The sequence below is a fragment of the Pseudomonas muyukensis genome, from assembly GCF_019139535.1.
GTDB lineage: Bacteria > Pseudomonadota > Gammaproteobacteria > Pseudomonadales > Pseudomonadaceae > Aquipseudomonas > Aquipseudomonas muyukensis.
Window position 1 is genome coordinate 423,587 of the sequence record NZ_CP077073.1, and the last position, 224,495, is coordinate 648,081.

Here is a 224,495-nt window from a genome sequence, read left to right on the forward strand (position 1 = left end):
CACGGCCTTGACCTTCTCCGGGTTGTAGCCGATGCCGATGGAGCCCCACATGTACGGGAAGGCGTGCTTGTTGCCGGGGTCGCTGGCATCGCCGACGGCCTTGAGCAGGTCTTCGTCGAGGTTCTTCCAGTTGGGCAGCTTGGAGCGGTCCAGCTCCTCGTAGACGCCGGCCTTGATCTGCTTGGCCAGGAAGTTGTTGGACGGCACCACGATGTCGTAGCCCGACTTGCCGGCCAGCAACTTGGCTTCCAAGGTTTCGTTGCTGTCGAACACGTCGTACTTGACCTTGATGCCGGACTGCTTCTCGAACTTGGCGATGGTGTCCGGCGCGATGTAGTCCGACCAGTTGTAGACGTTCAACACCTTGTCTTCAGCCTGAACAGCGGTGGCCATGGCACCCATCAGGGCGGCGGCCAGCAGCGTCTTGCCCAATTTCTTCATGCGTTATGCTCCAGAATTTATTATCAAGCCATCTGTTCAGCAGCCAGGTCCCACGGGTCACGCGCTGGGCGACTGAAACAGCCGTTAGTCTGGCAAGTTACAAGGCGCTGTTTCAACAAAAGCAGCACCTGTAACGGACTTAATGTCACCTCGCCAGCCTAGGGTACGCACGTAAAGTGCCTGCGCGGTGCCCATGCTGCGTTGAAAACAGCCTCGGAATGCTCATTGACTACAGTCAACTGCGCTCCCTCGGCTGTTTTCGCCTTGCCTGACCACCGCTCGGCGACTTTACGTACATACCCTAGCAGACCGTCATTTGATCGCTTCGTACGTCAAATCCAGGCACTTGCGCGCCTTTTCCACCAGTTCGTCCACCTCTTGGCGGCTAATCACCAGCGGCGGCGCGATGATCATGGTGTCGCCCACCGCGCGCATGATCAGGCCGTTGTCGAAGCAGAAGTTGCGGCAGATCATGCCCACGCCCTTGCCCTCGTAACGGCTGCGGGTGGCCTTGTCCTTGACCAGCTCGATCGCGCCGAGCAGGCCCAGGCCGCGCACCTCGCCCACCAGTGGGTGGTCCTGCAGCTCACGCAGACGTTTTTGCAAGTAAGGTGCCACCTCGCTGCGGGCCTTCTCGACGATCTGCTCGTCACGCAGGATGCGCAGGTTCTCCAGGCCCACCGCCGCCGCCACCGGGTGGCCGGAGTAGGTGAAGCCGTGGTTGAAGTCGCCGCCTTCGCTGAGCACCTGGGCCACTTTGTCACGCACGATCACACCGCCCATGGGGATGTAACCGGAGGTCAGGCCCTTGGCGATGGTCATCAGGTCGGGGGCCAGGTCGTAGTAGTCGCAGCCGAACCACTCGCCGGTGCGGCCAAAGCCGCAGATCACTTCGTCGGCGACGAACAGGATGTCGTACTTGGCAAGGATCTCCTTGACCTTCGGCCAGTAGGTCTCTGGCGGGATGATCACGCCGCCGGCGCCCTGGATCGGCTCGGCGATGAAGGCGGCGACGTTGTCCTCGCCGACTTCGAGAATTTTCTTTTCCAACTGTTCGGCCGCCCACACGCCGAAGGCGTCCGGGGTCATCTCGCCACCTTCGCCGAACCAGTACGGCTGCGGGATGTGCACGATGCCCGGGATCGGCAGGCCGCCCTGCTCGTGCATGCCGCTCATGCCGCCCAGGCTGGCGCCGGCCACGGTGGAGCCGTGGTAGCCGTTGATGCGCCCGATGATGGTCTGCTTGCTCGGCTTGCCCTTGAGCGCCCAGTAGTGGCGGACCATGCGCAGCACGGTGTCGTTGCCTTCGGAGCCGGAGCCGGTGAAGAACACATGGGTCATGCCCTTGGGCGCCACCTCGCTGATCGCCTTGGCCAGCTCCAGCGCCGGCGGGTGGGCGGTCTGGAAGAACAGGTTGTAGTACGGCAGCTCGCGCATCTGTTTTTCCGCCGCCTGCACCAGCTCTTCCCGGCCATAGCCGACCGCCACGCACCACAGGCCGGCCATGCCGTCGAGGATCTTGTGCCCCTCGCTGTCCCACAAATGCACACCCTGGGCCTTGGTGATGATGCGCGGCCCCTTGTCCTTCAGCTGCTTGTAGTCACTGAACGGAGCCAGGTGGTGCTCGCCGCTGAGGGCTTGCCATTCACGGGTTTGCGGGTTGTTGACGCTCATGTGCCTCTCCATTTTCCGGTGGCCGCCCACAGGCAGCCTCAGGGTTGATCACACAGCAAACAGCAGGAACTCTCGCTCCCAGGAGCTGATGACGCGTTTGAAGTTCTCGTGCTCGGCGCGCTTGGTGGCGACGTAGCCGGCGATGAATTTCTTGCCCAGGTACTGCTCCAGCGCCCGGCTGTTCTCCATGCGCTCCAGGGCGTCCTCGATGGTCAGCGGCAGGCGCAAGTTGCGCCGCTCGTAGCCACGGCCCTGTACCGGCGCGCTGGCCTCGATGCCTTCGACCATGCCGATGTAGCCGCACAGCAGGCTGGCGGCGATGGCCAGGTACGGGTTGGCGTCGGCGCCGGGCAGACGGTTCTCGACGCGGCGATTCTGCGGGCCGGCATCCGGTACGCGCAGGCCGACGGTGCGGTTCTCCTCGCCCCACTCGACGTTCACCGGTGCCGAGGTATCGGGCAAAAAGCGGCGGAACGAGTTGACGTTGGGGGCGAACAGCGGCAAGGCCTCGGGGATGAACTTCTGCAGGCCACCGATGTGGTGCAGGAACAGCTCGCTCATGCTGCCATCGGCATTGGAGAAGATGTTCTTGCCGGTGGCCACGTCGACCACGCTCTGGTGCAGGTGCATGGCGCTGCCCGGCTCGCCGGTCATCGGCTTGGCCATGAAGGTGGCGGCCACGTTGTGCTTGAGCGCGGCCTCGCGCATGGTGCGCTTGAACACCAGGATCTGGTCGGCCAGGTGCAGTGCGTCGCCATGCCGGAAGTTGATCTCCATCTGCGCCGTGCCGTCCTCGTGGATCAGCGTGTCGAGGTCCAGCTGCTGCAGTTCGCACCAGTCGTAGACGTCTTCGAACAGCGGGTCGAACTCGTTGGCGGCCTCGATGGAGAACGACTGGCGCCCGGTTTCCGGGCGACCGGAACGGCCCACCGGCGGTTGCAGCGGGAAGTCCGGATCTTCGCTACGCTTGGTCAGGTAGAACTCCATCTCTGGCGCGACGATTGGCTGCCAGCCCTTGTCGGCGTAGAGCTTGAGGACCTTCTTCAGGACGTTGCGCGGCGACAGCTCGACTGGGTTGCCTTTCTTGTCGTAGGTGTCGTGGATCACCTGTGCGGTCGGCTCGATGGCCCAGGGCACCAGGTACACCGCGTTCTCGTCGGGCCGGCAGATCATGTCGATGTCGGCCGGGTCGAGCAATTCGTAATAGATGTCGTCGTCGACGTAGTCGCCGGTCACGGTCTGCAGCAGCACGCTCTCGGGCAGGCGCATGCCCTTTTCGGCGATGAACTTGTTGGTGGGCGAGATCTTGCCGCGGGTAATGCCGGTCAGGTCGCTGATCAGGCATTCCACTTCGGTGATCTTGTGCTCTTTCAACCAATCGGTGAGCTGGTCGAGGTTGGTACTCATAAATACCTCAGGAGGTAATGTGGCCCGGTTGCGCAGAACCGGCCGCCACTGACGCCGGGCGTCGGGCAAAGTCGGCGCGTACGGCGCCGAGGGGCCTGGACAGGCCCGCGCCTTGATTCTGGATGCTGTGGCTGGCTAAAGCAAAACCCCCCGCGCAGAGCGGCGGCGAATACGCGCGATGGGCGTGGCCGCAGGTACGGGGCGAAGGGTGAACGGAAAGGAAGTGCTGCGCTAAAGCGTTACGAGGTATGGCCTTTTTATGCGAACCGTCAATTATTGCGGCCAGCGCAGCACCGCTTCGATGCAGGCGTGCAATGACCGGACGGCAACCGGGAGATGTACCTGAACGCACCGTGCATGCGGCGCTGGCAGGTCTCGACAGGCGGACCATGTGACCCTCGTATTATTGTGTTCTGGGTTGTTGCCGAGCTTAGCCTCGTTCATTTTTTTACACAACTCTTCCGTAAAAAATAAAACACGGCCTGCTCGAGATAACCCTTCAGGACGAAAATAGCGGATAATGGCACGCCCCGATATGCGGCAAAACTGCCGTAGATGTGCCATTTAAGGGCATCATGGGGCTGGCTTGACTTCACCTGGTCTTTCCGATTGACTGGGGTTGCAAGCCCCCCTTGATTGATATTTTTAACAACAAAGGTGTTGCATCATGTCGGTACCCCCGCGTGCCGTTCAGCTTAACGAAGCGAACGCGTTCCTTAAGGAACATCCTGAGGTTCTCTACGTTGACCTTCTGATTGCAGATATGAATGGTGTGGTGCGCGGCAAGCGCATCGAGCGCACCAGCCTCCACAAGGTTTACGAGAAAGGCATCAACCTGCCGGCCTCCCTCTTCGCCCTGGATATCAACGGCTCGACCGTCGAAAGCACCGGCCTTGGGCTGGACATCGGCGACGCCGACCGTATCTGCTATCCGATTCCAGACACACTGTGCAACGAGCCGTGGCAGAAACGCCCGACCGCCCAGTTGCTGATGACCATGCACGAGATCGAAGGCGAGCCGTTCTTCGCCGACCCTCGTGAAGTGCTGCGCCAGGTGGTGAGCAAGTTCGACGACCTCGGCCTGACCATCTGCGCGGCATTCGAGCTGGAGTTCTACCTGATCGACCAGGAGAACGTGAACGGCCGTCCGCAGCCGCCACGCTCGCCGATCTCGGGCAAGCGCCCGCAGTCGACCCAGGTGTACCTGATCGACGACCTCGATGAATACGCAGACTGCCTGCAGGACATCCTCGAGGGCGCCAAGGAACAAGGCATTCCTGCCGACGCCATCGTCAAGGAAAGCGCCCCGGCACAGTTCGAAGTCAACCTGCACCACGTCGCCGACCCGCTCAAGGCCTGTGACTATGCGGTGCTGCTCAAGCGCCTGATCAAGAACATCGCCTACGACCATGAAATGGACACCACGTTCATGGCCAAGCCCTACCCGGGCCAGGCAGGCAACGGCCTGCACGTTCACATCTCCGTGCTGGACAAAGATGGCAACAACATCTTCACCAGCGAGGATCCCGAGCAGAACGCCGCGCTACGTCACGCTGTCGGCGGTGTGCTCGAGACCCTGCCCGCCTCGATGGCGTTCCTCTGCCCCAACGTCAACTCGTACCGCCGTTTCGGCGCCCAGTTCTACGTGCCGAACGCGCCGAGCTGGGGCCTGGACAACCGTACCGTGGCCCTGCGCGTGCCGACCGGTTCGCCGGACGCGGTGCGTATCGAGCACCGCGTGGCCGGCGCCGACGCCAACCCGTACCTGATGATGGCGGCCGTGCTGGCCGGCGTGCACCACGGCCTGGTCAACAAGGTCGAGCCGGGCGAGCCGATCGAAGGCAACTCGTACGAGCAGCTGGAGCAGAGCCTGCCGAACAACCTGCGCGATGCCTTGCGCGAGCTGGACGACAGCGAGATCCTCAACAAGTACATCGATCCGAAGTACATCGACATTTTCGTCGCGTGCAAGGAGAGCGAGCTGGAGGAGTTCGAACATTCGATCTCCGACCTCGAGTACAACTGGTACCTGCACACCGTGTAAACGAAAACGCCGCCCACAAGGGCGGCGTTTTTCATTGGCCTTCCGACCACTCCGCCCCCTGTAGGAGCGGCCTTGCGTCGCGAAAGGGCTGCATAGCAGCCCCGGCGATATCAGCTTGATGCACAAGTCTCGGGGGCGCTCCGCACCCTTTTCCGACCGGTCCGACACCTCGGCAAGGCCGCTCCTACAGGGGGCCATAGTGGCTGTCAGAGCGGCTTCTCGAAAATCTTCGAATTACGCTGGTAGTTGTACAGCGAAGCCCGCGCCGCCGGCAGCTGCTCCACGCCACAAGGGGCGAACCCGCGCTCGCGGAACCAGTGCGCGGTACGGGTCGTCAGCACGAACAGGGTCTTCAGACCCAACTGCCGCGCCCGCGTCTCGATACGCTCGAGCAACTCGTCACCACGCCCACCATGCCGGTACTCCGGATTCACCGCCAGGCACGCCAGCTCGCCTGCCTCGGAATCGGCAATCGGATACAGCGCCGCACAGGCGATGATCATGCCCTCGCGCTCGACCACGCTGAACTGCTCGATCTCGCGTTCCAGCACCTCGCGGGAACGGCGCACCAGAATACCCTGCTCTTCCAGCGGGCTGATCAGGTCGAGCAGGCCACCGACATCCTCGATGGTCGCCTCGCGCACCACCTCGAACTGCTCCTGGGACACCAGCGTGCCGCCACCGCCGCGGGTGAACAGCTCGGTAAGCAAGGCACCGTCCTCGGCGTAGCTGACGATGTGGCTGCGCGCCACGCCGTCCTTGCAGGCCTCGGCGGCGGCATCGAGCAGCTCGGCCTGGTAGTCGCTGCCCAGGCGCAGCAGGTGCGGGCCGATGTGCTGCGGACGCAGTTCGCGCACCAGTTGCCCACGTTCGTCCAGCAGGCCCGGTTCGGCACCGAACAACAGCAGCTTGTCGGCGCCCAGCTCGATGGCGGCGCGGGTGGCGACGTCCTCGCAGGCCAGGTTGAAGATCTCGCCGGTCGGCGAATAGCCCAGCGGCGACAGCAGCACGATCGAGCGCTCGTCGAGCAGGCGGCTGATGCCCTTGCGGTCGACCCGGCGCACTTCGCCGGTGTGGTGGTAGTCGACCCCTTCGAGCACGCCGATCGGCCGTGCGGTCACCAGGTTGCCGGAGGCTACCCGCAGGCGCGAACCCTGCATCGGCGAAGCCGCCATGTCCATCGACAGGCGTGCCTCGATGGCCAGGCGCAGGGCGCCAACCGCATCAATCACGCAATCGAGGGTCGCCGCGTCGGTGATGCGCATGCCACGGTGGTAATGCGGGGTCAGGCCACGAGCGGCCAGGCGGCTTTCGATCTGTGGGCGCGAGCCGTGGACCAGTACCAGGCGCACGCCGAGGCTGTGCAACAGCACCAGGTCGTGGACGATATTGCCGAAGTTGGGGTGTTCGACGCCATCGCCAGGCAGCATGACCACGAAGGTGCAGTCGCGGTGGGCGTTGATGTAGGGCGAAGCATGGCGCAGCCAGTTGACGTAATCGGGCATGACAGGGCCTGTGGATAAGTGAACGGAGAACGAAAAGGCGCACAACGTTCGAAAGTCATCGTCGGAACAGGCTTGCGGTCACGCGCGGTCTCCTCTAGGCAGGAACGAATCAGGTCAATGGACGTTTAGCTCAGGCAATAGTGCCGGATCATCTCACGCAATAGACGCACGGTAGGCTCGATACGTGACATTTCAAGGTATTCGCCGGGCTGGTGGGCGCAAGCGATGTCGCCAGGGCCGAGCACCAGGGTCTGGCAGCCAAGCTGCTGAAGATAAGGCGCTTCGGTGCCGAAGGCCACAGCTTCGGCGCGGTGTCCGGTCAGGCGTTCGGCCAGTTGCACCAGTTCGCTGTCGGCGGCCTGTTCGAACGGCGGCACCTCGGGGAACAGCGGCGCGTAGTCGATACGGACTTCATGGCGTTCGGCCAGCGGCGTCAGGCGACCGCGAATGGCAGCGCGCAGTTGCTCGACATCCATGCCCGGCAACGGCCGCAGGTCGAACTCCAGGGCGCACTGGCCACAGATGCGGTTGGGGTTGTCGCCACCGTGGATGCAGCCGAAGTTCAAGGTCGGGGTGGGCACGCTGAACTGCGGGTTGCGGTATTGCTCCTGCCAGCCGCGGCGCAGGTCCATCAGTTCGGCCATCACCGCATGCATGGCTTCCATGGCGCTGCGCCCCAGGTTGGGATCCGACGAATGGCCGCTGCGCCCGAGGATGTCGATGCGCTCCATGAGAATGCCCTTGTGCATGCGGATCGGCTTGAGCCCGGTAGGCTCGCCGATCAGCGCCACCCGGCCGAGCGGTTGGCCGGCCTCGGCCAGGGCACGGGCGCCGGACATCGAGCTCTCTTCGTCGCAGGTGGCGAGGATCAGCAGCGGTTGCTTGAAGTCGTGCTCGAGCAGCGGCAGCACCGCCTCGATGGCCAGGGCGAAGAAGCCCTTCATGTCGCAACTGCCCAGGCCCACCCAGCGACCATCGGTTTCGGTCAGCTTGAGCGGGTCACTGCGCCACAGCTGTGGGTCGTAGGGCACGGTGTCGCTGTGCCCGGCCAGCACCAGGCCGCCAGGGCCACTGCCACGGCTGGCCAGCAGGTTGAACTTGCCAGGCGTGACCTGCTGGATCTCGCAGGCAAAGCCCAGGTCGCCGAGCCAGCCGGCCAACAGCTCGATGACCGGGCGATTGGACTGGTCCAGCGCGGCCTGGGTGCAACTGACCGAGGGCGTGGCGATCAGGGCGGCGAACTGGTCTCTCAGCGACGGCAACGGCATGCGCGAACTCCTCGAAAGCATGAGGGGCATCATAGCAATGCGGCCCCTTCACCTGGCAATCCACAGAATCCTCTTGGCACAAGTGCGGTAGACTGCCCAGCAACGATGCCCCTCCTTCCGAGCCCGCGATGCACAAAGAAACCGAACTCAAACTCCGCGCCAGCCGCGAGACCCTTGCCGCCCTGCGCGAGCACCCCCTGCTGAAAAAGCGCAACAAGTCCGGCTGGCAGACCCGCGAACTGCTCAACCAGTACTTCGACACCCCGCAGCGCGACCTGTCCGCCGCCCGTGTCGCCCTGCGCCTGCGTCGCGACGGCGAGGTCATCATCCAGACCCTCAAGTGCCGTGGCCAGAGCGTGGCGGGCCTGTCCGAGCGCAACGAATACGAATGGCAGCTGGACAAGGTCAAGCTGGACCTGAAGAAGCTCGACGACAGCTGCTGGCCTGAACAACTGGCCGAGCTCGACAAGAAGACCATCAAACCCCTGTTCACCACCGACTTCACCCGCGAGTACGCCGAGATCGCCTGGGGCCGCGGCAAGGCCAAGGTGGTGATCGAGGCCGCCATCGACCAGGGCTTCGTCGTTGCCGGCAAGCGCAAGGAAGCCATCTGCGAGCTGGAGCTCGAGCTGCGCGAGGGCGCCCCGGAAGCGCTGCTGGAGCTGGCCGCCGAACTGTCGGCGAGCCTGGCGCTGATGCCCTGCGACATCAGCAAGGCCGAGCGCGGCTACCGCCTGCTCGAGCCGGACAGCTACGAGCTGGGCCTGCCGGCCACCGAGCTGGACGCCGAAATGCCGCTGGACGATGCCTACGCCGCCCTCGCCTGGCAACTGCTGGGCAGCAGCCAGCGCCTGGCCGAGCAATACCGCCACAACGGCCACTGGCGCCTGCTGCAGGACTGGGTGAGCTGCCTGGCCGAGCTGCGCGCCCTCACCGCAAGCCTGGGCCAGGCCGCGCCACGTCCGACCACCCGCGCGCTGCGCAGCAGCCTCGATGCGCTGCTGGAAGACTGGCGCCCCCTGGTGCTGGCCGGCAACGATGACGAGGACATCCGCCGCGCCGCGCCCGAGCAATTCGCCGAAGAGCTCGAAGACGTGCGCTGGGGCCAGTTCTCGCTGGAGACCGCACGCTGGCTCAATGCCCGGGCCTGGACCATGGAGCGCAAGGGCCGTGGCGAACGCCAGGGCAAGGCGCAGCTGGCCAGCTGGCTGCAGCATCAGCTCGGCGAGGAAGCCCGCGCGCTGAAGCTGCCCCTGTACGTGCAGCGTCCCGAGGACCTGGCCGAGCAGTTGCCGCGCATCGAAGGCATCCAGGCCTGGCTGCACCATGCCCGCCAGGTGCTCGAGCTGCCGCAGCTGGACCGCCTGTACGGTGAGCTGAACAAGCTGCACCAGCTGGCCGAGCAGCCGCTGGGCGAAGAGGACAAGGGCGAGCTGCTGGAGGCCCGCATCGAGCAAGCCCGCGCCGTCGAGCAGAACCGCGCCTGGAAGCTGCTGCTCAAGGCCTGATAGCACAGTAGGCGCCAGCCTTGCTGGCGAACCAGGCGACGCGGTGGATGGCACCGGCTACGCCGGTGTTCGCCGGCGCAACCCTGCCCCGTAGCCAGCTTGCTGGCGAACCAGACACCGCGGTGGATGGCACCGGCTATGCCGGTGTTCGCCGGCAAGCCGGCTCCTACGGTGTTATCCCGCGCAACCCTGCCCCGTAAGCGCCAGCCTTGCTGGCGAACCAGGCACCGGCTACGCCGGTGTTCGCCGGCAAGGCCGGCTCCTACAGTGTTCTCCCACGCAACCCTGTCTCGTAGGCGCCAGCTTGCTGGCGAACCAGACACCGCGCTCAGCGCCCCAACGGCAGGCTGGTGGTGCTCTTGATTTCTGACAGCGCCACGATCGAGTTCACCTCCTGAATCCCCGGCACGTTCGACAGCTTTTCGAAGAAAAACCGCTCATATGCCTCGATATCCGAGGTCACGATGCGCAGCAGAAAATCCACCGCGCCCATCAGCACATAGCACTCCAGCACCTCAGGAAAGCCGCGGATCGCCTCGGTGAACTCGGCGAAGTTCGAACGCCCGTGGGCATTGAGCTTCACCTCGGCGAAGATCTGCGTGTTCAGCCCGACCTTCTTGCGATCCAGCAAGGTCACCTGCCCACGAATCACCCCCTCCTCCCTCAGGCGTTGGATTCGCCGCCAGCAGGGTGACTGCGACAAGCCAACACGCTCGGCGATCTGCGCGCTGGATAACGAGGCGTCTTCCTGCAGCAGTTGCAGAATGCGCCGATCATAGGCGTCCAATTCGCCAAGCATTATTAATTCTCCAAAACACATTTTTGCGAATTAAATTATTCGCCAAGGTAAGAAATTGGCTAAATCATAGCGAAGAAATGCCCCGCCTGAACTGCAAGAATTTCTCCACTTTCGCGGAGACCCAGCATGAACGCACTCGAACGGCCCCTCACCTCGCCCCGCCTCGACGCCTGGGCCGCCAACACTGTCCACTGCACCGTGCATTACCGCCTGCAGGCCGATGCCGAACCGGACAGCCTGTGCCGTGTGCTCAACCTGTTCGCCCTGCAGTTCCTCACCCCGCACAGCGTCAACGTCAGCCAGTGCGACGACCTGCTGGACGTGGCCATCGGCGTCGGCGGCCTGAGCTGGCACCGCGCCGAAGTGATCGCCCAGAAACTGCGCAACCTGGTCTGTGTCAGCGAAGTGTGCCTGGCCAACCTGCCGCAACTGGCGGAGGTTGCCAACCACTGAAGGTGGCGCGCAACGTCCGGAAACCCTTTGCCCCGGCAACGGTTTCCCTGCCCGGCTAGCCTTGCTCGAGCCTTCGCACTCCGGCAAGGACGCCCCCCATGCTCGCCAGCGACAACCATGACCTCGACCTCAACCGCCTGCTGGAAGCCTTGCTGGCGCAGCAACGGATCACCCCCGCTACGGCCCTGGCGGCGCTGGAACGCGCCGAGGCCCAGCCTGGCGACCACCCCCTGGAGCTGATCGCCGACCTCGCCCCGCCAGACCCACGATACCCAACCCGGCCATTGGAGCTGGACACCCTGTGCCGTTGGCTGGCCGAACAGGTTGGCCAGCCCTTTGTGCTGATCGACCCCTTGCAGGTCGACCTGGTACAGGTCGCCGGGCTGATGCCTGGCGCCTTCGCCCAGCGCCACGGCATCCTCGCCGTGGCCGTGGATGAACACAGCATCACGGTGGCCAGCGCCCAGCCTTATCAACGCGAATGGGAAGCGGACCTGCGCCGTAGCCTGGGCAAGGCGGTACGCCGGGTCCTGGCCAGCCCGCGGCAGATTCGCCAGCTACGCCCAACCTTCCTCGGCCTGGCCCATTCGGTGCGCGGCGCGGGCCTTGCCCCGTCGCCGCGCCTGGGCGAACTGGAGCACCTGCTCGAACTGGGCAGCAAGCAGCCGCAGGCCAGCGCCGACGACGCCCATATCGTGCACATCGTCGACTGGATGCTGCAGTACGCCATCGAACAACGCGCCAGCGATATCCACCTGGAACCCCGCCGCGAACAAGGCCATCTGCGCTTGCGTATCGACGGCCTGCTGCACGCGGTGTATGCGTTCCCAGCCGGCGTCACCTTGGCGATGGTCAGCCGCCTGAAGCACCTGGGCTGCATGAATGTCGCCGAGAAGCGCCGACCACAGGATGGCCGCCTGAAAACCCGCCTGCCCAGTGGAGCCGAGGTGGAGCTGCGCCTGTCGACCCTGCCCACGCCGTTCGGCGAGAAGCTGGTGCTGCGCCTGTCCGATCCCCAGCAACTGCACGTCAGCCTCGAAACCCTCGGCCTGGAGGGCCCGCTGCTGGCGCAATGGCTGGCCCTGCTGCAGCAACGCCAGGGCATCCTGCTGGTGACTGGCCCGACTGGCTCGGGCAAGACCAGCACCCTCTATGCCAGCCTCCGGCACCTGGCCACACCCCAGGTCAACCTGTGCAGCATCGAGGACCCGATCGAGCGCCTCGAGCCGTCGATCAACCAGTTGCAGGTGCAGCCCAGCCTGGAGCTGGATTTCGCCAGCGGTGCCCGCGCCCTGCTGCGCCAGGACCCGGATATCATCATGATCGGTGAAATCCGCGATCGTGAAACCGCGCAGGTGGCCGCGCAGGCGGCGCTCACCGGGCACCTGGTGCTCTCGACCCTGCACACCCAGGACGCCTGCGGCGCGATTACCCGCCTGCTGGAGCTCGGCGTGGCCGACTACCTGGTCAAGGCCACCCTGCTCGGGGTCATGGCCCAGCGCCTGGTGCGCACCTTCTGCCCCCTTTGCCACAACCCTGGCCAGCACGGCGAGCAGCCTTGCCCTCAATGCCGGGGTAGCGGTTTCCATGGCCGCACCGGGCTGTTCGAGCTGCTTGAAGTCAGCGCCGCGCTACGTGAGCGGATCACCCCCGCCTGCGACCTTGGCGCCCTGCGGCAACAGGCCGAGCTAGACGGCCTGCATGATCTTCGACGGCAGGGTCGGGAACGGGTCGCCCAAGGCAGGACCTGCCTGGAGGAGGTCTTGCGCGTCTGTGGATAAGTAAGAAATCCCCTTTGTGGGCGGGAACTTGCGGCCAGCGCAGAGGATCAAAGCAGCATCTCAACCGCCCTCATCCACCGAGGTGATTCATCATGCGTTTCAAAACAGCCATCGCAGCCACCGTCCTGTTCTCGCTGCCCATTGGCTCCGCCATGGCCGACACGTTCTGGCGCAACATCATCTCCTCCGGCGCCACCACTGCCTCGACCTACCTGACCTTCAAGGACCACAAGCTGATTGTCGCCGCCCAGGACGATGCCGGCAGCTTCGTCGCCAGTGAAGGCGCGATCCGCGGGCCGTTCCTGGAAGCCGCGATCCGCCAGGTACGTGCCGACAACCCGGGCGTCCAGGCCAGCGACATGGAACTGGCCAACGCCATCCTGGCCAAGAATGCCGTGGCTGAGTAATCCCCCGAAACAAACGCCCCCTGTAGGAGCGCGCCGAGGCGTCGGACCGGTCGGAAGGGGCCGCAGAGCGGCCCCCGGCGCCATCAGCGTGATGTACAAATCAGGGGGCTGCCATGCAGCCCTTTTCGCGACGCAAGGCCGCGCCTACAGGGGATGGCCCCCTCTCAGCGATACGCCTCCACCGGCACGCACGCGCAGAACAGATTCCTGTCCCCAAACACATTGTCGACCCGGTTCACCGCCGGCCAGTATTTGTGCTGGCGCGCGTGGGCGCTGGGGGCGATGCCCTGCTCGAGCGCATAGGGCCTGGTCCATGGCGCCAGCACGTCGGCCAGGGTATGCGGCGCATGCTTGAGCGGGTTGTCCTCGGCCGGCCAGTTGCCCTCCTGCACTTCGGCGATTTCCGCGCGGATCGCCAGCATCGCCTCGACGAAACGGTCCAGTTCGGCCTTCGACTCGCTCTCGGTGGGCTCGACCATCAGCGTGCCCGGCACCGGGAACGACATGGTCGGGGCATGGAATCCGTAGTCCATCAGGCGCTTGGCCACGTCTTCCTCGCTGATGCCGGTGACCGCCTTGAGCGGGCGCAGGTCGAGGATGCATTCATGGGCCACCCGCTGGTTGCGCCCGCGATAGAGCACCGGGAACGCGTCGCGCAGCTGGCTGGCCAGGTAGTTGGCCGAGAGAATCGCCACCTCGCTGGCATCGGCCAGCTGCGGCCCCATCATGGCGATGTACATCCAGCTGATCGGCAGGATGCTCGCACTGCCCCAGGGCGCGGCGCTGACCGCGCTGATGTTTGGGTCGAGCCCCGGCACCGGCACCACCGGGTGGCTGGCGACGAACGGCTTGAGGTGGGCGCGGATACCGATCGGCCCCATGCCCGGGCCACCGCCGCCATGGGGGATGCAGAAGGTCTTGTGCAGGTTCATGTGCGACACGTCGGCGCCGATATCCGCCGGCCGCGCCAGGCCCACCTGGGCATTGAGGTTGGCGCCATCCATGTACACCTGGCCGCCATGCTGGTGCACCACCTCACAGATCTCGCGGATACCCTCCTCGTACACCCCGTGGGTCGAGGGGTAGGTGACCATCAGGCACGATAGCCGCTCGCCAGCCTCGCGCGCCTTGGCCTTGAGGTCTTGGAGATCGACGTTGCCCTGCTCGTCGCACTCGACGATCACCACGTCCATGCCGGCCATCTGCGCGGAGGCCGGGTTGGTGCCGTGGGCCGACGACGGGATCAGGCAGATCGTGCGTCCGGGCTGGTGGCGGCTGCGGTGATAGCGGGTAATCGCCATCAACCCGGCGTACTCGCCCTGGGCGCCGGAGTTGGGCTGCATGCAGATGGCATCGAAGCCGGTGATGGCGCACAACCAGGTTTCCAGCTCGTCGATCATCGCCTTGTAGCCCTGTACCTGCGCCGCCGGGGCGAAGGGGTGGGGCTGGGCGAACTCGGGCCAGGTAATGGGGATCATCTCGCTGCTGGCATTGAGTTTCATGGTGCACGAGCCCAGTGGAATCATCGACTGGTTGAGCGCCAGGTCCTTGTTCTCCAGTTGCTTGAGGTAGCGCAGCATCTCGGTTTCGCTGTGGTGCAGGTTGAACACCGGGTGCTGCAGGATCGCCGAGCGTCGCACCAGCACGCCGGGGATGCCCTCGGGCAGCGCCTGCTGGTCGAGGCTGGCGATGTCCAGGCCGTGGTCGACACCCAGGAAGATATCGAACAGCTTGAGCACCGTGGCTTCGTCGCAGGTTTCATCCAGGCTCACCCCCAGGTGGCCACGACCCAGTATGCGCAGGTTGATGCGCGCGGCCTCGGCGCTTTCCAGGATCGCCGCCTGGGTGCCGCCGACGTCCAGGGTCAGGGTGTCGAAGAAGTGCTGGTTGAGGCGCTTGATGCCCTTGGCCTCGAGCCCGGCGGCCAGGACGAAGGTTAGCCGGTGCACCCGCTGGGCGATGCGCTGCAAGCCCTCAGGCCCGTGGTAGACGGCGTAGAAGCCGGCGATGTTGGCCAGCAGCACCTGCGCCGTGCAGATGTTGGAATTGGCCTTCTCGCGGCGAATATGCTGTTCGCGGGTTTGCAGGGCCATGCGCAGCGCGGTGTTGCCGCGGGCATCGCGGGACACGCCGATGATGCGCCCAGGCATGGCCCGCTTGTACTCGTCCCGGCAGGCGAAGTAAGCCGCATGCGGGCCACCGAAGCCCATGGGCACGCCGAAGCGCTGGCTGGAGCCAAGCACCACGTCGGCACCCAACTCGCCCGGCGGGGTCAGCAGCACCAGGCTGAGTATGTCGGCAGCCACGCACGCCAGGGCCTGCTGGGCGTGCAGTTGCTCGATCAACGGGCGCAGGTCGCGCACCTCGCCGTGGGTGTCCGGGTATTGCAGCAAGGCGCCGAATACCGAGTGTTTGGCAAGGTTATCCACAGTATCGACGATCAACTCGAAGCCGAACCCTTCGGCGCGGGTCTTGAGCACCGACAGCGTCTGCGGGTGGCAATGCGCGTCGGCGAAGAAGGCGTTGCTCTTGTTGCGCGCCACCCGCTTGGCCAGGGCCATGGCCTCGGCGGCGGCAGTGGCTTCGTCGAGCAGCGAGGCATTGGCCAGGGCCAGGCCGGTCAGGTCGATGACCATCTGCTGGAAGTTCAGCAACGCCTCCAGGCGGCCTTGGGCGATCTCCGGCTGGTAGGGGGTGTAGGCGGTGTACCAGCCGGGGTTCTCCAGCACATTGCGCAAGATGACCGTGGGCGTGACGGTGGCGTGGTAGCCCATGCCGATCAGGCTGGTCCACAGCTGGTTCTGCGCGGCGTAGCCGGCCAGCTTGGCCAGCGCGGCTTGTTCGTCCAGGGCCGGGGGCAGGTCGAGCGGGCGGTTGAAGCGGATGCCCGGGGGCACGGTCTGCTCGATCAGTTCGTTGCGGCTGGCGACGCCGAGGGCTTCGAGCATGGCTTGCTGCTCCTGGGCATCGGGCCCCAGGTGACGACGCAGGAAGGCATTGGGTTCATGCAGCTGACGCAGGGATGGCGACTGGGACATGGCGATCTTCTCTTCCTGGACCAGTTCTCATGGAGACTTACAAGTCTAGGAAGGTATCGCCGATAGTGTGGGGAAAAGTTGCGCCGGGCGCTGTTCGCCAGCAAGGCTGGCTCCTACTCGGGTATCGCCGGTAGGAGCCAGCCTTGCTGGCGAATCACGCTCACTCGCCGATGGCGGCTTTGTAACCGGCGCCATCCAGCAGCTTGTCCAGTTCGGACTTGTCGCTTGGCTTGAGCTTGAAGATCCAGGCATCGTAAGGCTCGGAGTTCAGAAGCTCCGGCGCATCGCTGAGCTCTTCGTTGACCGCGATCACCTCACCGCCGACCGGGGCATAGATATCCGAAGCAGCCTTCACCGACTCCACCACACCGGCAGCATCGCCAGCCGCGAACACCTTGCCGACTTCGGCCAGCTCGACGAACACCACGTCACCCAGCGCTTCCTGGGCATGGTCGCTGATGCCCACGGTCACCGTGCCGTCGGCTTCCAGGCGGGCCCACTCGTGGCTTTCGGCAAAACGCAGGTCGGCGGGGATTTGGCTCATAGTCTTGTATTCCTCGTAATGGGTCAGCGGTCGGCCCGCCGTTAAGTATTCAGATCAGGATCTTGCCATGGCGCACGAAGGTCGGCTTGACCACCCGCACCGGGTACCACTTGCCGCGGATCTCCACCTCGGCGCGGTCGCCGGTGGCCATCGGCACGCGCGCCAGGGCAATGGATTTGCTCAGCGTAGGCGAGAAACTACCACTGGTGATCTCCCCTTCGCCAATCCCGGATACACGGACCACCTGGTGGGCGCGCAATACACCGCGCTCCTCGAGCACCAGGCCGACCAGTTTTTCCTTCACGCCCTGCTCGATTTCCGCCAGCAGCCCGGCACGCCCGATGAATTCGCGGGCCGCCGGTTCCCAGGCGACACTCCAACCCAGGTTGGAGGTCAGCGGGGTGTGGGCTTCGTCGATGTCCTGGCCGTACAGGTTCATGCCGGCTTCCAGGCGCAGGGTGTCACGGGCGCCCAGGCCGCTCGGGGCGATGCCGGCGCCGACCAGGTCGTTGAAGAACGCCGGGGCTTGCTCGGCCGGCAGCATGATTTCCAGGCCATCCTCGCCGGTATAGCCGGTGCGGCCGATGAACCAGTCACCTTCGGCGAGGCCTTCGAACGGGCGCAGTTCGCGGATCAGCGCGGCGCGCGGCGCACTGACCAGCGCGGCGACCTTGTCCCGGGCATGTGGGCCTTGGATGGCGAGGATCGCCAGCTCCGGGCGGTGCTTGAAATCGACCTTGAAACCTTCGCTGCGCGCCCGCAGCCAGGCCAGCACCCTGTCGCGAGTGGCGGCGTTGGCCACCACGCGGTAGCCGTCTTCGGTGCGGTAGGCGATCAGGTCGTCGATGACCCCGCCCTGGTCGTTGAGCAGCGGGCTGTAGAGGGCCTTGCCGGGGCTTTCCAGGCGCGTCACGTCATTGGCCAGCAGGTGTTGCAACCAAGGGGTGGCGGCACAGCCGTCGATGTCGACGACGGTCATGTGGGAGACATCGAAGACCCCGCAGTCGCTACGCACCTGGTGGTGCTCCTCGACTTGCGAGCCGTAGTGCAGGGGCATGTCCCATCCGCCGAAATCGACCGTCTTGGCGCCAAGCGCCAGGTGCAGGTCATACAGAGGCGTACGCTGTCCCATGGGTTTCTCCTTCCGGGCGTGGCGAGGCGGCAACGGTCGGCGATGTTCAAGCATCACCTGTTCTTGTAGGACCCGTCGCTGCGAATGCCGCGCATTGTAGCCGCAAGGGCGCCGTGTGGCACCCTCAGCGCGGTTGCCCCGGGCGTTGGGCCGAACGGCGAATCAGGCCGATCACCGGCAGCAGGCCGACCAGCACCAAGGTCAGCGCCGGCAGCGAAGCTCGCGCCCATTCACCCTCGCTGGTCATCTCGAACACGCGCACGGCCAGGGTGTCCCAGCCGAACGGCCGCATCAGCAGGGTGGCCGGCATTTCCTTGAGCACGTCGACGAACACCAGCAACGCGGCGCTGAGGGCGCCGGGCACCAGCAACGGCAGATACACCTTGAAAAACAATCGTGGGCCGCCGACCCCGAGGCTGCGCGAGGCCTCCGGCAGCGACGGACGGATGCGCTCCAGGCTGCTTTCCAGCGGGCCATAGGCCACGGCGATGAAGCGCACCAGGTAGGCCAGCAGCAAGGCCGACAGGCTGCCCAGCAGCAGCGGCTTGCCGGCGCCTCCCAGCCACTGCGACAACGGGATCACCAGTTGATTGTCCAGGTAGCTGAACGCCAGCATGATCGACACTGCCAGCACCGAGCCAGGCAGCGCATAGCCCAGGTTGGCCAGGCCGACCCCGGCGCGAATGCTCCGGCTCGGCGCCTGGCGCCGGGCGAAGGCCAACAGCAGCGCCACGCAGACCGTGATCAGCGCCGCCATGGCGCCCAGGTACAGGGTGTGCATGACCAGCCCGACATAGCGCTCGTCCAGGTCATGCCGGCCGCGCTGCCAGAACCAGGCAAGCAGTTGCAGCATTGGAATCACGAAAGCGCAGGCGAACACCAACAGGCACCAGCCCGTGGCAGCCAGGGCCTTGAACCCATGCAGGTGATACAGCGCCTGCCCGCGTGGGCGCTCATTGCCACTGCGGCTGGCGCCGCGGGCGCGACGCTCGCCGTACAGCACCAGCATCACCGCCAACAGCAACAGGCTGGCCAGTTGCGCCGCGCTGGACAGGCTGAAGAAGCCATACCAGGTCTTGTAGATGGCTGTGGTGAAGGTGTCGAAGTTGAACACCGCCACCGCGCCGAAATCGGCCAGGGTCTCCATCAAGGCCAGGGCGATGCCGGCGCCGATGGCCGGCCGCGCCATCGGCAGGGCCACGCGCCAGAACGCCTGCAAGGGCGACAGCCCGAGCACTCGCGCCGCCTCCATCAGGCCTTTGCCCTGGGCCAGGAAGGCGCTGCGCGCCAACAGGTAGACATAGGGGTAGAACACCAGCACCAGCACCGTGATTACCCCGCCGGTGGAGCGTACCCGCGGCAGGCGCATCGGCCCGAACACCTCGCGCAAGGCGCTCTGCACGGGGCCGGCGAAATCCAGCAGGCCGACGAAGACGAATGCCAGTACGTAAGCCGGAATGGCAAACGGCAGCATCAACGCCCAGTCGAGCCAACGCCGGCCCGGGAATTCACACAGGCTGGTGAGCCAGGCCAGGCTCACCCCCAGCACGCTCACGCCGATGCCCACCCCCAGCACCAGCGTGAGGGTATTGCCCAGCAGGCGGCCCATCTGGGTGTCGAGCAGGTGCGACCAGATCTGCGTATCGACCGACTGCCAGGACAGCAGCAGGACGCTCAGCGGCAGCAGGACCAGGGCGGCGGTCAGCGAGACCGGGAGGTACCAGCGGCGTTGGGGAGTATGGGGCAATGCAGGAGTCTCGGTTGCAGGTGGCGACCGCTGCGCGGTCGTTCGCGGCTCAAGCCGCTCCTACAAGGGACCGTGCAATCCCCGCAACCTGTAGGAGCGGCTTCAGCCGCGAAGGGGCCCTTGAGGGCCCCGAAAGAATAAGCCGTGAAACTCAGTTCCAGCCAGCCCGGTCCATCAAGCGAATGGCCTCGGCCTGACGCTTGCCGGCAACCTCGACCGGAATACTGTCGGCCTTGAAGCTACCCCACGCCGCCACTTCCTCGGAAGGCTGGACCTTCGGGTTGGCCGGGAATTCCTGGTTGATATCGGCGAACAGCTTCTGCGCCTGCTCGCCCGTCATCCACTCCACCAGCTTCCTGGCGGCCTCTGGATGCGGCGCGTGCTTGGTCAGGCCAATGCCCGACAGGTTGACGTGCACGCCACGGTCGCCCTGGTTGGGCCAGAACAGTTTCACCGGCAGGTCAGGCTTTTCCTTGTGCAGGCGGCCGTAGTAGTAGGTGTTGACGATGCCCACGTCGCACTGACCGGCGGCGATGGCCTGGAGTACCGCGGTGTCGTCGGAGAACACGTCGGTGGACAGGTTGTTGACCCAGCCCTTGATCAGTTTTTCGGTCTCGGCTTCGCCGTGGTTCTCGATCAGGGTGGCGGTCAACGACTGGTTGTAGACCTTCTTCGCCGTGCGCAGGCACAGCCGGCCTTCCCAATGCTTGTCGGCCAGGGCCTCGTAGGTGCTCAGTTCCTGCGGCTTGACCCGCTCGGTGGAGTAGGCGATGGTCCGCGCGCGCAGGCTCAGGCCGGTCCAATCGTGGGACGAGGCGCGATACTGCGCGGGGATGTTCTGCTCGATCACGGTCGACTTGATCGGTTGCAGGATGCCCATCTGCTCGGCCTGCCAGAGGTTGCCGGCATCGACGGTGAGCAACAGGTCGGCGACGCCGTTCTGGCCCTCGGCCTTGATGCGCTGCATCAAGGGCGCTTCCTTGTCGGTAATGAACTTGATCTTGACGCCGGTCTTGGCGGTATAGGCGTCGAACACCGGCTTGATCAGCTCGTCGATGCGCGAGGAATACACCACCACTTCGTCCGCCGCCTGGGCGGTACCGCCGAACAGAGTAAGGGCCAGGGCGGCCAGAAGGGGCTTGCGGGGCAACATCGGGGGTACTCCTCGCTGAGTTTAGAGGTGCAAATGGTAGTGGTTCCCATTTTTCGACTCATCTGCCGAGCAGTTACCAGATGTTGCGAGGATTGCGCAGTAGGAGGGGCCTTGTGTCGCGCAAGGGCCGCCTAGCGGCCCCGCCCCTCTCAGGCCCTGGCCAGCTCCGGCAGGTCCCCGGACAACCCCAACGCCTGACGCACGAACACCGCCTTGGCCTCCGGCAACTGCTCCACCAGCTTCAAGCCGCTGTTGCGCAACCAGCGCAGCGGCAGCGGGTTGGCCTGGAACAACCGCTCGAAGCCCTCCATCGCCGCCATCAGCGCCAGGTTGTGCGGCATGCGCCGGCGCTCGAAGCGGCTCAGCACCTTCACATCCGCCAGGCGCTCGCCACGCTCGCAGGCGCGCACCAGTTCCTCGGCCAGCACCGCGGCATCGAGAAAGCCCAGGTTGACGCCTTGCCCCGCCAGCGGGTGGATGGTGTGGGCCGCATCGCCGATCAGCGCCAGCCCTTGCTCCACGTAACGCTTGGCATGGCGCTGGCGCAGCGGTACACAGACCCGCGGGTCGGCCTCGAGCACCTCGCCCAGGCGCCCTTCGAAGGCCCGCTCGAGCGCCGCGCAGAACGCCGCATCGTCCATCGCCATGGCCTGCTCGGCCTGCTCCGGCGTAGTCGACCAGACGATCGAGCACCAGTCCTGGCCGCCATCGCGGCTCAACGGCAGGAACGCCAGCGGGCCTTCATCGGTGAAGCGCTGCCAGGCCGTGGCCTGGTGCGCCTGGCTGCAACGCACGCTGGTGACGATGGCGTGGTGCAGGTAATCCCATTCGCGAGTCTGGCAACCGGCCAGACGCCGCACCGCCGAGTTGGCGCCATCGGCGGCGATCACCAGCGGCGCGCGCAGCTTGCGGCCGTCGGCCAGGGTCAGCAGCCAGTCGTCGCCGGAGCGGCGCAGCTGCTCCAGGCGGGCATTGGGCAGCAAGCCGACATCGCTGTCGTGCAGGCGCTCCAGCAGGCCGTCCTGGACCACCCGGTTCTCGACGATATGGCCCAGCACCTGGGCATGCACACTGGCCGCCGAGAAGTGGATCTCACCGGTGCCGCTGCCATCCCAGACGTGCATGTCCGAATACGGCGACACCCGCCGCCGGGCGATGCCTTCCCAGGCCCCCAGGCGCTCGAGGATGCGCTGGCTGGCCGCCGACAGGGCACTGACCCGCGGCTCGAACGGCGCCTCAGGGTCAAAGGGCTTGACCGTCAGCGGCCCACCATCGAGCAGGACCACTTCCAGGCCGCTGTGACGCAGGGCCAACGCCAGGGCGCTGCCGACCATACCGGCACCGACAATCAACAGATCTGCGCGCGTTTCCATGCCTTACGCCTGCCTCGCTTGCGGCTTGAGCCGCACATATAGGGTTTTGTCGACCCGCGCCACCAGCTCGCCGGCACCGTCGCGGATCTCCACCTGCAACCGGGGCAGGTACTTCTTGCCGCTGGCGGTCTGCTGGCGAATCTCGTCCAGCAGCGCGTCGTCGACGTGGAATTGGGCATACACCGGGCCCTTGCCCGGGGCGATGAAGTCGATGCTGGCGGCCTTGTCCCAGACGATATAGTCGCGCCCCAGCCGCTCGATCAGCAGCAGCATGTAGAACGGGTCGACCATGGCATACAGGCTGCCGCCGAACTGGGTGCCGACGTAGTTGCGATTCCACCGCGTCAGCTTCATGCGCACCTTGACGCTGCGCATGTCCGGGCTGATTTCCTGGATATGAATGCCGGCACCCAGGTAAGGCGGATAGAGGTTCAGCAACCAGCGCAACAGGCGGGCCCGGCGCGCGAGCCGACGCGAATCGCTCATGCCCGGCCTCGCGGATCGGGGCGGGTGCCCAGGCCCATGGCCTGGCGGGCGAACCAACGCTTGGCCGGTGGCAGCAGGTCCAGGCCGAGCAAGCCGAGGTTACGCCCCGCGGCCAGCAGCGGCTGCTGGCTGCCGAACAGGCGGGTGACCTGATCGGAAAAACCGATGGTCAGGGCCTGATCGAGGCGCTGACGCTGGTGATAGGCCTGCAAGGTGGCCAGGTCGCCAGGCTGCTGCGGCCCCGCCAAGAGTGCCTCGGCCAGCGACTGCACGTCGCGCAGCGACAGGTTGAAACCCTGCCCGGCGATCGGGTGCAGGCTGTGGGCGGCGTTGCCGAGCACCACCAGGTGCGGGCGCACCTGCTCCTCGGCCTCGACCAGCGCCAGCGGGTAGAGGTGCCGCGCGCCGACCTGGCGCAAGGCGCCCAGGCGGTAACCGAAGGCGTCCTGCAGCTCGCCCAGGAAGCTGCGCTCGTCCAGCTCGGCCAAGCGCTTGGCGTCCATGCCCTGACGGGTCCAGACCAGCGCGCAGCGGTTCTCCGGCAGCGGCAGCAAAGCCATCGGGCCTTGCTCGGTGAAACGCTCGAAGGCTTGCCCGGCATGGGCCTCGCCGGGGGTGATGTTGGCGATCAGCGCGCTCTGGTCGTAGGGCGTGCGCCGCACATGGATGCCCAGCTGCTCGCGCAGGCCGGAGCGGCCGCCGTCGGCCAGTACCGCCAGGTCGCATTCCAGCGAAGTGTCGTCGTCCAGTTGCAGGCGGTAGCCACCGGCAATGGCCTGCAGCGCCTTGACCTCGGCCGGGCAGCGCCAGCTGATGACCTGGTTGTCGATCGCCTGCCACAGGCACTGGCCAAGCCAGGCGTTCTCGACCACATAGCCCAACGCCGGCACGCCTTCTTCCTGGGCGTCCAGGCGGGCGGCACCGAAGCGGCCGCGGTCGGACACCTGGATCTGCCGGATCGGCTCGGCGCGGCGGCTGATGGTCTGCCACAGGCCCAGCTGCTCGTAGATCTGCCGGGTACCGTAGGACAGCGCCGAAGAACGGGCGTCGTAGCTGGGCTGGAAGCTGTCGCCCGGGGCGAACGGCTCGATCAGCAGAATCTTCCAGCCACGGGCCTTGGCCGCTGCCTGCAACGTGAGGGCCAGGCTGGCGCCAACCAGGCCGCCGCCGATGATCGCCAGGTTGACCCGGTTCATGCGGCGTCCTTGCGGGCGGCCAGCATCAACGCCTCGATTTCGGCCACCGTGCGCGGCACGCCTGAAGTGAGGATTTCACAGCCTTGTCTGGTCACTACCACGTCGTCCTCGATCCTTACGCCGATACCGCGCCACTTCTTCGCCACGCGGGTGTTGTCGGCGCCAATGTAGATGCCCGGTTCCACGGTCAGCGCCATGCCCGGCTCGAGCACGCGCCACTGGCCGCCGACCTTGTATTCGCCGACATCGTGCACGTCCATGCCCAGCCAGTGCCCGGCGCGGTGCATGTAGAAGGCACGGTAGGCCTCGCTGTCGATCAGCGCCTGCACCTCGCCCTTGAGCAACCCCAGCTCCACCAGGCCGGCGGTGATCACCCGCACGGTGGCCTCGTGGGCATGGTTCCAGTGCTTGCCCGGCGCGATTTCGGCGAACGCGGCGGCCTGGGCGGCGAGCACCAGCTCGTAGATGGCTTTCTGCTCCGGCGAGAAGCGTCCGCTGACCGGGAAGGTGCGGGTGATGTCGCTGGCGTAGCAGTCGATCTCGCAACCGGCGTCGATCAGCACCAGGTCGCCGTCCTTGAGCGGCGCGTCGTTCTGCTGGTAATGCAGGATGCAGCCATTGCGCCCGGCGGCGACGATCGAGCCGTAGGCCGGCATCTTCGCCCCGCCCTTGCGGAACGCGTAGTCCAGCTCGGCTTCCAGGCTGTATTCGTGCAGCCCGGCGCGGCAGGCCTGCATGGCCCGCACGTGGGCGCCGGCAGAAATAGCCGCGGCCTCACGCATCACCTTCACTTCCGCCGCCGATTTATACAGCCGCATGTCGTGCAGCAGATGATCCAGGGCAACGAACTCGTTCGGCGGCTGCGCGCCCAGGCGCGCCTTGGAGCGGATCACGTTGATCCAGTCCATCAGCCGGCGGTCGAACTCGGGGTTGCTGCCCATGTTGCTGTAGACCCGCTCACGGCCTTCGATCAGGCCGGGGAGGATCTCGTCGATGTCGGTGATGGGGAAGGCGTCATCGGCACCGAAGGCGCGCACCGCGCCTTCCTGGCCGGCACGCAGGCCGTCCCATTGCTCGCGCTCGGGGTTGCGTTCACGGCAGAACAGCACGTACTCGCCATGTTCGCGGCCGGGGATCAGGGCGATCACCGCCTCGGGCTCGGGGAAGCCGCTCAGGTACTGGAAATCGCTGTCCTGGCGGTAGACGTGCTCGACGTCGCGGTTGCGGATGGCGACCGCGGCGGCGGGCAGGATGGCGATGCTGTTGGGGACCATCTGCGCCATCAGCGCCTTGCGCCGACGGGCGTACTCCGCCTTGGGTATGTGGCTCATGGGCAAACGATCCCGTTCAGATCAGTGCAGCGAAGGCTTTGGCGCAGGCGCTTCGGGCTGGGCCAGCTCGGTGTACAGCAGCAGCGGGGCGACGCGCAGGTACTCCATGACTTCCATGTAGTCGCTTTCGCCGTCCTCGGACTCTTCCAGCGCTTCCTGGACCTGCGAGATGGCCACCAGGTCCTGCAGCACTTCCTTGGCATCGGTGGACAAGTCCTTGCCACCGGCGTTCAGACCGAAACCGGTGATGAAGCCCTGGCACCACTGGCCCAGCGCGGCGGCGCGGTCGGCCAGCGCGGCGTCGTCGGTAGGCAGCAGCAGGACAATGGCGACGTCCTCGCCGGTGAGCTCGGCCTTGACCATCTCTTGCAGGCCGACCAGGGCGTTGCGAACCGAGTCGCCCGGCTCGGTCTCGAGCAACTGGGCGGCGTCGGCCAGCCAGGCGTCGGCATCGAAGCCGGCGCCGGCGCAGCTGCGACCGATCAGCAGGCCGTGCAGCTCGGCAGGGGTGACAGGGTGGCCATTGCTCGACAGCAGCATGGCGAAGGCGACGTAGGGCGATTGGGTATTGGGCATGGTCTGCTAGGCGCCAGGCGGCGCAATGACTAGAATGAAGACCTTGTATCCTAGCACCGGCAGGCGCGCCAAGACCATCAGCACTGGCCGCCGGGGGCCCGAGGCAGGCATGATCGGCAGGTGCGTAACGATGGAGCGAATCGAGTGCAACCCATGCAAGAGAACGACCTGCAAGCGCTGATGAGCCGGTTCGAGTCGCTGATCGCGCGCGTCGAGCAACTAAAACGGCAAAACGCACTCTTAGTAGCTCAGGAAAAATCCTGGCGCGAGGAGCGCGCCCACCTCATCGAAAAGAACGAGATCGCCAAACGCAAGATCGAATCGATGATCCTGCGCCTCAAGGCCCTGGAGCAAGACTCATGAGTTCAAGCAATAGCGTCACCGTGCAGATCCTCGACAAGGAATACTCGATCATCTGCCCACCGGAAGAGCGCAACAACCTGGTCGGTGCCGCGCGTTACCTGGATGGCAAGATGCGCGAGATCCGCAGCAGCGGCAAGGTGATCGGCGCCGACCGTATCGCCGTGATGGCCGCGCTGAACATCACCCACGAACTGCTGCACCGCCAGGAACGCCCGGAAACCACCGGCGGCGGCGCCACCCGCGAACAGGTGCGCGACCTGCTGGAGCGGGTCGACCAGGCACTGTCCGACGACCCGGTTAGCAAAAGCGACTGAGATTGGTATACTGGCGCCACTCCCTGGGGGATGCGCCAGTCGGTTATGTCCCTGAGCCGATACGCACAACCACGGGGGTTGCACGCTGGGGCCGGTGTGCATGTCCGCCCGACGGAAAGCCTTAACGCCCCCTGCAATCTCCACCTTGAACTTTCGGGTTCAAGGGCTACACCGATAGCGGTCTTGTCGGGGAGCCTGCTTCAGAACTGCCCGCCTGCCACGGCGGGCATTTCGTTTTCTCTGGGATCGCCCGTGCCATGACCGACACCGCGCCGCTTACCCGCCCCCAGCTTCGCCGCCTCCTGCGCAACGCCCGTCGCGCCCTCAGCCCCGCCCAGCAACGCCAGGCCGCCGAAGGTCTTTATCGCCAGCTGGCGCAGGATCCATTGTTCCGCCGCGCCCGGCACATCGCCTTGTACCTGCCCAACGACGGCGAGATCGATCCGCAGTTGCTGCTGCGCGAGGCGCACAAACGCGGCAAGCACGTCTACCTGCCGGTGCTGCACGCCTGGCCGCGCACGCGCATGGTGTTCCAGCGTTTCGAGGCCGGCGAAAAACTGCGCCCGAACCGCTTCGGCATTGCCGAACCGCTGGTCGAGCGCAAGCGTCAACGGCCGATCTGGGCGCTGGACCTGATCCTGCTGCCGTTGGTCGGTTTCGATGAAGTGGGGGGACGCCTGGGCATGGGGGGCGGCTTCTATGACCGCAGCCTGGCCTATCAGAGCCGGCGCAAGGCCTGGAAAAAACCGCTGCTGCTGGGGCTGGCCCATGAGTGCCAGAAAGTCGAGCGGCTCAACCAGGCGAGCTGGGATGTACCTTTGCAAGGCACGGTCTCGGACCGTGGCTGGTACCTGGCGCCGAAATGAGCCGGCGCGAAAAGAGGGATCAGCGCGGCGGCTGCGCCGGATCGACGGGCGCCTGCTGGTAGGCAGCGTCCAGCTTGCGTTCCCACAAGCCTTGCGCGTAACCGGTAGTGACCACGCCCAGCCCGAAAATGAAGGCCAGGATCCAGAGCAGGTCCGGTTTACGTTGTTTCATCGATTGCCCCCCTAGGCAAAAGGTCCAGGCTCGGCGGCTTTCTTGATGGCTGCCGGAGCGTATAGCTTAAAATCGGCGCATTTTCCGACAACATGAGGCGACACGCAAACCTTGGCGCCAACCGACCGTCGGTTTCATGCAACGAGTTATTTCAAACCTTTTCAGGAGCAGCACCCATGGCCTACTGGCTGATGAAATCCGAGCCCGACGAGCTCTCCATCGAAGCCTTGGCACGCCTGGGCAACACCCGTTGGGACGGGGTGCGCAATTACCAGGCGCGCAACTTCCTGCGGGCCATGAGCGTAGGCGATGAGTTCTTCTTCTACCACTCCAGCTGCCCGCAGCCGGGGATCGCCGGCATTGCCCGCATCCGCGCCGCGGCCTATCCCGACCCCACGGCGCTGGACCCGACCAGCCACTACCACGACGCCAAGGCCAGTGCCGAGAAGAACCCCTGGAGCGCGGTGGACGTGGAGCACGTGAAAACCTTCCGCCAGGTCCTCGGCCTGGGCCTGCTCAAGCAGCAGGCGGCGCTGGAGGAACTGCCACTGGTGCACAAGGGTAGCCGCCTGTCGGTCATGCCGGTCAGCGCCGAGCAATGGGCCGCGATCCTCGCGCTCAGCTGATTCAGGGTCTATCGTCAGGGGTTTGACCAATATCAACGCGCAAGGAAGCGCGTCGCGCCAGGATAAGGCGTGCAAGCCGCAGGATGCAGACCGAATGAACCGCAAAGCCCCCAGAATTTTCGCTTGTGCCCTGGTTTTACTGCTGTTGGCGGCAGGTGGGCTGGGCTACTGGAAGTCCCTGCACGACCGCCTGCCCGAGGGCCTGAGCATGGGCAACGGGCGCCTCGAATCCACCGAAGTGCAAATTGCCACCAAGGTCCCAGGCCGCCTGGCCGAGGTCTTGGTCGACGAGGGCGACCAGGTCGTGCGCGGCCAGCTGCTGGCGCGCATCGATACCCGCACCCTCCAAGCCCAGCGCACCCAGGCCGAGGCCGAGGTGCTGCGGGCCCGCCAGAACCAGGCCGCCGCCCAGGCCAGCGTGCAACTGCGCCAGAGCGAGCTGCTGCTGGCCAGCCAGGAACTCAAGCGGGTACGCGAAATCTTCCAGCGCAAGTTCGCCAGCCAGCAACTGCTCGACCAGCAGCAGGCCCGCTACGACACCGCCGGCGCCGCGGTGCAGGCCGCCCGCGCCCAGCTGGCAGCGATCACGGCCGCCATTGGCGCCGCCGAAGCCCAGGTCGCGCAGCTCACCAGCGAGATCGACGACAGCAGCCTGCGCGCGCCCATCGACGGCATCATCCAGCTGCGCCTGGCCGAACCCGGCGAAGTGCTGGGTGCCGGTGGCCGGGTGCTGATGCTGATCGACCCCAGCGACCAGTACATGAACCTCTACCTGCCCGCCTCGACCACCGGCCGGCTGACCGTCGGCGCCCCGGCGCGCATCGTCCTCGACGCCCTGCCCGACCAGGCGCTGCCGGCCAAGATAGCGTTCGTCGCGGCCAAGGCGCAGTTCACCCCGAAACAGGTCGAAACCCGTGACGAGCGGCAGAAGCTGGTGTTCCGCGTCAAGCTGCGCCTGACCGCGCCGAGCGCCGTGCCCCAGGCCAAACCGGGCATGCCCGGGGCCGGCTACGTGCGCACCGCCGAGGTGGACTGGCCGGCCAACCTGCAATGACCATCGCCCCCGCGCTGCTGGCCGCCGGCATCCACCACCGCTACGGCAAGTACCAGGCCCTGGCGGAGGTGGCCTTCAGCCTGCCCGCCGGAACCCGCTGCGGCCTGATCGGCCCGGACGGCGCCGGCAAGTCGACCCTGCTCGGCCTGATCGCCGGGGTCAAGCGCCTGCAACAGGGCGAGCTGCAAGTGCTGGGCGGCTCGATTCGCCAGCGTCGCCACCGCACCGCGCTGTACCCCAAGGTCGCCTTCATGCCCCAGGGGCTGGGCAACAACCTGTACCCGGAGCTGTCGATCGCCGAGAACATCCGCTTCTTCGCCACCCTGTTCGGCCTCGGCCGCGCCGAGTGCGAGCAACGCATGGCCAGCCTGCTGCAAGCCACCGACCTGGCGCGCTTCGCCGAGCGCCCGGCGGGCAAGCTGTCGGGCGGCATGAAGCAGAAACTTGGCCTGTGCTGTGCGTTGATCCACGAGCCAGACCTGCTGATCCTCGACGAGCCGACCACCGGCGTCGACCCACTGTCGCGGCGGCGCTTCTGGGAACTGGTGGAGCAGGTGCGCGGCCAGCGCCCACAGCTGACCCTGCTGGTGGCCACCGCCTACATGGAAGAGGCCGAACAGTTCGAGCATTGCCTGATGCTTGACGGCGGCCGCCTGCTGGCCGCCGGGCTGAGCCGCGAACTGGCCGCGAGCACGCCCAGCGGCAAGCTCGACGATGCCTTCACCCACTTCCAGGGCGCCGGCCGCGACCAGCCCGAGCCGCTGCGCATCCCGCCGCGCCCGAGCGACGATGGGCCGGTCGCCATCGAGGCCCACGACCTGACCCTGCGCTTCGGCGACTTCACCGCGGTGAACAAGGTCAGCTTCGCCATTGGCCGTGGCGAGATCTTCGGTTTCCTCGGCTCCAACGGCTGCGGCAAGACCACCACCATGAAGGTGCTCACCGGCCTGATGCCGGCCAGCGAAGGCAGCGCCAGCCTGCTTGGCCGCCCGGTGGATGCGGGCGACCTGGCCACCCGCAAGCGGGTCGGCTTCATGTCCCAGAGCTTTTCCCTGTACGGCGAGCTGAGCGCCCGGCAGAACCTCGAGCTGCACGCGCGCCTGTTCGACCTGGCCAAGGCCGACAGCGCGCCGCGCATCGCCGAACTGCTCGAGCGCTTCGACCTCGCCGCCATCGCCGATCAGCCCTCCGGCGCGCTGCCCCTGGGCCTGCGCCAGCGCCTGTCGCTGGCCGTGGCGGTACTGCACCGCCCGGAAGTGCTGATCCTCGACGAACCCACCTCAGGCGTCGACCCGGCAGCCCGCGACGACTTCTGGCGGCTGTTGGTTCAGTTGTCCCGCGAGCAGGGCGTGACCATCTTCCTGTCTACCCACTTCATGAACGAGGCGCTGCGCTGCGACCGCATCTCGCTGATGCACGCGGGTCGGGTACTGGCCTGCGACACGCCGCAGGCGTTGCAGCGCCAGTTCGGCGGCGCAACCCTGGAGGACGCCTTCGTCACCTGCCTGGAACAGGCCCAGCAAGCCCCCACCCCGGCCCAGTCCGCCAGCGCCCTGGGCCAGGCCGCCGCCACCACGCCCGTGCTGCGCCAGGCCTTCAGCCTGCGCCGCCTGCTGGCGGTGGCCAGCCGCGAAGGCAAGGAACTGCTGCGCGACAAGGTGCGCCTGGCCTTCGCCCTGCTGGGCGCGCTGTTCATGATGGTGATCTTCGGCTATGGCATTTCGCTGGATGTCGAGAACCTGGCCTTTGCCGTGTACGACCAGGACCAGAGCCCGCAGAGCCGCGCCTACCTGGAGGCCTTCCGCGGCTCGCGGTACTTCGCCGAGCAGCCGCCGATCCGCGACGCCCGCCAGTTGCACCAGCGCCTGCAACGTTCGGAAATCAAGCTGGCGCTGGAGATCCCGCCGGGCTTCGGCCGCGACCTGCACGCCGGGCGCCAACCCGTGGTCGCCGCCTGGCTCGACGGCGGCATGCCGTTCCGCGCCGAGACCAGCCGCAACTATGTCGAAGCCGTGCACCAGGGCAACCTCGAGCAACTGGCGGCGCTCAGCCCCCGGCCTGTCGCGCGCCAACAGCCAGTGCGCCTGGAAACCCGCTTTCGCTACAACCAGGACGTGGTCAGCGTGAACGCCATCGGCCCCGGGGTGATGGCGCTGATCCTGGCGTTCATCCCGGCCATGCTCACCGCCCTGGGCATCGTCCGCGAGAAGGAGCTGGGCTCGATCACCAACTTCTACGCCACGCCCCTGACCCGCCTGGAGTTCCTGCTTGGCAAGCAGGCACCGTACCTGGCGGTAAGCCTGGTCAACCTGGCGCTGCTGGTGGCGATGAACCGCTGGCTGTTCGGCGTGCCGCTCAAGGGCAGCCCGCTGGCCCTGGCCTGCGGCGGCCTGGCCTACCTGCTGGCGACCACCAGCCTGGGCCTGCTGATCTCGGCGTTCACCCGCACGCAAATTGCCGCGATCCTCGGCACCATGATTCTCACCAGCCTGCCGACCATCCAGTTCTCCGGGCTGATCGTGCCGCGCTCGTCGCTGGAAGGCGCGGCGGCGCTGATGGGCCAGTTGTTCCCGGCCGGCTACTTCCTCGACATCGCCGTCGGCACCTTCACCAAGGCCCTGGGCCTGCGCGAGCTATGGCCGCAGTGCCTGGCGCTGCTGGGCTTCTTCGCCGCGTTCAGTGGGCTGAGCCTGGTCATGCTGAAAAAGCAGGAGGCCTGAAATGCGTCGCCTCGCCCACACCCTGCGCCTGGGCCTGAAGGAGCTGACCAGCCTGCGCCACGACAGCGTGTTGCTGTTGTTCCTGCTGTACGCCTTCAGCGTGGCGATCTACATGCCCGCGGCGGGTTCGGTGATCGGCGTGCACAACGCCAGCGTGGCGGTGGTCGACGAAGACCACAGCGCCGTCTCGCGCAAGCTCGCCGAAGCGCTGCAGCCGCCGGAGTTCCAAGCCGCCGTGGCGCTGCCCAGCGCACGCCTGGACCAAGCCATGGACAGCGGCCAGTACACCTTCGTGATCAACCTGCCGGTGAACTTCCAGGCCGACCTGCTGGCCGGGCGCTCGCCGCAGTTGCAGGTCAACGTCGACGCCACGGCCATGAGCCAGGCGTTCATGGGCGCCGGCTACATCGGCCGGATCTTCGAGCGCGAGTTGCTCGAGTACACCGACCGCGACGCGGCGCAGAGCCCGGCGCTGCTCAACCCCAAGGCGCTGTTCAACCCCAACCTGGAGGGCGGCTGGTTCCTGGCGGTGATCCAGATCGTCAACAACATCACCATCCTGGCGATCATCCTCACCGGCACCGCGCTGCTGCGCGAGCGCGAGCATGGCACCCTCGACCACCTGCTGGTGCTGCCGTTGACGGCGCTGGAAATCATGCTGGCGAAGATCGCCAGCAACGCCCTGGTGGTGGTGCTGTGCACCTGGGTTTCGCTGGAGGTGGTGGTCAAGGGTGCGCTGGGAGTGCCGCTGGCCGGTTCCCTGGGGCTGTTCCTGGGGGTGACTGCGCTGTACCTGTTCGCCAGCACGGCGCTGGGCATCTTCCTCGCCACCCTGGCGCGCTCGACGCCGCAGTTCGGCCTGCTGGCAATCCCGGTGATCATCCCGATGCTGCTGCTCTCGGGCGGCAGCACGCCGCTGGACAGCATGCCGCAGTGGCTGCAGTGGGTCATGCAGGGTTCGCCCTCGACCCACTTCGTCAGCCTCGGCGCCGCGATCCTGTTCCGCGACGCCGGGCTGGCCGTGGTCTGGCCGGACGTAGCAGCCCTGGCGGTGATCGGCCTGGTGTTCTTCGGCGTGGCCCTGGCGCGCTTTCGCCGCAGCCTCGCTTCGTGATCACTGCACGATCAGGTTGTTGAACAGCAGGTCCTCGACGATCGGCTTGCCCTCTTCGGACTCCATCACCTGCTGCACCTGCTTCAGGGCTTCCTGGCGCAGTTTTTCCTTGGCCTCGACGTTGCTCATGTTGTCCACGCCCTGCTGGGTGAACAGCGCCACCAGCTGGTTGCGGATCAGCGGCTCATGGTGCTTGACCGCAGCGGCGGCGGTATCGCCGGTCACGCGCAGGGCGACATCGGCCTTGTACACCCGCAGCTTGGGGTTGCCGTCGAGGGCGTAGTTGCCAACGAAGGGCGGGCTGAGGGTGATATAGGCCACCTTGGGCTCGCCTTCCTTTTCCTCGGCCATCGCCGCCGCTGGCAGCAGCAGCGCCAGCACCATCCAGATCCACGCTTTCACGAATTCGCTCCTCAATACAGTTGGCGCCAGCTTACCCAGCGCACCGGCCAAACCCAAGCCCGGGCTTATGAAGGTGCATCAGGGCGGGCCATGCTCGTTGACCCGGGGGGCCGCCCTCCTACACTTATCGGCCACCACACGCAAAGGAATAGCCCTGATGAAAGCCTTGTTGTGCAAAGCCCTGGGCCCAGCGCGGGATCTGGTCCTGGAAGAGGTCGCCGGGCCTGCGCCGAAGAAGAACGAAGTGCTGATCGACGTGCATGCCGCCGGGGTCAACTTCCCCGACACCCTGATCATCGAAGGCAAGTACCAGTTCCAGCCACCGCTGCCGTTCTCGCCGGGGGGCGAGGCCGCCGGCGTGGTGGCCGCGGTCGGCGAGAAGGCTGGCGCCTTCCAGGTTGGCGAGCGGGTCATGGCCCTGACCGGCTGGGGCGCCTTCGCCGAGCAGGTGGCGGTGCCGTTCTACAACGTGCTGCCAATTCCGACGGGAATGGACTTCACCACCGCCGCCGCCTTTGGCATGACCTACGGCACCTCGATGCACGCCCTGACCCAGCGCGGCCAGCTCAAGGCCGGCGAGACCCTGCTGGTGCTCGGCGCCTCTGGCGGGGTGGGCCTGGCGGCGGTGGAGATCGGCAAGGCCCTGGGCGCGCGGGTGATCGCCGCGGCCAGCAGCGCCGAGAAACTGGCCATCGCCAAGGCTGCCGGGGCCGACGAGCTGATCGACTACAGCCAGGCCAGCCTCAAGGACGAGATCAAGCGCCTGACCGGCGGCCAGGGCGTCGATGTGGTCTACGACCCGGTTGGCGGCGCGCTGTTCGACCAGGCGGTGCGCGGATTGGCCTGGAATGGCCGGCTGCTGGTGGTGGGCTTTGCCAGTGGCAGCATCCCGCAACTGCCGGTGAACCTGGCGCTGCTCAAGGGCGCGGCGGTGCTCGGGGTGTTCTGGGGCGCGTTCGCCCAGCGCCAGCCGCAGGACAACGCCGCCAACTTCCGCCAGCTGTTCGCCTGGCATGCCGAGGGCAAGCTCAAGCCGCTGGTGTCGCAGACCTTTGCACTGGCCGAGGGCGGCGCGGCGATCGAACGCCTGGCGCAGCGCCAGGCGGTGGGCAAGCTGGTGGTGACGGTCCGGTAACGCCATACAACGTAAGAGCAACTGTCTTGCTGAGACCTCTCAACTGGCGTGATCTCTGTAGGAGCGGCCTTGCCGAGGCGTCGGACCGGTCGGAAAGGGCCGCAAAGCGGCCCCGGCGATCTTTGCAACAACGCTGAAATCCCGGGGCTGCTGCGCAGCCCTTTCGCGACACAAGGCCGCTCCTACAGGTTGACGTAGTAGCTGTGGGCGCATCGCCTGAATCGCGGGGCTAGCCCGCTCCCACGACGGGTACACTTCTATCCATATTCCTAAACGGTAGTTCATAAACTTTTTCTAAACGAATAGGGTATATCGACCGGACCACCGGACCAGCAAATGTCTGTCGCCGTCAGCTGAGGCGACGCTTTCCACTTTGTGAGGTAAGGAATGGTCAGGATCACAATCACCCCAGTGGCCAACGCCAGGGCATTGAGTGCAGCCCAGGAGCGGTACTGATGTCTAGCCAGCCAACTACCCGACTCCACAGCGATATCGACAGCTCGCCGCCGCTGCTGCCGGCCAAGGTGCTGCGCAACGACGCAGAGGCCCTGCAGGCCGCCCGCGAACTGGCCGAGGTGGCCCGCCAGCAGGCGGCCAAGCGTGACCAGCAACGCAAGCTGCCCTGGGCCGAGATCGAACAGTTCACCCGCAGCGGCCTGGGCAGCATCAGCGTGCCCAAGGCCTATGGCGGCCCCGAGGTGTCGTTCGTCACCATCGCCGAAGTGTTCCGCCTGATCAGCGCCGCCGACCCGGCGCTGGGGCAGATTCCGCAAAACCAGTTCGGCATCCTGCAACTGATCCGCCTGACCGCCACCGAAGCCCAGCAGGCAGCGGTCTTGCGCGCCGTGCTCGACGGCTGGCGCATCGGCAATGCCGGGCCCGAACGCGGCACCAAGGACACGCTCACACTCAAGGCCCGCATCACCCGCGACGGCGATGGCTATCGCATCAGCGGCGAGAAGTTCTACTCCACCGGCGCCCTGTTCGCCCACTGGGTGGCGGTCAAGGCCCTGGACGACGAGGGGCGCCAGCGCCTGGCGCTGGTTCGCCGGGGCAGCCCGGGGCTGCGCATCGTCGACGACTGGTCCGGCTTCGGCCAGCGCACCACCGCCAGCGGCACCGTGCTGCTCGACCAGGTGCCGGTGGACGCCGACCTGGTCATCGACAACTGGCGCCATCGGGAACAACCCAGCACCCAGGGCGCGGCCTCGCAACTGATCCAGGCCGCCATCGACGCCGGCATCGCCGAGGCCGCAATCGACGACGCAATCCAGTTCGTGCGCGAGAAATCGCGGCCGTGGATCGAAGCCAAGGTCGAGCGCAACAGCGACGACCCCTATGTGATCGCCGATATCGGCCGCCTCAAGCTCGACCTGCACGCCGCCGAAGCACTGCTGCGCAAGGCCGCGAAGGTGCTCGACGAGGTCAACGCCGGGCCCCTCGACGATGCCGCCGCCGCGCGGGCATCGATCGCCGTGGCCGAGGCCAAGGTGCTCACCACCGAGATCGCCTTGCAGGCCAGCGAGAAGCTCTTCGAGCTGGCCGGCAGCCGCGCCAGCCTGGCCGAGTTCAACCTCGACCGGCACTGGCGCAACGCAAGGGTGCACACCCTGCACGACCCGGTGCGCTGGAAGTACCACGCCGTCGGCGCCTACTACCTCAACGGCACCCTGCCGGCCCGCCATTCCTGGATCTGATTCAAGGCCCTTCGCCAGCAAACCGGCCCCTACGCACTCTCCGTAGGAGCCGGCCTGCCGGCGAACAGCCCCTGCGGAGAGCACCATGACTGCATCCCTCATCACCAGCGACGCCCAGGCCCTGGCCGTCGCCGAAGAAATCGCCCATTCACTGCGCCACGACAGCGCCGCGCGTGACCGCGAACGCCGCCTGCCCCACGCCGAACTCGACCATTTCGTGCAGACCGGCCTGTGGGGCATCAGCGTGCCCAAGGCCTTCGGCGGCGCCGGCGTCTCCAGCGCCACCCTGGCCAAGGTCATCGCCCGCATCGCCCAGGCCGACGCCTCGCTCGGGCAGATCCCGCAGAACCACTTCTACGCCCTGGAAGTGCTGCGGGTGAACGGCACCCCGGCACAACAGAAACGCTTGTATGCCGAAGTCCTCGCCGGCCGCCGCTTCGGCAACGCCCTGGCCGAGATCGGCACCAGGAACGCCCATGAACGCACCACCCGCCTGACCCGCGATGGCGACCATTACCGTATCGATGGCCGCAAGTTCTACTGCACTGGCGCCCTCTACGCCCAACGCATCCCGACCCTGGTGATCGACGAACAGGGGGTTTCACACCTGGCCTTCGTGCCCGCCGACACCCCGGGGATCGAGGTGATCGACGACTGGAGCGGCTTCGGCCAGCGCACCACCGGCAGTGGCTCGGTGGTGTTCGACAATGTGTTCGTCCGCGCCGAGGACGTGGTGCCGTTCCAGAGCGCCTTCGATCGCCCGACCACGGTCGGCCCGCTGGCGCAGATCCTCCACGCCGCCATCGACACCGGCATCGCCCGCGCCGCCTTCGAGGACGCCCTGCACTTCGTGCGCACCCGCAGCCGGCCGTGGATCGATTCCGGCCTGGACAAGGCCAGCGACGACCCGCTGACCCTGAAAAGCTTCGGCCACCTGGCGATCCGCCTGCACGCCGCCGAAGCCCTGCTCGAGCGCGCCGGGGAAATCCTCGACCTCGCCCAGGCCGACAGCAACGCCGAGACCCTGGCCGCCGCCTCCATCGCCGTGGCCGAGGCGCGGGCGATCAGCACCGAGATCTCGCTCGCCGCTGGCACCACCCTGTTCGAGCTGGCCGGCAGCCAGGCCACCCTGGCCGAGCACAACCTCGACCGCCACTGGCGCAACGCCCGCGTCCACACCCTGCACGACCCGGTGCGCTGGAAGTACCACGCCATCGGCAACTACTACCTCAACGACGAGAAGCCGCCGCGCCGGGGGACCATCTGATGGCCCGCCAGATCCTGCTCAACGCCTTCAACATGAACTGCATCGGGCACATCAACCATGGCCTGTGGACCCACCCACGGGACACCTCGACCCAGTACAAGACCCTGGAATACTGGACCGACCTCGCCCGCCTGCTGGAACGCGGGCTGTTCGACGGCCTGTTCATCGCCGACATCGTCGGCACCTACGACGTGTACGGGCAGTCGGTGCAGGTGCCGCTGAAAGAGGCCATCCAGCTACCGGTCAACGACCCACTGCTGCTGGTCTCGGCCATGGCCGCAGTGACCCGGCACCTGGGCTTCGGCCTCACCGCCAACCTGACCTACGAGGCGCCGTACCTGTTCGCCCGGCGCCTCTCCACCCTCGATCACCTGAGCAACGGCCGAGTCGGCTGGAATATCGTCACCGGCTACCTCGACAGCGCCGCCCGGGCCATGGGCCTGGAACAGCAACCCGAGCATGACCGCCGCTACGACCAGGCCGACGAATACCTGCAGGTGCTGTACAAGTTGCTCGAAGGCAGCTGGGACGACGACGCCGTGATCGCCGACCGCGAACAGCGCGTGTATGCGCGTCCGGACAAGGTGCGCAAGGTCGAGCACCACGGTGAGTTCTACAAGGTCGAGGGCTATCACCTGTGCGAACCCTCGCCCCAGCGCACCCCGGTGCTGTTCCAGGCGGGCAGTTCGGCGCGCGGCCTGGCGTTCGCCGGCAACCATGCCGAATGCGTGTTCATCGGCGGCCAGGACAAGCCGTCCACCCGCGCCCAGGTCGACAAGGTGCGCGCAGCGGCCAAGGCGGCCGGGCGCGATCCCCAGGCGGTGAAGGTGTTCATGGGCCTCACCGTGATCGTCGCCCCGACCGAGCAGCAGGCTCGCGCCAAGCATGCCGAGTACCTGCGCCACGCCAGCGCCGAGGCCGGCGTGGCGCACTTCGCCAGCTCCACCGGCATCGACTTCTCACGCTACGAACTGGACGAGCCCATCGGTTTCGCCAAAGGCAACGCCATCCAATCCGCCACCCGCCAGTTGCAGGACAACGCCTGGACCCGTCGCCGCCTGCTCGAACAACACGCCCTGGGCGGGCGCTACGTGACCCTGGTCGGCGCCCCGGAACAAGTGGCCGAGCAACTGATCGCCTGGATCGACGAAACCGGCCTGGACGGCTTCAACCTGGCGCGCACCGTCACCCCGGAGAGCTACGAGGACTTCATCGACCTGGTGATCCCGGAACTGCAACGCCGCGGCCGCTACAAGACCGCCTACGCCCAGGGCAGCCTGCGCCAGAAGCTGTTCGCCACACCCCACGCCCACCTGCCCGCCGACCACCCCGGCGCCGCCTATCGCAACCCACCTGTCCCTGCCCCGACTGGAGCCCTGCACCATGCTTGAGAAACTGTTCCGGCCCGTCGCGGCCATCGCCCTGGGCCTGGGCCTGTGCGCCACCGCCCTCGCCGCCGAGCCGCTGAAGATCGGCACCACCGCCGCCTTCGCCATCCCACTGGAAGCCGCTGTGGAAGAGGCCCACAAGCAAGGCCTGGACGTGAAATTGATCGAGTTCAGCGACTGGATCGCACCGAACGTCAGCCTCAACAGCGGCGACATCGACGTGAACTACTTCCAGCACATCCCCTTCCTGGAGAATGCCAAGGCCGCCGCCGGTTTCAACCTGGTGCCCTACGCGCCGGGGATCATCAACAACGTCGGCCTCTACTCGAAGCGCTACAAAAGCTTCGCCGAGCTGCCCGAAGGCGCCAGCGTGGCCATCGCCAACGACCCGATCAACAGTGGCCGAGGCCTGCAGTTGCTGGCCAAGGCCGGGTTGATCACCCTCAAGCCGGGCGTGGGCTACAAGGCCACCGAGGATGACATCGTCGCCAACCCCAGGAAGATCAAGATTCTCCAGGTCGAGGCGGTACAGCTGGTGCGCGCCTATGACGACGCCGACCTGGTCCAGGGCTACCCGGCCTACATCCGCCTGGCCAATAGCTTCGACGCCACCTCGGCGCTGCTGTTCGACGGCCTGGAGAACAAGGAATACGTGATCCAGTTCGTGATCCGCCCGCAGGAGAAGAACGACCCGCGCCTGGCCAAGTTCGTCGACATCTACCAGCACTCGCCCGCCGTGCGCGCCGCCCTGGACAAGGCCCACGGCAAGCTCTACCAGGCCGGTTGGGAAGGCTGACATGGCCCAGGCCAGCGCCCTCAGGGCGCCCGTCCCCCCCGTCGAACCGCACAAGGCCACGGAGCAGACTCTGCGCCCGGACGTGAGCCAGGCCCACGTGCGCTTCATCGGCCTGGGCAAGACCTACCCAGGCCAGGCCCAGCCCGCGCTGCACGGCATCGACCTGAACATTCGCCGCGGCGAAATTTTCGGCATCATCGGCCGCAGTGGCGCCGGCAAGTCGTCGCTGCTGCGCACCATCAACCGCCTGGAACAGCCCAGCCAGGGCCGGGTACTGATCGACCAGGTGGATATCGCGCCGTTCGACGAGGACCGCCTGGTGGCCCTGCGCCGGCGCATCGGCATGATCTTCCAGCACTTCAACCTCATGTCGGCCAAGACCGTGTGGCAGAACGTCGAGCTGCCGTTGAAGGTGGCCGGCGTCGCCAAGGCCGAGCGCCAGCGCAAGGTGCGCGAGCTGCTGGCGCTGGTCGGGCTGGCGGAGAAACAGCATGTCTACCCGGCACAACTGTCGGGTGGGCAGAAACAGCGGGTCGGTATCGCCCGGGCGCTGGTGCACGACCCTGAGATTCTGCTGTGCGATGAGGCCACGTCGGCGCTGGACCCGGAAACCACCGCCTCGATCCTTGAACTGCTGCGCGACATCAACCGGCGCCTGGGCCTGACGGTGGTGCTGATCACCCACGAGATGGCGGTGATCCGCGATATCTGCCACCGCGTGGTGGTGCTGGAGCGCGGCGAAGTGGTCGAGCAGGGCGAAGTCTGGCAGGTGTTCGGCGCACCGCGCCATGAGGTGACTCACACGCTGCTGGCACCCTTGCAGGCGCGGCTCCCCGAGGCATTGCAAGCCAGCCTGCGCGCCAGCCCCGCCAGCCGTGATGCGGCCGTGGTACTCAAGCTCGGCCTGGTCGGCGAGCCGGAACTGAGCGCCCTGTTCGCTGACCTGGGTGGGCGGGTGCGCCTGCTGCAGGGCGGCATCGAGACCATCGGCGAGCATGCCGTGGGGCAACTGGTCCTGTCCGTGCGCGGCTCGCCGCTGGACACCCGTCAATTGCTGGAACGCGCCCGTCGCTGGGCTGCGGATGTGGAGGTGCTGGGCCATGTGGATTGATCGCTTGCTGCAAGGCCTGCTCGACACCTTGCTGATGGTCGGCGTGTCGTCGCTGGTGGCGTTGATCATCGGCGTGCCGATGGCGGTGCTGCTGGTGACCAGCGACAAGGGCGGGATCTTCGAGGCCGCGGCGCTGAACCGGGTGCTGGGCGCCATCGTCAACCTGTTCCGTTCGATCCCGTTCCTGATCCTGATGGTCGCGCTGATCCCCTTCACCCGCCTGGTGGTTGGCACCACCTACGGCGTATGGGCCGCGGTGGTGCCATTGACCATCGCCGCGACACCGTTCTTCGCGCGAATCGCCGAGGTCAGCCTGCGCGAGGTCGACCATGGGCTGGTCGAGGCGGCCCAGGCCATGGGCTGCCGGCGCTGGCACATCGTCTGGCACGTGTTGCTGCCCGAGGCGCTGCCGGGGATCGTCGGCGGCTTCACCATCACCCTGGTGACCTTGATCAACTCATCGGCCATGGCCGGGGCGATCGGCGCCGGCGGCCTGGGGGATATCGCCTATCGCTATGGCTACCAGCGCTTCGACAGCCAGATCATGCTGACCGTGATCGTGATGCTGGTGGCGTTGGTGGCGGTGATCCAGCTGGGTGGCGATCGTCTGGCCAAAAGCTTGAACAAACGTTGAAGATTACCGGTGTAGGAGCGGCCTTGCCGAGGCGTCGGACCGGTCGGAAAGGGCCGCAAAGCGGCCCCAGCGATCTTTGCATCAACGCTGAAATCCTGGGGCCGCTTTGCGCGCCTTGCCGACCGGCCCGACGCCTCGGCAAGGCCGCTCCTACAACGCTATGCGCAAGGCTCAGCCCCAATGCAGCTGCGCCGCCGGCACCGGCCTGCCAAACCAGTACCCCTGCCCCAGCTGGCACTGCTGCTCCAGCAGGAAGCGCGCCTGCTCGGCCTGCTCGATACCCTCGGCATGCACCTGCATGCCCATGCTCCGGGCCAGGGCGATAATCACCCGGACGATGGCGATATCGTCATCGTCCAACGGCAGCCCGGCAACGAAACCCTGATCGATCTTGAGCTTCTGCACCGGCAGGCGCTTGAGCCGCAGCAACGACGAATAGCCCGTGCCGAAATCGTCGATGGCCAGGCTCAAGCCCAGCTCGCGCAGGCGGTGCAGCTGCTCCAGTGCCACTTCAGGGTCTTCCATCACCGCGCTTTCGGTCACTTCCAGCTCCAGCAGCGCCGGATCCAGGCCGCTGTCGTGCAGCACATCGGCCACTTGCCGGTACAGGTCGCGCTGGCTGAACAGGCGGCTGGAGATGTTCACCGCGACGAAGGCCAACTGCCGCCCTTCGGTCTGCCACTGCACCATCTGCCGGCAGGCCTGGCGCAGCACCCAGGCGTCGATCTCGGCGATCAGCCCGGTGCGCTCGGCGATGGGGATGAACTCCCCGGGCGGCACCAGGCCACGCTGGGGGTGCTGCCAGCGCACCAAGGCCTCGACCCCGACCATGCGCGCGGTGAACAGGTCGTGCACCGGCTGGAAGAACACCCGCAGCTCTTGCTGCTCCAGGGCACGGCGCAATTCGCCGGCCGTCTCGACCCGCTGCTGGGCGTGGGCGGTGAGTTCCTCGGTGTACAACGCATAGCAGGCGCGGCCGTTGCTCTTGGCCTTGAACAGCGCCGAATCGGCATTGCGCAGCAGTTGTTCGCCACTCAGGGCATCGCTGGGGAACAGGCTGATACCGATGCTGACACTGATGAACAGGCGGTTGCCCTCGAAACAGAAGGGTTCTTTCAAGCGCTCGATGATGGTCTGCGCCAGCTTGCCGGCATGGCCGACCTGCTGGCAGTTCTCGGCCAGCACGCCGAACTCGTCGCCGCCCAGGCGCGCCAGGGTCACGCCGTTGCCCAGCACCTCGCGCAGGCGCTCGCCCACCAGCTTGAGCAACTGGTCGCCAATGGTATGGCCAAGGCCGTCGTTGATGCTCTGGAAGTGGTCGAGGTCGAGCAGCAGCAGCGCGCAGCCGCGCTTGTTGGCCTGCGCCGCGGCCAAGGCCTGCTCGACCCGGTCATTGAACAACAGCCGATTGGGCAGGCCAGTCAGCGGGTCATGGTGGGCGAGGTAGGCCAGTTCTTCCTCGCTATGCTTGATCGCGCTGATGTCGCTGAACACCGCCACGTAGTGGCTGAGCGCGCCGCTGTCGTCGCGAATGGCGCAGATCGTCTGCCATTGCGGGTAGATTTCGCCGCTCTTGCGGCGGTTCCAGATCTCCCCGCTCCACTCGCCCTTGTCGGCCAGGGTGGCGTAGATCTGCTGGTAGAACGGCGCGCCATGGCGGCCAGACTTGAACTTGCTCGGGCGCTGGCCGATGACCTCGTCCTGCTGATAGCCGGTGATGCGCATGAAGGCCCGGTTGACGTGCACGATCAGGCCATTGCGGTCGGTGACCAACACCCCTTCCAGGGTGCTGTCGAACACCGCCGCGGCCATGCGCAGGCGCTCGCGGTCCTCGCTGCGCAGGCGCGCGCCGATGCCGATGAAGTTCAGCAGCCGGGCGCGCGAGACAAAAATCAGCAAGGCGCTGAGCAACACCCAGACCACCACGTTGATCTGCCGCCCTACGGTGAGCGCCAGCGGGTCCTCGGTCATGCCGTGCAGAACCAGTTCCGACAGCACCAGCCAGAGGATCGAAAGCACCACGTAGAGCCCGGCCATGCGCAAGGCGTCGCGAACGGAAACAGACATGTCGGGTGGATGAGCCCATGAAAAATGAAGGGGCATTATAAGGGCTGAAACACCCTGTGACCTCCTATCAAAAAGGGCGACTGGTTTTATTTCCCCGCCAAGGGATAATGCGAGCGCTGTTCCCCCTGTTTTCCGAGGGTCTTTCCCGTTATGTGGTACTACGGTTTACTCGACTTGTCGGCCTGGCAACTGGTCGCCGTCACCTTGCTGCTGACCCATGTCACCATCGTCAGCGTCACCATCTACCTGCACCGCTACTCGGCCCACCGTGCCCTGGAGCTGAACGCGGGCCTCAAGCATTTCTTCCGTTTCTGGCTGTGGCTGACCACGGCGCAGAACACCCGCGAGTGGACCGCCATCCACCGCAAGCATCACGCCAAGTGCGAAACCCCGGACGACCCGCACAGCCCGCTGCACAAGGGCCTGGGCACGGTGCTGCGCAAGGGCGCCGAGCTGTACCGCGCCGAGGCGCGCAACGAGGAAACCCTGCGCATCTATGGCAAGAACTGCCCGGATGACTGGATCGAGCGCAACCTCTACAGCCGCTACAAGCTTGGCGGCATCGCCCTGATGGCGGTCATCGACCTGCTGCTGTTCGGCACGATCGGCATCACCATCTGGGCCATCCAGATGATGTGGATACCCTTCTGGGCCGCCGGCGTGGTCAACGGCCTGGGCCACGCGGTCGGCTACCGCAACTTCGAGTGCCGCGACGCCGCCACCAACCTGGTGCCCTGGGGCATCATCATTGGCGGCGAGGAGCTGCACAACAACCACCACACCTACCCCAACTCGGCCAAGCTTTCGGTACGCCGCTGGGAATTCGACATGGGCTGGATGTGGATCCGCCTGCTGAGCCTGCTGCGCCTGGCCAAGGTGCAGCGCGTCGCGCCCATCGCCCACCGGGTCGAAGGCAAGGCCTCGCTGGACATGGACACCGCCATGGCCATCCTCAACAACCGCTTCCAGATCATGGCCCAGTACCGCAAGCTGGTGATCGGCCCGTTGGTCAAGCAGGAGCTGGACAAGGTCGACGCCTCGGTGCGCCACCGCTTCCGCCGCGCCAAGCGCCTGCTGTCGCGGGAAACCAGCCTGCTGCAGGACCGGCACCACGTGCGCATCGAATCGATGCTGGCCCACAGCCAGGCACTGAAGACCATCTATGAAAAGCGCCTGGCGCTGCAGCAGATCTGGGCACGTACCAGCGCCAACGGCCACGACATGCTCGCGGCCATGAAAGACTGGGTACACGAGGCCGAGGCCAGCGGTATCCAATCGCTGCGTGACTTCGCCGAGCAGCTCAAGACCTACTCGCTGCGCCCCAGCGGCGCCTGACCGCCGTTGATCGGCATGCCCCGCAACGGGGCATGCCCACCGGAACTTCCGCCCATTGATCCGACTCAAATTCGGCATATCGCCCGCGTGGCGGGCCGGTCCGTGGCCGCACGCCCATCGTCGAGAACCGTTCCGTGCTCATGGCCAAAGACCTCCCACCCACGCATGCGGGCCGTGCCCGACCCGAAGCCGCCCAGACCCTCCTCGCCTTGCTGCATGCCCAAGGCGAGGTGGCGCGCCTGAGCGAGCGCGAGCAGCTGTACAGCTCGCTGCTGGACAGCGTCAATGCCGTACTCTGGGCCTTCGATTGGGAAACCCGTCAGGTGCTCTATGTCAGCCCCGCCTACGAGCGCATTTTCGGCCGCCCCGCCAGCCTGGTGTTGGCCGATTACAACGAGTGGCGCGACGCCATTTACCCGGACGACCTGGAGTACGCCGAGCGCAGCCTGGCCCAGGTGCTGGTAAAAGGTACCGTCGAGGATCGTGAGTACCGCATCCTCAACGCTGCCGGTGAAGTGCGCTGGCTCAGCGACAAGTGCTACATCAACCAGCAGCGCGAAGGCGATCAACGGGTGATCATCGTTGGCATCGCCGAGGACATCACCGAAAAGAAGCAGCTCGAAGGCGAACTGCAACGCCTGGCCACCACCGACGTGCTCACCCAGAGCAGCAACCGTCGGCACTTTTTCGAGTGCGCCCAGCAAGCCTTCGACAGCGCGCGCGAGGACGGCACGCCGATGGCGTTCCTGCTGTTGGATATCGATGATTTCAAACAGATCAACGACAGCTATGGCCACCAGGAAGGCGACCAGGTGTTGCAGCGTATCGCCGACAGCGGCAAGGCCGTGCTACGGCGTGGCGACCTGTTCGGGCGCATCGGTGGCGAGGAGTTCGCCGCGGTGTTCCCAGGCTGTACCGCCCAAGTCGCCGAACAGATCGCCGAACGCTTGCAGCGGGAGATTCAACGCCTGAGCTTCAGTCATGGCGAACACACCTACGGGGTTACCGTGAGCCAAGGGCTGACCGGCCTAATGGATGAGGATGAAAGCCTGGATAGTCTGTTCGCCCGGGCGGACGCGGCGATGTACCGCGCCAAGCGCCAAGGCAAGAACCAGATCGTGAAAGGCTGATCGCGCCAAGCGCAAGCCATAGCTGCAGTTCACTGGGAGGCCCACTCGTAATCGATCGGGCCACTACGTGGCCCAGCCAGTATCCCTTCAGGCTCTTTTTCCCGCCCCTCCCTGAAACCGACTTCGAGAAAGTGTCGCTGCTGATCGGTGATTTCACCCGCCAAAGCGATAGCCTGAGCGGTGTAGCGCTTGATCAGAGCAGCCTTTCTGGCCTCTTTTGAATAGCTCATGTGCACCTCCGATATGTGGAAAGTAGGTTGCAGGCCCATGGCTGCAACAGGGATCGCGAGATTGCCGGCCCGATCACGAACGAAACCAAGCGACTGGTACAGGGGTTCGGCCCCCTGGTCCGGTTGCTGAACCTCGATTCGCGAGCACTTGAGCATCCGTGCATACTCCGCCACCGCCAGCAACGACAGTGTTGCCACCAGCCCCCTCAGTGGGTTCGCAGGCCCAGGCTTGCCCTCCAGCAGGATGATCTTGATACAACACCTGCTTTGCCGGGGGCTGGCGTAGCACAGGCCACAGAGCTCGCGGGCGGACCACAACGCCAAGTCGAAACCCCTACGATCACAATCCGTCCAATGCGGCAGCTCTTCCCAGGGGAATTGGTGTGCCTGCTCGCCCCATAGCTGGAAAGCTGCGACAGCCCTGTGCCCAATGGGTTCGAAGCCCACTTCCTCGACGTCAAACCCAGGCCTGGATACAGGCCCGGTGCGCAACGCTGCATGGGCAAGCTTTCGCGCGTTGGATCGATAGACCTGGTAACGCAGGCCGGGATAGTTATAGGCGCTCATCTGCAGCCTTCCTGCCATTCCGTTGGGGGAGTGGCTGGAAAACTACGCCTGAAGGGCTTCCCTGGATACGAACAACCGTCCGCAATACCTGTAGGACCGATCCCAAGCCTGATACGACCCCGCCGGCCGCCAGATCAGCCCTGGCGCGCGCCGTCCTCTGTCGGCTCGCCAGCGGCAGCCGGCGCCGCGCCCGGGCCGGCCTCCAGCTCGCGCTCGGCAGCTTCTGCGGCCTCACGCTCGGCCTGCTCCCGCGCCAGTGCCTCAGGGTCGACCTTGCGCAGCCGCGACAGCTCCGGCAGGCCAAGCTTGAGCAACCGCGCGGTCTTGCTGGCGGCCACCTTCTCCAGCCCCTGGCTGGGCTTGAGCGCGGCCAGCTGGCCTGCCAGGTTCATCGCCAGTATCTCGCGGGAATACACGCCACCACCCAGCTGGTACACCGCCGCGATCAGCTCGCGCAGGTTCAGCGGCAGACGCCAGCGGGTGCGCAACGCCGAGCCGAACGGCGCGCCGAATTCGTTGAGCGACAGCTGCACCTGGTCCTCGTCCAGCTCCCCACCTGCCAGGCGCCACTCCTGCAGCGTGCGCAACACGGCCAGGTCGCCCAGGCAATGCAGCAGCCCTGCGCAATAGCAGAGCGCCTCGTCGACCTCGAGCAGGCGCGCCAGGGTGCGGGCATATTCGGCGGTGTGCAGTGACAGGTTCCAGTAATGCGCGGCATGCCGGGCCAGCAGCGGGTCGCTAAGGCGCGCGCTGCGCTTGAGGGTCAGGCCGAGGATGAGGTTCATGCTCTGGGTGCTGCCGAGCTTGTTCAGCGCCTGCAGCAAGGTCTGCACTGGCGCCTCGCGGTGCAGCGCGGCGCTGTTGGCGGCGGCGATCAGCACACCGGTGATCTGCGGGTCGTTGCGCACCTCCTCCTCGAGCACCTTGAGGTTCAGCCCCTGGGGGTTGAGCGCGCGCTTGACCGCCACCTGCACGTCGGCGAACAGCGGGCCACCGTCGGCCGTGGCGCGACGCTGCTCGAGGTAGGCCGGCAATTGCACGCCGGGCTGCAGCGGCGGCACAGGGCAGGCGATCTGCTCGCCCACTGCCAGCAGCAGGTTTTCCAGGCGCTTGCGCAGGTTGCCCAGGTCGAGCGGCTTGCTCAGGTACGCCGTGGGCTGCAGCGGCACGGCCTCGCGCACGCTGGCGCTGTCGGTGCGGTCGCTCATGAGGATGAAGGGCAATCCAGGCCTGTCGCCCTTGGCGCGCACCTTGCGCAGCAGGTCGAGGCCATCGAGGCCGGCGAGTTCGCGGGCGGCGATGATCAGGTCAGGCTTGCTCGCCAGCGCGTTCAGCGCCTGCGAGCCATCGGCGCAAACCTGCAAGCGCGCATCGCAGCGCACGCTGAGCAGCATTTCGCTAAGCATGTCGCGTACCCAGGGGTCGCCCTCGGCAATCAGCACGCAAGGGGGTAGGGGGTCGGCAGCGCTCATGAGCGAGTCTCCAGAAAATGACGCGCGATCCATCGCAGCTTCCACGGATTCCTCGTACAACCTTAGCGCCTGATGCCTGCGAAGGGCACAAAAAAACCCGCCGAGGCGGGTTTTTTCTGCAGCGTGTCACATGTTTCAGGCCAGTTCGGCGAAGCACTCTTCGATGATGGCCAGGCCTTTGTCCAGCAGCGCGTCTTCGGCAGTCAGCGGCACCAGGATCCGCAGGACGTTGCCATAGGTGCCACAAGACAGCAGGATCAGGCCCTTGTCGCGCGCCTTCGCGACCACTTGGGCAACGGCGGCGGCGTTCGGGGTATGGCTGCCCTTCTCGAACACTTCCACCGCGATCATCGAGCCCAGACCACGGACGTCGCCGATGATCGGGTGCTTCTTCTGGATTTCACGCAGGCCGGTGGTCAGGCGCTCGCCGACCGCCTTGCTGCGGTCCAGCAGCTTCTCTTGCTCGAACACTTCGATCACGGCCAGGGCCGCGGCGCAAGCGATCGGCGAGCCGGCGTAGGTGCCACCCAGGCCACCTGGGGCGATGGCATCCATGTACTCGGCCTTGCCGCACACACCGGCCAGCGGGAAGCCGCCGGCGATGGACTTGGCGAAGGTGGTCAGGTCGGGCGCGACGCCCATCTGCTCCATGGCGAAGAAGGTACCGGTACGGCCAGCGCCGGTCTGTACTTCGTCGGCGATCAGCAGGATGCCGTGCTGGTCGCACAGTGCGCGCAGGCGCTGCATCAGTTCTTTCGGCGCCGGCAGGAAGCCGCCTTCGCCCTGGACTGGCTCGAGGATGATCGCGGCGATGTCGCGCGGCTCGGCGTCGTTCTTGAAGATACGCTCGACCGAGGCGATGGCGTCGTCGACGCTGATGCCGTGCAGTTCGCTCGGGAACAGGGCGCGGAAGATGCCGCCTGGCATCAGGCCCATGCCGGCGGAGTACGGCACGACCTTGCCGGTCAGGCCCAGGGTCATCATGGTGCGACCGTGGTAGCCGCCGGTGAAGGCGATCACGCCGGCACGGCCAGTGGCGGCACGGGCGATCTTCACGGCGTTCTCAACGGCTTCGGAGCCGGTGGTCACCAGCAGGGTCTTCTTGTCGAAGTTGCCTGGGACCAGCTTGTTGATCTTCTCGCACAGCTCGACGTAGGGCTCGTAGGCCAGCACCTGGAAGCAGGTGTGGCTGACCTTGGTCAGTTGCTCTTGCACCGCGGCAACCACTTTCGGGTGCAGGTGGCCGGTGTTGAGTACGGCGATGCCGCCGGCGAAGTCGATCAGTTCGCGGCCTTCAACGTCGATCACCGTCGAGTTCTTCGCGGTATCGACGAAGATCGGGTGAATTTGGCCAACACCACGCGGGACGGCGGCGACACGACGTTGCATCAAGGATTCGTTGGTCTTGCTCATAGTGCCCTCAATTGCGCCCATTCCAGGCGCTTTTATTCGGGGGTGGCTGGACGCATGCGCGCACAGTATTCGTTGATCGACTGCCACGAATGCCCTGGCCACCGGGTACCGCTATGTCAAAAAGGCCAGCGAGGCGTCGCTCTCGCGCCCCGCTGGCAGAGGTAAAACCGTTTACCTGGCGATCAGACGCTGATGCACAGGTATTTGATCTCGAGGTAGTCCTCGATACCGTACTTGGAACCTTCGCGGCCCAGGCCCGAGGCCTTGATGCCGCCGAACGGCGCGACTTCGTTGGAGATCAGGCCGGTGTTGATGCCGACCATGCCGTATTCCAGGGCTTCGGCGACACGGAACACGCGGCTCATGTCGCGGGCATAGAAGTACGACGCCAGGCCGAACTCGGTGTCGTTGGACATGGCGATGACTTCGGCCTCGTCCTTGAAGCGGAACAGCGGCGCCAGTGGGCCGAAGGTCTCTTCCTTGGCCACGGCAGCGGTCTTCGGCACGTCGACCAGGATGGTCGGCTCGAAGAAGTTGCCTTCGATCAGCTTGCCGCCGGACAGCACCTTGGCGCCCTTGGATACCGCGTCCTCGATGTGCTCCTGGACCTTGGCGACAGCCTTGCCGTCGATCAGCGGGCCAGTGGTGGTGCCTTCTTCCAGGCCGTTGCCGATCTTGAGCTTGGCCACAGCGGCCTTGAGCTTCTCGGCGAACGCGTCGTAGACGCCATCCTGCACGTAGATGCGGTTGGCGCAGACGCAGGTCTGGCCGTTGTTGCGGTACTTGGAGATGATCGCGCCCTCGACCGCCTTGTCCAGGTCGGCGTCGTCGAACACGATGAACGGCGCGTTGCCGCCCAGCTCCAGGGAAACCTTCTTGATGTCCTTGGCGCACTCTTCCATCAGCTGGCGACCAATTTCGGTCGAGCCGGTGAAGGACAGCTTGCGTACCAGCGAGTTGCCGGTCAGCTCGCTGCCGACTTCGCCGGCGCTGCCGGTGATCACGCTGAGCACGCCAGCCGGGATCCCGGCGCGGGTCGCCAGTTCGACCAGGGCCAGGGCGGAGTACGGGGTCTGCGAAGCAGGCTTGAGCACCATGGTGCAACCGGCGGCCAGGGCCGGGCCGGCTTTACGGGTGATCATCGCGGCCGGGAAGTTCCATGGGGTGATGGCGGCGGTAACGCCGATCGGCTGCTTGATGACGATCAGGCGCTTGTCTGGCTGGTGGCCCGGAATGACGTCGCCGTAGACGCGCTTGGCTTCCTCGGCGAACCACTCGATGAACGAGGCGGCGTAGGCGATTTCGCCCTTGGCTTCGGCCAGTGGCTTGCCTTGCTCGGTGGTCATCAGGCGGGCCAGGTCGTCCTGGTGCTCGATCATCAGCTCGAACCAGCGGCGCAGCTTGCCGGCACGCTCCTTGGCGGTCAGTGCGCGCCAGGCCGGCAGGGCCTTGTCGGCGGCCTCGATGGCGCGGCGGGTCTCGGCGGCGCCCATCTTCGGCACGCTGCCGATCACTTCACCGGTGGCCGGGTTGGTCACCTTGATGGTCTGGCCGCTGTCCGCATCCAGCCACTCACCATTGATGAAGGCTTGCTGGCGGAACAACTGAGCGTCTTTGAGCTGCATGTCGGCTTCCCTTAACTGCGAATTTTGATTGTTGAAAAGGCGCCCCCTAAAGGGGGGCGGCCGTCAGGAATTCGTGCACCAGGGTGTTCGACGCCTGGGTGCCGAGCGTTTGAAATCTCAAACGGAATGCTAAGCGGGCGCTAGGGTGTTGGACAATAGGCTGTTCGAAAAAAAGAACGAGTGGTCGGAATTCAGATCAGTGGAAATGCATCGCGGGGCAAGTCGCATGGGCGCTGCGCCGCTGCGACTTGCCCCGCGATAGGGCCCTGGAAGGTTAGTCCATCAGAACGCCTTGTCGAGGTCGATCACCAGCGCCCGGTAGCCCACGCTGCCTGGCTGGCGACTGTGCACTTTCAGCTCCACCGCCACCTCCTGGGTGCCCCGGCGCACCTCATTGAGCACGGTGGTGGTGAGTTTCTCGGGCGTCAGGAAGTTCACCGAAGCCGAATAGATGAACTGGGTGTCGGTATCTGCCCGGTAGGCCACCACCGAGGTGATCGGGCTGTACCACTCATCCCCGCGCTCCTTGCCGTACTGCCACACCTGCTCGACCGTGCCCTTGGCCTCGTCGACCTTGTACTCCACCGCCCGGCTGTAGTTGCCGCTCAGCTTGGTCGGCCCGAAGTCACGGCCCCAGCCATTGTCGAACACGGTCAAGGTACCGCGCCCGGTCAGCCAGGCGGTGTGCTGGGTCCATGACCACTCGAAGCCCTCGCCCACCGGCTTGAGCACCTTGTCCTGAAGATGCGCCGGCCAGCCTTGGGGCGCGGCGAGAATCCACTTCACCTGCTTGTCGCGAGCGATCTTCACCACCCCCTGGTGGCGGGCTGAAACGATGATGCTGTCGTCATCGGCATCGTAGTCGATGGCATTGACATGGGCCCAGTTGCGCCCGGTGCCGACGCCCGGCGTGTCGCCGAATGGCAGGTCGCCCTCGGCCAGCTCGTTGGCCAGGCGCTCGTCCTGCTTGGGTAGCCCGGCCGGCAGTTGGATGGCCGCCTTGCCCAAGGTCTCCAGCAGGTCGCCACGATAGGGGTCGAGGATCTGGTTCAAGTCCCAGAAGTCCAACACGTCGCCGGCTTCGTCGACCTCGATGACATGGTCGCGGATCGAGCGCACGCGCTTGCCGTCCGGGCGGCGGTAGTCGCTGGTGCCGACCCGCAGCAGGTAGGTGCCGTTGACGGTTTCGCGGATCTCGTGGGAGAAGTCGGCGAACTTGTCCGGTAGGTTGCGCTGCCACACCTGCCGGCCCAGCAGGTCGTACTTCGAATAGGTCTGGCCCTGGCCCCAGATCAGCTTGCCGTCACGGGTCTGGTGGAAACCCATGGTCCCGCCCAGGCCGTCGCGACGGTTGGAATCGTGAATCTGCTCGATGTCCAGGTACCAGCGCACGTCGCCATTGCTGTCGGCGATCCAGTTGTTGCCCACCTGGTCCCACTCGGCGGCGCCGCCCAGGCCGTTCCACTTGAAGGCCCGCCCACCGGGGATCTCGCCGAGCAGGTGGTTGAACAGGTACAGGCGCTGTTCGAAGCCCGGCGCTACCTTGACCGGCTCGACACGGGGCAGCGCGGCGGTCTGCCTGGCCACCACCGGCAGGCGCACGGCCGGGGCGTAGATCTGGTAGTGCTCACGGATACGCTCGCCGTCGAGCTTGTAGCTCACCTCGACCTGGTTGACATGATCCGGGTACAGGCCGAATACCGGGATGCCGCCGTAGGTCCACAGCGCGCGGTCGGACACCTGGTAAGCGATGTCGACGCCGCGCTCGCCACGGCCCAGCACGCGCACATGGGCGGCACCCAGGGCACGCCCACCGTCGCGGATGATCGCCGTCAGCGGCGCCAGGCGGTAGGGGTTGACCACCACGTCGCCGAGCAAGGCTTCATCGCGGTCGGGCACCTTGGCAGTCAGGCAGGCGCCCTCAGGCAGGTCATGGGGTTGGGTCTTGGCATTCATGGCAAAGCTCCTTGTGCTCAGAAGTCGTAACGGGCGGTGGCGCCCAGGGTGCGCGGAGTCCCCAGCACCCCGGCATAACCGCCGTTGGCGGAGTTCCACAGGCTGGTGAAGTAGGTCTTGTCGCCGGCGTTCTTCAGCCACAGCGACAGGTCGAGCACGCCGTCGCCCTGGTCCAGGCGCACGCCGGTGGACAGGTTGACGATGGCGTAGCTGGGGATCTGCCCGTAGTCGGAGTCGTCGATGGTGCCCACGGCCTTGGAACGGAAGGCGTAGCTGGCCGTGACGTAGGGCTCGATGCGATCGCTCAACTGCCACTTGTACTGGCCGTTGAGGTTGGCGATGTACTTGGAGGCGCCCACCACCTGGTGGCCAGACAGGTCGCAGGTGGCGGCGGCGTTGGCCAGGCTGATTTCCGGCGGGCACGGCGCGTCGTCGTACTTGGTGTAGCGCACGTCGTTCCACGAGCCGTTGAAGTTCAGCGTCAGCCCGCGCAGCGGCGCTGCCGTGGCCTCGAACTCCAGGCCGCGGGAGCGCACGCTGCCGGCGTTGGCCAGGTACTGCACGCGGTTGACCTGGTCGTAGACGTTGGCCTGGTAGCCGTGCACCTCGGTCCAGAACAGGTTGCTGTTCAGTTGCAGGCGGTTGTCGAACCAACTGCTCTTGATGCCGAGTTCGGCGTTGTTGGCGCGCTCGGTGCCCACCAGCAGCGAATCGGTGCCCAGCCGTGGCGCGGCGCCGACGGTGAGGTTGACGCCGCCGGACTTCTCGCCGTGGGACAGGCTGGCGTAGCCCAGCAGATCATCGCTGAAGCGGTAGCTCAGGCTCAGCAGCCCGGATGGCGCGAAGCTGTACTGGTTGAGGTCGCCCGAATCGTAGGCGCCCACCCGGCCCTGGCGAGCGGTCGCGGCCGCGCCGCTGACCGGCGCGCCACCGGCCGGCGCGTCGCGGGTCACCCAGGCGCTCTTCTCTTCATAGGTGCCGCGCACCCCGGCGGTGAAGTCCAGGCGCTCGGTAAGGTGCCAGGTGCCCTGGGCGAACAGCGCGTAGCTGTCGGTATCGATATGGCCATTGCCGATCGTGGTGACGTTCGCCAGGGCGCCGGCCGGCGTGAGGTTCCAGATATCAGCCTGCGGGCCGTTGTAGGTGAACGACTTGTTGTCCAGGTCCTGCTTGAAGTAATAGGCGCCGAGCACGTAGTCGAAGAAACCACCAGTGGGCGAGGCCAGGCGGATTTCCTGGGAATACTGCTTGTCGCGCACCGAAACACCGGCGTTGTAGAACACCGGCACATTGAGGCCGTCGTCGTTGCGCGGGGTGAAGTCCCACCAGCGGTAGGCGCTGATCGAGGTAAGGGTGAAGTCGTTGGGCAGGGTCCAGTTGGCCTCCACCGAGGTGCCGCCCTGGAACACCTTGACCATCTGGTCGGAATCGAAATTGACCTTGCGGTCCTTGCCCGACACCAGCGTGGCACCGGCCTGGCGCGCCAGGCTTTCATAGCGGTTGACGCCGTTGAGGGTCGGCCCGGTGCTGTACAGGCTGAGGATGCCGTTGTCGGAATTTTCTTCGTTGTATTCGCCAATCCAGCGCAGGTTGAAGGTTTCGCTGGGCTTGAACAGCAGCTGGGTACGCAAACCCTGGCGCTTGCCACCGTTGAGGTCATGGCCGTTGTAGACGTTCTTCACATAGCCGTCGTCCTCGGTGTGGTAGGCGCTGATGCGCCCGGCCAGGGTATCGGTCAGAGGGCCGGAGAAGCTGCCCTGGGTCTGCCAGTAACCGTCCTCGCCCAGTGACGACTGCACGCTGCCCTCGCGCTGGAAGGTGGGCTTGCGCGTGGTGATGTTGAGCACCCCGGCGGTGGTGTTCTTGCCGAACAGCGTGCCCTGCGGGCCGCGCAACACCTCCAGCTGCTCGACGTCGAGCAGGTCGAACACCGCCATGCCCGGCCGCCCCAGGTAGACGTTGTCCAGGTACACGCCGACGCTGCCTTCCAGGCCATCGCTGGCCGGGTTGTTGCCCAGGCCACGGATCGAAATGCTCGACTGGCGGGCATGCACATACGAGACGTTGGTGCTCGGCACCAGTTGCTGCAGGTCCTGCACCCGATAGATTCGCTGGGTTTCCAGGGTTTCGCTGCTCAGCACGCTGATTGGCGTGGGCACGCTCTGCGCGCTCTCTTCACGGCGCCGGGCATTGACGGTGACGGTGCCAAGCTGGGTGTCCTGGGCGACCACCGGTGCGGCGCTGGCCGCTTGCTCGGCGAAGCTGCTGCCGGCGGCGGCCAGCAGCACCCCGGCCGCCAGGGGTTGCAAAGCGATCGCCGACGCGCGCGCCGGCCAACGGGAAAGTCGGGACATGCAAATGCTCCTTGAGGCATGGGCCCAGGCGAGCATTTCCGTTGGCGGAACCGAATCGCGGTCAGGCGGGCTTATATTCTTTTAAGAGATATAAATATTTGTAATTCATATTTTGTGGAATAAGTGACTCCCTTTATAAGGTTCCCAACCCTTCCCAGCAATTGCATTCCACCGAAAGTTTCCATGTAGACAATGCATATCGACCTGCGCCAACTCCGTCACTTCATCGCCCTTGTCGAACACCGCAGTTTCGTCGGCGCGGCAGCGGCGGTGAACCTCTCGCAATCGGCCTTCAGCCGCAGCATCCAGACGCTGGAACACAACGTCGGCTGCCGCCTGGTCGACCGCGCCAGCAAGGAGCTGGCGCCGACCCGCCAGGGCTTGCTGGTGCTGGAGCATTCGCGGCGGCTGGTGCATGGCGCGCACAACCTGGTCAACGAGATCAACCAGTTCAACGGCGCCACTACCGGGGTGGTGCGCTTCGGCTCGGGGCCGGCGCCGGCCGGTGGCCTGGTGCCCCGGGCCGTGGCCCGCTTCGTCGCCGAGTACCCGGCGGCGCGCACCTGCTTCCAGGTGGATAACTGGCAGGCGCTGAACCGCCGCCTGATGGCCGAGGAGATCGAGTTCTTCGTCGCCGATACCCGTCAGTTCGAGGCCGACCCGGACTACCAGGTGCACAAGCTGGCGCCGCAGCGCTGGCACTTCTGCTGCCGGGCCGGGCATCCACTGGCCGAGCTTGCCGAGGTGCGTGCGCGGGACCTGTTCAGCTATCCGCTGGCGACCACCTTCCGCCCGCCGAACATCCGCAAGATCCTTAGCGACCTCAGTGGGCGGCAAGACTTCCTGCCCAGTGTCGAGTGCGAGCATGGCTATGCACTGCTCAACGTGGTGCTGCACTCGGACACCATCGGCATCGCCTGTAGCGCCAACCTGCGACCCTACGACGGGCTGGTCGCGCTGAAGCTGGTGGACCTGGCGCCGGAGCAGGAAGAGGCGTTCTATACCCGCTATGGGGTGGTGAGCCGGGTGGGGTATGGCTTGTCGGCGTTGGCGCGGGGGTTGGTGAAGCAGCTGATTGCCTGTGATAGCGAGTTGTAGCGGACAGGGGCCGCTCCCACAGGGGAACAAGATCTCCTGGTAGGAGCGGCCTGGTGTCGCGAAAGGGCCGCAAAGCAGCCCCAGCAATCTCAGCCCTTGCGCGTGGTCCGACTCAGTTGCCCATCCACCCCCACCGGCACCTCGCCGGCCAGGGTCACCCGGCGCACGATGCGCGGCTGGGTGCCGTAGTCGTCCACTGCGTAATGCTGGGTCGCGCGGTTGTCCCAGATCGCCACGTCGCCGGCCTGCCAGCGCCAGCGCACGGTGTTCTCCAACCGCGTCACGTGCCCCTGCAGCAGCGCGAACAGGTGCTGCGAGTCGGCCAGCGAATAGCCCTTGATGCGCTTGACGAAATGCCCCAGCTGCAACGTCCGCTCGCCGCTGATCGGGTGCACGCGCACCACCGGGTGCTCGGTTTCGTACACGGTGGAGGTGAACACCTTGCGGTAGCGCTCGAGCTTGGCCGGGTCGACGTCGGGCTTGACGCTGGCGTAGTCGTATTCGTTGCTGTGCACCGCCCACAGCTGATCGGCCAAGGCGCGCAATGGCTCGGGCAACTCCTGGTAGGCCGCGGCGGTGTTGGCCCACACCGTGTCGCCGCCGGCGGCTGGCGCCAGCACGCTACGCAGGATCGAGGCCTTGGGGTAGGCATCGACGAAGGTCACGTCGGTATGCCAGGAGTTGGCCCGCTGGCCTTCGGCGCCGTCCAGTTGCAGTAGGTAGCTGGTGCCGTCCACCACCGGCACGGTGGGGTGGGCGATGGGCTCGCCGAGCAGTTGGGCGAAGGCTTCCTGGCCCACGTCGTCCAGGTGGGTCTGGGCGCGGAAGAAGATCACCTTGTGCCGCACCAGCGCCGCCTGGATGGCGTCGACAGTGGCCGGGTCGAGGTCGGCGGACAGCTTGATGCCACGAATCTCGGCGCCAATGCGCCCGGCAACGGGGTGGATGTCGAGTTCGAGAGGTTGCGGCGCGGTGGCCAGTGCGGCGTTGCTCATGGTCGTGGTCCTCAGGGTTGTTGTCGGGTCAGCGGGCGGCCTGGATGGCCTGGCCCTGTTGCAGGGCAGCATCGAGAAAACGCGGCTCGATCCAGTCGGCGACCTGGAAGCCGCGGCGGATCAGGCGCTCCTTGGCGGCCAGGTCGACGCCCTGTTGCAGCAGGGCGACGAAGCCTGGGTCCAGACGAGGGTCGAAGTAGTCGGCAAGGTTCTCCTGGGCCAGGTCATCGCGCAGGATCGCCGCCGGCCAATTGGCACTGTTGGCCACCAGCGCGACATAGGCGTCGCGGTTGTGTTCGTCACGCAGCCACTTCACCGCCTGCTGCTGGGCGTTGACCAGGCGTTGGGTGAGGTCCGGGTGCTGGCGAATGAATGCACCGGTCCCCAACAACACTGCCTGGGTACTGCCCGCGCCCTTGAGGTCGCGGGAGTTGACCGGCAGCTCGACCAGGCCGCGCTCGCGCAGCGACAGCAGGTTCGACAGGCCCCAGGTGGCATCGATCTGCTTGGCCGCCAGTGCGGCATTGGCGGCGTTGAAGTCCAGGTTGATGACTTTCAGTTCTCGCTCGCTCAGCCCCTGGCTGGCCAGGGCGCTGGCGAACGACAGCTGGTTGGCGGTGCCGCGGAATACCGCCACACGCTTGCCCTTGAGGTCCTGCAGGCTGTGGATGCCCGAGCCCGGCACCACCCCGAGGTAGCTCTTCACCCCGCGCACCCCGGCGGATAGCACGCGGGTGTCCAGGCCGTTGGCCTTGCCGATGATCGCCGCCAGGTCGCCCAGGTAGGCGAAATCCGCCTGGCCGTTGGCCAGGGCTTCGTTGACCACCGGCCCCGCGCCCTTGAAGAAGCGCCAGTCGATGCGGATGCCGTCCTTGGCGAATTCTTTTTCCAGCAGTTGCTGGTCGCGCAGCACATCCACCACGCCGCCGGCGGCCGGCTTGCTGCCGGCGCTGAGGTCCGGCACGGCAATGCGGATAACGTCGGGCTGGGCGGCATCGGCAACTGCTGGCAGGGCACCCAGCAGGCCGACGAACAAGGGGGTGAGCAAGTGGCGCAAGACGGTTCTCATGGCAAGGCTCCTTGGCAGGCTGCCACCGGCGATGGCCGGCGCTTTGGCCAGAAGCTAGGCCGCTCGGGTTAGAACCTGCAAAGATCAAAACTTCATTTTTTAGTAACCAGAAGACATAAACGAGACCCCATGCGGCTCGCCGAGGGGCTTGCGGGAAACGCATGGAAAATATGAGGAAAACGCAATGGAACGGGGGTGTTCGCCAGGAACCGAGCCGTGCTCTTATCCCTTGATGGATATTTATTTAGTTTTTTAATTCCTTAAATGAATAAACAAGGAAGGGTTTGCGAGGTGGACCTATGAGTGAAGTTCTCGGGGGCAATGTCGCGCGGCTTCGCTCGCTGACACAGGCCCGCTCCCAAGCCTTGCCCTGGTTAGTGCCTGCACTGGTACTGGCGCTCTGGGCGGTGGCCAGCCACGAGCACTGGATGAGCGAGCAGATCCTCCCGACGCCGGGGCTGGTCTGGCAGAGCGCGCTGGAGTTCGGCTCCGGCGAGCTGTGGGGGCACCTGTGGATAAGTCTGCAGCGCCTGTTCTGGGGGCTGCTGGCCGGCATCACCAGCGGTCTGCTGCTGGGCAGCTGGCTGGGCAGCTCACGGCGTGCGCAAACCTGGGTGCTGCCAACCTTCGTGGCCCTGGCGCAGATCCCCACCCTGGCCTGGATTCCGTTGTTCATGCTGTTCTTCGGCATCGGCGAGCTGCTCAAGCTGGTGGTGCTGGTCAAGGCGGTGGTGGTGCCGGTCACCCTGCACACTCTGGTCGGCGTGCGCGATGCCCAGCCCAAGCTGCGCGAAGCCGCCACCACCCTGCGCCTGCCGCCGCACCTGCTGTTTCTGCGGCTGCTGCTGCCGGCCGCGCTGCCAGCCTTCCTCGCTGGCGTGCGCCTGGCCCTGGCGACTGGCTGGACCTCCCTGCTGGCCGTTGAATTGCTGGCCTCCAGCGAAGGCATCGGCTACCTGATGGTCTGGGGCCGACAGTTGTTCATGCTCGACCTGGTGTTCCTCTGCATCCTGTTGATTGGCCTGGTCGGCGCCTTGCTGGACCGTGGTTTCTCGCGAGTGGAACACCGCTTGCTGTACTGGCCACAGCCAGCCACCGGCGAGCAGGTGCGCGGGCCCACGCCGCGCGGCTGGCAAAGCCTGCTGCTGCCTGCGGCGCTGCTGGGCCTGTGGCAGGCCAGCAGCAGTTTCGCCTGGGTCGACGGCAATATCCTCACCTCACCGCTGGAGGTACTGCGCAGCCTGCAAGCCGGCGTGCTGGACGGCTCGCTGCCCGAAGCGCTGCGCCTGAGCCTGCAACGTACCCTGGCCGGCCTGCTGCTGGGCGGCGGCGCCGGCTTGGCCCTCGGCCTGCTGCTGGGGCTTTGCCAAACTGCCGAGCGGCTGCTCGGCCCCAGCCTGTCGGCACTGCGCCAGGTGGCGTTGTTCGCCTGGGTGCCGCTGCTCACCGCCTGGTTCGGCCTGGGCGAAGGCGCCAAGCTGGTGTTCGTCGGCTTGGCGGCGTTCTTCCCGTTGCTGATCGCCACCCAGCGCGGCATCGCCAGCCTGTCGCCGCAGTTGGCCGAGGCGGCGCAAACGCTGCGCCTTGGCCTGGTACAGCGCCTGCGCCTGCTGGTGTTGCCCGGTGCCGCCCCCGCGATCTTCGCCGGTGCCCGGCTGTCGCTGATCTACGCCTGGCTCGGCACCATCGGCGCCGAGTACTTCATGCCCTCGGACGGTGGCATCGCCAGCCTGATGATCGGCGCCCAACAGTTGTTCCGCATGGACCAGGTGATGGCCGCCATGGTCCTGATCGGCCTGGTCGGCGCCCTGCTCGGCCACCTCGGCCAATCCCTCGAATCACGCGCCACGCGCTGGAGAACCGCATGAACGCCTTCATTACCCCGGCCCTGCACGCGGCCAACCAGGCCGACGCCACGCCACCGCTGGTCAGCTTCGAGCGGGTCGGCAAGACCTTCAGCGTCGACGGCCAGCCGTTCGAGGCCATTCGCGACTTCGACCTGTCGATCAACGAGGGCGAGTTCATCGCCATCGTCGGCTCTTCCGGCTGCGGCAAGTCCACCCTGCTGCGCCTGCTGGTGGGGCTGGACAGTGACTACAGTGGCAGTATCCAGGTCGACGGGCAGCCCGTGCGCGGCATTGGCGGCGAGCGCGGCATCGTGTTCCAGGAACACCGTCTGTTCCCCTGGCTGAACGTGGAACAGAACATTGGCCTGGGCCTGGTGAACGAGCACCTGACCCAGGGCGAGCGCGCCCGGCGCGTGCATGAGTTCGTGCAGTTGGTGGGCCTGGTCGGTTTCGAGTCGGCCTATCCGCACCAGCTGTCCGGCGGCATGGCGCAACGGGTGGCAATCGCCCGCGGGCTGGTGGCCAGCCCACGGATCCTGCTGCTGGACGAGCCCTTTGGCGCCCTCGACGCCCTGACCCGCCAGCAGTTGCAGGATGAGCTGCTGGCGATTCGCAAGCGCTCGGGCATTACCATCCTGCTGGTCACCCACGACGCCGAGGAAGCGACCTACCTGGCCGACCGGGTGGTGGTGCTGGAACCGCGACCAGGGCGAATCAAGGCGGTGGTGGAGATCGAGTTGCCACATCCGCGCCAACGCACCGGGGTGGCACTGCATGGATTGCGCGAGAAAGTGCTGCACCAGATCACCGGCGCCGAGGGTTACTTGAAGCCCGCCGTGCAGCGCATGGAGGGCTTGCGACCGGAACTGATCGCCCTGTGAGCAGGCGGCCCGCGCCCCTGGGAAAAACATCCGCAGATCAAGACCATGGACGCCACCGATACACATGGGTATCATGCGGCCCGTTGCACTCGTAGCTCAGCTGGATAGAGTACTGCCCTCCGAAGGCAGGGGTCGTGGGTTCGAATCCCGCCGAGTGCGCCATCTTCAAGAAGCCCTGGGGCATTGCCCCGGGGCTTTTTCGTTTGTGCGTGACTGCACAGTGCCACCTCTCCCGCGAGAGGGGTCATTGGTGTTAGCGTGGGCACTTCCCGTTTGCGTAAACGGGCACCCTCCCACACTTGCAAAGGAATGCGCACGCCCATGCCATTTACCAAGTTCTCCGCCGCCTCCGTGCTGCTGGCCAGCGCGGCCATGTTCGCGATCCCGGCCCAGGCCAACCTCACCCAGCAACAGTCCGCCGCCATCATCAAGGCCTACGACGGCAGCAACCCGGCCGACTTCAAGCAGTTCCTCGGCAAGCTGGCCGGCAGCGACCTGGCCAAGGCCGACAAGCTCGACGCGACCCTCAAGGCCTACCTGGCCGGCAAGCCGCTGAGCGCCGAGCAGCAGGACGAGATCAACCGCCTGCTGGGCCTGTACACCCGCATCAAGTACGCCAAGGCCGCCACCGAGACCCTGCGTGAACTGGTGGCGATCCCCACCGTGCGCAAGGAGGGCGTGCCGCAGCACGAGAACCCGGAATTCCTCAAGATCGCCGACAAGATCAAGGCCCTGGCCGAGGGCTTCGGCCTGCAGTTTCGCAACATCGACAACCGCGTCTACGAGATCACCCTGGGCGAAGGCAAGGAAGTGATCGGCATCCATGCCCACGCCGACGTGGTGCCGGTCAATCCGGACAACTGGAAGCTCAAGGACGGCACCAAGCTCGACCCGTTCAAGGTCACCCTGGTGGGCGATCGCATGTACGGCCGCGGCACCGAGGACGACAAGAACGGCATCGTCGTCGCGCTGTACGCGCTGAAAGTGGCCAAGGACGAGAAGCTGCCCCTGGCCCGCCAGTTCAAGCTGCTGGTGGACACCACCGAGGAAACCACCGGCGACGCCATCCCCTACTACTTCGAACGCAACGCCACCCCCGACTACAACCTGGCGCTGGACGGCGGCTACCCGGTGGTGATCGCCGAGAAGGGCTACGGCACCGTCATGGCCACCTTCACCAAACGTGCTGGCACGGGCCAAGGTGCCGAGGTGGTGGGCCTGACCGGTGGCCTGGCCACCAACCAGATCCCCGGCAGCTCGGTGGCGACCTTGCTTGGCGACAAGCCGGCAGAACTGGCCAAGGCCCTGGAAAAAGCCGGCGCCGGGTACGTCAAGCAGCACGGTGGCGACTTCAGCATCGACGCCAAGGCCGAGGGCAAGCAGGTGCTGCTGACCGTCACCGGCGTGTCGGCGCACTCCTCCGAGCCGGAGTCCGGGGTCAACCCGGTGGCGCGCATGCTCGATTTCCTCAATGGCGTGCAAAAGCAGGTACCGCTCAAGCACAACCACATCACCGACGCGGCCCGCTACGCGGCCGACAACTGGGGGCTGGACTACCTGGGCAACACCCTTGGCGTCGGCTTCAAGGATGACTTCATGGGCCCGCTGACCACCTCGCTGACCTTTGTCGGCCTGGATGACAAGGCCCTCAAGCTGGCGGTGAACCTGCGCATTCCCAAGGGCAAGCCGCTGGAAACCCTCAAGACCGAGATCTCCGACAAGCTCGGTGCCTGGGCGCGCAACAGCCACACCTCGGTGGCCTTCGACTACAGCCTCGACGAGCCGATGTACCGCAACCCGGAAGGCGAGTGGGTCAAGGCGCTGCTGGCGGTGGCCAGCGAGAACCTGGGCATGAAGCACGAGTTCGGCACCTCAGCCGGCGCCACCTCGGTACATGACCTGCCCAATGGCGTGCAGTTCGGCCTGGCCATGCCGGATGTGAAGTACACCGGGCACAACGACAACGAGTTCAAGACCGTGGAGCAGTTCATGCTCGACCTGCAGGTGGTCAGCGAGATGGTCGCGCGCCTGGGGCAGATGCCGAAACTCTGAAATCCGGGGGCCGCTTGACGGCCCCTCACCCCATGACGTTTTTCAATCACCTCGATGCCGTTTCCGGCATTGCCGTGCAGAGCGCCGTGCCGGATGCTTTATTTACTCCGACACGTCGCGTTTCCACCCACCGAGGCCCGTATGAAGAACGTCGAGCAAATCCTCAAAGCCAAAGCCCAGCACCACAGCGTCTACACCATCGGCCCTGACGACTCGGTGCTCGATGCCCTGAAGCTGCTGGCGGAGAAGAACGTCGGCGCGTTGCCGGTGGTGGAGAACGACCAGGTGGTGGGGATCGTCAGCGAACGCGACTACGCCCGCAAGCTGGTGCTCAAGGGGCGCTCATCGCCGTTCACCAAGGTGCACGAGATCATGAGCGCACCGGTGATTACAGTGGAACCCAAGCAGAACCTCGAGTACTGCATGAACCTGATGACCAACCGTCACCTGCGCCACCTGCCGGTAGTGGATAACGGCGAACTCCTCGGGCTGCTGTCGATCGGCGACCTGGTCAAGGAAACCATCGCCGAACAAGCCAACCTGATCCTGCAGCTGGAACAGTACATCCGCGGTGAATGACCCTGCTCAGTGATAGGCGCGTTCCAGCTCGTCCAGCTGATGGTCGAAGCTGCGCAGGCGCGCCGACCAGGTGTACACCAGCACTTCCAGGTCGCGATTGAGCACGGCGGTATTGCCGCCGTCGCGCGCGGGCGCGTCGCACAGGTCGAGTTGATAGCGTTCACGGGCCATGGCCGTGGCCACGCTGGACAGGTCGCGGGCGTTGGCCAGCCAGTGATGATGGTGGTCGTGGATTTCCCGGTCGAGCTCGCGACACTGACGCTTGAGGGCGTCCAGGCTCTGCTCCAGGGGCGTGCCCTTGAGTTCGCCCATCACCTCTTCGAAGGTGCGCCCGGAGTGCCAGTAACTGCCCCAGAAGTAGCGGTCGAACACCGTCTCGACCCGGCGCAGGGCAACCTTGGTGTTCCAGATGGTCAGCAACGTTCGCCCCTGGGCCACTTCCCGCCGGTTCAGGTGCAGTTGCTGCCAGGCGATCCAGGCCAGGCCGCAGAGCGCCACCGCCCCGGTCACGGCGGCGGCGGCGTAGAGAAACTGCACGGCGTGATTCATCGTGTGGGTGTGCCGGATACCGTAGAAGTAGCCGGCGCTCAGTGTGCCCAGGATCGTCACGGTGCACCAGAAGCCTGGTGCGTAGGGATCTTTCATTGCGCCATCCCCTGTTGTTTTCCCTGAGCATAGCAACGCCCCGATCACCCATCAGGTGCCGCTCGGCGCTTTATTTGCGGGGGCGACGCAAGGCTTCGTTGAGTTGATCGAACAGCTCGGCCCAGTCGGCATCCTCGAGGATGCTGTCCTTGAGGAACGAACGCTGGGCCTCGTTCCAGAATGGTGCATCCACCAGCTTCACATCGCCCTTGAGCGGGGAATGGCTGGTGATGAACTGATCGATGCCCTGGGCATCGTCCGCCAGGCCCAGTTGCTTGAACAGTTCGGAAAACTTGTGGATCGGCGCTTCCATGATTCACTCCTTTGGCCGGGCTGATCGTCCACGACGCCAGCCCGGCGTTGGTTGCGAGCATCAGCTCAATTCGCGCACTTCGGCGTGCGGCACCAGCTTCAAGTATTGCTCCATGCTCATGTGGATAAGGTGATCGTGGTCACCCGCCTCGAAATAGACATCGCCCTGGCGGGTAAGACTCCGGTCGAGCAGCATCGGAATATCATAGGCGCTGCCCAGCGCCGGGATAGCCCCGCGCTCGCAGTCGCCGAACAGGCTTGGCAACGCACTTTCGCGGGTCAGTTGCCAGGCGCCGGTCATGCGCACCTCGGTCATGTCCAGGTGCCGGTTGGCGGGCAGCACGGCCATGATGTAGTTGCCATGGCGGTCGTCGAGCATCACCGACTTGGCGACCCGCCCGGCAGGTACCCCGGCCGTGCGCGCCGACTCAAGGCTGGTGGCCGAGTGGGGATGGGGAATGATGTCGTAGTCGCAGTTGGCCTGGTCCAGGCGCTGCTGCAGGGTCTTGGCCATTCGCATGTTGCACCTCCGGTTTAGCCCCCACCCTGAAGTTTAGGCCGTGCCCCGGCAGGCACGGCTAAACTTCAGGAACAGGTCCGCACGAGGTGACGACAGGTGATCGCTCACGGCTGGCGTGTGTTGCTGTTGCTGCTGATGCTTGGCCTGGCGCCGGGCGGGCAGGCCGCGCCCGCCGGCAGCGTCTGGCTGCTCAGTGTCGACGACGCCATCGGCCCGGCCAGCGCCGACTACCTGCTGCGCGGCCTGGAGCAGGCAAGCGAGCAGCAGGCGCAACTGGTGGTGATCCGCCTCGACACCCCCGGCGGGCTGGACAGCGCCATGCGCCAGATCGTCAAGGCGATCCTCGCCAGCCCCGTGCCGGTGGCCACCTATGTCGCCCCCAGCGGCGCCCGGGCCGCCAGCGCCGGCACCTATATCCTCTATGCCAGCCACGTCGCGGCGATGGCCCCGGGGACCAACCTGGGCGCGGCGACGCCGGTGCAGATCGGCCAGGTCGACAAACCGCCCGTGCCCCCCGAACAAGACACCCTGGCGCGCAAGCAGGTCAACGATGCCGCCGCCTACCTGCGCGGCCTGGCCCAGCTGCACGGACGCAACGCCGACTGGGCGGAAAAGGCCGTGCGCGAGGCGGTCAGCCTGTCGGCCAGCGAAGCCCAGCGCCTGAAGGTGATCGACCTGCTCGCCAGCGACCTGCCGGCGTTGCTGCGCCAGCTCGACGGCAAGACACTGGTGGCCGCCGGCCAAGCGCTGCAACTGCACACTGCCGGCGCCAACCTGGTCGAACACCTGCCGGACTGGCGCACGCGCCTGCTGGCGGTGATCACCAACCCCAGCGTGGCGCTGATCCTGATGATGATCGGCGTCTACGGCCTGCTGTTCGAGTTCATCAACCCCGGCTCCGGCGTCGGCGGCGTGGTCGGCGGCATCTGCCTGCTGCTGGCGCTGTATGCCTTGCAGCTGTTGCCAGTCAGCCATGCCGGCGTGGCGCTGATCCTGCTTGGGCTGGCGTTCATGGTGGCCGAGGCATTCCTGCCCAGCTTCGGCGTGGTCGGCTTTGGCGGCGTGGTCGCCTTCGTGGTCGGCGCGCTGATCCTGATGGACACCGACGCTCCCGGCTTCGGCATCCCCCTGGCGCTGATCATCGCCCTGGCGGTGGTCTCGGCGCTGCTGCTCGGCGGCGTGCTGGGCATGGCACTCAGGGCCAGGCGCAAGGCGCTGGTCAGCGGCGATGCCGGGCTGGTCGGCAGCCTGGTGACGGTGACCCTGGTACGCGCCGACAACCCGTTCTGCGGCTCGGTACAGGCCCAGGGCGAACAATGGCAGGTGCGCTGCGCGACGCCGCTGCAAGCCGGCCAGCACGTGCGGGTGACGGCCCGCCATGGCTTGACCCTCGAGGTCAGCGCCACCGCGCCCACGGCGCAAGGAGCGTAGACGATGTTCATGCAATTGGGTTTCAGCGCCGTGCTGGTGCTGCTCGGCGTCCTGCTGCTGGCGGCGCTGCGCATCCTGCGCGAATACGAGCGCGGCGTGGTGTTCCAGCTCGGGCGCTTCTGGCAGGTCAAGGGCCCGGGGCTGATCATCCTGATCCCCGGCATCCAGCAGATGGTCCGCGTCGACCTGCGCACCGTGGTGCTCGACGTGCCGCCCCAGGACGTGATCACCCGCGACAACGTCTCGGTCAAGGTCAACGCGGTGCTGTACTTTCGCGTGCTCGACCCGCAAAAGGCGATCATCCAGGTCGAGGACTTCCTCAGTGCCACCAGCCAGCTGGCCCAGACCACCCTGCGCGCCGTGCTCGGCAAGCATGAGCTGGACGAGCTGCTGGCCGAGCGCGAGCAGTTGAACATGGACATCCGTGAAGTGCTGGATGCGCAGACTGACGCCTGGGGCATCAAGGTGGCCAACGTCGAGATCAAGCACGTTGACCTCAACGAGTCGATGATCCGCGCCATCGCCCGCCAGGCCGAGGCCGAGCGCGAACGGCGGGCCAAGGTGATCCATGCCGAGGGCGAGTTGCAGGCCTCGGAAAAACTGATGCAGGCCGCGCAGATGCTGGGCAAGGAGCCTGGGGCGATGCAACTGCGCTACATGCAGACGCTGGGCAGCATCGCCGGGGACAAGAGCTCGACCATCGTCTTCCCGTTGCCGGTGGATCTGCTCAGGGGGTTGGTGGACAAACAACGCTGAGGCCACACGATCCCCTGTAGGAGCCAGCGTGCTGGCGAACAGGGCCATTCGCCAGCACGCTGGCTCCTACAGGAGGAACAGTATGAAGTTCAGATCGGCGCCCGACGCAGGGTAGCCAGGAAGGTCGCGGCACCGATGAACAGCCCGGCAAAGGTGCGGTTCAAACGCTTCTGCTGTTTCGGCGTGCGCAGCAGGCGCAGCACGCGCGAGGCCAGCCCGGTGTAGCCGGCCATCACCAGCAGGTCGACGCTGATCATGGTCACGGTGATCGCCAGGTACTGCGGCAGCAGCGCCTCGTGCGGGTTGATGAACTGCGGCAGCACCGCGAGCATGAACACCAGCGCCTTGGGGTTGCTGACGTTGACCAGGAAACCGCGGAACATCAGGCTCAGCGGCTTGCCGATCGGCCGCACGCCGGACTCGTCGCTCATGTCCAGCGGCAGCGCGCGCCACTGCTTGTAGGCGAGGTAGATCAGGTAGGCGACACCGAACCACTTGATGACCTGGAAGGCCGTGGCCGAGGCAGCGAGGATCGCGCCCACGCCGGCGGCGATGATGGCGATCTGTACGATCAGGCCTAGTTGCAGGCCCAGGGCGTTCCAGTAGCCACGCCAAAAACCGTACTGCAGCCCACTGGACATCGAGGCAATCGCCCCGGCCCCCGGCGACAGGCTGATCACCCAGCACGCGGCAAAGAACGCCAACCACGTTTCCATCGACATCGCACACCTCGCTCGACCATTTATTGCAAAACGTTAAGCTACGGTGCTGGCGAAAAAATAACCAGTGGTTTTTACGCTTGCAACGATCAGTCGTCGAGGGCCGGGGAGTCCTGCAGCGTGACTGCCGCCTCGGCCCCTCGCCAGCGGCGCACGGCCTTCTGGAAGAACTGGCTGTTGGGCACCTGCACCAGCGCGCCACCGGCCTCCGGCGTTTCCATCAGGGTGGTGTAGAGCAGGTTGATGGCGATCACCCGGCCCTTCACTCCCGGCTTGTCGAGGGTATCGACCAGCTCGACCACATCGCCGATGCGAAATGGCCCGACGGTGTAGATCAGCACCGCGCACAGCAGGTTGGACAGCACGCTCCAGATGGCGAAGAAGGCCACCGCAGCCACCGCGACGAAGCCCGACAATGCCGTCCACAACACCGTGGCCGACACCCCCAGGCGCTCCAGCACGAACAGCAGCGCGCTGCCCATGACCAGCCAGCGCAAGGCCCCGCGCACCGGCACCAGCAGCTCGTGGGGCAACGGGTAGCGCTCGCCCAGGCTCTGCAGGCCACGCCCAACCATGCGCTGCAGGACGAACGCGGCAATCAGGATCAACAGGATCTGCAGCCCTAGCCAGAAGGTGTCCATCCACTGCCCCGGCAGCAGCGAACGCAGCTCTTCCATCAGGACAGCGCCTCGAGCTCGGCCTGCATGCTTTCCAGTGTTTCCAGGGCTTGCATCCAGGCTTCCTCAAGCTCGCCTTCGCGTTGCTTGAGCTTGGTCTGACGGGCCAGCAGGTCGCGCAGCTCGTCCTTGCGCGAGGCCTCGTACAAACCGCTGTCGCCAAGGGCGGTTTCGATCTCGGCCAGTTGCTGGTGCACCTGGTTGAGCTCGGCCTCGAGTTTGTCGGCGGCCTTCTTGTGCGGCGCCAACTGCTGACGCAAGGCGGCGGCGGCCTGGCGCTGGGCCTTCTTGTCGGTCTTGTCCGGGTTGACCGGAGTATTGCTGGCCGGCGCATTGCGCTGACGGTACTCGATCAGCCAGCGGCTGTAGTCGTCGAGGTCGCCGTCGAAGGTGTCGACCTTGCCGTCGGCCACCAGCAGGAAATCGTTGGTGGTGCTCTTGAGCAGGTGACGGTCGTGGGATACCACCACCACGGCCCCGGCAAACTCCTGCAGGGCCATGGTCAACGCCAGGCGCATCTCCAGGTCGAGGTGGTTGGTCGGTTCGTCGAGCAGCAGCAGGTTAGGCCGTTCCCAGGCGATCAGGGCCAGGGCCAGGCGCGCCTTTTCGCCGCCGGAGAAGTTGACCACCGGCTCGTCGACGCGATCACCGTGGAAGTCGAAACCACCCAGGAAGTCGCGCAGGGTCTGCTCACGCTCGCTCGGCGCAATTCGCTGCAAGTGCAGCAGCGGGCTGGCCTTGTCGTCCAGCGAATCGAGCTGGTGCTGGGCGAAGTAGCCGACGGCGAGGTTCTCGCCGCGCACCAGGCGCCCGGACAGCGGCTGCAACTCGCCGGCGAGGTTCTTGATCAGGGTCGACTTGCCCGCGCCGTTGGGGCCGAGCAGGCCGATGCGCGCACCGGGCGCCAGTTGCAGCTTGACCTTCTCGAGGATCGCCTTGTCGCCGTAACCCAGGCGGCCTTCGGCGAGGTCGAGCAACGGGCTGGAGATTTTTTCCGACTCGCGAAAGACGAAGTCGAACGGCGAATCGACATGCGCCGCCGACAGCTCCTCCATGCGCTCCAGGGCCTTGATCCGGCTCTGCGCCTGGCGCGCCTTGGTGGCCTGGGCCTTGAAGCGGGCGATGTACTTTTCCATGTGCGCGCGCTGCGCCTGCTGCTTCTCGTACGCCTGCTGCTGCTGCGCCAGGCGTTCGGCGCGGGTGCGCTCGAAGGCGCTGTAGCCGCCCTTGTAGAGGTTGAGCTTGCGCTGCTCGACATGCAGCACATGGTCGACCACGGCGTCGAGGAAGTCGCGGTCGTGGGAGATCAGCAACAGCGTGCCCGGGTAGCCCTTGAGCCAGTCCTCGAGCCAGAGGATGGCGTCGAGGTCCAGGTGGTTGGTGGGCTCGTCGAGCAGCAGCAGGTCGGACGGGCACATCAAGGCCTGCGCCAGGTTCAGGCGCATCCGCCAGCCACCGGAGAAGTCGCCGACCCGGCGGTCCATCTGCTCGTTGCTGAAACCTAGGCCCGCCAGCAGCTTGCGCGCGCGGGCATCGGCGGTGTAGCCGTCGGCGCTGTCCAGCTCACTGTGCAGGCGGGCCAGGGCGGTGCCGTCGTGGGCCTGCTCGGCGGCGGCGAGTTCGGCCTGGACCTTGCGCAGGCGCACATCGCCGTCGAGCACGTAGTCCACGGCGATGCGCTCGAGGGTGTCGACCTCCTGGCGCATGTGGGCGATGCGCCAGTCGCCGGGCAGCTGGCAGTCGCCGGCATCGGGCGACAGCTCGCCGCGCAGCAGGGCGAACAGGCTGGATTTGCCGGCGCCATTGGCGCCGATCAGGCCGGCCTTGTGACCGGTGTGCAGGGTCATCTCGGCGCCTTCTAGCAGGCGCTGTGGACCACGCTGTAAAGTGAGGTTCGATAGTCTGATCATGATGGTCGCGGAGTCTACCAGCTTCGCCGACCCCTGGCGCGAGTGAAACCATGCACACCGACCTGTGGAATCACGCCCTGGCCCTGTACGCCCGGCCGGGTGTCGAAGCGGCCAGCCTGGCCCTTCAGGAACTGGGCGGCGATGTCTGCCTGCTGCTCTGCGCCACCTGGCTGCAGGCCCGTGGCGTGACCGCCGACGAGCAACGAACGGCCGCCTTGCAGGCCTTGGCCAGCCCCTGGCAACGCGACGTGGTTGCGCCGCTGCGCACGCTACGCCGGCAGTGGCGCGAGCACGCGCTGGCCGACCCGCAGTTGAGCGTGTTGCGTGAACAGGTCAAGGACCTGGAACTACAGGCTGAGCGTACCTTGCTCGAACGTCTGGAGGCGTTGGCGCGGGAGTGGCCTGCGACAGCGGACGCCGGGCAGGATTGGCTGGCCCGACTGGCGCCGGACCAGGCCCGGAACCACGACGCGCTGCATCAGCTGCGCGTCGCGGCCCGTGAGCTTCAGGACGCCGAAGTCGGCGACTGAGCCGGGGTAGCGGTTGCTGCTGGCGCTGCCGTGCTGGCTGCCGACGCAGGGGAGGCACCGTTGGCCGCCGTGGCTGGTTTGCTGTCAGCGGGTTTGCTGGCAACCGGCTTGGCGGCGGCGGGTTTGGCCGGGGCCTTGGCGGCAACGGGCTTGGCAACCGGTTTGGCTGGTGCCTTGGCCGGTGCCTTGGTGGCAGCAGGCTTGGCCGCCGCAGCTTTCACCGGAGCCTTGGCTGCTGGTTTGGCCGCTGTGGTTTTCGCCGGGGCCTTGGCGGCGGCAGGTTTGGCAACGGCTGGTTTAGCCGCTGGCTTGGCAGCGGGTTTGGCGGCGGCTGTTTTCGCCGGTGCCTTGGCAGCGACAGGCTTGGCCGCGGCGGTTCTGGCCGGGGCTTTGGCAGCGGCAGGCTTGGCGGCAGCGGATCTGGCCGGCGCCTTGGCAGCGGCAGGCTTGGCAGCAGCGGTTCTGGCCGGGGCCTTGGCCGCAGCGGGTTTAGCCGCTGGCTTGGCGGCAGCAGCCCGGGCCGGCGCCTTGGCGGCGGGCTTGGCAGCGGGTTTTGCTGCCGGTTTGGCCGCGGTGGTTTTCGCCGCAGGCTTGGCCGCGGCCTTCGGTGCTGCGGCACGCGAGTCCAGTGCCTTGGCGGCAGCCTCGCGCACCTTGCCGACGCCCTGGGCCAGCTTCAGGCTTTCCTGGGCGTCACGCTTGAGTTGCTGGATATAAGTGCGGGTCTGGGTCTGGCGATCCTTGAGCGAGTCGAGCAAGTCTTCAAGTTCACCGGCGGCTTTTTGTGCCTTGCCCTGTGCCTTGGCTTTACCGGCCTTGGCCGCGTCCTGCAACTTCAGGCGGGCGTTGTGCAGTTTCTCCTGGGCCTTGCCACGTTGTTTTTCCAACTTGGCCAATAGCTTCTCGGCATCCGCCAGCGCTTGGGAGCAGGCATCTTCCAAATGTTCGAGCAGGCTGCCCGAAAGTTGCTGGAGCAGGTGCAACGGCGTACTTACTGGCTTCTTTTTGGCCGACATGGTTTACCTCCTGGCTGACGAGAGTGCGGCTCATACTATGCTTCTGCTGCTACCGCCGCTAGGGCATGTTGACCGTCTCGGTAGCGCCGCGTTGCATGCCTGGGCAAAGTTGTTGTCTTGCAGCTGCAAGCAAGTGTAGTTGCCCGTTAATGTGTTGCCGATATTTACACATCTTTCGGCAACAAGGCTGGCATACTTCGCGCTCATTGCCGCAGGAGTCTTCCATGCCTCGCTCTCTGATTTTCGGCCTGTGCCTGGTGCCTGCGCTGTGCCTGGCCAACACCGACAACAGCCCCGCCACCGACAGCGACCTGGCCTACAGCCTGGGTGCCAGCCTGGGCGAGCGGCTGCGCCAGGAAGTGCCTGGGCTGCAGCTCGAGGCCCTGGTGGAAGGCCTGCGCCAGGCGTATCAAGGCGAGCCTCCACGTATTGCCAAGTCGCGCATGCAGGCCATCCTCGCGCAGCACGAAGAACAGGCCAATGCTGCCGCCGAACAGGCGCAGGTGGACAAGCTGCTGGCCGCGGAAAAACGCTTCCTCGCCAGCGAACGCGCCCGCAAAGGCGTCCATGAGCTGGCCGATGGCATTCTCTACAGCGAACTGGCCAGCGGCACGGGCGCACAGCCCAAGGCCAGCGGCAGGGTGCAGGTACGCTACGTGGGACGTCTGCCGGATGGCACGGTGTTCGACCAGAACCTGCAACCGCAATGGTTCAAGCTCGACTCGGTGATCGAAGGCTGGCAGGTGGCATTGCCGAAGATGAAGACCGGGGCGAAATGGCGCCTGGTGGTGCCATCGGCCAAAGCCTATGGCGCCGACGGGGCGGGCGACCTGATCGCGCCCTATACCCCTCTGGTGTTCGAAATCGAGCTGCTGGCAGTGTCCGACTGATTCAGGCCTGGACTGCGTCTTCTTGCTTGTGTGCAGTGTGCAGCACGTCGATGAGGCAGTCTTCGAGCTCGAAGCGTTCGCGCAGCAAGCTGCCTAACTTGCCCAGTTTTTCGGCGAAGCGTTCGGGGTCGGTGCACTCGCCCTTTTCGCAGTGGTCATTGAAAGCCAGCGCGATCTGGGTGCTGTCATCGATACGTGGATTGATCTGCTTGGCCAGTTCAAGCGCCTTGGTATCGCCAAAGGCCTTGGCTTCGCTGACCAGCTGCTCGCTGACCTCGAAGTGCCAGGCCGAAACATAGTCGACCAGAACGGCGCAGAAATCGCGGTTCTGGTCTTTGTCGGCAAACGCCGGCTTGGCATCGCGCAGGGCGCGGAAGGCTTGCACCAATTCCTGGCGCTCCTCCAGCCAACGATCGATCAGCTTGTGAACACCGCCCCAGCGTTCCTGGGCGTTCTGGCAACTATCGAGCATGGCAATCTCATCCCTTCTGGGTAGATGCCGCTGCACCTCGCGACACAATACCGTGGCACAAAGGTGACATCAGCAAACGGCATCGAGCAGTTGTATTTTCGGTGGGCGTGCTGGGAGATTATGCCCGCGCGACCTGCCCATCAAGGTACGCAGCAGACAAAGTTCATACAAGCGTTTAATCCCTTTCGCCCGCACCACTGGTCGAACAACGCGGCGGGCATTGCCCTGGGTCAACGCAGCGCGCCCTTGCGGAATCGATACGCCACCAGCCAGGACGCGGGCAGCGCGGCCAGCAGCAAAAAGGCCAGCAGGCTCCATTCGGGCAAGGTCAGGTCGAGGAAGCTCCAGCTGATGGAGACGCAATCGGGGCTGCCCAACACGAACATGTGCAGGATCTCGCCCAAGGGCCGCTGCACGAGCTGCTCCAGCGGCAGGTGGCAACCGGCGCTGGGCGACGGGTCGCTCTGCAACCAGACATGCCGCCCCGCCAGCAACGCCCCGGCCACGGCGGTGGCCAAGGTCAGCCAGGCATAGCCGCGCTTGGCCCACGAGCGCGGGGCATGCAGCACCGCCGCCAGGCTCGCCAAGGCATACAGGCCGAGCATCAGACGCTGGCTGAAACACAGCGCGCAGGGGATCAGGCCAACCACCGATTCGAGCCGGAACGAGGCGACCAGCACCCCCAGGGCAATCAGGAGGGCAGGAAGGTAAAAGCTGCGCAAGCAGGCCAGCGACATGGGCAAGGGGTGTCCGCGAGTCAGGGAGGATGGTGAAAACGGTAGAGGAAAGGTGCGCTTTGTATCAAGGCGCTACAGCGGGGACAAGTCGCTGAATGGGCTCAGAATTGATTCTGTGGGAAGCAGGAAAGTTCTGACAAGCAGGCAGATGCAGTCAACAGCACGGCATTAGCGCGTTGGCATCGGCGAACACCGGCACAGCCGGTGCCGCCAATGCGCGCCTGGTTCGCCAGCAAGGCGCCTAGAGAAAGTGCGAACGGCGGGTGGTCAGGCCCGCACGCCTTCCGGCAAGGGCAGGGCCAGCAGGCGCTCGTCCAGCAACCCGAGGCCTTCCTGGAACAGCTGGTTGCTGCGCTCCGTTTCGCCCAGCCCGGCCAACAACCGCGCCAGCTCCGCACAGGCCTCCGGGTTGCGCTCCAGGCGCAGGCTGCTCTCCAGGTAGTCGCGTGCCTTGCCCCACAGACGGTTCTGCAAGCTCAGGCGCCCCAGGGTCAGCAACAGGCTAGGGTCTTGCGGGTGTTCCTTGAGCCACCCCTCGGCAACCTGTAGCTGGCGCGCCGGGTCATCGCCGCGCACCAGGCCATACAACCGCGCCAGGTGGCTCTCATAGCCGCGCTTGAGCGCAGCCCGCAGCACCTGTTCGGCCTCGCCTTGGGCACCGCTCTGACGCAATTGCTCGGCATACGCCGACACCAGCTGAGGCTCTTGGCGCTGGGCCGCCGTCAGTTGCTGCCAGGCCCGCTCCAGTGCCTGGCGGGCAGTCTGCGGGTCCTCGCCACGGCTGGCCGCCAGGCCCAGGTTCTGACCCCAGGCACGCTGCTCCAGATCTGCCAGCTCGGCCGGCGGCAGCACCTTGTGCTTGCGCAGGTCTGGCAGCAGGCGAATCAGTGCCGGCCAGTCGCCGCGTTCCAGGTGCAGGCGCTGCAACAGGCGCAGCACCTGGGCATTGTGCGGGTGACGCTCCTGCATGGCCTGCAGGGCTTCGAGCGCGCCGTCGTTCTCGCCACGGTCCATTTGCAACTGGGCGTGAGTCAAGGCAATCGCCAGTTCGGCCTGGGGCTGGCGCTCCAGGGCGCGTTCGAGCAGGTTGTCGCGGTCGTCGACACGGCCCTGTTCGTTGGCCGCGCGGGCGGCGCCAAGGTAATACAGCAGGGGCTGGCGGTCGGACTCGGCGGCCCGTTGCAGGTGCCGTTGCGCGCTTGCCCAGCGGCCCTCGGCCAGATCCAGCTGGCCTTGCTCGACGGCGATGCGGGTACGCCGGCTGCGGTTGCGCCGCGACCATGGGTTGACCACACCGCTTGAGGTCAGCACCAGACCGACCAGGTAGCGCAGCAGCAACAGCAGCACGACCAGCCCGGCCAATGCCCCCAGCGCGGCCCATAGCCCCGACTGGTAACGGAAACCGCCATAGGCGATCAGCACATAGCCGCTGTGCTTGGCGATGGCGATGCCCAGCGCCGCGGCGATGACGATCGCCAGCACCGCCAGCAGGTAGACACGCTTCATGGCTTGGCCCCCTCGGCGCTGGCCGGCTGGTGCCGCCGCTGGATATAGGCCTGCACCGCGACCAGGCTTTCGCTCAAGTCAGGCGTGACCACCGACACCGGTTGTTCGGCCAGCTGGTTGAGGCTGTCGAGCATGGCCTTGCTCTGCGGGTTGTCCGCGTTGAAGTTGGCCAGCAACACGCTGCGCGCATCGTCCAGGGCCTGGGCGTATACCTTTGCCTCACCGTTGAGCGCCGCCCACTGGGCCTGCTCGATGGTCAGGCTCAGGGCCAGGCGCAGCTGGTTGAGCGACTGCCCGGACAGCAACGGGCGCACATTGTCGTCGGCGTTGAATTCGATCTGGAAGTACTTGGAGATCTGCGCCCACCACTGTGACCAGCGGCTGGCGCCGTCGCCATCGGCCGTCAGCGCGCCCAGGGCATCGGCCTTGCCATCGAACTCCGGCGACTGGGCGCTGAGATGCTGGACCTGCTCGCGCTGGGCGGCCAGCTTGAGGAACAGGCCGGTACGGTCCGGCTGCTGGGTGCTGGAGAGCGTGGCCAGGCTGCGCGCCAGCTGCTCACGGGCGGCGAAGGCCCCTGGGTCGCTTTGCTCGCGGAGGATTTCATCGGCGCCTTCGACCAGCGCCTTGGCGCTGGCGATGTCCTGCAGCGCCGACAGGCGCAGGGTCGCCAGGCGCAGCAAATGCTCGGCCTCGGCCAGGCGCCACTCCTTGCGGCTTTCGCCAAGCGCGGTCTCCAGGCGCTGGCTCAGGCGCTGCTGGTCGCCCTGCAGTTGCGCCACCAGGCGCCGACGGTCTTCCAGCTCGCTGGCCGCCGGCAGGCTGGCCAGTTGCGCAGTGAGCTGCTGCTCACGCTGCTGCAAGGCGTCAGCGCGTTGATTCAAGGCTTGCAGGTGTTCGCCCTGGCCTTGCTCGCTGCCTTGCAGCTGCCGCACCTGCCAGGCGCCCCAGCCGCCAACCGCGACCCCGGCGGCGCCCAGCAGCAGCGCAAGCAGCGCCAAGCCGCTGCCGGAGCGTCGGGCGGGCGTGGCGGTAGTGGTGTTCGGCGCTTCGGACGCCTTGGGCTGTTCGGTGTTGGACAAGACAGTTTCGCTCACGTATCCATCCTTTGCAGGGTGCGCATCGCTGTGAAGCTTAGCGCCTTAAGGGGCAGGCGCAGCGGTTCGCTGCACGGCTGCCAGCAAGGCCGCGGCACTGGCGCCACGGCAATCCACAATTTCTCGAGCGCCCAGGGCGCGGGCCTGGTCGGCCACACGCGGGCTGGGCACGAACAGCGGCAGGCGCGACAGCCATGGCCAATCGACGCCCGCCAGCCGGTGCAGGTGTTCAAGCCCCTGCCCACTGCTGACCACTAGGCCGTTGAGGCGTTCCCCAACGACGCGCTGCACCAGGGTGCCAGGCGGGTAATGCGGCAGGCTGCGCCGATACAGTTCCAGATAATCGACACTAGCACCTTGCTCGGCAAGACGCTCGGCCAGCAGTTCGCGACCTCCCTCGCCACGGACAATCACGACACGGGCTGTAGGAAAGCTGGCAGCCTCGCGCAGGGCAGGCAGGCAAAGCAAGGCCTCGCTGTCGTCACCGGCTGTAGGGAAAGTCACCAAAAGCCCACGTTCCTGCAACACCCGTGCCGTGGCCTCGCCCACCGTGAACCACCCCGTGGGCGGCACTGCGATGCCCGCGCGGTCCAGGGCCTCGAGCAGCAGGCGGGCTGCCGGCTTGCTCACCACGATGATCGCCCGCGCCTGGCCGATGGCCTGCAGGCCCAGCCGTTGCGCCGGGCCCTGTTCGAGGGCCTCGATGGTCAGCAACGGCAAGCTCGCGCTGGCAATGCCCGCCTCTGCCAGGGCCTGCGCCAGTGCCGCGCAGTCCTCTTCGGGGCGAGTCAGCAGCAGGCGCCAGGGGCTCACGGGTGGCCGGCCTCGCCATAGACTTCCTGGAGGATCGCCTCGGCACCCTGGCCGAGCAGGTCCTCGGCGACCTGCACGCCCAGGGCTTCGGCCTTGCCACGCGGCGCACGGGCGTCAGCCACCAGCAGCGTGCCACCGGACGGTTGCCCGACCAGGCCACGCAGCCACAGTTGCTCGCCTTCGAGCACTGCGTAGCAGGCAATCGGCACCTGGCAGCCGCCATTGAGGCGCTTGTTCAGGGCACGCTCGGCGATCACGCGGTCGGCGGTATCGAGGTGATGCAGCGGCGCCAGCAGCGCATGGATCTCGCGGTCGGCGCTGCGGCACTCGATGCCCACGGCGCCCTGGCCGCCGGCCGGCAGGCTATGGTCGACACTGATGGTGGAGGTGATGCGCTCTTCGAAGCCGAGGCGAATCAGGCCGGCGGCAGCGAGGATGATGGCGTCGTACTCGCCGGCATCGAGCTTGGCCAGGCGGGTGTTGACGTTACCGCGCAGGAACTGGATTTTCAGGTCCGGCCGGCGTGCCAGCAACTGGGCCTGGCGGCGCAGGCTGGAGGTGCCGACGATGCTGCCGGCCGGCAGCGCCTCGAGGCTTTCGAAGGTATTGGAGACGAAGGCGTCACGTGGGTCTTCGCGCTCGCAGATGCAGTACAGGCCCAGGCCTTCGGGGAAGTCCATGGGCACATCCTTCATCGAGTGCACGGCGATGTCGGCCTGGTTGTCCAGCAGCGCGGTTTCCAGCTCCTTGACGAACAGGCCCTTGCCGCCGATCTTCGCCAGCGGCGCGTCGAGCAGCTTGTCGCCGCGGCTGACCATGGGCACCAGGGTCACCTGGATGCCGGGGTGGGCCTGCTCCAGGCGGGCTTTGACATATTCGGCCTGCCACAGGGCCAGGGCACTTTTACGGGTGGCAATGCGGATTTCGCGAGTGGACATGGAGCGCACCGAACCAGAGAAATACCGCCGATGATAACAGTTCCTCCCGCGGTTCCCGCAGATTCAGATCAGCAAAGCGCCACGTGGAAGGGGCTTGAGCCGCCGGGCAAACCCGCCCCCACGCAGTCGAGGGTGAGTCAGTGCAGGGCCTGCATCATCTTGCGCACCCCGGCCACATGCCGCCGGCTTACCGTCAGGGCATCGCCGTCGAGCCCCCTCAAATAAAGCTGGAAATGCCCCAGCGGCGTGCGCTGCAGGCGCTCGATGCGCTCGCGGGCGACCAGTGCGTTGCGGTGGATGCGAACAAAGCGCTCGCCGAACTCGTCTTCCAGCGCCTTGAGCGGTTCGTCGAGCAGTACCTCGCCGGCCTCGTGGCGCAGGGTGACGTACTTGTGGTCGGCAATGAAATAGATCACCTGGGGCAGCGGGATCAGCTCGATGCCCTTGCGGGTACGGGCGCTGATATGGCTGCGCGGGCCGCCCCCGGCGTCGCTGGCCGGGCGGGTCAAGGCCGCCAGTTGCGCCCGGTTGGGCTTCTCGGCGCGGCGCAGCGCGTCGCGCAGGGCCTGGGCCTGGATCGGTTTGTCGACATGGCTGAGGGTGCTGTCCTTGAAGGCCTGGCTGCCGTATTCATCGTCGCCGGTGCAGAACACCACGGCCGGCGGCGCTTCGCGCTCGCACAGGCGGGCGGCGACCTGCAGCCCGTCCAGGCCAGGCATGCCGATATCCAGCAGCACCACGTCGGGCTTGAGGCTTTCGATCAGGGCCAGGGCCTCCTCGCCGTTGGTGGCGCTGGGCTCCATCACGGTATAGCCCTCCAGCTCGCCGAGCAGCCGGCTCAAGCGCTCGCGGGCCTGGGGTTCATCATCAACGATCAGGACATTCATAATTGCGCTGGATTCCTGAGTGAGTCTCGCACGGGTATAGCGTAGACAAGTGTGGGATGACCGAAATGCGGTCACGCTACAGACCGGTGCGAAGGCCAAAGATTCACTGGTCCGGCAGATTCACCGCCAGTCCTCTGTCCAACTGTAGACGCTCCGTGGAACACTGCCGTTCAATCGTTGAATATGCCGCACCCCCGGCCCTGGGACGTTTCTCACGACCAGCGCCCCCTGCGGTGGCGGGCGCAACCCTGCTATGATCGCGGCACTTTTTCCGTTCACCCCTTCAACGAGTGAATCCATGAGCACCGACAAGACCAATCAGTCCTGGGGCGGCCGCTTCAGTGAGCCCGTCGACGCCTTCGTCGCCCGCTTCACCGCCTCGGTCGATTTCGACAAGCGCCTGTACCGCCACGACATCATGGGTTCGATCGCCCACGCCACCATGCTGGCGCAGGTCGGCGTGCTCAGCGACGCCGAACGCGACACCATCATCGACGGCCTGAAGACCATCCAGGGTGAAATCGAGGCCGGCACCTTCGACTGGCGCGTCGACCTCGAAGACGTGCACATGAACATCGAGGCGCGCCTGACCGACCGCATCGGCATCACCGGCAAGAAGCTGCACACCGGGCGCAGCCGCAACGACCAGGTGGCCACCGACATCCGCCTGTGGCTGCGTGACGAGATCGACCTGATCCTGGCCGAGGTCACCCGCCTGCAAAAAGGCCTGCTGGAGCAGGCCGAGCGTGAAGCCGAGACCATCATGCCCGGCTTCACCCACCTGCAGACCGCCCAGCCGGTGACCTTCGGTCACCACCTGCTGGCCTGGTTCGAGATGCTCAGCCGCGACTATGAGCGCCTGGTCGACTGCCGCAAGCGCGCCAACCGCATGCCCCTGGGCAGCGCCGCCCTGGCCGGCACCACCTACCCGATCGACCGCGAGCTGACCTGCAAGCTGCTGGGCTTCGAAGCCGTGGCCGGCAACTCGCTGGACGGCGTCTCGGACCGTGACTTCGCCATCGAATTCTGCGCCGCCGCCAGCATCGCCATGATGCACCTGTCGCGCTTCTCCGAAGAGCTGGTGCTGTGGACCAGCGCGCAGTTCCAGTTCATCGACCTGCCCGATCGCTTCTGCACCGGCAGCTCGATCATGCCGCAGAAGAAGAACCCGGACGTGCCGGAGCTGGTGCGCGGCAAGAGCGGCCGGGTGTTCGGCGCGCTGACCGGCCTGCTGACCCTGATGAAAGGCCAGCCACTGGCCTACAACAAGGACAACCAGGAAGACAAGGAGCCGCTGTTCGACGCCGCCGACACCCTGCGCGACTCGCTGCGCGCCTTCGCCGACATGATCCCGGCCATCAAGCCCAAGCACGCCATCATGCGCGAGGCGGCCCTGCGCGGCTTCTCCACCGCCACGGACCTGGCCGACTACCTGGTGCGCCGCGGCCTGCCGTTCCGTGATTGCCACGAAATCGTCGGCCATGCCGTGAAATACGGCGTGGACAACGGCAAGGACCTGGCCGAGATGAGCCTGGACGAACTGCGCCAGTTCAGCGACCAGATCGAGCAGGACGTGTTCGCCGTGCTGACCCTCGAGGGTTCGGTCAACGCCCGTAACCACATCGGTGGTACTGCGCCGGCGCAGGTGCGTGCGGCGGTGGCTCGCGGCCAAACGCTGCTGGCTTCGCGTTAAACCGTAATAGGGGCTGCTGTGCAGCCCATCGCCGACAAGCCGGCGCCTGCAGGGACCGGGTACTTTGTAGCGATGGGCCGCACAGCGGCCCCTTGCTTTCTCAGCGCTTGCCGCTCTTGATCATCTCCAGGAACGCCGGCATCACCGCGTCCTTGTCCGCCGCGATCCGCGCCATGTGTGGATTACCCTGCAGTTTCTCCAGCAACGCCGCGGCCTGCGGGAAGTCCGCCAGGAAGTCGAGGTTCAGCACCTTCTTGCCCACCGCGCAGGCCAGGTCGACCGAAAAGCAGAACATCAGGTCGGCGATGGTCAACTGCTCACCCGCCACATAAGGCGAGAACTGGCCATTGCGCTTGAGGGTGGCAAAGCCCGCGAGCAGGTCCGCGCGGGCACGCTCCTTGATCAACGGCTCCACCGCCGCGCCAAAGAACGCCTCGGCGTAGCAGGTACGCGCCGGCAGCTCGATGTACAGCTCGATCTCCCGCAGCAGCTCGCGCACCTTGGCCTGGCCGAAGGCGTCGGCCGGCAGCAGCGCCTTGCCTGGCTGGGTCTGCTCGAGGTAGTCGAGGATCACCCCGGTCTCGCTGATGAAGCCATGCTCGGTCTGCAGCACCGGCACCTTGCCGCGCGGGCTGACCGCCAAGGCCTGGGGCGTCTGGCCGCCGAAGAACGGCACCTCCTCGAAGGGCAGGCCTTTTTCCAGCAGCGCCAGCTTGACCATGTTGTAGTAGTTGCTGACCGCGAATCCATGAAGCTTGAGCATGTGAAGCAGCCTCCAGGGCCGTATGGGGTTGGCCCGGCTGTTATAGCCCCGTTGCCCGGCCCTGGCCAGTGCCATGCACGCCGTCGATGGCCGGGCATTGCCAAGGCAGGCGTGGCACACTGTGCGCCTCACCACAGGAGCACCGCCATGCGCGAACCCCAAGACATCGACGGCAATGATGAAGAAGATTTCGCCGAGGCCACGCTGACCCAGGCCATCGAGAACCAGATCGAAAGCGGCGAGCCACCCGCGGCCAAGGCGACGTTCAACAAACTGAGCCTGGTCGGCTACGAGCGTGAAGACATCCTCAACCTCATGGCCCATGTGCTGGCCATCGAGATCGACGCCATGCTCGACCAGGACCGCCCGTTCGACACCCAATGGTACGAAACCGCCCTGCGCGCCCTGCCGGAGCTGCCACCTGAGGCGGATCAAGGCGACATCGAATAAACCTGACTACACTCCTGACTTCCATCCTTGTCTCGAAGTCAGGAGTAGCCCATGCCCTTCAACCCCGAACTGATCGCCGAAATGGAAGTGCTTGCCCAGTTCAACCTGGACAGTCACCAGGAAGGCATCAAGGTGTGCAGCGATGCCTCCCCGGCGTTGGTCGCCGCAGCCAAGCGCCTGCACGACAAAGGTCTCACTGACCAGCCCGACGGCGGTTACCTCACCAGCCTGGGCAACGACGCCGCCGAGAGCGTGCAATTGCTGCTCAGGGTTCTGAAAACGCCTCAGCCGGCCTGAAGGCGTCGGCGCCTGCTTCGCCAGCAAGGCTGACGCCTAAGGGAGCGGAGCAGGCGCAGCGCTGCTGGTAATCTGACGTCAAAAAGCCAGCAACCCCTTATCCGACCGCGCCACTCAGGCTAAACTCGCCATTGCTCCCCGGCCTGCCTGAGTGCGCAATGAACCACCCCCATGAAATCCGCCCCGACCTTGACCAAGGCATCGACCGCAAGGAGCTGTCGCGCCTGCGCGCGCGCTTCCTGAAGATCAATCAGGGCCGCCTCGCTCGGGCGATGGAAGGGTTGTCCACGCGCCAACAGCAGGTGCTGACGCTGTTGCCGCTGTTCTTCCATGTCAACCACCCGCTGCTGCCGGGCTATGTCTCGGGGGCCACCCCCGCCGGCGTGTCGGGGTTCGAACCCGACGCCGAGCTGCTGGCCGAGGCCCAGCGCCTGACCCGCTCGTTCACCTACAAGGCCCGCCATGGCAACCCGCCACAACCGATCCATGGCCTGTTCCTGATGGGCAGCCTGGGCACCCTGGCCCAGGCCGAGCAAAGCGACATGGACCTGTGGGTATGCCACGCCCCCGACCTGGACGAGCAGGCGCTGGCCGAATTGCGCCGCAAATGCCAGCTGCTCGAGGCCTGGGCCGCCAGCCTGGGCGCCGAGGCGCACTGCTTCCTGATCGAGCCGCAAAGCTTCGTCCAGGGCGAACGCGACAGCCAGCTCAGCTCGGACGACTGCGGTACCACCCAGCACTACCTGCTGCTCGACGAGTTCTACCGCACCGCCATCTGGCTGGCCGGGCGCACGCCGTTGTGGTGGCTGGTGCCGGTCTACCAGGAGCACAACTACCGCGACTACACCCAGACCCTGCTGTCCAAGCGCTTCATCCGCGCCCAGGACGGCCTCGACCTCGGCCACCTGGCACAGGTCCCGCCCGGCGAGTTCGTCGGTGCCGGGCTGTGGCAGCTGTACAAGGGCATCGATTCGCCCTACAAGTCGCTGCTCAAGCTACTGCTGACCGAGGCCTATGCCAGCGAACACCCCGACGTGCGCTGCCTGAGCCTGGATTACAAGCAGGCGGTGTTCGCCAACCAGCTGGACCTCGACGAGCTGGACCCCTACGTCATGGTCTACCGGCGTATCGAGCGCTACCTGCAACAGCGCGGCGAAAACGTACGCCTGGAGCTGGTGCGGCGCAGCCTGTACCTGAAGGTGAACAAGAAGCTCAGCGACCGCAGCCGCAGCCATGGCTGGCAGCGCCAACTGCTGGCGCGCCTGGCCACGGAGTGGGGCTGGGACGAACGCCAGCTGACCCTGCTCGACAGCCGCAGCCAGTGGAAGGTGCGCCAGGTGGCACTGGAGCGCCGCGAGCTGGTGGCCGAGCTCAACCACAGCTACCGCTTCCTGACCCAGTTCGCCCGCCTGCAGAATGCCAACAGCCGTGCCGACCAACGCGACCTGAATGTGCTCGGACGGCGCCTGTATGCCGCCTTCGAGCGCCGGGCCGGCAAGATCGAAGTGATCAACCCGGGCATCGCCCCGGACCTGGCCGAAGACACCCTGACCCTGGTCCAGTCCGCCAACCGCAAGGAGCCGGGCACCCACCATTGGGGGCTGTACAACGGCAACCTGGGGGTGCACGAATGGGAGCACTTCAGCCCCCTCAAGCGCTGCCGCGAACTGCTCGAGCTGCTCACCTGGGCCCACCGCAACGGGGTAATCGACAGCAGCACCCGCCTGGCCCTGCACCCCGGGGTCAGCGACCTCAGCGAGTTCGAGCTGTTCAACCTGCTCGGCGCCTTGCAGCAGGGCGTGCCGCTGCCCCTGGAGCCGGTCAGCGAGGTGCGCCTGCTGCAACCCAGCGTGGCCGATGAAATCCTGTTGCTGGTCAACGTCGCGGTCGATCCCCTGCGCCACCACCGTGACCTGAACATCCTGATGACCACCGAGCGCACCGACTCGCTGAGCTATGCCGGGGTGCGCGAGAACCTGGTGCTGACCCTGGACCAGATCACCCTGAACAGCTGGAACGAGGTACTGGTGCAACGCTACGACGGCGACCACGCGCTGCTGCGCTGCCTGCGCGACTTCCTCAACAGCCTCGGCCAGCGCAGCCACCGCCCGCGGTTGCGGGTGCGCTGCTACTGCCACAACCGCGCCCAGGCCATCAGCCAGCGGGTCGAGGAGCTCTTCGATACCGCGCAATTGCTGCTCGACCAGCAACGCGACCAGCGCTACCTGGTGCAAGTGGCCGAGCACACCCATGTCCTGGAGCTGACGCCAGGGCAAGTGACCCTCGCCACCTTCGACGACCCCGCGCAGGTGCTCGCCGCCCTGGGCGAGGAGCGTAGCCGCTACAGCCCGCTGCACCTGGATGGCAACGCCCTGCAGGACGGCGACTTGCCGCTGGTCCTGGCCCAGGGCCAGCCCCATGCCATCCAGGTGTTCTACCGCCTGTACGAGGGCTGGGCCGACCTCTATGTCCTCGATGAGCACAATGCCCTGTGGCAGCAGCGCCTGCCGCTGCAGGACGAACGCCACCTGCTGCTGCCGCTGCAGCGCTTCCTGCAATCGATGCTGATGCGCCGCGACGCGCAGCTGCCACTGGACAGCCTGCCCCAGGCCGCGCTGGAGCTGCGCTACGCCCAGTTGCTGCCGTCTGGCGCTGGCAAGGCGCGCGGCATCGAGCCACGCCTGGCGCCGCAGGATGGCCACAACCAGCCCTACTACGAGGTCCAGGCGATCCTCCAGGCCGGGGTGGGCGATGAGGTGCATGTCACCCTGTATTGCGACCAGCAGGAGTTTTCCCAGCTGGAGCATGGCGAGCACCTGTACGCGGTGGTCGCCCGGCAGATCCTGCGGCAACGCCAGGGCCCTGGCAGCTACCGCTGCTACATCACCGACCTGGACTTGTCCGAACTCCTGGGCGACGAACCAGGCTCGACCAGCCTCTACCTGCGCTACAAAAGCCAGTTGGAACAGGCGCTCAACGAGGGCTTGGAACGGTTGCAGGCAACGTACGAACCCTGAAACGGCTTCCCGTTCAGGAACGGTTTCCTGCTGCCACGGCCTGATTTGTAGGACGCATCCTACGCGCTCCAACCTGATGAGGAGCGTGATATGAACAACGAAAACTGGATGGGCGCACACCCTGAGCTGGGGCGCCTGCGCATCGACCAACTGATTCTGCCGGGCAGCCACGACGCCGGCATGGACAAGCAGGCGCCAAACTTCTCCATCCCCCAGGAGATCACCCAGGACGTCCCGTGCATCGAGCAGATCCGCGGTGGCATCCGCGTGCTGGACCTGCGCGTGCAGTCGCACCGCTCGTACCCCCCCGACCAGCCGGCGCGCTACCAGCTGTACCACCTGACATCCTCAGGGCGCACGGTACTGGGCGATGTGGTGATGGCCCTCGAGCAGTTCTATGCGAACCCTGCCAACGCCAGGGAGATCATCGTGCTGGATTTCCATGCGTTCGACAGGTTCAATGCCGAGGAGCACGCACGGTTCCAGCAACTGCTCGACGAACATCTGGAGCCGCGCATGATCCACTGGGACATGAACGCCCTGACACTGGATGAACTCTGGCAGCAGCACCCAGGCAGGACCCTGGTCATCGCCTACAACGGACCGACCCCCCATCATTACTGGGATGGCGTGCGCCATGGCTGGATAGGCGAGAACACCCCCAGCACCCGCCGGCTGAAGGCATTCATGGACGAAGTCGCGATGGGCGCCCAGTCCCGCCTGCCACTGAGCTCGATCCAGTGCGCCAAGTACAACAAGTTCATCTTCACCCCCGACGATTTCAGCGACAAGATCGACGAGTGGTTCGAGTCCCGGGACATGGACAGCTACATCCAGCGCTTCCGGATCATCAACACCGACTGGTCGCTGCGCAGCCGCCTGGTCGACAATTGTATCCACGCCAACCGCGTGCGGGCACAGCACCTCGGCTAAGGCAGCTCAAAGATCGAAGTCACCCGCCGCTTCCGGCTGGTACTCGACCGCCAGCAATTCGAGCTTGAGGGTCTTGCCACCCGGGGCCGGCCAGTCGATCTGGTCGCCCACCGACAAGCCCAGCAGCGCGCAGCCGATCGGCGCGAGAATCGAGACATTGCCTTCTGGCCCGGCGTCCTTCGGGTACACCAGGGTCAGGTGGTAGTCCTTGCCACTGGCGATCTCGCGGCAGTGCACGCGCGAGTTCATGGTCACCACGCCGGCGGGCACGTCGTCGTGACCGACCACCTGCTCGGCGCGGTCCAGCTCGTCCTGCAGGGCGAGCACCCCCGGGGTGCTTTCATCGAGGCTGTCGAGCAGGCGCTCCAGACGCTGCACGTCCAAGCGGGTGAGGATGAGGGAAGGCTTGGTGCTCATGATCCAGTCAGACTCCTTTGAACAAGCAGTTTTCTACAGGCAGATAAAGCAAAACCCCGCCCAAGGGCGGGGTTTGCGAAATGCTTTTGGCGTCAGCGACGCTGAACTCGACACTACCACAGCCGGGCAAATACTCAAGCCCGCACCTTCGTTGGGGTTATGCCTGCGCCTGGCTTTTCAGGGCCAACGCTTCCAGGCAGATCTGCCGGCGTCGCGGGTCATCGGCCGAGCGCCACTCGCGGATATGCTCGACATGCCGATGGCAGCCGGTACACACCTTGTGCTCATCCAGCCGACACACATTGATACAAGGTGATGGCACCGCCGGGCTGACATTACTGTAGAGCGGCTTCGCTGGCCGAGGCTGGTCGCTCATCTCAGATCTCGTCGAAATCCAGCTTCTCGCCGGCTCGCTCCCAGACGATGCGCTCGAGCATCTCGCCCAGCAGTTCCTCGGTCTTCTCGCAGGTCCACTTGCCGTTTTCTTCGTCGTAGTCGAAGTGGAAGCCGCCCGACTTGTCGGCCAGCCACAGCTGGCGCAGTGGCTCCTGGCGGCTGAAGATCAGCTGGCTGCCGTTGTCGAACTTGACCGTCAGCACACCGGCGGAGTTCTCCATGTCCAGGTCCATGCCGCTCTCGTCGAACAGGTCTTCCAGGGCCTGTTGGGTCGCGTCGACCAGATCGTGGAAACGCGCTTCGCTCAAACTCATTGCAGGGACCTCGAAAAATGGCTGTACACACGCAAGCCGGGCACGATACGGGCGCTGGGCCGGGAAAGCAAAGGGTTGCTGTGACAGCCGGCTTGCCCGGCAAGCATAGCCCGCCAGGCGGGCCGACCCTTGCATAGGCAATCAGGTGGGCGCTCGGTATACTCGGCCGCAATACTGCATATTTCCAAGGATTTCACCCATGAAACGCCTGATTTCCTCTGTCGCGGCGCTGGTCGCGGTTGCCTGCCTCGTTTCCGCCTGCGGCCAGAAAGGCCCCCTGTACCTGCCCGAAGACGGCAAGGACGGCAAAGGCCCGCGCAAGTCGTCGTCGCACCAGCACCAGCGGGCCCAGCCTGTGCAGCAGCAACAGGACCTGGAGCCGCAAGAGCAGGCTGAGCCGTCGCCCGCTCAGTAAGGAAATCCCATGGATGCATTCAACTACCGCGGCGGCGAACTGTTCGCCGAAGGGGTGGCCCTGGCGGCGCTCGCCGAACGCTTCGGCACCCCCACCTATGTGTATTCGCGCGCCCATATCGAGGCCCAGTACCGTAGCTACACCGAGGCCCTGCACGGGGTCGACCACCTGGTGTGCTTCGCGGTCAAGGCCAACTCCAACCTGGGCGTGCTGAACCTGCTGGCACGCCTGGGCGCCGGTTTCGACATCGTCTCGGGCGGGGAGCTGGAGCGTGTGCTGGCTGCCGGTGGCCGCGCCGATCGCGTGGTGTTCTCCGGGGTCGGCAAGACCCGCGCCGACATGCGCCGCGCCCTGGAAGTCGGCGTGCACTGTTTCAACGTCGAGTCCGCCGACGAGCTCGAGCGCCTGCAAGTGGTAGCGGCCGAGCTGGGCAAGGTGGCGCCGGTATCGCTGCGGGTCAACCCGGACGTCGATGCCGGCACCCACCCGTACATCTCCACCGGTCTCAAGGAAAACAAGTTCGGTATCGCCATCGCCGATGCCGAAGCGCTTTACGTGCGCGCCGCGCAGTTGCCCAACCTCGAGGTGGTCGGTGTCGACTGCCACATCGGCTCGCAACTGACCAGCGTCGAACCTTTCCTCGATGCCCTGGACCGCCTGCTGGTGCTGGTCGACCGCCTGGCCGAATGCGGCATCCACCTGCGCCACCTCGACCTCGGTGGCGGCGTCGGCGTGCGCTACCGCGACGAACAGCCCCCGCGACTGGCCGACTACATCCAGGCCATTCGCGAGCGCGTCGGCGAGCGGGACCTGGCCCTGGTGTTCGAGCCAGGCCGCTATATCGTCGCCAACGGCGGCGTGCTGCTGACCCGCGTGGAATACCTCAAGCACACCGAGCACAAGGACTTCGCGGTCATCGACGCGGCCATGAACGACCTGATCCGCCCAGCCCTGTACCAGGCCTGGATGGACGTCAGCGCGGTCAAGCCCCGTGACGGTGAAGGCCGTGCCTACGACCTGGTCGGGCCGATCTGCGAGACCGGCGATTTCCTCGCCAAGGACCGCGTGCTCGACCTCGCCGAGGGCGACCTGCTGGCCGTGCGCTCCGCGGGCGCCTATGGTTTTGTCATGAGCTCCAACTACAACACCCGTGGCCGCTGCGCCGAAGTGCTGGTCGATGGCGACCAGGCCTTCGAAGTGCGCCGCCGCGAGACCGTCGCCGAACTGTTCGCCGGCGAAAGCCTGCTGCCGGAGTAAGCCCATGTTGCTGCGCTTTACCAAAATGCATGGGCTGGGCAACGACTTCATGGTCCTCGACCTGGTCAGCCAGCACGCGCATATCCAACCCAAGCACGCCAAGCAATGGGGTGACCGCAACACCGGCATCGGCTTCGACCAGTTGCTGATCGTCGAGGCGCCGAACAACCCGGAAGTGGACTTCCGCTACCGGATCTTCAACGCCGACGGCTCCGAGGTCGAACAATGCGGCAACGGCGCGCGCTGCTTCGCCCGCTTCGTGCTGGACAAGCGCCTGACCGCGAAAAAGCGCATCCGCGTCGAAACCAAGGGCGGCATCATCGAGCTGGATGTGCGCAACGATGGCCAGGTCTGCGTCGACATGGGCCCACCGCGCTTCGCCCCGGCCGAGATCCCGTTCGCCGCCGACCAGCAGGCGCCAAGCTATGCGTTGGAGGTCGATGGCCAGGTGCACCAGATCGCCGCGCTGTCCATGGGCAACCCGCACTCGGTGCTGCGTGTCGATGACGTGCGCAGCGCGCCGGTGCACGAGCTGGGGCCGAAGATCGAGCACCATCCGCGCTTCCCGCAGCGGGTCAACGCCGGCTTCATCCAGGTGCTCGACCGTCACCGCGCCAACCTGCGGGTGTGGGAGCGTGGTGCCGGTGAAACCTTGGCCTGCGGCACCGGTGCCTGCGCCGCCGCCGTGGCGGCCATCAGCCAAGGCTGGATGGATTCGCCGGTGACCATCGACCTGCCGGGCGGACGCCTGAACATCGAATGGGCCGGCCCCGGCACGCCCGTATTGATGACCGGCCCAGCCGTTCGCGTATTCGAAGGACAAGTTCGTCTCTAAGCGAGTATCCGCCATGACCGATCAGCCTAACGTTGCACCCGAGCTCGACGTCGAAACCGTGGTCGCCTACCTGCGCGCCCACCCGACTTTCTTCGCCGAGCACGACGAACTGCTGGTCGAGCAGCGCATCCCCCACCAGCGCGGCGACAGCGTGTCGCTGGTGGAGCGCCAGCTCAAGCTGCTGCGTGACCGCAACATCGAGATGCGCCATCGCCTGTCGCAACTGATGGACGTGGCCCGCGACAACGACCGGCTGTTCGACAAGACCCGCCGGCTGATCCTCGACCTGCTCGACGCCAACAGCCTGGAAGAGGTGGTCATGGCGGTCGAGGACAGCCTGCGCCAGGAGTTCCAGGTACCCTTCGTCAGCCTGATCCTGTTCGGCGAAAACGCAGCCCCCGTAGGGCGCTGGGTCTCCGGGGCCGAGGCGCAGCAGGCGATCGGCGGCCTGATCGCCGGTGGCAAGACCACCAGCGGCAGCCTGCGCGAACACGAACTGGCGTTCCTGTTCGGTGACGCGCAGCACAAGGAAGTCGGTTCCAGCGCCGTGGCCACCCTGGAGTACCAGGGCCTGCACGGCGTATTGGCGATCGGCAGCCGCGACCCGCAGCACTACAAGAGCAGCGTCGGCACCCTGTTCCTCAGCTACATCGCCGAAGTGCTCGGCCGCGTGGTGCCGCGCTTCACCCAGACCCTGCGCTCGGTGCGCTGATGGAACGCCAGCTGGAAGCTTATTGCGCGCACCTGCGCAACGAGCGCCAGGTGTCCGCGCACACCCTGCTGGCATACCGCCGCGACCTCGAGAAGGTCATCGAATTCTGTAACTCCCAAGGCATCGCCGGCTGGGCCGGGCTGCAAGTCCAGCAGCTGCGCCAGCTGGTGGCACGCCAGCATCACCATGGCCAATCATCGCGCAGCCTGGCGCGCCTGCTCTCGGCGGTACGCGGGTTGTACCGCTACCTCAACCGCGAGGGCCTGTGCCAGCACGACCCAGCCAACGGCTTGACGCCGCCCAAGGGCGAGCGTCGCCTGCCCAAGGCGCTGGACACCGACCGCGCCCTGCAACTGCTCGACGGCGGCGTCGACGATGAGTTCATCGCCCGCCGCGACCAGGCCATCCTCGAGCTGTTCTATTCGTCCGGCCTGCGCCTGTCGGAGCTGACAGGCCTGGACCTCGCCCAGCTCGACCTGGCCGCTGGCCTGGTCCAGGTGCTTGGCAAGGGCGGCAAGAGCCGCGTACTGCCGGTCGGGCGCAAGGCCCGCGAGGCACTGCAGGCCTGGCTGCGCCTGCGCGGCATCGGCGGCCCGCTGGACGATGCCGTATTCATCACCCGCCAGGGCAAGCGCCTGAGCCCCCGTGCCATCCAGATGCGGGTCAAGACCGCCGGTGAGCGCGAACTGGGCCAGCACCTGCACCCGCACATGCTTCGCCATTCCTTCGCCAGCCACTTGCTGGAGTCGTCCCAGGACCTGCGCGCGGTGCAGGAGATGCTCGGCCACGCCGACATCAGCACCACGCAGATCTACACCCACCTGGACTTCCAGCACCTGGCCGCGGTGTACGACAGCGCCCATCCTCGGGCCAAACGCAGCAAGGGCACGGACTCATGAGCATCAAGCTGATCACCTTCGACCTCGACGACACCTTGTGGGACACCGCGCCGGTGATCGCCAGCGCCGAAATCGTCCTGCGCGACTGGCTGGCCGCCAACGCGCCGAGCCTGGGCGCGGTGCCGGTCGAGCATCTGTTCGCCATCCGCGAGCGCCTGGTGCAGGCCGAGCCGGGCCTCAAGCACCGCATCAGCGCGCTGCGCCGGCGCGTGCTGTTCCACGCCCTGGAAGCGGTGGGCTACAGCGAGAAGCACGCCCTGGAGCTGGCCAACGAAGGTTTCGAGGTGTTCCTGCACGCCCGCCACCAGGTGGAGGTATTCCCCGAGGTGCTGCCGGTGCTGGAGATCCTGCGCCACCACTACACCCTCGGGGTCGTCACCAACGGCAATGCCGACGTGCGCCGGCTGGGCCTGGCAGACTACTTCCGCTTCGCCCTGTGCGCCGAGGACCTGGGCATCGGCAAGCCTGATCCGGCCCCTTTCCTTGAGGCGCTGAAGCGTGGCGAGGTGGACGCCGGGGCGGCGGTGCACATCGGCGATCACCCCGGCGACGACATCGCCGGCGCCCAGCGCGCCGGGCTGCGGGCGGTGTGGTTCAACCCGCAGCACAAGCCCTGGAGCGGCGAACAGGCGCCAGATGCCGAGATCCAGCGGCTGTCGCAGTTGCCCGACGTGCTGTCGCGCTGGCGCTGACTGGCTTCACATTCTCCGTCTTCATCCCTGTAGGAGCGGCCTTGTGTCGCGAAAGGGCCGCAAAGCGGCCCCAGGGTCGTTGTCGATACTTAAGCGCAGCCCTTTCCGACCGGTCCGACGCCTCGGCAAGGCCGCTCCTACAGAGACCGTACCAACCTGACAGGCACAAAAAAGCCCGCAGCGACGGCGGGCTTTTTTGCGTTCAGCCACTCAGATAGGGCGGCTGCCGTACTTGTTGTCCGGCTTCTTGGGCGGATCGGCGACCACGTTGGCCTCCACTTCCTGCACCTTGCCACCGCGCGACAGGAACTCTTCCATCGCCTTGGCCAGCGCATCGCGCTCTTTCTGCTTGGCTTCCATGCTCGGCATCTCGTCTACCGAGACCGCCGCCTTGGACTTGCCCTTGGCCGCCGGCGCCGGGCTGCTGTCGTCGTCGCCGGAGTCTTCCGCGCCGTCGTCAGCCGCGGCTTCGAGGCCTTCATCACCCTCGTCTTCGTCGCCTACTTCGAGGTCATCATTTTCCAGATCGTCGTCGCTCATGTTCTACCTCATGACTTGCGAAAAGCAGGTTAGTTATAGACCGGTGCAGCCGTAGACCGGCAGCCACCAGTGAAAATTCAACTGGCCGTGGGTTGGCCACTGCCCTGGGTGTCCGCCCCCTGGTGGAGGGCCCGGCACCCTGCAGGCCCTGCTCCTGGCAAGGCCTGACGAAATCGTGTTTGACCCTTGCTGGCCACAGGCTATTGGCAAGCCTAGCAAAGGGTGGCGAAGTGTGTGTGGACGACTCGTCCTTCACTCTTCGGCGCGCATTCTAGCGCGCTCGCGGAAAAAGCAAAGCACCAGAAACGCCCAATGACTTGTAAGTTTTCCGCCCAGGTCGCGAACAGGACAGCGAAACCGTTTGCCCGGCGCCAAGCGACAAACTACAGGCAAAAAAATGCCCGGCGAACCGGGCAAGTTTTCCCACAAGGCGGTTACAGGTTGTAGCCGCGCTCGTTGTGCTGAGCCAGGTCGAGACCGACCGACTCTTCCTCGTCGCTGACCCGCAGGCCCATCACCAGGTCGAGCACCTTGAGGATCAGGTAGGTGACGATGGCGGTATAGACCACGGTGAAAATCACCCCCTTGGCCTGAATCCAGAACTGCGCGGCGATGTCGGTCACCGCGCCGAAGCCACCCAGCGCAGGCGCTGCGAACACACCGGTGAGCAGCGCGCCGACGATCCCGCCGATACCGTGCACGCCAAAGGCGTCGAGGGAGTCGTCATAACCCAGCTTGCGCTTGAGGCTGGTGGCGCAGAAGTAGCAGATCACCCCGGAGGCCAGGCCGATCACCAGCGCGCCCATCGGGCCGACAGTGCCGGCGGCCGGGGTGATGGCGACCAGGCCCGCGACCACGCCGGAGGCGATGCCCAGGGCGCTGGGTTTGCCGTGGCCGATCCACTCGGCGAACATCCAGCCCAGCGCGGCGGCGGCGGTGGCGATCTGGGTCACCAGCATGGCCATGCCGGCGGTGCCGTTGGCGGCGGCGGCGGAGCCGGCATTGAAGCCGAACCAGCCGATCCACAGCATGGCCGCGCCCATCAGCGTGTAGCCCAGGTTGTGCGGGGCCATCGGCGTGGTCGGGTAGCCCTTGCGCTTGCCTAGCACCAGGCAGCAGACCAGGCCGGCGATACCGGCGTTGATGTGCACCACGGTGCCGCCGGCGAAGTCCAGCACACCCCAGTCCCACATCAGCGCGCCGTCACCGCTCCAGACCATGTGCGCGATCGGCGCATAGACCAGGGTGAACCACACGGCCATGAAGATCAGCATCGCCGAGAACTTCATGCGTTCGGCGAAGGCGCCGACGATCAGCGCCGGGGTGATGATGGCGAAGGTCATCTGGAAGGTGATGAACACCGCTTCCGGGAACAAGGCGGTGGCCGAGGTCAGGTTGGCCGGGGTGACGCCGCTGAGGAAGGCCTTGGAGAAACCACCGATGAAGGAATTGAGGTTGAGCACGCCCTTTTCCATGCCCGTGGTATCGAACGCCAGGCTGTAGCCGTAGACGACCCACAGGAGGCTCATCAGGCCGGTGATGGCGAAGCACTGCATCATCACCGACAGCACGTTCTTCGAACGCACCATGCCGCCGTAGAACAGGGCCAGGCCAGGGATGGTCATGAACAGCACCAGCGCCGTGGCGGTGAGCATCCAGGCGGTGTCACCGGAGTTCAGCGCCGGGGCAGCTTCCTCGGCCAGGGCCAGCCCTGGCATTACGAGGGACAATAGGGCTCCTAGCCCTGCGATCTTGCGCAGAGTCATGTTGTTTTCTCCTGGGGCGTTGGGTTTGGTGAGGCGGTGTTGCTGTTAGATCGCGTCGGTATCGGTTTCGCCGGTACGGATGCGGATCGCCTGCTCCAGATTGACCACGAAGATCTTGCCGTCGCCGATCTTGCCGGTATTGGCCGCCTTGGTGATGGCTTCGATCACGCGGTCGAGGTCCTTGTCGTCGATGGCAACGTCGATTTTCACCTTGGGCAGGAAATCGACCACGTATTCGGCGCCGCGGTACAGCTCGGTGTGACCCTTCTGCCGGCCGAAGCCTTTGACTTCGGTCACGGTGATGCCCTGCACGCCGATTTCCGACAGCGACTCGCGCACGTCGTCCAGCTTGAACGGCTTGATGATGGCAGTGACTAGCTTCATGAAACTCTCTCCCGATTTGGTGGACTTGCCCCAGGAAAACAAACCCGTCTCAAGTCTAAGCGCAGCGCCTGGCTTTGTAACGCATCGTCGCCACCCTCCCCCGGCTGAAACGCATCACGCGGTTTGAAGAGGGCCTGACGGCGGGCCTGGCACTGCCTGGTCACGACGGCTCGCATCAGTGCATGGCTCGCCAAGGTCTTTGCAGAAACCTTGCCAGCTCAAGCAAAGCGTCCAAAAACAGCGACTTGCGCGCAACAGCCGGGATTGGCCAGTTGCCAGCGGGGAAAAGCTGCACAACTTCGGTGCGCGACCTTTGGCCGCCCTGCGCGAAAAGCGTGCAGCGCAGGCGGGCCCAAGGGGCGTGCTACACTGCAGGCCTTTCACAGATCAGCGGATAGCCACACATGCTCGCCCCCAAAGCCTTTCTCGATGCCCTGAGCGACCAGGCTTCGCGCCTGTTCAGCGGCGACACCGCACAGCCTCGCGCCGAGCTTGAGAGCCAGTTCAAGGTGCTGATGCAGGGTGCCTTCAGCAAGCTCGACCTGGTCAGCCGCGAGGAATTCGACAGCCAGATGGTCGTACTGGCCCGCACCCGCGCCCGCCTCGAGGCGCTGGAGCAGCAGGTCGCCGAGCTGGAAGCCCGGATGGCGCCGCCCGCCGAGGAATAACGATCGATACACGGAGTGTTTGCCATGAAAGTCAGTGCCCGTAATGTCTTCGAAGGTACCGTCAGCGCCATCCAGCCTGGCGCGGTGAATGCCGAGGTCGAGCTGACCCTCGGCGGCGGCGAGAAGCTGGTCGCGGTGGTGACCATGGCCAGCCTGCACAACCTCAACATCAATGTCGGCAAGCAGGCCGTGGCGCTGGTCAAGGCGCCCTGGGTGGTGCTGATGACCGACGCCGCCGGTTACCGGCTGTCCGCGCGCAACAGCCTGGAAGGCGAAGTGGTCCGGGTCGGCGACGGCGCGGTGAATGCCGAGGTGGTGCTGAAGCTGTCCGGCGGCACCGAGGTGTATGCCATCGTCACCCGCGAAGCGGTGCAGGAACTTGGCCTGAAGCCGGGGGTGAAGGCCACCGCGCTGATCAAGGCCTCGCACATCATCCTGGGCGCCAAGCCCTGATCGCCTGAGCGAATGCCCGCTTCTACCTGGTTCAGGTAGAAGCGGGGTTTCCCCACGATGGCATTCAAGCGCTGCACTGTATTAATTCCCCTCCCAGCAGATGAAACTTATTTAAGTTAGGCCTTCCCGGTTGACTTCCCCGCTATGCTTTGCATAAAGTTCACCCGCCCCGAAAAGCGGGCCTTTATTTCAACTCACGAAGAATTCAATGGACACAGTATCTAGTCGCTGTCTGGCAGCCTTTGCTCGCCAGGCACTTGAACCGGAACTCCGGGCCCGCCCCTAGGTCGGGCAAGCCGCGCCAGAGCCTGCTGCTCCGCCGTAGCTTGCCGCCCCGGGTGCCCGCCCGGTCGGAGGCAAGCTCATGAACCTCATTATCGCTATCCCTCGCCTGCGCGCCTTTGCGCACAAGGCCCCGCACCGTCCTGTCCTTGGCTGGGGCCTGTCCTCGTCCCTGGAACCGCCTAGTCGATAGCGCGCCCGTTGCTGCCTGCAGTGACGCGCGCGATGCTGTCCGTTCGCTGAACTGACGCCATTTAAATCGTCAGAAACTTCCGAACTTTAAATAATTAAAGTTCGTTGGAGTTCTATTGCCCGCCATTGAGCAAAGGGATTAACCAACCATGGACTCAGCCAGTAGAAAGTTCGCTGCCGATCTTATTTCCGGCATTCGCCAGCGAACACCTAAACGTCGGAAAAAACACGCCTTTCATTGTTCGAATGATTGCGACACGGGACACGTTCACTCACCTCCCCTACCGTGAGTCGACTGTGTGTCGTGCCGCCTCCTGCGGCAGGAGCACAGCCAAATGACCGTAAAAGACCGCAACACCCGCAGCAAAGCCGGCGAAGACACCCGCCTGTCCATGCGCGCCGCCCGCGAAGCACGTAATGGCCTGGCGGTGACCCTGGCCAACCTCGACGCCAGCGAGCTGGGCCTGACCGAGCACGAAGCCACCAAGCGCCTGCAGCGCGACGGCGCCAACCAAGTCGCCCATGACAAGCCGCAACCGGCCCTGGTGCAACTGCTCAAGGCCCTGCACAACCCCTTCATCTACGTGCTGCTCACCCTCGCCGGCATCAGCTTCGTCACCGACTACTGGCTGCCGGTACGCGCAGGCGACCTGGACGAAGCGGACCTGACCAAGGTCATCATCATCATGACCATGGTCAGCCTCAGCAGCCTGCTGCGCTTCTGGCAGGAGTACCGTTCGGGCAAGGCCGCCGACGCCCTCAAGGCCATGGTCCGCACCACCGCCACCGTGCTGCGCCGCGCGCGCCACGACCAGCCGGCGCAACTGCGCGAAGTGCCGATGAACGAGCTGGTGGCCGGCGATATCGTGCAACTGGCCGCCGGCGACATGATCCCCGCCGATATCCGCCTGATCGAGTCCCGTGACCTGTTCATCAGCCAGGCGGTACTGACCGGCGAGGCGCTGCCGGTGGAGAAGTACGACACCCTCGGCCACGTCGCGCAGAAGTCCGCCGCAGGCAGCGCCAGCGATGAAAGCGGCCTGCTCGACCTGCCCAACATCGGCTTCATGGGCACCAACGTGGTCAGCGGCCGGGCTCGCGCCGTGGTGGTGGCCACCGGCAAGCGCACTTACTTCGGTTCGCTGGCCAAGGCCATCGTCGGCTCGCGCAGCCAGACCGCCTTCGACCGGGGCGTGAACAGCGTCAGCCGCCTGTTGATCCGCTTCATGCTGGTGATGGTGCCGGTGGTGTTCATGCTCAACGGCGTGGTCAAGGGCGACTGGAGCGACGCCTTCCTGTTCGCCCTGGCCGTGGCCGTGGGCCTGACCCCGGAGATGCTGCCGATGATCGTCAGCGCCAATCTGGCCAAGGGCGCCGTGGCCATGGCCCGGCGCAAGGTGGTGGTCAAGCGCCTGAACGCCATCCAGAACTTCGGTTCGATGGATGTACTGTGCACCGACAAGACCGGTACCTTGACCCAGGACCGCATCATCCTCGAACACCACGTCGACCCCAGCGGCCACAAGGACCCGCGGCTGCTCGCACTGGCCTGGCTCAACAGCCATCACCAGAGCGGCGTGAAGAACCTGATGGACCAGGCTGTGCTGCGCTTTGCCGACGAAGACCAGGGCTTCCAGCCGCCCTATGCCTACGCCAAGGTCGACGAACTGCCCTTCGACTTCATCCGCCGGCGCCTGTCGGTGATTGTCAGGGATGCCCTAGGCGATCACCTGCTGGTGAGCAAGGGCGCCGTCGAGGAAATGCTGGCCATCGCCACCCATGTGCAAGAAGGCGGCCAGCGGGTCGCCCTGGATGCCGGGCGACGCCAGCAACTGCTGGCCACCGCCAGCACCTACAACCAGGAGGGTTTCCGCGTGCTGCTGGTCGGTACCCGTGATATCCCGGCCGCCACCGGCAAGCCCCAGTACCACACCGATGACGAGCGCGAGCTGGTGATCCGTGGCTTCCTGACCTTCCTCGACCCGCCCAAGGAAACCGCCGGCCCGGCCATCGCCGCCTTGCGCGAAATGGGCGTGAAGGTGAAGGTGCTGACCGGCGACAACCCGGTGGTCACCTGCAAGGTCTGCCGCGAAGTGGGCCTGGAGCCCGGCCAACCACTGCTCGGGCAGGACATCGAACGCCTGGACGACACCCAGCTCAAGGCCCTGGTCGAGGAGCGCACGGTGTTCGCCAAGCTCACTCCGCTACAGAAATCACGGGTGCTCAAGGCGCTGCAAGCCAATGGCCACACCGTGGGCTTCCTCGGCGACGGCATCAACGACGCCCCGGCGTTGCGCGATGCCGACGTGGGCATCTCGGTGGACAGCGGCACCGACATCGCCAAGGAGTCGGCCGACATCATCCTCCTGGAAAAAAGCCTGATGGTGCTGGAGGAAGGCGTGCTCAAGGGCCGCGAAACCTTCGGCAACATCATGAAGTACCTGTGCATGACCGCCAGCTCCAACTTCGGCAACGTCTTCTCGGTGCTGGTGGCCAGCGCGTTCATCCCGTTCATGCCGATGCTGGCGATCCACCTGCTGCTGCAGAACCTGATGTACGACTTCTCCCAGCTGTCGCTGCCGTGGGATCGCATGGACAAGGAATTCCTGCGCGAACCTCGCAAGTGGGATGCGCGCAACATCGGCCGGTTCATGCTGTGGATCGGCCCGACTTCGTCGATCTTCGACATCACCACCTTTGCCCTGATGTGGTACGTGTTCGCCGCCAACAGCGTGCAGATGCAGGCGTTGTTCCAGTCCGGCTGGTTCATCGAGGGGTTGCTGTCGCAGACCCTGGTGGTGCACATGCTGCGCACCCGCAAGGTGCCGTTCTTGCAGAGCACCGCGGCGCTGCCAGTAATCCTGGCCACCGGCCTGGTGATGTGCCTGGGCATCTACATCCCGTTCTCGCCACTGGGGGCGATGGTCGGGCTGGTGCCCCTGCCGTGGGAATACTTCCCGTGGCTGGCCGCTACCCTGCTCGGCTATTGCCTGGTGGCGCAGGGCATGAAGACCCTGTACATCCGCCGCTTCGGTCAATGGTTCTGAGGAGGTGGGCATGCGCGTACTGATCTGCGCAGGGCGCCACTTCGCCGACCGCCAGCGCTGCCGCCAGGCGCTGGACGCGCTGCAGTGCCAGCAACCGGTGCGGGTGCTGATCCACGGCGGCAGCCAGCACCTGGGAGGCGAGATCGAAGGCTGGGCCCGCGAGCACGGCGCCGACATCGTCCGCTATCCGCCGAACTGGCAGTTGCACGGCAAGCAGGCCGAGCGCCTGCGTAACCTGTTCATGCTGCGCGACAGCCGCCCTGACCTGGTGCTCGCCCTGCCCGGCGGCGATGACACCGAGGAACTGCTGGCCCGTGCACGCGGGCAAGACCTCAACGTGATCTGTGCCCGCCCTCCCTTGAACCACGCGCAGTGCGCTGAAGCGAGGGAACAGGCGTGCCCGCGCGATCGATGATCGTGCGGGCACATCGCACTGCCAGGCCATCAAAAAGCCATGCACGCATTAAAGTTATTCCTACTCACTGCCGTTAACCCCTTCATTGGAAAGCAATTTTTAGCTGGGCTTTGCGCTAGTCGGGCTATCTCATGGAAGGCATCGATGCAGAGTGACCGGGAAAGGACATGCAGCCGCACTACCGCTGCAGACCGGGCATGGCGGACCACAGACCGCCCTGCGACATACGTAATGTCAACACATGGAAAAATAACCCTATGCAACTGAAGAAACGGATCTTCGCGGCCCTGGCCGTCACCACCCTGTGCGCCGCCGGTGCGGCCCATGCAGGCCCTGCGGTGACCGTCACCGTCAAGAACCTGGGCACCGCCGAGGCCAAGTACTCGATGGTCGGCAACGTCGAAGCCCTGACCAACGCCGGTGCCACGCCCAAGCCCGCGGACGTGATCCGGCCGAAGGAAGCCAGCACCTTCGTGGTACGCGGCGCCCTCAGCCCTGACATGACCACCGCGGTCCTGCGCTACAAGATCGGCGCCAAGACCTGCGTGTTCAAGACCGCCTTCGTCAACACCATCGTCCCCGGCGGCCTGGGCAGCGGCACCATCAAAAAAGCACCGAAGTGGACCAAGGACGCCGAAAGCACCGGTGGCGCACGCTGCAACGCCAGCATCAGCGCGACCAGCCTGTCCGACTTCTCGTGGAAAGCTGAATTCACCATTCAGTAAGCCGTAGTCCCGAGCCGCCCAGCAGGGCGGCCCGGGCCTTCCCAGCACAAGCCAAGGACCGTGGCAGTGCATGCCTGAGCCCCTTACCAAGCCACTGATCCGCGTACAGGGCGTGACCCATGCCCATGGCACGCACACCGTGCTGCACGACGTCTCGCTCGCCATCGAGGCCGGGCAACGCTGCGCCATCGTCGGCACGTCCGGCTCCGGCAAAAGCAGCCTGCTCAACCTGATCGGCCTGCTCGACCAGCCCACTTGCGGGCAGATCTTCCTGGCTGGCCGCGACATGACCACGGCCAGCGCCGATGAGCGCGCGCAACGACGCAACCGCCACATCGGCTTCGTCTTCCAGAGTTTCAACCTGCTGCCGCGCCTGGACGCGCTGGACAACGTCGCCCTGCCGCTGTTCTACCGGGGCGTGCCGCGCCCGGCCGCGCGCGATGCTGCGCGCCGGCAGCTGCTGCGGGTCGGCCTTGGCGAGCGCCTGCATCATCGCCCGGCCCAACTGTCCGGTGGCCAGCGCCAGCGGGTGGCGATCGCCCGGGCGCTGGTCGGCGAGCCGGCGCTGGTGCTGGCCGACGAGCCCACCGGCAACCTCGACAGCCAGACCGCCGAGGAGATCATCGAACTGCTGCTGTCACTCAACCGGCAGCATGGCGTGACCCTGGTGATCGTCACCCACGACCCCGGCATCGCCCGGCGCATGCAGCGTTGCCTGCATGTGCACGATGGCCGCGTGCGGGAGGCGGCCCATGACTGACAGCGCAGGCTACGGTCCCTCGCCCTGGCAGCGCCTGGCCGAGCCCTGCGCCAGCCTGCAGCGCCTGGGCCGGCGTGCGCTGCTGGCGCTGCTGGGTATCGCCGTCGGTTGCGCCGCGGTGGTGGCCCTGCTGAACATCGGCCACAACGCCCAGGCCCAGGCCATGGCGGTGTTCCAGGACATGGGCAGCGACCTGCTGGTGGCCAATGTGCAACTGCCCGCCGGTGTCTCCCCCAGCAGCGCAGACCGCCTCGACGACCTGGCCCTGCGCCAGCGCTTGCCCGAGGTGCAGGCATTGAGCGCGCTGAGCCTGACCTCGATGCAGGGGCGACGCCAGGGACGCAGCTTCGATACGCTGCTGGCCGGGGTCGGCGCGGAACTGGACCAGGTGCTGGACCTGGTCCCCGCCCAGGGCCGTTGGCTCAGCCGCTTCGACGCCCAGGCCACCCATGCCGTGCTCGGCGCGCAGCTGGCCGCCAGCCTGGCCGCCCAGGGCCAGCCGGCGGTGCCCGGTGAGTCGGTACAACTGGCCGGCTATGTGTTCCAGGTAATCGGCATTCTCCAGCCCCATGGGCAGAACCCGCTGCTGCCGCTGTCCATCGACGACACCCTGCTGGTTCCGTTGCAGGGCATGCGCCGCCTGGCCGTGGCGCCGCAGATCGGCACGGTGCTGGCGCGCAGTGTCGCGGGCGTCGATCCACAGGCCCTGGCCCCACGCCTGCAAGACGCCTTGCGCGCCAGCCTGCCGGGGCGCGATATCGAGGTGCAGGTACCGCAGCAGTTGCTGGCCGGCATCGCCCAGCAATCACGGCTGTTCACCTGGCTGCTCGGCGGGCTGGGCGGTATCGCGCTGCTGGTCGGCGGCGTCGGGGTAATGAACGTGATGCTGATGAACGTCAGCGAACGCCGTCGCGAAATTGGCGTGCGCATGGCCCTTGGCGCCCGGCCCCGGGACATCGCCTGGCTGTTCCTGCTCGAAGCGCTGGCGCTGGCGCTGGCCGGCGCAGCTGCCGGGGCGCTGCTGGGGCTGGCGGCGGGCTGGTTGTTCGGCCAACTGTCCGGCTGGGGCGCATTCACCCTGGCGCCCCTGGCGCTGCCGCTGGGCATCGGCGGGGCCCTGCTGACCGGCCTGGTGTTCGGCCTCAGCCCGGCACTGGCGGCGGCACGCCTGCAACCGGTACAGGCGTTGCGTGATGACTGAGCGCCTGGTCCTGGCCCTGCTGCTCAGCCTCCTCGGCCTGGGCGCCCAGGCGCAGCCGCCCCTGGCGCCGGCGCAGGCGAGCCGCGCCGGCGCACCGTCGCCAGCCCTCGGCGGCCTGTCGCTCAAGGCCCGGCAGATCGACCTCAGCCTCAGCGATGCCATCTACCTGGGCCTGCGCGACAACCGCGCGATCCGCAGCGCCTACCTCGAGCGTATCGCGCAAAAATTCGACCTGCGCGTGGCCGAGGACCGCTTCACCCCCAAGCTGGTGGTGCGCGGCAATGCCCTGTCCAATCACAACCAGGCCGACCGCTACCGGCAAGGCGACATCGCCCCCAGCACGACGCTGCTCACGCCCTACGGCACCCGGGTCAGCCTAGGCTGGGCCTATCGTCACACCGACGCCGACCTGGCCGGGCTGACGCGCAACGACGGCGCCAACCTCACGCTGATCCAGCCGTTGCTGCGCGGCGCCGGGCGTGATGTCGCCACGGCCCCGGTGCAACTGGCGCGCCTGGGCGAACAGGTCAATCGCCTGGCCCTCAAGGACACCGTGGCGCAAAGCATCACCCGGATCATCACCGCCTACCGCGCCCTGCTGCAGAGCCAGGAACAGCTGCAGATCGCCGGCGATGCCCTGGCCCGCGCGCGCCAGTTGCTGGAGGTGAACCAGGCGATGATCGGCGCCGGGCGCATGGCCGCCTTCGAGATCGTCCAGACCGAAGCCGAGGTGGCCACCCAGGAGCTGGGCCACGAGGAGGCGCGCAACCAGCTGGACGCCGCGCGCCTGGCCTTGTTGCAGCTGCTGGCCCTGGACCTCGACACCCCGCTGGTGGCCAGCGACGCCGTGCAAGCCGACGCCCTCGAAGTCGATGCCGCCCAAGCCATGGCCCAGGCCGAGACCATGCAACCCAACTACCTGATCCAGCTGATCGGCAACCAGCAGGCCGCGATCAACCTCACGGTCGCGCGCAACGAGCGCCTGTGGGATGTATCGCTGGTCGGTGGTGGCGGCCAGGTGCGCGACCGCAACAGCCACAACGGGAGCTCGCGCAGCTGGGAGAACTACGTGGGGGTGCAGGTGGAGATCCCCATCGGCGACCTGAGCACGCGCCAGGCCGAAGTCCAGGCCCGGGTCGGGGTGGAGAACCAGCAGGTGCGCGTGCAGGAGGCACGCCAGCAATTGCAGCGCGACGTGACCAACGCCGTGCGCGATATCGCTGTGCGCTGGCGCCAGTACCAGATTGCCCTGCGCGCCCAGACGCTGTCGCAGCGCAAGCTGCAGATCGAACGGGAAAAACTCACCGTCGGGCGCTCGAGCAACTTTCAGGTGCTGAGCTTCGAGAACGACCTGCGTTCGGCGCAGAACGCCCGCCTGAACGCCCTGATCAGCTACCTCAACGCCCAAGCCGAGCTGGACCAGACCTTGGGCACCACCCTGCAAAGCTGGGATATCGCCCTCAATGATTAAGTCCCTCACCCCACGCCGTGCGCTGCTCCTGGCGGTCTTGGCCGTGTTCGGCGTCATTTTGCTGCGCCAGTGCGCCGACAGTGCCGGTCAACCCCGCGTGGCACAAGCGACCTGGGTGCGGGTCGAACCCCAGGTGCTGGAAAACCGCCTGGGCCTGGTCGGGCGCTTGCAGGCCGTGGACCAGGTCACCCTGGCTGCGCCGTTCGATGGCCAACTGGCCGAGGTGCGGGTCGCGGAAGGCCAGCGGGTCGAGCAGGGGCAGACCCTGCTACGGCTGGACCCGGCGCAACTGCTGGTGCAACTGCGCCAGGCCAAGGCAGAGTTGCTCAAGGCCCAGGGAGAAACCCGGCGCCTGGCGCAGTGGGCGCACGGCAGCGAGGTCGCCCGCGCCCGCCGCAGCCTGGCCAGTGCCCGCCAGGCCCTGGCCAGCGGCGCAAGCAACCTGCGCGACACCCGCGCGCTGTTCGACCGCGGCATCGTCGCGCGGATGGAACTCGAGGCACTGGAGCAGCAGGTGCGCAACCAGCAGCAGGATGTCAGCGCCGCCAGCGAGGAGCTGGCCAGCACCCTGGCCCAGGGCCAAGGCGCGGCGCGGCAGATTGCCGAGATCGAACTGGCCAACGCGCAGGCCCGCCAGCAGGCGCTCGAGGCCCTGTATGCCCGCCGCGAACTGACCGCGCCGCTGAGTGGCAACGTGGTACGCCCGGCGCCGCAGGACGGCGGCAAGCCGCTGCTGCTGCAACCAGGGGTGGCAGTGACCCAGGGCATGCCATTGCTGGGCGTGGTCGGCCAGGAGCGCTTCCAGGTTTTGACCCGGGTCGAGGAAACCGACCTGCACCTGCTGCGCGAAGGCATGCCGGTGCATATCAGCGGCGACGGCTTCGCCGCGCAGCTGCACGGGCGCATCCTGTCCATCGGCATCCAGAGCGACAGCAGCGACCCGCAGGCGACCGGTGCGCATTTCGAGGTGAAGGTCTCGGTGCAAACGCCCCCGGCGGGGCTGGATCAGCCGCTGCGGGCGGGCATGAGCACCCAGCTGGCGGTGCTGCTGTTGCGCGATGAGCAAGGCATGGCGGTGCCGCCCCAGGCGTTGCGCCAAGGGGAGGATGGCCAAACCTATGTGATGTATCGGGCCACCGCTGACGCTCGGGCGCAACGCAAACCGGTAGTACCGGGCGTGGCCGTGAGCCAAGGGGTGATGGTGCAAGGGCTGGAGGCCGGGTTCGTCGAGGTACCGGCCTCGTAGCGCCAGCCCTTTCGCGGCGCAAGACCGCGCCAGGCGCCAGGCATCGGCCGCTTGAACGGGAAGCCTCGCAGCGCGACAAACCTCGACGCACTTTTTGCACTACCCGACGACAAGGCGTCGCTAAGCTTGGGCGGGCCGCAGGACGCGGCGTCCCTTTGCGAACACGGAGTGCCCCATGTCCCTCGCCCTCGTCCACAGCCGCGCCCAGGTAGGGGTGCAGGCGCCCGCCGTCAGCGTCGAAACCCACCTGGCCAACGGCCTGCCCACCCTCACCCTGGTCGGCCTGCCGGAGGCCACGGTCAAGGAGAGCAAGGACCGGGTCCGCAGCGCCATCGTCAACTCCGGCCTGGAATACCCGGCCCGGCGCATCACCCAAAGCCTGGCCCCAGCCGACCTGCCCAAGGATGGCGGCCGTTACGACCTGGCCATCGCCCTGGGCATTCTCGCCGCCAATGGCCAGGTGCCGGTGGCCAGCCTCGACAGCATCGAGTGCCTGGGCGAACTGGCCTTGTCCGGAGCCCTGCGCCCGGTGCAGGGGGTGCTGCCCGCAGCGCTTGCCGCGCGCGATGCCGGGCGGGCGCTGGTAGTGCCGCGGGAAAACGCCGAGGAAGCCAGCCTGGCCGGCGGCCTGATGGTGTATGCGGTAGGGCATCTGCAAGAACTGGTGGCGCACTTGAACGAGCAACCGGCCTTGGCGCCCTATGCCGCCAACGGCTTGCTGCTGGAGCAACGCCCCTACCCTGACCTCAGCGAGGTACAAGGCCAGGCTGCCGCCAAGCGCGCCCTGCTGGTGGCCGCCGCCGGCGCCCACAACCTGTTGTTCACAGGGCCCCCGGGCACCGGCAAGACCCTGCTCGCCAGCCGCCTGCCTGGCCTGCTGCCGCCGCTGGACGAGCGCGAGGCGCTGGAGGTGGCCGCCATTCGTTCGGTCAGTGGCCATGCGCCGCTGGACTGCTGGCCGCAACGGCCGTTTCGCCACCCCCACCACTCGGCCTCCGGCCCGGCGCTGGTGGGGGGCGGTAGCCGCCCACAACCCGGTGAAATCACCCTGGCGCACCATGGCGTGCTGTTTCTCGATGAATTGCCCGAGTTCGAACGGCGGGTGCTGGAGGTGTTGCGCGAGCCGCTGGAGTCCGGCGAGATCGTGGTGGCCCGGGCCAAGGACCGGGTGCGCTTCCCGGCACGCTTTCAACTGGTGGCGGCGATGAACCCCTGCCCCTGCGGCTACCTGGGCGACCCGACCGGGCGTTGTCGCTGCAGCAGCGAACAGGTCCAGCGCTACCGCAACAAGCTGTCCGGGCCGCTGCTCGACCGCATCGACCTGCACCTGACGGTGGCTCGGGAAAGTACCGTGCTGACCCACCAGCCCAGTGGCGAGACCAGCGCCAGCGTTGGCCAGAGGGTGGCCGAGGCGCGGGCGCTGCAGCAGCGCCGGCAGGGCTGCGCCAACGCCTTCCTCGACCTCAAGGGGCTGCGTCGGCATTGCCCGCTGGAGCCGGTTGATCAGGCCTGGCTGGAGCAGGCCTGCGAACGGCTGACACTGTCGTTGCGGGCGGCGCACCGGCTGCTGAAGGTCGCCCGCACGCTGGCGGACCTGGAGGGCGCGCAATCCATCACCAGGACGCACCTGGCGGAAGCGTTGCAGTACCGACCGGGCACTTGATGCTGCCCCCTGAGGAAGCGGCCTTGCCGAGGCGTAGGGCCGGTCGGAAAAGGGCGCGCAGCGGCCTCGGATTCCGAGTCACCATCGAAACTGCTGGGGCGGCTGCGCAGCCCTTTCGCGACACAAGGCCGCTCCCACAGGGGGACAAGTTCCCTGCGCGACAGCGCAACCCGAAGGGCTGGGCGATCTCCTCCAGGAATTAGCCAAGACGCACTCAATCAGCGTCATAGCGGAAATATATTTTGCGCGTTAAATATTTGTACGCAATATACACCTCAAGCAGCAAGCCGTCGCCAACCCCACTCAGCAGAACCCGGAGAACGATCATGACCCTTCGCAAAGCCTTCGCCCTCACCGTTACCACCCTGGCCCTCGGCACCAGCGTCAGCAGCTTCGCCAGCGAAGCCACCCCGTACCACTACGGCATGGACCTGGACATCGCCAAGGTCGTCAGCGTCGCTGCACCCGCCAGCGTCCAAGGCCAGGCCAGCACCGCCACCCTGACCTACCGCGACAGCAGCGGCCAGCTGCGCGCCGTGAGCTACGTGCAACCCACCGTCCTCGCCAACCAGAACTGAGCCACGGCTCGAACCCTAAAGGAGCTAGAACATGAAACTGTCCCCCACCCTGACCGCCGGCCTGCTGGCCCTCGCCGTGAACAGCGCCTTCGCCGCCGGCAGCCCCGGCGTCGAACCCACCACCCAAGGCTTCCTCGAGGCCCTGGCCGCCGGTGGCGGCAAGCCGCTGGAGACCCTCACGCCCAAGGATGCCCGTGCGGTGTTGAGCGGTGCCCAGGCCGGCGTCAAGGTGGATCTGTCGGGCATCCGCGTCGAGCGCCGGACCATCCAGGCCGACGGCCAGCCGCTGGAAATCCGCGTGGTGCGACCTGCAGGCGCCCAGGGTGAGCTGCCGGTGTTCATGTACTTCCACGGCGGCGGCTGGGTGCTGGGCGACTACCCCACCCACGAACGGCTGATCCGTGACTTGGTGGTGGGCTCCGGCGCCGCGGCGGTCTACGTCGACTACACGCCGTCACCGGAAGCGAAGTTTCCCACCGCGATCAACCAAGCCTACGCCGCCACCCGCTGGGTCGCCGAGCATGGCAAGGAGATCGGCGTGGACGGCAGCCGCCTGGCGGTAGCCGGCAACAGCGTCGGCGGCAACATGGCTGCAGTGGTGGCACTCAAGGCCAAGGAGGCCGGCACGCCGAAGCTGCGCTTCCAGGCGCTGCTGTGGCCGGTGACCGATGCCAACTTCAACAACGCGTCCTATAACCAGTTCGCCGAAGGGCACTTCCTGACCCGCAACATGATGCAGTGGTTCTGGGACAACTACACCACCGACCCGCGTCAGCGCGACGACATCCATGCTTCGCCGCTGCGCGCCAGCCTGGCACAGTTGCAGGGCCTGCCACCGGCGCTGGTGCAGACCGCCGAGATGGACGTGCTGCGCGACGAAGGCGAGGCCTATGCCCGCAAGCTGGGCGCTGCCGGGGTACCGGTGACAGCCGTGCGCTACAACGGCCTGATCCACGACTACGGCCTGCTCAACGTGCTGGCCACCGTGCCCAGCGTGCGCAGCGCCATGGACCAGGCGGCGCAGGCGCTGAAAGCCCACCTGCAGTAAGCAGTTGATCGCGGGGCAAGGATACGGCGGCCCGACTTGCCCCGCGATCGATTGAGCAAAGCGCCTACTTTCAGAACGCTGCTTCCTGTAATGCCAGGATTGTCCTGTTTCCCTCCCTACCCGAAAATGCCCGCCTCTTTCACCGATGGCATTAAGCTGTTGCATCAAACGCTGCCGTACGCAGTTCAAGGAGTCCGAGCAATGCCACACGAAGGCAGCCTTCTACAAACCGCCGTCATCTTCCTCCTCGCCGCCGTGGTCGCCGTGCCCCTGGCCAAACGCCTGCAACTGGGCGCCGTGATCGGCTACCTGCTGGCGGGCGTAGCCATCGGCCCGCAGGCCCTGGGGCTGATCCGCGATACCGAGAGCGTCGCGCACATCTCCGAGCTGGGCGTGGTGTTGCTGTTGTTCATCATCGGCCTGGAACTGTCGCCACGGCGCCTGTGGCTGATGCGCAAGTCGGTGTTCGGCGTCGGCACCGCCCAGGTGCTGCTGACCGGCGCGGCACTCGGCGCCATCGCCCTGTTCGGCTTCAGCCAGAGCCTGCCGGCGGCCATCGTGGTTGGCCTGGGCCTGGCCCTGTCGTCCACCGCCCTGGGCCTGCAGAGCCTGGCCGAGAGCAAGCAGCTCAACGCCCCCCATGGCCGCCTGGCCTTCGCCATCCTGCTGTTCCAGGACATCGCCGCGATCCCCTTGATCGCCCTGGTGCCGCTGTTGGCCGCCAGCGGCCCGGACACCAGCCACGGCGACAGCCTCGAGCATGGCCTGCAGGTGTTCGCCAGCATCGCCATCGTCATCGTTGGCGGCCGCTACTTGCTGCGCCCGCTGTTTCGCATCGTCGCCCGCACCGGCCTGCCGGAGGTGTCCACCGCCACTGCGCTGCTGGTGGTGATTGGCACCGCCTGGCTGATGGAGGAGGCTGGCATCTCCATGGCCCTGGGCGCCTTCCTTGCCGGCCTGCTGCTGGCCGACTCGGAGTACCGCCACGAATTGGAATCGCAGATCGAGCCGTTCAAGGGCTTGCTGCTGGGCCTGTTCTTCATGAGTGTGGGCATGGGCGCCAACCTGCGCCTGCTGCTGGAAATGCCGCTGGTGCTGCTGGGCCTGACCCTGCTGCTGATCGCGGTGAAGTTGCTGCTGCTGATCGGCGCCGGGCGCCTGGCCGGAGGCCTCAACGGCGCCAGCGCCCTGCGCCTGGGCATGGTGCTGGCGGCCGGCGGCGAGTTCGCCTTCGTGGTGTTCAAGCTGGGCAAGGACCAGGGCCTGTTCGATACCCAGACCTACGACCTGCTGCTGATGACCATCACCCTGTCGATGGCCGTCACGCCGCTGCTGATGCTCGGTTGCGCCCGCGCCCTCAAGCGCCCGCAGCCGGTGCCTGAGGTGCCCGAGCAGTACAAGACCATCGACGCTGGCACCCCGCGCGTGGTGATTGCCGGCATGGGCCGCATGGGCCAGATCGTCGCGCGCATCCTGCGGGCGCAGAAGATCCCCTTCGTCGCCCTGGAGACCTCGGTGGACGCCATCGAGATGACCCGCATGTTCGAGCAGGTGCCGGTGTTCTATGGCGACCCACTGCGCCCTGAAGTGTTGCAGGCGGCCAAGGTCGGCGAGGCCGAGTACTTCATCATCACCATCGACGACCCCGAGGTGGCGATCCACACGGCAGAGCGGGCCAAGCGCCTGTACCCGCACCTGAAGGTGATCGCCCGGGCGCGTAACCGCCAGCACGTGCACAAGCTGATGGACGTCGGCGCCGAGCCGATCCGCGAGACCTTCCATTCCAGCCTGGAGATGAGCCGCCGCACCCTGATTGGGCTGGGGTTGACGCAGGAGCAGGCGGCGTATCGCATCCAGCGCTTCACCGAGCATGACGAGCAGGTGCTCGAAGCCCAGGGCCTGGTGCGCGACGATCGCGCCAAGGTGATGCAGACGGCCAAGGAAGCGCGGGTGGAGCTGGAACGGTTGTTTGCGTCGGATGAGGATTGAGGGCCTCATGTGCATGTCTTGAGGGTTATTTCGCCCATGAGATCGAGCGCCGCCTGCGCGGCGCATCGCGACGCAAGGCCGCTCCTACATTTGTTGCAACGTGGCCATAGCCTGATAGGCCATGGTTGGCATGACGCGGTTTTTGCGTGGGCATTGCTGCCGCCCCATCTGTCTCAAGCCCTGCGCCAAGGCTGGCAACCATGGCCTGACAGGTTCGGTACGTTGCAACAAATGTAGGAGCGGATTCATCCGCGATGCGCCGCGCGGGCGGCGCTCGATCTCATAGGCGCCCTAACCTTAAAGGCAAACACCTGGTGGCCATCACTCAATATCAGATAATTCCCGCAGCCCCCGAAGATATTGCTTACTGAGCAATCAGCACCCCAAGAAATACCCTACAAAGTCTGTCGATCCCCTTCTGATTGTCCGGGGAAATCCTGCCTTCTAGGCTGACCGGGTCGCTGTCGGTTCGGCGATCGGGCGTGGAAACCCGGTAGTCCTGAGAAGGTGCCGTAATGGCAGTTGTATGCGGGAGGCCTCTGGCCTACCGGGTGACCTTCTTTCCGGATTTCCACCCCGTGTACAACTGCCGCCCTCTGCGTGGAAACGGACGGTTGCAGTCAAACCTGAAGAAGGCATCTGCAATGAAAAAAATCGTCCCCGACCCACCCCTTCCCGACACCCGCCACCACACCTTCGGCCAATGCGACGCCGGCCATCCACCGCTGTTTGCGGTCAACCCCAACATCAACGCCCACGACGCCCTGGTGCATGTCGCCGAATACCTGCGCAGTGCCTACAACGTCGGCTACAAGGCGCTGGAGCATATGGATGAAACCGGCAGGAGCCTGCTGTGGGCCAGCCTGCATGGCATCGAGATGGCCGAAGGCCTGACGGAGGCGATGCTGGAGGGTATTGAGTCGTCCTGAGAAGCAGATCGCATGAGGGCCGCCAAGTGCTTGCCGATGGCCTTGCAGCGCCTATCAGATCGAGCGCCGCGCGGGCGGCGCTCGATCTGATAGGCGCCACAAAGCTGTCGCCCTGCCCTCCAGCCCCACCACCAGATAGACTGCGAGCCATTATCCCCGGCGCGCTGCGGAGCCCCCCTTGGAAGACCTCAACTCCCTCTACTACTTCACCCAGGTGGTCGAGCACGGCGGCTTCGCCCCCGCCGGGCGGGCGCTGGACATGCCCAAGTCCAAGCTCAGCCGGCGCATCGCCGACCTCGAAGACCGCCTCGGCGTGCGCCTGCTGCATCGCACCAGCCGGCACTGCTCGCTGACCGAGATCGGCCAGGCCTACTACAACCGCTGCCTGGCGATGCGCGTGGAGGCCGAGGGCGCCGCCGAGATCATCGAACGCAACCGCAGCGAACCCCGTGGGCTGGTGCGTATCAGCTGCCCCACCACCCTGCTCAATTCCTGGGTCGGGCCGATGCTCACCCGCTACATGCTCAAGTACCCGCAGGTGGAGCTTTTCATCGAAAGCACCAACCGCCGCGTCGACCTGCTGCACGAGGGCTTCGACGTGGCGCTGCGGGTGCGCTTCCCGCCGCTGGAGAACACCGACATGGTGATGAAGGTGTTGAGCAACAGCACCCAGTGCCTGGTCGGGCATCCGTCGTTTCTCGAGCAGCTGGCCGAAGGTTTCGACCCGCAGCAGCTCAGTGAGCTGCCCAGCGTGCATTGGGGCGGCGCCCAGCGTGAGTACCAGTGGGAGCTGTTCCAGGGTGAGGACATGAGCGAAAGCCTGGTGATCCCGCACAAACCACGGATGGTCACCGACGACCTGTTTGCCTTGCGCCACTTCGTGGTGGCCGGAATAGGTATCGCCCACCTGCCGCGGGTGGCGGTGCGCGAGGACCTGGCAGCGGGGCGGTTGGTGGAGATGCTGCCGGACTGGCATCCGCGTTGCGGCATCGTGCATGCGATCTTCCCGTCGCGGCGCGGGTTGCTGCCGTCGGTGCGGTCGTTGATCGATCATCTGGCGGAGGAATTCGCCATCAGCGACATGGCGTAGCACGCCAGCGCGAGGCCAGCCCGCTCCCACGTAACCCTAGGGTCTCGGTGGGAGCGGGCTGGCCCCGCGATCAGGCCATCAGAAGGCGAAGCAGGAACAACCCAACGCGCCCCAGAAGCCCTGGTAATCGCTCACCGGCACACTGGAATGCCGCGCCTTCTCATGGCTGTGGGCATGCACCCCGCACGGCCCGACACACTGGTGCAGCGCCGCCGCCATCGGCGCCCCGGCGCGCCAGTGCCCGGGCACCTTGGCCACCGGCGACCACTCGGGCAACACCGGCACCTGCGCCGGGCCCAGCTTGTCGAACTCGGCGGCGCCGTACACCACCTTGCCGTCGACGATGGTCAGCACCGACTCGATACCCTTGATCGCCTCTTCATCGACGCTGAAGAAGTCCAGCGACAGCGCCGCCAGGTCGGCCAGCTGGCCGACCTTGATCTGCCCCTTCTTGCCCTGCTCGCTGGAGAACCAGGCGCTGCCATGGGTGAACAACTGCAACGCGGTCTCGCGGCTCAGGCCTTGCGGATACAGTTCCAGCCCGCCGACGGTCTTGCCGCTGACCATCCAGTACAGCGACGTCCACGGGTTGTAGCTGGACACCCGGGTCGCGTCGGTACCGGCCCCCACCGGCACGCCCATGTCGAGCATGCGCTTGATCGGCGGGGTGTGCTCGGCGGCCTTGGCGCCATAACGGTCGACGAAATACTCACCCTGGAAGGCCATGCGGTCCTGGATGGCGATGCCGCCGCCCAGCGCCCGCACCCGCTCGATGTTCTTCGGGGTGATGGTCTCGGCGTGGTCGAAGAACCACGGCAGGCCGTTGAACGGGATGTCGCGGTTGACCTTCTCGAACACGTCGAGCATGCGCGAGATGGATTCGTCGTAGGTGGCGTGCAGGCGGAACGGCCAGCGCTGCTCGACCAGGTGGCGTACCACCGGCTCCAGCTCCTGCTCCATGGTTTGCGGCAGGTCCGGGCGCGGCTCGAGGAAGTCCTCGAAGTCGGCGGCGGAGAACACCAGCATTTCGCCGGCACCGTTGTGGCGGAAGAAGTCGTTGCCGTCGCCCGGCTTGACCTTTTGCGTCCAGTTCTTGAAATCGGTGAGCTCTTCCTTGGGCTTCTGGGTGAACAGGTTGTAGGCGATGCGCACGGTCAACTGGTCGTTGTCGGCCAGCTCCTGGATCACCTGGTAGTCGTCCGGGTAGTTCTGGTAGCCGCCACCGGCATCGATGGCGCTGGTCAGGCCCAGGCGGTTGAGCTCGCGCATGAACTGGCGGGTGGAGTTGACCTGGTACTCCAGCGGCAGCTTCGGCCCCTTGGCCAGGGTGGCGTAGAGGATGGTGGCGTTGGGCCGGGCAATCAGCATGCCGGTGGGGTTGCCGAACTTGTCGCGCTGGATCTCGCCGCCCGGCGGGTTGGGCGTGTCCTTGCTGTAGCCCACGGCCTTGAGCGCGGCGCGGTTGAGCAGCGCGCGGTCGTACAGGTGGAGGAGGAACACCGGGGTGTCCGGGGCGGCCTGGTTGATCTCTTCGAGGGTCGGCATGCGCTTTTCGGCGAACTGGAACTCGTTCCAGCCGCCGACCACGCGCACCCACTGCGGGCTCGGCGTGCGCTCGGCCTGGGCCTTGAGCATGCGCAGGGCATCGGCCAGCGACGGCACGCCCTCCCAGCGCAGCTCCAGGTTGTAGTTCAGGCCGCCACGGATCAGGTGCAGGTGCGAGTCGTTCAGGCCCGGGATCACCGTGCGCTGCTTGAGGTCGATGATCTGCGTGGCGCCCCCCTTGTGGGCCATGGCCTCGGCGTCGCTGCCCACGGCGAGGAACTTGCCGTCCTTGATGGCCACGGCGCTGGCGGTGGGCTTTTCGCGGTCAACGGTGTGCAACTTGCCATTGAACAAGATGAGGTCGGCGGTCATGGGATCTCCTGAAAGGGCTGCATGGGCGGAATCGGTGAACGGCAATGCACTCCACAGTGCGCCAGCGGCACCGAGCACGGTGCTGGTGGCGAGGAACTTGCGGCGGCTCTGGTCGGTTGGGTCCTGGCTCATGGTGCTCTCCGTCCGGATGGTTTCGGCAGGCGGTTGAAGGCTAGCAATGGATCACGGCGGGCGCTCAGCGGCGCAACCAGGCGGCGCAGCGGCGGGTCACCCAGGGCATGATGTAGAACACCACTGGCAGGATGACGAACAGGTTGACGATCAGGTTGCCGCTGATCGGGCCGCCCAGGCCTGGGTAACGGGCGAACAAGGGTGCCAGCAACGACGGGATGACCAGGGTCATCGGGCAGATCACCAGGTAGGTCAGCAGCGCCTGCTTCCAGCGCGGCGGTTGCGCCGTGCCCTGGCTAGGCGGGGTGAACCAGAACTCTGGGTCGTCGTGCACCTGGGTGTGGTCGCCATCCTCCAGCAGCGGCAACACTTCGCCGACCAGCGCCTGGCGTTCGGCCGAATTGACCCAGGCCTGCAACTGCGCGGCGTCGGCGAAGCGCACCACGGTGGTGAAGTGGCGGCCGCCGTCTTGCGGGCGAATGACGTTGACGTCCAGGTGCCCAGGCTGCTGGCGCGCGGTGGTCACGGCGCGCTGGAGCCAGGTTTCGTAGTGCGCCAGCGCCTGGGCACGGACCTTGTGCTGGATCACCAGCGTGACGACGTTGCGGTTGTGTGCGCTGCTCATCTGCATGCCCCGGTGCTGAACTGGCCGACGCGCACTGTGCAACGGCGCACGGGCGCAGGATTGGACGGGTGTGCTGCCTTGCCTGGCGCCGCTGCGGCGCCAGGCGGGCAACGCCTTATTTACCGGCGGTCAGGGCGTTGTAGCTGGTGATCAGGTTGCGGTAGTCGGGGATGTGGTTGGAGAACAGCGCCGCCAACCCCTCGACGTCGTTGCGCCAGTCGCGGTGCAGCTCACAGGCCACGCCGAACCAGGTCATCAGCTGCGCGCCGGCCTGGCTCATGCGGTTGTGGGCGGCATCGCGGGTCATTTCGTTGAAGGTGCCGGAAGCGTCGGTGACCACGAACACCTCGAATTCCTCTTCAAGGGCCGCCAGCGCCGGGAAGGCCACGCACACCTCGGTGACCACACCGGCGATGATCAGCTGCTTCTTGCCGGTGGCCTTCACCGCCTTGACGAAATCTTCGTTGTCCCAGGCGTTGATCTGGCCAGGGCGGGCGATGTAGGGAGCGTCCGGGAACAGCGCCTTGAGCTCGGGTACCAGCGGGCCGTTGGGGCCTTGCTCGAAGCTGGTGGTGAGGATGGTCGGCAGGTTGAAGTACTTGGCCAGGTCGGCCAGGGCCAGCACGTTGTTCTTGAAGCGGTCCGGCTCGATATCGCGGACCAGGGACAGCAGGCCGGCCTGGTGGTCGACCAGCAGTACGGCGGCGTCGTCTTTGTTCAGGCGGTTGTATTTGAAGTGGTTCATTGCCGGTGCTCCTTGAGTTTCGATCTTCAGTGGGGTGGGTGTTTCGCGTTGATGGGAGAAGATTAAAACCAGCACCTTTGTGACGGTAGATAGTGAAATTTGGCTTTAGCGTTCTGTTTTATGAACGATAGATTGGCATTGCCTGTTCTGGCCTTATCGCGGGGGGGGGGCCCGGCGATTGCGATACCCGCATCCAGTCATTGCCTGGCTCGGTAACCTGCTCTATTACTACCCACAACCCTCCCCCGCCCCGAGACCACCATGCTGGCGTTCATCCAGTCATACCCGCTGTTGCTCGGCACCCTGCTGATCCTGCTCGACCTGCTGCTCTGGCAGTTGATCCCGCTGCACCGTCGGGCCTGGCGCATCGCCACGCGCCTGGTGTTCTTCCTGGCGTTCAGCGCGGTGCTGCTGGCCGCCGGCATGAGCCCGCTGCTACCGCCACCCTGGGCCGACGATGTCACGCGCAACCTGCTGGCCACGGTGCTGGCGATCGGCTGGTGGCTGTTCGCCGCGCGCACGGTGACCGTGGTCTTCGGCCTGCTGCTGGTAGCCCGCGGCAGCCACGGCGGGCGCTTGTTGCAGGATGTGCTCGGGGCGTTGATCTTCCTCGCCGCCATCGTCGCGGCGGCGGCCTATGTGCTGCAGTTGCCGGTCAAGGGCTTGCTGGCCACGTCGGGGGTGATGGCCATCGTCATCGGCCTGGCGTTGCAGAGCACCCTCAGTGACGTGTTCTCGGGCATCGTGCTCAACACCACGCGGCCCTACCAGATCGGCGACGCGATCTCCATCGACGGCACCGAGGGCAAGGTGGTGGACATCGACTGGCGCGCCACCCGCTTGATCACCGCCAGCGGCAGCCTGGCGGTGGTTCCCAACTCGGTGGCGGCCAAGGCGCGGCTGCTCAACCACAGCCGCCCGGCCGACCGCCATGGGGTGACGGTCAGCGTGGTGGTACCGGCCAAGGTGCGGCCCAAGCGGGTGTTCGATGCCCTGGAGAAGGCCTTGCAAGGCACCAGCGCGTTGCTGCCCTCGCCCGCGCCCAAGGTCACGGTGAAGCTGTCCACCCTCGAATCGGTGGAATACGAGGCCAGCGGCTTCGTCGCCGACATGGCGCACAAGACCGAGGTGCGCAACCAGCTGTTCGACCTGGCCCACCGCCACCTGGAAGCCAGCGGCGTGATGTGGAACGTCGACCTCGCCTTGCCCCCGCGCAGCCGCCAGCGCGAACTGCTGGATGAGGTGCGGGTGTTTCGCTCGCTCAGCGGCGAGGAGCGCGATGCCCTGAGCCAGCGCATGACCGCGGTGGAGTACCTGGCCGACCAGGTGATCCTGGGGATCGGCGACCACTCCGATCACTTGCTGGTCATCGGCAGCGGGGTGATCCAGGCCTCGATCCGCAACGGCGAAAAGTTGCTGGAGGCTGGCCGCATGGGGCCGGGCGAGGTGCTGGGGGTGGAGGGCATCGTCGATGAAAACGACTCGCTGGCCGAGTTCCGCACCCTGACCAGCTGCCTGCTGTACCGCATCGAGAAGGACCAGGTGCGCAGCTGCCTGGCGCAGCGTGGCGAGGTGGAGTCGGCACTGGTCAAGTTGCAGCGGTTCCGCCAGCTGAGCCGCGAGTCGCTGCTGCTGCAAAAGCCGCCGCAAGTGAAGAAGGGCGGGTTCCTGAGCTGGTTGCACAAGTAGCCTGGCGCACCACGATCCCCTGTAGGAGCGGCCTTGTGTCGCGAAAGGCCTGCGCAGCAGGCCCGGCGGTTCTGCATGAAGTCGAGATCCTGCAGCTGCTGCGCAGCCCTTTCACGACACCAGGCCGCGCGCCAATGCCGACTACAGGACGACCCGCAAGCACTGCCCGGCGTGATACAGCGAGAACCCCGACTCGTAGAACGCCGTGCGCAGCGAGGGTGCGCTCACCGGTTTCATCGGCGAGAACGGAATCGGCAGGTGCTGCGGGTCGTCCTTGAGCAGGAACTCGGCGAACGCCCGGCCGATCACCGTGCCGGTGGTGTTGCCCCGGCCGTTGTAGCCGGTCACCGCCACCAGCCCCGGCGCCGGCTCGAACAGGCGCATCAGGTGGTCGGGGGTGAAGTCGATGCAGCCGGTCCAGTGCATCTGCCATTCGACCTTGCCCAATTCAGGGTAGTAATGGCTCTGGATGCGGTCGGCCCAGCTGCGCACGAACCACGCCGGCTTGTTGTCGACCCGTCCCAGGCTGCCCAGCAACAGGCGGCCCTGGTCGTCGCGGCGGATGCTGCTGAGCACGGTGCGGGTATCCCACGAGCCCTGGCCATGGGGCAGCACCTTGTCGGCGGCGGCGCCGTGCAAGGGTTTGGAGGCCACCTGGTAGTAGTAGCCCCGGAAGAAGTGCTTCTGCAGGTTGCTCCAGTCGCCTTCGGTGTAGGCGCCGGTGGAGATCACCACCTTGTCGGCGCGCACCGAACCACGCCCGGTCATGACCTGCCAGGCGTCGCCGTCACGGGCCAGGCCTTCGACCGCCGACTGCTGGAACAGCGTGCCGCCGAGTCGCTCCACGGCAGCGGCCAGGCCCTGGGTGTAGGCCATGGGGTTGATGGTGCCGGCGCGGCGGTCGAGCAGCGCCGCGGCAATCTTGTCGGTACCGCAGTATTCCTGGCATTGCGCCCCGGTCAGCAACTCGACGTCGGCGCCTCGGCGCGTCCATTGCTGGTGGCGGGCCTCCAGGTCGGCGATGCCGGTGGCGTTGTGCGCCATGTGCAGGGTGCCCTTGTGCTGGGCCTGGCAGTCGATGCCCAGACGTTCGATCATCGCGAACACCTCGGCCGGAGCGCCGCCGAGCACCGTGTTCAGGCGGCTGCCCTGCTTGTGGCCGAGGGTCGCCTCGACGTCGTCGGGGCGGATCCAGGTGCCGGCGTTGACCAGGCCGACGTTGCGCCCCGAGCCTCCATGGCCGACCTTCCAGGCCTCCAGCAGGATCACCGACTTGCCTTGCTCGAGCAGGTGGATGGCCGCCGACAGCCCGGTGATGCCAGCGCCGATCACGCAGACATCGGCCTTGTGCTCACCGGCCAGGGCCTGGGCGCTGACGCTCGGCTGGGTGATGTGTTCCCACAGACATTCTTGACGCAGTTCGGACATGGCCCGGCTCCAGCGATATTGTTCTTTTTTGTGGCCCTATCGCCGGCAAGCCGGCTCCTGCAGGGTTGTGCGATCCCCTGTAGGAGCCGGCTTGCCGGCGATCCGGGGGCAAGGCCCCCGGCCATCGTGCATCAATCGAAGACGATACCCTGCGCCAGCGGCAACTCGCGCGAATAGTTCACGGTGTTGGTCTGCCGGCGCATGTAGCCTTTCCAGGCGTCCGAACCCGACTCACGGCCACCACCGGTCTCCTTCTCGCCGCCGAACGCCCCGCCGATCTCCGCACCGCTGGTGCCGATGTTGACGTTGGCGATGCCGCAATCGCTGCCCGCGGCGCTCTGGAAGCGCTCGGCCTCGCGCAGGTCGGTGGTGAAGATGCACGACGACAAGCCTTGCGGCACCTCGTTGTTCAGGCGCAGGGCCTCTTCGAAGTCGTCGTAGGCCAGCACGTAGAGGATCGGCGCGAAGGTTTCGTGGCGCACCACCTCGCTCTGGGCCGGCATCTGGGCAATGGCCGGTGTCACGTAGTAGGCATTGGGGTACTGGTCGGCCAGTTGGCGCTCGCCGCCGAACACCTGGCCACCTTCGTCGCGGGCCTTGGCCAGCGCGCCCTGCATGGCGTCGAACGACTGCTTGTCGATCAGCGGGCCGACCAGGTTGTCCTTGCGCGGATCGCCGATGCGCACCTTGGCGTAGGCGGCCTTGACCCGGGCCACCACCTCGTCCTTGATCGAACGGTGCACGATCAGTCGGCGCAGGGTGGTGCAGCGCTGGCCGGCGGTGCCAACGGCGGAGAACAGGATGCCGCGCACGGCCAGGTCCAGATCGGCGCTGGGCGCCAGGATCATCGCGTTGTTGCCGCCCAGTTCGAGGATGCTGCGGCCAAAGCGCGCAGCCACGCGCGGGCCCACTTCGCGGCCCATGCGGGTGCTGCCGGTGGCGCTGACCAGCGGCACACGCGGGTCGTCGACCAGGGCTTCGCCGGCTTCACGGCCGCCGATCACCAGCTGGCTGAGGCCGGCCGGGGCGTCACCAAAGGCTTTCAGGGCCTTCTCGAACAGCGCCTGGCAGGCCAGGGCGGTGAGCGGGGTCTTCTCGGACGGCTTCCACACCACCGCATTGCCGGCCACCAGGGCCAGGGCGGTGTTCCACGCCCACACCGCCACCGGGAAGTTGAAGGCGCTGATCACCCCGACCACACCCAGCGGGTGCCAGGTTTCGCGCATGTGGTGGCCCGGGCGCTCGGAGGCGATGGTCAGGCCGTACAGCTGGCGCGACAGACCGACGGCAAAGTCACAGATGTCGATCATCTCCTGTACTTCACCCAGGCCTTCCTGGGTGATCTTGCCAGCTTCGATGGACACCAGCTCGCCGAGGTCGGCCTTGTGCGCACGCAGCACCTCGCCGAACAGGCGCACCAGCTCGCCACGGCGTGGCGCCGGCACGCTGCGCCAGGCTTCGAAGGCCTGTTGGGCCTGGTCGATGCGGGCTATGGTGTCGGCCTTGCCGAGCAACTTCACCGCGGCGATCTGGCTGCCGTCGATCGGGGTGTGAACAGGGTAGTCGCCCTGGGTGTAAGCCGCGGCGGCAACGCCAAGGCGCTCGAGCAGTCCAGCAACCATTGTGCTTCTCCTTTCATCGGGTGAAGGGTTGGAAAATGACGTGGGTCAGTATTAATCCGATTACACAGGTGCAACAAACGACCTTTATTCCGCATATCATTCCGCCAGGTAATGATTTCAGCCGCCGAGACCCTTATGTCCAAACGCCTGGTTCCCTCCATGACCGCCTTGCAGTGCTTCGAGGCCGCCGCCCGCCACCTGAGCTTCACCCGCGCCGCCGAAGAGCTGCACCTGACCCAGAGCGCGGTGAGCAAGCAGGTGGCGCAGCTCGAAGAGATGCTGCGCCACCACCTGTTCCTGCGTATCCGCCGGCGCCTGCAATTGACCCCCGCCGGCGCCCTGTACCTGGCCGAGGTGAACAAGATCCTCACCCAGGTCGACATGTCCAGCCGCTACGTGCTCACCTACGGCACCCAGACTGAAGTATTGAAAGTCGCCACCCAGCCGAGTTTCGGCGTGCGCTGGTTGATCCCGCACCTCAAGGGCTTCGGCAAGCGCCACCCGAACATCCACCTGGACATCCGCAACGAAATGGAGCCGTTCGCCCTGCTGCAAGGGTCGGCGGACGTGGTGTTCTTCTACGGCCAGGGCACCTGGCCGGGGGCGACATGCGTGGAACTGTTCGGTGAGGAGGTGGTAGCGGTGTGCGCGCCCGAGTTGCTGCAGGGGCGCACGCTGCCCGACGCCGGTGCACTGACGGACCTGGTGCTGCTGCAGAGCGCCTCGCGCCCGCAGGCCTGGCATGAGTGGTTCCTCGAACAGGGGCTGCACACCGACAACAGCTACCACGGGCCGCGTTTCGATACGTTCTACATGGCCCTGAGCGCGGCGCAGTCGGGGTGTGGGGTGGCGCTGGTGCCGCGCTATCTGGTGGCCAGGGAGCTGGCCGAGGGCAGCCTGGTGCTGGCCTGGGACCATGCGATGAAGAGCAATGGCGCGCACTACCTGGCGTATGCCGAGCATGCGGCGGAGGTGCCGAAGGTGCGGGCATTGGTGGAGTGGGTTCGAGAACAACTTACGCCTTGAGATGGCCGGGGCTGCTGCGCACGCCTACAGAAGTACGCGATCCCCTGTAGGAGCGGCCTTGTGTCGCGAAAGGGGCGCACAGCGGCCTCATGGCCCTGAGGGTCGATCAAAAAAGGAATGAAACCCGCACTTTTTTTCGCTTGTACGGCAAGTCCATTCCCAGCTTTCATGTAAGCCTCCTCCACTCACCCCCAGGAAGCTTGCGATGCCCGCCCACGATTTCGTCAGCCCCGACCACATCCGCGCGCAGTTCTCTGCCGCCATGTCGCTCATGTACAAGCAGGAAGTGCCGCTGTACGGCACCCTGCTCGAGCTGGTGAGCGAGATCAACCAACAGGTCATGGCCGCGCAGCCCAAGGTGGCCGAGGCCCTGCGCTGGACCGGCGAAATCGAGCGCCTCGATCAGGAGCGCCACGGCGCCATCCGCGTCGGCAGCGCCGCGGAGCTGGCGACCATCGCCCGCCTGTTCGCGGTGATGGGCATGCACCCGGTGGGCTACTACGACCTGAGTTCGGCCGGGGTGCCGGTGCATTCCACCGCGTTTCGCGCCGTGCACGAGCAAGCGCTGCACATCAGCCCATTTCGGGTGTTCACCTCGCTGCTGCGCCTGGAACTGATCGACAACCCGCAGCTGCGCGCGCTGGCCCAGGGCATCCTCGACCAGCGGCAGATCTTCAGCCCACGGGCCCTGGCGCTGATCGCCCAAAGCGAGCGCGACGGCGGCCTGAACCAGGCCGATGCCGGCACCTTCGTGCAGGAGGCGCTGCACACCTTCCGCTGGCACCAGGACGCCACCGTGACCGCCGCGCAGTACCAGCAACTGCACGACCAGCACCGGCTGATCGCCGATGTGGTGGCGTTCAAGGGCCCGCACATCAACCACCTGACCCCGCGCACCCTGGACATCGACGCGATCCAGCTCGGCATGCCGGCCAAGGGCATCCCGCCCAAGGCGGTGGTCGAGGGCCCGCCCACCCGCCGCCAGCCGATCCTGCTGCGCCAGACCAGCTTCAAGGCGCTGCAGGAAAAGGTCGCCTTCAGCGACGCACAAGGCAGCCATACCGCGCGTTTCGGCGAAATCGAGCAGCGTGGCGCGGCGCTGACGCCCAAGGGACGCCAGTTGTACGACCGTCTGCTGGATGCCACCCGCGCGGCCCTGGGTGGCGCACCGGCAGAGGCCAATGCCGAGCGTTACATGGCGCTGCTGCACGAACAGTTCCGGGCCTTCCCAGATGACCTGGGGCAGATGCGCGAGCAGGGGCTGGCGTACTTCCGCTATTTCGCCACCGAAAAAGGCCTGGCGGCGCGTGGGCAGCAGGATCGCCCGACCACCCTGCAGGGGTTGATCGAGGCCGGGCACGTGCATTTCGAGGCGCTGGTGTACGAGGATTTCCTGCCGGTGAGCGCGGCGGGGATCTTCCAGTCCAACCTGGGCGACGAGGGCCAGGCCGAGTATGGCAGCAATGCCAACCGCGAGGCCTTCGAGGCGGCGCTGGGGCTCAAGGTGCAGGATGAGTTGGCGCTGTATGCGCAGAGCGAGCGCAGGTCGTTGCAGGCGTGTGCGCAAGCGTTGGGGCTGGGGACTCTGTAGGGTTTGAAACCACTGGGGCCGCGTTGCGGCCCTTTCGCGACACAAGGCCGCTCCTACAGGCGAGCGCGTTCCCATGTAGGAGCGGCCTTGTGTCGCGAAAGGGCTGCAAAGCAGCCCCAGTGCACTATCCGTGGGTGCGGAACCGATCCACTTCCTGGCGCAACTGCCCTGCCAGCCCTTCCAGCTCGCGGGCGGTCATGGCCAGCTCATTGGCCACATCACGCTGTTCGCTGTTGGCCTGGGCGATGCTCTGCAGGTTGCGGCTGAGCACCGTCGCGGTGCTGCTCTGCTCCTGGGTCGCGGTACTGATCACGGCAAACTGCTCGCCCGCCGCCCTGCTCTGCTCGTCGATCCGCGCCAGCGCCTCGGCCACCTTGTCGTTGCGCGCCAGGCCCTCCTGCATCAGCTGGTTGCCCTGCTCCAGGGTGTTGATGGCATGCCCGGTCTGCTGCTGGATGCTGGCGATCATCCCGGAAATCTCGTCGGTGGCCTGGCGGGTACGCGCGGCCAGGCCACGCACCTCGTCGGCGACCACGGCGAAACCACGGCCCTGCTCCCCTGCCCGCGCCGCCTCGATGGCGGCGTTGAGCGCCAGCAGGTTGGTCTGCTCGGCGATGGCGGTGATCACGCCGACAATCCCGCCGATCTCCTGGGACCGCGCCCCCAGGGTGTCCATCACCGCGGCGGTGCCGCCCAGCGCGTCGGCGATCTGCTTGAGCGAGGCCGACGCTTCGTCCATGGCATTGCGACCAATACGGGTCTGCTGGGCATTGTCGCGGGCCATGCGCTCGGTACCGGCCATGTTGTCGGCGATGTTCATCGAGGTGGCGCTGAACTCCTCCACCGCGCCGGCCATGCTGGTGATCTCGCCGGACTGTTGGTCCATGCCCTCGCAGGCCCCGGACGACAATCCGGACAACGACCGGGCGCGGCCACTGACCTGGTCGGAGGCGCTGCGGATATGCTCGACCATGGTCGCCAGGGCCTCGCCCATCTGGTTGAAGCTGCGCGCCAGCTGGCCGATCTCATCCTGGCTGGTGACACTCAGGCGGGCATTCAGGTCGCCCGCGCCCAGGGCTTCGGCCTGGCGCACCAGGTCGCCCAGCGGGCGTAGCTTGCGGCGCAGCAGCCAGAGCGTGGCGGCGACGGCCAGGAGCATGGCCAGCAGGCTGCCGATGGCCAGGCGCAAGCCGACGCTCCAGGTCACGGCGCGGATTTCCGCCTTGGGCATGCTCGCCACCACGGTCCATGGGCCTTCGGCGAACGGCGCGCTGACACTGAACAGGTCCTGCTCGGCATTGGCCGGGGGCACCAGCCATTGGCCCTGGTCGTCACGTATGGCCAGGGAGCCGGTCTGGCCGATGCGAAAGCGCTTGAGGTTGGCGAACTGGGCGTTCTGCGCATCGGTGTAGTCGAAGCCGACGAACAGCACGGCGATGACCCGGCCGCTGCCATCGCGCACTGGCACGTAGCGGGTCATGTAGTTGCGCTCGAACAGCACCGCGCGGCCGACGTACATCTGCCCGGCCAGCAACTTGGCATAGGCCGGGTGCTGGCGGTCCAGCTGGGTGCCGATGGCGCGGTTGCCGTCCTGCTTCTTCAGGTTGGTGCTGATGCGCACGAAATCGTCGCCGCTGCGCACGAACAGCGTCGCGATCCCGGCCGTCATCTGCTGGAATTCATCGACCACCTGGAAGTCGTTGTTCAACAGCCGCTCGCCCAGGTACAGCGCCGGCGTGGCCTGGCCTGCCACCTGCGCGGTCTCGCCGGCGCGCAGCGCCAGGCCCGAGGCGAAGCGGCGCTCGAACAGGCCGCTCAGGCGTTGGGTGTTGTCCTTGAGCGAACCGTGGAAAGTGTCGAGCTGGTCGGCCAGCAGCCGCGCCTCGCTGGCCAGGTGTTCCTGGCGGGTGGCGAGGTTGGCGTCGTCCAGCGAACGCAGGGCGAACAGGGTACTGCCGGTGATCACCAGCGCCAGCACGATGGCGAGGGCGATGCCGAGCTGCGAGGCGATGCGGGCACGCGGTTGAGACATGGGAAAGCTCCTGGCAAGAGGCCGGGATCATCCTGATCACGCTGACCGCCCGCTTCCAATCGACGGGTAATCGCGCCCTCTTCCGGGACGCTGGTGCAACTTGATCGGCTTGGCGGGGGAATACTTGAGCGTGGAGCCTGGATATTCGCAAACCTTTGCCTGGTGCTCGGCGGCCGGCGCCTACCAGCTCGAACGGTTCAATGCTGGGCCGACAGGATCTGCACCGCTGGCAAGTCCATCGCCGCCGCCTCTTCCTGCAAGAACACACTCAACCGGCGCAGGCGCTCGCCACCCGGTCGGGTCCGTGGCCAAACCAGGTAGTAGTCCATGCCGCTGGCCACCGCCGTCGGCCAGGGCAGGCTCAAGCGCCGCCCGGCCACGTCCTCGGCCACCATCAGCAGGTCGCCCATGGAAATCCCATAACCCCGGGCGGCCGCGATCATGCCCAGCTCCAGGGTGTCGAACACCTGCCCTCCCTTGAGCGATACCTTGTCGGTCAGCCCCATGCGCGCCAGCCATGCCCGCCAGTCACGCTTGTCGGGGGTGGGGTGCAACAGTTCGATGCCGCACAGGCGCCGCTCGTCCCACGGCGCATCGTCCAGCAGGTCCGGCGCGCCGACCGGAATCAACAGCTCGGAGAACAACCGGCGCACCTCCCAGTCCGCCGGGAAGCTACCGTCGCTGAGCAACACCGCGCAGTCGAACGGCTCCTGGTGGAAATCCACGTGGTCGACGTCCATCCAGGCGCTGGTCAGTTGCACTTCATTACCTGGCTGCAAATGCCGAAAGCGGCTCAACCGCGCCAGCAGCCAGCGCATGGTCAGGGTCGACGGTGCTTTCATGCGCAGGATGTCGTCTTCGCCGCGCAAGGTGTCGCAGGCCCGCTCCAGCGCGGCGAAACCCTCACGCACCCCAGGCAGCAACACCCGCGCCGCCTCGGTGAGTTGCAGGCTGCGGCCGTTGCGCACGAACAGGCGGCAGGCGAAATGCTCTTCCAGCGTGCGGATATGCCGGCTGACCGCGCTCTGGGTGATCGACAGCTCTTCCCCGGCACGGGTGAACGAGCTCAGCCGGGCGGCGGCTTCGAATGCGCGCAGCGCATAGAGCGGAGGAAGCTGGCGGGACATGATGCACCTGTCATACGGGGCCGAAACGCGAGACCCGGATCATATAGCCATGAGTCAAACTCATGCGAGCAATCGCTTTTATCCTTTTGTGCAAAGTTGACCGAAGCTTCAGAATTGCCTGCTCGCACTTTCGCACCATCCAGAAGGACCACCCCCATGCATGTCGCGCCCACCACCGAACTCAAGGCTCTACTGCGCCTGGCCGGGCCGCTGATCGCCTCGCAGCTGGCGCATATGCTGATGGTGCTCACCGACACCCTGATGATGGCCCGTATCAGCCCGCAGGCCCTGGCCGGTGGCGGCCTGGGCGCGGCCAGCTATTCGTTCGTGTCGATCTTCTGCCTGGGGGTGATCGCCGCAGTCGGCACCTTGGTGGCCATCCGCAAGGGCGCCGATGACACCGAGGGCGTCACCCGCCTGGCGCAGAGCGGCCTGTGGCTGGCCTGGGGCCTGGCGCTGGTGGCGGCGCTGGTGATGTGGAACCTCAAGCCGGTGCTGCTGTTGTTCGGGCAGCAGCCCGAGAACGTCGACTCGGCCATGCAACTGCTGACCCTGTTGCCGCTGGCCCTGCCCGGCTACATGACCTTCATGGCCCTGCGCGGTTTCACCAGTGCCCTTGGCCACTCGACGCCGGTGATGGTCATCAGCCTGGTCGGCACGGTGTTCAACTACCTGTTCAACCACGCGCTGATCGAGGGCATGTTCGGCCTGCCCAAGCTGGGGCTGATGGGTATCGGCCTGGTCACTGCGCTGGTGACCCTGGGCATGGCCATTGCCCTGGCGCTGTACATCCGCTGGCACAAGGCCTATGCCGACTACCCATTGCGCAAGGGTCTGTCGCGCCCTTCCCTGCCGGCCCTGCGCGAACTGTGGCGGCTGGGCCTGCCGATTGGCGGCACCTACATGGTCGAGGTTGGCTTGTTCGCCTTCGCCGCCCTGTGCATGGGCGTGCTGGGCAGCACCGAGCTTGCGGCGCACCAGATCGCCCTGCAGATCGTCTCCACCGCGTTCATGGTGCCGACCGGGCTGTCCTATGCGGTGACCATGCGCGTCGGCCTCTACTATGGCGCTGGCAACCTGCTGGCGGCGCGCAGTGCCGGGCGCGTGGGCATTGGTTTCGGTGCCTCGCTGATGTTCGCCTTCGCCGCGTTGTTCTGGCTGCTGCCCGATAGCCTGGTGGCGTTGTTCATCGATCGCAACGACCCGGCCTTCGCGGCGATCTTCATGCTGGCGGTACAGTTGTTGATGGTTGCGGCGTGGTTCGAGTTGTTCGACGGCGTGCAGACCATTGCCATGGGCTCTATCCGTGGCTTGAAGGATGCCAAGACCACGTTCCTGATCGGGTTGGTGTGCTATTGGCTGGTGGGCGCGCCGAGCGCATGGTTGTTCGCGTTCACCCTTGGCGGGGGCGCTCCGGGTATCTGGTGGGGGCTGGCGCTGGGCCTGGCTTGTGCGGCGGTGGCGCTGACGCTGGGCTTTGAGTGGCGGATGAAGCGGTTGCTGGGCAAGGCCGGGCAGGCGCGGGGGACGGCGGTTTCGGCTTGAGGGGGTTGGGGCTGGGCGATGCGCCCAGGTGCATGACGCAAGGCATGCAGGGGCAGTGAGATCGAGCGCCGCCCGCGCGGCGCATCGCGGATAAATCCGCTCCTACATCTGTTGCAACGTACCGAACCTGTCAGGCCATGGTTGCCAGCCTTGGCGCAGGGCGCAAGACAGGCGAGGCGGCAGCAATGCCCACGCAGAAATCACGTCGAGCGCACCAGGCTAACAACCATGGCCTATCAGACATGGCCACGTTGCAACAAATGTGGGAGCGGATTCATCCGCGATGCGCCGCGCGGGCGGCGCTCGATGTGATAGGCGCCGCAACTGTGTCGTCGAACACCTCAACACCCACCATCATAAAAAACTGTACTACTGTACTGCCATTCACAGCACTTGCAGCCCCCTCCCACACCCTCATCTGATAAAAAGCGCACCAAAACAGTGCCTACCGGTACAGTTCCGCTAATAACCAGTGCAACAGTCGCTTTCAACAGTTAACTGAGCCATCGCAATACAACTGAACTGTACCTACTGTTCTGGACGAGAGAGGAGGAAGATGGGCACCAGTTAAATCACTACCTAATCCCGCCACAAGCGGAAGGATGACACATCATGGAACGTACCCTCAGTTCCGACCTGGTTTTCGAAAACGCCCAAGCTTCCAACGCTGCCCTGCCACTGCGCGTTCTGTCCACCCTGGTACTGTGGCAGCGCCGCATGGCCAGCCGCCGCCAACTGGCGCGCCTGGACTCTCGCCTGCTGGCCGACGCCGGTATCAGCGAGTCGCAGCGCTACGAAGAGCTCAGCAAGCCGTTCTGGCGCTAAGCCCCGGCTGCCGGCCTGGCCCGGCACCGCGAATTTCCAAGAACCCGTCGCAGGTAACTGCGACGGGTTTTTTGTTTGTATGCCCCGCGTTAGAGCACCTCGGACGCAAACGTGTACAGTTTTATAAAATTAAAATATAACCGGTACAGTTACGTTTTGTGATGTTTACCCAAGCCAAGCGTTAGAACCTGCGCGTGTTACGCTTGTCCTACGCGCCTGGCAGATAAAGTACCGTGACGAGCCAAGCGAGCGTCCGATAACCAGAACCACCCAAGACCCTGTGCAGGAGTCCACCGATCATGTCCCGTTATCACCTGTTTGGCGCCGCCTTGCTGCTGTCCCTGGCCGGCGCGGCCAATGCCACCAGCTTCGTCGTCACCACCGATGCCGTGGTCGGCGCGGTGGCCGCTTCCACCGACGCCACCTCCGACATTTCCTCCTCGTTCCGTGACGACAAGATCGTCCAGGCCGCCCGCGACGACGCCGCCAGCTTCGTCGGCAGCCAAGGCGCGATCCGTGGCGCCAAGCTGGAGAGCGCATTCGTGCACATCCGCCAGCAGCTGCCGGCGCTGCAGGCCAGCGACGCGCAACTGGCAAGCGCCATCCTCGCCCTCTGATCCCGCTATCAGCCCGGATTCACTGGCCCCGGCCGGTGCATCCGGGGTAGCCTTCGCCGCCCGAGACAACTGCTTTCAAGCCAGCCATGCGTTATCTGTTGCCATCATTGTTCGCCCTCACCTGCGTGGGCAGCGCCCATGCCATGGATGCCACCACCCAGAGCCTGGTCATCACCGGCTATGTCACCAGCCAGGTGACCGCCGCGCCGTTCGACCGCAAGCGTATCGTCGCCGCCCGGGACGATGCCGCCGCGTTCGTCGCCAGTGACGGCCTGATCCGCGGCGCGCGCCTGCAAGCGGCATTCGACACCCTGCGCCAGGGCTGCACCCGGCACTCTGTCGGCGACCGTGAACTGGCCGAAGCGATTCTCGTCCAATAACTACACCTGCTCCTTTTGCACTCCCGGAGATGCTCCATGCGTAAACCGCTGATCGCCGCCACCCTCGGCATGCTGCTGCTCGCCGACCTGGCCCAGGCGCACACCCTGGTGGCCACCAGCAACATCATCGTCCGTGCCTTCGGCCGTTCGATCGACTTCACCTCGGACACCACCACCTCGATCCGCGATTCCAAAGTGGTCCGTGAGGCCCACGACGACGCCGCCAGCTTCGTCGCCAGCAACGGCGACATCCGCGGCGCCCAGCTGGAAGCCGCGTTCGACACCCTGCGCGCCCGCGTGCCAGAGGCCCGTGACGCCAGCGACCAGGTGCTGGCCGAAGCTATCCTCGCCCTGTGAAGCGCGTGCGTGCCTGGCTGCTGGGCTGCGCCCTGACGCTGCTCGGCACGCCCGCCCTGGCCGACCTGCAACTGCTGTTGCAACACGACGGCCTCGATTCGGCCCAACAGCAGGCCAGCCAGGCGCTGCTCGACGAGGCCATGGCCAAGCTGCCACCGCGCTTCAAGCAGCAACTCGACCGGCAGATCCTGGTCAGCTGGAGCGTGCGCATGCCCGAGGACGCCTACGGGCAGGCCTCGCCGGTGGCCACCCTCGACCTCAACCGCCGCCTGCTGCCAGGCCTGGTCGATGGCAGCGCCGCCCGTGAACAGACCAACCGCCCCCACGGCACGGTCCGCCAGGAGCTGCTGGCCACCGTGCTGCACGAGTTGACCCATATCTACGACCGCGCGCGCCTGTGGCCCAGCGCCGAGCGCCGGCTGATCAGCCGCTGCGCGCGCCAACAGGGCGCCCTGGGCAAGGTCGGCCTGCCCCAGGACTGCCGCGGCCAGGCCGAGCGCCGTTTCACCCTCAGCGACGACCCGCGGCTGCTCGACCTGGCCGGCTGGCCGCAATACGTCGGCCGGCGGGGCGAGCGCGAGCAGCACAACGGCCAGGGCGTGCGCAGCCCGGACAGCTACGAGCTGAGCAGCCCGAAGGAGTTCGTCGCGGTCAACATGGAGTACTTCCTCCTCGACCCAAGCTACGGCTGCCGACGCCCGGCGCTGAACCAGTACCTGCGCGAGCACTTTGCCTGGGCGCCCGAACAGGCCACCTGCGCCAAGGGCCTGCCGTTCCTCAACGCCGGCAACGACTTCGCTCGCCAGCCCTTGGGCGAGATCGACCCGGAGCGGGTGTACGAGGTGGACTACCTGCTGGCCGAGGCCAACCAGAACTGGGTCAGCCGCTGGGGCCACAGCATGCTGCGCCTGGTGATCTGCGCCCCGGGCCGCCCGCGCGGCCCGGCCTGCCGGCTGGACCTGGACCAGAGCCTGGTGCTGTCGTACCGCGCCTTCGTCAACGACGTGCAGTTGTCCAGCTGGGACGGCCTGGTCGGTGCCTACCCATCGCGGTTGTTCGTGCTGCCGCTGGGGCAGGTGATCGACGAATACACCAAGACCGAGCTGCGCAGCCTGGCCTCGGTACCGCTCAAGCTCAGCCGCAACGAGATCGAGAACCTGGTGCGCCAGGCCGCCGAAATGCACTGGAGCTACGACGGCAACTACTACTTCCTGTCCAACAACTGCGCGGTGGAGTCGCTCAAGCTGCTGCGCAGCGGCACGGCCAACCCGCGCCTGAACGACCTCGACAACATCATGCCCAACGGCCTGCTGGAGGTGCTCAAGGGCAGGGGGCTGGCCGATACCAGCGTGCTCGACGACCCACGCGAGGCGTTGCGCCTGGGCTATCGCTTCGATTCCTACCGCGAACGCTACCAGGCCATGTTCGACGTGCTGCGCAAGCAGTTGCCGATCAAGCAGACGGCGGTGGAAGACTGGCTGGCGCTGGATGCCGAACAACGCCGCCCGTGGTTCGAGCGAGCCGACCTGCGCACCAGCGCGGCCTTGCTGCTGCTCGAACAGGCCGGCTTGCGCCGCCAGTTGCTGCTGGCCCAGGATGAGGTCAAGCAGCGCTACCTCAATGGCCGCGCGCTCAAGGACGGCAGTTTCGACAAGGCCAATGAAACCTTGCAGGCGATGCTGGCCAACAGCGGCTTCCTCAGCCGCCCGGCGGAATTGCTCGGGGCAGGGGGCTACGGCCTGCCGCAACCGCAGGAGCGCAAACAGCTGGAGCAGGTGAGCAGCGAGCGCCAGGCCCAGCTATTGCGCCTGAGCACCGACCTGGACCAGCAGGTGAGGGCGCTGCTGGGGCCCGAGCGGGGCAGGCAGATCAAGGCGGTGGAGGCCAACATCAAGCAGATCGGCGAACGCCTGCGGGCTCTGCACAAGGCCGCCGGGGGGTTACAGTTGCCCTGAGGCCTGCAGGTGCACCCTCATCGCTGTAGGAGCGGCCTTGCCAAGGCGTCGGACCGCTCGGAAAGGAGCGCGAAGCGGCCCCAGATTTCAGCGGCGCAGCAGACATCGCCGGGGCTGCTTTGCAGCCCCTTCGCGACGCAAGGCCGCTCCTACAGAAAACCTCGCAGCCGGTCACCTCAAAGGCGCTCCTCATCCTCCTCCGGCAACCCTTGATCCACCTGCAACCACGGCAAGCGGCTCGTCACCCAGATATGCCGATTGGCCGGCACCCGCTCGGGGTGATCCAAGGTCGCCACCGTCACATCTATCGTGTCAGGGCTATGCGCGGTCACCAGCGCCACGTGCGCCCCGCAGTTGCCACAGAAATACCGGCTGCAGCTCTGCGGCGCCATATAGCGCTGGGGCGAGCCGGCCAGCCACTGGAAACCCGCCAGCGGCAGGGTGACCCAGGTCACCAGCGTAGCGCCGCTGACCCGCCGGCAGATCGAGCAATGACAATGGGCGACATCGCCCAGGTCGGCCTGCAGCCGATAGCGCAACGCCCCGCAATGACACCCGCCTTCCACGACATCCACCATCGAAACGACCTCCCGTCGCCTGGCACCAGCCGAAAGCTGGCTGAAAGCTTGCCCACCTAGGATAGCGCCACCACCGGCAAAGACCGGTCAGCCAGGGCACGCGGAATCTTCCGTGCCCGGCCCAATCAACAACAACAATGGTGATTCCCGATGTTTTCCTGTGCCCGCCTTCCCGCCGTACCCCCGCAGCTACTCCCCGCGCAGCGCCTGACGCGCTGATCCGCCCGAAGCGTCCTTCCTTTCGCCGCGCCACGCCTGGAGTACTGCCATGCTGACCTTCCTCGGCTTCGCCATGGTCATCACTTTCATGTACCTGATCATGACCAAGCGCCTGTCGGCCTTGATCGCCCTGATCCTGGTACCGATCCTGTTCGCCCTGTTCGGGGGTTTCTACAGCGACATCGGCCCGATGATGCTGCAAGGCATCAGCAAGCTCGCGCCCACTGGCGTGATGCTGATGTTCGCCATTCTCTACTTCGCCCTGATGATCGACTCCGGCCTGTTCGACCCGGCCGTGCGCAAGATCCTCAAGCTGGTCAAGGGCGACCCGCTGAAGGTCTCGGTAGGCACTGCGGTGCTGGCCCTGGTGGTGTCCCTGGACGGTGACGGCGCCACCACCTACATGATCTGCTGCGCGGCCATGCTGCCGATGTACAGCCGCCTGGGCATGAGCCCGCGGATCATGGCTGGCCTGATCATCCTCGCCGGCGGGGTGATGAACATGACCCCCTGGGGTGGCCCCACCGCCCGCGCTGCCAGCGCCCTGCACGTCGATCCGTCGGACATCTTCGTGCCGATGATCCCGGCCATGGCCTTCGGCGTGGCGGCGATCCTGGCCATCGCCTACTGGTACGGCAAGCGCGAGCGCGCCCGCCTGGGCGAGCTGCACCTGCCCACCGACGACATCGACCACAGCGAAATCAGCGTGTCGCAGTTCCCGGAAGCACGCCGGCCCAAGCTGATCTGGTTCAACGGCGCCCTGACCGCCGCGCTGATGGTGGCGCTGATCGCCGGCGTGCTGCCGCTGCCGGTGCTGTTCATGATCGCCTTCAGCATCGCCATGATCGTCAACTACCCGTGCCTGCAGCAGCAGAAGGACCGCATTGCCGCCCACGCCTCCAGCGTGCTGGCAGTGAGCGGGCTGATCTTCGCCGCCGGCATCTTCACCGGCATCCTGTCGGGCACCGGCATGGTCGACGCCATGTCCAAGAGCCTGCTGGCGGTGATTCCGGAGGCGTTCGGCCCGTACATGGCGGTGATCACCGCCATCATCAGCATGCCGTTCACCTTCTTCATGTCCAACGACGCCTTCTACTACGGCGTGCTGCCGGTACTGTCGGAGTTCGCCAGCCACTACGGCGTCACCCCGGTGGAAATGGCCCGCGCGTCGATCGTCGGCCAACCGGTACACCTGCTCAGCCCGCTGGTACCCTCCACCTACCTGCTGGTGGCCCTGGCCGGCATCGAGTTCGGCGATCATCAGCGCTTCACCCTCAAGTGGGCAGTGCTGGTGTGCCTGTGCATAATGCTCGGCGCGCTGGCCTTGGGGACTTTCCCGCTGTTCAGCAGTCTGTAACAACAAGCGCCTCATCCAACCGCAAAGCGCCCGCCATCAGGGCGCTTTGCCTTTACCGCTCGAAGGAATACACATGGAATGGCTGACCAGCCCGGAAATCTGGGTTGCCTTTTTCACCCTCACCGCGCTTGAGATCGTGCTCGGGATCGACAACATCATCATGATCTCGATCCTGGTCAGCCGCATGCCCAAGCACATGCAGCCACGCACGCGGATCTTCGGCCTGGCGTTGGCCATGGTCACGCGGATCATGCTGCTGCTGTCGATCACCTGGGTCATGCGCCTGACCGACGACCTGTTCCATGTGCTCGGCCAGGGTATTTCCGGCCGCGACCTGATCCTGTTCTTCGGCGGCCTGTTCCTCTTGTGGAAAAGCTCCCAGGAGATCTACCACGGCCTGGAAGGCGAGGACGAAAGCGCCGAGGAGCCAAAAGGGGCGGGCGGCAAGTTCTTCTACACCATCATCCAGATCGCCATCATCGACATCGTGTTCTCGCTGGACTCGGTGATCACCGCGGTGGGCATGGTCTCCCACGTGCCGGTGATGATCGCCGCGATCATCGTCGCGGTGCTGGTGATGATGCTCTGCGCCGGCACCATAAGCGACTTCATCGACAAGCACCCTTCGCTGAAGATGCTTGCACTTTCGTTCCTGATCGTCGTAGGTACCGTGCTGATCGCCGAATCCTTCGATGTGCATGTGCCCAAGGGCTACGTGTACTTCGCCATGGCCTTCTCGCTGGCGGTGGAGGCGATCAACATCCGCATGCGCACCGCCCTGGCGCGCAAGAAGGGCAAGGAGCACGACCCGGTGAAACTGCGCAAGGACATTCCGGGTCAGTAAGATCAGGAGCGCGGTAAAAAAGGGCCCTTCGCAGGGCCCTTTTTGCATCCACGTCCCCTGTAGGAGCGGCCTTGCCGGGGCGCCGGACCGGTCGGAAAGGGCCGCGAAGCGGCCCCGGCGATCCATGCGGCGCCGCTGAAACCTGGGGCCGCTGCGCGCCCCATCGCGACGCAAGGCCGCTCCTACAGGCACCCATGTTTCAAATATGTTTCACACATGCCAAGCTGGCACCCATCGCGCACAACAACTAAAGCTTCAGTGAGCACTGGAAAAAACCAGCCCACCCCCGGGCCAGGCTCACCGCCGCACCATTGGTCCCGACCAGGGGCATAGAACAAAAGGGGGCCCGACCATGTTGACCCTGCTCAACCTGCTCTCCGCCGTCGCATTGCTGGTATGGGGCACGCACATCGTGCGTACCGGCATCCTGCGGGTGTACGGCTCGAACCTGCGCCGCGTGCTTGGGCAGAACATGAACAAGCGCCCGCTGGCATTCGTCGCCGGCATCCTGGTCACCGCCATGGTGCAAAGCAGCAACGCCACCGCCATGCTGGTCACCTCGTTCGTCGGCCAGGGCCTGATGGCCATGACCCCGGCGCTGGCAATCATGCTCGGCGCCGACGTCGGTACCGCGCTGATGGCGCGGGTGCTGACCTTCGACCTGTCGTGGCTGTCACCGCTGCTGATTTTCCTCGGGGTGATCTTCTTTCTTTCGCGCAAGCAGACCCGCGCCGGGCAACTGGGCCGGGTGGGCATCGGCCTGGGCCTGATCATCCTGGCCTTGCAGCTGATCGTCCACGCCGCCGCGCCGATCACCCACGCCCAAGGGGTGAAGGTGCTGTTCGCCTCGCTGACCGGCGACATCCTCCTCGACGCGCTGATCGGCGCGCTGTTCGCCATGATTTCCTATTCCAGCCTGGCCGCCGTGCTGCTCACCGCCACCCTGGCCGGCGCCGAGGTGATCAGCCTGCCGGTGGCCATCGGCCTGGTGATCGGCGCCAACATCGGCAGCGGCCTGCTCGCCTTCCTCACCACCAGCCTGCAGAACAGCGCCGGGCGCCGCGTGGCGCTGGGCAGCCTGCTGTACAAAGTCATCGGCCTGCTGTTGATCATCCCGGTGCTGCACCCGCTGGTGGCGTGGATGGATAGCCTGAGCTTCAGCCCGCAGGAGCTGGTGATCGGCTTCCACCTGCTCTACAACACCTTGCGCTGCCTGCTGATGCTGCCGACGGTCAAGCCCATGGGGCGGGTGTGCAATTACCTGCTGCCTGAGCGCGAGCATGGCAACGGCCATACCCAGCCACGCCACCTCGACCCGACCGCGCTGAACACTCCCAGCCTGGCCCTGGCCAACGCCGTGCGCGAAACCTTGCGCCTGGGCGACATCGTCGACAGCCTGCTCGAGGCCATGCTCGGCGCCCTGCGTGGCACCCAGACCGCCATGCCGCAACAGGTGCGCACCCTGGGCGAGGACGCCGAGGCGCTGTACAACGCCATCAAGCTGTACCTGGCGCAGATGCCTCGCGAAGACCTTGGCGAGCAGGACAACCGGCGTTGGGCGGAAATCATCGAGCTGGCGATCAACCTCAAGCTGGCCAGCGACCTGATCGAGCGCATGCTGCGCAAGGTCCAGCAGCAGAAGACCTCGCAACGCCGCGAGTTTTCCCAGGTCGGCCTGGAGGAGCTGACCGGCTTGCAGGAGCAATTGCTGGCCAACCTGCGCCTGGGCCTGTCGGTATTCCTCAGTGCCGACCCGCACAGCGCGCGCCAGCTGCTGCGTGAAAAACGCCGCTTCCGCGCCCAGGAGCGGCGCCTGGCCCACGCCCATGTCAGCCGCCTGCAACGTAAAGTGGTGCAAAGTATCGAAACCAGTTCGCTACACTTGGAGCTCATTGCCGACATGAAACGGTTGAACTCTTTGTTCTGCAGCAGTGCCTATGTGGTACTGGGCGGCACCGACACCGGCGGGCTGATGCTCGACAGCGTGCCGGACGAAGCCCGCCAGCCCTGAACCGACACACCCCGGAGACCGAAGCTCGCCCATGCGTTGCCTGATGTTCGTTTGCCTGCTGATCTGCAGCCTGCCGACCCTCGCCCTCGACCGCTCGCGGGTGGAGGGCTACCTGTTGCCCAACGGCTTGCAGGTGATCCTCAAGTCGGGCTACGAGCGCGACCATGTGTCGATCCGTCTGGTGGTCGGTGTTGGCCTGGACGACTTCGCCTGCGACCAGCGCGAGCTGCCGCACCTGCTCGAGCACCTGCTGTTCAGCGGTATCGACGACACCGGCGAAGGCGGCCTGGAGGAGCGCATGCAGGCCCTGGGCGGGGAGTGGAACGCCTACACCAGCAGCGCCGACACCACCTTCGTCATCGAAGCGCCGGCACGCAACCAGCGCAAGGTGCTCGACCTGCTGCTGGCGGTGATCCGCGACACGCGCATCGACGCCAAGGCCCTGGCGACCGCCAAGACCATCATCGAGCGCGAGGATGGCGGCCATTACGGGCGCCTGCAACGCTGGCTCGACCGCCAGGACATCGGCCACCCGGCCAGCGACCAGCTGGCCACCGAGCTGGGCCTGAAATGCCCGGAACGCGCCTACCTCGACGACATGACTCTGGAGCAGGTGCAGCACCTGCGCGAACACTGGTACGCGGCCAACAACATGTCGCTGATCGTCGTCGGTGGCCTCGACCGCCTGCTGCCGGCCTATCTGGAGCGCACCTTTGGCGAGTTGCCGGCAACCGAGCCGGAAGAACGCCGCAGCCTCGAGAGCATCAGCCAGCAGGCCGAGCAACGGCGCAGCCTGACCCGCGGCTGGCTGGGCGACAACGTCAAGCTGCACTGGCTGTTCCTCGAGCCGACCCTGGAGGAGGGCCACGATCAGACCCTCGAGCTGTTGTCGCGCTACCTGGACTGGGCCTTGTACGACCAGCTGCGCCTGCGCCATGGCTTGTCCTACGGGCCGTCGGTGCAGCGCGAGAGCTTCGGCGACAGCGGCCTGTTCAGCCTCAACGCCGACCTCGAGCGCCAGGACCTCGACACGGCGGTGAAGGTGCTCGAACAGCTGTTCGAGCACCTGCGCAAGCACGGCCTGGACCCAGACACCTTCGCCCGTATCAAGGAGGCGGCGATCGCCCGGGAAAGCTGGACCACCCAGGGCAACGCGGCGCTGGCCGACTACTACTGGGGCGCGCTCAACGCCTATGAGGACGGGCGCTTCGCCGACCCGATCGGCAAACTGCGCCGGGTCAGCCTGAAGCAGGCCGACGCGGCGCTGCGCGAACTGCTCAAGGACCCAGGTTACCTGCGCATCGAGAAGCCGCTGCTGGGCTATGACGAGCTGTACGGCCTGGTGGCGCTGGGGCTGGCGCTGATCCTCGCGGTCGGGCTGGTGCGCCGACGCCGCCAGGCAGCAGCCAAGCCCAGCGGCGCTACACGGGCGCCGTGATTCGGCGGTATCCTGTCGGCCAACAGCGTCTGCGTGGGCGCGTGCTTGCCCCGCGATAAGCCCATCGCGGGGCAAGCACGCTCCCATGACGCCTCGAACACGCCCCTTGCTGCTGTAGACCCATGCCCCCAATCCCCAGCTTCATCCTGCGCCTCATCGAGCTGCTCAAGCGCTACCCCGGTATCATCGCGCTCTATGGTTTCCTCTCTGGTATCGGCAGCTTCATCCTGGTCGACCGCCAGGCCGGCCTGGCCAGCTGGATCGCCATCCTGATGCTGGTCAGCTGGGTCTGGCTGATGCTGGAGAACACCCTCACCGAGCTGTTCGCCCGCACCTTCAAGCGCGAGATCCCGCAGCCGCTGCTGCGCTACGCCACCCAGCTGATCCACCAGGAGAGCCTGTTCTTCGTCCTGCCGTTCTTCTTCATCACCACCACCTGGAACAGCGGCCAGCTGATCTTCACCGGGCTGCTCGGCGCCGCCGGGCTGATCTCCATCGTCGACCCGCTGTACTACAAATGGCTGGCGCCACGGCGCTGGCTGTTCCTCGCGCTGCATACCCTGACGCTGTTCGCGGCGATGCTCACGGCGCTGCCGATCATCCTGCACCTGACCACCGCGCAAAGCTTCAAGCTGGCGCTGGTGGCCGCCATGCTGCTGTCGTTCCCGAGCCTGGCCAGCAGCTTCCCGATCAACAACTGGCGCCGCGGCGTGGCCTTGGTGCTGGTGACCCTGGCAGTGGGCGGGGGCGGGTGGCTGATGCGCTCCTGGGTGCCGCCGGCGACCCTGTGGATGACCGATGTGGCGGTGAGCACCGAGGTGATCAACCGCCAGCCGGGGGCCTCGCTGGAGCAGGTGCCCGCCAGCCGCATCCGCAATGGCGGGCTGTACGCCTACACCGCGATCAACGCCCCACGGGGCCTGGACGAGCGCATCTACCATGTGTGGCAGTTCGACGGCAAAGAGGTCGACCGTATCGCCCTGGATATCCACGGCGGGCGCAAGGAAGGCTACCGGGCCTGGACCCACAAGCAGAACTTCCCGCCGAACCCGGTGGGCAAGTGGCAGGTGCGGGTGCTGACCGAGGATGGCCAGGTGATCGGGGTGTTGCGCTTCAAGGTGGTCGACGACACTGCCCGCTGAGCTATGATCTGACTCGCCGCCCATTGTCTGAAGCATGGAGCCCATGACCGTCCCCAGCGCCACCCTGGACACCAGCCAGCAGCCGTCGCGCCTGCGTATCGTCGGCGACTGGACCCTGGCCCACTACAGCAGCCTCAAGCGCGAGTGCGAGCGTCTGGGCAGCCAATACGCCGACGACACCCTCGCCGACCTCAGTCAGCTTGGCCGCCTGGACACCGCCGGCGCCTCGCTGCTGGCCGAACTGCTCGGTGCCAAGCGCCTGGCCCACTGCACCGACGAGCTCCCCGAAGCCAGCCGCGCGCTACTGAAGAACGTGTACTGCTCGGTGCAGGACTACTGCATCCCGGTCAAGCAACCCGAGCGACCGGTGCTGATCCTGCTGCTGGCTCGCATCGGTTGCGCCGTCGATCAGCTCTGGCAGGACTCCCTCCAGGTGCTGGGCTTCATCGGCCTGATCCTGCAGACCCTGTTCCTGCGCCTGTTCCAGCCGCACCGCTGGCGCGTCACCCCGGTGGTCGCCCACCTCGAGCAGACCGGCCTGGACGCCGCGCCGATCGTCGCCCTGCTGACCTTCCTGGTGGGTGCGGTGGTGGCCTTCCTCGGCGCCACGGTGCTGGCCGACTTTGGCGCGACCATCTTCACCGTCGACCTGGTGGCGTTCTCCTTCCTGCGCGAGTTCGCCGTGCTGCTGACCGCCATCCTCATGGCCGGGCGCACCGCCAGCGCCTTCACCGCGCAGATCGGCTCGATGAAGGCCAACGAAGAGATCGACGCCATCCGCACCCTGGGCCTGAACCCCATCGAGCTGCTGGTGGTGCCGCGGGTGCTGGCGTTGCTGATCGCGCTGCCGCTGCTGACCTTCGTCGCGATGATCTGCGGCATGGTCGGCGGCGCGGTGGTCTGCGCCCTGACCCTGGACATCTCGCCGGCCATGTTCCTCTCGCTGCTGCAAAGCGACATCGGTGTGCAGCACTTCCTGGTGGGCCTGGCCAAGGCGCCGTTCTTCGCCTTCCTGATCGCCGCCATCGGCTGCCTGGAAGGCTTCAAGGTCAGCGGCAGCGCCGAGTCGGTCGGCGCCCACACCACCTCGGCGGTGGTGCAATCGATCTTCGTGGTCATCGTCCTGGACGCCGTGGCCGCGCTGTTCTTCATGGAGATGGGCTGGTGAGCGAAGCGGTGATCGAAGCCCGGGGCCTGTGCAACCGCTTTGGCAGCCAGAGCGTGCACGAGAACCTCGACCTGGACCTGTACCGCGGCGAGATCCTCGCCGTGGTCGGTGGCTCGGGCAGCGGCAAGTCGGTGCTGCTGCGCAGCATCGTCGGCCTGCGCCGGCCCAACGAGGGCAGGGTGAAGGTGTTCGGCGAGGACCTGGCCACGGCCAGCGAGACGCAACGCTCGCTGATCGAGCGGCGCTTCGGCGTGTTGTTCCAGAAGGGCGCGCTGTTCTCGTCGCTGACCGTGACCGAGAACGTCGCCCTGCCGCTGATCGAGCATGCCGGGCTGTCGCGGGCCGACGCCGAGCACCTGGCCGGGGTCAAGCTGGCCCTGGCCGGGCTGCCGATCAGCGCCGCCGACAAGTACCCGGCGTCGCTGTCCGGCGGCATGATCAAGCGCGCCGCGCTGGCCCGCGCCCTGGCCCTGGACCCGGACATCCTGTTCCTCGACGAACCCACCGCCGGCCTCGACCCGATCGGCGCCGCCGCCTTCGACCAGTTGATCCTGACCCTGCGCGACGCCCTGGGCCTGTCGGTGTTCCTCATCACCCACGACCTCGACACCCTGTACACCATCACCGACCGCATCGCCGTGCTGTCGCAGAAGAAGGTGCTGGTGGCCGGCCCGCTGGCCGAGGTCGAGCAGACCAATGATCCCTGGATCCACGAATACTTTCACGGCCCGCGCGGCCGGGCGGCCGAAGATGCCGCCCTGCGCGCCCGCCAGGAGCGCTGAACGATGGAAACCCGAGCTCATCATGTCCTGATCGGCCTGGTCACCGTATTGGTGGTGGCCGGCGCCATGCTGTTCGGCCTGTGGCTGACCAAGGCCAGCGTCGACGACACCTTCAAGGACTATGAAGTGGTGTTCAACGAGGCGGTGTCGGGCCTGTCGCGCGGCAGCCCGGTGCAGTACAACGGCATCAAGGTGGGCGACGTCAGCACCCTGCGCCTGGACCCCAAGGACCCGCGCCGGGTGCTGGCGCGGGTGCGCCTGAGCGCCGACACGCCAGTCAAGCAGGACACCCAGGCCAAGCTGACCCTGGCCGGGGTGACCGGCAACTCGTTCATCCAGCTCAGCGGCGGCACCCCGCAAAGCCCCGAGCTCAAGGGCAAGGATGGCAAGCTGCCGGTGATCGTCGCCTCGCCATCGCCGATTTCACGCCTGCTCAACGACAGCAGCGACCTGGTGACCAATATCAACCTGCTGCTGCACAACGCCAACCAGATGTTCTCGCAAAGCAACGTCGAGCACCTGAGCAACACCCTGGCCAACCTCGACCAGACCACCGGCGCCTTCGCCAGCAAGCGCGGCGGCATCGCCGATGCCCTGGCGCAACTGGCCGAAGTCGGCCGCCAGGCCAACGCCACCCTGGCCGAGACCCAGGCGCTGATGCGCAACGCCAACGGCCTGCTCGGCAACCAGGGCAAACAGGCCATCGGCAGCGCCGAGCAGGCCATGCAGGCGCTGGCCGAGAGCACCGCGACCATCAACAGCCTGCTCAAGGACAACCGCCAGTCCCTCGACGACGGCGCCCAGGGCCTCAATCAGCTGGCCCCGGCCATCCGTGAACTGCGCGAGACCCTCAACGCCCTCAAGGGCATTTCCCGGCGCCTGGAAGCCGACCCCAGCGGCTACCTGCTGGGCCGCGACAACAACAAGGAGTTCCAGCCATGATCCCGTCGCTGCGCCTGGCCGCGCTGGCCGCCACCCTGGGCCTGGTCCCGGCCTGCTCGATCCTGCCGCACAGCGAGCCTGTGGATATCTACCGCCTGCCGGTGACCCAGGCCACGGCCAATGCCGCGCCGCTGGACTGGTCGCTGCGCCTGAACAAGCCGTTGACCAGCGAAGCCCTGGCCGGCCCGCGCATCGCGGTGATCCCCCAAGGCGACGTGATCAGCAGCTACAAGGGCGCGCGCTGGAGCGACCCGGTGCCGATGCTGCTGCGCAATCGCCTGCTCGATGGTTTCCAGCGTGACGGCCGGGTGCCGCGCCTGAGCGCCGACGACAGCAACCTGCAAGCCGACTACGAGTTGGCCGGCGAGCTGCAGGCGTTCCAGAGCGAGTACCGTGCCGGCGCGCAGCTGGAGGTGGTGATCCGCTATGACGCACGCCTGGTGCAGGGGCGCACCCAGCGCATCCTCGCCAGCAAACGCTTCGAGGTGCGCCAGCCGCTCAACGATGGGAAAGTGCCGGCAGTGGTTGCCGGCTTCGGCGCGGCCAGCGATGTGCTGGCGCGCCAGGTGATTGCCTGGACAGTCGCCCAGGCTCAGGCGAAGAACCAGTAGCAGACGAAGATCGCCGCGATCACCCCGGACAACTCGGCCAGCAGGGCGCAGCCGACGGCATGGCGCACCCGCTGGATGCCCACCGCGCCGAAGTAGACCGCCAGCACGTAGAAGGTGGTCTCGGTGCTGCCCTGGATGGTTGCCGCCACCAGCGCCGGGAAGCTGTCGACGCCATGGGCCTGCATGGTCTCGATCAACATGGCCCGCGCCGCGCTGCCGGAGAACGGCTTGACCAGCGCGGTGGGCAGGCCTTCGACGAAGCGGGTATCCAGGCCCATCCAGTTCACTGCATGGCGAATGCCATCCAGGGCCAGCTCCAGGGCGCCCGAGGCGCGCAGCACACCGACCGCCACCAGCATCGCCACCAGGTAGGGCAACAGCCCCTTGGCCACATCGAAGCCTTCCTTGGCGCCTTCGACGAAGGCTTCGTACACCTGCACCCGCTTCAACGCGCCGATCACCAGGAACAGGATGATCACGCCGAACAGCGTGAGGTTGCCGAGGATCGACGACAGGCCGGCCAGGGCGGCGGCCGACAAGGTGCCAAGGAACGCCATGAAGCCGCCCAACAGCAAGGCGCCGGGGATCAGGTACGCCAGCACCACGGGGTCCCACAGGCGCAGGCGCTGCATCACGGCCACCGACAGCAGGCCGACCAGGGTCGAACAGCTGGTGGCCAGCAGGATCGGCAGGAACACCAGGGTCGGATCGGTGGCGCCTTGCTGGGCGCGGTACATGAAGATGGTCACCGGCAGCAAGGTCAGCGACGAGGCGTTGAGCACCAGGAACAGGATCTGCGCGTTGCTCGCCGTGGTGCTGCTGGGGTTGAGCTCCTGCAACGCGCGCATGGCCTTCAGGCCGATCGGCGTGGCGGCGTTGTCCAGGCCCAGGCCGTTGGCGGCGAAGTTCATGGTGATCAGGCCCAGGGCCGGGTGGCCAGGCGGTACTTCCGGCATCAGCCGGGCGAACAGCGGGCCGAGGACCTTGGCCAGCCATTCGACGATGCCGGCCTTCTCGGCGATCTTGAGAAAGCCCAGCCACAAGGTCAGGGTGCCGAACAGCAGGACCATGACCTCCACCGACAACTTGGCCATGGCGAAGATGCTCTCGACCATGGCGGCGAAGATGCCGGCATTGCCGCCTACCAGCCACTGGGCCAGGGCGGAGATGGCCGCCACCAGGAAAAAGCCGAGCCACAGGCCGTTGAGCATCCGTGTATACCCCCGTGAAAAATGCCCGAATGATAGCGCATGCCGGCGCCTGGCTGGGGGCCGCGTACCTGTAGGAGCGGCCTTGTGTCGCGAAAGGGCTGCGCAGCGGCCCCGGCGATTTTGCATGATGCCGAGACTCTGGGGCCGCTGCGCGCCCCTTTCGCGACACAAGGCCGCTCCTACAGGGGGGGGTCGCCTATAAAACGAAAAGCCCCGACTAGTCGGGGCTTTTCGTTCAGCTCAGCGGCTTACTGGTTGACGGTCTTGCCCGCCACCGAAGCTGGCTGGGTGCCTTTGGCCAGCACCAGCGACTGGTAGTACGCCTCGCCCTTCTCGGCGTCGTACATGCCCTGCCACTTGGCGATGACCACCGCGGCCAGGGCGTTGCCCACCACGTTCAGCGCGGTACGGGCCATGTCCATGATGCGGTCGACACCGGCGATGAAGGCCAGGCCTTCCAGCGGAATGCCCACGCTGCCCAGGGTGGCCAGCAGCACCACGAAGGAGACGCCCGGCACGCCGGCGATACCCTTGGAGGTGACCATCAGGGTCAGCACCAGCAGCAGCTGCTGGCTCCACGACAGGTCGATGCCGTACAGCTGGGCGATGAAGATCGCCGCGATGCTCTGGTACAGGGTCGAGCCGTCGAGGTTGAACGAGTAGCCGGTCGGCACCACGAACGAGCAGATCGACTTCGGCGCACCGAACTTCTCCATCTTCTCGATCACGCGCGGCAGCACGGTCTCGGAGCTGGAGGTGGAGTAGGCGAGGATCAGCTCGTCTTTCATGATGCGCATGATGCGGATGATCGAGAAACCGAACACCCGCGCCACCAGGCCCAGCACCATGAAGGCGAAGAAGGCGATGGCGAAGTACACCAGCAGCACCAGCTTGGCCAGCGGCAGCAGCGAGGCGAAGCCGAAGTTGGCGACGGTGGCGGCGATCAGGGCGAACACGCCGATCGGGGCGTAGTTCATGATCATGTGGGTGACCTTGAACATGGTCTCCGACACGCCCTGGAAGGTACGCACCAGTGGCTCGCGCAGGTCGGCGTTGAGGCTCGACAAGCCCATGCCGAACATGACCGAGAAGAAGATGATCGGCAGCATCTCGCCACGCATCAACGCCGCGAAGATGTTCGACGGGATCAGGTTGAGCAGGGTCTCGATGAACGCGTGCTCATGCTGCACCTCGGCCGCGGTGGCCTGGTACTTGGAGATGTCGACAGTGCCCAGGGTGCTCATGTCGATGCCGGCGCCCGGATGGAACACGTTGGCCAGGACCAGGCCGACGACGATGGCGATGGTGGTCACCACCTCGAAGTAGATGATGGTCTTCAGGCCGATGCTGCCCAGTTTCTTCGCGTCGCCAACCCCGGCGATGCCCACGATCAGCGACGAAATCACGATCGGGACGACGATCATCTTGATCAGGCGAATGAAGATGTCGCCGGCAGGTTGGAGGACGTTGCTGATCCACCATGCCTTTTCTGCACTGAAATGATTCAGTAGCGCGCCGACTGCAACGCCCAGCAACAGACCGATGACGATCTGCCAGGCGAGGCTCAGTTTTGCCTTCTTCATGTCATTACCCTTTGTTGTAGTGGTCACGAGCATCGGTCTGAAAAGCGCACCCCAGAGCCTTGGAAAGGATCGTGGATGACAACTTTGCGGGCCGCTGCCCCTCTGTAAGGACACCGCGAGCGAGCTTGGCTGGCGCTCGGGCCGAGGAAAAAGGCGGCAACTATTGCGATGCGGGTAGGGGGCAGTCTAATGCCGGAAACGACTACCCTATGCCGAATCGGCATGAGACCGAAAGACAAAATCGGGCATCGCCAAGCCCTTGATTTTCAACGTTCGGATTTCCGAACAAGACCAAAACGCCATTTTCCGGCAGATTTGGCGGGGTGACGATATGGGTGGACGTGGCGTGTTCGACAATCCGAATGGCTGAAATGCCACTCAAACTGACGTGTCGGACAGGTAAAAAAATTTCGATGTACGGTAGCGACAAAATGTGTCTGAGAAAAAAGTCGCCCGTATATAAGGAAGGATTCCTACATAAGGCGCTTCGGAAGCCAGATCAGTCACACACAAATGCGCGCCAACCGACCTGCAACTTCCGATGCCACCTTCTCCTGACCCGGCCCATGACGGAGGCACTCCCTGTGCCCCTAGGCCACTCCGATCCTGCAACAATCAGAACAGCCCGGCCCCCTGGTCATGCGCTACCCCTCCTCGGGGCGGCGCATCATAGAAGCCAGAAAGATAAAAAGGTTCAGCTTCTATAGCGTTACAGCGCGCGACCGTTGGTCAGTACCAGTTCGGGTCGCGCTTGAGTTGCTCTTGCAGCAAGGCCTTCATGCCCTCGTCCGGCTTGCCCAGCCAGCGGTAGTCCGCATGGCGGGTAGGCGACTTGTCCGTGGGCAGGCCTTCGGGCACTTCCACGAGCATCCCGTAGGCATCGTCCTTGTCCCAGCTGAAGGCGACGATCAAGCGCTTGTAGGTGCACTTGTCCTCAGCCTCGCACAGCGGGCCGACCAAGTAGCGATCGCCATCCTCGGTCACCGCCGACATTTGTTGCGCCGAGCTGCCGCTGAGGTTGATCACCCACTCGGGCAAGCGTTCTTCATCCTTGATGGTCTTCTGCCAGGTCTGGCGGTATTCCGGGTCGCTGCCCAGCAGCTGGTTGACCCGGGCCTGGCCGTCGTTGGCGGCCATCGCCGCCGTGCCACCGCCCAGCAACAGGGCGGTGACCAGCAGCTTGGGGAGCATCCTGCCCATGATCGTCAACCTCTGCCGCGGCCAAAGAAGAAGGACGCCACGAACAGCACCAGGAAGACGATGAACAGGATCTTCGCGATGCCGGTCGCGGCGCCGGCGATACCACCAAAGCCCAGAACTGCGGCGATGATGGCGATGATCAGGAAGGTGATAGCCCAACTCAGCATGATGTTTCTCCTTTTCTCGTGCGAAATCGGTATGCGCTAGCAGGATCAGAACACCCAGCGTTCCTGGGGCTCGACACGTTCAAGCACCGCCGGCGCGGCGTCGGCCTGGGGCAGCGGTTCGGCGGCCCGGACCAAGGTGTTGCCGGTGGTGGCCCGCAGCTGCGTCAACAGGGCGGTCTGCGCCGCCACCTGCTCGGCCAGCCGCGCGGTCTGCCAGCTGTAGTACGCCTGGCCGGCCGCCAGGGTGAGCAGTACGGCCAGGCCAAGGAACAGCAGCTGTCGCAGTGACCAGTCGGTGACCTGTGCGCGGTTGACGTTGGGGCGATTCATGCCGGCTCCTCCTGCTGTACTTGTTATCCATGCTGGAAGGGCTGTTGCAGGCTGCATGCCAGTATTATCTAACTAAAAAAATCCTTATAAATCAGACGGTTAGATATTAATCACGAAAACTGAAAGGACGTATCCTGCACGATGCCGGCTGGCGCACCGTGCGAATTGCACGATTCATCCCTCCACCTTGGTCGCCACCTTCAGCAGGTCGGCATCCACCCCACGCACGCCGACGATCTGCCGCGCCACCTCAACGGCGATGGTTTTCTGCTCGCTGCTGACCACCTCGCCGGCCAGCCTGACCAGTCCCTGTTCGCTGGCGACCTTGAGGTTCAGACCGTCGAGGTTGCGGCTGAAGCGATAGCTGGCCTGGATCTTGTCCACTATCCAGCTGTCGCTGGGCTGCGGGCCATCCGCTGCATCCACCGGCGTCTGCCGGGCCTTGGCCAGCGCGGTGCTGTCCAGGCTGACCAGGTTGTTGACCAGGTGCACGCCGGTACTGGTGCGCGCCAGCACGCCAGCCAGCTCCTTGGCCTGCGGGCTGTCCACCTTGCCGCGCAAGGTAATCACGCCGTCGCGGCTTTGAACCTCGATGGGCGCCTTTTGCGTGACCCGGCTCCACAGCAAACGGGCACGAATCACCGCGGCCAAGGTGGCGTCCTCCAGGCGCTGGGCATAAGCGCGCAGCTCCAGTGGCCGCTCCACCAGTTGCGGATTGACCCGCAGTTGGTTGTCGACCTGTTCCACGCCGCGGGTGGCCAACGCCACCTGCTCGGCCAGGGCGCGCTCTACCGGGTTCTCGACCTCGCCGGTCAGCCGTGCCCGCTGGCCATCGACCTGCACCTTTATAGAGAAGGGATTGAGCATGCGATTGAGTGACAACGCCGTTTGCAGGGCGCCTTCCAGGCGGGCGTCCTGCACCGGGTCGGCCAGCGCCGGGGCAATCATCGGCAGCAGGCAGGCAGCCAGCGCGGTCATTCGGAGGGAACGAAACATGAACAGATCTCCTTGCCAATAGCTCAACCGAAGGCAGGCGCAAGCGGCGTGCCAGTGCAAAACAGGGAACCATCCTGCGGTTTATCAATCACTTAGCCATCATGAAGGCACTCAGCTAGCATGCATGGCGCGGAATCAATCAGAATCGACCATGCAACTTGCCCGATTTTTCCGACACTAATTGAGACCAATCCCAAAGGAGCGCAGGAAAAATGGAATCAGCCCAGGACAACCAAGGCCGCATTCTGCTGGTGGACGACGAGTCCGCCATCCTGCGTACCTTCCGCTACTGCCTCGAAGACGAAGGCTATAGCGTGGCCACCGCCAACAGCGCCGCACAGGCTGAGACCCTGCTGCAACGCCAGGTGTTCGACCTGTGCTTCCTCGATTTGCGCCTGGGCGAGGACAACGGCCTGGATGTACTGGCACAGATGCGCATCCAGGCACCGTGGATGCGCGTGGTGATCGTCACCGCCCACTCGGCCATCGATACTGCGGTGGACGCGATCCAGGCCGGCGCCGCCGACTACCTGGTCAAGCCGTGCAGCCCCGACCAGTTGCGCCTGGCGACCGCCAAGCAGTTGGAGGTGCGCCAGCTGTCGGCGCGCCTGGAGGCCCTCGAAGGCGAGGTGCGCAAGCCCAAGGACGGCCTGGACTCCCACAGCCCGGCGATGATGGCGGTACTGGAGACCGCCCGGCAGGTAGCGACCACCGACGCCAACATCCTCATCCTTGGCGAATCCGGCACCGGCAAGGGCGAACTGGCCCGGGCCATCCATGGCTGGAGCAAACGGGCGCGCAAGGCCTGCGTGACCATCAACTGCCCGTCGCTGAACGCCGAACTGATGGAAAGCGAACTGTTCGGCCATACCCGTGGCGCCTTCACCGGTGCCAGCGAGAGCACCCTGGGGCGGGTCAGCCAGGCGGATGGCGGCACCTTGTTTCTCGACGAAATCGGCGATTTTCCCCTCACCTTGCAGCCAAAACTGCTGCGTTTCATCCAGGACAAGGAATACGAGCGGGTCGGCGACCCCGTCACCCGTCGCGCGGATGTACGCATCCTCGCCGCCACCAACCTCAACCTCGATGAGATGGTGCGCGAAAACCGCTTCCGCGAAGACCTGCTGTATCGCCTGAATGTCATCACCTTGCACCTGCCGCCCCTGCGCGAGCGCAGCGAGGACATCCTGACCCTGGCCGACCGTTTCCTGGCGCGCTTCGTCAAGGAATACTCGCGCCCCGCCCGGGGCTTCAGCGACGAAGCCCGCAGCGCGCTGCTGAACTACCGCTGGCCGGGCAACATCCGCGAACTGCGCAACGTGGTCGAGCGCGCCAGCATCATCTGCCCGCAGGAGCGCGTGGAAATCAGCCACCTGGGCATGGCCGAGGCGCCCGTCAGCAATGCCCCGCGGGTCGGCGCAGCGCTGAGCCTGGATGAGCTGGAACGGGCCCATATCGGCGCGGTGCTGGCGGCCAGCGATACCCTCGACCAGGCCGCCAAGACCCTCGGTATCGATGCCTCCACCCTGTACCGCAAGCGCAAGCAGTACAACCTATGAAATGGCCGATGAAGCTGCGTACACGGCTGTTCCTCAGCATCTCGGCGCTGGTGACCGTGGCGCTGCTGGGCTTGCTGCTGGGGCTGGTCAGCGTGCTGCAGATGGCGACCCTGCAGCAGCGCCTGGTGCAGGACACCACCCACACCCTGTCCCTGGGCCTGCAACTACGCCAGAACCTCGGCGAGCAGCTGAACCTGATGCTCGACGCCGGCACCGATCCCAAGAGCCTGGTCACCTTGCAGAACCAGTTCCAGCACCTGCTCAACCAGGGCCTGGAACAAGGCGGCGAGCGCACCGGCTTCAGCAAGGCCAGCAGCAACTACCAGGCCTTCCTCCAGGCCTACCGCGACAGCCCGGTACCGGCCCGCAGCATGGGCGTCGAGCAGCCGCTGGGCGCGGCGTTCAACCAGGTGCGCAACGACCTGATCGACTCGCACAAGCAAGCCCTGGAGCACATCACCCGCAGCGAGGAACAGTCCCGCGACCACGCCCTGCTGGTCGGCGGCGTCCTCGGCCTGATGGGCCTGACCGTGCTGGTCCTGGGCTTCATTACCGCGCACAACATCGCCCGGCGCTTCGGCCAGCCGATCGAGGCCCTGGCCAAGGCCGCCGACCAGGTCGGCCAGGGCAACTTCGACGTGACCCTGCCGGTCACCCAAGCCACCGAGCTCAACCAGCTGACCCGTCGCTTCGGGCTGATGGCCGATGCCCTGCGCAAGCACCAGGCCACCAATATCGACGAGTTGCTGGCCGGGCAGCAGCGCCTGCAAGCAGTGCTCGACAGCATTGACGACGGGCTGTTGATCATCGACCGCCAGGGGCGCCTGGAACACCTCAACCCGGTGGCCCAGCGCCAGCTCGGCTGGGACCCCAGCCGCCTGGGCGTGAGCCTGGCCGAAGCCCTGCAACGCCCTGAGCTGGAACAGCAACTGCGCCAGGTGCTGCGCGGCGGCAGCCTGGATCGCCCACCCGACGACCTGAGCCTGGAGGTGGACGAGGAAAGCCGCCTGCTGACCTACAGCCTGACGCCGGTCAGCCACCCCCAGGGGCCGATTCTCGGGGCGGTGATGGTGCTGCACGATGTCACCGAGCAACGCGCCTTCGAACGGGTACGCAGCGAATTCGTGCTGCGTGCCTCCCACGAACTGCGCACCCCAGTCACCGGCATGCACATGGCCTTCGGCCTGCTGCGCGAACGCATCAGCTTCCCGCCCGAGGCCCGCGAGACCGACCTGCTGGAGACCATCGGCGAGGAAATGCAGCGCCTGACCCAGTTGATCAACGACCTGCTGAACTTCTCCCGCTACCAGAGCGGCCTGCAGAAACTGGAGCTGCAACCGTGCAACCTCGGCGAGCTGTTCGAGCGCGCCCAGGCGCGCTTCGCCGAACAGGCCACGGCCAAGCAGGTCGAACTGGTGGCCGAACTGGAGCCGCCGCTGCCGCGAATCCAGGCCGACATCGCCCAGCTCGACCGGGTGCTGGACAACCTGCTGCACAACGCGATCCGCCACACCGGCAGCGGCGGGCGTATTCGCCTGCATGCACGCCGGCACGCCGAACGGGTGATCATCAGCGTCGAGGACAGTGGCGAGGGTATTGCCTATGGCCAGCAGGGGCGGATTTTCGAGCCCTTCGTGCAGGTTGGCCGCAAGAAAGGCGGGGCAGGCTTGGGCCTGGCGCTGTGCAAGGAAATCGTGCAACTGCATGGCGGGCGCATGGGGGTGTTCTCCCGGCCGGGGCAGGGCACGCAGTTCTACATGGCCTTGCCGGTCTGACGATCCCTGCCGGGTGCGGCTGACAGGCAAAGGCAGCCTCAAGGCTCATCGTCGATGCGCCGGCCCGCCACCCGCCGGCCGCGGGTGATCAACTCGGCGAACTGGCGGGCATTCAACGGGTGGGCGAACAGCCAGCCCTGGCCATAGTGAACCCCCTCGGCGTTGAGCAGCAGCGCCTGGTCCTCGCACTCGATGCCCTCGGCGATCACCCGCAGGTGCAGGTCGTGGGCCATGCGAATGATGTGCGGGGCGACGCCGCTGCTGGCAGCGTCATGGCCCAGGGCATCGATGAACGACTTGTCGATTTTCAGGCAATCCACCGGCAGGGTCTGCAAGTAGGCCAGGCTGCAATAGCCGGTGCCAAAGTCGTCGATCAGCACCTGGTGCCCCACCGCGCGCAGGGCCTGCAGGTTGTCCCGCGCCACCACCACATCGATCAGGCCACGCTCGGTCACCTCGAAGGCGATCTGGCTGGCGGCCACCCGATGCTGCGCCAGCAAGCGCGCCGCCACCCGGCCGATACGCGGCACCATCACATCGCACGCGGCCAGGTTCACCGAGATGTACAACTGCCGGTTGGCCCGCAGCAACTGCCCCAGCTGTTCCAGCACCCGCTGCAGGACGAAGTCGGTGATCTGGCGAATCTGCCCGGTGTTCTCCGCCAGCGGGATGAACAGCTCCGGGCTGGTCAGGCTGCCGTCCGGGCGACGCCAGCGCACCAGCGCCTCGGCGCCCACGCAGCGGCGGCTGTCGAGTTCGAAGATAGGCTGGTACAGCACCTGCAGCTCACCCCGCCGCAAGGCCTGTTGCAGCTCGGCACTCATCGAGCGCCGTTGCAGGATCAGTTGCAGCACCAGCCAGCCGATACAGCACGCCAGCACCAGGCTGCCGGGAAACAGCAGCCAGAGCATGCCATTGAGCTTCAGCGGCAAGCTGGCCCTGGGCGCGATCAGCACCAGTTGGTAGTCCGGCGACTTGGTCGCCATGCGGTACACCAGCCGGTCGGGCAGCTCGACCAGCGACTTGTTCGCCGGTGGTGGCCAGTCGGCAATCGGCGGCCAGTGCTGTGTCGGGCCGAGCACCGGAATGGCGCGGGTGCTGTGGTCCAGCACCACCAGCAGGCTGCCGCCGGCCGGCAAGTCGACCACGTCGGTGAGATGGCCGCGGGAGGTAGACACCAGGAAGTTGCCACGCCCGAGCATCAGCGCGGCGAGGTTCTCGTTGGGTTCGGTGGTGGTGTTGAGCCAGTAGCTGTAGGTCGGGCCCTGGATATCCGGGGTACGCAGCGGTTCGATGTTGCGCTCGCCACCGCGGTTGGAGCAGGCCTGGGTGCCGTTTACGTACGCCGCCTCATAGATGAAACGCGATTTCAGCGCCACCTGCTGCAACTGCGCCAGCATGGCCGCATCGCAACCGCGCAGGGGCTGCGCCTGCAATTGGTCGACCGCCTCGCGCAACTGGCCGAACACTTGCTCGAGGCGCTCGAGAAAGCGCTCGCCCTGGGCATACATCTGGGCGCTTTCGCTCTGTTTCATCTGTTGCAGGGTCAAGCCCACACTGGCGGCCAGCAACAGCGCGGCGCTGGCCAGGGCCGCGAGAGCGGCCAGCAGCCAGGGCCGGTGGAAAAATTGACGCACCACGGCGAACAGGGCAGGCATGCGCGGCATCCAGTTGAATACCAAAGGTATAGCAACTGAATCGAAGCTTGGCGTGGCCGCTGGGCATATAGAGAAGACCTATCGAAGATCGCCCCGCGATTCAGGTTGCGCTGTTACACAGGAAAAAAGGTACTACCTGCGTGGGGCAGCGCATCGCGGGGCACGCCCCCTCCCACGCTGAACGCTCAAAAATCTATTAGCGCTTGCGGTTGAGCACCTGCAACATCGCCGCCGTTTGCGCATCCGGCATGCCGTCGAAACGCTGCGGGCGAAAGCGCATCTGGAAAGCCGCGATCACATGGCGGGTGGCTACATCCAGCTCGCCGGTCTGGTCGATGGCATAGCCGAAGCGCGCCAACTGTTGCTGGTACCAGGTGAGGGTCGGTGGATTGGCCTCGAAATAGGCCTGCTGGCGCGCCACCGTGGTGGCATCCGGCCAAATGCCCAGGCCAGCGTCGGCCAGGCGTTTCCAGGGGAACAGCGGGCCTGGGTCGAGCTTGCGCAGCGGGGCGATGTCGCTGTGGCCGATGATGTGCCGGGGGTCGATGTTGTTGCGCTTGACGATGTCCTTGAGCAAGGCGATCAGCGCCTGCACCTGTGCTTCGCTGTACGGGTGCCAGACCCGCCCGGACGGGGTGTCGGTGTAGCCCGGGTTGACGATCTCGATGCCGATCGAGCTTGAGTTGAGCCAGGTGCGGCCCTGCCATTGGCTGTCACCGGCGTGCCAGGCACGACGGTTCTCGTCCACCAGCTGGTAGACCGTGGCCGGGCCATCGCCGATCAGGTAGTGGCTGCTGACCTCGCCATGGGTGAGCAGGGCAAGCGAGCGCTGCAACGACGCATTGGTGTAATGCAGGACGACGAACTGGATGCGGCTGTCCTGGTTCGCCGAAGGGTGGCTGCGGTCGATGCGCAGGCCGCTGGAACAACCGGCCAGGGCCAGCAGGAGCAGGGCGGTGAAGAGTCTTTTCATTGCAGGAACACGTCATCAAGTAGGCGGCAATAGCGCTACAGTATAACGTGCTCCACGCATCGGGTTACCAGGTTCGTCACGCCTCAGCGCACGCACAGCACCTGAAACTCCAGCGAGTTGTCGCCGCTGGCGCCGGGTACATCCACCAGTTGGGTCTGCACCGTCAGCTTGTCGGCCAGCGGCGTGCCGACCACCTTGGCCGCCCCATGCAGCTGGCGCTCGTAGCTGCTGGCGTCGAGCGGGGAGACCGAGCAGAAGCCTGGGGCCTGGCGCAGTTGGTCCTTGTCCAGGCTCAGCTTGTACTGGGTGAAGTAGTTGGCCTGGGGTTGCACCTGCACCTGGCTGATCCAGTGCGGCGACTGGCTCAAGATGCGGCCATCGGCGGCGATATGGGCGGTGAGGGCCACTTCGTGGGCCATGGCCGCCCCCTGGAAGATCAGGGCCAGCAGCACGGGCAGGCAGCAACGGGTCATGTTCATGTTCGACTCCTTGTGTCGATCGATTACGGGCAAGGCGCTGGGATTCCAGCGCAGGCCCGCAGTGTCGAGGACAGTGGCGTCGCCAGTGCGGTAACTATTTATGCCTGCTCGACCCGATTGCGGCCTTGGTCCTTGGCCCGGTACAGCGCCTCGTCCGCACGCTTGAGTACCTGGTCGCCACGTTCACCCGAGCGGAAGGCGCTCAGGCCGATGGAGGTGGTGATCACCACCCGCTCGCCCTTGAAATGGAACGGACAGGCCTCGATCGCCGCGCGCAAGGCTTCGGCCACCTGCGCCGCGGCCGGCGGCGTGGTCTGCGGCAGCAACAGGACGAATTCCTCGCCGCCGAAGCGGGCGATGAAATCGCGGCCACGCAGGCGCTTGCGCAACTGTTCGGCGACGATCTTCAGCACCTTGTCGCCAGCCAGGTGTCCGTAGCCATCGTTGATGCGCTTGAAGTGATCGAGGTCGAGGATGGCCATGGCCAGGTGGCCACCGTGCTCCTGCCAGTCGAGTACCTCGCGCTCGACCCGTTCGGACCAGGCGGCGCGATTGGGCAGGCCGGTCAGTGGGTCGATCATCGCCTTCTGCCGTTGTTCCTCAAGGTGCTCGCGGTAACCTTGGGCCTCTTGCTCCATGCTTGCCACCCGCTCGGCCAGGCCTTGCAGGCGACCCGCCAGCTCCTGTTCGCGGCGATCGCGCTCATGCTGGTGCTCGTCCATGGTCACCAGCAGGCCTTCGAGGCGATTCTCGAGGATGTGCTTGAGGCTATCGACATCGGCGGCGCCCTGCACGCTGTTTTGCAGGCCATCGACCTGCTCACGCAACTGGCTGTCCAGCTCGCGGGCGGCAGAGCTGTTGTCGGCATGGCCGGCGCTGGCTTCGTGCAAGTGGCTCTGGAAGCTCTCCAGGCGCCCGTTGAGCTCCTGCAGGTAAGCCTCGAACTCATGCTGGCCGCTGTCGGTGATCGCCAGCATGAGCACGGCCAGGTCATCCAGCACCGGAATCAACTCGTACCAGTTCAGGCCTCGCGAGACCCGCTCGCGCATCTGCAGGGCCTGGGCCTTGTGGCGCTCGGGCAGGCTGAGGTCGTCGAGCAGGCCGATCAGGGTCTGCTCGATATGCGCGGCGACCTGGCTGTAGGGCGGCTCGACGGCATCCGGCAGGGCGTAGGGGCCATCCTCGCCGAGGCTGTCCGCGGGCGCTTGCGCCTCATCCTCCAGCAGGCTTTCCGGCGCCGCGTCGGGGGGCAGGGGTTCAGGCTCGGCTTGGCTGGGCTCAGGCTCGGCCTCGATCGGCGCGGGGGGCGCCTGCACCTCAGGCTGTGGCGGGGGCTCGGCGGCCACCACCGGCGTGGCCTCGACCAGCGCCGGGCCTGGCAGCTCGGCCGCGGCAACCGGGGCCGTTGCCTCGGGGGCGGGCGCCGCCTGCGGGACTTGTGGCAGCGGGGCCAAGGCATGCAGCTCATCGGCATCCTGCGCCGCGGTAACTGGCGCCACGGGCGCAGGTTGCGCAGGCGGAGCCTCGCCAGCAACGGGCAGCGGCGCCAGATCGGCCGGCGCCTCGTCACGGCCACCGAACAGGCGCTGCAAGAAGCCGGGCCTGGCGTCTTCGTCCGGCCTTTGCACGGCATTCAGGGCACGCCCCTGCAAACCGCTGAGCTCGCCCAACAGCGGCGGTAGCTCGCGAGACTGGCTGACGCCACCGTCGAGCTTCTTGGCGAGTTTTTTCAAGGGGCGGGCGACTTCGCCCGGCAACGGCAGGCTCTGCAGTTGGCTGACCAGCGCCGTCAGCGCTTCGCTGACCTGGTTCATGCGCGTCTCGCGACGCTGCTCGGAGTCGAGCACGGCTTTTTCCAGGCGCGGAATCAGCCCGGCCAGCCCCGCGTCCATGTTGTCGCCACGGATGACCTCGCGCATTTCCTTCATGCACTGGTCAACCGTCTTGTCGCTACCCTCTGCCGCCAGGGTGCTGCGCACCAGGCCACGGCGCAGCAGGTCGAGGCGGGCTTCCCAGCGCCGCTCGAGCTTTTCCTGCTGCTCGATGCTCTTGAGGTATTTTTCTTTCCAGCGCTCGGCTTCTTCGGTCATGCCTGGTTCCGCAACGGGTGGTGGCATCTAGTCCTGCAATCACTGGATTTCGGCGGAAAAGCCCAACACTTGAGTGCAGGATTCACCCAGGCAGGGCTAACTCAGGACCGGCAGCGTATCCACAGTCAGGGCATCAGGCAATCGGATCTCGACGGCGACGGGCAGGTGATCGGAAATTGGCTGTGCCAGCACCTCAACGCGTTCCAGCGTAAGGCTCGGGCTGAGCAGGATGTGGTCAAGGCAGCGCTGGGGACGCCAGCTGGGAAAAGTGGCCTCGACCTGGGGCGCGACAAGCCCGAGATCACGCAAGGGCGAATGGTCGAGCAGGTCGTTGGCATGGGTGTTCATGTCACCCATGAGGATCTGGTGACGATAGCCACCTATCAGCTCGCGGATGTAGGCCAGCTGCCGGGCGCGCGTCTTGGAGCCGAGCGCCAGGTGCATCATCACCACGATCAGGGCGTCGGCACCTTCGCCGAAACGCACCAGGATCGCGCCTCGCCCAGACGGGCCAGGCAAGGGATGGTCTTCCAGGTGCTGGGGCTTGAGCCGGCTGAGCACGCCATTGCTGTGCTGGGCGAAACGCCCGAGGTTGCGGTTGAGCTGCTGGTACCAGTAGGGGAAGGCCCCCAGCTGGGCGAGATGCTCCACCTGGTTGACGAAGCCGGAGCGCAGGCTGCCGCCGTCGGCTTCCTGCAAGGCCACCAGGTCGAAGTCGCCGAGCAACTCGCCGATCTTCTGCAGGTTGCCGGCACGGCCGTTGTGCGGCAGCAGGTGTTGCCAGCTGCGGGTCACGTAGTGGCGGTAGCGCTCGGTGCTGATACCGACCTGGATATTGAAACTGAGCAGCCGCAGGCGACCATCGGCCGGCAGGCCAGTGGCCTGCAGGTGATGCTCGTTGACCTGCGGCTGGTGCAGGCCGACGCTTCGTGTGGAGCGAAAGCGGCCCATGGCAGTCGCCGCTTACTTAGCGGCGCGCTCCTTGGCGATCAGCTGGTCGGCGACGTTCAGCACGCCTTCCGGACCTTGGGCGGTACCCAGGTCGAAGCGATACTTGCCGTTGACCACCATGCTTGGGACGCCAGTGATCTCGTACTTCTTGGCCAGCTCTTTGGCCTGGTTGACCTGGCCCTTGATGGCGAAGGAATTGAAGGTGGCGAGGAACTTGTCCTTGTCCACGCCCTGGGTGGCCAGGAAGTCGGCCATGTCTTTCGGGTCGGTCAGGCGCATGCGCTTGTTCTGGATGGCATCGAACACGGCATTGTGCACGGCGTGCTCCACGCCCATGGCCTCGAGGGTCAGGAACATCTGGCCGTGGGCATCCCATGGGCCACCGAACATGGCGGGGACGCGCTTGAAGTTGACGTCCTTGGGCAGCTTGTCGACCCATGGATTGACGACCGGTTCGAAGTGGTAGCAGTGCGGGCAGCCGTACCAGAACAGCTCGACGACTTCGATCTTGCCTGGCACCGATACCGGCACCGGGTTGCTCAGCTCGATATATTCCTTGCCGGCAGTGGCAGGTTCCGCGGCCTGCACGGCGGCCATACCGAATACGCTGGCGGCGACCAGCGCAGCGCTGAGAATCAGTTTACGCATGCTTTACTCCTGAGCAGTCTTTGGTCGCCTCGACGCGACCTGAGTAGGACAGGTCGGGAAGGGCTCGAGTTCTGTAGTGTAACGGCTATGGACAGAAAAAAGGGCAGCCTGGGCTGCCCTTTTCATCTTTAGCGCCAGTGCATTAACCGAGCGTTAACGCCCCCCACATTGTGCGGGCGCCGGCCTTGCTGGCGAACCCGGCGCCGCGATCAGTGCAGGCCCTGGATGTAGCTGGACAGCGCTTCGATGTCCTTGTTGCTCAGTTTGCCGGCGATGGTGCGCATGGTCATGGCGTCGCCGTCGTTGGTGCGGTTGCCTTCGCGGAAGTCGGTCAGCTGCTTGCCAACGTACTGCGCGTGCTGGCCGCTCAGGTGCGGGAAGCCGGCCAGGGCGATACCTGCGCCGTTGGGCGAATGGCAACCGGTGCAAGCCGGCATGCCCTTCTCGAGGTCGCCGCCATTGAACAGTGCGCGGCCACGTTCGACCAGTTTCGGGTCGGCGGCGCCGACGCTGCCTTTCTGGCTGGCGAAGTAGGCGGCGATATCGGCCAGGTCCTGGTCGTTGAGGTTGGCCAGCATGCCGGTCATCTCCAGCACGGTACGCTTGCCGGACTTGATGTCGTGCAGTTGTTTTTCGAGGTAACGCTGGCCTTGGCCGGCGAGTTTCGGGAAGTTCGGCGCCAGGCTGTTGCCGTCGGGGTTGTGGCAGGCGCCACAGACGGCTGTCTTGGCCTGGCCGGCGGCGGCGTCGCCCTTGATAGGTTCTGCAGCAGTGGCCGCACCTGCGACACCCATGGTCAACAGCAGACTCACGACTAGTTTGTTCATCAGCTAATCCAACACGGCTAAGGGTGAAATGTTATGTATCGGGACTGCCGCTCATCCAAAGGATGACCAAACGGTAGTCCTCGGCACTGCAGTCCATGCACAATCCACGCGGCGGCATAGCCTTGAAACCCTGTGTAACATGTGTCACCAGTCGCTCCATGCCTTGCGCCAGCCTTGGCTCCCAGGCCGCCCGGTCACCCTGCTTGGGCGCCTGTGGCAGTTGTCCGGCGTGACAGGCCGCACAGGTGCGGTTGTACAACGCCTTGGGATCCTGTGTAGCCTGTGCGCTGTAAAACGGCAGGAACATACCGACAGCAAGCAGCCATATCGCCATGCGAAACGACCTGACAGGGTTGGGGGCCGCGCTGCGTTCTGTTGCGCGAGCTATTGTTCGACACCCCATGCTCACATTGCCTGCTTCAGGCGAATGAGCACACAAAAACTGGGGCATTATATACTTCCGCCAGCCAAACGGAAACGACACCGCTTGCCGGGCCTGGTCCTTCGACGCCAGTGCTGGGCAACACCACTTCGGAAATCCCATGCAAGTCAAGAACCCCATCCTCGGCCTGTGCCAGAAAGCCACATTCGCCCTCAGCGCTGCCAAGGTCGAACAATGCCCCCAAGACCAGGGTTACGAGGTGGCTTTCGCCGGCCGGTCCAACGCCGGTAAGTCCAGCGCCCTCAATACCCTGACCCACGCCAGCCTGGCGCGGACCTCGAAGACTCCGGGCCGCACCCAGCTGCTGAATTTCTTCAGTCTGGACGATGAACGGCGTTTGGTCGACCTGCCGGGCTACGGATATGCAAAAGTCCCGATCCCGCTCAAGCAGCACTGGCAGAAGCACCTGGAGGCCTACCTGGGCAGCCGCGAGTGCCTGCGCGGGGTGATCCTGATGATGGACACCCGCCACCCGATGACCGACTTCGACAAGATGATGCTCGACTGGGCCAGGGCCAGCGGCATGCCGATGCACATCCTGCTGACCAAGGCCGACAAGCTGACCCACGGCGCTGGCAAGAACACCCTGCTCAAGGTGCAGGCGGAAATTCGCAAGGGCTGGGGCGATGGCGTGACCATCCAGTTGTTCTCGGCGCCCAAGCGCCTGGGCCTGGAAGAAGCCTACCGGGTGCTGGCGAACTGGATGGAGCTGGAAGACAAGCCAGCCTGAGGCGACACCCGCCCTTGTAGGAGCGGCCTTGTGTCGCGATGGGCCGCGTAGCGACCCCAAAGACCACAGGCATGCAAGATTGCCGGGGCTGCTGCGCAGCCCTTTCGCGACGCGCCTACGCAAGGCTTGCGCAGGGCCTGGAGGTCAAATTTCAGGCAAAAAAAACCCCGGACTTCATATGGGGAGGGGGAAGTTCGGGGTTCAAGTCCGGACCGCTAGGGCGGGGTCCGGGTATCTGCCAACACTTAACACAACATAGGAGCATCGAAAGGCTTCACCAGCCATTCAGTACCTCTGAGTGGCGGTTCACCGGATTAGTTCCGGGCCCCTGGAAACTATTTGCGATAGTTTCATGAAACCCCGATCTAATGGCCTGCAGCCAGCACCGGATCCGCGACACTACGCCGCAGATCCTACACAGCTTTCACGCGCCGTTTAGTGAGCTTCGTCCCAATTCGCGCCAACGCCCACTTCCACCAGCAGCGGCACATCCAGTTGCGCGGCAGCGCTCATGTGACTGCGGATCTCAGCTTTCACCTGCTCGACCAGGTCCTCGCGTACTTCCAGCACCAGTTCGTCATGCACCTGCAGGATCACCCGTGCATCCAGCCCGCTGGCGCTCAGCCAGTTATCCACCGCCACCATGGCGCGCTTGATGATGTCTGCCGCGGTGCCCTGCATCGGCGCGTTGATCGCCGTACGCTCGGCGCCCTTGCGCAGGGACGGGTTCTTGGCGTTGATGTCCGGCAGGTACAGGCGGCGACCGAACAGGGTTTCGACGAAGCCTTGCTCGGCGGCCTGGGCGCGGGTGCGCTCCATGTACGCCAGCACGCCCGGGTAACGGGCGAAGTAGCGGTCGATGTAGTCCTGGGACTGCTTGCGATCGACGCCGATCTGCTTGGCCAGGCCGAACGCGCTCATGCCGTAGATCAGGCCGAAGTTGATCGCCTTGGCGCTGCGCCGCTGGTCGCTGGTCACCGCGTCCAGGGCCACGCCGAACACCTCGGCGGCGGTGGCGCGGTGCACGTCCAGGTCGTTGCGGAAGGCATGCAACAGGCCTTCGTCCTTGGCCAGGTGGGCCATGATGCGCAGCTCGATCTGCGAGTAGTCCGCCGCCAGCAGGGTGTAGCCGGGGCTGGCGACGAAGGCCTGGCGGATGCGCCGGCCTTCGGCGGTGCGGATCGGAATGTTCTGCAGGTTCGGGTCGCTGGACGACAGCCGGCCGGTGGCGGCCACGGCCTGCTGGTAGGAGGTATGGATACGCCCGGTGCGCGGGTTGATCTGCCCCGGCAACTTGTCGGTGTAGGTGCTCTTGAGCTTGCTCAGGCTGCGGTACTGCATCAGCACCCTGGGCAGCGGGTAGCCTTGCTCGGCCAGTTCATCCAGCACCGCCTCGGCGGTGGACGGCTGGCCCTTGGCGGTCTTGCTCAGCACCGGCATGCCCAGCTTGTCATAAAGAATCGCGCCAAGCTGCTTGGGCGAACCAAGGTTGAATGCCTCGCCGGCCAGCTCGAACGCCTCGCGCTCCAGCTCGACCAGCTTGGCCCCCAGCTCGCCGCTCTGCACGCCGAGCAGCGCGGCATCGACCAGCGCGCCCTGGCGCTCGATCTTGGCCAGCACCGGCACCAGCGGCATCTCGATGTCCATCAGCACCGGCAGCACGCTGGGGGTCTTGGCCAGGCGCGCCTGCAAGGCCTGGTGCAGGCGCAGGGTGATGTCGGCGTCCTCGGCGGCGTAGGGGCCGGCCTTGTCCAGGGCGATCTGGTTGAAAGTCAGCTGCTTGGCGCCCTTGCCGGCGATGTCCTCGAAGGCGATGGTGCTGTGGTCGAGGTACTTCTGCGCCAGGCTGTCCATGTCGTGACGGGTGGCGGTGGAGTCCAGCACGTAGGACTCGAGCATGGTGTCGTAGGCCACGCCGCGCAGGTGGATGGCCGGGCTGCCGTTGGCCAGGATGTTGATGTCGTACTTGGCGTTCTGGCCGACCTTGCCCTTGGCCGGGTCTTCCAGCAGCGGCTTGAGCGCCAGCAGCACTTGCTCGCGGTCCAGCTGGGCCGGGGCACCTTCGTAGTCATGGGCCAGCGGTACATAGGCCGCCTCATGCGGCGTTACCGCGAACGACAGGCCGACCAGTTGCGCCTGCTGGGCATCGAGGCCGGTGGTTTCGGTGTCGAAGGCAAACAATGGCGCCTGGCGCAGTTTTTCCAGCCAGGCGTCGAAGCGCGCCTGGTCGAGGATGGTTTCGTACTGCGGTTCGACCTTGACGGCGGGCGCCTCGGCCACCACGGCGGTGCCCCCGGCCTGGCTCGCCTCGCGCTGCACGTCGGCGACCCAGCTCTTGAACTCCATCTCGGTGTACAGCGCCAGCAGGGTTTCACGGTCTGGCGCGCCGCATACCAGCGCATCGACCTCGACGTCCAGCTCGACATCGCACTTGATGGTGGCCAGCTCGTAGGAAAGGAAAGCCGCGTCGCGGTGCTCCTCAAGCTTGGCGGCGAGGGTCTTGGCGCCTCGAATGGCCAGGCCCGGCACCTTGTCCAGGTTCTGGTACACATCGCGCAGGCCGCCGCCGATGCCGGTCAGCAGGCCGACCGCGGTCTTCTCGCCAACGCCCGGCACGCCTGGGATGTTGTCGACCTTGTCGCCCATCAGGGCGAGGAAATCGATGATGTGCTCGGGGCCGACGCCGAATTTCTCATGCACGCCCGCCACGTCCAGCACGCTGCCGGTCATGGTGTTGACCAGGGTGACATGGCCGTCCACCAACTGGGCCATGTCCTTGTCGCCGGTCGAGATGATCACCGGCCGGCCAGCCGCCGCGCTGCTGCGCGCCAGGGTGCCGATCACGTCGTCGGCCTCGACACCCTCGACGCACAGCAGCGGGTAGCCCAGGGCGCGTACGCTGGCATGCAGCGGCTCGACCTGCACCCGCAGGTCGTCGGGCATGCTCGGGCGGTTGGCCTTGTACTCGGCGAACATGGCGTCGCGGAAGGTCCCGCCCTTGGCGTCGAAGACCACCGCGAACAGGCTGTCGGGGTATTGCTTGCGCAGGCTCTTGAGCATGTTCAGCACGCCCTTGACCGCGCCGGTGGGCATGCCCTTGGAGGTGGTCAGCGGCGGCAGCGCGTGAAAGGCGCGGTAGAGGTAGGACGAACCGTCCACCAGGACGAGGGGCGCTTGGCTCATGAGGAGAATCAACCTTTTCGGCGGGTCCGGAGCTAGAATAGCCGGATCAATGACGACAAAAGGACTAGGTTATCATGCGCACACTCAATCGCCTGTTACTGCTCGGTCTGCTGGCCACCATGCCGGTCGTCACCCAGGCGGCGGACGAAGCCCCATCGGCCGATCCCGATGTAACCATTCGCACGGAAGGCGATAAAACCATCCAGGAATACCGGCAGAACGGCTTCCTGTATGCGATCAAGGTCACGCCGAAGGGCGGCAAACCTTATTTCCTGGTACGCGCCGATGGCACCGATGCCAATTTCATTCGCTCAGACCAGCCGGACATGCTGATTCCGTCCTGGAAAATCTTCGAGTGGAAGTAGGCTCGCGTACCGTTCATATCAACCAGGCACTTCCCGGCGGAGGTGCCCGCATGGGCAATTCTTCAACATGTCAGTCTTCACCCCTGTGTCCCGGCCTGAGCTGGAAACCTTTCTGGCGCCATACGAGCTGGGCCGCCTGCTCGACTTCCAGGGCATCGCCGCCGGTACCGAGAACAGCAATTTCTTCGTCAGCCTGGAAAAAGGGGAGTTCGTCCTTACACTGATCGAGCGCGGGCCGGCTGAAGACATGCCGTTCTTCATCGACCTGCTCGACGTGCTGCACGCTGCCGACATGCCTGTGCCCTACGCCGTGCGCGACCGCGACGGCCATGGCCTGCGCGAGCTGTGCGGCAAGCCGGCGCTGCTGCAACCGCGGTTGTCGGGCAAGCACGTCAAGGCCCCGAACAACCAGCACTGCGCCCAGGTCGGCGAGCTGCAGGCGCATATCCACCTGGCCACCCGCGAGCGCATCCTCGAGCGCCGCACCGACCGTGGCCTGGACTGGATGCTGGATTCGGGCGCCGAGCTGCTGCCGGGCCTGAGCGCGGCCCAGGCGGCGCTGCTGACCCCGGCACTGGAGGAGATCCGCGCGCACAAGGCGCAGATCCTTGCCTTGCCCAGGGCCAACCTGCACGCCGACCTGTTCCGCGACAACGTGATGTTCGAAGGCACCCACCTGACCGGGTTGATCGACTTCTACAACGCCTGCTCCGGGCCGATGCTGTATGACATCGCCATCACCGTGAACGACTGGTGCCTGAACGAAACGGATGGCATCGACCTGCCGCGCGCCCAGGCGCTGCTGGGCGCCTATGCGGCGCTACGGCCGTTCACGGCCGCCGAGGCCGAGCTGTGGCCAGTGATGCTGCGGGTGGCGTGCGTGCGCTTCTGGCTGTCGCGGCTGATCGCGGCGCAAGCGTTCGCCGGGATGGACGTGATGATCCACGACCCGAGCGAGTTCGAGATACGCCTGGCGCAGCGCCAGCAAGTGGCGTTGAAGCTGCCCTTCGCCTTGTAGAGCGCGCCTGCCTGCTCGCCGGCCAATGTGGATTTCCCGGCCGTCCCTACCCCTGTAGGAGCGGCCTTGTGTCGCGAAGGGCTGCGCAGCAGCCCCGACAGTCTTGCAGGAAGCCGAGACCCTGGGGCCGCTGCGCAGCCCATCGCGACACAAGGCCGCTCCTACAGGGTGCTACAAATAACGACCCTAGAGCTGTTCCAGGCAGCCAGCCAGGTCGCCGCCCAGCTTCTCCAGCAAGCGCTCATAGCCCTTGCCATCCACCGCATCGCTGCCGCCCAGCGCATCCAGCTCGGCCAGGCGTACCGGCAGCCCCGCCGTCAGGGTCTCGGCCAGGCGCGGGCGCAGCGGCGGCTCGCTGAACACGCAGGTCTTGCCCACGGCCTGCAGGCGCTGGCGCATGGCGGCCACGTGCTGCGCGCCCGGTTGCACCTCGGATGCCACGCTGAACACACCGGTGTGCTTCAGGCCATAGGCCGCCTCGAAGTAGTCGAACGCCTCGTGGAACACGAAGTAGGGCTTGCCGGCGATACCCGACACGCGCTGCTTGATGCGCAGGTCCAGGGCATCCAGGCGCTCGACGAACTGCTTGAGGTTGGCCTGGTAGCGCGGGGCATTGGCCGGGTCGGCCGCTGCCAGGTCGCCAGCCATCTGCGTGGCGATCACCCGGGCATTCAGCGACGACAGCCACAGGTGGGCATCGAGGCTGCCTGGACGGTGATCATGGTCGTGATCGTCGTGGTCGGCTTCTTCGTGGGAATGGCTGTCCTCGCCGAAGTGGCGCAGTTGCATGCCCGCCAACGACTGCACCGCCGTGGTCGGCTTGCGGCGGCCGGCCAGCACGCGGGGCAGGAAGCCCTCCATGTCCGGGCCGATCCAGTACAGCAGGTCGGCATCGGCGACCTTCCGCACGTCGGACGGACGCAGCGCGTAATGGTGCGGCGAAGCGCCCGGCGGCAGCAGCACGTCGGGGCTGCCGACACCGTCCTGCACGGCGGCGGCGATCTGTTGCAGGGGCTTGATGCTGGTCAGCAGGCGCACCTCGGCCTGGGCCGAGCACGCGATGAAAGCGACAAAGAAGGCAAGGAATCGGGACACGGTGGCTACTCGGGTCGTCAGAAACAGGTAACATAATAACGTCTCCATCCAGAACCGTCGCTGCCCATGTCCATCACGCCGCTGGCCCACCGTCCCCACGATCATTCCCATTGCGTGCACAGCGCGCTGGCCGAGGCCGACGCGCTGTGCAACCGTCAGGGCCTGCGCCTGACCGCCCTGCGCCGACGGGTGCTGGAACTGGTGTGGCAGAGCCACAAGCCACTGGGCGCCTACGACATCCTCGCCGTGCTCAGCGAACAGGACGGTCGCCGCGCCGCGCCGCCGACGGTGTACCGCGCCCTGGACTTCCTGCTCGACAACGGCCTGGTGCACCGCATCGCCTCGCTCAACGCCTTCATCGGCTGCAGCCACCCCGAGCACGCGCACCAGGGTCAGTTCCTGATCTGCCGCGCCTGCCACGTGGCCATCGAGCTGGAGCAGGACAGCATCAGCAACGCCATCGTCGACAGCGCCAAGGCCGTGGGCTTCGCCGTCGAGACCCAGACCGTCGAAGTAGTGGGCCTGTGCGGCAACTGCCGGGGCCAGGCATGAGCGACGCCCTGATCCGCCTCGAGCAGGTCGGCGTCAGCTTTGGCGGCGAGGCGGTGCTCGACAGCATCGACCTGTCGGTGGCTCCAGGCCAGATCGTCACCCTGATCGGCCCCAACGGCGCCGGCAAGACCACCCTGGTGCGCGCCGTGCTGGGCCTGCTCAAGCCGCACCGCGGCAAGGTCTGGCGCAAGCCCAGGCTGCGCATCGGCTACATGCCGCAAAAGATCCAGGTGGATGCCACGCTGCCGCTGTCGGTGCTGCGCTTTTTGCGCCTGGTGCCCGGGGTGGACCGCGCAGCTGCCTTGTCGGCATTGCAGGAGGTCGGCGCCGAGCAGGTAATCGACAGCCCGATCCAGAGCATTTCCGGCGGCGAGATGCAGCGCGTGCTGCTGGCCCGCGCACTGCTGCGCGAACCCGAGCTGCTGGTGCTGGACGAACCGGTACAGGGCGTCGACGTGGTCGGCCAGACCGAGCTGTACAACCTCATCACCCGCCTGCGCGACCGCCACGGCTGCGGCGTGCTGATGGTCAGTCACGACCTGCACCTGGTGATGAGCGCCACCGACCAGGTGGTCTGCCTCAACCGCCATGTGTGCTGCTCGGGCCACCCCGAGCAGGTCAGCAACGATCCGGCCTTCGTCGAGCTGTTCGGCCAGAACGCCCCGAGCCTGGCCGTCTACCACCACCATCACGATCACAGCCATGACCTGCACGGCTCGGTGATCGCCCCCGGCCCCCATGTCCACGGAGAGCACTGCAAGCATGGCTGATTTTCTTCTCTACGCCCTGCTTGCCGGTTTGTCCCTGGCCTTGGTCGCCGGCCCGCTGGGTTCGTTCGTGGTGTGGCGGCGCATGGCCTATTTCGGCGACACCTTGTCCCATGCCGCGCTGCTGGGCGTGGCACTGGGCTTCGCGCTGGACGTCAGCCCGGCGCTGGCGGTAACCGTCGGCTGCCTGTTGCTGGCGATCCTGCTGGTCACCCTGCAACAGCGCCAGCCGCTGGCCTCTGACACCCTGCTCGGCATCCTCGCCCCCAGCACCTTGTCACTGGGGCTGGTGGTGCTGAGCTTCATGCACGACGTGCGCATCGACCTGATGGCCTACCTGTTCGGCGACCTGCTGGCGATCAGCACCACCGACCTGGCCTGGATCCTTGGCGGCAGCGCGCTGGTGCTGATGCTGCTGACGGTGTTCTGGCGGCCGCTGCTGGCGGTGACCGTGCACGAGGAACTGGCCATGGTCGAAGGCCTGCCGGTGGCGGGCCTGCGCCTGGCGTTGATGCTGCTGATCGCGGTGGTGATCGCGGTGGCGATGAAGATCGTCGGCGTGTTGCTGATCACCTCGTTGCTGATCATTCCGGCCGCCGCGGCACAACGTCACGCCCGCTCGCCGGAGCAGATGGCCCTGGGCGCCAGCCTGCTGGGCGTCACCGCGGTGTGCGGCGGCCTGGCGCTATCGTGGTTCAAGGACACCCCGGCCGGGCCATCGATCGTGGTCTGCGCGGCAGTGCTATTCTTGCTGAGCCTGGCATTACCCAAACGCTGAAATATCTGGATGCGCGCAGGCGCATCCTGCAACCTTTTCAGCGGTTGCAGGTCTGTAGGACTTGTTTTCGAGCGTGCGCACCTGGGTGTAGACTTGCTCGCTTTTTGCGCAAATAGAGAGTCGCAGGAATGAAGCCGTTCGCCTCACGTTATCTGCTTGTTGCCGCGTTTTCCCTGTTCCTGGCTGCGTGCTCCAGCACCCCGGCAGAGCAGCCGAGCGCGCCTGCCCAGCCGGATGCCTGGCAACAGCTGGAACAAAGCATCGCCAGCAACGAGCTGGCCACCGCCGAGGACCAGCTGGCCGCCCTGCAAACCCAGGCCCCGGACGATCCTCGGGTCGAGCCGCACCAGCGCCAGCTTGCCGAGGCCTACCTGCAACGCAGCCAGATCGTCCTGCAAAAGGGCGATGTCAACGCCGCGGCCACTGCCCTGGCCCGTGCCCGCGCGCTGATGCCGCAGGCACCGGCGCTGACCGGCGGCGACGCCATGGCCCAGGCACGCAAGGCCGAGCTGGAAAAAGCCGAGGCCGCGCTCAAGGCCGCCGAAGCCAAGCCCAAGGCGCGCCTGATCGACCCGAGTGCGCCATCTACCGTGGTGGCGTTGCAGACTACCGACAGTCGCGCCCTGCGCCGGCAGCTCGATGACATCGCCGCCGACGTGGTGAGCTACCAGTGCGAGGTGGTGTTCCAGGTGCCGCGCACCCAGGATGCGCCGTGGCTCAAGACCCTGCTGGAGAAACGCGTGCGCAAGCTCGACAGCGGCTTCGCGTTGCAGCAGACGCATGAGATCCAGCGTTCGCTGCCGGCGCAGGTGGTGCTGGTTCCGCACCGGCAGTGAGATTGCCGGGGCCGCTGCGCCCCATCGCGACACAAGGCCGCTCCTATGTATGGACTCGCCTACATTGTCTACCTGCTTTTCGAACAAGGTTACCCGGTTGCATCTATGTATCAGGCCTATTCGAGGAAGCTTGGTGCTTCTGGCCAACATCGGGTGAGCTCGCAGCATGCCCATTACATTCAGGCCTCTTGGGCCGGTAGGAGCGTAGGCATTGATCCGCGACGGTCTTACCTAGGGTCGATGTTCACTAGCAGGGGCTGGGGCGCTCGGCACCCCGGTGGCGTAACGCTGTAAGTCAGCGGCTCATGGCGGGCTCCTGACGATCATCCGGTTGACGTTGGTAAACCTGCTCTCCTTGTAGCAGCACCCAAATGATGCGCAGATTTCGATTAGCCAGTCTGATCGCCGCCTCCTTGCGACCAAGCCGAGTTAACCATCGCAAGAGGCGGCGATCGTCTGGCTGATCGGAATCAGGCTTCAAATGGCTAAGAACCGCGTGCGCACCCTGGATCATCATGCTGCGTAAGTAGCCGTCACCTCGCTTGCTCATCTTGCCCAGCCTGACCTTCTTTCCACTGCTGTGCTGGTCGGGCACCAGGCCAAAGTAAGCGGCAAACTGTCGAGCATTGGGGAACCGCGAAGGTTCAGGCTGCTTGGCCAGCATCGCTGTGGCGATGATCGGGCCGACACCGCGTATCGTCATCAGGCGGCATGCGACCTTGTCGGCCCCCGCCGCTGTTTCGAGCCGTCCTGTCAGGACGGCGATACGCTCGCCCAGATAGCGCCATTCGGCGAGCAGTTCATCGAGCAATTCACGCAGCAGATCTGGTAATGGTTGGGTCGCATCTTCAAGAATCCGCGACACACCTTGGCTGACGGCAAAATCGCCTTGCGCCAGGGCGACGCCCTGTTCCAGTAACAGGCCGCGGATCTGGTTGCCTAGCGCGGTGTGGCGCCTGACATAGCCTCTGCGAGCGCGGTGTAAAGCTTGAATCGCCAAAGCGGCAGTGCTCTTGATCGGCACCGCAGCAATGCTGGTATCCCGGCCTGCGCGCAAGATGGCATGGGCGTCGTTACGATCATTCTTGGCACCACTGCGGTGCTCCGCCACTCGCTGCGCGGGCAGGATGCGGACTGGGGTGCCCTGCGCCTGGAGCAAACGCCCCCATGCTTGAGCGCCGGGGCCACTTTCCATCAGGACCGTCACGGTGGGTGGCAGCTTGGTCAGGAACGCGTGAAAGGCTTCACGGGATTTGATTCGATCTTCGTAGATGACGCGCCCGGAGCCGTCATCTCCGGCCACCTGAAAGACTTGCTTGGCCAAGTCGACTGACAGGTGTTGGCAAAGCGTTACATCGGTGGAAGACAGGGAATTGCGCTTCGTCCTATGCTTGCTCATGGTCTCGCCCTCGCTGCCGTTGGCTTCTTAGAACGCCACCGTGGCACTGTGATGCCTCGGCGGGGGCGAGTCCATCCGATTACAGGTGAGCGCGAAATCCCTGCAGGAGCGGCCTTGCTTACGCCGGCACCCCCTCGGCCACCGCCTCCCGCGCCCACACCCGATGTGCCTCGACTGCCTTGAAGAAGGCCTCGAAGGTTTGCTGATCATCGCCCAGCAGCAAGCCGGCATCTTCCTGCAGGCCCAGCTTGTTCAGCAACAGCTTGGCCTCCAGCGCCAGCCCCATGGGCTTGAGGTGCTTGTAGGCCTCGAGCAGGAAGTGCTTGGCCACGCCGCTGTTCTCCAACGCTTCGAGCGACGCCTTGCCAGCCGGCACCCAGACCCCGTCGAACATCACCGACGGCATGCCCTGCATCGACGCATCCACCGCCAGCACCTTGCCCCGCGCGTCCTTCACCGGCGCAGAAGTCGGCCCCAGCAGCATTGGCCGGGCGCGTTGGGCCTCCAGCGCCTTGACCAGCTTGTCGACACTTGCCGCGTCCACGCCATCGGCCACCAGCACGGCGACCTTGCGCCCACTGATACCGATGTCGCCGGGGTGGTTCATCTGGCTCAACGCCTTGGACTGCCCTGGCTTGCTGCCCTTGACCTTGACCGTCCCGGCCTTGGGCGCCGGCAGGCCAAGGTTGGCCGCCACCGCCGAGGCCAGCTTGAGGTCGATGTTGGCCAGGATCTCGTTGACCGTCCGCGCGCGGATCGCTTCACGCTCCACCTTGCCCAACTCGAAACTGTAGGCCTTGATGATGTGCTGCTGCTCGGTGGCGCTCATGCTGTGGAAGAACAGCCGCGCCTGGGAGAAGTGATCGCCGAACGACTCGCTGCGCTGGCGGATCTTGTGCGCCTCGATACGCTCCTGGTAGCTCTCGAAACCGCCATCGCGCGGGGCCGGCGGGGTTTCCCTGGGCCAACCGCCATCGATCGAATTGGGCTCGTAGGAAGCCCGCCCCCTGTCGATGGTCATGCGGTGCATGGCATCGCGCTGGCTGCTGTGGTTGGGAGCGATGGGCCGGTTGATCGGGATTTCGTGAAAGTTCGGCCCGCCAAGACGGCTGATCTGCGTATCGGTGTAGGAGAACAGCCGCCCTTGCAGCAACGGGTCATTGGAAAAGTCGATGCCGGGCACGATATGCCCCGGGCAGAAGGCGATCTGCTCCACCTCGGCGAAGAAGTTGTCCGGATTGCGGTCGAGCACCATCTTGCCCAACGGCGTTACCGGCACCAGCTCCTCGGGGATGAGCTTGGTCGGGTCGAGCAGGTCGAAGTCGAACTTGTGCTCGTCGGCCTCGGGGATGATCTGCACGCCCAGCTCCCATTGCGGGTAGTGCCCGGTCTCGATCGCGTCCCACAGGTCGCGGCGATGGTAGTCGGTGTCCTTGCCGGCCAGCTTCTGGGCTTCGTCCCACAGCACCGAGTGCACGCCCTGGCGCGGTTTCCAGTGGAACTTGACGAAACTGGCCACGCCATCGGCGTTTATCAGCCGGAAGGTATGCACGCCAAAGCCTTCCATCATGCGCAGGCTACGGGGGATGGCGCGATCGGACATGGCCCAGATCACCATGTGCGCCGACTCCGGCACCAGCGAGACGAAATCCCAGAACGTATCGTGGGCCGAGCCGCCGGTGGGCATCTCGTTGTGCGGCTCGGGCTTCACTGCGTGGACAAAATCCGGGAACTTGATCGCATCCTGGATGAAGAACACCGGCATGTTGTTGCCGACCAGGTCGAAGTTGCCCTCGTCGGTGTAGAACTTCACCGCGAAGCCGCGCACGTCACGCACCGTGTCGCCGGAGCCGCGCGGCCCCTGCACGGTGGAAAAACGCACGAACACCGGGGTGATGGCGTCCGGGTCCTGGAGGAAGCCGGCCTTGGTCAGTTCGGCGTGGCAGCCATAGCTCTGGAAGTAGCCATGGGCACCGGTGCCACGGGCATGGACGATGCGCTCGGGGATGCGCTCATGGTCGAAGTGGGTGATCTTCTCGCGCATGATGAAGTCTTCGAGCAGCGATGGCCCGCGGGCACCGGCCTTGAGGCTGTTCTGGTTGTCGGCGACCTTGACCCCCTGGTTGGTGCGCAGCGCCTGGCCGCTGGCGTCGCTGCGGAAGTTCTCCAGGCTCTGCAGCTTGGCGTTGGTGTTGGCCCGATCGGGTGTCTGGGTGCCCGCCACCTGGCTTTCCCGTGGCTCCGACTTGTTCTTGCTGGCCATGTCCGGCTCTCCTCATCAGTCTTCAGGCTGCCCCTGGGGGCTGGTTGAAGTAGTGACTGGGGTGCGACGACGAGCGTTCAATCTGGATTACCGGTTGTCGCGTTATAGCCGGCGAGTTGGATGAATCAGAAATAAGTGATAAGTACCGCTATTGAAAAAGGCTAAAATGCGCCACCCCGGCTCACCGCCAGCCCAAATTCCATGCGCCCCACAAGGTTCGCTCAGTGATCGAGTTTCAAAACGTCCACAAGACCTACCGCGTCGCCGGTAGGGATATCCCGGCCCTGAACCCGACCAGCCTGACCATCGAAGATGGCCAGGTGTTCGGCCTGATCGGCCACTCCGGCGCCGGCAAGAGCACCATGCTGCGCCTGATCAACCGCCTCGAGGAGCCCTCTGGCGGCACCATCGTCGTCGACGGCGAAGACGTCACCGCCTTCGATGCCAGCCAGTTGCGCCACTTCCGCCAGCAGGTCGGGATGATCTTCCAGCACTTCAACCTGCTGGCCTCCAAGACCGTCGCCGACAACGTCGCCCTGCCGCTGGTACTGGCCGGCGAGCTGCCCCGTGCGCAGATCGACAAGCGCGTGACCGAACTGCTGGCCCGCGTTGGCTTGCAGGACCACGCCAGGAAATACCCGGCGCAGCTGTCGGGCGGGCAAAAGCAGCGCGTCGGCATCGCCCGCGCCCTGTCCACCAACCCGAAGATCCTGCTGTGCGACGAGGCCACCAGCGCCCTCGACCCGCAGACCACCGCCTCGGTGCTGCAACTGCTGGCCGAGATCAACCGCGAGCTGAAACTGACCATCGTGCTGATCACCCATGAAATGGATGTGATCCGCCGCGTCTGCGACCGCGTGGCCGTGATGGATGCCGGGCAGATCGTCGAGCAGGGCCCGGTGGCCGAGGTGTTCCTGCACCCGCAGCACCCGACCACCAAACGCTTCGTCCAGGAAGACGAGCAAGTCGACGAAAACGAGCAACGCGACGACTTCGCCCACGTGCCGGGGCGCATCGTGCGCCTGACCTTCCAGGGCGACGCCACCTATGCGCCGTTGCTCGGCACCGTGGCCCGCGAAACCGGCGTGGACTACAGCATCCTTGCCGGGCGTATCGACCGCATCAAGGACATTCCCTATGGCCAGCTGACCCTCGCCCTGATGGGTGGCGACATGGAGGCGGCGTTCGCCCGCTTCACCGCGGCTGACGTACATATGGAGGTACTGCGTTGATGGATATCCTGAACTACTTCGCCAACGTCGACTGGGTCGAGATCTGGCAGGCAACCAACGACACCCTGATCATGCTGTTCACCTCGCTGGTGTTCATCGTGCTGCTGGGGCTGCCCCTGGGCGTGGTGCTGTTCCTCTTCAGCCCGCGGCAGATGTTCGAGCACACCAAGTTCTATGCGGTGCTGGCGACCATCGTCAACATCGTGCGCTCGGTGCCGTTCATCATCCTGCTGATCGTGATGATCCCGGTCACGGTGCTGATCACCGGCACCTCGCTGGGGGTCGCCGGCGCCATCCCGCCGTTGGTGGTGGGTACCACGCCATTCTTCGCGCGCCTGGTGGAAACCGCCCTGCGCGAGGTCGATCGCGGCATCATCGAGGCCACCCAGTCGATGGGCGCCACCACTGGCCAGATCATCTTCAAGGCCGTGCTGCCAGAAGCCATGCCGGGCATCATCGCCGCCATCACCGTGACCGCGATCACCCTGGTGTCCTACACCGCCATGGCTGGCGTGGTCGGCGCCGGTGGCCTGGGCGACCTGTCGATCCGCTTCGGCTACCAGCGCTTCCAGACCGACGTGATGATCGTCACCGTGGTGCTGCTGGTAATCCTGGTCCAGGTGCTGCAGATGATCGGCGACAAGCTGGTCGTGCATTATTCCCGTAAGTAACCCCAATGGGGTCGGCCCGGCCGACCCGTTCGGGGGCCGTCGCGGCCCTCACAAGGAGTGATCAATGAAGAAGCTGCTTGCTGTTGTCGCCGCCGTCGCGGCCTTCTCGGCCAACGCCGAGACCCTGACCGTCGCCGCCACGCCGGTGCCGCACGGCGAGATCCTCAAGTTCGTACAGCCACAGCTGGCGAAGGAGGGCGTGGAGCTGAAGGTCAAGGAGTTCACCGACTACATCCAGCCGAACGTGCAGGTATCGGAAAAGCGCCTGGACGCCAACTTCTTCCAACACCAGCCGTACCTCGATGAGTTCAACAAGGCCAAGGGTACCCACCTGGTGAGCGTCGCCGGCGTGCACATCGAGCCCCTGGGCGTTTACTCGAGCAAGTACAAGAAGCTCGACGAGCTGCCATCCGGCGCCGCGCTGGTCATCCCCAACGACGCCACCAACGGCGGCCGCGCCCTGCTGCTGCTGGACAAGGCCGGGGTGATCAAGCTCAAGGACAACAAGAACATCCTGTCGACCATCAAGGACATCGCCGAGAACCCGAAAGGCCTGAAGTTCCGCGAACTGGAAGCGGCCACCATCCCGCGCGTGCTGACCCAGGTCGATGCCGCCCTGATCAACACCAACTACGCGCTGGAAGCCAAGCTCAACCCGCAGAAGGACGCGCTGGCCATCGAAGGCAGCGATTCGCCCTACGTGAACATCCTGGTGACCCGCGAGGACAACAAGGACGCGGACGCGGTGAAGAAACTGGTGCAGGCCCTGCACTCGCCCGAGGTGAAGCAGTTCATCACCGAGAAGTACAAGGGCGCTGTGGTGCCGGCATTCTAAGCTGACATCCCCGGGGCCGCTTTGCGGCCCATCGCGACACAAGGCCGCTCCTACAGAGGACACGCGATTCTCTGTAGGAGCGGCCTTGTGTCGCGAAAGGCCTGCGCAGCAGGCCCGCCGATCTCAATCCCGCTTGACCAGCCCCGGCAACTGCGCCACCAGCTTCTGGTTGTTGAACGGCGCACGAATGAACCCGCGCTGACGACCATCCGGGCCGACGATGGCCAGGTTGCCGCTGTGATCCACGGTATACCCCGGCTTGCTGGTATCGGCCGGAATGAACGGGATGCTCAAGGCATTGGCCAACTTCTGGGTATCCTCGATCGACCCCGCCACCCCGACGAAATCCTTGTCGAAATAGCCCAGGTACTGCTTGAGCTGGTTCGGCGTGTCGCGGTGCGGGTCGACGCTCACCAGCACCACCTGCAGACGCTCCAGCGCCTCCTTGGGCAGCTCGCTCTTGACCTGGCGCAGCTGGGCGAGGGTGGTCGGGCAGATGTCCGGGCAGTAGGTGTAGCCGAAGAACAGCAACGACCACTTGCCCTTGAGCTGGTCCAGCGCCAACGGCTGGCCGTTCTGGTCGGTCATGCTCACGTCCGGCACGGTACGGCTCTGCGGCAGCAGGATGATGCCGGCGTCGATCAGTTCGGTGGGGTTCAACTGACCGCGGTCGTTGAGCACCTTGTTGACGGTCAGGCCCATGATCAGCGCGACCAGGGCAACGAGGATGAAGACGGTTTTCTGGGTTCGGGTCATAGGTTCAGCAACAGGTAGTGGTCAACGAGCAACGCGATGAACAGGGCGAACAGGTAGCCGATAGAGTACTTGAACGTGCCGATCGCCGCGTGCGGCCGGGTGCCACGGTACAACACCCAGGCCCACTGCAGGAAGCGCAGGCCCAACCCCAGGGCACAGGCCAGGTAGAGCGGGCCGCTCATGTGGATGGCATACGGCAGCAGGCTCACGGCCAGCAGAATCAAGGTGTAGAGCAGGATATGCAGGGCGGTGTAGCGCTCGCCATGGGTCACCGGCAGCATGGGAATATCGGCCTTGGCGTACTCGGCCTTGCGGTGGATGGCCAGGGCCCAGAAGTGCGGTGGGGTCCAGGCGAAGATGATCAGCACCAGCAGCAATGGCTCGGCGCTCACATGACCGCTCACCGCCACCCAGCCGAGCAATGGCGGGGCCGCCCCGGCCAGGCCGCCGATCACGATATTCTGCGGCGTGGCCCGCTTGAGATAGCCGGTATAGAGCACCGCATAGCCCAACAGCGAGGCCAGCGTCAGCCAGGCGGTGAGGGGGTTGGTGAACACCAGCAGCAGGCCCATCCCCGCCAAGGCCAGCAGCAGGGCGAACAGCAAGGCCGGCACTGGCGCGACCCGGCCCTGGGCCAATGGACGCTTGTGGGTGCGGGCCATCAGCGCGTCGATGCGCCGGTCCAGCACGTGGTTGACCGCCGCCGCGCCCCCCGCGCACAAGGCGATGCCGAGGTTGCCGAACAGCAGCACGCTCCAGGCCACGCCCGCGCGGGTGGCGAGGAACATGCCCACCAGCGAGGTGATCAGCATCAGCACCACCACCTTGGGTTTGGTCAGCTCCATGTAGTCGCGCCAACCGGCGCGTGGGCGATCCGTGCTCAGAAGCGTCGCCACGAGTCGTTCCTCATGTGATGGGAAATGCCCACGCTGGTGATCGGCCGCAGGCGCCAGCCATGGCCCACGCGCACCTTGTCGGCCACGCGGATGCGATAGTTCACCAGCACCATGCTCAGCAGCAGCAGGGCGCCCCCGGCGTTGTGTGCCACGGCCACGCCCAGCGGCAGGTGCAGCAGCACATTGCTGATGCCAAGGCTCAGTTGCAGCGCCAGGGCCAGCAGCACCAGGCGGGCCAGGCCGCCCTGACCGTGGCGATGCAGCTTCCAGGCAAGCATCAGCAGCACCGCCGTGACCATCAACGCGCCAAGGCGGTGGCTGAGGTGAATGGCCGTGCGCGCATCGCTGTCCAGCTGCCCGCCCAGGTAGTTGGGCCCGACGTGCTGGGTCAGGTGGAAGCCGTTGCTGAAGTCCGCCGCCGGCCACCACTGACCATGGCAGGTGGGCAGGTCGATGCAGGCAACGGCGGCGTAATTGGCGCTGACCCAGCCGCCCAGGGCGATCTGCCCGATCACTACCAGCAGCGCCAACGCGGCGATCCGGCGCAGGCTCAGCGGCAGCTTCGGCAAAGGCGCAAAGGCCCGGGATAGACGCAGCGATAACAGGAACAACAGGCTCAGGGTGGTGAACCCGCCAAGCAGGTGGGCGGTGACCACCTGCGGCCAGAGCTTCAGGGTTACCGTCCACATGCCGAACGCCGCCTGTGCCAGCACCACCCCCAGCAGCAACAGCGGCAGGCGGTACGGCTGGCCGTCGCGGGCATGCCGGCGCACGGCCTGGAAGGCAAGCAGGGCGATCACCAGCGCCAGGGTGCCGGCGAAATAGCGATGGGTCATCTCCGCCCAGCCCTTGGCCGCTTCCACTGGGTGCTCGGGGAAGTGCTGCTCGGCATGGGCCAGCTGGGCTGCGCTTTTCGGCACGCCGATGAAGCCATAGCAACCCGGCCAGTCGGGGCAACCCAGGCCGGCGTGGGTCAGCCGCGTGTAGGCGCCGAGCAACACCACCAGCAGCGCCAGCAGGGTGGCGAACACAGCAAGGCGGAATCCGGGTCTGGCCATGACAGCCTCCTAGCCGATGTTGGACAGCTTGAGCAGGTGGCGCAGGTCATCCAGCACCTGCTTGCCATTGACCTTGGCGTCGTAGCGCAGCACCAGGTTGCCGTGGGGGTCGACGATCCACAGTTGCGGGCCGGGTTCGGCCACCTTGGCGCGATAGCGCGCGGCATCCAGCGGGTAGCGCTGCAACTGTGGGTACTCGCGGCCCAGCAGCGCCAGGTAGTCCGCCGTCAGTGGCTGGGCGGCGGCCAAGGCATGGCTGGCGCGGCTGGCATCGCGGCCCAGGCCGATCTGGATCTGCCGGGCCAGGTACACCAGTTGCTGGCAGTCCTGCGCGCAGGCCTGCGGCGCGCTGACCAGCAGTTGCCAGCGCGATTCCTGGGCATCGATGCCGATATCGGCGCGGCCCTGGCCATTGCCGATCATCGCCCCGTGATAGCTGCGCCCTTCCGGCACCCAGAACTGCAGCTTGTACATGCTGGTGGCGAGGATCATCGGCCCGAGCACGACGAACAGGATCAGCAACAGCTGCAAGCGCCCGCGGGCTCGGGGCTTGCCAGCTTCAGGCGTGTCCAGTGGACGCGTGGCGACGGCCATGGCGGTTCTCCTTGTCGTTGTGATGCCAGCCGAAATAGAGGTAGAGCAGCACCAGTGCGCTGGCCAGGGCGAACCACTGCACGGCGTAGCCCAGGTGCTTTTCCGGGCCCATCGCCACCACCGGCCAATCCAGCCGGTAGGTGGCCGGGCCCGCTTGCAGGCGCAGTTCATGGGCAAAGCCGTCGCGGCCCAACTGCTGCCAGAGCGTGCTCGGGTCGACGGCGGTGAGCAGTTGCGGCCACTGGCCGCTGGCGGGGTCGGGGTGCAACTGGAAGGTCTTGCCCGGGGCGACATAGACCGAGGCGTCAAGGGTCAGGGTGCGCTCGGGCGTGTCGAAGTGGACCGGTACGCGGCGATCCGGCCAAGGCAGCCAACCGCGGTTGACCAGCAGCCAGCGGCCGCTGGCCTGATCGTGAAACGGTTGCAGCAGCTCGACGCCGGCCTTGCCGTCGCGCATCTGGTTATCCAGCAACAGGCTGTGTTCGCCGTCGAAGCGGCCCTGCAGGTGTACCGCCTGGAACGCCGGGTCCGGCAACTGCTGCAGTTGCGCCACGGCCACCGGCGCCTGGGCCTGGCGCGCGGTGTAGGTGTCCAGCAACAGGCGCTTCTCATCGGCCCGGCGCAGTTGCCAGCAGCCAAGCGCGATCAGCCCCGGCAGCAGCGCAAGCACCACCAGGGTCGGCACCAGCCCGGGGCGAAACGGCTTCACCGCGGCCCCGCGAGGTCGAACGCTATACTTGTCCTCATCACCGCATCCCCCCGGAGTTTCGCCATGCTCAAGGCCGCGATTGTCCTGATGCTGCTGGCCACCATCGCCAGCCTGTTCAGTGGCCTGGTGTTCCTGGTCAAGGACGACGACCAGTCGACCCGCCTGCTCAAGGCCCTCACCCTGCGCGTCACCCTCGCCACCCTGACCGTCGGGCTGGTGGCCTGGGGGTTCTTCAGCGGGCAATTGGTGTCGCACGCGCCGTTCTGAATTATCTCGATCCCTGTAGGAGCGGCCTTGCCGAAGCGTCGGACCGGTCGGAAAGGGCTGCGCAGCAGCCCCGGCGATTGCCCATGGCGCCGAGATCCTGGGGCTGCTGCGCAGCCCATCGCGACACAAGGCCGCTCCTACAAAGGGTCGCGCAACCCGTCAAAGCACATACACAAAGATGAACAACCCCACCCACACCACATCGACGAAGTGCCAGTACCAGCTGGCCGCCTCGAACCCGAAATGCTTGTCCGGGTTGAAATGCCCGCGCAGCACCCGGCAGAACATCACGAACAGGATCACGGTGCCCAAGGTCACGTGGGCACCATGGAACCCGGTAAGCATGAAGAACGTCGCCCCGTAGATCCCCGACCCCAGGGTCAGCCCCAGCTCGTTGTAGGCCTCGTGGTACTCGTAGGCCTGCAGCACGAGAAACGCGATCCCCAACAGGATGGTCAGCCCCAGCCACAGTTTCAGCGCGCCACGGTGCCCCTTGCGCAGGGCATGGTGGGCGATGGTCACGGTGACACTGGAACTCACCAGCAGGATGGTGTTGATCAGCGGCAGGTGCCACGGGTCGATCACCTCCTTGGGCGGCGGGAACAGCTTCGGGTCGGGCGTGTGCAACAACGGCCAGACGAACTCGAAATTGGGCCAGAGCATGTGCGCCACGCCCTTGTCCCCTTCACCTCCCAGCCACGGCCCGGCCAGCACCCGCACGTAGAACAGCGCGCCGAAGAAAGCCAGGAAGAACATCACCTCGGAGAAGATGAACCAGCTCATGCCCCAGCGGAACGAGCGGTCCATCTGCGCGCTGTACAGCCCGGCGTGGCTCTCCTTGACCACCGCGCCGAACCAGCCGAACAGCATGTACGCCAGGAACAGCCCGCCGACGAAGAAGATCAGCGGCCCGTGGGATTCCGGGTGGCCGGCCTTGAGGTCGTTGAACCAGGTGCCCAGGCCGAACACGGTGATGAACAGGCCGATCGTGGCGATGATCGGCCACTTGCTCTGCGCCGGGACGTAGTAGTGCTCGTGGCTTGCCATGGCGGATCTCCTTCCCTCAACGGGCGCCCGCGGTCGCGGCGACCGGGGGGTGGCGAGCGGTGATGTCGAACAAGGTGTAGGCCAGTGTCAGGTGTTTCACCGCGTCCGGCAGGTCGCGGTCGACGATGAAGCGCACCGGCATCTCGATGCGCTCGCCGGGCTGCAGCACCTGCTGGGTGAAGCAGAAGCACTCGGTCTTGTGGAAGTACGCCGCCGCCTCGGCCGGGGTGATGCTGGGGATGGCCTGGGCACTCATGGGTTTGTCGGTGGGGTTGCGGGCGATGAAGATCATCTGGTTGACCGCCCCGGGGTTGACCTCGAGCTGGTCGGCGGTGGAATGGAACTCCCAGCTCATGTCGCCGGCGTTGGTCGACATGAACTGCACCCGCACCGAACGCGACGGGTCGCTGACCTGGCTGCCGGCGTACTGCCCGCCGGTCTTGCCGTTGATGCCGAAGGCCTTGCACATCACGTCGTAGATCGGCACCAGGGCAAAACCGAAGGCGAACATCACCACCGTCAGCATCAGCAGGCGGGTGACCAGGCGTCTGAGCGACAGGCCGTCCATGGGCAGGCTCCTACTTCACGTCCGGCGGGGTCTGGAAGGTGTGGTAAGGCGCCGGCGACGGCACCGACCACTCCAGGCCCTCGGCGCCATCCCAGGGCTTGGCCGGGGCCGGCGCGCCACCACGGATGCACTTGATGACAATGAACAGGAAGAACACCTGCGTGGCACCGAAGATGAACGCGCCGATCGACGAGACCATGTTGAAGTCGGCGAACTGCAGGTTGTAGTCCGGGATACGCCGCGGCATGCCGGCCAAGCCGACGAAGTGCATGGGGAAGAAGGCCAGGTTCATGCCGACGAACGACAGCCAGAAGTGCAGCTTGGCCAGGGTTTCGTCGTACATGTGCCCGGTCCACTTGGGCAGCCAGTAGTAGGCCGAGGCGAAGATGCCGAAGATCGCTCCGGGCACCAGCACGTAGTGGAAGTGCGCCACCACGAAGTAGGTGTCGTGGTACTGGAAGTCGGCCGGGGCAATGGCCAGCATCAGCCCGGAGAAGCCGCCGATGGTGAACAGGATGACGAAGGCGATGGCGAACAGCATCGGTGCTTCGAAGGTCAGCGAGCCTTCCCACATGGTGCTGACCCAGTTGAACACCTTCACCCCGGTGGGCACCGCAATCAGCATGGTGGCGTACATGAAGAACAGCTCGCCGACCACCGGAATGCCGACCACGAACATGTGGTGGGCCCAGACGATGAACGACAGGAAGGCGATCGCCCCGGTGGCGTAGACCATCGAGGTGTAGCCGAACAGCGGCTTGCGCGAGAACGCCGGGATGATCGAGCTGACCGCGCCGAAGGCCGGCAGGATCATGATGTACACCTCGGGGTGGCCGAAGAACCAGAACACATGCTGGAACAACACCGGGTCGCCGCCGCCGGCGGCACTGAAGAAGCTGGTGCCGAAATGGATGTCCATCAGCATCATGGTCACCACCCCGGCCAGCACCGGCATCACTGCGATCAGCAAAAACGCGGTGATCAGCCAGGTCCAGACGAACAGCGGCATCTTCATCAGGGTCATGCCCGGGGCGCGCAGGTTGAGAATGGTGGCGATCACGTTGATCGCACCCATGATCGAGCTGATGCCCATCAGGTGGATGGCGAAGATGAAGAAGGTCACGCTGGCCGGGGCGTAGGTGGTCGACAGCGGGGCGTAGAAGGTCCAGCCGAAGTTCGGCCCGCCGCCGGGGCTGAACAGGGTCGAGACCAACAGCAGAAACGCCGCCGGCAGCAGCCAGAAGCTGAAGTTGTTCATCCGCGGCAGGGCCATGTCGGGCGCGCCGATCATCAGCGGGATCATCCAGTTGGCCAGGCCGACGAAGGCCGGCATCACCGCGCCGAACACCATGATCAGGCCGTGCATGGTGGTCATCTGGTTGAAGAACGCAGGCTCCACGATCTGCAACCCGGGCTGGAACAGCTCGGCGCGTATCACCATGGCGAACGAGCCGCCGAGCAGGAACATACAGAAGGCGAACCACAGGTACATCGTGCCGATGTCCTTGTGGTTGGTGGTCAGTACCCAGCGCATCAGGCCCTTGGCCGGGCCGTGGGCGTGCTCATGGCCGGGGGCGTGGTCGTCGATCACTGCACTCATGTCCTGTCTCCTGCAATCCGTTGATTGCCGCGAGTGAGCCGGTTCATTGGCCTTCGGCCTGCTTGAGCGCCAGCACGTCCTTCGGCGTGACCATGTCGCCCTTGTTGTTGCCCCAGGCGTTGCGCTCGTAGGTGACCACGGCGGCGATATCGACTTCCGAGAGCTGCTTGCCGAAGGCGGCCATGGCGGTGCCCGGCTTGCCGTGGAAGACGATGCCCAGGTGGCCTTCCTTCGGCCCGGTGGCGATCTTCGAGCCCTTGAGCGCCGGGAACATTGGCGGCAGGCCCTGGCCCTCGGCCTGGTGACAGGCCACGCAGGTGGTGTGGTAAACCTTGTCGCCGCGCTCGACCAGCTCTTCGAGCGTCCATTCCTTGCTGGTCAGCTCCTTGAGCTTGGCGGCCTCGGCCTTGCGCTCGCCGAGCCAGGTTTCGTAGTCGGCCTTGGACTTGACCTCGACCACGACCGGCATGAAGCCGTGGTCCTTGCCGCACAGTTCGGTGCACTGGCCGCGGTAGATGCCGGGCTTCTCGATACGCGTCCAGGCCTCGTTGACGAAGCCTGGGATGGCATCACGCTTGACCGCGAAGGCCGGCACCCACCAGGAGTGGATCACGTCGGCGGCGGTCACCAAAAAGCGCACCTTGGCCCCCACCGGCAACACCAGCGGCTGGTCCACTTCGAGCAGGTAGTGCTCATCCTTGGGCGCCTTGTTGTGAATTTGATCGGCGGGGGTGGCCAGGTTGCTGAAGAACTCGACGTCCTGGCCCAGGTACTTGTAGTGCCATTTCCACTGGTAGCCGGTGACCTGGATATCGATGTCCGATTCGCTGGCGTCGTAGATGTCGATCAGGGTCTTGGTCGCCGGGATGGCCATGGCCACGAGGATCAGAAAGGGCACCACGGTCCAGAGGATCTCGACCCAGGTGTGCTCGTGGAAGTGCGCCGGTTGCTGGCCGGTGGAGCGGCGGTGGATGACCATCGACCAGAACATCGCGCCGAACACCACGATGCCGATGATCACGCAGATCCAGAAGATGGTCATGTGCAGGTCGAACACGGCGTGGGAGACGTCCGTCGCCCCGGGGGCCATGTTCACCGTCCATGCGGCGTGTGCCTGTCCGAATACCGACCACAGCAACAGGCCCATCCAGACATGTGGATGTCGCATCATTGCGGGTTCCCCTTATCGTTCTTGTAGTCCCGGAGGCGTGGACGACCTGCTACGACAAAGGGGGGAACGGCGGCCAAGACTGCCTGGCTTCGACGACCGAGCCCCCTGCTAAAGGCAGTCGGGCCTCATCAACGAATCACGTTTCACCGGGAGTATAGCCACCGACCAATGGCGCGCAACGCAGGGCATGAAATCAACTTCATGAAACCAAACGTTTGCGCTGAAAGCCCCATGAATACTGGGCTCTGGCACAATGATGGCATAGTGATATAGCGAATTTCCTACACGTGTCTCAGTGATATAACAAATGCGTCTTAGCCATTCTCGTAAGCAAGCTAACTTAGTGTCTTCCGTTTGTAACGCCTTGTCCCTGGAGTTGTCATGAACATCGCTGCTGTACGCGAGCAGATCGAAAATGCCCATCAACACGAACGCCAGACCGGCCAATTGAAGCAACGCCTCGAGCAGCAACTGCCGCATTTGCATCCTTCGATTCAGCTACCCCAGCAGGACGCACAGGGTACTTTGGCGCGCTTCGTCGGCGCCTATATCAACGAGGTACCGGAACTGCTCGAAGCCGCGCACACAGTGGCAGTCGAGGCCGGTATCGAGTCGCAGATCAAACCGGTGCTGAAGATCGCCGAAGCCTACTTCCTGCAGCCGCCGAGCGTGATGGCCGGACAGGTCGGGCTGGACTGCCTGCTGGACGAGGCCTACCTGGCCCATCGCCTGGTGGAGGAGGTCAACGACCTGTATATCCGCCACCTGAAGCAGCCGTTGATCCCGGTGGACACCACCGTCGCCAACCTGATCGCCCACCAGCTGATCGGCGAGACCTTCGCCAACCAGCTGGATGAGGTGGTGCATCACTCGGTGGACGAAATGCTCAGCGAGGAGAGCTTTGCCGTGGAGTCGGTGGAGGCCTACCGCGACAAGCTGTCGAGCCCGGCCACTGGCCAGGCCTGGAAGCGCTGGCCGTGCCTGTCGCGCCAGCTGGGTGTGGAGTTGGGGCAATCGGCCTGAGTAACATTCGATATTGCCGGGGCTGCTGCGCAAGGCCGCGCCTGCAGGGGCACGCGCGCTCCTGTAGGAGCGGCCTTGTGTCGCGAAAGGGCCGCAAAGCGGCCCCAGCAATCTGCCAGGCTAAACCCCAACCCCCGCCGTCGTGCGCAACCGTCCCTCGACCCGCCGCTTCAACCGCCGCTGCTCAAGCACCAGCCGCGTGCCCTTGGCCGCCTGGCTGCGCCCCCAGTCTTCCAGCAGTTCCAGGCAGGCATGGTCGATGTAGCTCAGGTTGCCCAGCGGTACATGCAGCGTGGTCCCTGGCGGCACGCCATCGAGCACCTGGGTCAGCGCCGGCACCTTGAGAAAAGTCGCCGCACCGCTCAGGCGCAGCTCCATGTGCCCCGGCTCGCCCAGGCTCACCAGGGCAATCTTCAACCGCGCCGCCTTCAACGCCAGCTTCAGCAAGGTGAGGGCAAAGCCCAGCAGCACACCGGTCAGCAGGTCGGTGAAGATGATCGCCAACGCCGTCGCCGCATAGGTGAACATCGGCATCCGTCCATATCGGCCCAGCCCCCGGAACGCCTTGAAGTCGACTAGCTTCACGCCGGTATAGACCAGCACGCCGGCCAGGCTGGCCACCGGAATCTGCTGCAGCAGGCTGCCCAGCACCACCACGAACGCCAGTAGCCACAAGCCATGCAGGATCGCCGAGGCGCGGGTTTGCGCGCCGGCCTGCACATTGGCCGAGCTGCGCACGATCACCCCGGTCATCGGCAGCGCACCGAGCACGCCGCACAGCATGTTGCCGATGCCCTGTGCCGACAGCTCACGGTCGAAGTCCGAGCGCTGGCCACTGTGCATGCGGTCCACCGCCGCCGCCGACAACAGGGTCTCGGCACTGGCGATGAAGGCCAGGGCGAAGGCGGCCACCAGCAGGCTCGGGTCAGCCAGCGCCAACAGGTCGTCCGGGCGCAGCCAGTCGATGGCCTCGGACAAGTCGGCCGGCACTTGCACGCGGTTGACCGGCAGCGCCAGCCACAGGCTGGTGGCCGTCATCGCCGCCACCCCGAGCAAGGCCCCCGGCACGCACCGCAACCGCTGCGGCCGCCAGCGCTCCCAGCCGCACATGATGGCAATGGTACCCAGGCCCAGGGCGCCGGCCTGCCAGCCATTGCCCGCGCTTTCCAGCGCCAGGGCCGCAGCCAGTGTCGCAGGGAAACCCAGCAGGTTATCCACACCTGAAGGCTGCGGCGCCGAGTCGAACATCACATGCACCTGGGACAGCACGATCAGCACGCCGATACCGGCGAGCATGCCGTACACCACCGCCGGCGCCGTCACCCGGAACCAGCAGCCCAGGCGCAGGCGCCCGGCCAACAGTTGCAACACACCGGCCAGTAGCAGGATCGGCCCAAGCATGGCCACGCCGTGCTGGCGCACCAGCTCGAACACCAGCACCGCCAGGCCCGCGGCCGGGCCGCTGACCTGCAGCGGCGAGCCCGCCAGGAAACCCACCACGATACCGCCGATGATGCCGGTGATCAGGCCCTTGGCCGGCGGCATGCCGGAGGCGATGGCGATGCCCATGCACAAGGGCAGGGCGACCAGGAACACCACCACCGAGGCCAGCAATTCGCGCGGCAATGCCGCTTTGATCTGTGTCTTGTTCACCATGACGCTCCTTTCTCAAGTTCACGGCCATTCCTCTGGCCGCAGGCACGGGGATCCCTGAGTCGCGCGCAGGCGCGGGCCGCCAGCAAGCTTGCCGGCAAGGTGTCCAGGGAAATTCAAGGCAGGCGAAGGCCGCGCCGCACCCATCGGGTGCAGCCGGCAATCAAGGTTGTTGCAGCGTGGTCGGGTCGCTTAGTAGCGGCCTCTCGGAGTAGCGGAGGGGATCGACTCGCCGGCCGTCAGCGGCAGGAAGCGGTCGCTGGCGGCATCGTAGGCTTCGATCTGGCTGGTTTCGATGTCGTAGATCCAGCCATGGATATGCAGCTGCCCGGCCGCCAGGCGCGAGGCCACCGATGGGTGGGTGCGCAGGTGATGCAGCTGGGCGATGACGTTTTCCTTGGTCAGCAGTTGCATGCTTTCGTGCTCGCTGCCGCAGGAGCAGTTGTCCTCGATCACCGTGCGCGCGACTTCGGCATGGCGCAGCCAGGCGGCAACGGTGGGCATCTTGTCCAGCGAATGCGGGTTGAGCACCGCACGCATGGCGCCGCAGTCAGAGTGGCCGCAAATGATGATGTGGTGCACGCCCAGGGCCAGTACCGCGTATTCGATGGCACTCGATACACCACCGTTCATCTGCCCATAAGGCGGTACGACGTTGCCGACGTTACGGGTGACGAACAGGTCGCCCGGCGAGCTCTGGGTGATCAGCTCGGGGACGATGCGCGAGTCGGCGCAGGTGATGAACATGGCGCGCGGCTTCTGCGCGGTGGCCAGCTTCTTGAACAGCTCCTGCTGCTCGGGGAAGACTTCGGTGTGAAACCGCAGGAAGCCGTCGACGATATGCTTCATGGCGGCTTCGGCGCTTTCGGCGGGCGCAGCCGGGACGACCTTGGAGGGGTCCTTGACGGGCATGATTCATCCTCTTGGCGGTTTGTTGAAAGTGAATGCCATGTTACCGGGGAAAGATTGCAGTGACGCGGGGATTTAGATGACACGCACGGGTAAATAATCACAGTCGCTGCGGACTGATGACTTACGCTAGCGTAGGAAACTTAACTGAAACTTAATTGCGAACACTCTGGAACTGGCGTCCTAGAGCGGTTTGGCGGGATCTGGATAATAGCAAAAAAGCATCAGTTGCCAAGGGTCATGAGCAGAATTATCGGCTTACCCCAGCCCAACTGATGTTATCAAAACAACGCCATCTGGCCGCCTGGCGGGCAGAAGGCGCTGCAATCGAGCCTCACCTGCTCGCGAGCTTCGAAGCCCAATCGCCTGGCAGCCTTGGCAAAGCGCTGCGCCAGCAGTTCGGCAAACACGCCTTCACCGCGCATCCGCGCCCCAAACCGGCTGTCGTACAGCTCGCCGCCACGGCTTTGGCGAATCAGGCTCAGTACATGGGTGGCGCGTTGCGGGTAATGATCGTGCAACCACTGCTCGAATAGCGGCGCCACCTCCAGCGGCAGGCGCAGCAGCATGTACGCCGCGCTCTGCGCCCCGGCCTCCCTGGCCGCCTCCAACAGATGCTCCAGCTCGCTGTCGTTGATCATCGGGATCATCGGCGAACACAGCACGCCCACCGGCACCCCGGCCTCACGCAGCACGCGGATCGCCCGCAGTCGCGCCTTGGGCGCCGCTGCCCGTGGCTCCAGGGTGCGCTTGAGTTCGTCGTCGAGGGTAGTCAGGCTGATCATCACCCGCGCCAGGCGTTGGCTGGCCAGTTCGGCCAGCAGGTCGAGGTCGCGCAGCACCAGCGAGCCCTTGGTGACGATGGTCACCGGGTGGCGGTAGCGCAGCAGCACCTCCAGCAGGCGCCGGGTCAGTTGCTGTTCGCGCTCGATGGGCTGGTAAGGGTCGGTGTTGGAACCCAGGTTGATCGGCGCACAGGCATAGCCCGGCTTGCTCAGCTGTTGCTCGAGCACCTCGGCGGCGTTGGTCTTGGCGATCAGCTTGGTCTCGAAGTCCAGGCCAGGGGAGAGGTCCCAATAGGCATGGCTGGGGCGGGCGTAGCAGTAGATGCAGCCATGCTCGCAGCCACGGTAGGGATTGATGGCGCGGTCGAAAGGCAGGTCGGGCGAGGTGTTGCGGCTGATGATGGTCCTGGCCGCTTCCACTCGCACTTCGGTGCCCTGGGTGGACGGAACCTCCTGGTGCCAGCCGTCGTCCTCCACCACCGACAGGCGTGGGGCGAAGCGGTTGTGCGGGTTGTGAACCGTGCCACGGCCTCGTTGCGGTGCTGGCGGAATCATGAGCGGCCCCTTGTACTGTGTTTTTATACAGTACAAGGGGCTCGAGCAAACGGCCAGCGCCTTCGGTCAGCTCAGGCCATGCCAGGCGAGGAAGGCATCAGCGTTCGGCTCGCGGCCCAGGAACGCGCGCATGCCTTCTTGCAGCGGGCGGGCAGCGCCGCTGTCGAGTAGCGCCCCTTGCAAGGCCGCACCACTGGCGCGATCCAGCAGGCCATTGCGCTGGAACCGGGTGAACAGGTCGAAAGCCTGCACGTCCGACCAGACATAGGCGTAGTACCCGGCGTCGTAGTAGCTCAGCAGATGCTCGAAGGCATGCGCCGGATGCTCATATTGCTCCAGCGGCCAGAAGCCGCAACGCTCACGCGCCTCGTCCAGGCGCTGGCGCAGGCTTCTGCCGTCACTGGGCGTGGCGTGCAGGTCAAGGTCGAACAAGGCCAGGGCCAGGTCATTGGCGGTCTGCTCGAGCGCCACGCCGCGCAAGCTGGTGAGCAAGGCTTGCAGCGCCTCGCGCTCGATTGCCCGACCGTCGTCCTGGTGCGCCGAGATCCCCGCCAGGTAGTCGGCATCCCAGGCCCAGCGCTCGAACAGCTTGCTGAAGACCTCGACGCCGTCCGCGCCCAGGTTGCTCACCCCGGAAACCACATGGTTGGTGGTGCGCACCAGCAGATGGTGCATGGCATGGCCGAACTCATGGAACAGCTTGAGCAGGCCGGTAGGGTCGAGCAGGGCAGGGCTGCCCTGCGGGACGTCGCTGAAGGCCATCACCACTGCGGGGTGGAAGCGGCCCTCCGCATCGACCCGCCGGTTGCGCACGTAGCGGGTCGCCACCAGGTCGGGCTGCTTGCCGGGATATTGCTCGGCATCCAGGTAAAAATAGCCGACCAGCGCCTGGTCGAGCCACACTTCGAAGGCCCTGACGCTTGGATGCCATACCGCCATTGTGGCGGGCGTTGCATCGGCGACCAGCTTCAGCCCGAACAGCTTGCGCACCAGCTCGACCAAGGCGTCGATCACTTTCGGCAACGGGAAGAACTCCCGGAAGGTATCCAGGGTGAGCAACTGCCTGGCCTGGCGCTCGAGGGTTTGCACGTAGCGCCGGTCCCAAGGTTGCAAGACGCCTAGCCCATGCTGGTGTGCCTGCGCCTGCAATGCCTCGCGCCGCTTGATCATCAGCGGTTTGATGCGCGCCGCCAGGTCATTCAGGAAGCGCCGCAGCTGCTCCGGGTTACCGGCGCTCTTGGCGCGCAAGCTCAGCGCCGGGTAGTCGGCAAAGCCCAGCAAGCGCGCCTTCTTTTCACGCTGCAGGGCCAGGTTGAGCAGGTGGGTGCCATTGTCCTGCTGCGCATCGCTGCTGACGCCACGCTGATGGTGGCGACGATAGACCGCCTCGCGCAGGCTGCGCTCAGCGGCCTGATCGAGCAGCGCCTGGGTCGAGCTGACATCGGTGCCAATCAGCCAACCCGACTTGCCTTGGAGCCTGGCCTGCGCCGCCAAGGCTTCGCGCATCTTCACGGGCAGCCCCGCCAGCAAGGCAGGGTCACTGACATGAGTGCCTGGCAGCTGCATGTTTTCGCCAAACATGTAGGCGAGTTCCTGGATTTTTTCGTTGATCTGCGCAAGTTCCCCCTTGCCTGCCTCATCCAGCTGCGCGCCGTGCCGGACGAAGGCATCGCGGTACCACTGCAAGGTGGCACGCTCATGGGCATCGAGGTTCATGCCCATGCGCTCTGCCAGTTGCTGGTACAGGTCGCGCAATTGCGCACAGGCCAGTTTTTCGTCGAATCGACTGAGCAACTGCCCGTAGGATTCGTTGAGCAGGCGCACCCAATCGTCGCCTTGGTAGGCCAGGGGCGACGCCGCCAGCAGCACGGCATTGAGCTGTGCATCCAGCTCATCTATCGCCAGGACCAGGTCATCCCAGGTCGGCAGCTCACGTTGCTGCGCGATGATCCGGGCAATGCCATCGCGGTGGGCCGTGAGGGCATGGGCAAACGCCTCGCGGGCGTTGGCCAGGGTCACCGCGGCGTAGTCGACAGGCGTGGCGCTGGGTTGCAGGAGGGGGTTAACGGAAGACATGGGGACCATCTCGCTCAGTTGAAAATCTGGCGAGCATGGAAGGCCACCTGGCGCTGGGTGCGTTGCACACCTACTACCCGGTACCGCGAAAAACAGGCGGCCCGGGCATCACGCCCGGACCGCATGACGGCCTTACTCGGCCGGTTTCTTCAGCTTCGGATTGGGGAAGAACTGCACGGTCTGCACCTTGGCCGGCGCCGCCTTCGGCGCCAGGTGGTTGACCCGCGTGCCCAGCTCCGAAGGCACCGACAGCCCCTGTTCGTTGAGGGTGTCGGTGAACCCACAGGCCACGCACTCGCGGTGCGGCACGCCGTCCTCGTTCCACATCATCAGCTTGTCCATCTCGCTGCACGCCGGGCATACCGCCCCGGCGATGAAGCGGCGCTTGCTCTTGCTCACGGCTACCTCGCTCATGCCGCCGCGTCCTCGCTGAGGCCGCTGTGGCGCAACAATGCATCGATGGAAGGCTCACGGCCACGGAAGTCGACGAACAGCACCATCGGCTCGCGGGAGCCGCCACGGGCCAGGATGGCCTCGCGGAACGCGCGACCGGTTTCGGCATTGAGCACGCCTTCTTCCTCGAAGCGCGAGAAGGCGTCGGCTGACAGCACTTCGGCCCATTTGTAGCTGTAGTAGCCCGCCGCGTAACCGCCGGCGAAGATGTGCGCGAAGCTGTTGGGGAAGCGGTTGTAGGCCGGCGGGCGCATCACCGAGACTTCGTCGCGCACGCCCTCGAGCACTTGCAGCACGCCGCGGCCATCGCCATGGGTGGCGTGCAGCTCGAAGTCGAACAGCGAGAACTCCAGCTGGCGCACCATCATCATGCCGGACTGGAAGTTCTTCGCCGCCAGCATCTTGTCCAGCAGGTCCTGGGGCAGTGGCGCGCCGGTCTCGAAGTGGCCGGAGATCAGCGCCAGGCCTTCAGGCTCCCAGCACCAGTTCTCCATGAACTGGCTCGGCAGTTCCACTGCGTCCCAGGCCACGCCGTTGATACCGGACACGCCGGCATGCTCGATGCGGGTCAGCAGGTGGTGCAGGCCATGGCCGAACTCGTGGAACAGGGTGGTGACTTCGTCGTGGGTCAGCAGCGCTGGCTTGCCAGGCGCGGCCGGGGTGAAGTTGCACACCAGGTTGGCCACCGGGCTCTGCAGCGCGCCGGCAGCGGTGCGGCGCCGGTCGCGGGCGCCATCCATCCAGGCGCCGCCGCGCTTGTTGGCGCGGGCGTAGAGGTCGAAGAAGAAGCGCCCGACATGCTGGCCGTTTTCCTTGATCTCGAACAGGCGCACGTCCGGATGCCAGCTGTCGAAGCCCTTGAGCTCGGCGATCTCGATGCCGTACAGGCGCTGCACGATGCTGAACAGGCCGCCCAGCACCTTGTCGATCGGGAAGTAGGCGCGCAGCGCTTCCTGCGACACGCTGTAGCGTTGCTCGCGCAGCTTCTCGCCGAAGTAGCCGGCATCCCAGCTGGCCAGCTCGGCGGTGCCCTGCTCGGCGGCATAGGCCTTGAGCTGCTCCAGGTCCTGGGCGGCAAACGGCTTGGAGCGCTTGGCCAGGTCACGCAGGAAGCTCAGCACCTGGTCGCTGGATTCGGCCATCTTGGTGGCCAGGCTCAGCTCGGCGAAGTTCGGGTAGCCCAGCAGCTTGGCCAACTCCTGGCGCAGGTCGAGGATCTCTCCCATCACCGGGCCGTTGTCGAACTGGCCGGCGTTCGGGCCCTGGTCGGAGGCGCGGGTGCAGTAGGCGGCGTACAGTTCTTCGCGCAGGGCGCGGTCACTGGCGTAGGTCATCACCGCGTAGTAGCTGGGGAATTCCAGAGTGATCAGCCAGCCATCGAGGCCCTTGGCCTGCGCGGCGGCGGCCATCTGTGCCTTGGCCGAGTCGGTCAGCCCGGCCAGCGCGGCTTCATCGGTGACGTGCTTGGTCCAGGCCTGGGTGGCGTCGAGCAACTGGTTGGAGAAGCGGCTGCCCAGTTCGCTGAGCTTGCTCTGCACTTCGGCATAGCGCTGCTGCTGGTCGGCCGGCAGGTCGATACCCGACAGGCGGAAGTCGCGCAGGGCGTGATCGAGGATGGTCTTCTGCGCCACGTCGAAGCCTGCGGCTTCGGGGCTGGCGGCCAGGGCCTGGTAGGCTTCGAACAGGGCACGGTTCTGCCCCAGTTCGGTGGAATAGGCGCTCAGGGCCGGCAGGCACGCTTCATAGGCCTCGCGCAGCGCCTGGCTGTTGCATACCGCGTTGAGGTGGCTGACCGGGCTCCAGGCGGCGCCCAGGCGGTCGTTCAGTTCGTCCATGGCCAGCACCAGGCCGGCCCAGGTCGGGTTCTTGCCCTGCTGTTCGAGGATCTCGGCGATAGCCTTGCGGTTGTCGGCGAGGATCTGCTCGATCGCCGGCAGCACATGCTCGGGGCGAATGGCCGAGAAGGGCGGCAGATCATGGGACTGCAGCAGCGGGTTGTTCGTACTCACGGTTCGGGTACCTTGGCAGGAGAAACACGGGACCATCTTAATTACAATCGACGCCGACCGCAGCAGGCAGCCCGCCTATCGGCATTGCAGAGGAACACTATCATGGCCATCCGCACGTTCCAGGCCCACACGCCCAAAGTTGGACCGCGCGCCTTCGTCGACCGTTCGGCGGTGGTCATCGGCGATGTCGAGCTCGGCGAGGACAGTTCGGTATGGCCGCTGACGGTGGTGCGCGGCGACATGCACCGCATCCGCATCGGCGCGCGCACCAGCGTGCAGGATGGCAGCGTGCTGCACATCACCCACGCCGGGCCGTTCAATCCCGACGGTTTCCCGCTGATCATCGGCGACGAGGTGACCATTGGCCACAAAGTCATGCTGCATGGCTGTACCCTGGGCAACCGCATCCTGGTCGGCATGGGCAGCACGGTCATGGACGGCGCCATCGTCGAAGACGAGGTGATCATCGGTGCCGGCAGCCTGGTGCCGCCGGGCAAGCGCCTGGTCAGTGGCTACCTGTACATGGGCAGCCCAGTGAAGCAGGTGCGCCTGCTGAGCGAGCAGGAGCACGCGTTCTTCGCCTACAGCGCCGGCAACTACGTCAAGCTCAAGGACCAGCATCTGGCCGAAGGCTACGACCAGTAACGCCCACGCATACCTCGTTGCAGGAGCAGGGCGAAGCAATTGTTTGCACGAAGGCCAACCGATACAGAGAAAACCATGCACCAGCAAAACATCCTCTTCGACCTCGACGGCACCCTGACCGACCCCCGCGAGGGCATCACCCGCTCGATCCAGTACGCCCTGGCCAAGCTGGGCATCGACGAACCGGACCTCACCCGCCTCGAGCACTTCATCGGCCCCCCCTTGCTGCAGGCGTTCATGCAGTTCTACGGCTTCGACCAGGCCAAGGCGTGGGAGGCGGTGAACTTCTATCGCGAGCGCTTCAAGGTCACCGGGCTGTACGAAAACCTGCTGTTCGACGGCGTGCCCGAACTGCTGCAGGCGCTCAACGACCGAGGCCGCACGCTGTACATCGCCACCTCAAAACCGTGGGAATACGCCCGCGAGATCGCCCGGCACTTCGCCTTCGACCATCACTTCAAGGTGATCTACGGCAGCGAGCTGGACGGTACCCGTACCAACAAGGTCGAGCTGATCCGCCACCTGCTGGACGAAGAGCGGCTGGACCCGGCGCAGACCTTGATGATCGGCGACCGCAAGCATGACCTGATCGGCGCACGCAGCAATGGCTTGCAGGCGGTGGCGGTGGGCTATGGGTTCGGCAGCCGGGAGGAACTGCAGGCCGAGACGCCAGCGTTCCATTTCGAGACGCTGGCTGAATTGCACCAGGCCTTTATGCGCTGACCTCTTCGCGGGGCAAGTCGCAGCGCCAGTTCACCGCTGCGACTTGCCCGGCGAAGGCATCAAACGCTGCAACTGCGCCTTGCGCCTATCAATGGGCATCCGTCCCAATTCTTCGACTCGCTGGTAAAACCGCAGCCAATCTTCACCAACATCCTTGAACAGCTGAGAAAACGCCGGAACCCACTGATCATAAAGCCCAAACGGCAACAACTTGGCATTATTCATCGGCCCATGGATCCAGGCATCGAAGCGCCGATCCCCGGCCCAGTCCCGATCCCGCACCTCGCGGTACTCGCGGCGCAACCGCTCGAATTCGGCCTGCTTGGCCAGCCGCTTGCCCGGATCATCCAGCGGCCCGGCATAGATCGCCTGCAAGCGCTCGCGGCTGGCCAATACCAGGCGAATGAACTGCTCGCGCTGCGCGCCGCTGGCGGCCTCGGTCGCTGCCAGGCCACGCGCGGCCCGCCATTGCCGCGTACCCTCCTGCTCGACGAAGGAGGCGAACGACTCGTTGAACGCGGTATCGTCCTGCACATAGAACCGCTGGTGCGCCAGCTCGTGGAAGATCACCGTGGCCAGGCGCTCGTCGCCCCAGCCGACCATGCTCGACAGGATCGGGTCGTCGAACCAGCCCAGGGTGGAATAGGCCTCGACGCCGCCGACGTAGACATCCAGCCCGTCCGCACGCAGCAACGCCGCCGCGCCGCGGGCCGCGCCCTGCTGGTAATAGCCGCGGTAGGCCACGCAACCGGCAATCGGGAAGCAGTGGGTCACCGGCTGCAGCGAAAGCTCCGGGGTGGCGAACAGGTTCCACACCACATAGGGCCGGCCCAGGTCGGCGTACACCCGATAGCTGCGGTTGTCCGGCAGCTTGAGCTGCTCGCTGGCAAATACCCGGGCCTGTTGCGCCACTTGCAGGTGCTGGCGCAGCAGCGGGCCGGTGGCCGGATCGGCGATCACCTTGTCCACCGGCTGCCGGGCCCGCAGCAGTTGCCACTGCCCCTCGGCCAGCTGGCCGTAGTAAGCCAGGCTGGAGCAACCGCTCAGCAGGACACCCAGGGCAACGGGAACCAACCCGGTGAAAACGCGGTCCAGAGCCCGACGGCTGCAGCGCATGAAAAGAAAAAGTCCAAACATCGAGGCTGTCTATCTCGCTCGTCGGCCGAATGCGACCAAGACTATCTCGCCCAGGGGGAGCTTCGCCATGCGTACTCTGTTTGCCGTCGGCACACTTGTGCTGCTGTCCGGTTGTGCCACCTTGCCCGATCCCGATCCGAACCAGGCCTGGATCGACCTCGCCCCCGGCGACAACGATTCGCTGCACGCCGTCCTGGTCGACGAACGCGCCTGGGCCGATACCCGCTATTTCGAAGTGCAGCCCGGTAACCACGAACTGACCGTGCGCTACCAGTTCCCCGTGGCCCCGAGCAATATCGGCCCAGTCGCGCAGCCCTTGTGGCGCGACTGCCAGCTCAACCTCAGCTACAAGGGCTTCAGCGCCGGGCAGCGTTATCAGATGCAGGCTGGCAGCATCGGCTTTCGCCCGTGGATCAAGCTGTACGACCAGCAGCAGAAGCTGATCGGCCAGGGCGAACCGGCAGGCTGCCAACGCACCTGAACGCCGCGAACGGCGCTATGCTTGTAGCCTGTGAACCGCGAGCGGGAGTTTCGCCATGCGCCAGCCCATGATGCTGATGGCCCTCAGTGCCCTGGGGGCTTGCGCCAGCCCCTTGCCCCCCACCGACCCCGGCAAGGCCTGGATCGACATGTACACCATCACCCCCGGCCGCACCTTGATGGCCGACCGCCTCGACGGCCAGCGCCTGGACGATGGTCGTTATTTCCAGGTGACGCCGGGCAAGCATGAGCTGGTGGTGCGTTTCGACTACGAGATCTATGCCGGTGGTATGAGCACCGACCCGACCGAACGCACCTGCTATCTCACCGTGCGCTTCAACGACTTCAAGGCTGGCGAGCGCTATCGCCTTGAGGCCAGGGCACCCGCGATGCAGCCGCAGGTGCTGCTGTACGACGGCAATCGCAAGGTGGTGGTGAACGAGCCTAGCAACGTGTTCTGCATTCCTTGAAAGCCGCCGTAGCCTGCGCCAGATACTGCGGCGCCTGGTTCGCCAGCCAGGCTGGCTGCTACAGGTAGGGACGCGCCAGGGCTATCGATCGTTCTTTTGGTAGACGATCTTCTTCGTCCCGCCCTCGCAACTGCCCACGATCATGTTGGGGTCGCTGACCTCGGCGTTGGGCACGATTTCCAGCGTGTAGGAGCTGACCCCGCGCGCCTGGATCTTCGCCTCGATCTCGGCCTTCAATTCTTCGCACGGTTTGGGCGCGGCCAGTGCCGCCGTAGCCAGCAGGGAGGCCAGCACGGCGAGGGTTACGCGAATCATGGGGAACGGCTCCTGGTAAGGCAGGCGGGCTGCCGACGCAGATTAGACTACAGCAATCGGCCGCCGTTGCGCCGCCTACGGCAGTAGCGTCGCCTCCAGGCTGATGGTCGCGTTGAGCACCTTGGACACCGGGCAACCAGCCTTGGCCTTGTGGGCGACTTCCTGGAACTGCGCCTCGCTGGCGCCCGGCACGCTGGCCTTGAGGGTCAGGTGCACCGCCGTGATGGCAAAGCCATCGGCCTGCTTGTCCAGGCTCACCTCGGCGTGGGTATCGATACGCTCCGCGGTGAAGCCCGCTTCACCGAGCATCATCGCCAGCGCCATGGAGAAGCACCCGGCATGTGCGGCGCCGATCAGCTCCTCCGGATTGGTCCCGGGGCTGCCCTCGAAGCGGGTGTTGAAGCCATAGGGCGCCTGCTTGAGCGCGCCGCTTTCAGTGGATATCTGGCCCTTGCCATCCTTCAGGCCACCTTGCCAGACCGCCGATGCCGACTTTTTCATGCTGCCTCCTGGTCACAGGGTTTTGGTATGTAAGTTTCTGAGGCCAGGGCCCCCGCCAAGTTCAGATCAATCCATGACCAGGCATTGAATCCGCCGAATGTGCCCATACAGAGTCCAGAAGGCCCTTGGCCAACCACCTGTAGCGGAGGCTCCGATGACCCACCTGCGAGACCTGAAGATTTCCACCCTCGACCTGGTGCCGGTGCGCGCCGACGGCGGCCCGGCGCAAGCGCTGCGCAACTCGCTGGACCTGGCGCAGCACGTCGAGCGCTTCGGCTACAACCGCTTCTGGGTGGCCGAGCACCACAACATGGACGGCATCGCCAGCTCGGCCACCGCCGTGCTGATTGGCTATCTGGCGGGTGGCACCTCGACCATTCGCCTGGGCTCCGGTGGGGTGATGCTGCCCAACCACGCGCCGTTGGTGGTGGCCGAGCAGTTCGGTACCCTGGCCAGCCTGTACCCCGGCCGCATCGACCTGGGCCTGGGCCGCGCCCCGGGTTCCGACCAGATGACCGCCCGCGCGCTGCGCCGCGAGCGTTCCGGCAGCGCCGACGATTTCCCCGACGATGTCGAGGAGCTATCGCGCTACCTGGGCCCGCGCACCGACGACCAGAAGGTCATCGCCGTGCCCGGCCATGACACCGAGGTACCCCTGTGGCTGCTCGGCTCCAGCCTGTTCAGCGCCCAACTGGCCGGCATGCGCGGCATGCCCTATGCCTTCGCCTCGCATTTCGCGCCGCGCTACATGCACGAGGCGATCCGCATCTACCGCGACCACTTCAAGCCATCGACGACGCTGGACAAACCCTACGTGATGCTGGGTATCCCGATGGTGGTGGCCGAAACTGACGAGAAGGCCGAGTACCTGGCCACCTCGGTGTACCAGCGCATTCTGGCGTTGATCCGCGGTCAGAGCTTGATGCAGCGCCCGCCAGTCGAAAGCATGAACGGGCTGTGGCTGCCCCATGAGCGCGAGGCGGTAAGCAGCTTCCTGGGCCTGGCGATGATCGGCAGCCCGCAGAAGGTGCGGGCCAAGGTGGAGGTGCTGTTGGAACAGACCGGCGCGGACGAGCTGATCTTCACCAGCGACCTGTACGAGCATGCGGACCGGCTCAAGTCCTATGAGCTGATGGCGCAGGCACTGCAGACCGCGTGAGGCCCTGCGCCGGCAAGGCCGGCTCCTACACCTAACCTGTAGGAGCCGGCCTTGCCGGCGAAGACGCCAACAGTCAACCGCGGCGGTAGACGATTTCCTTGGTGCCGCCCTCGCAGCTGCCGATCACCTTGCCGGCCGGCTCGCCCTTCTTGACGATCTCCAGCGAATAACCCTGCACGCCCTTGGCATCGAGCTTGGCGGCGATCTCCGCCTTGAGCTCCTCGCAGGGCTTGCCTGCCGCCATTGCACCACCGGCCAATACCATCAGGCCCACGGCCAGAATCAGTTTGTTCATCGATCGCTTTCCTTGTACTGATCAAAGACGAAAAGGGCGCGAAGCACGCGCCCTGGGACCTTATTACCCGATCATGCCGGGCAAGCCTAGCCTTGTTTCAGCTGTTGGCGATACGGAAGCCGACCTTCAGCGTCACCTGGAAATGCGCGGCCTTGTTGTCGCGGATATGCCCGCGGGTATCGACCACCTCGAACCATTCCAGGTGCTTGATGCTCTTGCCCGCCTCGGCCAGGGCATTGTTGATCGCGTCCTCGATGCTGGTGGGCGAGGAGCCGACCAGTTCGATCTTCTTGTAGGTATGGTGATCCGACATGAGCGCTCTCCTTGAGTGGGTGTCAGTTGAGCCTAGCAGCACAGGCCTGGTTTACCTGCGAGCCATCGTCGCAGGGGAAAGTTCGATCGCACTTTCGCCAAGCCGCGCAGTCGCAACCAGTACAGCCCACTACCGCGAAGGAGAGTCACCATGGCCCACAACTCGCTGCGCAAAGCGTCGCTGGAAAGCATGGAAGCCGAGATCGAGAGCCTGCTCAAGGCCCTGGAGCACCTCAAGCACGATGCCTCGGAAGAGTCCCACAAGACCATGAAGGCGCTGCGCGGCAATGCCGAGAACGCCCTCAAGCACTCGCGCAGCCTGCTCAGCGATGCCTATGACGAGGTCAAGACCCGCACCCGCCAGACCGGCATCGCCACCCGCGACTATGCCCAGGAACACCCCTGGACCACCGCCGGCGTGGCGGTGGGCGCCCTTGGCCTGCTGGCCGCCTACCTGATGTGCCGGCGCAACTAACCGGCCTGGCGCTGTAGTTCCTGGCGCAGCCAATGCGCCAGTTGCTCGGCGCGCCCGTCCGCGGCGCGCCGGGGTACCCAGAGCGCCAGGGCCGCCGGGGTCGGGGAAAAGCCCCAGGGCGCGACCAGCCGCCCGGCCTTGAGGTCATCCGCCACCAGCGGTTGCGGCGCGATGGCCACCCCCAACCCGGCCACTGCAGCCTCCAGCAGGTAGTACAAGTGCTCGAAGGCCTGGCCGTACTGCAGGCCCTCGGCGGCCAGGCCATGCTGGCGCGCCCAGGTTGGCCAGGCTTGTGGACGGGACGTGGTGTGCAATACCGCGAATCGTTGCAAAGCCACGGCTGGCGCGGCCTTCAAACGATCGAAGCTTTCGCACAGCGGGCTCAGTACCGGGCCGATGCGCTCCTCGGCGAGCACATGCACCTGCATGTCCGCAGGCCAGGGCGGCTCGGCGTACACCAGCAGCGCATCCAGCCCTGGGCGGCGTGGGTCGAGGTCGCCTTCACCGGCGGACAGGTGCAGGCGCAGTTCCGGCAGGTCAGCCTTCAGCCGCCCAAGCCGGGGGATGAACCAACGCGCCAGCAGGCTGCCGGAGCAGCCCAGCACGAACGGCGCTTCGTCGGCATCACGGGCCAATTCGGCACAGGCGCCGCGCAAGCGGTCGAACGCCTCGAAGCTGGCATCGCGCAGGCGCACGCCGGCATCTGTGAGTTTGATGCCGCGTCCTTCCTTGACGAAAAGCACCACCCCCAAATGCTCCTCGAGCACCTTGAGCTGCCGACTGACCGCACCATGGGTCACGTGAAGCGCTTCGGCGGCCTGGCTGACGCTGTTGAGCCGAGCCGTGGCCTCGAAGGCGCGCAGGGCGTTGAGGGGCGGGAGATCCTGAGCCATTTGACTTGTGAGTTTTCCTGACAGGTTTGCGCAATCTTATCGGTTTTCAGCCGGGCGTGCGCTGGTTAGAGTAGACCTCATTGATCAGCCTCAGCCCCTTTATCGACTATGTCTACGGAGCGCCCCATGACCCAGACCCAATACCGCGCCGGCCCTGATGCCAACGGCCTGTTCGGCTCGTTCGGCGGCCGCTACGTGGCCGAAACCCTGATGCCGCTGGTGCTCGACCTGGCCCGCGAATACGAAGCCGCCAAGGCCGATCCCAAGTTCCTCGAGGACCTGGCCTACTTCCAGCGCGACTACATCGGCCGCCCCAACCCGCTGTACTTCGCCGAGCGCCTGACCGAGCACTGCGGCGGCGCGAAGATCTTCTTCAAGCGTGAAGAGCTCAACCACACCGGCGCGCACAAGGTGAACAACTGCATCGGCCAGGTGCTGCTGGCCAAGCGCATGGGCAAGAAGCGCCTGATCGCCGAGACCGGCGCCGGCATGCACGGCGTGGCCACCGCCACCGTGGCCGCGCGCTTCGGCCTGCCCTGCGTGATCTACATGGGCGCCACCGACATCGAGCGCCAGCAGGCCAACGTGTTCCGCATGAAACTGCTGGGTGCCGAGATCGTCCCGGTCACTGCCGGCACCGGCACCCTGAAGGACGCCATGAACGAGGCCCTGCGCGACTGGGTCACCAACGTCGACGACACTTTCTACCTGATCGGCACCGTGGCCGGTCCACACCCGTACCCGGCGATGGTCCGCGACTTCCAGTCGATCATCGGCAAGGAAACCCGCGCCCAGCTGCAGGAAAAGGAAGGGCGCCTGCCCGACAGCCTGATCGCCTGCGTCGGCGGCGGCTCCAACGCCATGGGCCTGTTCCACGACTTCCTCGATGATGCCAGCGTGCAGATCATCGGCGTCGAAGCCGGTGGCCACGGCGTGCACACCGACAAGCACGCGGCCAGCCTCAACGGCGGCGTGCCCGGCGTGCTGCACGGCAACCGCACCTACCTGCTGCAGGACGACGACGGCCAGATCACCGACGCCCACTCGATTTCCGCAGGCCTGGACTACCCCGGCATCGGCCCGGAGCACGCCTTCCTGCATGAAGTGAAGCGCGTGGAGTACGTCAGCATCACCGACGACGAGGCCCTGGACGCCTTCCACGCCACCTGCCGCCTGGAAGGCATCATCCCGGCGCTGGAGAGCTCCCACGCCCTGGCCGAGGCGATCAAGCGCGCGCCGAAGCTGCCCAAGGACCACCTGATGGTGATCTGCCTGTCCGGTCGCGGCGACAAGGACATGCAAACCGTGATGAACCACATGGCCGCCCAGGAGAAACAGGCATGAGCCGTCTCGAACAACGCTTCGCCGAACTCAAGGCCGAAGGCCGCTCGGCCCTGGTCACCTTCGTCACCGCCGGCGACCCGGGCTACGACGCCTCGCTGCAGATCCTCAAGGGCCTGCCGGCCGCTGGCGCCGACGTGATCGAGCTGGGCATGCCGTTCACCGATCCGATGGCCGACGGCGTGGCGATCCAGCTTGCCACCCTGCGTGCCCTGGAAGCCGGCCAGACCCTGGCCAAGACCTTGCAGATGGTGCGTGAATTCCGTGTGGATAACCAAACCACGCCGATCGTGCTGATGGGTTACTACAACCCGATCCATCGCTTCGGCGTGGAGCAGTTCGTCGCCGAGGCAAAAGAGGCCGGCGTCGATGGCCTGATCATCGTCGACCTGCCACCGGAGCACGACGCCGAGCTGGCCACCCCGGCCCAGGCCGCCGGCATCGACTTCATCCGCCTGACCACCCCGACCACCGACGACGTACGCCTGCCGCGGGTGCTGGAGCGCAGCTCGGGGTTCGTCTACTACGTATCGGTGGCGGGTGTGACCGGTGCGGGTTCGGCGACCACCGAGCATGTGACCCAGGCCATTGCCCGCCTGCGCCGGCATACCGACCTGCCGATCAGCGTTGGCTTTGGTATCCGCACGCCTGAGCAGGCAGCGGCGATTGCCCGCCTGGCCGATGGCGTGGTGGTGGGTTCGGCGCTGGTCGACAAGATCGCCCAGGCCAAGGATGCCGACCAGGCGGTGAAGGATGTGCTGAGCCTGTGCTCGACGCTGGCCGAAGGCGTACGCGCCGCTCGGGCCTGATCCGCGTCGCCTTGTTCGCCGGCAAAGCCGGCTCCTACAGGTTATACGACGATCCCTTGTAGGAGCCGGCCTTGCCGGCGAACAACGTCAGCCGGCGCAACCTAACCTTCGAATATCGACAGGTCCAACGGCCTGATCGCCCCCATCCAGATCGCATGATCGCGGTGATCCGCCAGCTCATCGCCGGTCTCCGGGTGCAGGAACACCACCAGCCCCTTGCGATACAACGCCAACCACGGCAACACCACCCCCACCACCTCCGGCCCGAAGGCCAGCTGGCAGCTCCAGTCCGGGTGCGGCCCGACGGGTTTCTGGTGCATCCGCCCCATGGTCACGGGGAACAGCCGCGCCGCTTCCTCGCACAGCTCGCGGGCCTGCTGCATGGTCGATGCGTCGTAGTACACGTGGGCGTGATAGCCCTTGATCCTTTGCACAGCGGCTCCTGATTGCAGTAATTCGAACGTCTTGAAGTCTACGCCATCCCTGTAGGAGCGGCCTTGTGTCGCGAAAGGGCTGCGCAGCAGCCCCGGCAATGTTGCAGGAATGCTGAAATCTGGGGCTGCTGCGCAGCCCTTTCCGCGCCTACAGACAGCGCCGCTCATCGGCCACGCTCCTGCTCCAGCCAGTCGACGAAGCGCTGGATCAGCGCCCCGCGCCGTTTGCGCGGTGGCAGCACCACGTAGTACCCGCGCGCCGACCGTAAGCTGCCCTCCATGGGCCGGCACAACAACCCCTGCTCGACTAGCCCATCAACCAGGTGCGCCCAGCCAATCGCCACCCCTTGCCCGGCAATCGCCGCCTGAATCAGCAACGTGTAGTTGTCGAAGCGCAATTGCCCGGACGGAGGAGGGCTGTCCACACCAAGGCCACGAAACACCCCGGCCCAATCGAACCAGCGACTGGCCTGCTCGCCCTTCAGGTGTAGCAGTGGCAAGCGTTGCAAAGCCACGGCTGACAAGGGTTTGCCATGAATCAGCCGAGGGCTGCACACCGGGAAAACTTCCTCATCGAACAGCCAGCGGCTCTCGCCCTGATGGAAGCGCCCATCACCGAACAGCACCGCCACATCGATGTCCGGGCGCAGCATCGCCTGGCTGCGCTCGCCGGTCACCAAGCTCACGTCCACCTGTGGATAAGCCTCGTGGAAACGCTGCAAGCGTGGCATCAGCCAGAACGCCGCAAAGGCGAAGTCGGTAGCCACCTGCAGCACCTCGCGCTGGCCGCGCCCACTGGCCTGGGCAACGCCATCGTCCATCGCCTGCAAGCCCTGGTGCACCTGTTCGAACAACAGCAACCCCGCCTCGGTCAGCTCGATGCCCCGGTAGATTCGGTCGAACAACCGCGTCCCCAGGTGCGCCTCCAGGCGCTTCATCTGCTGGCTGACCGCCGGCTGGGTGGTGCCCAGCTCCACGGCGGCAGCGGTGAAGCTGCGCAGGCGGGCGGCGGCCTCGAACACGCGCAAGGCGTCGAGGGACAAGTCGGCGAGGTGCTCAAACATAAGCTTGGCTAATCCCAGTCATTGCCCGGCATGGGCTTTACCCACGTTATCCACAGCACCATGCTGGATTGCAAGCATTCACCATAACTCCTGACGATGGAAGGGCACCATGAAGCGACCCAATATCCTGTTCATCATGGCCGACCAGATGGCCGCGCCGCTGCTGCCGATCTACAACCCGTCGCCGATCAGGATGCCCAACCTGGCCCGCCTGGCCGAACAGGCCGTGGTGTTCGACTCTGCCTATTGCAACAGCCCGCTGTGCGCGCCATCACGCTTCACCCTGGTCAGCGGCCAGTTGCCCAGCCGCATTGGCGCCTACGACAACGCTGCCGATTTCCCCGCCGATGTGCCGACTTATGCACACTACCTGCGGCGCCTGGGTTACCGCACCGCGCTGTCGGGCAAGATGCACTTCTGCGGCCCGGACCAGCTGCACGGCTACGAGCAACGCCTGACCAGCGACATCTACCCGGCCGATTACGGCTGGGCGGTAAATTGGGATGCGCCGGGCGAGCGCCCGAGCTGGTACCACAACATGTCCTCGGTGTTGCAGGCCGGCCCCTGCGTGCGCACCAACCAGCTGGATTTCGACGAGGAGGTGGTGTTCAAGGCCCGCCAATACCTTTACGACCATGTGCGCGAGGACGATGGCCGGCCGTTCTGCCTGACCGTTTCCATGACCCATCCGCACGACCCCTACACCATCCCCAAGCACTACTGGGATAGGTACGAGGCTGTGGATATCCCGCTGCCGCGCGAGGAAATCGCCCAGGACCAGCAGGACCCGCACTCGCAACGCCTGCTGAAGGTCTACGACCTGTGGAACAAGCCCCTGCCCGTGGACAAGGTCCGCGACGCCCGCCGCGCCTACTTCGGCGCCTGCAGCTACATCGACGACAACATCGGCAAGCTGCTGCAGACCCTCGCAGACTGTGGCCTGGCCGACGACACCCTGATCGTCTTCTCCGGCGACCACGGCGACATGCTTGGCGAGCGCGGGCTCTGGTACAAGATGCACTGGTTCGAGATGTCGGCGCGGGTGCCGCTGCTGGTCCACGCGCCCAAGCGCTTCGCACCGGCCCGGGTCAGCGCCAGCGTGTCCACCTGCGACCTGCTGCCAACCCTGGTCGAACTGGCCGGTGGTGCCGTGGATAACCAACTGCACCTGGACGGTCGCTCGCTGCTCGGCCACCTGCAAGGGCAGGGCGGCCATGACGAGGTGATCGGCGAATACATGGCCGAAGGCACGGTCGGCCCGCTGATGATGATCCGCCGCGGCGCCTACAAGTTCGTGTACAGCGAGGACGACCCCTGTTTACTCTACGACCTGAGCCGCGACCCGCACGAGCGGGAGAACCTCACCGGCAGCCCGGATCACCAGGCGCTGCTGCAGGCATTTGTCGATGAAGCCCGCCAGCGCTGGGACATCCCCAGCCTGCGCCAGCAGGTGCTGGCCAGTCAGCGCCGCCGCCGCCTGGTGGCCGAGGCGCTGGCCATCGGCACGCTGAAAAGCTGGGACCACCAACCGCTGGTGGACGCCAGCCAACAGTACATGCGCAACCACATCGATCTCGACGACCTCGAGCGCAAGGCACGTTATCCACAGCCCGCACCCCTGGATTGAGAAGAGAGGCCGCCATGCAGAAGTTCTCCACCGCCGTGCTCGCCCTGGCCCTGAGCCTGGGCACGGCCCACGCCGCCGACAACGACGCGCAATGCAGCACCGTGAAACTGGCCGACCCCGGCTGGAGCGATATCGCCAGCACCAATGCCGTTGCCCGCCTGCTCCTGGAAAGCCTGGGCTACCAGGTGAAGATCGACAGCCTGGCCGTGCCGATCATCTATGGAGGCTTGAAGGATGGCCGGGTGGATGCCTTCCTTGGCAACTGGATGCCGGCGCACCAGGGCTTCCATGACAAGTTCATCGCCAGCGGTGATGTACAGCGACTGGCGCGCAACCTCGAAGGCACGGAATTTACCCTGGCGGTGCCGGACTATGTGTGGAACGCCGGGGTAAAAGACTTCGCCGACCTGCAAAAACACGCCGACCGGTTCGACAACAAGCTCTACGGCATCGGCTCCGGCGCGCCGGCCAACCTGTCGCTGAAGGAGATCATTGCCAACAACGCATTCGACCTGGGCCGGTGGAAACTGGTCGAGTCCAGCGAGCAGGCGATGCTGGCCCAAGTGGACCGGGCGGTGAAGAAGCAGCAGTTCATCACCTTCCTCGGCTGGACCCCGCACCCGATGAACGTGAAGCTGAAGATGCATTACCTCACGGGTGGGGAGCAGTGGTTCGGCAGCAAGGGCGAGGTGTACACCCTGACCCGCAAAGGTTATCCACAAGCCTGTCCGAATGTGGCGAAGCTGCTGGGGAACCTGAAGTTCTCGCTGGAGATGGAGAACAGCATCATGGCTGAGGTTGTGGATAAGAAGGTGAGCTTCGATGAGGCGGCCAGGGGTTGGGTGAAGGCTCATCCACAGGTGCTGGATGGTTGGCTCGCAGGCGTGACCACCAAAGCTGGCGGGGATGCAGCAGAAACGGTCAAAGCCACACTCTGATTTTTGTCTGTTAGGCTGCCAGGGCCGCTTTGCGGCCCTTTCGCGACACAAGGCCGCTCCTACAGGAGTTCGCGCTTTTCTGTAGGAGCGGCCTTGTGTCGCGAAACGAGGGCAAAGCCCTCGCCAGCGATACTGAACAGGAATGACGCATGCCTCGTCTCCACCACCTGCTACCCTTCCTCACCTGGCTGCCCCGCCAATCGGGCCGCAGCCTGCGCCAGGATTTGCTGGTGGGCTTGAGCGGCGCCATCCTCGCCCTGCCGCAATCGATCGCCTACGCCCTGATCGCCGGCCTGCCCGCCGAGTACGGCCTGTACGCCGCCATCGTGCCGGTGCTGGTCGCCTGCCTGTGGGGTTCGTCCTGGCACCTGATCTGTGGCCCCACCGCTGCTATCTCCATCGTCCTGTACGCCAGCATCAGCCCACTGGCCGTGACCGGCAGTGCCGACTACGTGACCCTGGTGCTGCTGCTGACCTTTCTCGGCGGCATCTTCCAACTCTTGCTGGGGCTGCTGCGCTTCGGCGCGCTGGTCAACTTCGTCTCCCATTCGGTGGTGCTGGGCTTCACCCTCGGTGCCGCCGTCGTCATCGCCCTGGGGCAATTGCCCAACCTGCTGGGCCTGGACTTGCCTAGCCAGGCCACGGCTCTGAAGACCGTGCAGGAACTCGCTGGGCACGTTGGCGAGGTGGACATGCCATCGCTGGTTCTGGGACTGAGCACCCTGGCGATTGGCGTGGTGTTGAAGCTGTGGCGCCCACGCTGGCCGAGCCTGTTGATAAGTCTGCTGCTGGTGAGCCTGGCGGCCTGGCTGCTGCCCGGCGTGTTCGGCCATGTGCCGCGTGTGCCCGCCTTCGTCGGCCAGTTGCCACCGCTCAGCCCACTGCCGTTACTCGATGTGGAACTGATCCTGCGCCTGCTGCCCAGTGCCGTGGCTATCGGCATGCTCGGGCTGGTCACCAGCCTGTCCATCGCCCGTTCCCTGTCCGCCCGTTCCGAGCAACTGATCGACGCCAACCAGGAGATCCGCGCCCAGGGCCTGTCGAACATCGTCGGGGCGTTCTTCTCCGGCTACCTGTCCTCCGGCTCCTTTACCCGCTCCGGGCTCAGCTACGACGCAGGCGCCCGCTCGCCGTTGGCCGGGGTGTTCTCGGCGCTGTGGGTGGCGCTGTTCGCGGTCGCTGGTGCCGGGCTGATCGCCCATCTGCCGATCCCGGCAATGGCGGGGAGCATCCTGCTGATCTGCTGGGGGCTGGTGGACCATCGCGGCATTCGCGCGTTGTTCCGGGTCAGTCGCTCGGAGTTCCTGGTAATGGCCCTGACGGCGGCGGCGACCCTGCTGCTGGAGCTGCAGACGGCGATCTACGCCGGGGTGCTGGCATCGCTGTTCTTCTACCTCAAGCGCACCTCGAGGCCGCGAGTACAGCAGAGCCGGGAAGGGGAGGCGGACGTGTTGCGGGTGGGCGGGTCGATCTTCTTCGGCGCGGCGCATTACCTGCAGGTGCGCTTGCAGCGCTGCCAGGGGCCGCATGTGGTGATCGATGCGCGACAGGTGAACTTCATCGATTATTCGGGTGTGGATATGTTGCACCGCGAGGCGCGGCGGCTGATGCGCAATGGCGGGAGCCTTACGTTGCAGCGGGCAAGGCCGCAGGTGATCGAGGAACTGCAGAAGCTGGAAGGCATGGCAAGTTGCCCGATTCGCTTCGAGGGCTGACGGTCAACTGGTATTTCTGTCAGTTGCGAACAGCGTGCAGGCGATGAAAGAGTAAACAACGCTCATTCACTGCGGAGCACGCCATGAGTAGTTGCATTCATCTCGCACTGGCACTCGTGCCATTACTAGCCGCTCCAGGCAGCGGCGCTGTGGACAACTGCTGGAGCGTTGCCGATGCACAGGCACGTATCGCCCGGCTGGAAAGCGATATGACAGCACGCGATCCCTACACCGGCAGAACGCAATCCGCAGCAAAACTCGCTCACTACCAACAGCAGGTCGAACTGGAGCGCCAATTCATCCGACAGCGCTCCGACGTCAACTGCGCGCCAGCTGACGACGCAGCTCATCCAGCACAGGCGCCGTGTCCGGACGCACCCCCCGCCAGATGAAGAACGCCTCGGCCGCCTGCTCGGCGAGCATCCCCAGCCCGTCCAGCACCTTTGCCGCGCCCAGCTTGCTAGCCCATTGGCAGAACGGCGTCGGCTCCTTGCCATACATCATGTCGTAGCAGACGGTGCTTCCTGCCTCGACCAGGCTGTCGGCAATCGGCGGCAGTTCGCCAGATAAGCTCGCAGAAGTAGCGTTGATGATCACGTCCACCGGCTCCTGCAACCAGCTGAAACCACTGGCCACCACCGGCCCTAGCTCGTCGAACTCTCGCGCCAGTTGCTCGGCTTTCTCGACGGTACGGTTGGCGATCACCAACGATTGCGGGTTGTGCGCCAGGATAGGCTCCAGCACGCCCCGAACAGCACCGCCGGCGCCAAGGATAAGGATACGCTTGCCCGCCAAGACCACCCCGGCGTTCACCGTCAGGTCACGCACCAGCCCGGCGCCATCGGTGTTGTCACCCTGCAGGGTGCCGTCAGCCAGCTTGGTCAAGGTGTTCACCGCGCCGGCACGCTGGGCGCGCGGGGTGAGGCTGTCGCACAGGCGATAGGCCTCTTCCTTGAACGGCACGGTGACGTTGGCGCCGCTGCCTTGCTTGAAGAAGCCAGTGGCGCAGTCGCTGAACTCGTCCAGAGGCGCCAGCAGGGTGGCGTACTCCAGGTCCTGGCCGGTCTGGTCGGCGAACAGGCGGTGGATCAGCGGCGACTTGCTGTGGCCAATGGGGTTGCCGAATACGACGTACTGGTCCATGGGAGCTCCTCGGTTATCCACAGGCTTACTGGGCGAGCCAGTCGCGGTCCTGCAGGAAATAGTCGGTCAGGCGCGCTTCTTCGCTGCCAGGCTCCGCTTTCCAGTCGTAGCCCCAACGCACCTGCGGCGGCAGCGACATCAGGATCGACTCGGTGCGACCGCCCGACTGCAAACCGAACAGCGTGCCACGGTCGTAGACCAGGTTGAACTCAACGTAGCGGCCACGGCGGTATTCCTGGAATTCACGCTGCTTGGCAGTGTACGGGGTGTCCTTGCGGCGCTGGATGATCGGCAGGTAGGCATCGACGTAGGCGTCGCCGATGGCGCGCATGAAGGCGAAGCAGGTGTCGAAGTCCCATTCGTTCAGGTCGTCGAAGAACAGCCCGCCGATACCCCGCGGCTCGCCACGGTGCTTGAGGTGGAAGTAGCGGTCGCACCAGGCCTTGTAGCGCGGGTACACATCGGCGCCGAACGGCGCGCAGGCCTGCTCGGCCACGCGGTGCCAGTGCACGCAGTCTTCTTCGTTGCCGTAGTAGGGGGTCAGGTCGAAGCCGCCGCCGAACCACCACACCGCCTCTTCGCCTTCTTTTTCAGCGATGAAGAACCGCACATTGGCGTGGGAAGTCGGTACATGCGGGTTGTGCGGGTGGATCACCAGCGACACGCCCAGGGCCTCGAAGCCACGGCCCGCGAGCTCCGGGCGGTGGGCACTGGCCGACGGCGGCAGGCCAGCGCCGAACACGTGGGAGAAGTTCACCCCACCTTTCTCGATCACCTTGCCGTCGCCGATCACCCGCGTGCGACCGCCGCCACCGGCATCGCGCACCCAGGCATCCTCGACGAAGCGGGCGCCGCCGTCTTCGGTTTCGAGGGCAGTGCAGATGCGGTCTTGCAGGTCGAGCAGGTAGGCTTTTACGGCCTCGGTGCGGCTGGTCATCGGGTCACCTGGAAGGAGCGGGGAAATTCGCCGCGTAGCATACCACCGGCCGAGCCCGCGTCGCAGTTGACGGCGATCAAGCAAAGGCGTCCGATAGAAGACCCTTTGCGACCCGCGACGACAGGAGTGTGTGATGGCCAAGCGTATCCAGTTCAGCCAGCATGGCGGCCCGGAAGTGTTGCAACTGGTGGAGTTCGAGCCGGCACCGCCCGGCCCGCAGCAGGTGCGGGTGCGTAACCAGGCGATCGGGCTGAATTTCATCGATACCTATTTTCGCAGCGGGCTGTATGCGCCGCCGTCTCTGCCTTCCGGGCTGGGTACCGAGGCGGCTGGGGTGGTCGAGGCGGTAGGTGAAGGCGTCACGCGCATCAAGGTCGGCGACCGCGTGGCCTATGCCGGTGGGCCGCTGGGAGCCTACAGCGAGGTGCATACGTTGCCGGAGGCCAACCTGGTGAAGCTGCCCGAGGCGATCAGCTGCGAACAGGCGGCGGCGGTGATGCTCAAGGGGCTGACCACGCAGTACCTGCTCAAGCAGACCTACGCCGTGCAACCGGGTGATTTCGTGCTGTTTCATGCCGCCGCCGGTGGCGTGGGGTCGCTGGCTTGCCAGTGGGCCAAGGCGCTGGGGGCTAAGCTGATCGGTACCGTGAGTTCTGCCGAGAAGGCCGAGCGGGCCAAGGCACTCGGGGCTTGGGCGACCATCGACTATAGCCATGAAGATGTCGCCCAGCGCGTGCTGGAACTGACCGACGGGCAAAAGTGCGCAGTGGTGTATGACGGCGTGGGGGCCGATACCTGGCTGACTTCGCTGGATTGCCTGAGGCCGCGCGGGTTGATGGTGAGCTTCGGCAATGCCTCCGGCGCGGTAACCGGGGTCAACTTGGGGATCCTGTCGCAGAAGGGGTCGTTGTATGTCACTCGGCCAACACTGGGCAGCTATGCCAACGATGCCGAGAACACCCAGGCCATGGCCGATGACCTGTTCGCGATGATCGCCAGCGGCAAGCTGGTTGTGGATATCCAGCAGCGGTATCCGTTGAGCGAGGCGGCCAAGGCGCAGGCAGAGTTGTCGGCGCGGCGGACGGTTGGATCGACTGTTTTGCTGCCTTGAGGGTCAGCCCTGCGGGGTGTTCGCCGCGAGCGTTGCAGCGCCTATGAAATCGAGCGCCGCCCGCGCGGCGCATCGCGGATGAATCCGCTCCTACATTCGTTGCAACGTGGCCATGACCGATAGGCCATGGTTGTTCGCCTTGTGGGTACGACGCGATTTTTCGGCTGGCGCCACCGCCGCCCCGCCTGTCTCATGCCATGCGCCAAGGCTGGCAACCATGGCCTGACAGGTGCGGCACGTTGCAACAGATGTAGGAGCGGATTCATCCGCGATGCGCCGCGCGGGCGGCGCTCGATCTCAAGAGCACTGCAAAACTATCGCCCTGCACTTGCCCGCCAACACGCGATCAACCGCCCTGCCGGGGCTTCCCAGGTGCTGGCGCCGACTCGATGCCATCGAGCATCGCCTCCACCAACCCCTCCGCCATTTCCAGCGAATGCAGACTCGACCAGTACATGCCACGCCCCTCGTCGCGTAGATGGTCAAGGGCCTTGATGCCGGTGTCATAGGCACAGCGCAGGTAGAGCGCGACGTGTACCAGGGCGTCGTGGGCTTCGATATTGGGGTTTACGGTGAAGAGCGGTGGGTGGCCGGCGTCGCAGCGGCCGAAGGGGTGGGTTGTGGTGTTAGGAAGTGGTGGATCGGGGACAATCTTCTTGTTCATGGCAACCTCTACCAGAGTAGGGCTGACACCTCGTCCGTTACCACACGAATGGGTGGCAGCTGTACACGGGGTGGTAAACCGGGGAGGTACCAGACCCGGCAGGCTCGAAAGCCTCCCGCGCACAGCCGCCATAGACGACTCTGATACCTTCCTGTTACCGGGTTACCACACCCGATCGCCAAGTTATTCGGCGACGGTTTGGAGCCTAGAGGCAGGCGTTCCCACTGAGAAGGTAATGGCAGTCGACAGACTGCGTAGGATATTTCTCTGAATGCGAGATGGGCAGCCTTGGGAGGAAAAATCAGAAAGTCCTGAGGGTGCAGAGAATCCCTGTGGGAGTGACACGCGAGAGAAGGGACCTCGCTTGACCGTGCCAGCTCTAAGGCGTAGCGTTTCTCTTTGAGGTTGTGCTGGTGCGCCGGTTGAGTTTCAAGTTATCCGGGCGAGTGCATCCTTACCCTTTGGCCGCTTCAGCGGCCATTATTTTTTGGGCTTGTTTCTATCCCCTTTAGGCAAAGGCCTTTCAAGGTGTTCGACGACAGGGCTGCAGCGCTCTTGAGATCGAGCGCCGCGCGGGCGGCGCTCGATCTGATAGGCGCTGCAAGGTTTGCGGCGGACATCTGGAGGCCCTCATCCGGTCTATGGCCCTAAGCCCAAAGGACTTGAAAGGGGTGCCCTTTAGGCACGAAGCCCTCGCCAGCGGTATCAACCCGGACGCACAACCTCGCCCGTCACCAGATTGCGAATCACACTAGGGTTCTTGCGCCCCCCCAGCGCCCCCCCGAGCACCAGGTCCACCTGCCCATGGAAATACTGCTCGACCCGCAAGCGGCTCTTGGCCGCCGGCCGCCCGGCCGGGTTGCAGGAGGTGGAGATCAGCGGCCCCACCAGCGCGCACAGCTCGCGCACCTGCGGGTGGTCGCTGACCCGCAGCGCCACGGTGTCGTGCTGGCCGGTCACCCACTCGGGCAGCAAGTCCTGGTGCGGCACCAGCCAGGTGTTCGGCCCAGGCCAAGTGGCGCCCATGCGATCGATCCAGTCCTGGGGGAAATCCTCGAACAGAAAGTCGAACTGGCGAATGTTGTCGGCGATCAGGATCAGGCCTTTATCCACAGGCCGCGACTTGAGCGCCAGCAGGCGATACACCGCGTCCTCGTTCCATGGGTCGCAGCCCAGGCCCCAGACCGCTTCCGTCGGATAGGCGATCACCGCACCCGCCTTCACCTCACGCGCGGCTTGTTGCACACGCCAACTGCTCACCATTTTCCGTCTCTCCGCATAAACGCCGTGTGCGCAGTGTACTTAGCCGGAACGGGCAAACCAACGCCCGGCTTCATTGCTCACCCGGCCTTCGAGCTCAAGCTCGGTGAGGCTGGCCAACACCTCGGCCAACGGCTTGCCGCTGCTGTGGGCCAGGCCCTCGCTGGTATGCGGCGCGGCATGCAGCAAGGCCAGCAGCGGATGCCGAGGATTATCCACAGCCGCCGGCGGCAGGTTCTGCCAACCGCGCAAGCTGTCGAGGATCTGCTGCACGCTTTCCACCAACAGTGCGCCGTCGCGGATCAGCTGGTGGCAGCCCTTGGCGCCGGGATGGTGGATGGACCCGGGGATCGCATACACCTCCCGCCCTTGCTCGGCCGCCAGCCGCGCGGTGATCAGCGAACCGCTGGCAAGACTGGCCTCGACCACCAGCACGCCCAGCGACAGGCCGCTGATGATGCGGTTGCGCCGGGGGAAGTTGCCGGCCAGCGGCCCGGCATCCAGGGGGTACTCGGAAACCAGGGCGCTGCCACTGTCGATAATCGCCCTGGCCAGCTCGCGGTGGCGCTGTGGATAAAGTTTTTGCAAACCCGTGCCGAGCACCGCGACAGTCTGCCCGCCGACCGTCAGCGCGCCCCGATGGGCGGCACCGTCGACGCCCACGGCAAGGCCGCTGGTGATGACGAATCCGGCCTGGGACAGGCAACGGGAAAAGGCCCCTGCGGTATCCAGCGCCGGCGCTGAAGCACGCCTGCTGCCCACGATTGCCAGTTGCGGGCGCTCCAGCAAGACGGGGTTGCCAGCTACGAACAACAGCGGCGGCGGGTCGTCGATTTCGCCCAGCAACGCCGGGTAGCCAGGCCGGTCCCACATCAGTAAATGCTGGTCCGGGCGCTCTAGCCAGGCCATTGCAGCCAAAGCCCCGTCACGCACTTGCGTACTGCGCCGGGCGTCTATACTGGCTGCCGACAGCCCCAGCGAACGCCACGCGCTGGCCGGTGCACTGAGCGCCGACGAGGCACTGCCAAAGGCTTCGATCAGGGTGTGAAAGCGTCGCAAGCCAATATCAGGAAGGCGATGCAGACGCAGTCGCGCTTCCAGTTCAGCTGGCGGACAAGGCGACGAATGGACTGTGCTCATGGGAATCTTCCTTGACCAGAACAGGGCCACTGGCGTGGCGCAACCTGTGGATAACTTTGTGGGTAATACTTTGAAAAGCTGTCCATGAAATGGCAGCTATCAAGCCCATAGAGACCCTAGTCGAGCTTTCCCAGGTGCCGAACGCCCCGATTCCCTTTATTATGTGTGCTCAGTTTTCAACCGACCGCACAGTGACTGCCTGACCCTATGGCCATCTTGAACATCCTCGAATTCCCAGACCCGCGCCTGCGTACCATTGCCAAACCGGTAACGGTGTTTGACGACGCCCTGCGCCAGCTGATCGACGACATGTTCGAAACCATGTACGAAGCCCCTGGCATCGGCCTGGCCGCGACCCAGGTCAACGTGCACCAGCAAGTGGTGGTGATGGACCTGAGCGAAGACCGCAGCGAACCGCGCGTCTTCATCAACCCCAGCGTCGAGGAGCTGACCCACGACATGGGCCAGTACCAGGAAGGCTGCCTGTCGGTGCCGGGCTTCTACGAGAACGTCGACCGCCCCCTGCGTGTGCGGGTCAAGGCCCAGGACCGCGACGGCAAGCCCTACGAGCTGGAGTGCGAAGGCCTGCTGGCGGTGTGCGTGCAGCATGAGTTCGATCACCTCAACGGCAAGCTGTTCGTCGACTACCTGTCACAGCTAAAACGTGACCGGATCAAGAAAAAGCTGGAAAAGCAGCACCGCCAGCAAGCCTGATCCCCACCTTCCAGAAGGCTTGCTCCGGCAAGCCTTTTTCTTTTTTGCAGCGAGAACACCATGCGCATCGTCTTTGCTGGCACTCCAGAGTTTGCCGCCGAACACCTCAAGGCCCTGCTCGACAGCCCGTACGAGATCGTGGCCGTCTACACCCAGCCCGACCGCCCTGCCGGCCGTGGCCAGAAGCTCATGCCGAGCCCGGTCAAGCAGCTGGCCGTGGCCCATGACATCCCGGTGTTCCAGCCGCCAACCCTGCGCAACGCCGAGGCCCAGGCCGAACTGGCCGCGCTCGAGCCCGACCTGATGGTGGTAGTTGCCTACGGCCTGATCCTGCCGCAAGCGGTACTCGACATCCCGCGCCTGGGCTGCATCAACAGCCACGCCTCCCTGCTGCCACGCTGGCGCGGTGCGGCGCCGATCCAGCGCGCCGTCGAAGCCGGCGACGCCGACAGCGGCGTGACCGTGATGCGCATGGAAGCCGGCCTGGACACCGGCCCGATGCTGCTCAAGGTGGTCACCCCCATCAGTGCCGACGACACCGGCGGCAGCCTGCACGACCGCCTCGCCGAAATGGGCCCGCCTGCGGTAGTCCAGGCCATCGCCGGCCTGGCCGACGGTTCGCTGCTAGGTGAAGTCCAGGACGATGCCCTGGCCACCTACGCGCACAAGCTGAACAAGGACGAAGCGCGCATCGACTGGAGCCGCCCGGCCGTCGAGCTGGAGCGCCTGATCCGCGCCTTCAATCCCTGGCCGGTGTGCCACAGCACCCTGGACGGCGAAAGCGTGAAGGTACTGGCCGCCAACTTGTCCACAGCCCAGGGCGCCCCGGGCGAAATCCTGTCGGCCAGCAAAGATGGCCTGGTGGTCGCCTGCGGTGACCAGGCCCTGAGCCTGACCCGCCTGCAACTGCCGGGTGGCAAGGCCCTGAACTTCGCCGACCTGTTCAACAGCCGCCGCGAGAAATTCGCCAGTGGCAAGGTGCTCGGCCAATGAACCCGCGCCTGGCTGCCGCCCGTGCCTTGGCCGCTGTGCTTAGCGGCAAGGCTTCGCTGAACAGCTCGCTGCCGGCGCAACTGGACAAGGTCGAGGAACGCGACCGTGGCCTGACCCAGGACCTGGCCTTCGGCACCGCCCGCTGGCAGCCGCGCCTGGACCTGCTGGCCGCGCAGCTGCTGCAAAAGCCCTTCAAGGCCGCCGACGCCGATGTGCAGGCGCTGCTGCTGGTCGGCCTGTACCAGCTGTTCTACACCCGCATCCCGGCCCACGCCGCCATCGGCGAGACTGTCGGCTGCGCCGACAAGCTGAAGAAGCCGTGGGCCAAGGGCCTGCTCAACGCCGTGCTGCGCCGCGCCCAGCGCGAAGGCGAGGCACTGCTCGCCGGCATGGAACGCGACCCGGTGGTGCGCACCGCCCACCCGCGTTGGCTGCAAAAGTCGCTCAAAGCCTTCTGGCCGGAGCAGTGGGAAGCCATTTGCGCGGCCAACAACGCCCACCCGCCGATGATCCTGCGGGTCAACCGCCGCCATCACAGCCGCGATGCCTACCTGGCACTGCTGGCCGAGGCCGGCGTTGGCGCCAGCGCCTGCCAGTACAGCCGTGACGGTATCGTCCTGGGCGAAGCCTGCGACGTGCGCGGGCTGCCGGGCTTTGCCGAAGGCTGGGTCAGTGTCCAGGACGAAGCGGCGCAGCTGTCTGCCGACCTGCTCGAACTGGCCCCCGGCCAACGCGTGCTCGACGCCTGCTGCGCCCCCGGTGGCAAGACCTGCCACCTGCTCGAAGCCGAACCGGGCCTGGCCCACATGACCGCCATCGACCTCGAGGCCAAGCGCCTGACCCGCGTGCGCGAGAACCTCGAGCGCCTGCAGCTGGATGCCGAACTGATCGCCTGCGACGCCCGCGACACCGCCAGTTGGTGGGACGGCAAGCCGTTCCAGCGCATCCTGCTCGACGCCCCGTGCTCGGCCACCGGCGTGATCCGCCGCCACCCGGACATCAAGCTGACCCGCCAGGCCGAGGACATCCCGGCCCTGGCCACGCTGCAGGGCGAGCTGCTCGATGCCCTGTGGCCAACGCTGGAGGTGGGCGGCATGCTGCTGTATGCCACCTGCTCGAGCCTGCCGACCGAGAACACCGAAGTGATCGACGCCTTCCTCGCCCGCACCCCCGGTGCCCGCGAGCTGGACCTGGCCACCGAAGCCGGCCTGCGCCAGCCCCACGGCCGCCAGCTGTTGGCCCAGGAAGGCGGCCATGACGGTTTCTACTATGCCAAGCTGATCAAGATCGCCGCTTCGCGCGGATAAGAACAAAGGTAGGGAGTAGCGGATGAAGATCATCATCCTCGGCGCAGGGCAGGTCGGCGGCACGCTGGCCGAGCACCTGGCCAGCGAAGCCAACGACATCACCGTGGTCGACACCGATGGCGAGCGCCTGCGCGACCTCGGCGATCGCCTGGACATCCGTACCGTGCAGGGCCGCGCCTCGCTGCCGACGGTGCTGCGCCAGGCCGGTGCCGACGACGCCGACATGCTGGTGGCGGTGACCAACAGCGACGAGACCAACATGGTCGCCTGCCAGGTGGCCTACTCGCTGTTCCACACCCCGACCAAGATCGCCCGGGTACGCGAATCGGCCTACCTGACCCGCGAGGAGCTGTTCGACAACGACCATATCCCGGTGGACGTGCTGATCAGCCCCGAGCAGGTGGTGACCAACTACATCAAGCGCCTGATCGAACACCCCGGCTCCTTGCAGGTGATCGACTTCGCCGAGGGCAAGGCCCAGCTGGTGGCGGTCCGGGCCTACTACGGCGGGCCGCTGGTGGGCCAGCAACTGCGCCAGATCCGCGCGCACATGCCCAACGTCGATACCCGGGTGGCGGCGATCTTCCGCCGCGACCGGCCGATCACCCCGCAAGGCGATACGGTGATCGAAGCCGACGACGAAGTGTTCTTCATTGCCGCGAAGAAGGACATCCGCGCGGTGATGGGCGAGCTGCGACGCATCGACGAGACCAACAAGCGCGTGGTCATCGCCGGTGGCGGGCAGATCGGCGAACGCCTGGCCGAGGCCATCGAGAGCCGCTACCAGGTGAAGATCATCGAGATGAACCCAGCCCGCTGCCGGCAGCTCTCCGATACCCTGGAAAGCACCGTGGTGCTGCAGGGCAGCGCGTCGGACAAGGACCTGATGCTCGAGGAGAACATCGCCGATGCCGATATTTTCCTGGCCCTGACCAACGACGACGAGGCCAACATCATGGCGTCGCTGCTGGCCAAGCGCCTGGGCGCGCGCAAGGTGATGACCATCATCAACAACCCGGCCTACGTCGACCTGGTGCAGGGCGGCGACATCGACATCGCCATCAGCCCGCAGCTGGCCACCATCGGCACCTTGCTGGCCCACGTGCGCCGTGGCGACATCGTCAGCGTGCACTCCCTGCGCCGTGGCGCGGCCGAGGCCATCGAGGCGGTGGCCCATGGTGACTCGAAGTCGAGCAAAGTGGTGGGCAAGGCCATCGAGGACATCAACCTGCCGCCGGGCACGACCATCGGCGCGATCATCCGCGAGGACGAAGTGATGATCGCCCACGACGACACGGTGATCGAGTCGGGCGACCATGTGATCCTGTTCGTGGTGGACAAGAAGCATATTCGGGACGTGGAGAAGCTGTTCCACGTGGGCTTGAGTTTCTTCTAGGAGAAGGGCATGCGCGAATCGCTGGAGAAGATGCTGGCCAAGGGTGTGGATAACCCGCTGCTGAGGTTCGGCCTGGGCAAGGCCTGGCTGGACGAGGGCAATGGCGCCGAAGCGGCGGGGCACCTGGCCAGCTGCGTGAAGCAGGACCCCAAGTATTCGGCGGCGTGGAAGCTGCTGGGCAAGGCGTATCAGCTGCAGGGTGACTTGGCGGCGGCGCGCAAGGCCTGGGAGGAGGGGATCGTCGCGGCGCAGGCTCATGGCGACAAGCAGGCCGAGAAAGAGATGACAGTTTTTCTCAAGAAGCTGAACAAGGCTTGAAATCGCCGGGGCTGCTTTGCAGCCCATCGCGACACAAGGCCGCTCCTACAGGAGATCGCGGTCACCTGTAGGAGCGGCCTTGTGTCGCGAAAGGGGCGCAAAGCGCCCCCAGATTCTTAATACCAGCGCGCCTCGCCCGCCGGGCGCTTCTTGAAGCGCTTCATGCTCCACATGTACTGGCTCGGGTACTCGCGCACATAACGCTCGACCACCTGGCTCATGGCCGCCGCCGATTCATTCACATCGGTGCTGTACATGGCCTCTGGCGCCGCCTCCAGGAACACCTTGAAGCCCGAGCCATCCGGCAAGCGCAGGGCATGCAGGAACACACCGACCGCCTTGCCTCCGGCGAGCATGTTCGGCACGAACTTGCTGGTCAGCGCCTGGGTGCCGAGGAACGGCACGAACACGCCGGCAGACTCCGCCGGCTCCGGGTCGGCCGGAATCCCCACCTGGCCGCCACGGCGCACTTCCTTGATCACGCTGAGGATGCCTTCCTTGGTCGACGGCGCCACGCGGTTGCCCATCTGCACCCGCTGTTCGCGCAGCAAGTCATCCACCGCCTTGAGCTTGGGTGGGCGGTAGAAGATGATCGGCTTGCACTGGTTGCAGTAGAAGTGATTGAGCACTTCCCAGTTGCCCAGGTGACTGGTGATGCCGACCACGCCCTTGCCCGAGGCCAGGGCCTGCTCCAGCACTTCCAGGCCGTGCACTTCCTTGACCAGGTCGAGCGAACGCTGCGGCGGCCAGATCCAGGCGCAGGCGCTCTCGACGAACGACTTGCCGATGTCCTTCAGCGCACGGCCAACCAGTTGCTCGCGCTCGGCCGGATCCATCTGCGGGAAGCACTTGGCCAGGTTGATGCGCACGACATTGCGCGAGCCGTTGGGGATTTTCCACATCAGCCAGCCGATCCCGGCGCCGACGCGCTGCACAGCGCCCCAGGGCAACTTGGCAAACAGGCGCAGCACCCCGACCATCAGGGCGCCCTTGAACTTTTCCACAGGCGAATTCCTTATTTCAGCAAGGCGCGCATTGTAACCCCTCAGCGCAGCAAGGCGGCGTAGCGATCGCAATCGGTGGTGTGGTCCATGACCATGCCGGTGGCCTGCATGAAGGCGTAGCAGATGGTCGGCCCGACGAAGGTAAAGCCGGCTTTGCGCAGGGCCTTGCTCATGGCCTTGGCCTCGTCGGTGACCGCCGGGACCTCGCTGCGGCCAGTGAAATGATTGATCTTCGGCGTGCCTCCGACGAACGACCACAACCACTCGGCGGGGTTATCCACAGCCAGCCAGGCCTGCGCATTGCGGCGCACGGCCTTGAGCTTGAGGCGGTTGCGGATGATACCGGCGTCCTGCATGAGCGCCTCGATGCGCGCGTCGCTGAGGTCCGCCAGTTTCACCGGGTCGAAGCCGTCCAGCACCTGGCGATAGCGCTCGCGCTTCCTCAACACCGTGATCCATGACAACCCCGCCTGGAACCCTTCGAGCAAAAGCATCTCGAAGAGCAACGCCGGGTCGCGCTGCGGCGTTCCCCACTCGTGGTCGTGATAGGCCTGATACAACGGATCGTCGGAACACCAAAAGCAGCGTGGCATAAGGCTCCAATAACGTAGAGGGCGAGGCGAATCGGGTTATACTCCCGCTCTTTACATCCGCATCCCCAGATACAGGTGAATTTCGTGAGCCAGCCTACGCCAGCCGTGCGTACCTTCCAAGACCTGATCCTCGCCCTGCAGAACTACTGGGCCGAGCAAGGTTGTGTGGTGCTTCAGCCCTACGATATGGAAGTAGGCGCCGGCACTTTCCACACCGCGACCTTCCTGCGCGCCGTGGGTCCAGAAACCTGGAACGCCGCCTATGTGCAGCCCAGCCGTCGCCCCGCCGACGGGCGGTATGGCGAAAACCCCAACCGCCTGCAGCACTACTACCAGTTCCAGGTGGTGCTCAAGCCGAACCCGGCCAACTTCCAGGAGCTGTACCTCGGCTCGCTGAAAGCCATCGGCCTGGACCCGCTGGTTCACGATATCCGCTTCGTCGAAGACAACTGGGAATCGCCGACCCTCGGTGCCTGGGGCCTGGGCTGGGAAATCTGGCTGAACGGCATGGAAGTGACCCAGTTCACCTACTTCCAGCAGGTCGGCGGCATCGAGTGCTATCCGGTCACCGGTGAGATCACCTACGGCCTGGAGCGCCTGGCCATGTACCTGCAGGGCGTGGACTCGGTCTACGACCTGGTGTGGGCCGACGGTCCGTTCGGCAAGGTCACCTACGGCGACGTGTTCCACCAGAACGAAGTGGAGCAGTCGACCTACAACTTCGAGCACGCCAACGTCGAGAAGCTGTTCGAACTGTTCGACTTCTACGAAAGCGAAGCGAACCGCCTGATCAAGCTCGACCTGCCGCTGCCGACCTACGAAATGGTCCTGAAGGCCTCGCACACCTTCAACCTGCTGGACGCCCGCCGCGCCATCTCGGTAACCGAGCGCCAGCGCTACATCCTGCGCGTGCGTACCCTGGCCCGGGACGTGGCGCAAAGCTATCTGCAAGCCCGCGCACGCCTGGGCTTCCCGATGGCTTCTCCTGAACTGCGTGACGAAGTGTTGGCTAAGCTGGAGGCTGCACAATGAGTGCTCAAGATTTCCTGGTTGAACTGGGCACCGAAGAGCTGCCGCCGAAGGCCCTCGCCTCGCTGGGCGACGCCTTCCTCGCCGGCATCGAGAAAGGCCTGCAGGCCGCCGGCCTGAACTACACCGGCAAGCAGGTGTACGCCGCGCCGCGCCGCCTGGCGGTATTGATCCGCCAGCTGGACGTGCAGCAGCCGGATCGCAGCATCAACATCGACGGCCCGCCTCTGCAGGCCGCATTCAACGCCGAAGGCCAACCGACCCAGGCGGCCCTGGGCTTCGCCAAGAAGTGCGGCGTGGAGCTGTCGGACATCGACCAGAGCGGCCCGAAGCTGCGCTTCTCCCAGCACATCCCGGGCAAGGCCACCAGCAGCCTGCTGCCAACCATCGTCGAAGACTCGCTCAACGACCTGCCGATCCCCAAGCGCATGCACTGGGGCGCCAGCCGCGAAGAGTTCGTGCGCCCAACCCAGTGGCTGGTGATGCTGCTGGGCGATCAGGTAGTCGACTGCACCATCCTG

General features: G+C 65.7%; 211 protein-coding genes, 1 tRNA gene, 1 other RNA gene and 1 pseudogene (2 of these 214 running past the window's edge). 109 read left to right on the top strand and 105 right to left on the bottom strand.

Going from position 1 to position 224,495, the window contains the following annotated elements:
- The 3 genes from KSS95_RS01985 to KSS95_RS01995 all read right to left on the bottom strand — a co-directional run.
- A protein-coding gene (locus KSS95_RS01985) for a polyamine ABC transporter substrate-binding protein (RefSeq protein ID WP_217851181.1) crosses the window boundary here: on the bottom strand, positions 1-441 show its 5' end (the start). 657 nt of this gene lie to the left of the window's left edge; the window shows 441 of its 1,098 coding nt (coding positions 1-441); the start codon lies at positions 439-441; its stop codon lies off the left edge, out of view.
- 312 nt (positions 442-753) lie between these two features.
- Complete coding sequence (locus tag KSS95_RS01990) at positions 754-2,115, bottom strand: aspartate aminotransferase family protein (RefSeq protein WP_217851183.1); 1,362 nt, start codon at positions 2,113-2,115, stop codon at positions 754-756.
- Positions 2,116-2,163: 48 nt separating this feature from the next.
- Positions 2,164-3,522, bottom strand: a complete 1,359-nt coding sequence (locus tag KSS95_RS01995; protein WP_134688918.1) for a glutamine synthetase family protein — start codon at positions 3,520-3,522, stop codon at positions 2,164-2,166.
- 667 nt (positions 3,523-4,189) lie between these two features.
- On the opposite strand from KSS95_RS01995, the gene KSS95_RS02000 reads away from it, so the two are divergent.
- The gene (locus tag KSS95_RS02000) at positions 4,190-5,566 is read left to right on the top strand and encodes a glutamine synthetase family protein (RefSeq protein ID WP_134688919.1); all 1,377 of its coding nucleotides are present in this window, start codon (positions 4,190-4,192) and stop codon (positions 5,564-5,566) included.
- Between the two features lie 206 nt (positions 5,567-5,772).
- Here KSS95_RS02000 and argA read toward each other — a convergent pair whose 3' ends face one another.
- Positions 5,773-7,071: an amino-acid N-acetyltransferase gene (gene argA, locus KSS95_RS02005; RefSeq protein ID WP_217851185.1), complete on the bottom strand. Its 1,299-nt coding sequence runs from the start codon at positions 7,069-7,071 to the stop codon at positions 5,773-5,775.
- A gap of 125 nt (positions 7,072-7,196) precedes the next feature.
- On the bottom strand, positions 7,197-8,339 hold the full coding sequence (gene argE, locus KSS95_RS02010; protein WP_217851187.1) for an acetylornithine deacetylase: 1,143 nt from the start codon (positions 8,337-8,339) through the stop codon (positions 7,197-7,199).
- A gap of 128 nt (positions 8,340-8,467) precedes the next feature.
- Here argE and KSS95_RS02015 point away from each other — a divergent pair, with 128 nt between their 5' ends.
- Positions 8,468-9,847, top strand: coding sequence for a CYTH domain-containing protein (locus tag KSS95_RS02015; RefSeq protein ID WP_217851189.1), 1,380 nt, complete (start codon positions 8,468-8,470; stop codon positions 9,845-9,847).
- A gap of 328 nt (positions 9,848-10,175) precedes the next feature.
- Here KSS95_RS02015 and KSS95_RS02020 read toward each other — a convergent pair whose 3' ends face one another.
- Entirely contained in the window at positions 10,176-10,646 is a 471-nt protein-coding gene (locus tag KSS95_RS02020) for an Lrp/AsnC family transcriptional regulator (RefSeq protein ID WP_217851190.1), read from the bottom strand.
- Positions 10,647-10,772: 126 nt separating this feature from the next.
- Here KSS95_RS02020 and KSS95_RS02025 point away from each other — a divergent pair, with 126 nt between their 5' ends.
- The 3 genes from KSS95_RS02025 (at position 10,773) to KSS95_RS02035 (ending at position 13,287) form a co-directional block, all read left to right on the top strand.
- Positions 10,773-11,099: an ACT-like domain-containing protein gene (locus tag KSS95_RS02025; RefSeq protein ID WP_217851192.1), complete on the top strand. Its 327-nt coding sequence runs from the start codon at positions 10,773-10,775 to the stop codon at positions 11,097-11,099.
- 98 nt (positions 11,100-11,197) lie between these two features.
- Positions 11,198-12,880, top strand: a complete 1,683-nt coding sequence (locus tag KSS95_RS02030; protein WP_217851194.1) for a GspE/PulE family protein — start codon at positions 11,198-11,200, stop codon at positions 12,878-12,880.
- Between the two features lie 92 nt (positions 12,881-12,972).
- Positions 12,973-13,287, top strand: a complete 315-nt coding sequence (locus tag KSS95_RS02035) for a DUF2388 domain-containing protein (RefSeq protein ID WP_217851196.1) — start codon at positions 12,973-12,975, stop codon at positions 13,285-13,287.
- Positions 13,288-13,451: 164 nt separating this feature from the next.
- Here KSS95_RS02035 and gcvP read toward each other — a convergent pair whose 3' ends face one another.
- The 10 genes from gcvP to KSS95_RS02085 all read right to left on the bottom strand — a co-directional run bounded on the left by gcvP (position 13,452) and on the right by KSS95_RS02085 (position 25,863).
- Positions 13,452-16,325 carry an aminomethyl-transferring glycine dehydrogenase gene (gcvP, locus tag KSS95_RS02040; protein WP_217851198.1) on the bottom strand — a complete coding sequence of 958 codons (2,874 nt, stop codon included), beginning with the start codon at positions 16,323-16,325 and terminating at the stop codon, positions 13,452-13,454.
- Positions 16,326-16,485: 160 nt separating this feature from the next.
- Positions 16,486-16,869, bottom strand: coding sequence for a glycine cleavage system protein GcvH (gcvH, locus tag KSS95_RS02045; protein WP_217851200.1), 384 nt, complete (start codon positions 16,867-16,869; stop codon positions 16,486-16,488).
- 49 nt (positions 16,870-16,918) lie between these two features.
- Positions 16,919-18,001, bottom strand: a complete 1,083-nt coding sequence (gene gcvT / locus KSS95_RS02050) for a glycine cleavage system aminomethyltransferase GcvT (RefSeq protein WP_217851202.1) — start codon at positions 17,999-18,001, stop codon at positions 16,919-16,921.
- A 124-nt stretch (positions 18,002-18,125) separates the two neighbouring features.
- Positions 18,126-19,748 carry an ABC transporter permease gene (locus KSS95_RS02055; protein WP_217851204.1) on the bottom strand — a complete coding sequence of 541 codons (1,623 nt, stop codon included), beginning with the start codon at positions 19,746-19,748 and terminating at the stop codon, positions 18,126-18,128.
- Positions 19,749-19,899: 151 nt separating this feature from the next.
- Entirely contained in the window at positions 19,900-20,901 is a 1,002-nt protein-coding gene (locus KSS95_RS02060) for an extracellular solute-binding protein (RefSeq protein ID WP_217851205.1), read from the bottom strand.
- Positions 20,902-21,050: 149 nt separating this feature from the next.
- On the bottom strand, positions 21,051-22,274 hold the full coding sequence (locus KSS95_RS02065) for a 2-octaprenyl-3-methyl-6-methoxy-1,4-benzoquinol hydroxylase (RefSeq protein WP_217851207.1): 1,224 nt from the start codon (positions 22,272-22,274) through the stop codon (positions 21,051-21,053).
- 3 nt (positions 22,275-22,277) lie between these two features.
- The gene (locus KSS95_RS02070; RefSeq protein ID WP_217851209.1) at positions 22,278-22,760 is read right to left on the bottom strand and encodes a DUF4442 domain-containing protein; all 483 of its coding nucleotides are present in this window, start codon (positions 22,758-22,760) and stop codon (positions 22,278-22,280) included.
- Positions 22,757-23,956 (bottom strand): 2-octaprenyl-6-methoxyphenyl hydroxylase, encoded by a 1,200-nt coding sequence (gene ubiH / locus KSS95_RS02075; RefSeq protein ID WP_217851211.1) that lies wholly within the window; start codon positions 23,954-23,956, stop codon positions 22,757-22,759. The genes KSS95_RS02070 and ubiH overlap by 4 nt, the downstream gene beginning before the upstream one ends.
- Positions 23,953-25,287, bottom strand: a complete 1,335-nt coding sequence (gene pepP / locus KSS95_RS02080) for a Xaa-Pro aminopeptidase (protein ID WP_217851217.1) — start codon at positions 25,285-25,287, stop codon at positions 23,953-23,955. Before pepP ends, ubiH begins: the two co-directional genes overlap by 4 nt.
- A gap of 21 nt (positions 25,288-25,308) precedes the next feature.
- Complete coding sequence (locus KSS95_RS02085; protein WP_217851219.1) at positions 25,309-25,863, bottom strand: YecA/YgfB family protein; 555 nt, start codon at positions 25,861-25,863, stop codon at positions 25,309-25,311.
- A 153-nt stretch (positions 25,864-26,016) separates the two neighbouring features.
- Between KSS95_RS02085 and KSS95_RS02090 the strand changes: the two genes are divergently transcribed.
- The 4 genes from KSS95_RS02090 (at position 26,017) to KSS95_RS02105 (ending at position 27,406) form a co-directional block, all read left to right on the top strand.
- A complete protein-coding gene (locus tag KSS95_RS02090) occupies positions 26,017-26,226 on the top strand; it encodes a TIGR02449 family protein (protein ID WP_217851221.1) in 210 nt (69 codons plus the stop codon).
- Positions 26,223-26,540 (top strand): cell division protein ZapA, encoded by a 318-nt coding sequence (locus KSS95_RS02095; protein WP_217851223.1) that lies wholly within the window; start codon positions 26,223-26,225, stop codon positions 26,538-26,540. Before KSS95_RS02090 ends, KSS95_RS02095 begins: the two co-directional genes overlap by 4 nt.
- A gap of 17 nt (positions 26,541-26,557) precedes the next feature.
- Positions 26,558-26,737, top strand: a non-coding RNA gene (gene ssrS / locus KSS95_RS02100) — 6S RNA.
- Positions 26,738-26,797: 60 nt separating this feature from the next.
- Positions 26,798-27,406, top strand: a complete 609-nt coding sequence (locus tag KSS95_RS02105) for a 5-formyltetrahydrofolate cyclo-ligase (protein ID WP_217851225.1) — start codon at positions 26,798-26,800, stop codon at positions 27,404-27,406.
- 19 nt (positions 27,407-27,425) lie between these two features.
- Here KSS95_RS02105 and KSS95_RS02110 read toward each other — a convergent pair whose 3' ends face one another.
- Complete coding sequence (locus KSS95_RS02110) at positions 27,426-27,578, bottom strand: hypothetical protein (RefSeq protein ID WP_217851227.1); 153 nt, start codon at positions 27,576-27,578, stop codon at positions 27,426-27,428.
- 176 nt (positions 27,579-27,754) lie between these two features.
- On the opposite strand from KSS95_RS02110, the gene KSS95_RS02115 reads away from it, so the two are divergent.
- The 4 genes from KSS95_RS02115 to KSS95_RS02130 all read left to right on the top strand — a co-directional run bounded on the left by KSS95_RS02115 (position 27,755) and on the right by KSS95_RS02130 (position 33,092).
- Positions 27,755-28,204: an EVE domain-containing protein gene (locus KSS95_RS02115; protein WP_217851229.1), complete on the top strand. Its 450-nt coding sequence runs from the start codon at positions 27,755-27,757 to the stop codon at positions 28,202-28,204.
- Between the two features lie 94 nt (positions 28,205-28,298).
- Positions 28,299-29,258 carry an HlyD family secretion protein gene (locus tag KSS95_RS02120; RefSeq protein ID WP_217851231.1) on the top strand — a complete coding sequence of 320 codons (960 nt, stop codon included), beginning with the start codon at positions 28,299-28,301 and terminating at the stop codon, positions 29,256-29,258.
- Positions 29,255-31,978, top strand: a complete 2,724-nt coding sequence (rbbA, locus tag KSS95_RS02125) for a ribosome-associated ATPase/putative transporter RbbA (protein WP_217851233.1) — start codon at positions 29,255-29,257, stop codon at positions 31,976-31,978. The genes KSS95_RS02120 and rbbA overlap by 4 nt, the downstream gene beginning before the upstream one ends.
- 1 nt (position 31,979) lies before the next feature.
- Positions 31,980-33,092 carry an ABC transporter permease gene (locus KSS95_RS02130; protein WP_217851235.1) on the top strand — a complete coding sequence of 371 codons (1,113 nt, stop codon included), beginning with the start codon at positions 31,980-31,982 and terminating at the stop codon, positions 33,090-33,092.
- Here KSS95_RS02130 and KSS95_RS02135 read toward each other — a convergent pair whose 3' ends face one another.
- On the bottom strand, positions 33,093-33,494 hold the full coding sequence (locus tag KSS95_RS02135; protein WP_217851237.1) for a flagellar basal body-associated protein FliL: 402 nt from the start codon (positions 33,492-33,494) through the stop codon (positions 33,093-33,095).
- Positions 33,495-33,651: 157 nt separating this feature from the next.
- Between KSS95_RS02135 and KSS95_RS02140 the strand changes: the two genes are divergently transcribed.
- From KSS95_RS02140 to KSS95_RS02170, 7 genes are all read left to right on the top strand, one after another.
- Positions 33,652-34,629 carry an NADPH:quinone oxidoreductase family protein gene (locus tag KSS95_RS02140; protein WP_217851239.1) on the top strand — a complete coding sequence of 326 codons (978 nt, stop codon included), beginning with the start codon at positions 33,652-33,654 and terminating at the stop codon, positions 34,627-34,629.
- A 455-nt stretch (positions 34,630-35,084) separates the two neighbouring features.
- Positions 35,085-36,326 (top strand): SfnB family sulfur acquisition oxidoreductase, encoded by a 1,242-nt coding sequence (locus KSS95_RS02145; protein ID WP_217851241.1) that lies wholly within the window; start codon positions 35,085-35,087, stop codon positions 36,324-36,326.
- Between the two features lie 85 nt (positions 36,327-36,411).
- A complete protein-coding gene (locus KSS95_RS02150; protein ID WP_217851243.1) occupies positions 36,412-37,593 on the top strand; it encodes an SfnB family sulfur acquisition oxidoreductase in 1,182 nt (393 codons plus the stop codon).
- On the top strand, positions 37,593-38,984 hold the full coding sequence (locus tag KSS95_RS02155) for an LLM class flavin-dependent oxidoreductase (RefSeq protein WP_217851245.1): 1,392 nt from the start codon (positions 37,593-37,595) through the stop codon (positions 38,982-38,984). Before KSS95_RS02150 ends, KSS95_RS02155 begins: the two co-directional genes overlap by 1 nt.
- Positions 38,977-39,777, top strand: coding sequence for a MetQ/NlpA family ABC transporter substrate-binding protein (locus tag KSS95_RS02160; RefSeq protein ID WP_217851247.1), 801 nt, complete (start codon positions 38,977-38,979; stop codon positions 39,775-39,777). The genes KSS95_RS02155 and KSS95_RS02160 overlap by 8 nt, the downstream gene beginning before the upstream one ends.
- A gap of 1 nt (position 39,778) precedes the next feature.
- Positions 39,779-40,888 carry a methionine ABC transporter ATP-binding protein gene (locus KSS95_RS02165; RefSeq protein WP_217851249.1) on the top strand — a complete coding sequence of 370 codons (1,110 nt, stop codon included), beginning with the start codon at positions 39,779-39,781 and terminating at the stop codon, positions 40,886-40,888.
- On the top strand, positions 40,878-41,522 hold the full coding sequence (locus KSS95_RS02170) for a methionine ABC transporter permease (protein WP_217851251.1): 645 nt from the start codon (positions 40,878-40,880) through the stop codon (positions 41,520-41,522). The genes KSS95_RS02165 and KSS95_RS02170 overlap by 11 nt, the downstream gene beginning before the upstream one ends.
- A 171-nt stretch (positions 41,523-41,693) precedes the next feature.
- On the opposite strand, the gene dibA is transcribed toward KSS95_RS02170, so the two are convergent.
- Entirely contained in the window at positions 41,694-43,589 is a 1,896-nt protein-coding gene (dibA, locus tag KSS95_RS02175) for a phosphodiesterase DibA (protein ID WP_217851253.1), read from the bottom strand.
- 150 nt (positions 43,590-43,739) lie between these two features.
- On the opposite strand from dibA, the gene desA reads away from it, so the two are divergent.
- Both desA and KSS95_RS02185 read left to right on the top strand, forming a co-directional pair.
- Positions 43,740-44,924, top strand: coding sequence for a delta-9 fatty acid desaturase DesA (gene desA / locus KSS95_RS02180; RefSeq protein ID WP_217851254.1), 1,185 nt, complete (start codon positions 43,740-43,742; stop codon positions 44,922-44,924).
- 140 nt (positions 44,925-45,064) lie between these two features.
- On the top strand, positions 45,065-46,054 hold the full coding sequence (locus tag KSS95_RS02185; RefSeq protein WP_217851256.1) for a GGDEF domain-containing protein: 990 nt from the start codon (positions 45,065-45,067) through the stop codon (positions 46,052-46,054).
- A gap of 29 nt (positions 46,055-46,083) precedes the next feature.
- On the opposite strand, the gene KSS95_RS24525 is transcribed toward KSS95_RS02185, so the two are convergent.
- From KSS95_RS24525 to KSS95_RS02215, 6 genes are all read right to left on the bottom strand, one after another.
- Entirely contained in the window at positions 46,084-46,851 is a 768-nt protein-coding gene (locus tag KSS95_RS24525) for a hypothetical protein (RefSeq protein WP_225935553.1), read from the bottom strand.
- Positions 46,852-46,985: 134 nt separating this feature from the next.
- Positions 46,986-48,323, bottom strand: a complete 1,338-nt coding sequence (locus KSS95_RS02195) for a response regulator (RefSeq protein ID WP_225935554.1) — start codon at positions 48,321-48,323, stop codon at positions 46,986-46,988.
- A gap of 135 nt (positions 48,324-48,458) precedes the next feature.
- On the bottom strand, positions 48,459-49,736 hold the full coding sequence (gene gabT, locus KSS95_RS02200) for a 4-aminobutyrate--2-oxoglutarate transaminase (RefSeq protein WP_217851257.1): 1,278 nt from the start codon (positions 49,734-49,736) through the stop codon (positions 48,459-48,461).
- A gap of 182 nt (positions 49,737-49,918) precedes the next feature.
- Positions 49,919-51,361: an NADP-dependent succinate-semialdehyde dehydrogenase gene (gabD, locus tag KSS95_RS02205; RefSeq protein ID WP_023632033.1), complete on the bottom strand. Its 1,443-nt coding sequence runs from the start codon at positions 51,359-51,361 to the stop codon at positions 49,919-49,921.
- 282 nt (positions 51,362-51,643) lie between these two features.
- Entirely contained in the window at positions 51,644-53,317 is a 1,674-nt protein-coding gene (locus KSS95_RS02210; protein ID WP_217851259.1) for an aryl-sulfate sulfotransferase, read from the bottom strand.
- A gap of 17 nt (positions 53,318-53,334) precedes the next feature.
- Complete coding sequence (locus KSS95_RS02215) at positions 53,335-55,707, bottom strand: TonB-dependent receptor (RefSeq protein WP_437179568.1); 2,373 nt, start codon at positions 55,705-55,707, stop codon at positions 53,335-53,337.
- Positions 55,708-55,863: 156 nt separating this feature from the next.
- Between KSS95_RS02215 and KSS95_RS02220 the strand changes: the two genes are divergently transcribed.
- Positions 55,864-56,769, top strand: a complete 906-nt coding sequence (locus KSS95_RS02220; RefSeq protein ID WP_217851262.1) for a LysR family transcriptional regulator — start codon at positions 55,864-55,866, stop codon at positions 56,767-56,769.
- An 89-nt stretch (positions 56,770-56,858) separates the two neighbouring features.
- Here the strand turns inward: KSS95_RS02220 and KSS95_RS02225 are convergent, their stop codons facing one another.
- Both KSS95_RS02225 and KSS95_RS02230 read right to left on the bottom strand, forming a co-directional pair.
- The gene (locus tag KSS95_RS02225; protein WP_217851264.1) at positions 56,859-57,764 is read right to left on the bottom strand and encodes a TauD/TfdA dioxygenase family protein; all 906 of its coding nucleotides are present in this window, start codon (positions 57,762-57,764) and stop codon (positions 56,859-56,861) included.
- A 28-nt stretch (positions 57,765-57,792) separates the two neighbouring features.
- The gene (locus KSS95_RS02230) at positions 57,793-58,833 is read right to left on the bottom strand and encodes an ABC transporter substrate-binding protein (protein ID WP_217851266.1); all 1,041 of its coding nucleotides are present in this window, start codon (positions 58,831-58,833) and stop codon (positions 57,793-57,795) included.
- A gap of 299 nt (positions 58,834-59,132) precedes the next feature.
- Here KSS95_RS02230 and KSS95_RS02235 point away from each other — a divergent pair, with 299 nt between their 5' ends.
- The 5 genes from KSS95_RS02235 to KSS95_RS02255 all read left to right on the top strand — a co-directional run bounded on the left by KSS95_RS02235 (position 59,133) and on the right by KSS95_RS02255 (position 64,192).
- The gene (locus tag KSS95_RS02235) at positions 59,133-60,701 is read left to right on the top strand and encodes an ABC transporter permease (protein ID WP_217851268.1); all 1,569 of its coding nucleotides are present in this window, start codon (positions 59,133-59,135) and stop codon (positions 60,699-60,701) included.
- Positions 60,698-61,561 (top strand): ABC transporter ATP-binding protein, encoded by an 864-nt coding sequence (locus tag KSS95_RS02240; RefSeq protein ID WP_217851270.1) that lies wholly within the window; start codon positions 60,698-60,700, stop codon positions 61,559-61,561. Before KSS95_RS02235 ends, KSS95_RS02240 begins: the two co-directional genes overlap by 4 nt.
- 85 nt (positions 61,562-61,646) lie before the next feature.
- A tRNA-Arg gene (locus tag KSS95_RS02245) sits at positions 61,647-61,723 on the top strand.
- Between the two features lie 159 nt (positions 61,724-61,882).
- Positions 61,883-63,613: a dipeptidase gene (locus tag KSS95_RS02250; RefSeq protein ID WP_217851272.1), complete on the top strand. Its 1,731-nt coding sequence runs from the start codon at positions 61,883-61,885 to the stop codon at positions 63,611-63,613.
- A 141-nt stretch (positions 63,614-63,754) separates the two neighbouring features.
- On the top strand, positions 63,755-64,192 hold the full coding sequence (locus tag KSS95_RS02255; RefSeq protein ID WP_217851274.1) for a CBS domain-containing protein: 438 nt from the start codon (positions 63,755-63,757) through the stop codon (positions 64,190-64,192).
- Between the two features lie 6 nt (positions 64,193-64,198).
- On the opposite strand, the gene KSS95_RS02260 is transcribed toward KSS95_RS02255, so the two are convergent.
- The 3 genes from KSS95_RS02260 to KSS95_RS02270 all read right to left on the bottom strand — a co-directional run bounded on the left by KSS95_RS02260 (position 64,199) and on the right by KSS95_RS02270 (position 65,669).
- Positions 64,199-64,837, bottom strand: a complete 639-nt coding sequence (locus KSS95_RS02260) for an NADH:ubiquinone oxidoreductase subunit N (protein ID WP_217851276.1) — start codon at positions 64,835-64,837, stop codon at positions 64,199-64,201.
- A gap of 70 nt (positions 64,838-64,907) precedes the next feature.
- The gene (locus tag KSS95_RS02265; protein ID WP_217851278.1) at positions 64,908-65,150 is read right to left on the bottom strand and encodes a DUF2789 domain-containing protein; all 243 of its coding nucleotides are present in this window, start codon (positions 65,148-65,150) and stop codon (positions 64,908-64,910) included.
- 60 nt (positions 65,151-65,210) lie between these two features.
- Positions 65,211-65,669 (bottom strand): aminoacyl-tRNA deacylase, encoded by a 459-nt coding sequence (locus KSS95_RS02270; protein WP_217851285.1) that lies wholly within the window; start codon positions 65,667-65,669, stop codon positions 65,211-65,213.
- Positions 65,670-65,765: 96 nt separating this feature from the next.
- Between KSS95_RS02270 and KSS95_RS02275 the strand changes: the two genes are divergently transcribed.
- Entirely contained in the window at positions 65,766-67,100 is a 1,335-nt protein-coding gene (locus KSS95_RS02275; protein ID WP_217851287.1) for an NfeD family protein, read from the top strand.
- 3 nt (positions 67,101-67,103) lie between these two features.
- Positions 67,104-67,856 carry a slipin family protein gene (locus tag KSS95_RS02280; RefSeq protein WP_217851289.1) on the top strand — a complete coding sequence of 251 codons (753 nt, stop codon included), beginning with the start codon at positions 67,104-67,106 and terminating at the stop codon, positions 67,854-67,856.
- Between the two features lie 89 nt (positions 67,857-67,945).
- Here the strand turns inward: KSS95_RS02280 and KSS95_RS02285 are convergent, their stop codons facing one another.
- The 3 genes from KSS95_RS02285 to KSS95_RS02295 all read right to left on the bottom strand — a co-directional run bounded on the left by KSS95_RS02285 (position 67,946) and on the right by KSS95_RS02295 (position 71,162).
- Positions 67,946-68,578: a LysE family transporter gene (locus KSS95_RS02285; protein ID WP_217851291.1), complete on the bottom strand. Its 633-nt coding sequence runs from the start codon at positions 68,576-68,578 to the stop codon at positions 67,946-67,948.
- Between the two features lie 86 nt (positions 68,579-68,664).
- A complete protein-coding gene (locus KSS95_RS02290) occupies positions 68,665-69,252 on the bottom strand; it encodes a mechanosensitive ion channel family protein (protein WP_217851292.1) in 588 nt (195 codons plus the stop codon).
- Entirely contained in the window at positions 69,252-71,162 is a 1,911-nt protein-coding gene (locus KSS95_RS02295) for an ATP-binding cassette domain-containing protein (protein WP_217851294.1), read from the bottom strand. Before KSS95_RS02295 ends, KSS95_RS02290 begins: the two co-directional genes overlap by 1 nt.
- Before the next feature lie 50 nt (positions 71,163-71,212).
- Here KSS95_RS02295 and KSS95_RS02300 point away from each other — a divergent pair, with 50 nt between their 5' ends.
- Positions 71,213-71,692, top strand: a complete 480-nt coding sequence (locus tag KSS95_RS02300) for a TIGR02444 family protein (protein WP_217851296.1) — start codon at positions 71,213-71,215, stop codon at positions 71,690-71,692.
- Here the strand turns inward: KSS95_RS02300 and KSS95_RS02305 are convergent.
- Positions 71,668-72,708, bottom strand: a complete 1,041-nt coding sequence (locus KSS95_RS02305; RefSeq protein WP_217851298.1) for an AlgP family protein — start codon at positions 72,706-72,708, stop codon at positions 71,668-71,670. The genes KSS95_RS02300 and KSS95_RS02305 overlap by 25 nt on opposite strands.
- 224 nt (positions 72,709-72,932) lie before the next feature.
- On the opposite strand from KSS95_RS02305, the gene KSS95_RS02310 reads away from it, so the two are divergent.
- Entirely contained in the window at positions 72,933-73,598 is a 666-nt protein-coding gene (locus KSS95_RS02310) for an FKBP-type peptidyl-prolyl cis-trans isomerase (protein WP_217851299.1), read from the top strand.
- Between the two features lies 1 nt (position 73,599).
- Here KSS95_RS02310 and rsd read toward each other — a convergent pair whose 3' ends face one another.
- The 7 genes from rsd to KSS95_RS02340 all read right to left on the bottom strand — a co-directional run bounded on the left by rsd (position 73,600) and on the right by KSS95_RS02340 (position 80,048).
- Complete coding sequence (gene rsd / locus KSS95_RS02315) at positions 73,600-74,070, bottom strand: sigma D regulator (RefSeq protein ID WP_217851301.1); 471 nt, start codon at positions 74,068-74,070, stop codon at positions 73,600-73,602.
- A gap of 230 nt (positions 74,071-74,300) precedes the next feature.
- Entirely contained in the window at positions 74,301-74,807 is a 507-nt protein-coding gene (locus tag KSS95_RS02320; protein ID WP_217851303.1) for a disulfide bond formation protein B, read from the bottom strand.
- A gap of 267 nt (positions 74,808-75,074) precedes the next feature.
- Positions 75,075-76,313, bottom strand: coding sequence for a heme biosynthesis HemY N-terminal domain-containing protein (locus KSS95_RS02325; protein ID WP_217851304.1), 1,239 nt, complete (start codon positions 76,311-76,313; stop codon positions 75,075-75,077).
- Positions 76,310-77,410 carry a uroporphyrinogen-III C-methyltransferase gene (locus tag KSS95_RS24530; RefSeq protein ID WP_225935555.1) on the bottom strand — a complete coding sequence of 367 codons (1,101 nt, stop codon included), beginning with the start codon at positions 77,408-77,410 and terminating at the stop codon, positions 76,310-76,312. Before KSS95_RS24530 ends, KSS95_RS02325 begins: the two co-directional genes overlap by 4 nt.
- 45 nt (positions 77,411-77,455) lie before the next feature.
- Positions 77,456-78,223 carry a uroporphyrinogen-III synthase gene (locus KSS95_RS24535; protein WP_225935556.1) on the bottom strand — a complete coding sequence of 256 codons (768 nt, stop codon included), beginning with the start codon at positions 78,221-78,223 and terminating at the stop codon, positions 77,456-77,458.
- A complete protein-coding gene (hemC, locus tag KSS95_RS02335) occupies positions 78,220-79,161 on the bottom strand; it encodes a hydroxymethylbilane synthase (protein ID WP_217851306.1) in 942 nt (313 codons plus the stop codon). Before hemC ends, KSS95_RS24535 begins: the two co-directional genes overlap by 4 nt.
- Positions 79,162-79,298: 137 nt before the next feature.
- Positions 79,299-80,048, bottom strand: a complete 750-nt coding sequence (locus KSS95_RS02340; RefSeq protein ID WP_217851308.1) for a LytR/AlgR family response regulator transcription factor — start codon at positions 80,046-80,048, stop codon at positions 79,299-79,301.
- Between the two features lie 298 nt (positions 80,049-80,346).
- Here KSS95_RS02340 and argH point away from each other — a divergent pair, with 298 nt between their 5' ends.
- Positions 80,347-81,741, top strand: coding sequence for an argininosuccinate lyase (gene argH / locus KSS95_RS02345; RefSeq protein ID WP_217851310.1), 1,395 nt, complete (start codon positions 80,347-80,349; stop codon positions 81,739-81,741).
- A gap of 100 nt (positions 81,742-81,841) precedes the next feature.
- On the opposite strand, the gene KSS95_RS02350 is transcribed toward argH, so the two are convergent.
- The gene (locus KSS95_RS02350) at positions 81,842-82,504 is read right to left on the bottom strand and encodes a glutathione S-transferase (protein ID WP_217851311.1); all 663 of its coding nucleotides are present in this window, start codon (positions 82,502-82,504) and stop codon (positions 81,842-81,844) included.
- Between the two features lie 147 nt (positions 82,505-82,651).
- Between KSS95_RS02350 and KSS95_RS02355 the strand changes: the two genes are divergently transcribed.
- From KSS95_RS02355 to KSS95_RS02370, 4 genes are all read left to right on the top strand, one after another.
- Complete coding sequence (locus KSS95_RS02355; RefSeq protein WP_217851313.1) at positions 82,652-82,954, top strand: hypothetical protein; 303 nt, start codon at positions 82,652-82,654, stop codon at positions 82,952-82,954.
- Positions 82,955-83,005: 51 nt separating this feature from the next.
- Positions 83,006-83,251, top strand: coding sequence for a TIGR02647 family protein (locus KSS95_RS02360; RefSeq protein WP_217851315.1), 246 nt, complete (start codon positions 83,006-83,008; stop codon positions 83,249-83,251).
- Positions 83,252-83,409: 158 nt separating this feature from the next.
- The gene (locus KSS95_RS02365) at positions 83,410-86,268 is read left to right on the top strand and encodes a class I adenylate cyclase (protein ID WP_217851321.1); all 2,859 of its coding nucleotides are present in this window, start codon (positions 83,410-83,412) and stop codon (positions 86,266-86,268) included.
- A 90-nt stretch (positions 86,269-86,358) separates the two neighbouring features.
- Complete coding sequence (locus tag KSS95_RS02370) at positions 86,359-87,201, top strand: PI-PLC domain-containing protein (protein WP_217851323.1); 843 nt, start codon at positions 86,359-86,361, stop codon at positions 87,199-87,201.
- A gap of 6 nt (positions 87,202-87,207) precedes the next feature.
- On the opposite strand, the gene rnk is transcribed toward KSS95_RS02370, so the two are convergent.
- The 3 genes from rnk to cyaY all read right to left on the bottom strand — a co-directional run bounded on the left by rnk (position 87,208) and on the right by cyaY (position 88,328).
- Entirely contained in the window at positions 87,208-87,618 is a 411-nt protein-coding gene (gene rnk, locus KSS95_RS02375; protein WP_217851325.1) for a nucleoside diphosphate kinase regulator, read from the bottom strand.
- Positions 87,619-87,775: 157 nt separating this feature from the next.
- Positions 87,776-87,994: a DUF1289 domain-containing protein gene (locus KSS95_RS02380; RefSeq protein WP_217851327.1), complete on the bottom strand. Its 219-nt coding sequence runs from the start codon at positions 87,992-87,994 to the stop codon at positions 87,776-87,778.
- A gap of 1 nt (position 87,995) precedes the next feature.
- Positions 87,996-88,328 (bottom strand): iron donor protein CyaY, encoded by a 333-nt coding sequence (gene cyaY / locus KSS95_RS02385; protein ID WP_217851329.1) that lies wholly within the window; start codon positions 88,326-88,328, stop codon positions 87,996-87,998.
- Between the two features lie 199 nt (positions 88,329-88,527).
- Between cyaY and lptM the strand changes: the two genes are divergently transcribed.
- The 6 genes from lptM to KSS95_RS02415 are packed head-to-tail and all read left to right on the top strand — an operon-like array spanning position 88,528 to position 93,138.
- On the top strand, positions 88,528-88,743 hold the full coding sequence (gene lptM / locus KSS95_RS02390; RefSeq protein WP_217851331.1) for an LPS translocon maturation chaperone LptM: 216 nt from the start codon (positions 88,528-88,530) through the stop codon (positions 88,741-88,743).
- A gap of 9 nt (positions 88,744-88,752) precedes the next feature.
- Positions 88,753-90,000 (top strand): diaminopimelate decarboxylase, encoded by a 1,248-nt coding sequence (lysA, locus tag KSS95_RS02395; RefSeq protein WP_217851333.1) that lies wholly within the window; start codon positions 88,753-88,755, stop codon positions 89,998-90,000.
- Between the two features lie 4 nt (positions 90,001-90,004).
- Positions 90,005-90,835, top strand: a complete 831-nt coding sequence (gene dapF, locus KSS95_RS02400) for a diaminopimelate epimerase (RefSeq protein WP_217851335.1) — start codon at positions 90,005-90,007, stop codon at positions 90,833-90,835.
- A gap of 13 nt (positions 90,836-90,848) precedes the next feature.
- The gene (locus KSS95_RS02405) at positions 90,849-91,547 is read left to right on the top strand and encodes a DUF484 family protein (RefSeq protein ID WP_217851336.1); all 699 of its coding nucleotides are present in this window, start codon (positions 90,849-90,851) and stop codon (positions 91,545-91,547) included.
- Positions 91,547-92,446 carry a tyrosine recombinase XerC gene (gene xerC / locus KSS95_RS02410; RefSeq protein WP_217851337.1) on the top strand — a complete coding sequence of 300 codons (900 nt, stop codon included), beginning with the start codon at positions 91,547-91,549 and terminating at the stop codon, positions 92,444-92,446. The genes KSS95_RS02405 and xerC overlap by 1 nt, the downstream gene beginning before the upstream one ends.
- The gene (locus KSS95_RS02415) at positions 92,443-93,138 is read left to right on the top strand and encodes an HAD family hydrolase (RefSeq protein WP_217851338.1); all 696 of its coding nucleotides are present in this window, start codon (positions 92,443-92,445) and stop codon (positions 93,136-93,138) included. Before xerC ends, KSS95_RS02415 begins: the two co-directional genes overlap by 4 nt.
- Positions 93,139-93,348: 210 nt before the next feature.
- On the opposite strand, the gene sutA is transcribed toward KSS95_RS02415, so the two are convergent.
- The 3 genes from sutA to glnK all read right to left on the bottom strand — a co-directional run bounded on the left by sutA (position 93,349) and on the right by glnK (position 95,828).
- Positions 93,349-93,678, bottom strand: coding sequence for a dormancy-specific transcriptional regulator SutA (gene sutA / locus KSS95_RS02420; protein WP_134688994.1), 330 nt, complete (start codon positions 93,676-93,678; stop codon positions 93,349-93,351).
- 434 nt (positions 93,679-94,112) lie between these two features.
- Positions 94,113-95,444: an ammonium transporter gene (locus KSS95_RS02425; protein WP_217851339.1), complete on the bottom strand. Its 1,332-nt coding sequence runs from the start codon at positions 95,442-95,444 to the stop codon at positions 94,113-94,115.
- A gap of 45 nt (positions 95,445-95,489) precedes the next feature.
- The gene (glnK, locus tag KSS95_RS02430; RefSeq protein WP_002555808.1) at positions 95,490-95,828 is read right to left on the bottom strand and encodes a P-II family nitrogen regulator; all 339 of its coding nucleotides are present in this window, start codon (positions 95,826-95,828) and stop codon (positions 95,490-95,492) included.
- 404 nt (positions 95,829-96,232) lie between these two features.
- Here glnK and KSS95_RS02435 point away from each other — a divergent pair, with 404 nt between their 5' ends.
- The 15 genes from KSS95_RS02435 to KSS95_RS02505 all read left to right on the top strand — a co-directional run bounded on the left by KSS95_RS02435 (position 96,233) and on the right by KSS95_RS02505 (position 113,585).
- Complete coding sequence (locus KSS95_RS02435; RefSeq protein WP_217851340.1) at positions 96,233-96,496, top strand: accessory factor UbiK family protein; 264 nt, start codon at positions 96,233-96,235, stop codon at positions 96,494-96,496.
- A gap of 24 nt (positions 96,497-96,520) precedes the next feature.
- A complete protein-coding gene (locus tag KSS95_RS02440; RefSeq protein WP_217851341.1) occupies positions 96,521-96,949 on the top strand; it encodes a TOBE domain-containing protein in 429 nt (142 codons plus the stop codon).
- 809 nt (positions 96,950-97,758) lie between these two features.
- Positions 97,759-100,470, top strand: coding sequence for a magnesium-translocating P-type ATPase (mgtA, locus tag KSS95_RS02445; RefSeq protein WP_217851349.1), 2,712 nt, complete (start codon positions 97,759-97,761; stop codon positions 100,468-100,470).
- A gap of 10 nt (positions 100,471-100,480) precedes the next feature.
- Positions 100,481-100,885 (top strand): DUF2493 domain-containing protein, encoded by a 405-nt coding sequence (locus KSS95_RS02450; protein ID WP_217851351.1) that lies wholly within the window; start codon positions 100,481-100,483, stop codon positions 100,883-100,885.
- A 257-nt stretch (positions 100,886-101,142) separates the two neighbouring features.
- Positions 101,143-101,610, top strand: a complete 468-nt coding sequence (locus KSS95_RS02455; RefSeq protein WP_217851353.1) for a hypothetical protein — start codon at positions 101,143-101,145, stop codon at positions 101,608-101,610.
- 70 nt (positions 101,611-101,680) lie between these two features.
- Entirely contained in the window at positions 101,681-102,370 is a 690-nt protein-coding gene (locus KSS95_RS02460; protein ID WP_217851355.1) for an ABC transporter ATP-binding protein, read from the top strand.
- Positions 102,363-103,571 (top strand): ABC transporter permease, encoded by a 1,209-nt coding sequence (locus tag KSS95_RS02465; RefSeq protein ID WP_217851357.1) that lies wholly within the window; start codon positions 102,363-102,365, stop codon positions 103,569-103,571. Before KSS95_RS02460 ends, KSS95_RS02465 begins: the two co-directional genes overlap by 8 nt.
- Positions 103,564-105,042: a TolC family protein gene (locus KSS95_RS02470; protein WP_217851358.1), complete on the top strand. Its 1,479-nt coding sequence runs from the start codon at positions 103,564-103,566 to the stop codon at positions 105,040-105,042. The genes KSS95_RS02465 and KSS95_RS02470 overlap by 8 nt, the downstream gene beginning before the upstream one ends.
- Positions 105,035-106,288 carry an HlyD family secretion protein gene (locus tag KSS95_RS02475; protein ID WP_217851360.1) on the top strand — a complete coding sequence of 418 codons (1,254 nt, stop codon included), beginning with the start codon at positions 105,035-105,037 and terminating at the stop codon, positions 106,286-106,288. Before KSS95_RS02470 ends, KSS95_RS02475 begins: the two co-directional genes overlap by 8 nt.
- A gap of 175 nt (positions 106,289-106,463) precedes the next feature.
- Positions 106,464-107,951 (top strand): YifB family Mg chelatase-like AAA ATPase, encoded by a 1,488-nt coding sequence (locus tag KSS95_RS02480; protein ID WP_217851368.1) that lies wholly within the window; start codon positions 106,464-106,466, stop codon positions 107,949-107,951.
- 326 nt (positions 107,952-108,277) lie between these two features.
- Complete coding sequence (locus KSS95_RS02485) at positions 108,278-108,529, top strand: DUF2790 domain-containing protein (protein ID WP_217851370.1); 252 nt, start codon at positions 108,278-108,280, stop codon at positions 108,527-108,529.
- A gap of 31 nt (positions 108,530-108,560) precedes the next feature.
- Positions 108,561-109,577 (top strand): alpha/beta hydrolase, encoded by a 1,017-nt coding sequence (locus KSS95_RS02490; protein ID WP_217851372.1) that lies wholly within the window; start codon positions 108,561-108,563, stop codon positions 109,575-109,577.
- 201 nt (positions 109,578-109,778) lie between these two features.
- A complete protein-coding gene (locus KSS95_RS02495; protein ID WP_217851373.1) occupies positions 109,779-111,566 on the top strand; it encodes a monovalent cation:proton antiporter-2 (CPA2) family protein in 1,788 nt (595 codons plus the stop codon).
- Positions 111,567-112,210: 644 nt separating this feature from the next.
- On the top strand, positions 112,211-112,495 hold the full coding sequence (locus KSS95_RS02500) for a DUF6124 family protein (protein ID WP_217851375.1): 285 nt from the start codon (positions 112,211-112,213) through the stop codon (positions 112,493-112,495).
- Between the two features lie 178 nt (positions 112,496-112,673).
- Positions 112,674-113,585, top strand: a complete 912-nt coding sequence (locus KSS95_RS02505) for a LysR substrate-binding domain-containing protein (RefSeq protein ID WP_217851377.1) — start codon at positions 112,674-112,676, stop codon at positions 113,583-113,585.
- A 78-nt stretch (positions 113,586-113,663) separates the two neighbouring features.
- Here KSS95_RS02505 and KSS95_RS02510 read toward each other — a convergent pair whose 3' ends face one another.
- The 3 genes from KSS95_RS02510 to ycaC form a co-directional block, all read right to left on the bottom strand.
- On the bottom strand, positions 113,664-115,634 hold the full coding sequence (locus KSS95_RS02510; protein ID WP_217851379.1) for an amidohydrolase: 1,971 nt from the start codon (positions 115,632-115,634) through the stop codon (positions 113,664-113,666).
- A gap of 64 nt (positions 115,635-115,698) precedes the next feature.
- Positions 115,699-116,265: an antibiotic biosynthesis monooxygenase gene (locus KSS95_RS02515; RefSeq protein ID WP_217851381.1), complete on the bottom strand. Its 567-nt coding sequence runs from the start codon at positions 116,263-116,265 to the stop codon at positions 115,699-115,701.
- A 109-nt stretch (positions 116,266-116,374) separates the two neighbouring features.
- A complete protein-coding gene (gene ycaC / locus KSS95_RS02520; protein ID WP_217851383.1) occupies positions 116,375-117,004 on the bottom strand; it encodes an isochorismate family cysteine hydrolase YcaC in 630 nt (209 codons plus the stop codon).
- 261 nt (positions 117,005-117,265) lie between these two features.
- On the opposite strand from ycaC, the gene KSS95_RS02525 reads away from it, so the two are divergent.
- Complete coding sequence (locus KSS95_RS02525; RefSeq protein ID WP_217851385.1) at positions 117,266-118,693, top strand: mechanosensitive ion channel family protein; 1,428 nt, start codon at positions 117,266-117,268, stop codon at positions 118,691-118,693.
- A 141-nt stretch (positions 118,694-118,834) separates the two neighbouring features.
- On the opposite strand, the gene amaA is transcribed toward KSS95_RS02525, so the two are convergent.
- Both amaA and amaB read right to left on the bottom strand, forming a co-directional pair.
- Positions 118,835-120,121 (bottom strand): L-pipecolate oxidase, encoded by a 1,287-nt coding sequence (gene amaA, locus KSS95_RS02530; protein ID WP_217851386.1) that lies wholly within the window; start codon positions 120,119-120,121, stop codon positions 118,835-118,837.
- Positions 120,122-120,252: 131 nt separating this feature from the next.
- Positions 120,253-121,743: an L-piperidine-6-carboxylate dehydrogenase gene (gene amaB, locus KSS95_RS02535; protein WP_217851388.1), complete on the bottom strand. Its 1,491-nt coding sequence runs from the start codon at positions 121,741-121,743 to the stop codon at positions 120,253-120,255.
- A 135-nt stretch (positions 121,744-121,878) separates the two neighbouring features.
- On the opposite strand from amaB, the gene KSS95_RS02540 reads away from it, so the two are divergent.
- The gene (locus KSS95_RS02540) at positions 121,879-122,769 is read left to right on the top strand and encodes a LysR family transcriptional regulator (protein ID WP_217851390.1); all 891 of its coding nucleotides are present in this window, start codon (positions 121,879-121,881) and stop codon (positions 122,767-122,769) included.
- Positions 122,770-122,974: 205 nt separating this feature from the next.
- Positions 122,975-124,360 (top strand): 2-oxoadipate dioxygenase/decarboxylase HglS, encoded by a 1,386-nt coding sequence (gene hglS / locus KSS95_RS02545; protein ID WP_217851392.1) that lies wholly within the window; start codon positions 122,975-122,977, stop codon positions 124,358-124,360.
- Between the two features lie 124 nt (positions 124,361-124,484).
- On the opposite strand, the gene KSS95_RS24745 is transcribed toward hglS, so the two are convergent.
- From KSS95_RS24745 to KSS95_RS02555, 3 genes and pseudogenes are all read right to left on the bottom strand, one after another.
- Complete coding sequence (locus KSS95_RS24745; protein ID WP_437179597.1) at positions 124,485-125,354, bottom strand: methyl-accepting chemotaxis protein; 870 nt, start codon at positions 125,352-125,354, stop codon at positions 124,485-124,487.
- A pseudogene (locus KSS95_RS24750) lies at positions 125,352-126,392 on the bottom strand (Cache 3/Cache 2 fusion domain-containing protein); the annotation flags it as partial. The gene KSS95_RS24745 and the pseudogene KSS95_RS24750, both read right to left, overlap by 3 nt.
- Positions 126,393-126,589: 197 nt before the next feature.
- Positions 126,590-127,519, bottom strand: a complete 930-nt coding sequence (locus tag KSS95_RS02555; RefSeq protein WP_217851395.1) for a LysR substrate-binding domain-containing protein — start codon at positions 127,517-127,519, stop codon at positions 126,590-126,592.
- A 156-nt stretch (positions 127,520-127,675) separates the two neighbouring features.
- On the opposite strand from KSS95_RS02555, the gene KSS95_RS02560 reads away from it, so the two are divergent.
- The 6 genes from KSS95_RS02560 (at position 127,676) to KSS95_RS02585 (ending at position 133,198) form a co-directional block, all read left to right on the top strand.
- Positions 127,676-129,064 (top strand): NorM family multidrug efflux MATE transporter, encoded by a 1,389-nt coding sequence (locus KSS95_RS02560; RefSeq protein WP_217851397.1) that lies wholly within the window; start codon positions 127,676-127,678, stop codon positions 129,062-129,064.
- 612 nt (positions 129,065-129,676) lie between these two features.
- Positions 129,677-129,889, top strand: coding sequence for a DUF1127 domain-containing protein (locus KSS95_RS02565; RefSeq protein ID WP_011531561.1), 213 nt, complete (start codon positions 129,677-129,679; stop codon positions 129,887-129,889).
- Positions 129,890-130,188: 299 nt separating this feature from the next.
- Complete coding sequence (locus KSS95_RS02570; RefSeq protein ID WP_134689018.1) at positions 130,189-130,506, top strand: DUF2388 domain-containing protein; 318 nt, start codon at positions 130,189-130,191, stop codon at positions 130,504-130,506.
- An 86-nt stretch (positions 130,507-130,592) separates the two neighbouring features.
- Positions 130,593-130,886: a DUF2388 domain-containing protein gene (locus tag KSS95_RS02575; RefSeq protein WP_134689019.1), complete on the top strand. Its 294-nt coding sequence runs from the start codon at positions 130,593-130,595 to the stop codon at positions 130,884-130,886.
- A 36-nt stretch (positions 130,887-130,922) separates the two neighbouring features.
- The gene (locus KSS95_RS02580; RefSeq protein ID WP_011531558.1) at positions 130,923-131,243 is read left to right on the top strand and encodes a DUF2388 domain-containing protein; all 321 of its coding nucleotides are present in this window, start codon (positions 130,923-130,925) and stop codon (positions 131,241-131,243) included.
- Positions 131,240-133,198, top strand: a complete 1,959-nt coding sequence (locus KSS95_RS02585; RefSeq protein WP_217851399.1) for a DUF7844 domain-containing protein — start codon at positions 131,240-131,242, stop codon at positions 133,196-133,198. The genes KSS95_RS02580 and KSS95_RS02585 overlap by 4 nt, the downstream gene beginning before the upstream one ends.
- Positions 133,199-133,374: 176 nt before the next feature.
- Here the strand turns inward: KSS95_RS02585 and KSS95_RS02590 are convergent, their stop codons facing one another.
- A complete protein-coding gene (locus tag KSS95_RS02590; protein ID WP_217851401.1) occupies positions 133,375-133,776 on the bottom strand; it encodes a GFA family protein in 402 nt (133 codons plus the stop codon).
- Positions 133,777-134,044: 268 nt separating this feature from the next.
- Here KSS95_RS02590 and KSS95_RS02595 point away from each other — a divergent pair, with 268 nt between their 5' ends.
- From KSS95_RS02595 to KSS95_RS02635, 9 genes are all read left to right on the top strand, one after another.
- Positions 134,045-135,352, top strand: coding sequence for a CitMHS family transporter (locus tag KSS95_RS02595; protein WP_217851403.1), 1,308 nt, complete (start codon positions 134,045-134,047; stop codon positions 135,350-135,352).
- Between the two features lie 73 nt (positions 135,353-135,425).
- A complete protein-coding gene (locus KSS95_RS02600; protein WP_134689024.1) occupies positions 135,426-136,196 on the top strand; it encodes a TerC family protein in 771 nt (256 codons plus the stop codon).
- Between the two features lie 352 nt (positions 136,197-136,548).
- Positions 136,549-138,207: a Na/Pi cotransporter family protein gene (locus KSS95_RS02605; protein ID WP_217851405.1), complete on the top strand. Its 1,659-nt coding sequence runs from the start codon at positions 136,549-136,551 to the stop codon at positions 138,205-138,207.
- Positions 138,208-138,238: 31 nt separating this feature from the next.
- Positions 138,239-139,645 (top strand): M16 family metallopeptidase, encoded by a 1,407-nt coding sequence (locus KSS95_RS02610; protein WP_217851407.1) that lies wholly within the window; start codon positions 138,239-138,241, stop codon positions 139,643-139,645.
- Between the two features lie 122 nt (positions 139,646-139,767).
- A complete protein-coding gene (locus KSS95_RS02615; protein ID WP_217851409.1) occupies positions 139,768-140,787 on the top strand; it encodes a DUF5924 family protein in 1,020 nt (339 codons plus the stop codon).
- Positions 140,788-140,821: 34 nt separating this feature from the next.
- Positions 140,822-141,955 carry an ABC transporter permease gene (locus KSS95_RS02620; RefSeq protein ID WP_217851416.1) on the top strand — a complete coding sequence of 378 codons (1,134 nt, stop codon included), beginning with the start codon at positions 140,822-140,824 and terminating at the stop codon, positions 141,953-141,955.
- Positions 141,952-142,737 (top strand): ABC transporter ATP-binding protein, encoded by a 786-nt coding sequence (locus tag KSS95_RS02625; RefSeq protein ID WP_217851418.1) that lies wholly within the window; start codon positions 141,952-141,954, stop codon positions 142,735-142,737. The genes KSS95_RS02620 and KSS95_RS02625 overlap by 4 nt, the downstream gene beginning before the upstream one ends.
- 3 nt (positions 142,738-142,740) lie before the next feature.
- Positions 142,741-143,679 carry an MlaD family protein gene (locus KSS95_RS02630; RefSeq protein WP_217851420.1) on the top strand — a complete coding sequence of 313 codons (939 nt, stop codon included), beginning with the start codon at positions 142,741-142,743 and terminating at the stop codon, positions 143,677-143,679.
- The gene (locus KSS95_RS02635) at positions 143,676-144,290 is read left to right on the top strand and encodes an ABC-type transport auxiliary lipoprotein family protein (RefSeq protein ID WP_217851428.1); all 615 of its coding nucleotides are present in this window, start codon (positions 143,676-143,678) and stop codon (positions 144,288-144,290) included. Before KSS95_RS02630 ends, KSS95_RS02635 begins: the two co-directional genes overlap by 4 nt.
- On the opposite strand, the gene KSS95_RS02640 is transcribed toward KSS95_RS02635, so the two are convergent.
- The 6 genes from KSS95_RS02640 to KSS95_RS02665 form a co-directional block, all read right to left on the bottom strand.
- Entirely contained in the window at positions 144,272-145,501 is a 1,230-nt protein-coding gene (locus KSS95_RS02640) for a nucleoside recognition domain-containing protein (RefSeq protein WP_217851430.1), read from the bottom strand. The genes KSS95_RS02635 and KSS95_RS02640 overlap by 19 nt on opposite strands.
- A gap of 248 nt (positions 145,502-145,749) precedes the next feature.
- On the bottom strand, positions 145,750-147,084 hold the full coding sequence (gltP, locus tag KSS95_RS02645) for a glutamate/aspartate:proton symporter GltP (protein ID WP_217851432.1): 1,335 nt from the start codon (positions 147,082-147,084) through the stop codon (positions 145,750-145,752).
- A 729-nt stretch (positions 147,085-147,813) separates the two neighbouring features.
- Positions 147,814-148,284 carry an inhibitor of vertebrate lysozyme family protein gene (locus KSS95_RS02650; protein WP_217851434.1) on the bottom strand — a complete coding sequence of 157 codons (471 nt, stop codon included), beginning with the start codon at positions 148,282-148,284 and terminating at the stop codon, positions 147,814-147,816.
- 5 nt (positions 148,285-148,289) lie between these two features.
- Entirely contained in the window at positions 148,290-148,451 is a 162-nt protein-coding gene (locus KSS95_RS02655) for a DUF1328 domain-containing protein (protein WP_008092060.1), read from the bottom strand.
- A 45-nt stretch (positions 148,452-148,496) separates the two neighbouring features.
- Positions 148,497-148,781, bottom strand: a complete 285-nt coding sequence (locus KSS95_RS02660) for a hypothetical protein (RefSeq protein ID WP_217851435.1) — start codon at positions 148,779-148,781, stop codon at positions 148,497-148,499.
- 174 nt (positions 148,782-148,955) lie between these two features.
- Positions 148,956-149,777 (bottom strand): BON domain-containing protein, encoded by an 822-nt coding sequence (locus KSS95_RS02665; RefSeq protein ID WP_217851437.1) that lies wholly within the window; start codon positions 149,775-149,777, stop codon positions 148,956-148,958.
- A 212-nt stretch (positions 149,778-149,989) separates the two neighbouring features.
- Between KSS95_RS02665 and algB the strand changes: the two genes are divergently transcribed.
- Both algB and KSS95_RS02675 read left to right on the top strand, forming a co-directional pair.
- Complete coding sequence (gene algB, locus KSS95_RS02670) at positions 149,990-151,336, top strand: sigma-54-dependent response regulator transcription factor AlgB (protein ID WP_217851439.1); 1,347 nt, start codon at positions 149,990-149,992, stop codon at positions 151,334-151,336.
- Positions 151,333-153,111 carry a KinB sensor domain-containing domain gene (locus KSS95_RS02675; RefSeq protein WP_217851441.1) on the top strand — a complete coding sequence of 593 codons (1,779 nt, stop codon included), beginning with the start codon at positions 151,333-151,335 and terminating at the stop codon, positions 153,109-153,111. Before algB ends, KSS95_RS02675 begins: the two co-directional genes overlap by 4 nt.
- A 38-nt stretch (positions 153,112-153,149) precedes the next feature.
- On the opposite strand, the gene KSS95_RS02680 is transcribed toward KSS95_RS02675, so the two are convergent.
- The 8 genes from KSS95_RS02680 to KSS95_RS02715 form a co-directional block, all read right to left on the bottom strand.
- A complete protein-coding gene (locus tag KSS95_RS02680; RefSeq protein ID WP_217851443.1) occupies positions 153,150-154,769 on the bottom strand; it encodes an EAL domain-containing protein in 1,620 nt (539 codons plus the stop codon).
- A gap of 196 nt (positions 154,770-154,965) precedes the next feature.
- The gene (locus KSS95_RS02685) at positions 154,966-155,742 is read right to left on the bottom strand and encodes an N-acetylmuramoyl-L-alanine amidase (RefSeq protein ID WP_217851445.1); all 777 of its coding nucleotides are present in this window, start codon (positions 155,740-155,742) and stop codon (positions 154,966-154,968) included.
- An 83-nt stretch (positions 155,743-155,825) separates the two neighbouring features.
- Positions 155,826-156,221 carry a hypothetical protein gene (locus KSS95_RS02690; protein WP_217851447.1) on the bottom strand — a complete coding sequence of 132 codons (396 nt, stop codon included), beginning with the start codon at positions 156,219-156,221 and terminating at the stop codon, positions 155,826-155,828.
- 98 nt (positions 156,222-156,319) lie between these two features.
- Complete coding sequence (locus tag KSS95_RS02695; RefSeq protein WP_217851449.1) at positions 156,320-158,311, bottom strand: GGDEF domain-containing protein; 1,992 nt, start codon at positions 158,309-158,311, stop codon at positions 156,320-156,322.
- A gap of 96 nt (positions 158,312-158,407) precedes the next feature.
- On the bottom strand, positions 158,408-159,262 hold the full coding sequence (locus KSS95_RS02700; RefSeq protein ID WP_217851451.1) for an endonuclease/exonuclease/phosphatase family protein: 855 nt from the start codon (positions 159,260-159,262) through the stop codon (positions 158,408-158,410).
- A gap of 12 nt (positions 159,263-159,274) precedes the next feature.
- The gene (gene dsbA / locus KSS95_RS02705; protein ID WP_217851460.1) at positions 159,275-159,910 is read right to left on the bottom strand and encodes a thiol:disulfide interchange protein DsbA; all 636 of its coding nucleotides are present in this window, start codon (positions 159,908-159,910) and stop codon (positions 159,275-159,277) included.
- 209 nt (positions 159,911-160,119) lie between these two features.
- Entirely contained in the window at positions 160,120-160,737 is a 618-nt protein-coding gene (locus tag KSS95_RS02710) for a c-type cytochrome (RefSeq protein WP_217851462.1), read from the bottom strand.
- A 31-nt stretch (positions 160,738-160,768) separates the two neighbouring features.
- A complete protein-coding gene (locus tag KSS95_RS02715; protein WP_217851464.1) occupies positions 160,769-161,071 on the bottom strand; it encodes a c-type cytochrome in 303 nt (100 codons plus the stop codon).
- A gap of 208 nt (positions 161,072-161,279) precedes the next feature.
- Between KSS95_RS02715 and yihA the strand changes: the two genes are divergently transcribed.
- Positions 161,280-161,909, top strand: a complete 630-nt coding sequence (gene yihA / locus KSS95_RS02720) for a ribosome biogenesis GTP-binding protein YihA/YsxC (RefSeq protein ID WP_217851466.1) — start codon at positions 161,280-161,282, stop codon at positions 161,907-161,909.
- Positions 161,910-162,344: 435 nt separating this feature from the next.
- On the opposite strand, the gene polA is transcribed toward yihA, so the two are convergent.
- The gene (gene polA / locus KSS95_RS02725; protein ID WP_217851468.1) at positions 162,345-165,092 is read right to left on the bottom strand and encodes a DNA polymerase I; all 2,748 of its coding nucleotides are present in this window, start codon (positions 165,090-165,092) and stop codon (positions 162,345-162,347) included.
- Between the two features lie 74 nt (positions 165,093-165,166).
- Between polA and KSS95_RS02730 the strand changes: the two genes are divergently transcribed.
- On the top strand, positions 165,167-165,457 hold the full coding sequence (locus KSS95_RS02730; RefSeq protein WP_134689048.1) for a DUF2782 domain-containing protein: 291 nt from the start codon (positions 165,167-165,169) through the stop codon (positions 165,455-165,457).
- A gap of 67 nt (positions 165,458-165,524) precedes the next feature.
- On the top strand, positions 165,525-166,475 hold the full coding sequence (locus KSS95_RS02735; RefSeq protein ID WP_217851470.1) for a homoserine kinase: 951 nt from the start codon (positions 165,525-165,527) through the stop codon (positions 166,473-166,475).
- Positions 166,476-166,661: 186 nt separating this feature from the next.
- On the opposite strand, the gene KSS95_RS02740 is transcribed toward KSS95_RS02735, so the two are convergent.
- Positions 166,662-167,618, bottom strand: coding sequence for a zinc ABC transporter substrate-binding protein (locus KSS95_RS02740; protein ID WP_217851472.1), 957 nt, complete (start codon positions 167,616-167,618; stop codon positions 166,662-166,664).
- 18 nt (positions 167,619-167,636) lie between these two features.
- Here KSS95_RS02740 and zur point away from each other — a divergent pair, with 18 nt between their 5' ends.
- From zur to KSS95_RS02760, 4 genes are all read left to right on the top strand, one after another.
- Positions 167,637-168,122, top strand: a complete 486-nt coding sequence (gene zur / locus KSS95_RS02745) for a zinc uptake transcriptional repressor Zur (RefSeq protein WP_217851474.1) — start codon at positions 167,637-167,639, stop codon at positions 168,120-168,122.
- Complete coding sequence (znuC, locus tag KSS95_RS02750) at positions 168,119-168,892, top strand: zinc ABC transporter ATP-binding protein ZnuC (protein WP_217851476.1); 774 nt, start codon at positions 168,119-168,121, stop codon at positions 168,890-168,892. The genes zur and znuC overlap by 4 nt, the downstream gene beginning before the upstream one ends.
- On the top strand, positions 168,885-169,667 hold the full coding sequence (gene znuB, locus KSS95_RS02755) for a zinc ABC transporter permease subunit ZnuB (protein WP_217851477.1): 783 nt from the start codon (positions 168,885-168,887) through the stop codon (positions 169,665-169,667). Before znuC ends, znuB begins: the two co-directional genes overlap by 8 nt.
- A 128-nt stretch (positions 169,668-169,795) precedes the next feature.
- Positions 169,796-170,503 (top strand): PA5502 family lipoprotein, encoded by a 708-nt coding sequence (locus tag KSS95_RS02760; protein ID WP_217851479.1) that lies wholly within the window; start codon positions 169,796-169,798, stop codon positions 170,501-170,503.
- Between the two features lie 295 nt (positions 170,504-170,798).
- Here KSS95_RS02760 and KSS95_RS02765 read toward each other — a convergent pair whose 3' ends face one another.
- Together KSS95_RS02765 and katE are read right to left on the bottom strand one after the other, a co-directional pair.
- Positions 170,799-171,902 (bottom strand): IS110 family RNA-guided transposase, encoded by a 1,104-nt coding sequence (locus KSS95_RS02765; RefSeq protein WP_217848121.1) that lies wholly within the window; start codon positions 171,900-171,902, stop codon positions 170,799-170,801.
- Between the two features lie 118 nt (positions 171,903-172,020).
- Positions 172,021-174,165 (bottom strand): catalase HPII, encoded by a 2,145-nt coding sequence (gene katE, locus KSS95_RS02770; protein ID WP_217851481.1) that lies wholly within the window; start codon positions 174,163-174,165, stop codon positions 172,021-172,023.
- 224 nt (positions 174,166-174,389) lie between these two features.
- Here katE and KSS95_RS02775 point away from each other — a divergent pair, with 224 nt between their 5' ends.
- The 3 genes from KSS95_RS02775 (at position 174,390) to KSS95_RS02785 (ending at position 176,903) form a co-directional block, all read left to right on the top strand.
- Entirely contained in the window at positions 174,390-175,397 is a 1,008-nt protein-coding gene (locus KSS95_RS02775; protein WP_217851483.1) for a methionine ABC transporter ATP-binding protein, read from the top strand.
- Complete coding sequence (locus KSS95_RS02780; RefSeq protein WP_217851485.1) at positions 175,397-176,068, top strand: methionine ABC transporter permease; 672 nt, start codon at positions 175,397-175,399, stop codon at positions 176,066-176,068. Before KSS95_RS02775 ends, KSS95_RS02780 begins: the two co-directional genes overlap by 1 nt.
- Positions 176,069-176,132: 64 nt before the next feature.
- Complete coding sequence (locus KSS95_RS02785) at positions 176,133-176,903, top strand: MetQ/NlpA family ABC transporter substrate-binding protein (RefSeq protein ID WP_217851487.1); 771 nt, start codon at positions 176,133-176,135, stop codon at positions 176,901-176,903.
- A 123-nt stretch (positions 176,904-177,026) separates the two neighbouring features.
- Here KSS95_RS02785 and KSS95_RS02790 read toward each other — a convergent pair whose 3' ends face one another.
- Genes KSS95_RS02790 through KSS95_RS02810 form a run of 5 tightly spaced genes read right to left on the bottom strand, consistent with a single transcriptional unit; the run spans position 177,027 to position 180,916 of the window.
- On the bottom strand, positions 177,027-177,659 hold the full coding sequence (locus KSS95_RS02790; protein ID WP_217851489.1) for an SCO family protein: 633 nt from the start codon (positions 177,657-177,659) through the stop codon (positions 177,027-177,029).
- Complete coding sequence (gene cyoE / locus KSS95_RS02795; protein ID WP_217851491.1) at positions 177,656-178,555, bottom strand: heme o synthase; 900 nt, start codon at positions 178,553-178,555, stop codon at positions 177,656-177,658. The genes KSS95_RS02790 and cyoE overlap by 4 nt, the downstream gene beginning before the upstream one ends.
- Positions 178,540-179,613, bottom strand: a complete 1,074-nt coding sequence (locus tag KSS95_RS02800; protein WP_217851493.1) for a COX15/CtaA family protein — start codon at positions 179,611-179,613, stop codon at positions 178,540-178,542. Before KSS95_RS02800 ends, cyoE begins: the two co-directional genes overlap by 16 nt.
- Before the next feature lie 9 nt (positions 179,614-179,622).
- A complete protein-coding gene (locus KSS95_RS02805; RefSeq protein ID WP_217851503.1) occupies positions 179,623-180,207 on the bottom strand; it encodes a PA_0111/PP_0108 family redox-active disulfide protein in 585 nt (194 codons plus the stop codon).
- Positions 180,173-180,916: an SURF1 family protein gene (locus tag KSS95_RS02810; RefSeq protein WP_217851505.1), complete on the bottom strand. Its 744-nt coding sequence runs from the start codon at positions 180,914-180,916 to the stop codon at positions 180,173-180,175. The genes KSS95_RS02805 and KSS95_RS02810 overlap by 35 nt, the downstream gene beginning before the upstream one ends.
- Before the next feature lie 63 nt (positions 180,917-180,979).
- On the opposite strand from KSS95_RS02810, the gene KSS95_RS02815 reads away from it, so the two are divergent.
- Positions 180,980-181,183, top strand: a complete 204-nt coding sequence (locus tag KSS95_RS02815; RefSeq protein ID WP_217851507.1) for a twin transmembrane helix small protein — start codon at positions 180,980-180,982, stop codon at positions 181,181-181,183.
- 159 nt (positions 181,184-181,342) lie between these two features.
- On the opposite strand, the gene KSS95_RS02820 is transcribed toward KSS95_RS02815, so the two are convergent.
- The 4 genes from KSS95_RS02820 to coxB are packed head-to-tail and all read right to left on the bottom strand — an operon-like array spanning position 181,343 to position 185,569.
- Positions 181,343-182,230 (bottom strand): cytochrome c oxidase subunit 3, encoded by an 888-nt coding sequence (locus tag KSS95_RS02820; RefSeq protein ID WP_217851509.1) that lies wholly within the window; start codon positions 182,228-182,230, stop codon positions 181,343-181,345.
- Positions 182,231-182,246: 16 nt separating this feature from the next.
- Entirely contained in the window at positions 182,247-182,798 is a 552-nt protein-coding gene (locus tag KSS95_RS02825; RefSeq protein WP_217851511.1) for a cytochrome c oxidase assembly protein, read from the bottom strand.
- Positions 182,799-182,808: 10 nt separating this feature from the next.
- Entirely contained in the window at positions 182,809-184,398 is a 1,590-nt protein-coding gene (gene ctaD, locus KSS95_RS02830; RefSeq protein WP_217851513.1) for a cytochrome c oxidase subunit I, read from the bottom strand.
- A 43-nt stretch (positions 184,399-184,441) separates the two neighbouring features.
- Entirely contained in the window at positions 184,442-185,569 is a 1,128-nt protein-coding gene (gene coxB / locus KSS95_RS02835) for a cytochrome c oxidase subunit II (protein WP_217851515.1), read from the bottom strand.
- Between the two features lie 381 nt (positions 185,570-185,950).
- Between coxB and KSS95_RS02840 the strand changes: the two genes are divergently transcribed.
- On the top strand, positions 185,951-186,592 hold the full coding sequence (locus KSS95_RS02840) for a hypothetical protein (RefSeq protein WP_217851517.1): 642 nt from the start codon (positions 185,951-185,953) through the stop codon (positions 186,590-186,592).
- A gap of 120 nt (positions 186,593-186,712) precedes the next feature.
- Here KSS95_RS02840 and KSS95_RS02845 read toward each other — a convergent pair whose 3' ends face one another.
- From KSS95_RS02845 to prlC, 6 genes are all read right to left on the bottom strand, one after another.
- Positions 186,713-188,248 carry a SulP family inorganic anion transporter gene (locus tag KSS95_RS02845; protein WP_217851519.1) on the bottom strand — a complete coding sequence of 512 codons (1,536 nt, stop codon included), beginning with the start codon at positions 188,246-188,248 and terminating at the stop codon, positions 186,713-186,715.
- Between the two features lie 189 nt (positions 188,249-188,437).
- Complete coding sequence (locus tag KSS95_RS02850) at positions 188,438-189,157, bottom strand: carbonic anhydrase (protein ID WP_134689069.1); 720 nt, start codon at positions 189,155-189,157, stop codon at positions 188,438-188,440.
- A 278-nt stretch (positions 189,158-189,435) separates the two neighbouring features.
- Positions 189,436-190,494 carry a PA0069 family radical SAM protein gene (locus tag KSS95_RS02855; protein ID WP_217851521.1) on the bottom strand — a complete coding sequence of 353 codons (1,059 nt, stop codon included), beginning with the start codon at positions 190,492-190,494 and terminating at the stop codon, positions 189,436-189,438.
- Between the two features lie 66 nt (positions 190,495-190,560).
- Complete coding sequence (locus tag KSS95_RS02860) at positions 190,561-192,570, bottom strand: M3 family metallopeptidase (protein WP_217851523.1); 2,010 nt, start codon at positions 192,568-192,570, stop codon at positions 190,561-190,563.
- A 132-nt stretch (positions 192,571-192,702) separates the two neighbouring features.
- Positions 192,703-192,984, bottom strand: coding sequence for a YheV family putative zinc ribbon protein (locus KSS95_RS02865; RefSeq protein WP_217851525.1), 282 nt, complete (start codon positions 192,982-192,984; stop codon positions 192,703-192,705).
- A complete protein-coding gene (prlC, locus tag KSS95_RS02870; RefSeq protein WP_225935557.1) occupies positions 192,981-195,032 on the bottom strand; it encodes an oligopeptidase A in 2,052 nt (683 codons plus the stop codon). The genes KSS95_RS02865 and prlC overlap by 4 nt, the downstream gene beginning before the upstream one ends.
- Positions 195,033-195,134: 102 nt before the next feature.
- Between prlC and KSS95_RS02875 the strand changes: the two genes are divergently transcribed.
- Positions 195,135-195,677, top strand: a complete 543-nt coding sequence (locus tag KSS95_RS02875; protein ID WP_134689074.1) for a gamma carbonic anhydrase family protein — start codon at positions 195,135-195,137, stop codon at positions 195,675-195,677.
- Positions 195,678-195,752: 75 nt separating this feature from the next.
- Positions 195,753-196,400: an HAD family hydrolase gene (locus tag KSS95_RS02880; RefSeq protein ID WP_217851529.1), complete on the top strand. Its 648-nt coding sequence runs from the start codon at positions 195,753-195,755 to the stop codon at positions 196,398-196,400.
- A 30-nt stretch (positions 196,401-196,430) separates the two neighbouring features.
- On the opposite strand, the gene KSS95_RS02885 is transcribed toward KSS95_RS02880, so the two are convergent.
- Positions 196,431-197,516, bottom strand: coding sequence for an aminopeptidase (locus KSS95_RS02885; protein ID WP_217851531.1), 1,086 nt, complete (start codon positions 197,514-197,516; stop codon positions 196,431-196,433).
- 88 nt (positions 197,517-197,604) lie between these two features.
- Between KSS95_RS02885 and KSS95_RS02890 the strand changes: the two genes are divergently transcribed.
- On the top strand, positions 197,605-198,018 hold the full coding sequence (locus tag KSS95_RS02890) for a PA0061/PA0062 family lipoprotein (RefSeq protein WP_217851533.1): 414 nt from the start codon (positions 197,605-197,607) through the stop codon (positions 198,016-198,018).
- Positions 198,019-198,073: 55 nt separating this feature from the next.
- The gene (locus KSS95_RS02895) at positions 198,074-198,487 is read left to right on the top strand and encodes a PA0061/PA0062 family lipoprotein (protein WP_217851535.1); all 414 of its coding nucleotides are present in this window, start codon (positions 198,074-198,076) and stop codon (positions 198,485-198,487) included.
- Between the two features lie 81 nt (positions 198,488-198,568).
- Here the strand turns inward: KSS95_RS02895 and KSS95_RS02900 are convergent, their stop codons facing one another.
- On the bottom strand, positions 198,569-198,802 hold the full coding sequence (locus tag KSS95_RS02900; RefSeq protein ID WP_217851537.1) for a DUF1161 domain-containing protein: 234 nt from the start codon (positions 198,800-198,802) through the stop codon (positions 198,569-198,571).
- Positions 198,803-198,877: 75 nt separating this feature from the next.
- Positions 198,878-199,303 carry an OsmC family protein gene (locus KSS95_RS02905; protein ID WP_217851539.1) on the bottom strand — a complete coding sequence of 142 codons (426 nt, stop codon included), beginning with the start codon at positions 199,301-199,303 and terminating at the stop codon, positions 198,878-198,880.
- 154 nt (positions 199,304-199,457) lie between these two features.
- Here KSS95_RS02905 and KSS95_RS02910 point away from each other — a divergent pair, with 154 nt between their 5' ends.
- Complete coding sequence (locus KSS95_RS02910) at positions 199,458-200,462, top strand: LLM class flavin-dependent oxidoreductase (protein WP_217851541.1); 1,005 nt, start codon at positions 199,458-199,460, stop codon at positions 200,460-200,462.
- 73 nt (positions 200,463-200,535) lie between these two features.
- Here the strand turns inward: KSS95_RS02910 and KSS95_RS02915 are convergent, their stop codons facing one another.
- A complete protein-coding gene (locus KSS95_RS02915) occupies positions 200,536-200,757 on the bottom strand; it encodes a DUF1161 domain-containing protein (RefSeq protein WP_217851543.1) in 222 nt (73 codons plus the stop codon).
- A 97-nt stretch (positions 200,758-200,854) separates the two neighbouring features.
- Positions 200,855-201,070, bottom strand: coding sequence for a dodecin (locus tag KSS95_RS02920; RefSeq protein WP_042121737.1), 216 nt, complete (start codon positions 201,068-201,070; stop codon positions 200,855-200,857).
- A gap of 150 nt (positions 201,071-201,220) precedes the next feature.
- Between KSS95_RS02920 and KSS95_RS02925 the strand changes: the two genes are divergently transcribed.
- Complete coding sequence (locus tag KSS95_RS02925; RefSeq protein WP_217851545.1) at positions 201,221-201,544, top strand: ElaB/YgaM/YqjD family protein; 324 nt, start codon at positions 201,221-201,223, stop codon at positions 201,542-201,544.
- On the opposite strand, the gene KSS95_RS02930 is transcribed toward KSS95_RS02925, so the two are convergent.
- Positions 201,541-202,437 (bottom strand): LysR family transcriptional regulator, encoded by an 897-nt coding sequence (locus KSS95_RS02930; protein ID WP_217851546.1) that lies wholly within the window; start codon positions 202,435-202,437, stop codon positions 201,541-201,543. The two genes, KSS95_RS02925 and KSS95_RS02930, sit on opposite strands and share 4 nt — an antisense overlap.
- A gap of 126 nt (positions 202,438-202,563) precedes the next feature.
- Between KSS95_RS02930 and trpB the strand changes: the two genes are divergently transcribed.
- Both trpB and trpA read left to right on the top strand, forming a co-directional pair.
- Positions 202,564-203,781 carry a tryptophan synthase subunit beta gene (trpB, locus tag KSS95_RS02935; protein ID WP_217851548.1) on the top strand — a complete coding sequence of 406 codons (1,218 nt, stop codon included), beginning with the start codon at positions 202,564-202,566 and terminating at the stop codon, positions 203,779-203,781.
- Positions 203,778-204,587 carry a tryptophan synthase subunit alpha gene (gene trpA, locus KSS95_RS02940; protein WP_217851550.1) on the top strand — a complete coding sequence of 270 codons (810 nt, stop codon included), beginning with the start codon at positions 203,778-203,780 and terminating at the stop codon, positions 204,585-204,587. Before trpB ends, trpA begins: the two co-directional genes overlap by 4 nt.
- Before the next feature lie 101 nt (positions 204,588-204,688).
- Here the strand turns inward: trpA and KSS95_RS02945 are convergent, their stop codons facing one another.
- Both KSS95_RS02945 and KSS95_RS02950 read right to left on the bottom strand, forming a co-directional pair.
- Positions 204,689-205,021 (bottom strand): DOPA 4,5-dioxygenase family protein, encoded by a 333-nt coding sequence (locus KSS95_RS02945; protein ID WP_217851552.1) that lies wholly within the window; start codon positions 205,019-205,021, stop codon positions 204,689-204,691.
- A 164-nt stretch (positions 205,022-205,185) separates the two neighbouring features.
- A complete protein-coding gene (locus KSS95_RS02950) occupies positions 205,186-206,085 on the bottom strand; it encodes a choline sulfate utilization transcriptional regulator (RefSeq protein WP_217851554.1) in 900 nt (299 codons plus the stop codon).
- 109 nt (positions 206,086-206,194) lie between these two features.
- On the opposite strand from KSS95_RS02950, the gene betC reads away from it, so the two are divergent.
- From betC to KSS95_RS02965, 3 genes are all read left to right on the top strand, one after another.
- Complete coding sequence (betC, locus tag KSS95_RS02955; RefSeq protein ID WP_217851555.1) at positions 206,195-207,712, top strand: choline-sulfatase; 1,518 nt, start codon at positions 206,195-206,197, stop codon at positions 207,710-207,712.
- A 14-nt stretch (positions 207,713-207,726) separates the two neighbouring features.
- Positions 207,727-208,650, top strand: a complete 924-nt coding sequence (gene choX / locus KSS95_RS02960) for a choline ABC transporter substrate-binding protein (RefSeq protein WP_217851557.1) — start codon at positions 207,727-207,729, stop codon at positions 208,648-208,650.
- A 149-nt stretch (positions 208,651-208,799) separates the two neighbouring features.
- Positions 208,800-210,365: a SulP family inorganic anion transporter gene (locus KSS95_RS02965; protein WP_217851559.1), complete on the top strand. Its 1,566-nt coding sequence runs from the start codon at positions 208,800-208,802 to the stop codon at positions 210,363-210,365.
- A gap of 318 nt (positions 210,366-210,683) precedes the next feature.
- On the opposite strand, the gene aroE is transcribed toward KSS95_RS02965, so the two are convergent.
- Together aroE and hemF are read right to left on the bottom strand one after the other, a co-directional pair.
- Positions 210,684-211,508: a shikimate dehydrogenase gene (gene aroE / locus KSS95_RS02970; RefSeq protein WP_217851561.1), complete on the bottom strand. Its 825-nt coding sequence runs from the start codon at positions 211,506-211,508 to the stop codon at positions 210,684-210,686.
- A gap of 25 nt (positions 211,509-211,533) precedes the next feature.
- Complete coding sequence (hemF, locus tag KSS95_RS02975; protein ID WP_217851563.1) at positions 211,534-212,445, bottom strand: oxygen-dependent coproporphyrinogen oxidase; 912 nt, start codon at positions 212,443-212,445, stop codon at positions 211,534-211,536.
- Between the two features lie 133 nt (positions 212,446-212,578).
- On the opposite strand from hemF, the gene KSS95_RS02980 reads away from it, so the two are divergent.
- Complete coding sequence (locus KSS95_RS02980) at positions 212,579-213,556, top strand: NADPH:quinone reductase (protein ID WP_217851565.1); 978 nt, start codon at positions 212,579-212,581, stop codon at positions 213,554-213,556.
- 346 nt (positions 213,557-213,902) lie between these two features.
- On the opposite strand, the gene KSS95_RS02985 is transcribed toward KSS95_RS02980, so the two are convergent.
- The 3 genes from KSS95_RS02985 to dprA form a co-directional block, all read right to left on the bottom strand.
- Positions 213,903-214,220: a DUF3077 domain-containing protein gene (locus tag KSS95_RS02985; protein ID WP_217851567.1), complete on the bottom strand. Its 318-nt coding sequence runs from the start codon at positions 214,218-214,220 to the stop codon at positions 213,903-213,905.
- A 705-nt stretch (positions 214,221-214,925) separates the two neighbouring features.
- Entirely contained in the window at positions 214,926-215,483 is a 558-nt protein-coding gene (gene tsaC, locus KSS95_RS02990) for an L-threonylcarbamoyladenylate synthase type 1 TsaC (protein WP_217851569.1), read from the bottom strand.
- A gap of 39 nt (positions 215,484-215,522) precedes the next feature.
- Positions 215,523-216,620, bottom strand: coding sequence for a DNA-processing protein DprA (gene dprA / locus KSS95_RS02995; protein WP_217851570.1), 1,098 nt, complete (start codon positions 216,618-216,620; stop codon positions 215,523-215,525).
- A gap of 207 nt (positions 216,621-216,827) precedes the next feature.
- Here dprA and def point away from each other — a divergent pair, with 207 nt between their 5' ends.
- From def to KSS95_RS03020, 5 genes are read left to right on the top strand one after another with little or no spacing between them, the layout of a single operon-like run.
- Positions 216,828-217,334 carry a peptide deformylase gene (gene def / locus KSS95_RS03000; protein ID WP_038707094.1) on the top strand — a complete coding sequence of 169 codons (507 nt, stop codon included), beginning with the start codon at positions 216,828-216,830 and terminating at the stop codon, positions 217,332-217,334.
- A gap of 60 nt (positions 217,335-217,394) precedes the next feature.
- On the top strand, positions 217,395-218,327 hold the full coding sequence (gene fmt, locus KSS95_RS03005) for a methionyl-tRNA formyltransferase (RefSeq protein ID WP_217851572.1): 933 nt from the start codon (positions 217,395-217,397) through the stop codon (positions 218,325-218,327).
- Entirely contained in the window at positions 218,324-219,634 is a 1,311-nt protein-coding gene (rsmB, locus tag KSS95_RS03010) for a 16S rRNA (cytosine(967)-C(5))-methyltransferase RsmB (RefSeq protein ID WP_217851574.1), read from the top strand. The genes fmt and rsmB overlap by 4 nt, the downstream gene beginning before the upstream one ends.
- Positions 219,635-219,656: 22 nt before the next feature.
- Positions 219,657-221,030, top strand: coding sequence for a Trk system potassium transporter TrkA (gene trkA / locus KSS95_RS03015; RefSeq protein ID WP_217851576.1), 1,374 nt, complete (start codon positions 219,657-219,659; stop codon positions 221,028-221,030).
- A 9-nt stretch (positions 221,031-221,039) separates the two neighbouring features.
- Entirely contained in the window at positions 221,040-221,348 is a 309-nt protein-coding gene (locus KSS95_RS03020; RefSeq protein WP_217851578.1) for a tetratricopeptide repeat protein, read from the top strand.
- A 116-nt stretch (positions 221,349-221,464) separates the two neighbouring features.
- On the opposite strand, the gene KSS95_RS03025 is transcribed toward KSS95_RS03020, so the two are convergent.
- The gene (locus tag KSS95_RS03025; RefSeq protein WP_217851580.1) at positions 221,465-222,352 is read right to left on the bottom strand and encodes a lysophospholipid acyltransferase; all 888 of its coding nucleotides are present in this window, start codon (positions 222,350-222,352) and stop codon (positions 221,465-221,467) included.
- Between the two features lie 41 nt (positions 222,353-222,393).
- On the bottom strand, positions 222,394-222,945 hold the full coding sequence (locus tag KSS95_RS03030; RefSeq protein WP_217851582.1) for a DNA-3-methyladenine glycosylase I: 552 nt from the start codon (positions 222,943-222,945) through the stop codon (positions 222,394-222,396).
- Positions 222,946-223,029: 84 nt separating this feature from the next.
- On the opposite strand from KSS95_RS03030, the gene glyQ reads away from it, so the two are divergent.
- Entirely contained in the window at positions 223,030-223,977 is a 948-nt protein-coding gene (gene glyQ, locus KSS95_RS03035) for a glycine--tRNA ligase subunit alpha (protein ID WP_011531473.1), read from the top strand.
- On the top strand, positions 223,974-224,495 hold the 5' portion of the coding sequence (gene glyS / locus KSS95_RS03040; protein ID WP_217851584.1) for a glycine--tRNA ligase subunit beta. The gene runs 1,533 nt beyond the window's last position; only the first 522 of its 2,055 coding nucleotides appear in the window; it begins with the start codon at positions 223,974-223,976; its stop codon lies off the right edge, out of view. Before glyQ ends, glyS begins: the two co-directional genes overlap by 4 nt.

Excerpts from the sequence above, each read along its gene's own strand:
- KSS95_RS02790 (WP_217851489.1), bottom strand. The coding sequence starts at position 177,659 with ATGACCCGAACCCAGAAAACCGTCTTCATCCTCGTTGCCCTGGTCGCG.
- KSS95_RS02250 (WP_217851272.1), top strand. The coding sequence starts at position 61,883 with ATGCCATTTACCAAGTTCTCCGCCGCCTCCGTGCTGCTGGCCAGCGCG.
- KSS95_RS02540 (WP_217851390.1), top strand. The coding sequence starts at position 121,879 with ATGTCCAAACGCCTGGTTCCCTCCATGACCGCCTTGCAGTGCTTCGAG.
- KSS95_RS02855 (WP_217851521.1), bottom strand. The coding sequence starts at position 190,494 with ATGATTCCGCCAGCACCGCAACGAGGCCGTGGCACGGTTCACAACCCG.
- KSS95_RS02965 (WP_217851559.1), top strand. The coding sequence starts at position 208,800 with ATGCCTCGTCTCCACCACCTGCTACCCTTCCTCACCTGGCTGCCCCGC.
- znuB (WP_217851477.1), top strand. The coding sequence starts at position 168,885 with ATGGCTGATTTTCTTCTCTACGCCCTGCTTGCCGGTTTGTCCCTGGCC.
- KSS95_RS02450 (WP_217851351.1), top strand. The coding sequence starts at position 100,481 with ATGCGCGTACTGATCTGCGCAGGGCGCCACTTCGCCGACCGCCAGCGC.
- KSS95_RS02615 (WP_217851409.1), top strand. The coding sequence starts at position 139,768 with ATGCCCCCAATCCCCAGCTTCATCCTGCGCCTCATCGAGCTGCTCAAG.
- KSS95_RS02380 (WP_217851327.1), bottom strand. The coding sequence starts at position 87,994 with ATGAGCGACCAGCCTCGGCCAGCGAAGCCGCTCTACAGTAATGTCAGC.
- KSS95_RS02605 (WP_217851405.1), top strand. The coding sequence starts at position 136,549 with ATGTTGACCCTGCTCAACCTGCTCTCCGCCGTCGCATTGCTGGTATGG.
- pepP (WP_217851217.1), bottom strand. The coding sequence starts at position 25,287 with ATGAGCCACATACCCAAGGCGGAGTACGCCCGTCGGCGCAAGGCGCTG.
- gabT (WP_217851257.1), bottom strand. The coding sequence starts at position 49,736 with ATGAGCAAGACCAACGAATCCTTGATGCAACGTCGTGTCGCCGCCGTC.
- trpB (WP_217851548.1), top strand. The coding sequence starts at position 202,564 with ATGACCCAGACCCAATACCGCGCCGGCCCTGATGCCAACGGCCTGTTC.
- ycaC (WP_217851383.1), bottom strand. The coding sequence starts at position 117,004 with ATGAACCACTTCAAATACAACCGCCTGAACAAAGACGACGCCGCCGTA.
- KSS95_RS02155 (WP_217851245.1), top strand. The coding sequence starts at position 37,593 with ATGGCCCGCCAGATCCTGCTCAACGCCTTCAACATGAACTGCATCGGG.
- rsmB (WP_217851574.1), top strand. The coding sequence starts at position 218,324 with ATGAACCCGCGCCTGGCTGCCGCCCGTGCCTTGGCCGCTGTGCTTAGC.
- KSS95_RS02575 (WP_134689019.1), top strand. The coding sequence starts at position 130,593 with ATGCGTTATCTGTTGCCATCATTGTTCGCCCTCACCTGCGTGGGCAGC.
- KSS95_RS02635 (WP_217851428.1), top strand. The coding sequence starts at position 143,676 with ATGATCCCGTCGCTGCGCCTGGCCGCGCTGGCCGCCACCCTGGGCCTG.
- choX (WP_217851557.1), top strand. The coding sequence starts at position 207,727 with ATGCAGAAGTTCTCCACCGCCGTGCTCGCCCTGGCCCTGAGCCTGGGC.
- KSS95_RS02860 (WP_217851523.1), bottom strand. The coding sequence starts at position 192,570 with ATGTCTTCCGTTAACCCCCTCCTGCAACCCAGCGCCACGCCTGTCGAC.
- KSS95_RS02170 (WP_217851251.1), top strand. The coding sequence starts at position 40,878 with ATGTGGATTGATCGCTTGCTGCAAGGCCTGCTCGACACCTTGCTGATG.
- dibA (WP_217851253.1), bottom strand. The coding sequence starts at position 43,589 with ATGTCTGTTTCCGTTCGCGACGCCTTGCGCATGGCCGGGCTCTACGTG.
- KSS95_RS02405 (WP_217851336.1), top strand. The coding sequence starts at position 90,849 with ATGACCGATCAGCCTAACGTTGCACCCGAGCTCGACGTCGAAACCGTG.
- KSS95_RS02815 (WP_217851507.1), top strand. The coding sequence starts at position 180,980 with ATGCTCAAGGCCGCGATTGTCCTGATGCTGCTGGCCACCATCGCCAGC.
- KSS95_RS02165 (WP_217851249.1), top strand. The coding sequence starts at position 39,779 with ATGGCCCAGGCCAGCGCCCTCAGGGCGCCCGTCCCCCCCGTCGAACCG.
- KSS95_RS02260 (WP_217851276.1), bottom strand. The coding sequence starts at position 64,837 with ATGAAAGATCCCTACGCACCAGGCTTCTGGTGCACCGTGACGATCCTG.
- KSS95_RS02310 (WP_217851299.1), top strand. The coding sequence starts at position 72,933 with ATGCCTCGCTCTCTGATTTTCGGCCTGTGCCTGGTGCCTGCGCTGTGC.
- KSS95_RS02590 (WP_217851401.1), bottom strand. The coding sequence starts at position 133,776 with ATGGTGGATGTCGTGGAAGGCGGGTGTCATTGCGGGGCGTTGCGCTAT.
- KSS95_RS02510 (WP_217851379.1), bottom strand. The coding sequence starts at position 115,634 with ATGAGCCAGGACCCAACCGACCAGAGCCGCCGCAAGTTCCTCGCCACC.
- hglS (WP_217851392.1), top strand. The coding sequence starts at position 122,975 with ATGCCCGCCCACGATTTCGTCAGCCCCGACCACATCCGCGCGCAGTTC.
- KSS95_RS02015 (WP_217851189.1), top strand. The coding sequence starts at position 8,468 with ATGCACAAAGAAACCGAACTCAAACTCCGCGCCAGCCGCGAGACCCTT.
- KSS95_RS02925 (WP_217851545.1), top strand. The coding sequence starts at position 201,221 with ATGGCCCACAACTCGCTGCGCAAAGCGTCGCTGGAAAGCATGGAAGCC.
- KSS95_RS02695 (WP_217851449.1), bottom strand. The coding sequence starts at position 158,311 with ATGACCGAAGAAGCCGAGCGCTGGAAAGAAAAATACCTCAAGAGCATC.
- KSS95_RS02595 (WP_217851403.1), top strand. The coding sequence starts at position 134,045 with ATGCTGACCTTCCTCGGCTTCGCCATGGTCATCACTTTCATGTACCTG.
- KSS95_RS02825 (WP_217851511.1), bottom strand. The coding sequence starts at position 182,798 with ATGGACGGCCTGTCGCTCAGACGCCTGGTCACCCGCCTGCTGATGCTG.
- KSS95_RS01990 (WP_217851183.1), bottom strand. The coding sequence starts at position 2,115 with ATGAGCGTCAACAACCCGCAAACCCGTGAATGGCAAGCCCTCAGCGGC.
- KSS95_RS02845 (WP_217851519.1), bottom strand. The coding sequence starts at position 188,248 with ATGGTGAACAAGACACAGATCAAAGCGGCATTGCCGCGCGAATTGCTG.
- cyaY (WP_217851329.1), bottom strand. The coding sequence starts at position 88,328 with ATGAGTTTGAGCGAAGCGCGTTTCCACGATCTGGTCGACGCGACCCAA.
- KSS95_RS02365 (WP_217851321.1), top strand. The coding sequence starts at position 83,410 with ATGAACCACCCCCATGAAATCCGCCCCGACCTTGACCAAGGCATCGAC.
- KSS95_RS02800 (WP_217851493.1), bottom strand. The coding sequence starts at position 179,613 with ATGGCCAGACCCGGATTCCGCCTTGCTGTGTTCGCCACCCTGCTGGCG.
- KSS95_RS02930 (WP_217851546.1), bottom strand. The coding sequence starts at position 202,437 with ATGGCTCAGGATCTCCCGCCCCTCAACGCCCTGCGCGCCTTCGAGGCC.
- KSS95_RS02685 (WP_217851445.1), bottom strand. The coding sequence starts at position 155,742 with ATGAAAAGACTCTTCACCGCCCTGCTCCTGCTGGCCCTGGCCGGTTGT.
- gcvT (WP_217851202.1), bottom strand. The coding sequence starts at position 18,001 with ATGGGACAGCGTACGCCTCTGTATGACCTGCACCTGGCGCTTGGCGCC.
- dapF (WP_217851335.1), top strand. The coding sequence starts at position 90,005 with ATGTTGCTGCGCTTTACCAAAATGCATGGGCTGGGCAACGACTTCATG.
- KSS95_RS02105 (WP_217851225.1), top strand. The coding sequence starts at position 26,798 with ATGACCGACACCGCGCCGCTTACCCGCCCCCAGCTTCGCCGCCTCCTG.
- KSS95_RS02600 (WP_134689024.1), top strand. The coding sequence starts at position 135,426 with ATGGAATGGCTGACCAGCCCGGAAATCTGGGTTGCCTTTTTCACCCTC.
- mgtA (WP_217851349.1), top strand. The coding sequence starts at position 97,759 with ATGACCGTAAAAGACCGCAACACCCGCAGCAAAGCCGGCGAAGACACC.
- KSS95_RS02280 (WP_217851289.1), top strand. The coding sequence starts at position 67,104 with ATGTTCATGCAATTGGGTTTCAGCGCCGTGCTGGTGCTGCTCGGCGTC.
- argE (WP_217851187.1), bottom strand. The coding sequence starts at position 8,339 with ATGCCGTTGCCGTCGCTGAGAGACCAGTTCGCCGCCCTGATCGCCACG.
- KSS95_RS02065 (WP_217851207.1), bottom strand. The coding sequence starts at position 22,274 with ATGGAAACGCGCGCAGATCTGTTGATTGTCGGTGCCGGTATGGTCGGC.
- trkA (WP_217851576.1), top strand. The coding sequence starts at position 219,657 with ATGAAGATCATCATCCTCGGCGCAGGGCAGGTCGGCGGCACGCTGGCC.
- KSS95_RS02000 (WP_134688919.1), top strand. The coding sequence starts at position 4,190 with ATGTCGGTACCCCCGCGTGCCGTTCAGCTTAACGAAGCGAACGCGTTC.
- KSS95_RS02115 (WP_217851229.1), top strand. The coding sequence starts at position 27,755 with ATGGCCTACTGGCTGATGAAATCCGAGCCCGACGAGCTCTCCATCGAA.
- KSS95_RS02610 (WP_217851407.1), top strand. The coding sequence starts at position 138,239 with ATGCGTTGCCTGATGTTCGTTTGCCTGCTGATCTGCAGCCTGCCGACC.
- KSS95_RS02340 (WP_217851308.1), bottom strand. The coding sequence starts at position 80,048 with ATGAATGTCCTGATCGTTGATGATGAACCCCAGGCCCGCGAGCGCTTG.
- KSS95_RS02085 (WP_217851219.1), bottom strand. The coding sequence starts at position 25,863 with ATGCCCAATACCCAATCGCCCTACGTCGCCTTCGCCATGCTGCTGTCG.
- KSS95_RS02230 (WP_217851266.1), bottom strand. The coding sequence starts at position 58,833 with ATGAGAACCGTCTTGCGCCACTTGCTCACCCCCTTGTTCGTCGGCCTG.
- KSS95_RS03020 (WP_217851578.1), top strand. The coding sequence starts at position 221,040 with ATGCGCGAATCGCTGGAGAAGATGCTGGCCAAGGGTGTGGATAACCCG.
- KSS95_RS02700 (WP_217851451.1), bottom strand. The coding sequence starts at position 159,262 with ATGGGCCGCTTTCGCTCCACACGAAGCGTCGGCCTGCACCAGCCGCAG.
- KSS95_RS02880 (WP_217851529.1), top strand. The coding sequence starts at position 195,753 with ATGCACCAGCAAAACATCCTCTTCGACCTCGACGGCACCCTGACCGAC.
- hemF (WP_217851563.1), bottom strand. The coding sequence starts at position 212,445 with ATGACCAGCCGCACCGAGGCCGTAAAAGCCTACCTGCTCGACCTGCAA.
- glnK (WP_002555808.1), bottom strand. The coding sequence starts at position 95,828 with ATGAAGCTAGTCACTGCCATCATCAAGCCGTTCAAGCTGGACGACGTG.
- KSS95_RS02910 (WP_217851541.1), top strand. The coding sequence starts at position 199,458 with ATGACCCACCTGCGAGACCTGAAGATTTCCACCCTCGACCTGGTGCCG.
- KSS95_RS02185 (WP_217851256.1), top strand. The coding sequence starts at position 45,065 with ATGGCCAAAGACCTCCCACCCACGCATGCGGGCCGTGCCCGACCCGAA.
- KSS95_RS02255 (WP_217851274.1), top strand. The coding sequence starts at position 63,755 with ATGAAGAACGTCGAGCAAATCCTCAAAGCCAAAGCCCAGCACCACAGC.
- KSS95_RS02465 (WP_217851357.1), top strand. The coding sequence starts at position 102,363 with ATGACTGACAGCGCAGGCTACGGTCCCTCGCCCTGGCAGCGCCTGGCC.
- gltP (WP_217851432.1), bottom strand. The coding sequence starts at position 147,084 with ATGAAGAAGGCAAAACTGAGCCTCGCCTGGCAGATCGTCATCGGTCTG.
- KSS95_RS02495 (WP_217851373.1), top strand. The coding sequence starts at position 109,779 with ATGCCACACGAAGGCAGCCTTCTACAAACCGCCGTCATCTTCCTCCTC.
- KSS95_RS02225 (WP_217851264.1), bottom strand. The coding sequence starts at position 57,764 with ATGAGCAACGCCGCACTGGCCACCGCGCCGCAACCTCTCGAACTCGAC.
- gcvP (WP_217851198.1), bottom strand. The coding sequence starts at position 16,325 with ATGTCCCAGTCGCCATCCCTGCGTCAGCTGCATGAACCCAATGCCTTC.
- amaB (WP_217851388.1), bottom strand. The coding sequence starts at position 121,743 with ATGGTTGCTGGACTGCTCGAGCGCCTTGGCGTTGCCGCCGCGGCTTAC.
- aroE (WP_217851561.1), bottom strand. The coding sequence starts at position 211,508 with ATGGACCAGTACGTCGTATTCGGCAACCCCATTGGCCACAGCAAGTCG.
- gcvH (WP_217851200.1), bottom strand. The coding sequence starts at position 16,869 with ATGAGCCAAATCCCCGCCGACCTGCGTTTTGCCGAAAGCCACGAGTGG.
- rsd (WP_217851301.1), bottom strand. The coding sequence starts at position 74,070 with ATGCTCGATAGTTGCCAGAACGCCCAGGAACGCTGGGGCGGTGTTCAC.
- xerC (WP_217851337.1), top strand. The coding sequence starts at position 91,547 with ATGGAACGCCAGCTGGAAGCTTATTGCGCGCACCTGCGCAACGAGCGC.
- KSS95_RS02370 (WP_217851323.1), top strand. The coding sequence starts at position 86,359 with ATGAACAACGAAAACTGGATGGGCGCACACCCTGAGCTGGGGCGCCTG.
- KSS95_RS02305 (WP_217851298.1), bottom strand. The coding sequence starts at position 72,708 with ATGTCGGCCAAAAAGAAGCCAGTAAGTACGCCGTTGCACCTGCTCCAG.
- gabD (WP_023632033.1), bottom strand. The coding sequence starts at position 51,361 with ATGCAGCTCAAAGACGCTCAGTTGTTCCGCCAGCAAGCCTTCATCAAT.
- KSS95_RS02320 (WP_217851303.1), bottom strand. The coding sequence starts at position 74,807 with ATGTCGCTGGCCTGCTTGCGCAGCTTTTACCTTCCTGCCCTCCTGATT.
- KSS95_RS02150 (WP_217851243.1), top strand. The coding sequence starts at position 36,412 with ATGACTGCATCCCTCATCACCAGCGACGCCCAGGCCCTGGCCGTCGCC.
- KSS95_RS02660 (WP_217851435.1), bottom strand. The coding sequence starts at position 148,781 with ATGAATCGCCCCAACGTCAACCGCGCACAGGTCACCGACTGGTCACTG.
- KSS95_RS02560 (WP_217851397.1), top strand. The coding sequence starts at position 127,676 with ATGCATGTCGCGCCCACCACCGAACTCAAGGCTCTACTGCGCCTGGCC.
- KSS95_RS02875 (WP_134689074.1), top strand. The coding sequence starts at position 195,135 with ATGGCCATCCGCACGTTCCAGGCCCACACGCCCAAAGTTGGACCGCGC.
- KSS95_RS02565 (WP_011531561.1), top strand. The coding sequence starts at position 129,677 with ATGGAACGTACCCTCAGTTCCGACCTGGTTTTCGAAAACGCCCAAGCT.
- KSS95_RS02235 (WP_217851268.1), top strand. The coding sequence starts at position 59,133 with ATGAGTGAAGTTCTCGGGGGCAATGTCGCGCGGCTTCGCTCGCTGACA.
- KSS95_RS02325 (WP_217851304.1), bottom strand. The coding sequence starts at position 76,313 with ATGAAGCGTGTCTACCTGCTGGCGGTGCTGGCGATCGTCATCGCCGCG.
- KSS95_RS02425 (WP_217851339.1), bottom strand. The coding sequence starts at position 95,444 with ATGACTCTGCGCAAGATCGCAGGGCTAGGAGCCCTATTGTCCCTCGTA.
- KSS95_RS02920 (WP_042121737.1), bottom strand. The coding sequence starts at position 201,070 with ATGTCGGATCACCATACCTACAAGAAGATCGAACTGGTCGGCTCCTCG.
- KSS95_RS02020 (WP_217851190.1), bottom strand. The coding sequence starts at position 10,646 with ATGCTTGGCGAATTGGACGCCTATGATCGGCGCATTCTGCAACTGCTG.
- KSS95_RS02915 (WP_217851543.1), bottom strand. The coding sequence starts at position 200,757 with ATGAACAAACTGATTCTGGCCGTGGGCCTGATGGTATTGGCCGGTGGT.
- KSS95_RS02030 (WP_217851194.1), top strand. The coding sequence starts at position 11,198 with ATGCTCGCCAGCGACAACCATGACCTCGACCTCAACCGCCTGCTGGAA.
- KSS95_RS02665 (WP_217851437.1), bottom strand. The coding sequence starts at position 149,777 with ATGTTTCGTTCCCTCCGAATGACCGCGCTGGCTGCCTGCCTGCTGCCG.
- rnk (WP_217851325.1), bottom strand. The coding sequence starts at position 87,618 with ATGAGCACCAAGCCTTCCCTCATCCTCACCCGCTTGGACGTGCAGCGT.
- betC (WP_217851555.1), top strand. The coding sequence starts at position 206,195 with ATGAAGCGACCCAATATCCTGTTCATCATGGCCGACCAGATGGCCGCG.
- KSS95_RS02485 (WP_217851370.1), top strand. The coding sequence starts at position 108,278 with ATGACCCTTCGCAAAGCCTTCGCCCTCACCGTTACCACCCTGGCCCTC.
- KSS95_RS02715 (WP_217851464.1), bottom strand. The coding sequence starts at position 161,071 with ATGGCGATATGGCTGCTTGCTGTCGGTATGTTCCTGCCGTTTTACAGC.
- KSS95_RS24525 (WP_225935553.1), bottom strand. The coding sequence starts at position 46,851 with ATGAGCGCCTATAACTATCCCGGCCTGCGTTACCAGGTCTATCGATCC.
- KSS95_RS02885 (WP_217851531.1), bottom strand. The coding sequence starts at position 197,516 with ATGCGCTGCAGCCGTCGGGCTCTGGACCGCGTTTTCACCGGGTTGGTT.
- algB (WP_217851439.1), top strand. The coding sequence starts at position 149,990 with ATGGAATCAGCCCAGGACAACCAAGGCCGCATTCTGCTGGTGGACGAC.
- coxB (WP_217851515.1), bottom strand. The coding sequence starts at position 185,569 with ATGATGCGACATCCACATGTCTGGATGGGCCTGTTGCTGTGGTCGGTA.
- KSS95_RS02120 (WP_217851231.1), top strand. The coding sequence starts at position 28,299 with ATGAACCGCAAAGCCCCCAGAATTTTCGCTTGTGCCCTGGTTTTACTG.
- KSS95_RS02470 (WP_217851358.1), top strand. The coding sequence starts at position 103,564 with ATGACTGAGCGCCTGGTCCTGGCCCTGCTGCTCAGCCTCCTCGGCCTG.
- KSS95_RS02735 (WP_217851470.1), top strand. The coding sequence starts at position 165,525 with ATGTCAGTCTTCACCCCTGTGTCCCGGCCTGAGCTGGAAACCTTTCTG.
- KSS95_RS02220 (WP_217851262.1), top strand. The coding sequence starts at position 55,864 with ATGCATATCGACCTGCGCCAACTCCGTCACTTCATCGCCCTTGTCGAA.
- hemC (WP_217851306.1), bottom strand. The coding sequence starts at position 79,161 with ATGTCCACTCGCGAAATCCGCATTGCCACCCGTAAAAGTGCCCTGGCC.
- KSS95_RS02640 (WP_217851430.1), bottom strand. The coding sequence starts at position 145,501 with ATGCTCAACGGCCTGTGGCTCGGCTTTTTCCTGGTGGCGGCCATCTCC.
- KSS95_RS02525 (WP_217851385.1), top strand. The coding sequence starts at position 117,266 with ATGCTGGCGTTCATCCAGTCATACCCGCTGTTGCTCGGCACCCTGCTG.
- KSS95_RS02240 (WP_217851270.1), top strand. The coding sequence starts at position 60,698 with ATGAACGCCTTCATTACCCCGGCCCTGCACGCGGCCAACCAGGCCGAC.
- zur (WP_217851474.1), top strand. The coding sequence starts at position 167,637 with ATGTCCATCACGCCGCTGGCCCACCGTCCCCACGATCATTCCCATTGC.
- KSS95_RS02865 (WP_217851525.1), bottom strand. The coding sequence starts at position 192,984 with ATGAGCGAGGTAGCCGTGAGCAAGAGCAAGCGCCGCTTCATCGCCGGG.
- KSS95_RS02355 (WP_217851313.1), top strand. The coding sequence starts at position 82,652 with ATGCGCGAACCCCAAGACATCGACGGCAATGATGAAGAAGATTTCGCC.
- KSS95_RS02805 (WP_217851503.1), bottom strand. The coding sequence starts at position 180,207 with ATGGCCGTCGCCACGCGTCCACTGGACACGCCTGAAGCTGGCAAGCCC.
- KSS95_RS02290 (WP_217851292.1), bottom strand. The coding sequence starts at position 69,252 with ATGGAAGAGCTGCGTTCGCTGCTGCCGGGGCAGTGGATGGACACCTTC.
- KSS95_RS02025 (WP_217851192.1), top strand. The coding sequence starts at position 10,773 with ATGAACGCACTCGAACGGCCCCTCACCTCGCCCCGCCTCGACGCCTGG.
- KSS95_RS02090 (WP_217851221.1), top strand. The coding sequence starts at position 26,017 with ATGCAAGAGAACGACCTGCAAGCGCTGATGAGCCGGTTCGAGTCGCTG.
- ubiH (WP_217851211.1), bottom strand. The coding sequence starts at position 23,956 with ATGAACCGGGTCAACCTGGCGATCATCGGCGGCGGCCTGGTTGGCGCC.
- KSS95_RS02730 (WP_134689048.1), top strand. The coding sequence starts at position 165,167 with ATGCGCACACTCAATCGCCTGTTACTGCTCGGTCTGCTGGCCACCATG.
- fmt (WP_217851572.1), top strand. The coding sequence starts at position 217,395 with ATGCGCATCGTCTTTGCTGGCACTCCAGAGTTTGCCGCCGAACACCTC.
- KSS95_RS02675 (WP_217851441.1), top strand. The coding sequence starts at position 151,333 with ATGAAATGGCCGATGAAGCTGCGTACACGGCTGTTCCTCAGCATCTCG.
- KSS95_RS02515 (WP_217851381.1), bottom strand. The coding sequence starts at position 116,265 with ATGCAGATGAGCAGCGCACACAACCGCAACGTCGTCACGCTGGTGATC.
- KSS95_RS02820 (WP_217851509.1), bottom strand. The coding sequence starts at position 182,230 with ATGGCAAGCCACGAGCACTACTACGTCCCGGCGCAGAGCAAGTGGCCG.
- trpA (WP_217851550.1), top strand. The coding sequence starts at position 203,778 with ATGAGCCGTCTCGAACAACGCTTCGCCGAACTCAAGGCCGAAGGCCGC.
- KSS95_RS02680 (WP_217851443.1), bottom strand. The coding sequence starts at position 154,769 with ATGCCTGCCCTGTTCGCCGTGGTGCGTCAATTTTTCCACCGGCCCTGG.
- KSS95_RS02895 (WP_217851535.1), top strand. The coding sequence starts at position 198,074 with ATGCGCCAGCCCATGATGCTGATGGCCCTCAGTGCCCTGGGGGCTTGC.
- KSS95_RS02650 (WP_217851434.1), bottom strand. The coding sequence starts at position 148,284 with ATGGGCAGGATGCTCCCCAAGCTGCTGGTCACCGCCCTGTTGCTGGGC.
- KSS95_RS02195 (WP_225935554.1), bottom strand. The coding sequence starts at position 48,323 with ATGAGCGCTGCCGACCCCCTACCCCCTTGCGTGCTGATTGCCGAGGGC.
- KSS95_RS02110 (WP_217851227.1), bottom strand. The coding sequence starts at position 27,578 with ATGAAACAACGTAAACCGGACCTGCTCTGGATCCTGGCCTTCATTTTC.
- KSS95_RS02415 (WP_217851338.1), top strand. The coding sequence starts at position 92,443 with ATGAGCATCAAGCTGATCACCTTCGACCTCGACGACACCTTGTGGGAC.
- KSS95_RS02630 (WP_217851420.1), top strand. The coding sequence starts at position 142,741 with ATGGAAACCCGAGCTCATCATGTCCTGATCGGCCTGGTCACCGTATTG.
- KSS95_RS02360 (WP_217851315.1), top strand. The coding sequence starts at position 83,006 with ATGCCCTTCAACCCCGAACTGATCGCCGAAATGGAAGTGCTTGCCCAG.
- lysA (WP_217851333.1), top strand. The coding sequence starts at position 88,753 with ATGGATGCATTCAACTACCGCGGCGGCGAACTGTTCGCCGAAGGGGTG.
- KSS95_RS02300 (WP_217851296.1), top strand. The coding sequence starts at position 71,213 with ATGCACACCGACCTGTGGAATCACGCCCTGGCCCTGTACGCCCGGCCG.
- KSS95_RS02780 (WP_217851485.1), top strand. The coding sequence starts at position 175,397 with ATGGATATCCTGAACTACTTCGCCAACGTCGACTGGGTCGAGATCTGG.
- KSS95_RS02570 (WP_134689018.1), top strand. The coding sequence starts at position 130,189 with ATGTCCCGTTATCACCTGTTTGGCGCCGCCTTGCTGCTGTCCCTGGCC.
- KSS95_RS02840 (WP_217851517.1), top strand. The coding sequence starts at position 185,951 with ATGAACATCGCTGCTGTACGCGAGCAGATCGAAAATGCCCATCAACAC.
- dsbA (WP_217851460.1), bottom strand. The coding sequence starts at position 159,910 with ATGCGTAAACTGATTCTCAGCGCTGCGCTGGTCGCCGCCAGCGTATTC.
- lptM (WP_217851331.1), top strand. The coding sequence starts at position 88,528 with ATGAAACGCCTGATTTCCTCTGTCGCGGCGCTGGTCGCGGTTGCCTGC.
- KSS95_RS02130 (WP_217851235.1), top strand. The coding sequence starts at position 31,980 with ATGCGTCGCCTCGCCCACACCCTGCGCCTGGGCCTGAAGGAGCTGACC.
- amaA (WP_217851386.1), bottom strand. The coding sequence starts at position 120,121 with ATGTCCGAACTGCGTCAAGAATGTCTGTGGGAACACATCACCCAGCCG.
- katE (WP_217851481.1), bottom strand. The coding sequence starts at position 174,165 with ATGGCCAGCAAGAACAAGTCGGAGCCACGGGAAAGCCAGGTGGCGGGC.
- desA (WP_217851254.1), top strand. The coding sequence starts at position 43,740 with ATGTGGTACTACGGTTTACTCGACTTGTCGGCCTGGCAACTGGTCGCC.
- KSS95_RS02905 (WP_217851539.1), bottom strand. The coding sequence starts at position 199,303 with ATGAAAAAGTCGGCATCGGCGGTCTGGCAAGGTGGCCTGAAGGATGGC.
- KSS95_RS01995 (WP_134688918.1), bottom strand. The coding sequence starts at position 3,522 with ATGAGTACCAACCTCGACCAGCTCACCGATTGGTTGAAAGAGCACAAG.
- KSS95_RS02095 (WP_217851223.1), top strand. The coding sequence starts at position 26,223 with ATGAGTTCAAGCAATAGCGTCACCGTGCAGATCCTCGACAAGGAATAC.
- KSS95_RS02555 (WP_217851395.1), bottom strand. The coding sequence starts at position 127,519 with ATGTCCCGCCAGCTTCCTCCGCTCTATGCGCTGCGCGCATTCGAAGCC.
- ctaD (WP_217851513.1), bottom strand. The coding sequence starts at position 184,398 with ATGAGTGCAGTGATCGACGACCACGCCCCCGGCCATGAGCACGCCCAC.
- KSS95_RS02690 (WP_217851447.1), bottom strand. The coding sequence starts at position 156,221 with ATGAACATGACCCGTTGCTGCCTGCCCGTGCTGCTGGCCCTGATCTTC.
- sutA (WP_134688994.1), bottom strand. The coding sequence starts at position 93,678 with ATGAGCGACGACGATCTGGAAAATGATGACCTCGAAGTAGGCGACGAA.
- znuC (WP_217851476.1), top strand. The coding sequence starts at position 168,119 with ATGAGCGACGCCCTGATCCGCCTCGAGCAGGTCGGCGTCAGCTTTGGC.
- KSS95_RS02285 (WP_217851291.1), bottom strand. The coding sequence starts at position 68,578 with ATGTCGATGGAAACGTGGTTGGCGTTCTTTGCCGCGTGCTGGGTGATC.
- rbbA (WP_217851233.1), top strand. The coding sequence starts at position 29,255 with ATGACCATCGCCCCCGCGCTGCTGGCCGCCGGCATCCACCACCGCTAC.
- tsaC (WP_217851569.1), bottom strand. The coding sequence starts at position 215,483 with ATGGTGAGCAGTTGGCGTGTGCAACAAGCCGCGCGTGAGGTGAAGGCG.
- KSS95_RS02215 (WP_437179568.1), bottom strand. The coding sequence starts at position 55,707 with ATGCTCGCCTGGGCCCATGCCTCAAGGAGCATTTGCATGTCCCGACTT.
- KSS95_RS02455 (WP_217851353.1), top strand. The coding sequence starts at position 101,143 with ATGCAACTGAAGAAACGGATCTTCGCGGCCCTGGCCGTCACCACCCTG.
- argA (WP_217851185.1), bottom strand. The coding sequence starts at position 7,071 with ATGCCCGATTACGTCAACTGGCTGCGCCATGCTTCGCCCTACATCAAC.
- dprA (WP_217851570.1), bottom strand. The coding sequence starts at position 216,620 with ATGAGCACAGTCCATTCGTCGCCTTGTCCGCCAGCTGAACTGGAAGCG.
- KSS95_RS02785 (WP_217851487.1), top strand. The coding sequence starts at position 176,133 with ATGAAGAAGCTGCTTGCTGTTGTCGCCGCCGTCGCGGCCTTCTCGGCC.
- KSS95_RS02655 (WP_008092060.1), bottom strand. The coding sequence starts at position 148,451 with ATGCTGAGTTGGGCTATCACCTTCCTGATCATCGCCATCATCGCCGCA.
- KSS95_RS02060 (WP_217851205.1), bottom strand. The coding sequence starts at position 20,901 with ATGTTGCCCCGCAAGCCCCTTCTGGCCGCCCTGGCCCTTACTCTGTTC.
- KSS95_RS02295 (WP_217851294.1), bottom strand. The coding sequence starts at position 71,162 with ATGATCAGACTATCGAACCTCACTTTACAGCGTGGTCCACAGCGCCTG.
- KSS95_RS02740 (WP_217851472.1), bottom strand. The coding sequence starts at position 167,618 with ATGGAGACGTTATTATGTTACCTGTTTCTGACGACCCGAGTAGCCACC.
- KSS95_RS02140 (WP_217851239.1), top strand. The coding sequence starts at position 33,652 with ATGAAAGCCTTGTTGTGCAAAGCCCTGGGCCCAGCGCGGGATCTGGTC.
- KSS95_RS02760 (WP_217851479.1), top strand. The coding sequence starts at position 169,796 with ATGAAGCCGTTCGCCTCACGTTATCTGCTTGTTGCCGCGTTTTCCCTG.
- KSS95_RS02900 (WP_217851537.1), bottom strand. The coding sequence starts at position 198,802 with ATGATTCGCGTAACCCTCGCCGTGCTGGCCTCCCTGCTGGCTACGGCG.
- KSS95_RS02890 (WP_217851533.1), top strand. The coding sequence starts at position 197,605 with ATGCGTACTCTGTTTGCCGTCGGCACACTTGTGCTGCTGTCCGGTTGT.
- KSS95_RS02985 (WP_217851567.1), bottom strand. The coding sequence starts at position 214,220 with ATGAACAAGAAGATTGTCCCCGATCCACCACTTCCTAACACCACAACC.
- KSS95_RS02580 (WP_011531558.1), top strand. The coding sequence starts at position 130,923 with ATGCGTAAACCGCTGATCGCCGCCACCCTCGGCATGCTGCTGCTCGCC.
- KSS95_RS02210 (WP_217851259.1), bottom strand. The coding sequence starts at position 53,317 with ATGAATGCCAAGACCCAACCCCATGACCTGCCTGAGGGCGCCTGCCTG.
- KSS95_RS02850 (WP_134689069.1), bottom strand. The coding sequence starts at position 189,157 with ATGCCCGTCAAGGACCCCTCCAAGGTCGTCCCGGCTGCGCCCGCCGAA.
- KSS95_RS02980 (WP_217851565.1), top strand. The coding sequence starts at position 212,579 with ATGGCCAAGCGTATCCAGTTCAGCCAGCATGGCGGCCCGGAAGTGTTG.
- KSS95_RS02480 (WP_217851368.1), top strand. The coding sequence starts at position 106,464 with ATGTCCCTCGCCCTCGTCCACAGCCGCGCCCAGGTAGGGGTGCAGGCG.
- KSS95_RS02160 (WP_217851247.1), top strand. The coding sequence starts at position 38,977 with ATGCTTGAGAAACTGTTCCGGCCCGTCGCGGCCATCGCCCTGGGCCTG.
- KSS95_RS02070 (WP_217851209.1), bottom strand. The coding sequence starts at position 22,760 with ATGAGCGATTCGCGTCGGCTCGCGCGCCGGGCCCGCCTGTTGCGCTGG.
- KSS95_RS02035 (WP_217851196.1), top strand. The coding sequence starts at position 12,973 with ATGCGTTTCAAAACAGCCATCGCAGCCACCGTCCTGTTCTCGCTGCCC.
- KSS95_RS02440 (WP_217851341.1), top strand. The coding sequence starts at position 96,521 with ATGAAAGTCAGTGCCCGTAATGTCTTCGAAGGTACCGTCAGCGCCATC.
- KSS95_RS02475 (WP_217851360.1), top strand. The coding sequence starts at position 105,035 with ATGATTAAGTCCCTCACCCCACGCCGTGCGCTGCTCCTGGCGGTCTTG.
- KSS95_RS02500 (WP_217851375.1), top strand. The coding sequence starts at position 112,211 with ATGAAAAAAATCGTCCCCGACCCACCCCTTCCCGACACCCGCCACCAC.
- KSS95_RS02350 (WP_217851311.1), bottom strand. The coding sequence starts at position 82,504 with ATGCTCAAGCTTCATGGATTCGCGGTCAGCAACTACTACAACATGGTC.
- KSS95_RS02460 (WP_217851355.1), top strand. The coding sequence starts at position 101,681 with ATGCCTGAGCCCCTTACCAAGCCACTGATCCGCGTACAGGGCGTGACC.
- KSS95_RS02435 (WP_217851340.1), top strand. The coding sequence starts at position 96,233 with ATGCTCGCCCCCAAAGCCTTTCTCGATGCCCTGAGCGACCAGGCTTCG.
- KSS95_RS02490 (WP_217851372.1), top strand. The coding sequence starts at position 108,561 with ATGAAACTGTCCCCCACCCTGACCGCCGGCCTGCTGGCCCTCGCCGTG.
- KSS95_RS24745 (WP_437179597.1), bottom strand. The coding sequence starts at position 125,354 with ATGGGCGAGGCCCTGGCGACCATGGTCGAGCATATCCGCAGCGCCTCC.
- KSS95_RS02145 (WP_217851241.1), top strand. The coding sequence starts at position 35,085 with ATGTCTAGCCAGCCAACTACCCGACTCCACAGCGATATCGACAGCTCG.
- KSS95_RS02950 (WP_217851554.1), bottom strand. The coding sequence starts at position 206,085 with ATGTTTGAGCACCTCGCCGACTTGTCCCTCGACGCCTTGCGCGTGTTC.
- KSS95_RS02265 (WP_217851278.1), bottom strand. The coding sequence starts at position 65,150 with ATGGAAGCGCCGATCCACAAGTTTTCCGAACTGTTCAAGCAACTGGGC.
- KSS95_RS02270 (WP_217851285.1), bottom strand. The coding sequence starts at position 65,669 with ATGCGAATGGCCAAGACCCTGCAGCAGCGCCTGGACCAGGCCAACTGC.
- polA (WP_217851468.1), bottom strand. The coding sequence starts at position 165,092 with ATGAGCCAAGCGCCCCTCGTCCTGGTGGACGGTTCGTCCTACCTCTAC.
- def (WP_038707094.1), top strand. The coding sequence starts at position 216,828 with ATGGCCATCTTGAACATCCTCGAATTCCCAGACCCGCGCCTGCGTACC.
- yihA (WP_217851466.1), top strand. The coding sequence starts at position 161,280 with ATGCAAGTCAAGAACCCCATCCTCGGCCTGTGCCAGAAAGCCACATTC.
- argH (WP_217851310.1), top strand. The coding sequence starts at position 80,347 with ATGAGCACCGACAAGACCAATCAGTCCTGGGGCGGCCGCTTCAGTGAG.
- KSS95_RS02620 (WP_217851416.1), top strand. The coding sequence starts at position 140,822 with ATGGAGCCCATGACCGTCCCCAGCGCCACCCTGGACACCAGCCAGCAG.
- KSS95_RS02710 (WP_217851462.1), bottom strand. The coding sequence starts at position 160,737 with ATGAACAAACTAGTCGTGAGTCTGCTGTTGACCATGGGTGTCGCAGGT.
- KSS95_RS03030 (WP_217851582.1), bottom strand. The coding sequence starts at position 222,945 with ATGCCACGCTGCTTTTGGTGTTCCGACGATCCGTTGTATCAGGCCTAT.
- KSS95_RS02765 (WP_217848121.1), bottom strand. The coding sequence starts at position 171,902 with ATGAGCAAGCATAGGACGAAGCGCAATTCCCTGTCTTCCACCGATGTA.